Source organism: Coriobacterium glomerans PW2 (assembly GCF_000195315.1).
Lineage (GTDB): Bacteria > Actinomycetota > Coriobacteriia > Coriobacteriales > Coriobacteriaceae > Coriobacterium > Coriobacterium glomerans.
This window is the reverse complement of the sequence record NC_015389.1, coordinates 230,686-461,371: the sequence shown is the minus strand read 5'-3', so window position 1 is coordinate 461,371 and position 230,686 is coordinate 230,686. Positions and strand designations below refer to the sequence as shown.

The following is a 230,686-nucleotide window of genomic DNA, read 5'->3' as shown; positions in this document are numbered from 1 at the left end:
GCCAGCCCACGGGGGGCTTGAACTGAGAGCCCTGGGTGACCTCATAGGACTGCGCGCCTGAAAAGCAGCTCGCGATGAAGTCCCCCCACGAGAAAGCCGCGGCGCGCTGCTCGTAGAACGACGCCATGAGCGCCGCGTTCGCCATGATGAGGCCGGCCAAGACCAGCACGGCGGCAAGCGACGCGAGAACCATCCGCCGGGACACACGCAGGTCGAACCAGTACAGACGGATGATGCTCATAGCAGGTCCCGTCTGGTCTCGGCCGCAAGCAGCCCCGCCGCAACCGCCGCCATGGCCACCAAGCACGCGGAGAACCAAAGCGGATCGAGCGGGGCGTTCGACGCATCCTTCAGCGCGGCGATGATGTTGATCTCCGGACCGATCGTATGGAACCATCCGAACACCCAGGAGTTCGCGTACCGGGAGGCCAGCACGACCAGGTAGGGGACGACCATGATGGCGACGCGGTTCGCGACCCGCAGCGAGATCGCGTAGACGAGCGTCGCCCACACGCCGCACACCAGCGCGTCGATGAGGCTGCGGCAGACGACGAACAGCATCGGGGCACGGTAGAACAGCCCCGAGAGCAGGTTGTTGTCGAACAGCCCGACGTATTGATTGTCGAGATAGGTGGGAACATAGCCAGGCAGCAGGCAGGACAGCACGATGAAGTTGACCGCCAGCGGTATCAGCGCCACCAGCGCGGCCGAGACGAACACCGCGGCACCCTTCGCCGCGAGATAGGATCGCCGATCGGCGCGGGTGCACACCTGGATAAGGTAGCCGGCATGCAGCTCGGAGGCGTAGGACCAGGCGAAGGGCACGAGCGCGAGCAGCGGGAGCAGGTAGACGTAGATGAGGCCGGACAGCGCATCGCTCGCGTTGACGAGCACCCAGTTGCCGTAGCTGCCCCTGCTCGTGAGAAACAGCGCGTTCGGAGAGTCCAGACCGATGCCGTAGCCGAATTCCAGCTTTGCGGCATCCCATATGGCGATCTTCGCCGCGCACTCGATCGCGGCGGCAGCGCCCAAGATGACCCCGATGGAGACGGCGACGATGAACCAGCGGTTGCGCAGCGCCTTGTCGAGCTCCATGACGATGAGCGATCTCATGCGCGCTCCTTCGTCCGATGATCGGTTATGTTCAATGTGAAGCTGTACTTTCCATAGGCGTCGGGGCTGATGGCCGCTGTGAGCCGTATATCTTTGAGCTGGATCGAGCGAGATCCTTCAAGCGCGAAACCGACCGTGTAGGTCTGCTCGGCGCCGGGTGCGAGCTTGAAGTCCCAACGCTCCTGTTCGGAGGCTCCTTCCATCGTTCCATCGAAATACGCCACCTCGCCTGCAGGCATGAGGTTCAAAAACGATATGTTGAAGCATTTCTGCTTTGTCCGTGACGATTCGTCTTGCGGGACGGCATTTTTGTTCTTGATATGCACCTTGCACACGAGAAACGGATGCTGTTTGTCGCTGCGAAACGAATCGCCGGCATGGCTGGCTGCAAGCCCACTCGCCTTGAAGCTGTCGTAGATCTCCGCATTTTCCACGGCCACCTCCAGCGTTCCCGTCCAGACGAACCCGAGCCCGGCGGCATATGGTTCCTTCGAGCTCGGGAGCACGCAGGATTCATCTTTGGCAGCATCCAGCTCGGCGGTCTGCCCAGGATCGTATACGGTGTTGAACGCCTGCTTCTCGCGCTCAGTCTTCTGGTCCTGAAGATGGCGATAGCCGAGCCAGCCGGCTGCGACTATCGCGATGACAACCGCAGTCGCGATGATGAACTTGATGAACCGCGCCTCTCTGCGCGCCAATGCCATGGATGCTCCCCTCCGTTGGTTGTACCGATGCGTTTCAGCACGCATCGCACCATGGCACAGAAGATGCCCTGCTGTCTGTAAACAACGCTTATGAACTTGATAGATTGAGCGTTTACGCGGTGATGAGCTGGGAGACCAGCGAATGCAGCCCCAGCCGGTCGTGGACGCCGAGCAGACGGTAGCCGGCGCTTCTCGCCGTGTTGACGGTTCCGAGCGAGACATGCAGCCGATCGCAGATCTCGGCGGCCTGACGCCCGCAGGCGATCTCGGCCAAGACGAGCGCCTGCGTGTCGTTCGCCCCGCGGGAGACGAAGCACGCCCGAAGTCGGTGCCGAAGCTCCGCCTCATCAAGCTTGCTGGAAGCGACCAGCGCCGCGGCGCGCTCCGAGCCGACGATGCTGCGACACAGCCCCAGGGCCGCGAGCCCCGCGCCGAGGAAGAACACCGAGAAGGCAAGCGTGACCAGCGCCATCGCGCTCAGCTGCTCCGGGGCGAGCGGCGCGCCGTTGAAGATGTCCGGCGTGATGCGGCTGACGCGATTCATGATCAGATAGCTCCCGAGCACCCCGCCGGCAGCCGACAGCGCCATCCATGCCGGCGCGCGCGGATCCGAAGCGCTCTGCAGCCGCGCCCGTCCGATGATGACGCAGAGCGATCCGGCCGTGGCAAGCAGGATGAGAACGTCGCGCAGCCAGCCGTACCCGAAAAGCAGCGCATACACGCCTGTGAACAGAGCGAACGCGAGCAGCGTCGGGCACAGCTCCCTGAAGTCCCTGGAGTCGGCGTCCTGCATCCGAAGCCAGAGAGCGCCGCCGAACAGCAGCGCCGTGAAGGGAAGAACGGACAGGGCTCCCGAATACATGGCCAGCGAGCGCCAGAGCTCCTCCCAGGCCACCCCTGCGGCGAAGGTGATCAGACATGACGCGGCCGCCGCGAATGAGAACGCTGCGGACGCGACATCGGCCCGGCCCTCTTCGGCACCGCCCGCCCGCATCGCCATCGACGTCGCTGCCAGCAGGATCGCTGCGAGTGCGATCGTCCCGAGATAGACTAGGTCGTCGGAGGTGAGATGGAGGGCGAGCAGCGAGAGCGGCACCGCGGCCGCGGCCGAGCGCGCAGATGCGGCGCGCTGCGTGGAAGCGTCGGTGCGGCAGCGGCACCACGAGAGCAGCGCGATGGTGCACAGCAGATAGGATGCGAATTCGAACGCCGACCAGGTGCTCGGTTTGAGCGAAGACGAATACCAGCGCATGAGGCTCGCCGCGCCGGCAGCCGTGCACGCAAGCGTGACAACTGCGCCGATCAGTATTGAGCGCATCGGCTGCGGCATGCGCTTCAATGAACGGTGGAGCACACCGCCCTCGGGCGCCGAGGCACCTGAGCGAACGCACCAGCGCCGATGCAGCTGCCGGAGACCGAACAGCGTCCCGCCCGTCGCGCAGCCCAGCACCGTCATTCTCCCGAACCCCCAGAGGGCATATCGCTGCGAGAGCGGCGTGAACAGCAGCAACAGCAGCACGCAACCGCTCAGCTGACGTATCGCGAGCACCAACGACGCGACCCGGCCGTCGGCGGTCGCGGCGGGTCGCGCCTGAGCTGAGGGTGACGCCGGCGCCGGCCCGCGCGCCGGGGCGCCCTCGGCGGCTGCCGGCGCGGACGGGAACGCGGCGCAGAGCGCCCGCAGATCCTTCGCTCCGTGCACGTCGAGCTTTCGATAGACGCGATGCAGCGTCGCGCGGACGCTCGACGCCTTGATGCCGAGACGGACGCCGACCTGCTCGGAGTTCTGTCCGGCGGCGGTGAACGCGGCGACCTCGGATTCGCGAAGCGCCAGCCCTCGCTCGGATAGCATGCGCCGGATGCGGGCGATCCGCGCATCCCCCTCGTCTTGGACGCCATCATCCGGCGGCGTCTCGACCGGGGGCCGACGTGCAGCGCGATGCATCAGCGCATACAAGCCGAGCAACATGGCGAACATGGTTGCCGCCGCTCCCATCGCGATGCCGGCGGGCACGGCATGCAGGTGGAGCACCGAGCGGAGCAGCAGGGAGCCCAGCAGCGATCCCGCAGCGTGCGCGCCGAGCGCAATGCAGAAGACGTCCGATGCCGCAGCACCGATCACGCGCACGCAGACAAGGCGAATATCCATGAGCAGCAGCGCCGCGGCACACAACTCGACCGCGATCAAACCGAGCAGCGCCGCGAAGTCAGACGGCACCAAAAGGTCGGCGGAAAGCGTCCATGCGATGCGCATCATAGCGCCGATGAGCGCGAACGCATACGGCACAGCCCGCAGCGGCGCAGCTCGGCCGCGGTGACCCTCATCGCCCGAGATCGCCGAGCCGCACTCTGGCGCAACGAGATCCGCAGCGCAAGCAAGCAGCACCGTGCACGCGCACAGCGCGCTTGCCGCCGCGCTCGCCCACGGCAGTATGCCGCTCAGCCCGTTCGCGATTGCAATAGACGGTTCGGCGAGCCACATCTGCCCCGTCGCGCCAGCGAGGATCGCGACGATCGACACGCTCTCAATACCGGCGACGAGCAGACAGGCTGCCCTGCACAGCGCGCAGCGCAGCTTCCGATCTCGTAGCGGAGCCAAGACAGAGCGCGGCGCGGCTGCATCATGGAGCAGGGCCACAGCCGCCGCGATGCCTGCAAGCGAACCCGCCGCGACGAAGCGAGTCAGAACGTCGAGACGGGGGGCACCCAACGCGAGGCCGATCTGAATCGGGGCACCCAAAAGCAGGATGAGCCACACCATCTGCGGAGAGCACCGTATGCGCCGTGAGAGCGACGGTTCCGGCCCATTCACCGCCGCGGCCGCGTCAGCCATCACGTCGCCTGAGAAAGGTTTGGAACTCCGAGGCCCGGGCGTTGAGAATGGCGCGCCCTACGTGTTGATATGATCTGTCCGTCTGCATGCGAACCACTCTCTGGCGGTGCCATCTTTCGACCGGAGCGCGACGCGCCCGCGAGCGGACGCGCCCGGACGGCGTCTCGCGTCCGGCCCTATGGCCTTTGCGGGCACATGGTATCACAAGCGCGCGACGCCCCCCCGTCGGGCGCCTGCGGAAGGAGAAGGGCTGCGGGTCGCATCCTACCAGATCGCGACGGCGCGGCTGCCGAGCGCCTCGAACGTCGGGGTGAAGTCGTCGATATCGTAATCGATGGGCTCGGAGGCATCGAGCGGATTGCACATCGTCAGGGTGCGGCGCCCTTCGTCGTAGCCTGCCACGACCATGCAGTGCAGGTTGACATACGGGTAATACGCACTGCCGCTCGACGATATGGTCCAGGATACCGAGCTGTGAGTCGGAGGCGTCGAAGCATCCAGCGTCGTCCAGACCATGACGGGCACGCCCTCGTCGATCCGACGCTCTATATCATCGAGGCTGCAGCCGCTCATGTCGTGCGCACTCAGATCCGAACCCTGATCGCGCAGATAGGCGTTGGCAGCTTGGGTTATGGGCTTGGTGAAGCAGTAGTAGGCGTCTCGCTTGCTGCGCGGATCCCCGGCGTAGGCGTCCTCTGGGTCGGGGCCGTAGCGGGTAGTGCCCTTCACCGTGATGGGAACACGGCGCAGGTAGGTTTCGGCGAGCTTTGTGTTGTCCACATTGAATCCTCGGTCGCGCAGGCAGACGGCCAGCGAGGTGATCTCGCAGCCATTGGGGAGCTCGGGCAGCTGCGACATCGGCTCTACGGCGATCGAGCCGCTTCGCGTGATTCCGAGCAGATCGGTCACGCCCCCGAAGGCGTGAGCCGGCAAGGCGAAGCGGAGGATGATGAATGCCAGCGCGCACAGCAGGACTGCGACCAGCAACGGCTTCCTGCTGCGCGTCGCGCGCGCTCGATCTTCCCCCCGGCGAGAAGATGGCGCGGGCGAGCGCCCTTGCGGGCGGGACGATCCATATGATAGGGCGGCGCGCGATCTCGCTGTGCCACCGGACCGCGTCGAGCGGCCTCTCCCAGCAGACCGGGAAGAGAGTCCGCCCTCCCGGTGTCTCCTGTGCGCATCGCGGTCGCGCGAGCCGCCGCGACGGCCCGTGCGATCCGCCTCCGCCCGGCTGCGCTCATAGCGCTCCGAAATCGAGCGGGCACCTGAGTAGTCAGAAGCTGATCGCGTCCGGGGCGTGCCAATCCACCCATGCTCTCTGCCCGAAACCCGATCCCGAGCCTCGCCTCCCCGGTGATATCGCGAGAAACCTCGCTCGCGCGGACCCGGGACCCCTCTTGCCTCATATCTGTTCTCGTGAATCGCCATCACCCGAATCCTTCGCGCACAGGCGGGCGCACCGCCCGTCTGTGCCATCGAGCGCATCCGTCTTGCGGTCCGCGCCCTCTCGACACCGGTCATCATCCGTATCACTTTACGCTAGCTGCAGTGCTTCACAAACCCTCTCTTCATTTCTGCAGTCGACGTCTTGGGATCGGCACAGATTGCCGCGCGGTACGCCGTTGGCGTGCCCACCGGCGCGAATACCTGTCTTGACATGGAAAAATTTTGCGATAGGGCACCTCATCCAGAATGTGGAGAGACATCGATCGCGTCTTTCCCATGGCGGCATGTTGATCATGCTGCGCGTCTATCGACTCCGCGCGCAGCCGACCTCACCGGATGAGATTGATCCGAAATCGTCAGCGAGCGCGCGCGTTGCTGCAACCAGCGACCAGCGCTCTGAAAGTTTTGCATTTCCATGCGCGCGTCTTGCGCGAACAGCGCTGAGGCCGTATCATTATCGACCGTCGGAGCGCGTACCGCTTGCAACGAACGGTCCGCACGCAGGATCGCCAGCATAGCTCAGTTGGTAGAGCACCGCTCTCGTAAAGCGGGGGTCATCGGTTCGAGTCCGATTGCTGGCTCCATTGAATCACCAGGTCAGAGACTATATCGTCTCTGACCTTCTTTCATGCCGGTAAGTTGATAGGATGTCTACAGCGGTGAAATAGGGGTGAAAAGGTTTTTCAGAAGCTGGGCAGCGCGTTCTTTCGGGATCGCTCTGCAGAGACACGGGCTTCTGATGCTCTCGTGAAACCTCCGGCTCAGAGCCGCGCGAACTCTCGCCTCCGCCCCCTGACAAAAAAGGTGCCCGTGGGCACCTCATCTTGATCTATGGTGCGGCGTATAGGATTCGAACCTATGACGTTCTGATTCGTAGTCAGACCCTCTATCCAGCTGAGGTAACGCCGCGTGCAAGGGATATCATGGCATCTCGAGCCAGATCAGTCAAGCAGATTTCTGAAAAAGTATCTCGGCCTCCGGCGCTCGGGCATCGGTCTCCTTGACGCCGCGACCAGCCAGGGGCCTCCCATCTTTGCGCGGCGACGCGCTCATCTGCTGGGCGGCTGCTCGCTCATCACATAGCCGACGCTCAGCCAATCCAGCAGACTGCAGATCTTCTCGATGCATGCGCAGCTCGCATAGGTCGCTGCCAGTTGCGAGACGACCTGCCTGGAGGAGCTGACGTCAAAGTAATCGCAGAGCCGCCGCACTCCTTTCGCCTTGATCATGATCTCGATGGTATGCGGCGACCCATCGAAGCACCACCGCGTGAGCTCCCCTGAGCTCCTCTGCTCGATCCGTATCCGACCGTCTTCGAGATCGCAGCATTCGATGACCAGATATTCCTCGTCCGGTCCACTTCGGAACAGCACGGTACCGGATTTTGCATCAAGCATACGACCCCCCTTGAGTTCTATTGACTGGCCCATCATAGCACGTCCCTGTCCGTGTACGAACATATGTTCTGTTTTTCTATATGAACGGCCTCTTTTCCCGTGCCGGCGGACACGGACAGCTATGTGGCGAAAGGCGCGCCCACCCCTTGTAGCCTTATCGGAACAGTTGGGTATCTATGTCACAATGGAGGTACGGCTCGCGCTCGGCGAGGGCGACCACCGATGAGAGGGAGCGCTCATGAACGTGTTGGTACTGATTTCACTTGATTCAGAGCAGCGGGCACGACTGGAAGCCGCCGCGCCGGACGCGCGCTTTGTCTACGCGCGGGAAGATTCACTTGCAAATAATGACCTATCAACTGCGGAAATCATCATCGGAAACATCGAGCCGGAACGGCTGAGCGATGCCCGGTGCCTCAGGCTGCTCCAGCTCGGCTCCGCCGGATACGACCGCTACATCGAGACGTCGCAGCTGCGTGAAGATACGTTGATCGCCACCGCCGTCGGCGCCTATGGACAGGCGGTATCGGAGCACGCGCTCGCCATGGTGCTTTCTCAGATGAAGCGACTGCCGCAATACCGTGACGATCAACGCATGCATGAATGGGTCGACGAGGGCCCGGTCGCAACGATGCGCGGGGCGCGCGCACTGGTGCTCGGCACCGGCGATATCGGTTCGCACTTCGCCCGACTCGTGCGCGCCCTCGGCGGCCGCGCCACGGGCATCCGGCGACATACCGCAGCGGAGACGCCCGATGGCTTCGAGTCCGTGTTCACACAGGACGCGCTGTTCGCGCAGCTCGGTTCCGCCGATGTCGTCGCATCGTTTCTCCCGAGTTCGAAGGCGACGCGACGGCTCGCAGATGCGACCTTCTTCGCAGCCATGAAACCGGGCGCGCTGTTCGCGAACGCGGGCAGGGGCGATCTGGTCGCGAACGACGACCTCATCCGCGCGCTGGAGTCCGCCCATCTCGGCGGCGCCGCGCTCGATGTGACCGATCCGGAGCCACTGCCATCCGACCATCGGCTCTGGAACGCCCCCAACATCTTGATCACACCTCACGTCGCCGGCGGATTTCACCTCCCGCTCGTCATGGATGGCGTCGTCGACATCGCAGCGGAAAACATATGTCGTCTCGAGCACGGCGAGCCGATCCGCAACGTTGTGAGCCGCTAGCGCACCCGAGAAGACGAATCCTGAGGTATACTCTTCGAAGACTCTTCCCTCGAAAGGATTGCACATGCCAAAGATCGGCTTGCTCACAAGCGGCGGAGATTGCCAAGCTCTCAACGCGACGATGCGCGGCATCGTCAAGACGCTGATGAACAGCTGCAGCGACCCCGTCGAGATCTTCGGATTCGAAGACGGGTACCAAGGGCTCATCTACGGCCGATACCGAACGATGGAGCCCATGGACTTCAGCGGCATCCTCACCCGCGGAGGAACGATTCTGGGCACGAGTCGCACACCGTTCAAACTGCTTGACATACCCGGCCAAGACGGCGTCCAAAAAGTTCCCGCCATGAAGAAAACTTACAACCAGCTCAAACTGGACTGTCTGTTCATGCTCGGAGGAAACGGATCGACCAAGACCGCGAACCGCCTCTCGAAGGAAGGTCTGAACATCATCGCGCTTCCGAAGACGATCGACAACGACACCTGGGGTACCGATCTCACCTTCGGTTTCACGAGCGCGGTCGAGGTGGCGACGCGCTGCATCGATGACATCCACACGACGGCCAGCTCGCATGGACGCGTCTTCGTCATCGAGATCATGGGCCACAAAGTGGGTTGGATTCCCCTGTACGCGGGCATCGCCGGCGGGGCGGATGCGATCCTGATCCCCGAGATCCCCTATGAGATGAAAAACATAGTCAGCACCATCGAGAGGCGGATGAGCCTGGGCGCGCGATTCACGATCATCGTCGTGGCGGAGGGCGCGATCTCCAAGCAGGAGGCAGGCATGTCCCGAAAGGAGTATCGGCGTCGGCTGCAGGAGCGCACATCCCCTTCGATCGTCTACGACATCGCAGCCGAGATCGAGAAGACGACGGGACGGGAGACGCGCGTGGCGATCCCGGGCCATACGCAACGCGGGGGGGGTCCCCGACGCTCAGGATCGCATCTTCGCGACCCAGTGCGGCGTCGAGGCGGCGAGAGCCTATCTCAACGGCAAGTTCGGTATCATGATAGCGCAGCGGGATGGATCTATGTGTCATGCATCGCTCGATGAGGTGGCAGGCAGGCTCAAGTACGTCGACACGAAGAGCGATCTCGTACGCGAGGCGAAGCTTCTCGGTGTCAGCTTCGGTGACGAATAGAGAGAGCCGATCGCTTTGAGCACCGGTTTCCCCCGATGCGCCGAAAGACCGCGCGGGGATCCGGCTGACATCGTCTGATCAACCAGGAGCTTCAAGGCGACCCTTGCCGCGAAGCGACGAAGTCCGACACGGTGGTGCTCTTGTTCACACGGAAAGATGTTGAATCTGATTAACCTATCATTTTTAATCATCCCCTATTGCTTTTCTTATTTTGCTACAATTTAATCAATTAGACTCCTCGTTTTCCTTTTATCACTTGAAGCGAAAGGTTAAGTCGTAATTATTTCACCTCCCGTTAGAATTTCGAGGGCAGGGAACAATGTTGAGCGACTGAGATCACGCCCGATGGGAGAGACGGCGATGGAGCGACAGGTAATGAGAGAAGTCACAGGTACGCCGACCATCGATGGTGCAGGCGTCCTTCTCAACCGCTATCTCGGATTTCATACCGTTCAGCTCTTCGACCCCATTTTGGTGCTCGATCTGTTTGACAGCACCGACTCGGAAGAGTACACAGCCGGGTTCCCCCTGCATCCGCATCGCGGAATCGAGTGCATCAGCTACGTGATGCGCGGCAGACTTCTCCATCGCGACAGCCTGGGACTGAAGACCGAGATGGGCGATGGCGATCTCGCATGGATGTGCGCGGGGTCGGGCATCATGCATGAGGAGCGCATCCCGAGCACCGAACGCCACCTCGGCATCCAGATCTGGCTCAACCTGCCGCAGCAAGAAAAGATGGCACGGCCCGAGTTTCGCTGTATCCATACGCGCGACATGAAGACGCTGCCGTTCACCGGAGGCTCGGTCAGGCTGCTCGCCGGCACCTATCTGAACGCTCGCGGCCACCGGGGAGCGCACCTGCCGCTCGATTTGTACCATATTTCTCTGGAGCCCGGAGCTCGGCTCGCCATCCCGGTGGACTCGGAGCGCTCCGTCGCCGTTCTGGCACTCGAGGGCGACGCCATCATCTGCGGCACGAGCGTCGCCGAGAGGACGGCGGTGAAGCTGTCCGGGGGGCATTTCGCGACGGTCGCCGCAACGCAGGCGATGCCGGCGCAGTTGCTCTTCATAAGCTCGCTTCCGCTCAAAGAGCACGTCGCCTGGGGCGGGCCCATCGTGATGAACACGCAAAGCGAGCTCGATCAGGCGTTCGCGGAGTTGAGAAGGGGCAAGTTTCTTCGTGATACGATTGACTACGCGGAGGTGTGACGCATGCAAGAAGATGAATCAGAGACACTGAGCGAGATCTATCTGGCCGGAGGCTGCTTTTGGGGCACGCAGGCCTTTATGAAGCGCCTCCCGGGGGTTGTCGAGTGCGAGGTCGGCTACGCGAGCGGATCGACCAGCATCGAGCGCCCAACATATGAGCAGGTATGCGGGGGCGCGACGGGCTGTGCAGAGACCGTGCGCGTCATATACGATCGCCGTGTCATCAGCTTGAGCCTTCTGCTCAGGGCGTACTTCACCACCATCGACCCCACCAGCGTCGATCGACAGGGTGCAGATGCCGGAAGCCAGTACCGAACGGCGATCTTCTGGACGAGGCCCGATGACGAGAAAACGGTTCGCGCCGCGCTGTCCGAACTCGGCGAGCAGCTATCCTCGCGCACGGGGGCTCGCGTCGCCGTGCAGGCGTCGCGCTTGGGCAGCTTCTGGCCCGCCGAGGACTATCATCAGGATTATCTTGACAAGCATCCCGGCGGGTATTGCCATGTCGATCTCGATGGTGCGCGCAGATTCGTCGAGGATCATCGCCGAGATTTCCAGATCGTCGCGGGCGGCTACACGCGTCCGCAGCCAGACGCTATCGCAAGCGAATTGGATGAAACCGCTTTTCGCGTGACGCAGAACGCCGATACCGAACCACCGTTTTCCAGTCCGCTCGAGCATGTCTTCGATCCGGGGATCTATGTCGATCGGGTCACGGGGGAGCCGCTGTTCTCCTCGAGGGACAAGTTCGATGCAGGGTGCGGCTGGCCCTCGTTCTCGCAGCCCATCGCGACGAGCGTCTTGACCGAGCACCGTGATAGCAGCATCCCCGGCATGGCCCGCACCGAGGTCAGAAGCGATGTGGGTGACTCCCATCTGGGACACGTATTCGATGACGGACCACGCGACCGGGGTGGGTTGCGCTACTGCATCAACGGAGCCGCACTCGAGTTCATCCCCCTGGCTGACATGGATGCGCGCGGCTACGGATACCTCAGAGACGCCGTCGTGTAAAGGCATCGACGGCGCCCGGATCGCGAACGAAGCGAGCGTGCGGCGAGCGAGGCGATACGGCCAGCGCTGCGGAGGCGCGTGCGGGTCGGAGCCTGCAGAGGGCCCAGGGATGCGCAGCTCAAAAGCGGCATCGACGATTCATTCGGCGCTTTTGAGCGCGCCCACCATGTCCACGCGATCCAGGGAGCGCATCGCCATAGCGCTCACGATCAGTGAGAAGGCAAGCGAAACGGCACCGGCGATCAGATAGCTCTGCGGTGCCACCACGGTATCGAAATACAGAGAGGGCATCTTCAACGCGACCGTGAGCAGACGCGTGATCGCGAACCCGAACGGGCAGCCGAGCGCTATGCCAGCGAGCGTCATGATGATCGTCTCCTTGTTGATGTAGCGCCTGACCTCTCCGCGCCGAAATCCCAGCACCTTGATAGTCGCCAGCTCTCGCTCCCGCTCCGATATATTCGTATTCGTGAGCGTGAACACCACGGCGAACGCAAGAGCGCCGGCCATGGTGCCCACCACCACGACGACGAGGTCGATGATCTTGAAGCTCTCGGAGAAATCGGTGGTCGCCTCAGCTGTGCTCATGACCGACCGAAACGCGCTGTTGCGCCCAAGGTCGCGCGCCAACGCGATCTGAGCGCTCGATGGACCAATCAGATGCGCGAGAAACGCATTCGGCGCGCAGTCGAAGCCAAAGGCCCGCTTGTAGGTCCCCTCGCTCATGAACACGTAGTTCCCCAGATAGTTGAGGGTGATGCCATCGACGCGCACCTCGGCTCGCCGCAGGGCGGTGTCTCGAAGCTCCACCTTGTCCCCGATGTGAAATCCGAGCACCTGCTGAGCGTTCTTCGTGATGAGCACCCCGATACCGTCATCGGGCAGGTTCTGGGCGCAGCCGTCCATGTCGGACAGTCTGATGTAGCTTGCCAGATCCTCTCCATCGGGAACGACCACGAGCTGTGCGCTCTCGCTGGCATCGCGTGCAGAGACGCTCAAAGAGTCGATGCGCGCACCGATCATGTCGCGAACTCCCTTTGATGAGCCAAGCAGCTCGCGCGCCCGATCGTAGTCCGCGTCGGCGCTGATCGCCATGAGATCGTAGCGCGAGATCGCGGAGGGACCGTACTGTCTCGACTTGAGCGAGGCCACCGTATCGCGAATCCCCAGTCCGCAGACCATGAGCGCCATGCAGGCGGCGATGCCCAGAACCGTCATGAAGAACCGGCGCTTGTAGCGCACCAGATTTCGAACGGCCACCTTGTTGAGAAAGCTCAACCTGCGCCACAGAGGTGCGACGCGCTCCAACATGACGCGCCGGCCGGCGCGAGGCGCACGGGGCCGCATGAGCTGAGAGGGGTTTTCCCGCAGCTCGTGATCACAGACGATCAACGCGGCACCGGTTGTGCCCGCAGCGAACAGAGCGATCCCCAGCACGGCATCGAGTGCGTTGAATCCCAGATCATATCCGGGCAGCGCGTACATGCTTGAAAAGATCGTGAACATGATCTCAGGAAGAGCGACGAAGCCGATGAGATCGCCGATGACTCCGCCGACAAGACTCGCCGACAGCGCATAGATCATATACTTGGATACGATGGCCCATCTGCCGTACCCGAGTGCCTTGTACAGACCGATGAGGCCGCGCTGCTCCTCCACCAGACGCGTGACGCTCGTCAGGCTGATGAGCACCGCCACGACAAAGAAGATAACCGGAAAGACGGTGGCGATCGCGCGTATGGATCCCGCATCGGCGTCGACGCTCGCATAGCCCGCGAGCGCCGTGCGATCTTGGATGTACCAGGCGGCTCCATGAACTCCATCGGGTGTCGAGCCATCGAGCTGCGCGGGCATCAGTGCTCTCAGCTCCTCGCTTCGCGCCTGCTCGCGCTGGGGCCGGATATCCTCGGCGCGCCGCTTCACGCGATCGATGAGCGAGTCGTACGCATCCGAGTAGCACGGCACATCCCGTGCCCCGAGAACCGAAAGGTAGGCGACGGTGTAGACGTTCGGATCACGCACGGCGGCGCGGGACATGAAAAACGTGTATCGAGCGCCCTCGGCGGCGCGGAAGGCCATCGTTTCGCCCCCGGCGTTCACATCGGCGGGGTCGAGCACCACAGCTGTGATGCGATACGCTCGCCGCTCGAAGACCTCTCCTGTTTTTTCGCCCGACGAGACGGGCGCACTCGATCGGTCGGAAGAGTCGCTGGGTCGAGCGTCTCGGGCACCCGAATCGAATGTCGCGACGTCACCGATGCCGACGCCCGCGGCATCGGCATATTTCTGGGTGACAGCGATCTCATCCGGCGTGTTCGGCAGCTCACCGCACAGCACGCGAGGTCTGTTCATCCCCTGCGCGGAGAGCGCCTTGATATCGACGCGCTCGGCTGCACCGGAAACCTCGGTGTAGGCCTGCTCGGTGTAGCCCCCTTCGGCCGCGCTCACTCCCTCGACAGAGCCCAGCGCCTCGATATCGGCGTCCGTGAGCCCCAGAGTCGACTGAACGGACACATCATAGAGATCCTGCGCATCGAAGAAGGAGTCAGCCGAGGCGAGGAGGTCGTCGCATGCCGCACGCAGCCCCACGAGCATGGTCGCGCCGAGCGCGGTGATGACGAACAGCGAGATGAGGCGCTTCGGGCTGCCTGTGAGCGTGCGTCGGATATCCGTCGCGAGGGCATGCGGAACGTGCCCGCACAGTCTTGATCTGCTGTCGCGTGAGGCGGCCACGTTGCGCTACCACTCGATATCGGCGACGGGCACCGGATGGGCGCGCGTCTCCATCGATGCGACGCGACCGCTCTTGAAGCGGATGAGCCGATCGCCCAGCGGGGCGAGGACGGAGTTGTGGGTGACGAGCAGCACCGTGATTCCGTCACGACGGCAGCTTGTCTGCAGCAGGGAGAGGACCTGCCTTCCGGTCTGATCATCGAGCGCACCGGTCGGCTCGTCGCACAGCAGAAGCTTCGGGTTCTTCGCCAGAGCGCGGGCGATGGCAACGCGCTGCTGTTCGCCGCCGGAAAGCTGAGCGGGAAAGTTCCCCATGCGGTCCCCCAGGCCGACGTCGCTCAGCGCCTTGCGAGCGTCAAGACTGTCAGGACAGATCTGAGACGCGAGCTCGACGTTCTCGAGGGCGGTCAGACTCGGCACGAGGTTGTAGAACTGAAACACGAATCCCACGTCGGATCGGCGGTACTCGACAAGCTCAGCCTCTCGGGCGCGAGAGATATCGCGGCCATCAACCTCAACCTTGCCCGAGCTTGCAGAATCCATGCCGCCGAGGATGTTCAGCGCCGTGGTCTTTCCGGCTCCGGACGCACCCAAGATGATCGCGAGCTCCCCGCGCTCCACATGAAAGGACGCGCCATCGAGCGCGCGGACCGCACCCGATCCGGTCCCGTAGACCTTCGTGATGTCATGAACGTCGATGTATGGCACATCCACCGCTTTCCGTAGCGCTCTTCTTCGCGTCTGCGACTGCTCGACAATCTGTCGTCTACAAGAAGTATAGTTGGAAGAGCCAACGAGCCGAATCGATGCTCGACATGCCACCGACGATTGTCGAGCGATTCACGCATCATCCATCGAGGAGGTCGCATGAGAAAACACCCCGAGACGACAGCGAGGACGCGCGCGGATCTGCGGGAGGCGTTCTGGTCGCTCTATGAGAGCCGACCCATCGAAAAGATCACGATTCGCGAGATCACCGATCGGGCCGGCTACAATCGCGCCACGTTCTACCTGTACTTCCACGATGTCTACGATCTGCTCGAGCAGATCGAGAGCGACATCTTGGTCAATGTTCGCGCCCTTGTCGAGGAGCGGCTCATGCGCGAGGATCGGCTTGACTTCTCGCAGCACATGGGCATTATCATCGATCTCACGCAGCGCTACGAGCGCTATATGACCATCCTGTTGACCGAGCGCGGTGGTCGCTCCTTCTCCAACCGCCTGAAGGCGATTCTGAAACCTCTGGTCGGCTTCATCATGCCTGAGTCCGGCATCACCGAGCAACAGCGGGCCATTTTAGAGGAGTTCTATCTGGCGGGCCTGCTCGCGGCGATCACGACCTGGTCGGGGCAGACGCATCGGATGCCGGTCGAGGGGTTCATCGACCTTATCATCCAGATGGTCCGACCGAGCGCGGTGAGCTGATCGGTTTGCCGGTTGGCTTCGAGCTCGACGGAGGAGATCGTCATCGAGAGTTGCAGCCGCCGCGAGCTGCTATCGTCACAGGGGGGGGGTTACAGCCGCTGCGGGGCTGTTACCGTCACAAAAGCGCGGTTCTGGTATAGAAAAGCCTGAGTGACCCCCTTGATTGCGGTAAAAATCCGCGCATTTGCGGCTCGGCGGTCAACCGGGCGGCGGACCGGCCGCCGCGCTCAGAGATGATCCCGTCTTCTGCAGACCAAACGTGCCGCAGCGATGACGACGGCTATGAGGATCCCTAGAAACCATAAGTTGTGCGCACCGGAGGGAAGCCAGCTCGGGTAGTAGACGCTCGCCGTGTCGAAGAGATAGGAAAGCGGGTTGATAGCCAGAGCGTCTCCGCCGAAGGTACCCACGAAATCACTTATAAAGGCTTGTGCCTTGTGAACCTCCGGATACGCCAGCACGACGACGATGATCGCCGCTGGAAGCGATCCGAGGAGGCTGCGCAGCAGGAGAAACACAGAGTTCTGGAACAGAAACGTAAGAAAACAATAGGCCAGCATGATCGCCGACGCCACGGGAAATGAAAGACCCGGGATGGTCTCGCCACCCGTGGCCGCGGCGAACCGGCTCGAAGCATCGCCGACGTCGCTGGGATTCCCAATGAAGATCGCGCCGACGAGAAGCAGCGAAAGGTGCAGGATCATCGCGCTCACGCCGGATAGAACACAAAGATCGGCCACCCGTGCCAACCAGACGCGACATCGACCACCCGATCGGACCGTGATGCTGCACATGTCGCGAATCCTCCAGATGCGCGCGAGCGCGACCATGCTGACAATGGGGCAGACGAGCCAGAGAAGGGGGATGCCGTAGCTCGGGCTGTAGGCGCTCACATACAGATCGAATATCGACAGCCGACCCCCGCTCAGCTGAACTGCGCGCAGGTAGCAAAACGAGAGCAGTGGAAAGGCTACGAGAAGCGGCAGCCATGTGCCCTCCATCAGCGGCCAGATCAGCCCCGCGCAGCGCGAGGCGAGTCGCGCTGCCGAGCGTATCGAATCCTGCGTGACGCGCTTTCGACTCATGATGTCATGCCCTCGATCCTACTTGGACGACGAAACGTCTTCGCGGGTGCCAAGCTCACCCAGTGAGAACACCTTGGCACCGCTCGAGTTCCCCGATGCGGTCTCCATCACCAGCAGATTGCTCTTCGAGATCGATTTCGTCCGGATAAAGAACCCGACGGAGCACTCCACCTGCGAGTGCGCTGCTATCCGGGGGCGATAATAGTCCTCCTTGGTCTGTATGCCTCCGAGGATCCAGTTCTCCCCCTCATTGGCGCCAACCAGGTTTCGATCGGAATCAAGGTGGGAGATGCGAAGGTTGCCAAGATCGACGCGACAGTCCGAGCCGCTGTCATTGCTGTAATGCAACTTGGCGACCACCAGGCACCAGCCTTCGCTGATGGCACCGGCATCATCCACCGACCAGTAACCGTTCTCCTTGTTGTACGTCTTCAGATCGTCGTCGTACAGATATGAGAGGTCGATCATCCCGTATCCCTCGGGCAGATGGGCACCTTCATTCTCGCACGATGTCAACGTCACCTGGACCGTCACCGTCTTCGAGGTGTCGGTCGCATCGGTGGCCTTGACCTGAAAAGAGTCCCCCACCGCTTTCTGCTCGAGCGCGCTCTCATCGCCCGAGGAGCCGGTCGCGTTGTGCCCCCCCATCGAACATGCGCCCAGGAGCAGCGCGGCGAGAACGGCAAGAACCGAACAGCACCATGCTGTCGGGCGCAAGGCTCGCAAGCGAGATCTTCCTCCAAGATGTGCCATCATAAGAAATCCGCCTTTCGCGCCATAAGGGGGGCGCATAGAAGAGATGCTGCGATCACTGCAAAGCAAACGCCGATCCCGCGCAAGGCGGCAGGCCACTCACCGGTGGCCACAATTCCGCGCAGTTCCATCGAGGAACCGAGGAAGAGAAGCGGCTCAGCGATATACGCCGATGTCACCACAAGCGCGATGAGCAAAAGAAACGCGATGCGCGGACCGAGGGCAGCCGAGAACGCCGTGACGGCGAGCGCAGCGGCTACCGCGGTGGCGGGCACAGACAGGCAGCTGAGGGTGAGAGCGGCGAACGAGGGATCTCGCACGGAGATGTCGGAGATCACCGAGCTCCACTCGCTCGGCTGCAGCGACGGCGAGGCTCCGAAAACGGCACCGAGCGCCATCGCGAGCAGCAGCTCCCACATGAGATAACACATCACGAGGATCGTCGCGCGCGCGCACCTCGACACGATCCAGACGCCGCGGCTGCGAATGCGCGTGACGATCTGACAGGCCTGCGCACCAGCCTCCTTCGAGAACGCCGAACAGGCCAGGTATCCAAACAGGAAATAAGGCGCCGCCCATATCATGTCCAGGGTGAAGACCTTGCGCGTGATTGGATCGAAAGGCGGCATGCCCTTGTTGATAAATACGATGATGTCGCCAGCGGTGAATGAGTCGGAGCCCCTCAGATGATCAAGGTTCCGCGTCGCATCGAGTTCAGGAACCGCCCTGATGAGAAAGGTGGCCTCCAGAGCGATCGGAAGGAGAAAGCAGGCAATGAGCGCAAATGCGTTGGAGCTCCATGTCAAAGCGAGTTCATGGCGTATCGCTCTGATGAGGCGCATCACAGCTCCTCGTACCGGAAGCCCCGGACAGCGAGAGCGACGACGAGTGCGACCGCACAGATACCCATCTCCAGCGCGACGATCCAAAGCACGGCCGGGAACGGTTGGGCAGGCATGATCATGTTGAGTGGAGAGAATCCCTCAAAGACCGTGTTCTGCGCGACAAGCTGGATGACCACGCACAGAGCGAACGGCGCGAGCAGCACGGCGAAACCGTTGCGGACAAAGAAGGACAGCGCGACCGAGACCATCCCGAGCAGGCCCGCCATGATGAACGTCAGCATGAGAAACACCGAGATATGCACCCAGGGAGATATGTAGAAGAGTTCTCCGAGCATCGAACTTGCCGATACCGCGTAGATGCCCGCAGTCGGCTCAGGTGCGTATTGTGGAACAAGACAGGCGACGCCTATGATGTTGACGACGAGCGGGAGAATCGACACCAGCCCGGCGGCGAGAAAGGTCGCCGAGGCCTTAGCAGCGAAGTAGTTCGCGCGGCCCTTTCGCACCAGCAGCTGGGTGGCGAAATGCGATGAAAGATCGGCGTGCAGACTCGTCGCATAGGGGATGCAAGCCAGCAGCGGAAGCGCGTAGTAGAATATCGACGTTGTGATGGTAAAGGGTGTCTGGCCCATCCAGGTGCCAAAGAACGACGGCGGGCAGCCCTGGGCCCCGTCGCGCCAGCCGGCCCACATTTCCGACAGGGCGTAAGGTGCCGCTACAAGTGCGATGTTGGCCACAGACAACCCAATGCCGATGATCAACGCAAGAACAAACGGCGCACCGCCGAAGGCTCGCTTGAGTTCAAGAGCGAGTATGCTTCTCATTGATTCTCTCCTTTGCCGCCGGCGCTCTCGAGCTCCGCCAAGATGCCCGGGCGACCTAAGGTGATACATACCTTGTCCGGGTAGGTCGCCAGAACGAGCTCCAGACCGCGCCCCCCGAATCCGTCCCATGCCGCGGTCTTGAACCCGAATTGCGTATCATAGGCCTCGAACACAGCAAGCACCTCTTTGCTCTGCCCGGGTTGAAGCTCGAGGGTCGACGCCTGCGGATTCATCGCGCGGAAAATCGCCGGATCGGGGTCGATCCCGTTGTGCCAAGCTCCCTCCTGCACCGCCAGGGAGTTGAGGTCGGGCGTTCTGTTCTCATCGGAGCCATTGACGAGTCGGAGGCGAACCAAGAGGAACTTGACATCGGATGCGGCGCCAGCGGTAATCATGCCATCTCGGTAGCCGGGAAGCAGCTTGCCCATTTCGTTCTGATCGGCGAGAGCGCACCCGAGCGCGGTCAGGGTGACTCCGTCGACCGCCTCCGTTGCAGCTTGCGGACCGCCAACGAGAGCAACGGGATCGAGCAGCTCGTGAGTGTGAACGCGGTGTTGCGTGACAGCGGTGTTCACCTGAGAAACGCGCATCCCCACCATATAGCAGGCAGCTATTGTCACAAGGGCGGCGATAAGGCAGATGAGATGCCTCGCCTGTCTTGGTCTACGCTTGCTCATGGGACACAACCTCACTGTCTGTGATGCGCCCCTCGGCGAGTGTGAGAATCTCGTCGGCGAGCAGGCGCAGCTCCTCCATGTCGTGGCAGGCAACGATCGCGACGGCACCGCGCTCTCGAGCACGGGCGAGCACCTGCTCGACCTGGGCCACACCGGTTGGATCGAGCGCGTTGATGGGCTCATCGAGCAGCAGGATATCTGGTTTCTCCATGATGGCGCAGGCAATGCCAAGACGCTGCTTCATGCCAAGGGAGTACTTCCGGTAATGGCGCTTGTCATCGGGATCGAGGCCGACGCTGCGCATAGCCCGGGCGATCTCCTCTCGACCGATGACGCCTCTGAGACCGGCTATGAGCTCAAGGTTTTTGGCCCCGGTGTATTTCGCGAGAAAGGATGGATTCTCGATGAGTAGGCCGATGCTCTCGGGAAAGGGCATGTCCTTGCCCAACCGCTTTCCGCCGATCCTCACGCATCCAGAGGTGGGAAAGATCAGACCGGACAGGGCGCGCAGCAGCATCGTCTTGCCCGATCCGTTCTTTCCGCGCAAGCCGTACACCCGACCTCGCTCGAAACCGCACGAGATGTTCTCGAGAACGGTGACGCCCTTGATCGATTTGCAATATGAATCTACTTCAATGTACATCTGTACCCCCGGCTTGAGAAGCATCTGCCCTGAAGGCGAAGGCCGCCCGAGACGGCCTTCGCCTTGTAAATGAGATCGATTTGCCTATCGCGTCGCATACGATCAGACGCTATCGGGACTCCAGACGCCGCCGACTGATAGAAGCATGATTAGCCCCTTCATTAGGATTTCATTTTATTCTTGCAAGATCTATCGAATCAATTCGATCAGACATATTATGTCATAAATTGTGACATAACTCAAGTCATTTTGATGCGTTAGTTAAACTAAACTGTTAGCACAGAATTCGAGGGTTCTTAGTCTTTTCGCAAAAGGGCATGAGACTGCTGAGATCGCCTTGTTGTTATTTCAGCCAAGAGGAAGCTCAGGAGGAGGATGCGAACATGGCGAAGGGAATGCTCAGCCACCTGCGCCTCAGGGATACCATCTGCTCGACAAGGGATTAGAGGTTGCGGATCAGAAGGGGACCATCTGAGTCGCGATCGCCTCGACAATAGAGATATGAGAGTACCCTGCGAGACCATATGGCAGACCTTCTATGTCCATGTGCATCTGGTCACGGGCGTCAACGTGCCCTGCGCCCTGGAGCTCATATCGGCGATCGAGCCGCTCACCCCTGAGATCATCCGACGGGCAATCGCACGGGGCCGAAAGGGGCTGGCCTACGTCAACGAGCTGGTTGCCTCGGTCGGTACCGAAGACGAATAGGGAGACGGCCGAGCAGATGAGCCGGCGCATGGCCCGGTCAGCGGCCCGCGTCCCGGTCCGATCTCCGGAAGACTCACGCGATATATCTGCAGCCCCTGCACTTTGCGCCAAGGTGTCACAGGGCTGCATGCGATAGGAAGCGATGCGCGAAAATGAAAGAGGGACCAGCCGACGCCGGTCCCTCGAAGCCATGGTGCCGAGTGGCTGCGCGCTGCGGGTCTCGCCAGACGACATGAAATCCAAGCGGGTGTTCCGAAACTCCGTCAGCTCCGATTCGATCGGTCCTGATCATCTTCGATGATCTGGCAGACCGCAGCTTGAATATCGCAGAGCTTTTTCTCATCGGGAATCCACTGCTGGGTGATCACGGGCACGGGCATCTCGAACTTCGCGCTCCTGAGAGCCTCCTCGACCTGCTTGGGGCCGAGTGGCGCCCATCCGTAAGATCCGAATGCGATGCCGATGCGCTGCGAGTTGTTCGGGGACAGCCCGCGCATATAGGTGAGAAACGCCGCCACGGTAGGCAGCATGTTTGAGTTGAGCGTCGGCGAGCCGACAGCGACGAAGCGCGCATCGCACATGTGGGTCATGATGTCAGAGATGTGCGTGGCCTTGAGATCGATGAGCTGGGCGCACACACCATCCTTGATGAAGGCGTCGCAGATCTCACGCGCCATGGCCTCGGTCGAGTGCCACATCGAATCGTAGACCACGACGGCCTTGCGCTCGGTCTGGTACGTGCTCCACGCTTGGTAGCGCGCCATGATCTCGGCGATATGACTGCGCCAGATGACGCCGTGCGAAGGCGCGATCATCTTGATGTCGAGATACCTCAGCGCACCGAGCGCCTTTTGAACCTGAGCGCCGTAGGGCCATACGATGTTCGCATAGTACTTCTTGGCCTGCTTGAACAGCTCGCACAGATCGTTCTCATCATCGAAGCGCTTCGTCGTGGCGTAGTGCTGGCCGAACGCATCGTTCGAAAACAGGATCTGCTCTTCGGGACAGTAGGTGACCATGTTGTCCGGCCAGTGGACCATCGGGGTCTGGACGAACGTGAGCGTGCGCTCGCCGATGGAAAGCGCATCGCCGGTCTTGACTCCCTTGACGTCGATGCCGAAGTGCGCCTTGATCTCCTTCACGCCGGCCGGCCCGCTCGCGTAGATCGCGGCGTCAGGCGCGAGCTCATGAATTCTGGGCAGGCTGCCGGAATGGTCCATCTCCACATGATTGGCGATCACGACATCGATCTTCGCGGGATCGACGATCTGCGAGATGCGCTGGATGAACTCGTCGGAGAATGTCGCCTTGGCGGTGTCGATGAGCGTGACGCGCTCGTCCATGATGAGGTAGGCGTTATAGGTGATGCCCTGCTCGGTCGTGTATCCGTGAAACGATCGCTCATTCCAATCGATTCCGCCGACCCACCAGATCTTCGGGCAAATCTCGATAGCGTTCAGCATCGTTGTTCCCTTCTGCCGCGCTGCGGCCTGACTCCAGATCAGACTTCTCTATGATAGCATCCTGATAGCAGATCTGCTCATGGTGCGACTCCGAACAAAAAGACCCGCGCACCGAAAGGGCCCTCGATGCGCGGGTCTTGCATTATGGTTTATTTCGCTCTTGTGCGATCGCGAACACACAGGTCCGGGTTGCTCATGTTACAGGCGCGACTCGAATGCTACCGAGATCACCGCAGACGGAAGAAGCTTTTGAACAACCTGTCTGCGACAACCGTTTGTCTGGCCGCGTGAGCGTAGGGAGCCGTGACTCAGCATTCAGCTCGAAGCCGCGGTTTGCGACCCCGAGGCTTGTTGATCAGCGCCTGCCTGCCACCGGTGCGATACAGGCGACACCATGACTTCACAGAGGACTCGCTGGGGACACCGTACTCGATCATGACCTCTCGAACGGTCTTTCCGCGCTCAAGCCGGTCCAAAACGACTGCAAGTTTGAGTTCGTAGTCATAAACCCGATGCCGGGCGCCCGCATTGAGAACGGCCCCTTCGCCACCGACCGCGTATGCTCGTGCCCATTGGCGCGCCGTTGCCTCCGGAATCTTCAACTGACCAGCGAGAGCGCGATGTCCAAGACCCTCTGCAAGGATCTGCGCCGCATGCCGACGAACTTTTGCAGCGTACGTTCGTGAATGTCTTGTTTCAGTCATGCCGTAGCCCTTCCCCTGAGCCGAAGTTGGATAATGTGCTCACTCGCAAGCGACCTCATACTACCATGTGAATGACATTTAACCCGTAAAAGCGATGGGATTTAAGCAAGCCCAAATTATGTACAAAAATACATACATCAAAGCGAATCGTGGGTCAGAAAAGGCAAGTTAAACTAAGCCATCACGTGTTCAACCTGGAATAAAATACAAATGCTACTTGGGGGTTCGCAAAATCATTTATTCATCCATTTTGAGAATGAGGAATATCGCGGATTCGTTAACAATTTTGACATAATTCTATAGGATCAGCCAGGAAGTATGAGCGATGACGCCCTATCCGATGCCCCAAATCACTCGCTTCGGGTTTCCCTCGCGCACAACGGGGCCAATTGCGATGATATGATGGATACGATTCTCATCTCTTTGATTCCACGGACGCTCAAAGGAAGGCAGCCTCATGTTTGACGAGAATTCCGTCTTGGTCGCAGTGGACATGCAAAACGATTTCATCACCGGCGCGCTCGGCACGCCCCGGGCCCGGATCATCCTAGAGCGGGTGTGCGAGCTGGCGGCAACCTTTCCGGGTGATGTCGTCTACACGCTCGATACGCACGATAGAGACTACCTCTCGACATATGAGGGCACCCAGCTTCCCATCGAGCACTGCATCAAGGGCACGCAGGGATGGCGCGTTCCGGACCGACTGATGAAGGTGCTCTCGGAGCGTCGTGCCCACGCCTTCGAAAAGTCCACGTTCGCTTCGATCTCTTTGGCCGACGCTCTGCGTGACAGGCATGCGAAGCGACCCATCTCGGCTGTGGAGCTCGTCGGTCTGTGCACCGATATCTGCGTCGTGAGCTGCGCCTTGCTTCTCAGAGCGACGATTCCTGAAGTACCGCTCGCAGTCGATGCGTCCTGTTGCGCGGGCAGCGACCCCCAAGGGCATTCCGCAGCGCTCAAGACCATGAAGAGCTGCCAGGTTCTCATCAGAAACGCCGATAGGTAGGCCGTGAAGCGGCTTTGCCGCTGATCTGCCGATCTAATCCGAGATGGCGTCCTTCGCGGTGATGGGACGCAGGACCCGGCACGGATTGCCGGCGGCGATGACTCCAGCGGGGATGTTTTTGGTCACGACGCTCCCGGCACCGATAACGCTGCCGGACCTGATGATGACACCGGGCAGAATGGTTACGTTTCCGCCGATCCAGACATCGCTCTCGATGCAGATGGGCTCGGCGCGCTCGATTCCGCGCAGACGCTGCTCGGCGACGAGCGGATGAAGTGCCGTATAAGCCTGCAGACCCGGGCCGATGAAGCAATGATCACCGATCGAGATGCGCGCTCCGTCCATGAGATAGGCACCGTGGTTCAGGAAGGTTCCCTCTCCGATGGAGACGTTGCAGCCGTAGTCCACTTGGAACGGCGACAGCACCTGGGAGAACTCGCCGATGCTGCCGAGCAGCTGATCGAGCAGCTCGGCTCTGCGCTCGCCATCGCTCGGACGCATCTGATTGAACTCGAAGCACAGGTCCTTCGCCATGATGCATTCATCATGGAGGGCTTGGTCGTATGCGGCGTCGTACCACAGACCTCGGTCGCGCTTTTCCTCTTCCGTCATACGGGCAATCCTTTCGACGTCGTCGCTATCCGAGAAGACTTCGACTCGGCGCTGTTCTTTCACAATGACGAGCGCTGGTCATCGACTGCTGCTCGATCCTGCAGCGCAACCGCCCCGAAGCGGTTCGGCAGGGTCCTGATTGTAGCACGGCAGCATTTTCATCCCATGTTCTGCCAGCGCATCGAATCGCGATCCGCCACATCATTCGCGCTGTCATTCTACCCGCCACCGAGAGGGCGTGGCGGAGATGGGGGTTGACATTGATCCGATTTCAGACAGAATGGTGCTACCGCGATCGATCAGGAGGTGAGCGTCGAATGTTCCAGCAGGACACGCTTGAGAGAACCGCAGAGCAATGCCAAGAGGTGAGTCGCATCTTCAGCGAGATGGACAGGACCTATCACCGGCTCGCGCAGCGGACCGGACTGTCCGATTGCGCATTTTGGGTCATGTACGCCCTGGGCGAGCATGCTGCTCCGCTTTCGCAGAAAAGTCTCGTGGAGGGATGGTGCTACGCCAAGCAGACCGTCAGCTCCGCGCTCAAGATGCTCATCGAGCGCCGGCTCATCCGACTCGAGCCTGCAGCAGAAGACCGCAGGAGCAAGGTAATCGAGCTCACAGAGGCCGGTGAGCGATTCCTGCGCGATCACGTCGAACCGACGATGCTGCTTGAGCGATGCGCCCTCGAAAGCCTGACGCCTGCCGATCGCGAGCAGCTGGTGCGTCTGCTGTCCCGCTACGTCTCCCGTCTCACCGAGGAGACGATGTCTCCGACCAAGCGACCCATGGAGCCGGCTGCCGTGTAGCCGGCTCCGCCTCGCCGCCCAATCTGTTTGAACGACTCGACAATACCTTGTGAGGGGACCCCGCTTATGCGATGCTTCCTGCGCCTTTTGAAACCCTACCGTCTCGAATCCGTTGCCGTTCTGTGCGCTCTAGCGATCAATCTCGCGGGCGTTCTGCTGGTTCCGACATTTCTATCGGTCATGATAAACGCCGGTATCTCCACACGCGACCTCGACACCATCATGGAACAGGGCGCGCTGATGCTCGCCTCCGCCATCATCTCTGGGGCGGCGGCATTCGCATGCAACTATCTGTGCGCCGATCTCTCCTCGAAGATCGGTCGCGATATCCGCAACGCGGTATACGATCGCTCCCTCGAGTTCTCTGGCGGCGACTTCGAGGAATTCGGATGCGGGAGCATGATCACGCGAACTCTGGGGGACGTGAACGTGATCCAGATGGCGATCACCATGACGATACAGATGATGCTGCCGGTTCCGTTCGCCGCCGTGATCGGCATCGCATTGGCCATGCGCATAGACGCGTATCTGGGAACCCTGCTCGCCTGCTTCATCGTCGTCGTGGGCATCCTTGCCGTCTTGACCGCGAGCAGGGCCGCGCGCATCTTTCAGAAGCTGCAGGGTTTTGTCGATCGCATGAATGTGCGATTGCGCGAAAGCATCACCGGCGTGCGCGTCATCCGAGCCTTTGGCAAGGAGCGCGCCGAGCAGAGGAGTCTTGACGAGTCATTCATGACATTCGCCATGAGCGCCATTCGCGTGAACTGGCTGTTCGCGACGCTCGATTGCTCGACGTTTCTGATCATGAATCTGGCCGAGGTCGCTATCATCTGGGTCGGCGCCAACCGCGTGGGAGCGCACGCCATGCAGATCGCCTCGATCTCGGCGTGCGTGGAGTACGCGATGCTCATATTGTTCTTCATCATGATGGCTCAGATCACGGCGCTGACGCTGCCGCGCGCCCTCGTGTGCTTCAACCGGTGTCGCTCCGTCATCGAACACGATCTCTCCATTCGCGACAAGACGGGAGCAAAAACATGCGCGGAGCACGGCGATGAGCGCGCGATCGATACGGTGGCTCGATTCGTCGACGTCTCGTTCAGGTTCGCAGATGCGGACGAGGACACCCTCCACGAGCTCAACTTCAGCTGTCGGCGCACAACGACGACCGCTATCATCGGGCAGACGGGATCGGGCAAGTCGACCATAGCCAAGCTGCTGCTGCGATTGCACGAGATCACCGGGGGCAGCCTCCAGGTAAACGGCTGCGATGTGCGCGAGATGTCCCAGCACGAGCTTCGAGAGCATGTGTCCTACGTGCCGCAGAAGGCATGGCTCTTCTCCGGAACCATCGCAGACAACCTCCGATTGGGCCGACCGGATGCGACCGAGGCCGATATGTGGCATGCGCTCGAGGTTGCGCAGGCCGGCTTCGTGCACGAGTTGGATGGCGGGCTTGACGCGCCCGTCTCACAGGGAGGATCGAACCTCTCCGGCGGCCAGAGGCAGCGCATCTCGATCGCAAGAGCCCTTATCAAGCCGGCCGATCTCTATATCTTCGATGACTCGTTCTCCGCGCTCGATTTCAAGACCGACTCGGCGCTCAGAAGCGCGCTCGTGCCGGAGATGCGCACGGCGGCCGTGCTCATCATCGCACAGCGCATCAACACGATCCTGCACGCCGATCAGATCGTCGTGCTCGACGAGGGCAGGATCGCGGGCATAGGAGCGCATGACGATCTGATGAGAACCTGCGATACCTACCGTGAGATCGCCAACTCGCAGCTTCGTGCAAGCGAGATCGACGGCCTCGGGACGGGCGTGCGAAACGGAGTTGAGCGACATGATTGAACGACAGAAATCGCATGTCAGGAGAAACGCCGGCGCGAAGCTCGACGGGGCTGCCGCCGGCTCATCTGAGACGTCTCGCATCACGCAGGAAGATGAGCAGCTGATGCAATCTCAAAGCGCGAGGGACGCCGGTATCGAGATGCCCAGACACACCGGACTCGTCATACGCCGCATGTGGCGCGCATCCATCGGGGAGCACTGGCGCTTCGGCGTCGTACTCGTCTCGATCTGCCTGTATACGGTCATGTCGATCGCGGGTCCTGCCTACAGCGCCTATATGATCGATCTTCTTTGGCGCGAAATCCAGCAGGCGTTTCTCGAGGGCCGCTCGTTCACGATCGGCTGGAGCACCGGTTTGCGCGAAGTGATGGTCTATCTGTGCATCTGGACGCTCGCCTGGGCCTTTTACTCCATTCAGAGCTTCACGATGGCAAGCTTCGCGGAGCGGCTCAATCTGAAACTTCGCCACGGTCTCGCCGAGAAATTGAACCGTCTGCCGCTCGGCTTCTTCGATGAACGCAAACCCGGCGAGATCATCAGCCGGGCGACGAACGACCTCGACAAGGTCTCCGAGGTGCTTCAGCGCGGTCTGCTCACCTTGCTCACGGCTGTGGGGTCGGTCAGCGGTGCCCTCATCATGATGGTTCGCTACAATGTCTTGCTGGCCGGCATCTTTGTCGCATTCGCCGTCGCGGCGATGATTCTCACGAGATTCATCTCGAGGCGCACGCGCGTTCTCGCCGCTCGGCAGCAGGAGGCGATAGGCACTCTGAGCAGCAGCGTCGAAGAGGCGTACTCCGGTCGCACGGTTCTCAAGGCATTCAACTGCGAACAGGACAGCTCGGAGCGCATCCATGCCGCGACGCGACGCGTCGCCGCGATCGTGCGCAAGACGGACTTCATGACGAATGTCGCCGCGCCGATGGTGCGGTTCCTTTCGAGAATCGCCCAGGTCGTCCTTGCGGTTCTCGGAGTCGGAATGCTCGTCCGAGCGGAGCTCACCATCGGCACGCTTCAAGCGTTCTTCTATTATGTGAACATCGTCTCTGAGCCCCTGACGCAATTCTCCGTCACGGTCAACACGCTCCAGAGCGCGCTCGCCTCGGTCGAGCGCGTCTTCGAGATCCTCGACGAGGAGGAGATCGTGCCCGACCCGGCTCTCCCCGTCTCACCGCCCTCCCCCGTCACCGGGCGCATCGCTTTCGAGCACGTGCGGTTCGGCTACGATTCCTCCCGGCCGCTCATGCACGATGTGAGCTTCGTCGCCGAGCCGGGTCAGAAGGTCGCCATCGTGGGAGCCACCGGCGCGGGCAAGACGACTCTCATCAATCTGCTCATGCGATTCTACGAGATCGACGGCGGACGCATAACCCTGGATGGCATCGATACGAAAAGCATGTCCAGAGAGGCGCTGCGACTGAATTTCGGCATGGTCCTGCAGGACGCGTGGCTTCGCGAGGGAACCATCGCCGAGAACATCGCCTATGGCAGACCGGACGCCACACGCGATGAGATCGTGCAGGCTGCCAAGACCGCGCACGTCGATTTCCTCGTGCGCACCATGCCGCATGGCTATGATACGCGGATTGACAACGACGCCGAGACGATCAGCCAAGGCCAGCGGCAGCTGATCACCATCGCTCGCGTTCTGCTCGCAAATCCCGCGATCCTGATTCTGGATGAGGCCACCTCAAGTGTGGACACCAAGACGGAGAAGGCGATCGTGCGCGCGATGGAGCAGCTCACCTGCGGGCGCACGAGCTTCGTCATAGCACACCGCCTCTCTACGATCGTCGACTCCGATCTCATCCTCGTCATGGAGAACGGAACGATCGTGGAACAGGGCACCCATGATGCGCTGTTGCGCGCCGGCGGTCCCTATGCCGATCTCTACATGAGCCAGTTCGCATGATGGGACGGCGGGCAAAGCTCGCCGCATGCTACGCCGGCAGATCGATCGTGAAGACGGTGTGCTCGGGCGTCGACGCGCAGGCGATGGAGCCACCATGGGCGGTGACGATCTCTTTGGCGATGGCGAGGCCCAGGCCGGCTCCGCCCCGGTTGGTCGCGCGAGCTGCGTCCAGGCGGTAGAATTTCTCGAAGATGACCTTCAGCTTGGGTGCGGGGATCGGATCTCCGCTGTTCTCGATGCGAACGCGCACGCCGCCGCCCTCCCTGCGCTCAGCTGTGACGCTGATGGTCGAGCCCTCGTAGCTGTAGGCGATCGCGTTCTTCATGACGTTGTTGAAAACCCGTGCCATCTTGTCGCCGTCGATGAGCACGGTGAGTCCGCAGGGAACGTCGATCCTGGCGCTCTTGTCCTGCTCGGATAGTGCAGGATAGAACTCCTCGACGACCTGCGAAAGCATGAGATCGAGATCGACATATCCCCTTGTGAGCACGATGTCATGGAAGTCGAAGCGCGTGATGTCGAAGAACTCCTCGATGAGGGTATCCAGCCGATGCGCCTTCTCAAGGGCGATGCCGGTGAAGCGCGCGCGCTGCTCACCCGGCAGATCGGATGCCTCCTGCAACAGCGAGAGGTAGCCGACGACCGAGGCGAGCGGTGTCTTGAGATCGTGCGCCAGGTAGGTCACGAGATCGTCCTTGCGAGATGCCTCGTCCTTGAGCGCTTGGGCCGCGAGCCTCTCGCGTTCGCGGACGCGGCTGATCGCGGACTCGGTCTCAAGATAGTCTCCGTCCAGATCGCGCCATTCATCGGGGTGATTCACGAGCCGATCGATCATATGCCGCGCGATTGCGAAATCGGCGTCGGTCTGACCGCGCTCGAACCCGTAGTAGTACATGGAGCGTCCGATGAAAAACGCCCCGCAGACGGCGAGCGCCAGCAGAAAGCCGCAAAATGTGAAGAGGTAGTCGATGCTTATGATGCGGCCGGCGGTGTTGACCGCAAATATATCGCCTAACAAGATCACGGCGAGCCAGGCGCAGCCACCCAAGACGAGGCAGCGCCTCACGGTGAGGAAGCGATCGAGAAGAACGTAGCCACCGAACAGGAGAACGAAGAAGAGCATGAAATCTCGAAAACCCACGAGCACGAGCAGCAGCATGAACATGAGAAACGTCGCTATGATACGGCTGTTCACGACCCTGCGAAACATCGCGAGCGCCTCGTCCGCACGGTAGAGACCATCGGTTCGCTCGACATCATCGGGCTGCGTTCCGGCTGAACGAGGGCTTGTTGAACCATCATCCGGATCTCGTCTGGCCTCCTCGGCTTCCCGTGCCCCCCTCCCCTGAGATGCGGATGCGCCCGGCGCTTCGCGACCGGACTCGCCGGGCCTGTTCGGTAACCCGGTCGCCGGATTCACCGGGGCGTGCTCCGATCGCTTCAGCACCGATTCGTTAATCTTCAATGGTGTAGCCAACTCCCCATATATTCTTGATGAAGCGCGGATTCTGCGCGTCGTCGCCTATCTTCTCGCGGAGATGACGGATATGAACCATGACCGTGTTATTCGAGCTCGATAGGAACTTCTCGTCCCAGACCGCGCGAAACAGATCCTCTACGGGCACGACTCTGCCGCGATGTTCCGCCAGGTACAGAAGTATCGAGTACTCGAGCGGGGTGCACCGCACCTGTTTCTCATCGACTGTGACCGAACGAGCAGCCCTGTTGATGACGAGACCGTTTACCGAGATGATCGGCGACTCCTCGCCTGAATCGCGCGTTCCGTAGCTCGTATAGCGTCTGAGCTGCGCCTTCACGCGCGCAACGAGTTCAAGAGGCCGAAACGGCTTGACCACGTAGTCGTCTGCTCCCAATGAGAGCCCTTCGATCTTGTCGATCTGGGTGTCGCGCGCCGTGAGCATGATCACCGGATAGGTGCGATCGGCGCGGATGGTGCGGAGAAGCTCGAATCCGTCGATGTCGGGCAGCATGATGTCGAGCACAGCGAGGTCGAATTCCTGTGAGAAGATCGCTCGCGCGGCATCGCTGCCGCTGTAGCACAGCGTCACCTCGTAGCCCTCGTTCTCGAGGTAGATGCCGACTAGATCGGTTATCGTCTTCTCGTCGTCCACGACAAGGATATGCGTATCCACAGACTCTCCCCTCGACCGCATCGGTCGTTCTCGCAGATCTGCGAGGCGGTGCCCGCTCCCGCAGATAGCATGATTCCATTATGTATGAGCAAGCCGCCGGTTGTGAAATGCAACAGTGAGTTTAAGCCCGATTTAAGCCTGCTCGCCGCCCGATCGGCAAAGCGCGCAAAATGAGGGGTGCGCGCATTGGTGCGATTGAGGTATCAGGTGCGCATCGGCTCGGTAAAAAAGCTCTGCTCTGGTATGCTCGGATACGTTTTGCCCGTTGCGCATCAGCATTCATCCCCACGCCCGAAAGGTGGGTGAGTCGTGAACACATCGACCCGCGCGCGCCTCCGATCGCGCCTGCAGCGCCATGCATCCCGCCTCCTCATTGTGATCTGCGCCGTCTTGGCGCTGATTGTCTGCATGCCCGCGCGCGCTCACGCCGAGACGCGCGCCGACGACCTCGTCTGCGGCGAGAGCATCGCGCAGCGCGGACTCAAACAGCGGAATCGTCCCGATATCCAAGCCGGCCATGCCATCGTCATGGGAAGAGACGGCATCTGCTACTTCGAGCGCGACGCCGATGCGCAGGTGAAGATCGCCTCGATAACCAAGGTCATGACAGCGCTCGTCGCATTGAGTCACGGGAAGAAAAGCGAGACCATCGCTGTCGATCGGGCGGCGGCTACTGTCGGGGAGGCGTCCGCGCATCTCAGGGAAGGCGACGCGCTCTCACTCGAGGACGCGTTGCGCTGCTTGCTCATTCCCTCTGGAAACGATGCGGCACTCGCGATCGCGACCGCGATCGGCTCCGAGATCGATCCGACGAGTTCCGACCCGGATGGCGTGTTCGTCAACGCGATGAACGAGAAAGCGAAGCAGCTCGGATGCACGGGCACCAACTTCACGAACCCCCATGGTCTCGATATGGATCCCTGGGCCGGCGACATGCATTCGACGGCAAGAGATGTCGCGATCATGGTAGCGGCCGCCATGAGAGACGATACGTTCCGATCGATCGTGGGCACAGGCGCCGCGCGCGTCACCGTGAGATCAGCAGATGGCGCATCGCGAACACTCGAGCTCTCCGATGTCAATCAGATGCTCAACGCGCAGGGCAACATCGGGGTCAAGACGGGCACCACCGATGAGGCGGGCTACTGCTTCGCGGGGGCGTTCTCACGCGATGGCAACGAAGTCTACACGGTGGTGCTCGGCGCGAACACATCCCAACAGCGCTTCGACGATTCCGCGAGCCTTGCCACGTGGTATTACGCTCATGCGAAACGAAAACCCGCCGTGAGCACCGATCGGACGGGCGCCGGGGGCGAGGCGCTCATCGCGCGCGCCACCTGCACCGATTGGTCTGACAGAACCGTCGACGTGACAACGAAAGACGGTATCCCCGACGTCACCGTCTTCGATCTGGCGGACCCGATGAAGCAGCACGTCGAGCTCAAGGAATTCAAGGGTACCGTGCACCGGGGAGAGGACGCGGGCACCCTGACGCTCACGGAGGGCGGGAAGACCATGGCGACGATCAAGCTCGTCACCGCGCAGGAGAGCACGGGGCCGAACCCGGTTGAGTGGGCCCTTGTCCAGCTCGATCGATTCACGCGGATGCTCGAGGGCAAGCCATCCGCAGCTGAAAGCAGCGTGTTCGCGGTCGCACCCGGTTCGTGAGAGCTTCTCTGCGATGTTGGCGCAGCCCTCGCGGCCGTGCGCGGCCCGTGCCGTTCACCTATCGTTCGAGATTCACCTCGATTCGGCTCCTGTATGGTATACACTCGTACCAAACGTTTAGTTCAATTGAGACGCGCAGGTAACGCTATGTCCAAGGTCAGCATTCGTGAGATCAGTCGTCGGACGGGATTCTCGCCCGCTACGGTTTCCAATGCGCTCAACAACCGTCCCGGCGTCGGTTCGCAGAACGCCGCCGCCATCATCAGGACCGCGCGCGAACTCGGCTACTACTACGTCAAGAAACTCAAGCGCATCCAATTCGTCATCGCCAGACAATCCGGTCGCATGATCGACGAGGGCTCATTCCGGCTCGCGGTCATCAATGGCATCGAATGCGAGGCGAAGCGCCATGGTCTGTCAACTTCATATGTCACAATCGAACTCACGGATACCGTGAGTCGCCGCCGGCAGGCAACCTCGATCATCAGCGACACCGCCAGCGGTGTGATCCTGCTTGGCACGGAGATGCTCGAGAAGGACTATCAGCTGTTTTCAGGAACGAAGCAGCCGCTGGTCGTCGTCGATGGCAAAAGCGACAACATGTTCTTCGAGACGATCGTCTTCTCGAATGAGGGATCGGCCTATCACGCCGTGAATCATCTCATAAAGAACGGACATCGAAAGATCGGCTATCTGGCCGGGGGGCTGCGAATCCGCAACTTCCCTATTCGCGAGCGCGGTTATCGCCGGGCGCTCGAGGATGCCGGCATCCCGGTTCGCGACTGCTACAAGGTGCTTCTCGGCACGGAGAAGCCCGAGACCGCCGCCAACGACATGCTCGCTTGGCTCGATACGAATCCAGAGCTTCCGACGGCCTTCTTTGCGGACAACGACGCCCTTGCCGTCGGAGCCATGAGCGCTCTGGGGAACAAGGGCTACTCGGTGCCCGACGACATCTCGATGGTCGGCTTCGACGACGTCGAGTACGCCGCCATCGCCCGACCTCCGCTGACGACCATCCACGTCCCCAGGTTCGAGATCGGTCGCATGGCCGTCCAGAGGCTCATCGCGCAGACGGAGAGCCAGAAGCCCTTCACCTGCGTCACGCATGTCAGCACTTCACTTGTCGAGCGCGAAAGCGTGCGCTCGGTCTGATCTTGGTCCAGATCCCGCGAGAAAGGGAAGATCCATGGCAACGAAGATGTATCCATTCGGAACGACCTCTGACGGTCGCTCGGCGCACCTCTACGTGATATCGCACCGATCCGGCGTCATGGCAGCCATGACCGACCTCGGGGCGTGCCTCGTGTCGCTGCGCGTGCCCGACGCCCACGGTTCGCTCCCCGATATCGTGCTCGGTTATGACGGCGCGCGCGGCTACGAGGTGAACGACCCGGCGCTGGGCGCCGTGGTGGGCCGGTGCGCCAACCGGGTGGGCAACGCGACCTTCAAGCTTGAAGATCGCGTCTACGAGCTCGCCGACACCGGAGACGGCAACTGTCTTCACAGCGGTCCCGATGTCTACGCCCATCGCATCTGGGGTGCGCGCAAGGGCGATAACAAGCATTCGGTCACGTTCAGCCTGTTCAGCCCCGATGGGGATCAGGGATTTCCAGGAAACCTCGACATCTCGGTCACCTATTCGCTCACCGAATCCGGCGAGCTCTCGCTCAGCTACCATGCGACCCCCGACGCATCGACGATCGTGAACCTCACGAATCACAGCTACTTCAACCTGAACGGCCACGCCTCGGGCAGCGTGCTCGATCACGTGCTCACCCTCGTCTCCGATGAGTTCACCGATGCCGGACCCGACCTCGTTCCCACCGGCGAGTTTTTGCCGGTGGCCGACACACCGCTCGATTTCCGCTATCCTCGAAGACTCGGCGAGTGCATCGACGCGCCATTCGGACCGATCCGCGCCGCGGGCGGCTACGATCACAACTTCGTTCTCGCCAACCCGGGCGTGCAGCGCCATATCGCCCGACTCGAGGGCGATCGCTCGGGAATCGCCATGGATGTGTGGACCGATACGCCGGGCGTGCAGCTCTACACCGCGAACTTCCTCGATGACGAGCGCGGCAAGGATGGTGCGCTCTATGGGCGACGCGGGGGCGTATGCCTGGAGACGCAGCACTACCCCGACGCGATCAACCATCCCGAGTTCCCGCAGCCCGTCTACGGATCCGACAGACCGTTTCACTCGACCACGACGTTTCGCTTCTCCGCGGGCTGATGTCGCGGCGGGCGCACCTCATCTGGCGATTCGATGCGCCCGCCCTCGTTCAGACATGCTCCGATGAGTCTTCGCGATCGCGAAGACTCAGAATCTAGCGGCTCGCTTGGCCATAATACGCATGCGGACCATGCTTGCGCAGATAATGCTTGTCGAGCAGGTACCGTGGCGCAGGGGCGGCCTCCGCGCTGATCATCTCGGTATGAGCCGCCATCTTGGCGACCTCCTCGAGCACCACGGCGTGGTAGACGGCAGCTGCCGCATCGACGCCCCAGCTGAAGGGACCGTGGTTCCTCACGAGCGCGCCGGGCACAGCAACCGGATCGAGATCCGCGAATCCCTCGACGATCACCTCGCCGGTCTTCAGCTCATACGCCTGCTCGATCTCCTCTTCGGTGAGACCGCGCATGCAGGGCACCTCGCCGTAGAAGTAATCCGCCTGGGTCGTCCCGTAGCACGGGATCGCGCGGCCCGCCTGCGCCCAGGACACCGCCCAAGACGAATGCGTGTGCACGACGCCGCCGATTCGCTCTCCCCAGCTCCGGTAGAGCGCGGCGTGGGTGGGCGTGTCCGAAGAGGGATTGAGCTCGCCCTCCACGACAGCGCCATCGAGGTCGCAGACGACCAGATTCTCGACGGAGAGCTCCGCGTAGGACACCCCCGAAGGCTTGATGACGAACAGACCGCTCGCTGGATCGAATCCGGATGCGTTTCCCCATGTGAACGTCACCAGACCGTGCCTTGGCAGGTCCATGTTGGCCTCAAAGACCTGCTCCCTCAGCGACTTCAGCATCATTGCCCCTCAACTCCCTCGACATGCGCATGACCGGCTTCGTCCGCCCAGATGTCGTCGGCTTGGCACGCGATCGCGTTGACGCGTCTGAACAGATCGATAAAGGCATCATATCCCAAAACATCCTCGGGCACCGCCTCGACCGTGACGCTTCGCATGCCCTTGAACACATGATCCGACAAATACTCGCTCAAGCTCGATGTGGCCGCCCCCCTGAGCATATAGGCCGCCGCGATGGCAGCTCCCCAGGCGCCGCCCTCGCCCGCTGTCTCGAGCAGGCTGACCGGAGCGGCCATCGCGGCAGCGAGCAGACGCTGCGCGACGATCGGCGTCTTGAAGATCCCGCCATGGGCATAGAGCCGATCGATGGCGACGCGCTCCCTTCGCAGCGCATCGTTGCCGATTTTGAGGGCGCCGAAGGCGGCCATGATATGCATCCGCATGAAATTCTGAATCGTGAGCCGCGCACGCTCCCCGCGCGTGAGCAGCGGGCAACCCGTCGAGACGCCCATGATCGGCTCACCAGAGATGAATGGCATGCTCATGAGCCCGCCGGCATCCGCGTCGCCATCGAGCGCCGCGCGAAAGAGGGTCTCGTAGAGCTCTGGAGAATCCATGGAGATCCCCATGAGGTCGTTGTAGCTCTCAAACAGACCCATCCAAGCATTGATATCGGACGTGCAGTTGTTGCAGTGGACCATCGCGACCGGATCGCCCACGGGAGTCGTGACGATGTCGATCTCGTCGAGCATCGGATTCTTGAGAGGCTGCTCGAGCACGACCATGGAGAAGATCGAGGTCCCCGCCGAGACGTTTCCGGTGCGCGGCGCCACCGAGTTCGTCGCGATCATGCCGGTGCCCGCGTCACCCTCCGGTGGACACATAGGGCATGCGATCTCGAGATCGCCGGACGCATCCAACAGCTCGGCGCCATGAGCCGTGAGGTGGCCGGCGACCTGCCCGGCGATCATGACCTCGGGTAGCAGATCGATGATGCGAACACCTAGGGCCCGAACGGGCTCGAGGGCATCGAAGCGATCCGCCATCGAAGCATCGTAGGAGCGGGTGGAGCTGTCGATGGGGAACATACCCGATGCGTCACCGATGGAGAGCACTCGTCGGCCGCAGAGGCGCTCGTGCACGAACCCGGCCAGCGTCGTGAGGTGGTCAACCTGCGCGACATGCGGCTCCTCATCGAGGATCGCCTGATAGAGGTGGGCGACACTCCAGCGCTCGGGAATATGGAACCCGAAGACGCGCGTGAGCTCGCGCGCAGCGACCGTCGTCGTGGTGTTGCGCCAGGTGCGAAACGGGACCAGCGGCTCGCCATCCGATCCCAGCGCGAGATAGCCGTGCATCATGGCGGAGATGCCGAGCGCTGCGAGTCTTCTGAGGTCAACGCGGTAGCGTCGCGCCACATCCGCTTTGAGCGAGGCGAAGCAGGCGGCCAGACCCTCGAAGATCTCCTGTTCGCCATAGGTCCAATATCCTTGCTCGAATGAGTTCTCCCACTCGAATGCGCCGACCGCGACGGGAGCGTTATTCTCATCGTTGAGCTGCGCCTTGATGCGCGTCGATCCGAACTCGATACCGAGCGTCGCCGCCCCCCGCTCGATTTCGGCTGCGATCTCCTCTGTGGTCTTTACCATGTTCTTCCCTCCCTGATCGCGCACGCCGTGTCCCCGATCCGCGCGATCATCTGCCAAGCCCATCCGGGATCTCACCGAAAGCATACCTCGCCGAGCATGAGGTCGCGCCTGAGCCCCTCGATGGTCGTGTGCTCGTCGATGACGACCGCCTCGACGCCCATCTCAGCCGCCCAGTCGACCATCTGCTCGACCGTGAGGTCGAAGGAGAAGGCCGTATGGTGCGCGCCGCCCGCATACATCCAAGCCGTCGAGGCGACCTTGAGATTCGGGCGCGGCGTCCAGAACACGGTGCCGGTGGGCAGAAGCGGCATGGGCTCCTCGATGCGCTTGCAATCGACCGCATTGATGATGAGGCGGAAGCGGTCGCCGAGATCGATGAGGGATGTGGCGATCGCGGGCCCGGTCTTGCTCGTGAACACGAGCCGCGCCGGGTCCTCGCGCTCCCCCATGGACAGCGGGCACTCGCGGATGGAGACGGGGCCGTCCGCCACGCTCGGATCGACTTCGGCCATATGGGACTCGAGGATTCCCTCGCGACCGGCAACGAGGTTATACGTGTAGTCCTCCATGAGGGCGGAGCCCTTCGAGGCCGGGTCACCAGCGGTCATGATCTTCATGAGCCTGACCATGGCAGGGGTCTTCCAGTCGCCCTCCGGACCGAAGCCATAGCCCTTCTGCATGAGGCGCTGAACCGCCAGGGACGGCAGCTGCTTGAGCCCTCCCAGATCACCGAAGTGGTCCGAGAACGCATTGTAGCCGTGCTCGACCAAAAAGCGCTCGATGCCGATCTCCTGTGCCGCCTGCACCTCGACGTGCGCGCGGAACTCGGCCGGGTCGCGGCCGTCCAGAATGATCCCGTACGCGTCGTAGTACTCATCGGCGAGCGCGCTCGCCTCGGCGGGCGAGACGGCGTCCACATAGGGGACGAGTTCGTTGACCGGCCACGCGTCAACGGTCCAGCCGAACTTGACCTCCGCCTCGATCTTGTCGCCGTCGGTGACCGCGACGTTGCGCATCGTGTCGGCGAAGCGGGCGACGCGGATGTTTTTCGACTCGCATAGCCCGACGGCGACGCGCTGCCAGGCACCCAGCTCGGACAAGACCGCGGGATCCTTCCAGAACCCGAAGACCACCTTGCGGTTCTTGCGCATGCGAGCGAAGATGTGCCCGAACTCGCGCTCGCCGTGCGCCGCCTGATTCTCGTTCATGAAGTCCATGTCGATGGTGTCGTAGGGGATCTCCTCGTTGTACTGCGTCGCGAACTGGCACAGGGGCTTGCGCAGATCCCTCAGACCCAAGATGTAGGATTTCGACGGCGAGAACGTGTGAGCCCAGGTTATGATGCCCGCGCACTCCTCATCCGCGTCCGCCGCATGAAACGTCTGCTCGATGACGTCGGACGTGATGAGGGTCGGTTTGAGTTGGACCTCGAAGGGAATCGCCGCGGTCGCGTTGAGCGCGTCCACGACCTCGCGGGCGTGCTCGCGGACGTGTTCGAGCACCGTCTCGCCGTACAGATCCTGCGAGCAGGGGCAGAACCAGAATGTATGCCGTTTGATCTCGAGCATGCTCTCCTCCTTCAATGCGTACCGGATCCATCTCCGGACGCGATCGCTACTTGATGACTTGGTTGGCCGCCCGCTCGCTGAAGACGGCGACCATGATGACGAAGACCACACCGAGGATCAGCTGCTGAATCTCGGTGGTGAACCCCATCATGACCAGACCGCGCTGCAAGATGAGATAGCTCAGAACGCCGGTGACGACGTTCGAGAACCGCGCACGCGCGCCTCCGTTGATGGGCATTCCTCCCAGCACGAGCGCGATCAGGATCTGCGTCTCGAGCATGTTGCCCGAAGAGGACGTGACAGACCCCACCTTGACGGCGTTGATGAGCGCAGCGAAGCCGGTGATGCAGCCGGCGACCATGTAGATGATGATCTTGGTGCGCTGAACCCGGATTCCGGCGAAGCGGGCGCCCTTCTCGCCGGCGCCGATCGCCTTGAGGTTCGCGCCGAGCGCCGTGAAGCGCAGCACGAGGAAGGCGATGATGAGCACCGCGATCGTGACGCCCATGAGCAGCGGCGTGTTCATGGCGAACGCCGTCACCTCAGGAGAGGCATAGACCGGCGAGGTGGTGGTGACGTAGGCGATCACACCGCGGAGCAGGAACATCATGCAGATCGTCACGACGAAGGACGGCACCTGGCCCTTCACCGCGAACAGAGCGTTCACGAGCCCGATCAGCGCACCTGTGAGAATGCCTCCCAGAATAGCGACGGGCAGGCTCACATGCGATAGGTAGCACACCACAGCGCAGCACAGACCGAGCATCGAGCCCTGGGAGAAGTCCAAGCAGCCCATGCTCATGATCATATAGACGCCGACGGTGGCGATCATGGTGGTGTAACCGCCCGACAGGATCAACGTGAGATTTCTCGCCGTGACGAGTCTGCCATTCGTCGCGACGGCGAAGAAGGCCAGAATGGCCGCGAAACTCAGGATGGGAAGAAACTCCCTGATGCGTCCCCAGGGGAATCTGCTGGCGGCCGGTGCCGTCGCGCCTTGGGTGGTTCCGGATGCTATCGTCATCTGTATCGCCTCCTCAAATCATCTTGGCGATGACGTCGCGCTCGGTCAGATCGGGACTGCGCAGCAGCTGACCGGCTATTTTTCCATCTTTCATGACCAGGATCCTGTCGCACATGCCGATGAGCTCCATGATCTCCTCGGAGATGATGAGCGTCGCCTTGTTCTGATTGCGCATCTCCTCGAGCAGAGCGTAGATATCTGCCTTGACTTTGATATCGATGCCGCGCGTCGGGCTGTCGAGTATGAGAATGCTCGACTCCTTGCCGAGCCAGCGCGCCAGCACGACCTTCTGCTTGTTGCCGCCGGACAGCGCTGAGACGTACTGGTTGACATCGACCATCTTGACGCTCATGACCTCGGCGTATTTTCTGGCGAACTTCTTGAGCCTCTTGTTGCTCAGGATGCGTCCCATGTCGCGCATCGAGGGAAGGGCGATGTTATCTTGGATCGTATCGTTGACCAGCAGGCTCTCCTCATCGCGATTCTTCGAGGCGTAGGCCATGGAATGGTTGATCGCGGTGTTGATATCGTCGATTTGCGTGCCGTCGCCGAGTCTCACCTCGCCGGTGCGACCGTATGATGCACCGAAGATCGCCTTGCCCAGCTCATGCATGCCGCACTCGGACAGCCCGCCGATGCCCAGGATCTCGCCTTTGCTGAGATACAGCGAGACGTCGTCGAGCTCGCCGGGAACCGAGACGTTCTCCACGAACACCGCGACCTCGCCGGGCGGCTCGGTGGCGTAATCCGGATAGTCGGTTCGGTAGTAGTGCTCGTCCATCTCGCGCCCCACCATGAGCGTCTTGAGCGAGTCCTCGGTCATATCAGCCGCGGCGACGGTCTTCACATAGACGCCGTCGCGTAGCACCGAGATGCGATCGGACATCGCGAGCACCTCAGGCATGTCATGGGAGATGAAGATGACGCAGTGGCCCTGTGCGCGCACATGCCGCATGACCTCGAACAGCTCTTCGCGACCGGCCTGCGACAACGCCGTGGTCGTCTCATCGACGACGAGCACCTTCGGTTCGAACCACGTCGCCCTCAGGATCTCGACGAGCTTCCTGTCCTCGAAGTTGTAGTTGTCGATCGGCTGGCCCGCGCGGATGCGATCCAACCCGAAGCCGTCGAGCAGCTCCTGCGCCTTGCGCATCAGCGCGGCGGTGTCCTTGATGCCATTGTGCATGAACCGTCCCTCATCGCCCAGAAACATGTTCTCGGCGACTGTGAGACCGGACAGCGTGCCCGCCTCCTGCACGATGACGGCGATACCCAGATGGTTCGCGTCGACCTGGTTTTTCGGTGCGACCCGTTTGCCCTCGAGGGTGAACGTACCTGCGCCGATCGGCAGAATGCCGGTGAGCATGTTCGTGAACGTCGACTTGCCCGAGCCGTTCTCACCGATGAGCGCATGGATCTCTCCGGCATTGAAGTCAAGGGACACGTGATCGACCGCATGCGTGGGACCGAATGACTTGTCGATGCCCTCGGCCCGCAGCAGCATCTGTGCTTCCATGATTTGCCCCTCCCTCATTTGACGACCGCGCCGCGGACGCGCTTGACCGTCAGGACGACGATGACGAGCAGCGTGAGACCGGTGACGACGTTGTTGACGGTCGTGGGCATCCCGAGCGCGATGAAACCCGCGAACAGCATCGATATGATGAACTCGCCGATCACGATCGCGATGACGGGATGTCCGTACTTGCGAAACGCGATACCGAAGAACGTTCCCATGAGCGGCGTGAAGTTGAGCGATTGCGAGAGCATGCCGGTCATAGGCGTCTGCGCCGTGCCGTATCCGATGTAGAGCACCGCCATGATCCCGACAAACGTCGAGCACAAGACGAATGCGAAGAACTTGTAGAGGTCGACGTTGACACCCATGTTCTTCGCTGTCAGCTCCCCTGATCCGATAGCGGTGGCATAGGTCCCCATCTTCGTGTACTTCAAGATAAAACCGCAGAGCGCACATGCGACGATGGCGAGTATCACATTGGCCGGATAGGAACCGAACATGTTGTACGCTGCGGGAAGACGCGTTCCGGCCCAGTCGGCAGCGAACACGCTCCAGCTCTCATATATCAGCGAGAGACCGACCGTGACGATGAGCGAAGGGATGCGCAACTTCGTGTATGCGAGCCCGTTGAAGATGCCGAGCAGGGCGCCGCAGAGGATGGGGGCGACGACGAGCCCCGGATAGCCGAACGACTGAGCCGCTCCGATGGACAGCAGACACGAGAGCACGAGCACCGATCCGATCGAGAAATCCCAAAGACCCATGACGACGATGAAATACAGTCCGCAGCCGCCGACCGCGTAGATGATCGCGCTCTGCAGATAGGTCATGACCTGATCGGGCGAGCCGAACGTCTCGGGCCGTGCGATCTTGAACACCACCCAGCACAGCACCGTGACGACCACGAGAAATCCCGTGCCGAACCATGGGCTGCGACGAAGCTTCGCGATTGCTTCCATCCACCTCTCCTTCCGTTGGAACGCATACAAACCGCCTGAGACCGAGAAGAACGGGGGGCGAGTCGTCTATCGTGGACTCGCCCCCCGATACCGGTCTCCCGCGATGCCTTATTTCTTGTGACGCTTCTTCACGTCCTCGATGGACAGCGACGTCGCGGCCTTGTTCAGATCGTCGAAGTCCTTCTTCGCAAGGTCCTTGATCTCATCATCGGAGTAGGGCTGATCGTCGACGAAGTACTTCTCGTAGTCCTCGTACTCGGCGACCGAGGACACGAAGATATAGGGGAACTTGATCTCGTGGCCGAAATCACCCTGTTTTGGCTTGTAGTCCTCGTTGCCCTTGATGGCGTTGTACACCATGAGCAGCGAGAAGAGCGGGTCGCAGAAGTGGCCTCCGGACTCGCAGTACATCCCGCCGGACTTGAGCTGGTCCTTAAGATCGTCGAGGAAGTCGGTCGAGGCGACGCGGATCTTGCCGGTCATGTCCATGTTGGCGAGCTGGCCGATGGAGCCCACAAGCGGGTCTCCGCCGCCACCGGCGATGATGAGCGCGTCCATATCGGGATTGTTGTTCACGAACTGCTGGGTGACCTGGGAGCCCTTCGCCGAGGAGGTGTCAGCGTAGACCGGATCGGTGAGCGTCGCCTTGTCATCGGCATGAGCCTTGTTCCATGTCTCCACGCCGGACTTGTAGCCCTTCCAGCGCTCTTGGAACGTGGCGTCGCCGACCGTCCATCCCTCGAGACAGATCTTGCGGGCGCCCTTCTGCAGGCTTGCCGGCGCGTCCGGGTTGTCCTTTGTGAGCAACTCGATCAGGCGCTCGCCGTTGCCGACCTCGTCTTCGTGGACGGCACCGACGTAGAACTTCGAGTTCTGCGCCACCTTGTAGACATCCGGACTGTTGTCCTTGTTGATCATGCGGTAGAACTGGGCGAGATAGACCTCGTTCTGATCGCACGTGTTGATGCAGGCCTGCATCTCGGAGTCCGCCGAGTTGCACAAGACGATGCCCTGGCAGCCGCCGGCGCACAGCGTCTCGACGGACTGAGTGACCTGCTCTGAGACATGCCCCTGGTCGACATACTGCAGCTCGACATTCAGGATACCAGCCGCGTTGTCGAGGACCTTCTTCGAAAGCGAGCCCAAGGCGTCGGTGGAACTCCAGATCGATACGCCGATCTTGATCTTGTCACCGGAGTCGCCGCCCGCACTGCTGCCCGCACCGCCTGCGCCACCGCCGTTGCACGCGGCAAGGCCACCGACCAGACCGAGGCCGGCGACAGCGCACATACCTTTCAAGAGCCCTCTACGTGAGATGTTGATAGTTTGCATGAAATCTCCCTTCGTCCCTGTGGCAATCACGACCCCTCGACCTCTCCGCATCGTCATGTGCTATAGACACCACGATCGCGGAGACGGCTTCGAGCAGCCGCACATCGCCCGAGCATGTGCCCGCGCGATGCGAATACCGAACCGAATCGCTTCAGGCCCCTCAGATTGAAAACCGCGCTGCACAAGGTCTGAACTTGAACCGAGCATGAACTAAACAGTTCCTTTTTTGTTTAGTATTTTTGTTCACAATTCATATGAACACTTTCAGGATATGCGTGTCTAGGATTCGATCTTCTAACGGTAGAAAATCGACAATGAACGGTCTATTCCGCCATGATTGAATCCGAATCATCATCCGTCATTTGTTTTGATCTTCAACTGAACAGCAAGGTCTTGACCGAAGCCGATTTCGCGATGCCGGCCCCCTTCGTCGTGCGTCCTTGGACGCTCGTGGAAACCGCCGAGAGCTGAGGAGCTAGTCCTCGAGAAACCATCTTCAAGCGGGGATCAAGCGAATCGTTCCCGATGGCACGGCGATTCTGTCCTGCTCATCTCTGGTGATGAGCACTCCCTCGTTCAGCCCCGATCTCGACATCGCACGCTCAAGGTTGCCCACCTCGCTGCGATACTTCCTGGAGAGCTCCTCTTCGCCGGCCGAAGCTCCGGAATGGAGAGCGACCTGAATCAGCCGATACTGCCCTCGAGGGCCCCATCGCCTACCACGAAATCGACCTCGGGGCAATTCATCGCACTGTAGCTTGCGATCGCTGTCTCTCGATTCGCTCCGTAGCGGCGCGAAGCTGCATGCGTTCGAGAGGCGGAAGCGCCTGACCTGCCGGAACCCCCCCCCCCCCGCACACCAGGTAGCCGTCGAACGCCTTCTCGAAGATCTCATGCTCACGCCTCGTGTACGTCTCTGAGAAACGGGGCGGTTCGATATCGTGGAAGGAGCAGTACTCTTTGAAGCTCAGCGGCCACATCTCACGCGCGAGCGAGCGTCCTCGAAAGACGCTCGGGATATCGGAGGACGGCAGCCTCGAGGACGACCCCCTAAGAACGATCGACACCCGATGCTGCTCTGCGATGCGCCGAATGAACGAGCTCCACCGGGGGAGATCCTGAATCTCATCGAACAAGAGGTAGCAGCCCTCTGTCGCCTGCGGCACAAGGTTGTAATAGGCGTCGAGCAGATCCTGAGCCGTGCTGTCCCGATAGGGCATGATACGCTCGTCATCGAACAAAAAGGAGACTATCAATTCGCGGGGACCCCGCTTCGATGAGCTTGCGCATGGTCTGAAACATGAAGAACGTCTTACCGCACCGGCGGACGCCCGTAATAGCATAGATGAGGTTGTGCTGCTTCGGTCGGGCAGCTCCAGCGACCCGGCCTCGCGTTCGACGAGGTCGAAAAGGTCGTGCTCCAGATACTCGGCAACGAGCGACTCAAACATGAGGCCCCAATCTTCTCCGGCTTTCGAAGAAGATTCCCATCATCCATGGCTCAGGTGCGCCACCGAACGCCAGCGGCGGCCGCCGTCGACAACGAGGTCGCACGGAGGGGCCCCGCTTCACGCTGTTTTCCTCGGCCGACCGAGGCGGATCAGCCGAACAGGCGCACCGCGTTGCTCCAGGCGGCGCGGGCGATGGCGTGCGGATCCTCGCCGGTGCGCTCGGCGCGGTCGCGCGCGAGGGCGTCAGCCGTGAAGGCGATCATCGCCGGCTCGCACGGAATGCCGCGCACGGGCTCGGGAGCAAGATAGGGAGCATCGGTCTCGAACAGAATGCGACTCAGCGGGCAGGCGGCGAATGCATCGCGAATCTCCCCGTTGCGCTTGAAGGTCGCCGCCCCGCCGAACGCGATCAAACAGCCGGCTTCCAGGAACCGCTCCATGGTGGTGCGATCCTCGGTGAAGCAGTGCACGACGCATCCGGGCTCGGGGACGCCCACCTCGAAGAGCACTCGCAGCGCGTCCTCGTGCGAGCGCCGACGCTCATCGCCCGCCTCATGCCTCAGATGCAGCTCGACGGGGACCCGCTCATTGCGCGCGAGCTCGAGTTGACCGGCGAAGGCCGCGAGCTGCACGCTGCGCGGCGCGCTCGACGCGTCGTCGAGATGATAGTCCAGACCGATCTCGCCGACGCCGAGGCAGCGCGGATCGGCCAACTCAGCCCTCATCTCGCGCATCACCGCATCTGACACGCCGGCCGCGCCGTAGGGGTGCACGCCGATCAGATAACCGACCCGGTCGAACAGCTGCGCGGGTTCCCCGAGAGTCGAAGCCGCGACGATACCGGAGGGGTCGGCGGACGCGTCCCTCGGGGAACCCGGTCCGCGCAGAAGCGCTGCCGAGACGGCGATCCACTCATCGAGACGCGTGCGAAACTCCCCCGGATCGACCTTGTCGCAGACCGGATCGAGCAGGGTCACAAGCAGACGCACCCCCGCCAGCGCGGCGCGCGTCAAGGCGGCGGCGGCATCTCCGCCGGCCACACCCAGCAGATGAGTATGAGTGTCCGCCAAGGGCGCGAGAGCCGCGGGAGCAACATGTTCGCGATGCCTGCGCGCGAAGACCGGCCGCAGACGCGCCCGCAGCGCCTCCTCGTCCAGTTCGGACCGCTCGCTGCCTTCGATAGTCCCCATGTCGTCGAGCAGCGTCATCGCTCAGTCGCCTCCGCTCCGGCATCCATCCGCGCCGCAGCGCCGCACGCGGCGAGCGCGCAGGTCAGCCGGATGAAATCATCGGTGTCGAGAGCTTCGGCGCGAATCGACGGTGCGATACGCGATGCGCCGAGCGCCTCATCGAGCATCTCGCGATCGAATCCGCGTGCGGTCATGGAGTTGCGAATCGTCTTGCGCCGCTGTGCGAACGCGGCGTCGATGACGGAGGCGACCTGCGCGGGGGCGACCGCACCGGTGCCGGCGGACGCGCCTGCGAGACAAGGTCCGAGGCGCTCGCCCGCGCGATGCGCGCGCTCGATCCTGACGACGGAGGATTCCACGCGCGGCGGCGGCATGAATGATAGCCGGCTGACCTCGAAGCGATCGGTGAGCTCGCCGATCAGGCGCAGCTTGGCTGTATAGGCGCCATAGGATTTTGTGCCCGGCTGCGCGGCGATCCGATCGGCGACCTCTTTTTGCACCATGACGACGGCGCTCTCGAGCGAATCCATGTGCTCGAGATAATCGAGGATGATCGTCGCTGCGGCGTTGTAGGGCAGGTTCGCGACGAGCATCGTCGGCGCGCCGCCGGCCTCCGCAGCGATCGCCCGAAATCCGACTCTGAGCGCATCTCCTATGATGTAGGAGAGGTCGGGATGGTCGGCGACGTGCATGGCGAGCACGGGCTCCAAGGCCGGATCCATCTCGATCGCGACCACCCGGGCGACTCTGGGAAGCAAGGCCAGCGTGAGCGTGCCGATACCCGGTCCGACCTCCACCACGCGCGCGTTCGCATCAAGTTCAGCCAAGCGCACGATCCGCTCGACAACGTGATCATCGATGAGAAAGTGCTGACCCAGACGATGCTTCGTCGTCAGACCGAATTCATCGAGCAGCTCCCGGGTCGCGGTCGGACTCGCGAGGGGCGAACACCTCATCGGGTCTCGTCGTCAAGCCGAGGAAACAGCGCGGTGCCCTTCTCGACGGGGGTGCCGCCCGCAAACCCACCCCATATGCAGTCCCGTGCCAGGTCAGCGGTCGAGCCGGTCGGCAGCGAGAGACGCCGGCGCACCTCGGCGGAGATAGCCGGCATGAACGGATCGTAGAGCGCCGCCGCGATGCGAATGACCTCGAGCAGGCTCCATATCACATGCGAGAGCTCGGCAGCGCGTGCCGGATCGGTCGCAAGCGCCCAAGGCGCGGTGTCCTCGATGTAGCGATTGGCCGCCGAGACGACAGCGAGCACCTCGCCGAGCGCCCGGCCGTACTCGACCTCCTCCATATGCGACGCATAGCGCTCATAGATTCCCTCGCACGCATCTTTGAGCGCGGAGGGGGCCTCGAAATCCTGCGGGCGCGCGGGCGAGCCTCCAGCGAAGTACTTCGCCGACATGCTCAGCGCGCGCGACACGAGGTTGCCCCAGCTATTGGCGAGATCGGCGTTGTAGACCTGGCGCATGCGACCCCATGAGATGGGAGCATCGGTACCGTGCGCGACGTCTCCCATGAAGTAATAGCGGTACGCATCGACACCGAGCAGCTCGATGACCTCTTCAGGGGAGATCGCGTTGCCACGCGATTTGCTCATCTTCTCCGCGCCACCGGTCTGCTCGTTTCTCACCGTGAGAAAACCATGGACGAACACGCGCTCGGGCAGGGGCAGTCCGGCTGCCATGAGCAGCGCCGGCCAGATGACGCAGTGGAATCGAATGATGTCCTTGCCTACGACATGCATCTGCGCGGGCCAGCGATATGCCAGCTCCGCAGCCTCTTCATCGCCGCCGCGCCCGTAGCCGACAGCGGTCAGGTAGTTGATGAGCGCATCGACCCACACATAGGCGACGTGCTCGGGATCGAATGGGAGCGGAACGCCCCAATCGAACGTCGAACGCGAGATGGACAGGTCCTTGAGGCCGCCGCGCACAAACGAGATGACCTCGTTGCGACGGGTCTCGGGTTGGATGAACTCGGGATGAGCCTCGTAGAGATCGAGCAGCGGCTGCTGGAACTCGGAGAGCTTGAAAAACCAGCTCTCCTCCTCGATGCGCTGAAGGGGCCGATCGCAGTCGGGGCACATCGGTGCAGCCGGGTCGCATTCGCATGCACCGTCAGCGGATAGCGCCTCTTGATGATGGCGCACCTGCGTCTCGGTGAAGTAGGTCTCATCGGGCACGCAGTACCATCCGTCGTAGGCGTCCTTGTAGATGAATCCCCGATCCCGCAGGATCTGGAGGAGCTTCTGCACGCCGCGCACATGGCGCTGCTCGGTCGTGCGGATGAAATCGTCATTTGATATCTCGAGGGCGGCCCACATGTCTCGGAAGGCCGGCTCCATGCAGTCGCACCACCGCTGCGGTGTGACGCCGTGGGCGATCGCTGCCTCGCTGACCTTCTCGCCGTGCTCGTCCATGCCGGTCAGGAATTTGACATCGGCGCCGCTGGCTCGCTTGAAGCGCGCCATGACATCGGCCAGCATCGTGGCGTAGGCAGTCCCCAAGTGGGGTCGAGCGTTCACATAATAGATCGGGGTCGTGATGTAGAAAGAGGGCTGTATGTGATCCATGATGAGGAGATCTCTCCTTGTCCGGGAGTCGTCGATGTCGCCTGCAGCGCGCCGAGGAGACGGCTCACCGCAACTACCATGCTATTCTAACGCACCTCGGGCTCCTGACCCTCCTCACCGCTGATCGCGATGACGCGATCATACACATCGCGCTTCCGGATCGAGAAGCGCTGGGACAGCCGCTTCGCGATTCGGGAGACGGATTCCCCCTCTGCGAGCGCGGCGCGTATCTCTCTTTGCAGCGCGATGGCATCCCCGTCTCGACTCGGCGCGTCGACGATAGACCGGGCGCCGACCTCCCCCGGCGCAGGAGGCGCGACCACGATCACCATTTCACCTTTGAGCGCGCCGCGGCCGCGGATCATCTCGAGCAGTCTCGGTGCTGGCGCGCGCAGGACCTCCTCATGGAGTTTCGTGAGCTCCCGGCACAGCGCGACGTCGCGTCCGGGAAAGACTTCGGCGACAGCCTCGAGAGCGGCCTCGAAGCGATGGGGGGACTCATAGAAGATGAGCGCGGCGGGCACCGAGAAGAGCTGCTCGAGACGACGAAGGCGCTCGACGCGCTTTCTGGGGAGAAATCCTTCGAAGAAGAAATGGTCGCAGGCGATTCCCGAGGCGACGAGCGCGGTGATGCACGCCGATGGACCGGGCACGACCTCGACGACAAGGCCTTCCGCGCGAGCTGCCTCGACGAGCGCCTGGCCGGGATCCGATATCGCGGGCATGCCGGCATCGGAAGCGTAGGCGACGATCTGGCCGGCTGCGACGCGACCGAGCACCTCGGGCGCGCGCGCCGCGAGCGTGTGCGCGTCACACCGGACAAGAGGTCGATGTATACCGATGTGTGCGAGAAGCTTCGAGGTCACGCGTGTGTCCTCGCAGTAGATCGCCTCGGCTTCGCTCAGCGCCGTGGCGACCCTGGGCGACATATCGCCCAGGTTCCCGATCGGGGTGCCGATGACGAGCAGACGGCCCGATGCGGGCCGGGCATCGCAGACAGGGGTAGCGGAGTCCATCGCTAGACGAGCATCGCGCGCTCGAGCGTGCCCAGTGCGATGCGCGCATCCCAGGCGTCGAGACGCTTCTCGGTCTTCCATGTCTGAAAGAACCAACCCGCGGTCTGTGAAAACGAAGCGAGCTGGTTTGCGATGAACACCCGCTCGAACGCCGAACGGCCCTCCGGCGTCAACGAGGCTGCCGCGAAAACCGCGGCGCCGGACCATGCTCCGATGATCACGGGAAATCCAGACTGCCGCGCGGCAGCGATCTGGCGGCGGTTGCGCGCGATCGAGCGCGACAGCCCGCGCGGACTCGTGATATCCTGCGCGGTCTCATCGGTGTAATGGAACAGATGCAGATCCATGCACATGTTGCGATACCGCGGCGCGTTCATGAAATGACGCCACGCGCTGGGGTGCCCCGAATCGGAGAACACGATGAGCTTGTCCGCCGCCAGATGCGGATGGACGAGCTCGTATGCGTCGCGATAGAAATTCCTGAGATAGTGACTCGGTATGCCATCCGTCCTCTTCAATATGCCTGCGCGAACGCTCATGGTCGGCGCGTCGAGCAGCTCCAGGCCCAGCAGGCTCTCAGAGGTGCCGTAGCGCTTCGCCAGTCGCTCGAGCGCATCCAGCACGATATGTCGGCCGTTGGTCGAAGAGTGCCAATCGGCGCTTGACTCCGGCGTGCTCGGCGAACTGCTCGAGTTGCCCTGTCCACCGGGAACGGTCGCGAGATCGATGAGGACACCCAAGTGATATTTGTGCGCCCACTCCATCGCGCGGTCGATGTAGTCAACAACCGGAACGAACTTCTCCGAGACCGCCTGAGCGCCGAAGGCATACCAGGGAACGAGAAGGCGCACGGCATCGAGACCGATCGCAGCGATGCGGCGGAAGTCATACTCGCCGATGAATGTCTCGTAATGTCGGCGGACCCGCTCGGTATAGGTGACCGACCCGAGCGCAGCTTGAAGCTCGATCTCGTTCGAAGCACCGGTAGCGGCGAACAGCGATGGGGTGACCCAAGGCTCCGGGATGAACCATCCCGAGAGATTGACACCTCGAATCCGCTCTCGCATCTCGTCTCCGCTCCCTCCCCGGCGCGCTGATGCGGGCCGGCTGCTTCTCGCACGTCAGCGTATCTCAACCGACGATCTCTGTGCTGTATCTGAGTATAGCGAGATGAGTCGTCGTCATTTCATAAGGTTCGTTAAGAAACACGCGGGAAATGCGCCGGGGCACCTCGATCGACGCATGATCGGCTTGCGGCACGAGTGTGAAACGCTCCATGCGGAGCCGAGAGCTGTCTGCGGTGCCAAATGGAACTTTGATCGTGCTGAGCTGTTCGCACGCGGCGATGTCTCAAGATCAGCTCGACCGAACGAAGAACTTGAGGGTGGCCAGAGGGGGAATCGAACCCTCGACACGCGGATTTTCAGTCCGCTGCTCTACCGACTGAGCTATCTGGCCGTTCAACAACACAAACTCACAGCCCGATTACTATACCAAACCCGTGTTTCGCGTCAAGGGCTTTCTGGTCGACAGCAAACATCGGGAACGAGGCGAAGATCTCATCCACGTGCCGCCCCGCGTGCCCGACACCGTGCCTCAGCATCGGTTGGACGCCCTCTGTGCCTCCGGTCCCCCGCATCCGATCGATCACCGTGGATATACATCGATGTCGTCATCGCAGTCGAGATCCGAGACGAGCTAGCCGATCTCTCGATATCGAATGATCGAGTCCGCAGATGAGACAGACAGGCTTCGCTCTCGAGGATAGCACCGGGTGGACATGACCAGCTCCCCATCATTCACGAACACCTCCACAGACGATGTATCTGCCACGATGCGAACCGACGCGAGATTTTCAAGCGGCTCCCATCGCAGCTTGCGACCGCATCCGGCAGAGCTGCGAGCGGGGTCGACGAATCGCATCTCGAAACGCGTGGGAAGACCCGCCTCAGCTTGCTTCCAGCTCAGCTGGAGCTCGCCGTGAAGCAGGGCGCTGAACTGCTTCGAGATGCGCGATATCTCAACATCGAAGGCGGCTGAGACACCCGTCCTCATAGAGCCTGTCGCAGTGGATGAGCGGCCATGGAGAGCATCCAGTTCGCGTACCGGGCGTTGAAGCACGCGGCCGCTCGAGGTGGCGTGAATCTCGCGCGGCAGACTGAAGCAATGCTGCCACCCATCGGCTACCGTCGGATCGTTTCCATAGGAATCCACATCCGCCATGCCCATCCAGCCTATGAGGATACGGCGATCGTCTCGCGTCTGAAACGTCTGGGCGGCATAGAAATCAAACCCTGCATCCCACAACTCGAAGTCTGCCACCTCGCACGTTCCCGCGATGCCACCTCTCAATCGCGCGTAGCCGGATTGGTAGCGGTTGCGGCGGTCCCAGGGCTCGCCCGCCAATCCCTGAGGGCAGAAGGAAAGCAGCGTGATAGAAGCTCCCCGGGCTGCAGAGGGGCTCGTAGCAGAAGGTATCTCATCCGGCACCCGAACAGGGCGATCAGGCCTCGGTGATTCACAGGGCAGCGTGAAGCAATCAGGGCATTCCCACATGTACCCGAGCCGCTCCGCAGATGTGATGCGGTTTATCAACGTCCAGATTCTGAGGTCGCGAGACTCATAGACCAAGACCTCGCCGCGATCTGAGCGCTCCTTCGAACGGGCATCGTGACGGCCGCTGTCTTCGCGAACCGAGCACCCTGTGCGCCGTCGCGCGCCCAGGACCATGAGAAAGCGATCGTTCTCTCGCCAGATCTTGGGATCGCGTACGTGGCACGTGAGATCGCCGGGGTAGTCCTCACCGCTGAGCACCACGCGCTTTGATCCGAAGTGCGTGCCATCTGCCGACTCGACGAGCACCGTGGCCGCATCTCGTCCGGCGCTCACGTAATCGAATGACGCATCCGAGCTGTCCCGCTTGACATTGCCCGTATACAGCACGCTGATGCGATCATCGGATACGATAGCTGAGCCGGAGTAGACGCCATGGCAGTCGAACGGCTCATCGGGCAGCAGCACGGCGCGGTCATAATCCCATGTCAGGAGGTCGCGGCTCGTGCTGTGCCCCCAGAACTTGAGCCCGCCGCGCGCGTCGAACGGAGCGTACTGGAAGTAGGCATGGAATATCCCGTCTTTTTGACACAGGCCATTCGGATCGTTCAGCCAGCCAACCGGTGGCATGAGATGAAAGCGCTGCCCGAAACGCCCGTGACCGCGCCGTTCAAAATCCAGCTCCGTCCTGCGTACGAGCCGTGTCAGTTCGCGCTGAAGGGGATTGCTCATAGACGGCTTGTTTCGTGATGCATCTCATATTCCAAACAAACGGCGCGGATACAGGCGGGCGCACCCGCAAAGCGTCTTGCGACCTCACCGCGGATGCGCCTCCTCCGGCGCCCGCACGAGCGAGCCGGCCGGCGGCACATGCAACCTCGAGAGGCCACGTCTTGCAACGACACGCGATTCTTCGGTGGCGGAACCACGAGCACTTTCTCCTCAGGCATTCTCAGAGCTTTTGGAAGTTGTCTCGTCGCGATACAGCGCAAAGGAGATTGCAAACGACACCGCGAGCGCGACAAGAAACATGATCGCGTACTGCACGGGCTGCGCCAGACACAAAAGGATGCCGAAGATTCCGGTGACACCCGTTCCCGAGGCGGCGAGCGACGTGAGGGCGCAGACGAGGGCCCCCGCGCCGCCCCCGATGCATCCCGCGATGAACGGCTTCACAAAACGCAGGTTCACACCGAAGATCGCAGGCTCGGTAATGCCCATGAACGCCGAGAGAGCAGACGGCAGCGCCAATCCGCGGATCTTGGCGCTTCTCGTCTTGAGCGCTACGGCGAGCGCGGCGCCACCCTGTGCGATGTTGGCAGCCGATGCTATGGGCAGCCAGTGCGTGACCCCATATTGGGCGAGTTGCCCGAGATCGATCGCCGTGTACATCTGATGGATGCCGGTCACCACGGTGGGCGCGTAAAAGCAGCCGATGATTGTGGCGCCGATCCCGAACGGGAGGCTGAGAAGCGCTTGGATCACAAAGAGGATGGCGTTCTCCGCCCACGAAAAGATCGGGCCGACGGCAACAAGTGTCACAAGCACGGTTACGAACACCGATACCAGCGGCGTCACGAACAGATCGAACATCTCGGGAACGATTCTGTGGAGACGTTTCTCAGTTGCCGCAAGAATGCCGACAGCTATGACGATCGGTATGACGTGGCCCTGATAGCCGACCCAATCGAAGCTGTAGACGCCAGGTATCACCGGTACCAGCGTCTTGACGCCGTCGGATGCGACCGTATAGGCGCTCTGCAGCGACGGATTGATAAGCGCCATGCCCACCACCGCCCCCAGATATGGGTTGGCGCCAAATGCTTGAGCAGCTGAAAAGCCGATCAGGATCTGGAGAAATGTAAACGAGGTGCCCGACACCAGATCCGCGATCCGATAGACGAAACCATTCGTATCGATTTCGATGAACCCGTTGGAGTTCATGAAATTGAGGGCGCTCATGATTCCAAGCAGCAGCCCCGAGGCGACGATCGCCGGGATTATCGGAACAAAGATATCGCCGAGCAGCTTGATGGCGCGCATAACGATGTTCTGGTGCTCTGCTGCTGCATTCTTGGTCTCCTGCTTCGAGGAGGCATCAAGGTGACCGAGTTCGATAAACTCCTCATAGACCTTGTTGACGGTGCCGGTGCCTAAAATGATCTGAAGCTGACCCTGCGCCTCGAACACGCCTTTGACGCTTTCGACCTCCTCGATCGCACCCTTGTCGATCATGCTGTTGTCTGCGACGACCAGACGCAGACGCGTGGCGCAGTGCGCGGCAGAGACCACGTTTGACGAGCCACCGACCAAATGGAGTATCTCCGTTGCAATCCTGCGGTAATCCATGCCAGTCCCCTTCCCTTGAGCTATCGGAGTCTCTTCGGATGAAGCATTCCGAGAATCTTACTGTAATCGATTTCATATTAAAACTCGCAAAGGCGTTGCATCAATCTGCGAACGGCTTGTCATCTACGGTAAGCGGACAACGGACGAGATAGCTAGACCCCGACTAACGTGTAGCCGAGTTTCATCTGCATGGCGACCTCGGACTCTTTTGCAATAAGCCCCAGAAGCATCTGAGTCGCTTTGATACCGCTGGTCTTGTAAGCGAAATGTACTGTGGGAATTCCTCCGGTCACAGCTTGCAGCAACTGGTTGTCGCCGAATCCGCTCACATGGTTGGCACCCGTTCCCGCTCCAAAGCGTTCATCGAATGCACGAATTGCTCCTGCGGCGATGATATCAGTTGCACACGATATGAAATCGATATCATTAAATCTTTCAAGCAGTTCTTGAGCGCATGCGAATCCAGATTCAACGTTGAACGAGGCCTCTCGATAGAGCCCTCCTTCGAGTGCGCGTCCCTGCGCCTTCAACCCTGCGGTGAAGCCTTTGAGGCGAGCCGCACCGACTGCGGCATCGGTGCGGGTGACGCCGATATAGCCGATCCTTCCCACGTCCGGGCGGGATGCGATATGCGCCGCGAGATCGCGGGCGGCACCATAATCATCATGATAGATGCAGTTTGCTCCATGCATCATCTGACCTGCGACTATCACGGGCACCATGCACGTTCGAATGGCTCGGAGGTGCTTGCCCGTCGCAACGGTACCGACAAGCACGATCCCCTCGACCGGATGACGTTCAAAGGTCTGCAGGTACTCAAGTTCGCGGTCCGGATGGTTCGCGGTATCCGCCAGCAGCATCTGATAGCCCTGTTCGCGAAGCACCTGTCCGATGCCGGCCGTGATGCGGCCTATGGACTCCGAGTTGACCTTCGGTACGATGACCCCGACGATCCTGCTGCTCCCCGTCCGGAGCGAGCGCGCCTGCGCAGATGGAGCATATCCGGTCTGCTCGATCGCCAATCGTATCCGCTCGCGCTTCTCCTCGCTGAGATAGCCACCGTTGAGGTAGCGCGACACCGCCGCACTTGAGACCCCTGCTAGTTGTGCAACGTCGCGCATCGTCATCGTCAACCATCCCTTCGTGCAACCGATTGCACAATGATAGCGAAGTTCACGAGATGGTTCAGGGAAGCGACGCCGAAGCTGATGACTCGCCCGCATGCGCCGGCGCTCTCGGCCTTCCAAAACCTTCATCAAGGCATCGATCTCGGCCGGGATTCATCTTGATCTGCGGCTGATCAAGTGTTCGCGACACCCGAGAATTCGTTGATCGAGCCTGTCGAAGACCCATCGCACGGCCGTTCAAGAACATGCACGGCACCCGAACACGTGAGCAGCCTGCATGGAGCGACAGCTCGCTCCACCTTGAGTATTTGTCCCGCTCGATCCAGGAATGCGATATCGAGGCGACATCGCATGAACCATGTGTGCACCGATGAGCAGCAGGGGAACGCCATGACCGGCGGCGCGCATCCATCAGCCACCCCGCTCGGCGCCCACCCGAGCAGCCCGACCAACCGTTCAAAAAAGCCATGTGCCACGATGAGCCGCCTGTCGCACCAGCCGAGCTCGTGCATCGCGCGAACAAAAGCAGAGGCTATCACTTCTGCATCGCGCTCGTTTTTCCGCCTCCTCACATCAGCACCCCCGGTCGCCAGGGGTCGACCGTGACACGTCTCTCATGGGAGAGTATCGCGGGCGCGCCCAAATCGATCCCGGCTATCGACAATCTGCTCGGCCACGGAGAATAGCGCATGGTGCACACATAGGTCTTGGTGGCGCCCACGAGAGCGAGCATCGAGTCTCCATCTTCCTTCCCGGCGTCGGAAGCGACCTGGATCTGCACGTCGTAGCCATCCATCGCATGCTCGATCTGCGTCTTCACGGCCTTACGAGCTTCGGCATCGGCAGAATCTCTGTTGCTGGATGCGCTCACCGAGATACCTTGAGCGATAGCGATATCGGGAACCACGCGGTCGAAGCGAGCGACTGCCGAGACGAAGATCATGATGTTGTAGACGATGAGCGCGAGCACGATGAGCACGGGCACCACGACCGCCATCTCAACGGTCGCCTGCGCGCGCTCCTCGCGCATGAGATGGCTCATGATCCCGACGCCGACGAATCCGCCAGATCGCGCAACCGTATCGTGAGCGGAATCGATCCTCCGCCCGGAAGCGGTATCTCGGCTATCGTGAACGTGAGTGAATCAAGGTGCTCGCCGAGCTCGTAGCTGAGCGCCTTCGCGATCGCAGCGGGATCGGTCGTACCGAGCGGTATGGATCGCAGCAGGTCCTGCATGTCGGAGATCCCCTTCATATCCGAGTGGGCGATCACCTTGGCCGAGTCGGTGAGCACGGGCTTTCTGAGACTCAGATCGACCGGTTCGAGACCGAGACCGCGCACCGCCCCCTCGACGCGGTCTCCCAGCCATTCAGCGATCGGGCCGAGACCCCAGGATGAGAGACCGCCGATGAGTTCATGCGTGAGATCTGAGAGCTTCCCGCCCAGGTCTCCGTAGGAGACGAGGAGCTTGCCCCACAGCCCCATGACGTCGTCGATCAATCCGATGGCGCCCCCTCCTCCCGTCCGAGCGCGCAGCGAGCTGAAAAACTCCGAGAGCACGTTGTTCTCCTTGCTCGATTTGTCTGGCGCGAGCACTGCCGCGGAGACGGCGCCTCGACTCGACAACGCGACCCGCTCGGAGAAATCGCTGTCGAGATCGTCCGGCGAGCGGGCCTCCCCCGATACCACCAGAGCCAGACAGCCGTTGCGACCAGGCGGAGCGATGCGGGGACGTTTGCCGGCCAGCTTGCTCAACGCTTCGTCAAACGCATTGCCCGCTGAGTCCGCTTGATGTTTCGTTTTGCGTTCGAGTTCAAGTTCTCTGTTGCGGCACTTCACATAGTTGTTGAGAGCAAGCGTGAACTCTCGCAGGTGATACTCGAAGCCATTGTCGATCGATGTTGAGGCCGCAGGCGTGCGGCCAAGAGTTTCGATGCAGAACTTGCAGATCGGACATTGTCTGACATGACCGTCCTCGATGGAGGAAAGCGAACTCATCGGACCCGCCGGCCCCTTCGCTCCGGGGCATGCAGTTGAGAAATGAAGGGTGAGGCCACCGTCTTCTGTCGTGGTTGGCCAGCGCGCGTCGGTAAAGAGCGCGGTCTTTTTCACCTCCTCGGTGTTCTTGGGCAGAAGGTGCACCGTCGAGCTGACGCGGCCGTCGCGTTCGGTGATGCGCGCATCGCGAAACTGCTCGATAGCGTACTCGTAAAACGCTTTTCGAGCAGCAGAATCAACTTGCTGCTCCACGCTCGAGCCCTCCGGTGCCTCGGCGTCGAGCCGACACCGATAATAGGCGCGCGTGCGATCCAGAGCGACCGAGGGGTCCCAGGTGATGCTGGAGGCGTAGTTCGGATTCTCGGCATCCGGAATATTCGAGAGCGCTGCGGCGCGCTCGCGCATGTTCATGCCCGAGCGGCCGCAATCCGCCAGCCAAGCGGCTTCCTTCGCACTCGCTGTCTGCTCGGAAGCCTCTTTGAGCTCCTTGGCGGCCTCGTCGAGCTCCCCCGAGGTTTTCTCAAGATCATCCGTGTCTATCTGGTCGCCATCGATGGCGGGGAACTCCGACGCCGACGTTCGGGGTGCGGCAAGGGCGACACCGGTGAATTTGACCGAGTCGGTGCCCTGAGCCGCGCACAGGCGCGCCGAGTTCGCAGCGATGAGAAAGGGCAGCGAACCCTCGAGCCTCTTGAGCCCGCGCGAGGCCGACGTCGCCAGATCGTTTCGCATCCTGATCATGCGGATGCCCGCTTGAACGGTCTCGCCAGCGAGGCCCTGGGCACCGGGAACGAGCATGCCGACAAGACCGGCCCCCGTCGTGCAGAAACCAGCGAGTCCAAGCGAGAGGATGCTCGCATCGACGACTGTCGCAGCGGTATGATACGAGGACACGACATTTGCCCCCGCAAGGGCCGTGGTGTCAGCGCAGACCTGCGCATCGCCGGCGCGCGACATGCTCCACACCGCGGTCGCCGCGGAAAACACCAGCGTGAGCACCACAAGGATGGAGACCGCCGAGGCCAGTGTCGTATAGGCTCGTTCCTCGATGAACAGATCAATCCCAAACCGAGATCCACGATTCATAGCTGCCCTCCAGCCATCCGGGTCTGCCTTCATAGGCGACCTCTGCGCTGACCTCAACGTCGCCATCCTCGTTCGTCTTTCCCAGAGCCGTCGCGAACACCCCGATGACGGGCAGCGGTTTCAACCGTCCCTTCACGCAGACGCGCGTCGTGCTGCCCGAGCCGGAGGGCGTGAGGCTGATATCCCATGTAAGCGGTCCCCCCACATGAAAGATCGACACATCGGGGACGGCCGCGAGCCTCCTCAAGGTGAAGGCCTTGTAGCTGTTCTGCTCATCTCCTGGCGCGGTTATCATGAGCCGAGCCGTCTCCGCTGCGGCAGATTCCATGACAGCGCGGGTATAGAGCACGCACACCGGCTGCAACGCGAGCAGGATGATGATGAGAAAGGCGGGCAGCAACACGGCTGCCTCGACGCTCGCCTGGGCATGGGTATCCCGGACCGATTCAAAACAGCGCGATATCCAAAGGACCGGTACCGCTGAGCGCATGCGATGCCGCCTTCTCGGCCAGCTTCGCGAGCGCGCCGTCTTGTCCGGAGCGCCAGAGCAGGGCCAGAGCGACGATGATCGCGATGAGCGCGACGGTCGTGAGCGCGTACTCGACGGTGCCCTGCGCGAGTTGCTCGCCGATCTTGTAGCGCGCATCGAGTATCGGGCGTCGGCAGCCGATCCCGGAGCAAACCCGGGCCCTGTGAAAGATCCGCATATGTCGCATGCCACGTTTCCCTCCTCATCGCGAGCCTCCATCGAACGCATCACTCGGCAGCAGACGAACCACGCGCGCCATCGCGACGCTGTCATCGTCGCCCGAGGAGACCGTCACGATATCGACCCATCCGTGCGGATCGCGCACGAGCGCGGCCCACACGTTGCCCTCTATGTCCATAAAGCCACTGGATACCAGCTCTGAGGACGGATGATCCCTGTAGGCGCAAAGCACCTTCGTTGCGAGTTCGCTCAGACCGAGCCGTTCGGTCCAGCTCGCCGTGATCTCGTTTTGCCGCCCGTCTTTCTCAGAGGGCTCCCGCGAGACGCCGGTCGCATCCGCCAGATCATCCAGAAACGAGTCAGACGAGGTATCGATCGAGTGTCCCTCGCCCGCAGCCGCAGCCGGCGTCGCCTCCCCGGACGCCGCGCGGGACGCGCCATCGTCGCGCCCAGGCCGCCCTCGGGCAACGGCAAGCAGCGCGGCAAGCGCGACCGCGCAGCACAGCGCGAGCGCAGCATGCACCACCGGTCGCATCTGTCTGCGCGACCCGCTCACAGCTTGTTGATGCCATCTTGTATCGAAGTCCACAGCTCTTCCACCTTGCCGCGAAACGCCACGATCGCCAAGATAGCCAGCACAACGAGAACACCCACCAGGATCGCGTACTCAGTGGTCCCCTGTGCGCGCTGCTCGCGCAACAGTCGCGCACCCGATCGCACGCCCAGATCGATCCTGCGGACAAGCTCGCGCAGACGCCATTTCACGGCCGCGATGGCAACCGTCACTTGCATTCGCTTTCCTTCCATGGTTCCTCCTCACATCATGCCGCTTGCAGCGAGCAGCGGCCCCAATATAGACAGCAGAAGCGCGGGCAGAATCAGCGCGCTCGTCGGTATGAGCAGCTTGATCGGTGCACGCTCTATATCGCGCTCGACCTCGGCGCGGTGGGCCGCGCGTATCTCGCGACTCTGCCCCGCGAGAGTCTCGGTGAGCGGCGCGCCGAGCGCCAGCGCCTGACTGACGGCGACGGCAAACGACTCCAGCGAGCGAGCACCCAGATCGGTCGCGGCGCCGGCGAGCGCGGTCTCGCGTGTGGCGGATCCGATCCGCCACGCCAGCGAGGCCTGCGCCATGCGCCGCGCCAGCGACGTCGCCCTGTTGGCGCAGAACAGCTCGAGCGCGGCATCGAAGGATAGCCCGGCCGACAGGCCGAGTCTGACGATATCGATCATCTCGGACACCTCACCGGGACGTGCGCGCACCGAGGGCGATGTCACGGTGCCGAAGCGACGGCGCGCGACGGCGCGCGCGCTCGTCGCGACGACCTCGAGCGCATGCGATAGGGCTTTGATGAGCGCTCTCAGCTGAGCGCGCACCCGAGCGAGGTCGGCTTCGGTCCATCCCGCGACGAGCCAGCTGCCAAGCGCCCATGCGACCCCGATAGCTGCCGCCCACGCGCAGTCCGCTGAAATGGGTCCCATCAGATCCTCACATCCATGATGCGCCGGATTATCATCCATGCCGCCGCGTTGAGCGCAAGGGCCGCGACGACCGAGACGGTGCCCGGTGCCGTCGTCAGACCCCGTTGAAAGTCCTTCGAGAGCAACGCCAGAATACAGGTCATCGCCACCGGCATCAGCGCGACCATGCGCGCCGACATGCGCGCCTGTGCCGTCTTCACCTCAAGCCTGCGCACGAGCTCGATGCGATCGCCGACCATCTCAGAGGCCTCAGCGAGAAGATCCTTGAGCGGCGCACCCGTTCGCTGAGAGACCTTGAGCGCCAAAGCGACGAGGTCGAGACCTGGTGCCGGCAATCGCGCGAGCAGCTCATCGAGGGCCGACGTCGCCGACATCCCGCAGACTATGGAGAACGATGCACGCAGAAACTCTGTTCGGACGGGCTCCTCGGCATGGCTGCCCACGAAGCGCATGCCCTGCGCGAGAGAATGGCCCGAGCCCAGCGCGATGGCGAGGGCGCCGAACGCCTCGGGCATCGCAGAGGCCAGCTTGCGCGCCCGGGCGCGCTGTCTTCCCGCAGCGCGCATCGACAGAGCAGCCGGCGTCCCGACCAAGCCGATAAGAGCGCCGAGTGCAGAACCGGAGACGACGGCGGTGCCGGCGGATCCTGCGGCGCAGACCAGGATGAGCGCTCCGGCATCTGCTCGAACGCTGGTGCTTCCGACAGATCCGGCAGGCCTCAGCAACCTTGCGGCCTCTCGTGCGCAGGCGCGAAGCGGCTCGCGCTCGAGCAGACCGGCCGGCACGCGAGAGCCCAGGCGCGTCGCCGCATCTGCCAGATGCAAGCGCATGCGCCCGAGCGATGCGCGCAGATCGAATCTGCTCGATACGGGACGCGCGCTCGATGCCGCATGCGGCATCAGGATCGAAGCGGTGCAAAGCGCGCTCAGCAAGCCGATGACGCAGGGCACGATCGTCTCCATGACGCGACCTCCTCTTCCTCTATCGCCCCCGAGCGAACAGCCTCCGCCAGAAACGGCGGCTCGCGCACAAGCTCCCAAGAAGCCGTCGCCCGGTCGAACGAGACGTAGCGTTCGAGTTCCACTCCTCCGTCGGCACCGCGCTCCACCCCCGAATAAGAGGCCACGAAACGGCGGCCGTTCGGTTCGCGCTCCGACATCACGATTCCGTCCAGAGCCATCGCGATCTGCTCCTCGATGAGATCCGACGGCAGATTGATTCCGTATCTGGCGAGCAGGGTGAGGCGCACCACCGTCTCCTCCTCAGTGCCGGCGTGCAGAGTCGTCAGGGAGCCATCATGTCCGGTGTTCATCGCCTGCAGCATGTCTATGGCTTCGGCGCCGCGCACCTCGCCGACCACGATGCGGTCTGGACGCATGCGCAGGGCATTCGTCACGAGATCGCGTATGGTGACCGCGCCCTCCCCCTCGATCGAAGCCGAGCGCGCCTCCAGACGCACGACATCGGGGTGGCGCCCGAACTTCAGCTCGGCGGAGTCCTCGATGGTGACGATGCGCTCCCCGATCGGGATTTCGCAGGACAGGGCGTTGAGCAGTGTCGTCTTACCCGATCCGGTTCCTCCCGCAACCGCCAGATCCTGCCTGAGGCTCACCGCCCAGGACAGCATTCTCGCGTACCATTGCGGCAACGACCCCAGATTCATCAATTCGGTCAGCGAGGTTATGCGATCCGAGAACTTCCTGATCGTGAGCGCGGGACCGTCGATGGCCACCGGCGGGATCACCGCGTTCACCCGATAGCCGCTGGGAAGCCGCGCGTTGACGATCGGACTCCGCTCGTCGACGCGCCTGCCAAGCGGCGAGATGATGCGATCGATGAGAATGCGGATCTGCTCATCGGTTTCAAACAGACCATGGAGAGGATGAATCACACCCGCTCTCTCAAAGAAGACCGACGAGCATCCGTTGACCATGATCTCGCTCACCGAGTCGTCCTCCAGAAGCGTCTGAAGCGGACCAAGCCCCACCACGTCATCCAAGATCTCCGCGATGATGGCCGCTCGGTCGTCCTCTACCAGCTCGGCGTGGTCCACGATATTGAGCACCGCCTCGACCGCCGGACGCAGCTCCTCCCGTGAGCGCGCGGCATCCGTAGAGGCGGCGATACGGGCGACCTCGGCGAAACCGACGCGCTCCATCATGTCTCGCTTCGCTTGCGCCTTGATCTCGCTGCGACGACGCGCCGGCAGACCGAGCGACACCGGTCGACGTCGCTCGCCCGAATGCGCCTCGACGCGTTCGAGGACGCTCATGATCGATTCCTCTTTTGCCTCGCCCACGGCAGCCGCAGGCCGAGACCCCGTCGAGTGCATTCGGGGGTCGGCTGAGCCGCCCACTGATCGACGCGACATCCCAGTTCCGCGAGCGTGCGCAGCGTGAACGAACGCACGCTATCGGCATAGGCACCCGAGTGCTCCATGAGTTCGCGGACGCGACCGAACGAGAGCATTCCGGGCACGTCGGCGCCTCCGTCGAGTATGCGCGCCTTGGAGCTGAGCGCCGCTGCCATCTCAAGGCGCATCGCGTGGTCCTCCTTGCACATCTGGGATCCGAAGCGGTTGATGACGCAGGTCATACGAGTGCGAGGAACACCGATGCTATTCGCCAGCGATATCACACGCTTGACCGAGACGGGAGAGGAGGTCGCCTGATCTCCCACCACCAGACACCGATCGCTGAGGGCGACGGCACCTGCGACGGCATCCCCCCAGAATGTCGAGGTATCGATAAGAACCACGTCCGACTCGCGTCGAAGCGTCTCGAGGAGCATCTCAACCGGCTGATGCATGAGCTCGGCCTGCTCGGGCGCCGCGAGCGGGCCCCACAGCGAGAGACCCGGACATACGCGCATCGACGTCCTGACGATGTCCTCTTCGCGCAGGGCACCTGTTGCCGCGCAGGGAATGAGCGCAGCGAGATCGCTGGCGCTGTCCAGACCCATGAGGTCGTACAGGTTGCCGAACATGAGATCGAGATCGATCACGGCGCATCTGAGACCGAGCTGGGCGGCGCAGCAGGCCATCGAGGCGACGATGGTCGTCTTGCCGCAACCACCGCGCCCCGATATCGCCGCGATGAGGGGCGCGTGCGATTTTTCCGAGCTGACGCGCGCATCGACGCTGCCCGCCCGCGCAGCCGATGGATTCTGCTCGAGAGCGGCTGCCGTGAGCTTGCCTGATGGCTGAGACGGCCGCTGTTCGCCTGGAGAACTTGCCGACTCGAATCGATTGCACTCGCCCAGAACCCGCGTCGTTCCGGCCGTCTCGCCGGGATCCTTTGGCTCTTCTGCGCGCCCGGCAAAAGCACCGTAGACCTTTGCCGCCCTCGAACGCGCTGCGAGCTTCTCGAAGTCGCAGTCCGCCTCGTCTGGCAAGAGATCAGTTTCCTCGAAGGGAACGTCGCGATCGAGTCCGTCCGGATCGATATCCCAAGGGGCCCGTGCCGGACCGGCGGCCCGGAGTCGCTTAGGGTCGCAGCTTGTGGCCTCAGCGGGCCCCCCGGATCTGCCGTCATCGCGCTCAGGGGGGCATACCTCGGATTTGTCTGCCCTCTCCTCCGTGTATGCCTTGTTATCGCTCTCGGTAGAATGGGTTCCCCCGCCTGCCGCGATGACCTCTGAGGCGCCTGCGTGGAACAGACGCGCGATATACGCCGGATCGAGTCGGTCGAGCGCGATGATGATCCTGAGATGGGAATCGATCGCGCAAAGCTCGGCTATGCCGCGTTCAAGCTCGCCGTCGCTCCCCGAGCACGCATAGATGACGATGCCAGCGCACTGTCCGGGAAACGAGCTCATCACGCTCGCCACCGTGGAGAGCGCTTGGATGCGCAGAATCTGGGCCGCGGGATCGCGAGTCCGGACCTCGTTGTGCACGATGCCGAATTCCGCGCATGAGCAGCATGCGAACCAGACGGGCCTCATGAGCGTCCACCTCCCGAAGTTGCCGAGGCCTTCGCATCGGTGGAGGGCGCCGGCATCGTAAGACTGACCGAGCCGCGTGCGATCGCAGCCAGAAGCTCTTTGACGGTATCGGGGTCGACAGCCAGGGTCGCCCATTTCATAGCGGTGTCCGCGCTGCTGTCGCGCGAACTCGTGTCGATGATGCGCGCCTCGCACAGCCGATCGGAGAGGCCGTCTTTGGAGACGTACACATCGACCGTGTCTCCAGACTCGACCGCTCCACCCAGCGCATGCTGATCATCGACCGGTACAGAAACCGCCACCTTGCCCGATGGCACATCGAGCGTCTCCCCGGATGTCTCGGTGTAGACGGGGCACAGCACCGCGTGGCTGGGAACGCGCGAGGTCACACGCGTCCCCGCGACATCCCGAAGCGAAGTTGCCGCACCTTGCGGCAGCAGACTCGCCACCCACTCCTTGACCTGAACATTGGTCTCGTCGAGTGTCTCACCGGGCTCGATGGTGCGCGTCGCCACGCATACCGAGACGAGATCCCCGCCGTATCTGGCAAGGGCATCGGCTTGAACGCGATCCGCCTCGGAGCGCACAGAGGAGGCGTAGGACAGCGAGAGGAAGATCGCCAGAGCTCCTGACGCGACGCTCAGAGCTATGCGAATCGTTCGATTCAAGACGCCCCCTCTCGATGAGAACCGGTCGGGCCCGAAGCGGGCCCCTCGACTCATATGATCGGAGAGAAAGCGTGGAGGGGGGACGAGAAACGAAGGTTGTCTCCGCCGATCTTACCAATATCTTGTCGTTTTCCAAACCTGCAGATCAGCAGCTCACCTGACATGCCGCGTCAATAAAGCGCGTGCCCTTTCGGGCACCGTGCTCGCGAAGAGCCGAAAGGCCGCGGTCCATCGAGCGGATCGCTTCCGTTTCAGGCGGACCGTCTTACAGATGGATATCCGGATCAAGGCTCTGGGCGGACACGCGCATCTCCTCTGCGATCGACAGGAAGGCGTCCAGACGCACCGGGTCGATCTTCCCCTCATCCACGGCAGCGCGTATCGCGCAGCCCGGCTCCCTCCTATGAGAGCAGTCGCTGAAGCGGCAAGCGGACGAGGCGCGAACGATCTCGGGGAATGTCTGCGCGAGGCCGCGTTCGTGTCCGACGAGCTGAAGGCTGCGCAAGCCGGGCGCATCAGCGATGACGCCGGCTCCGGGAAGCGCGATGAGCACGCGGGCGACCGTTGTGTGCCGCCCCGCGTCGTCGCGGGCGCGCACATCGGCGGTCGCGAGCGTCTCCCTGCCGAGCAGGGTGTTCACAAGAGTTGATTTGCCGACACCGGACTCTCCCAGGGTCATGGCCAGTGAGAGCGGTGGAACCGCAGCCAGCACTGCCTCCAACCCAGACCGTTTGGCCGCAGAGGTCACGATGACGTGCCCACCGGTGCCCACGAGGCGGCTGACGCGCGCGATCGCCTCATCGCGCCAGGTAGCAGGGCAGCGATCCGCCTTCGTGAGAACGACCTGCGGACGCGCCCCGCAGTCGTTGGCCAGAACGAGCGAGCGAGCGATGCGGTCGAGCAAGAGCTCACCTGCGCCGAGCGCCTGCATGATGAGGATCGTGTCAACGTTGGCGCACAGCACCTGTCGCTGCGCGCGGTTGCGGCCGCGCCACCGTCCAAACGTGGTGCGTCTCGGCAGGACCTCTTCGATGACGCCCTGATCGTGCCCTGGAGTGCATCGAACGACGACCCAGTCGCCCACCGCAGGCAGAACGTCGCGGTCATGGGCAAATGCCACCGCATGCTCCGCGCGAATGACATCGCGCTCGGTGACCACCTGGGGCAGGCCCCGATCGAGACGGACGACGCAGGCAGGATGCAGATTCTGCGGGCATTCGGCTTGCTCGCGGCGGCGCTCGAGGGCTGCGAGCTGAACATCATCGAGACGCAGATCGGAGAACGTCGGAACATCCTGTAGAGGTGCAGGCCTCGCCGAACGCGCGTCGCGTGTCCGCGTGCGCCCGACGCGCTCTTGCCGATGTCGTCTCGATCCCGCCTTCGTCATGCACCTCTCCAGATCCGTCTTTCTCATCAGCGAGCAATCACTCGCTCAGTGTAGCGCATCGCCCCGCTGCGCGGGCCCCATCATCCCCTTCGCTTCTGGCGTCTCATGATCGCCTTGTACAGCTCCATGGCCGGAATGATGAGCACCGCCAGCAGAAGCGCGATTCCGTAGGTCTCAACGGAGAGCTCCCTGAACCCGAAGACCTCGGCCAAAGGCCCGATCTCCACGACCGCGGATGTGAGCGCCAGGGCCAGCACCGCGGACGCCCACAGCCAGGGGTTGCGATTCGGAAATCCGAGAATCGAGGCTCGGCGGCTGCGCATGTTGAACGAGTGGAATATCTCGACCATCGACAAGGTGATGAAGGCCATGGTCGTCCCCTCGAGCGCCGCGTGACCGTCTATCATGGCAGCCCAGTCGAGTGTGCCGACCTCGAGATACGAGCCGATGAAAAACGAGACCACGACGAGGGCGGTGATCACGATACCCTGCACGATGCAATCGAGCCCCATGCCATCTGCGAAGACCCCGTCGTTGGCCGATCGCGGTCTGCGCTTCATCACATCGCCCTCGGCGGGCTCCATGCCGAGCGCGAGCGCCGGAGCGCAATCGGTGATGAGGTTGATCCACAGAAGCTGGACGGGCTGGAAGATCGTGAAGCCGATCATGGTGGCGAAAAAGACCGAGAAGACCTCGGCGAGATTGGCTGAAAGCAGAAATTGGATGACCTTGCGGATGTTGTCGTAGATGCGCCGGCCCTCCTCGACAGCGCTGACGATGGTCGCGAAGTTGTCATCGGCGAGCACCATGTCCGCGACATTCTTCGTGACATCGGTGCCGGTGATTCCCATTCCTATGCCGATGTCGGCTCGCTTGATGGAGGGGGCGTCGTTCACGCCGTCGCCGGTCATGGCGACGACGCGGTGCCGCGACTGCCAGGCGCGAACGATTCTGGTCTTGTGCTCGGGCTGCACACGGGCGTAGACGCTGTAGCGGGTCACCTGCTCGCGCAGATCGGCATCGGACATCCGACTGAGCTGCGAGCCGGTGAGCGCCTCGAGCTTGGAATCGATGATCTTGAGATCGCGTGCGATCGCGATCGCCGTGTCGATGTGATCCCCGGTGATCATGACCGGACGCATGCCCGCTCCCTTCGCTTCGGCGATGGCATCTGCGACCTCGGGTCGGATCGGATCGATCATACCCGAGAGGCCGACGAATGCAAGATCGCGCTCAAGAGCGTCGACTTCATCGGCAGCGGGGCGCTCCGCATGAAAGCGGACGGCGACGGCCAGCACGCGAAGTGCTCTGTCCGCCATGGATTTGTTCCGAGCGAGAATCGAGTCTCGACAGGCGGCGCTCATCTCGGTCGAGCTGCCGTCGGCGCGCATCACCCGCGTGCATCGCTTCAGGATCTCGTCGGGAGCGCCCTTCGTGTACTGCTCGAATCGGCCGTCGGGTGTCTGGACGACCACCGACATCATCTTTCGAGCGGAGTCGAAGGGGACCTCGGCCACGCGTTGATAGCGCCGCGCCTGCCCCGATCGGTAGAACCCGTGCTCGGCGGCATCGTTCACCAGGGCGCTCTCCGTGGGCTCACCTGTGGCCTCGCCTGCTTCGGCGTCCCATACGGCATCAGAGCACAGAGCCATCGCCCTCAGATGCAGATCCTGCGGCCCTTCCAGCTCGTGCTCGACTACGCTCATCCGATTCTGCGTGAGCGTGCCCGTCTTGTCTGTGCAGATGATCTGCGTCGAGCCCAGGGTCTCGACGGCGGTGAGCCTGCGAATGATGGCGTGACGGCGGCTCATCTTGGTGACCCCGATCGACAAAACAATGGTCACCACCGCGACGAGCCCCTCGGGAATGGCCGCGACAGCAAGCGACACGGCGACCATGAAGGTGTTGATCATGAGGGCGGGATGAGAGAGAAGCTGAGCGCCATGACGAACCAAGTCGACGACGACGATGACAGCGCAGATCGCAATCACCATGCCCGTCAAGATCCTCGAAAGCTGCGCGAGCTTGATCTGGAGCGGCGTCTGCTCCTTTTTAGCTGTCGTGAGCGCGCCGGCGATTCGACCCATCTCCGTGTCCATGCCCGTCGCGGTGACGACGGCGCGCCCCCGACCGTAGACGACAGCCGAGCCCATATAGACCATATTGGTGCGGTCACCGAGCGAGATGTCATCATCTCCTGATACCGGTGAGAGGGGCTCGATCCCCTTGGTCTGCGGGAGCGACTCTCCGGTCAGCGCCGACTCCTCAATCTTCAGCGATGCGGACTCGAGCACGCGGGCATCCGCCGGGATCGAGTCGCCGGCCTCGAGCAGTACGATGTCACCGGGAACGAGATCGGCGGAGGGCAGCTCGCGCAGAGCTCCCTCTCGCACGACCCGCGATTGATCGGCGGACATCTGCTGCAGGGCATCCAAGGCAGCCTCGGCCTTGGTCTGTTGGACGACGCCGAGAACGGCGTTCACGACGACGACGAACAAGATGATGGCGACGTCTGCGATACCCTCCCCACCTTGGACCGCTCCGGTGAGCGCCGAGATGATGGCAGCGGCGAGCAGCAGCAGAATCATCGGATCCGCCATCTGGGCGATAAAGCGTCTCCAAAGGGGGTCGCCGCTGTCCTTCTCAAGCCTGTTCGGTCCCACCTGCTCCATGCGCTCACGAGCGGCTTTCTCGGCAAGACCGTCTCTCTCATCGGATGACAGCTCTGAGAGCACTTCCTCTGTCGACGCCAGATATTCTCTTTTCATATGAAAAGCCCCCTCCTGGGATATGGGCTCATCGGCGCCCTCATGCCCGATAATAACTCCCCAGGAGTGCGGGGCAAGGGCTCATGAGGGCAGTGCTGCCGATCAGCGGGTTGCAACTTCAGGTATCATACCCGAAGCGGTCGCCTCCAGCCATCGGGAGGTGCGCGCGGCGCGCCATGATGACATCGCGATCGCCGTATCAGCCGGCGAGCTCGCGCGCGGGCCTCAGCCGACGCGCCGCACGCGGAGGGCGAGCAGCGCGGCCCACAGCGCCAGCACGGCGGCGCCGCGAGCAACCAGCTGCGGCCGGACGAGCCCGCCGGTGCCGGGCAGAGCCGGATTGATCCCGAAGCCGACGCCGATGCGGACGACCCCGTCCTCGGGCTTGACGGGATCGCCGCCGTCGACGCTCACCCCGCCGTCCTCGAAGACGGTGAAGGCGTGCGGCTCGGCCATGAGCTGGTAGCCCGCCGGCGCCGTCAGGTTCAAGATGTGATAGGTGCCCGGAGAGAGGCCGTAGAGATTCAGATCTCCGTTCGCATCCGTCATCATCGGCCAGCGCTCCACGAGCTTCGTCTCGGCCTCGTCGGTGTAGACGCTGTATATCTCGTGGTCCTCATCCGGCTGCGAGGCCAGCGCGAAGCCGCAGCCCGGAAGCGCCGCTCCCCCGCCGCCATCGGCGAGCGCATGGCCGTGGATGACGAGCGGCAGCGAGACGGCCGATTCCCACTGGGCGAACAGCGTGACGACATCTCCCTCGAGATCCGTCAGGTTCGAGACGGCCTCCCCGTCGGCGTAGCCGTCTCCGCCGCCGTCCGCTTTCGCGTTCCAGCCGCTGAACACATAGTTCTCCCTCGTTATGAGGTTCTCGTTCGCGCTCAGCCTCTTGCTCTGACCGTATGCCATGGCCTCATCCGGGATCGATCCCACCCCGGCGTTGGCATCGAATCTGACGTCGTAGCGCACCGCTGCGATCGCGCAGCTCGCGGATCCGGTCGACTCGTTGTAGCCGCGGCCGCGCGAGCCGGCCGGATACGCCACCGGCGTCTCGGGGCAGACCGCCGCGGCGAGCGCGTCGGCCGCCGGACCGAGCCCCGATCCGGAGGGGATGTCGACGCTGACCCGCTGGGGGGCGCCCGCCGCGTCGACGGATACGCGGTACGTGCCGAGGCTCCCCGAGCTCGCGCCCGACAGGACCATCTCGAAGGACGCGTTCGCCGAGAGGCTCAGCGTCGCCGCGTCCGAGGTCATGTGCTTTCGATCAACCGAGAGCGACTGGATGGGATCCATGATGACGAGGGTCCCGTCGGATACCGAGAAGGTCCTGCCGCAGATGGTCCAGCTGTCGGTGCCCGCCCACGAGGCGGGAACGTAGACCTTCTCGAGCGGGATATCGGAGAAGGTCATGTCCGGATAAAAGGCCAGCCGGTCCTTGTCGCACATGAGATACAGCGAGGCGTAGCCCGATCCCTTGAACAGGTCGGCCGACAAGACGAGCTTGCCTCCGGAGTCGGGCTGGTTCAGGACCAGATCGCCCTTGTTGGCCTGCCCGGTCACGTCATCGGCTATACCCAGGGCCGTGCAGCCAGAGAACGCCTCGGAGTAAAAGGTGGATACGGTGCGGTTGCAGGTGAGGCCGGTCGAGGTGAGCGCCGTGTCGCCCTTGAACGCGAAGTAGAACAGGGTCGTCACGGTTTGGTTCTTCTCGAGCCCGGTCGAGGTGAGCGCCGTGCAACCCGAAAACGATTCCTGCGGAATCTCGATAATCGTGGCGTTGGCCTCCAGACCCGTCGAGAGCAGCGAGGTGCAACCGGTGAAGACGTAACTGCCCATCTCGGAGACTGTTTGGTTCGACTCGAGCCCCGTGCTCTTGAGACTTTCGCACATGTCGAATTCCATATCTTCCAGCTTTTTGATCTTGGTGTTGGTCTCCAAGCCGGTTGACTCCAGGGAGATGCACTGCCAGAACGTGGAGTCACCGAGCTTCTGCACCACGTTGTGCTCGAGCCCGGTCGTCTTCAGGCTCGTGCAGTGGGCAAAGTCGCTTTTCCCCAGCTCTGTTATGTGATCGTTGCTCTCGAGCCCCGTGCTCACCAGCGACGTCGCATCGTAGAAGCAACCTCCGGTCAGCTTCGTTATCGTCTTGTTTTCAGCGAGGCCGGTCTCGATCAGACCCTCGCATCCACTGAACGCGCCGTTGAGATCGGTGATGACCTCATTCGTAGCGAGTCCGGTGTGCTCAAGCCCAGTACATGAGGCAAACATGCCTTCGCCCAATGTGCTGAGAACTCTGTTCGAGCCGAGGCCGGTCGTCTTCAAGCTGGTGCAACCGAAAAAGGCGTAATAGCTGACCTTCGTAACATTCGGGTTGTTCGCGAGCCCCGTCTCCGTGAGAGCTTCGCAACTGCGATAGGCCTCACCACCGATCTCCGTGATGGTGTCGTCAGGCCTCAGACCCGTCGTCGTGATGAGACTACAGCCCTTGAAAGCACTGCTTCCGATGGCTGTCACTCGATACGCCACGCCGTTCGAGCTCACCGTGGAGGGAAGAACGACCGCTCCCGATTCGCCCGGTGAGATAGCCGTCCTGGTTCCTCTGCCCACCTGGACGGTGTCAGGGCTCGTGACCTTGAATTCGCACGGTACCTCTGCCTTGGTACCCACCTTGATGGGAAATGAGAACGTGTCGCCCACCGCCGCGGGTTTCTGGCCCGCATCGTCCAAGGGGGCGGCGCGGTCGGGACTTTTACCGGTTATCTGGTTCGGCGGGATCTGTTGCCCACGTTCTTCGGCGCCCTCTGCTCGCGCGCACAGGCCGACGAGAAGCAACGCGGTCAGAGCCGCGCAGAGAACGATGGAGGCCAGCCGATGCCGGCTGGCGGGACGTCCCGTCCCCCGGTGGGTGCGATCGAGGAGGTCTACGCGATCAGATCGCGGCCGCGGGATGGTCCGGGAGAAGCCCCCCCCCCCGTGTTTTTCTTCATTCGCGCGGCGGGGGCAGTGCGATCGCCTTGTTCGCGTTCATTCTTCAAGCGACATCTCATGGGCCGTCTCCCATCCCTGACGTGCATTCGCGTCTGCGAGGCGCACCGATCCGGTGGATGTCGCATACAAGCGGTCGTGCAATATGCTGTACAGAATACCATATATTGTTGATCTACACAAAAGTGCTGGCACCGCGTCGGCATGCTCGGGAAATAGGGAAAAGCGGCTCCTGCATGAGCGAGGTTGCTGCAAGTATGCTGCTTGATATCGAATGTCCGGCTTGATTTCTTCTTGTCCGAGCGAGTTGGCTATCTGCATGCCAGACAGCCCATCCGAGCATGTACCGATGCTGATATCGAGCCGCTGCACGCAGCCACGTCGGCAAAAGATGTGTATCTTCTCTTAGCTCGGCTTCTCGAGAGAAAATCACAAGAAGTACGTGCAGTCCATCGCTCTTATTCATCATGATACAGAGGAATCTATCTGCCTTGACCATTCACATGGCCGCTCTTCTTGCGGGGCATGGTCAGCTTCTGCTTGCTCGGCGCTCACACCCTCAAACAGTCTGTCGTCATCAGACAGTTGGATGATCTGAAGTCGCTGTTGGTCGGCGGCAGACGAATGCGAGGAATCAAGTTTTTCCTTGGGGACGGCGACGATATACTGGAAACTTCAGTTGTTCGCAACATCGATGATCGTCTTCAGGCCGGGGCCCTCGACGCTCTCGACCACACCGTGGACGGTAAATTGCGGCGTGCGGATGCCGTTCTCGCGCGCGAACTGCTGGCATGCAAGGTCAAACGCGACGATAAGAGATTTCTTGGTCCCCGTACTCGTTCCTAGAAGCTCGTTGATCGATACGGGAAACTCCTTGGTCTTTGGCGAATATACCAACATGGGCTTCTCGCCGTTTATCCGATCCGCAAGCGGAGGGAAAAGCTGTTGAAGAAGTCCATCCTTGCCTGAAAACCAGTTTCATCGTATGTACGGGCGGATCCGCCGGTCGAATACGATTCGATCGCTTCATCAATCCGTTTGCGCTCCTCGTCGTAGCTCTCCATCGTGGCGATAACTTCCATTCGTTCACCGATCTGCTGCTTCAGATCCATGAGCGCAGATAAAGGGTGCTCGTATTCATCGATCTTGTCATCCGCAACCAACGAGAGAAAGGTTTTATTCTTTGTGAGACCATCTCTCTGTGCGAGAACGGACACCCGCTCATCTTCGAGTTTCTTCTGAAGCGATTCGCAATATGAGATTGTGTTGTCGCACAGAGACCTATTGAAGCGAACCATGTCCTCAAACGTCTTCTTGACCTCTGGAATCATGGGACACACCTCATCAAAGAAGCGCCTGGAAAGGCTGATATCCGCCTGTCGCGCGTTTTCTTGGTGCGCTTGGTAAAGGGCTGCACTGGATTTCTCAATACGGTAATCAAGCTCACTTAGCGTATCGCTCAGCTTCATATATTCCGAGCACACCCTTGCAAGCGCCTTTCGATTGCGGCGGCATTCCCCAGCATCAATGATATCGTCCGCGCGTTGTTTGGTCTGCTCGTATTCACGCTCGAGACCAACGAGCACTTGCCGCTGCTCATCAATTTCATTGACATCAAGCACATCCCTGTGACGCTTGAGCGGCTCGATCGTTCTGCTTCTCTCACTATTTAGCGAGTCAAGCTTGCTGTCAAGCTCGAGATCCGATATAGCGAACAGATAGTTATAGACGCTCCGATAGACAACAACGCTGGTGCGCTCAACAGTGCGAAGAAACGCATCGCGGTCGCCCTCGACCGATACCCGCACAAATGAATTGATGAGCTGGCGAAACGTCAGAATATCGCTATCGTTACCAAGCAGAAATCTGTTAAGAGACTCTCGATACGCGACGGGCGGAGTCCGTTTTCCATTGATGTAATAGTTGCCTTGTGGAAAAAGATCGACTTTCAACTCAATTCTGCCAACTCTACACCGAGCTCTGGTATCAAGCCGATCGACAAGCGTCATCTCAGCTGCAACGAGCTTTTCTGTGATGATATCTCTCAGCTTGATAACCGTGTTGTTCGTTTCCGGGATTGGCATACACGTTCTTTCGGTTCTTTGCCCCCATGAGAACATCGATCAGCTTCAGAAACGTGGTCTTGCCGACCTTGTTTTGCTTTCGCGAGTCCTCTGCATCGACGATGATGTTTACTCCTTGATGAAAGGAGACTTCGCGCATCACGCACTCGCTGATCGTATTATGAATACGAAGCGTTTTGATGTACATGAAGCCCTCCTCTCTCATCGACAGAGACTCGATCGAGCAGATACAGGAAATCAAGCGCCATGCGAAAGAACTCATGGCTCACGCTTTTGCCAACCACATCATGCTCGATTTGCTCATGCAGCGGTAACGTATCGATACCTAGATTAGTTTTGAGAACACCATGAGCGGCAGCCGCCAGATAGAAGACGGTGCACCTCGGCTCATTATTGCGATCAAGAAGAAGCATGCTTCCCCTGATCCTTCAATATCTTGGCATCGGCATGGTAAAGCGTTTCGATACGGAAAGTATGGCAAGACATGCTGCGCTCTCTGAAAAAAGCATGCAAGAACCCGCTCCTGACGTTGAGAAGCGGGTGCTCGCATTTCATCGAAATTCAATCGTATATCGAAGAACCCCTGCCAACATCACGAATGTCGACGTGCAGTGAATACAACGATGACGATGATGCCATGAAGAGTCGGTTTCCCCTTTTACCTCCGAAGCACAGGTTCGTGCGACGCTCGGGAAGATCGATCGCACCAATCAGCTTTCCCGTGCAACGGTTGAAAGGATGCTTTGTTAGCTGAGCTTCATCGGCTTGAGCTCCGGCATGAAGAAGTAGCACAGCGCGCCCAGAATCGCCACACCGCCAGATATGAACAGCGGTACGGTGTAGGAGTTGCTGATTTGCAGAATGAAACCGATCAGGATCGGGCACACGATACCGGCCATATTCGAGGCGCTGTTCTGAATACCTGAGATCGTACCGATCATGCTGCTGTTTGGCGCCACGTCTGCCGGTAGCGTCCATACGACCGACCCGGCACCGGTGGAGGCAGCGTTGGCGATGCAGAGCATCGCAAGCGTGAACCAGATATTATGGTAGAGCGTCGCCAATCCGATAACGCAGCTCAGAAGCAGTCCGACGATCAGGACCACCTTGCGCGAGAACGATGTCGAGTGGCCGGTGCTGTAGAGATGATCGCACACGTATCCGCCGATCCACCCGCCGATCATGGCGCAGATGCCCGGCAGAACGCCGATGATGCCAAAGGTCAGCAGTTCGAGATGGTAGGTGCCGATCATGAACGTCGGAAACCAAGTGAAGAAGAAGTACGAGATGAAGTTGATCGAGAAGAACCCGAACATCATGCACCACATGGTCTTCTGCTTGAAAAGCTTGGCAACCGCGTACTTCGGCAGCTCCTGTTCGGATTCTGCGCCCTCCTGATCTGACTCGATCAGCTCCAGCTCCGCGTCGGTGATGTCTTTTGTCTCACGGGGAGTCCTGTAAAAGCGCAGCCAGACGATGCCCCAGATCGAAGCGATGGCACCAACGAGCATGAACGACAGGCGCCATCCCACCGCCGTGATGAGGATCGCCAGCAGCGGCGTGGCGATGGTGCCGCCGACCTTGGAGAAATTATTGAAGGTTCCGCTCGCCATGGACCGCTCGCGCTTCGGAAACCATTCTTTGATGGCCTTGGCACCTGCGGTGTACAGCGGCGATTCGGACAGCCCCAGCACGAAGCGCAGACCGAAGAAGGATACAAAACCGCGAGCGAACGATGTAAGCACGGTTGCAAGACCCCAGCCGACAGCTGCGAAACCCTCGGCAAGCCTTGGCCCGATTCGATCGGCAAGATATCCAGCGGGCAGCTGGAAGATAACATAGGACCAGAAGAACGCTGAGAGCACGACACCCTCCATCGCGCTGGACATGTGGATATCCTTAACGATCGAGGGCAGCGCGAGGCTCAGCGCCGATCGATCGAGATAGTTGAACGCTACGCCGGCAGAGAGAACTCCCAACATCACCCACCGACGGCCGTTTCTCTTTTTGACGGTGACACCGGGTGCCAGCATCGTCTCGTTGTTCGGATTAGCCATGATAATCGGACTCCTCTTAAATCTTGGTTACGGAACATCGGATAATCATGTGAATCAAGGTAAGTGCCAGGGCCCGGTGCCGGCGACACTGGATTCACCAAGCTATTTCCCAGTTGTTACGCATACCGAAGCATGCAATCGAAGACGGAGAGTGCTAGATCGATCGTTCACTCAATCGCAGGTGGACACAGATCCTGGCATCATGCCGCGGTCTCGACGCGGTTAGCCTTCGCACAGAGATGAATCCGCCTCATGCCCGCTGCCACCGTGCGTGCTGATAGACTTCAGGATTACAGACGGACTCCCACTTCTCGCCGCGCAAAACCGCCAGGGTCCCCTCGACCGCCGCCAGAACGGTCCTCTCGGTCGTTTCCCTCGTCTGCGCCGCCATATGCGGGGTTATGATCACGTTGTCCATCTTGAACAGCGGGTTGTCAGCCCGCATCGGCTCATCTTTCAGAACGTCCAGACCGGCGCCGGCGATCACATGGCTTTCCAGCGCATCGATGAGGGCATCTTCGTCCACTACATCGCCGCGAGCGCAGTTGATGAAAAAAGCGCTGCTTTTGAAGGCTGCGAGCTGTTCTGTTCCGATCATGCCGCGCGTCTGCGGCGTCGAGGGCATGTGAAGTGATACGAAATCTCCTTGGCCGATGGCTCTCATCAAGTCCGACTCGTAGTCATAGGAGAGGCCCTCGATATCCTCGCGCTTCACGTACGGGTCGTACACGCAGATCTTCATCTCCAGCGCGCAGCAGAGTCTGGCAACCTCGCGACCGATCTTGCCGAAGCCCAGCAGGGTGAGCGTCTTCCCGGCAAACTCGAACGCCGCGTACTTGTTGCGAATCGCAAAGTTGCCTTTTCTCGTTTCCTCGGCGCTCTCAAGCAGATTCTTGCTGAGTGCGAGCATCAGCGTCAACGTGTGCTCCGCCACGGCGTGGAAGTTGACCGCCGGGCAGACGACAACCGGGATCCCGTGTTCCGTCGCGGCCTGCACGTCGACGTTATCCACGCCAACGCCGGGACGCGTGATGACTCTCAGCTTCGGGCACGCCTCGATCGCCTTGCGATCGATCTTGCCGATGCGCAGGATGAAGCCATCAACCTGCTTGAGCTGTTCCAAGATCTCATCGCTGTCCCCGTTGTCGGGAATCACCACCTCGACATTGCCCTTCAGCGCATCCATGCCCGGCTTGTAGAGGGCATGCGATAGCACGATCGTGTCCATAACTCTCTCCTTCTCTATGACGTTTGTGCATGTCCTTCCTTCTCGCCGCTCGCCATCCGCGCAGCAAAGTCCAGCGCATTGAGCAAGCTGAGCTCGTTCGATCTCCCCTTGCCAGCCTGATCGAATCCCGTGCCGTGATCGACCGAGGTGCGGATGATGGGCAGGCCGAGGGTGACGTTCACGCCTTCGACCGCCTTCCACGCCCGAGCGGCACGGTCGTAGACGAATCCGACGGTTTTAAGCGCAATATGACCCTGGTCGTGGTACATGGCGATCACGATGTCATACCAGCCACCGAGTGCCTTGCAAAACAGGCTGTCGGGCGGCAGGGGCCCCTCGACATCGATACCATCTGCGGCGGCGAGCTCGATAGCAGGTGCGATCTCGTCGATCTCCTCGCGTCCGAACAGACCGCCCTCCCCCGCGTGTGGGTTGAGTCCGGCGACAGCGATACGCGGATGCTCGATTCCCAGCCGATGACAGGCATCGTTGGCCAGCTTGATGACCTCGAGCACACGCGGTGTCTTCACGCGACGACATGCCTCGGCCAGCGAGCAATGCGTGGAAACATGGACGACGCGCAGGTCATGAAAGGCAAGCATCATCGCGTATGACGAGGTGCCGGTATAGCTGGCGTAGATCTCGGTGTGGCCGGCGAAATGCTTGCCCTCAGGTTTCAGAGCGAGGTTCATGGCCTCTTTGTTCAAGGCGTTCGTGCAGGTCGCGTCGACGTCACCTCTCATCGCGAGCTCAATCGCGCACACGACGCTTTTGAACGCCGCCATCCCGCACATCGCCGAGACCCTCCCGTATTCGAACACATCGGCGTCGATCAGATCAAGATGGACGACGTCGATCACACCCGGCTCGAAGCGAGCCTGATCGGGCCGCTCCACGCGTCTCACCCGCATCTCGGGATGACCCGCGATGCCGCAAGCCATCTCGATCATGCTCGCATCTCCCACCACCACAGGACGCATGCGCCGATACACATCTTGGTGAGCCAAGGCCTTCACCGTGAGCTCAGGACCGTTGCCCGCAGGATCGCCCATGGTGATGGCGACGATGGGCGCCCGCGTGTTCGCCATGCTCAGCGCACCCCCCGCGCGCGATCGGCGTCGAGCGTCTCGCGCAGCGCCCGGATGCCATCCTCGGGCAGGTAGTTGAAGGGCGCGCGGCACTTGCCCACGGGATAGCCGAGCAGACCGACGGCGACCTTCACGACGGTGTTGGGATTTCCGTATGCGAAGCATTTGCGCAGCGGGACCACGTTTTGCTGACAGACGTCAGCTCCCTTCTCATCGCCGGCAGCCCACCGCTCGTAGATGCCGACCATGTTTTCGGGGTACACGTTCGCGCACCCGGCGATCGACCCGGTGGCTCCGGCGCGCAGCGCCCGCAGGATGAGCGCATCGTTGCCGCAGAGCACTGAGAAGTCCTTGTCCTGCGTCAGATCGATGTATGCCTTCAGGTTGTCCCAGTCGCCGGAGGAATCCTTCGCGCCGACGATGTTGTCGATGTCGGCGAGCTCGGCCACGGTTGCCGGCTCCAGCCGGTTGCCCGTGCGAGCGGGGATGTTGTACAGCACGATCGGCAGATCAACCGCAGCGGCGACGGCCGTATAGTGGCGGATGAGCTCGATCTGGCTCGCGGCGGCGAACGACGGCGTGATGATGGACAGCACATCGGCCCCCGCGGCCTCCGCCATCTTGGACTGCTCGATGGTCTCACGCGTCGAGATGCATCCCGTGCCCGCGTAGACCGGCACGCGACCGGCGACTTGATCGATCACGTTCTCGAGAATGAGCTTCTTCTCCGCTCCCGACAAGATGTAGCCTTCGCCGTTCGTACCGAAGCAGAAGATCGCGTGAATCCCCGCGTTCACCTGACGCTCCGCCTGGTGGCGCAGCTCCTCGACGTTGACGGATTCATCCTCATGAAACGGGGTGACCAGAGGGACGATGATTCCTTTGAGTTCGGGCATGGCCTTCCTCCCTTCCGCGCCGAAGCGCGATCGTTCGCGCCCTTTGCAAGCGCGCTTAGATGATCTGCTGGTAGATGGCTCGCGCGTCTTCCGCCGTAAGCGGGCGAGCGTTGTTATGGAGCAGGCGGGTCACACCCATGCCCGACGCCACGAGTCCGTCGAGATCGACCTCGTCCACGCCGAGCTCCGCCAGGTTGGCGGGCATGTCCAGATGGCGCACGATAGCGTCCATGCGATCGAGCAGGGCTGCGCTCTTCTCTCGCTCGGTTGTCGCCTCGCCGCCGATGCAGCGATCGTAGGCGACGGCGAGGCGCGCGCGCACGACCGGCTCGTTGAAGCGCATGACGGGCATGAGCAGAATGGCGTTCGAGACACCGTGCGCGACGTGATAGCGCCCCCCGAGCGGATAGCTCAGAGCATGAACCGCCGTCGTCCCGGATGCGGTGATCGCGAAGCCGGCGTAGAAGCTTGCGAGCTGCATGGCGCGCTTCGCCTCGAGCGCAGAGACGTCGTCGCACGCAGCCTCGATGTTTGAAAGAATCAGATCGAGCGCCTCGAGCGCGAAGATGTCGCTGAACGGGTTTGCCTTGGTGCTCGTGTAGCACTCGATCGCATGGCACAGCGCATCGAGCCCGGTCGCCGCGGCGATCGGACGGGGAAGTCCCCGGATGAACTCGACGTCGAGGATGACGGCGTCAGCCATCATCGCGTCGCTCACGATGCCGATCTTGAGCTCGCGCTCGGGCACGGCGACGATCGCATTCGGCGTCACCTCGGCTCCGGTGCCGGCTGTGGTGGGGATCATCACCGTGGGCGTCTGCTTTCGCGCAAGCGAGGGGTCCTCGAGCAGATCGGTGATCGAGTACTCGTCGGTGGCGAGAACGCTCGCGAGCTTCGCGGCATCCATCGCGGAGCCCCCTCCGATGGCCACAATGATCTCGGCGCCGGTCGCGCGAAACCAGGCGACGCTGCGCTCGACATCGTGATAGGTCGGCTCGGGCACCAGATCGCGCGTGACATCCACCCGAGCGCCGGTGCGTCTGATGACCTCGAGGACGGGCTCGGCCAGACCGAGGTTCCAGATGGCGGCATCGCAGAACAGGGCAACGTGCTCAGCCGAGCGCATCTCGAGAATGCCTGTGAGTCCGCCTAGGGCATCCTTGCCCGCGATAACAGAACCTGGAAGTTTGAGGGCATACGATTCGAGCATGGTGCAACTCCTTTTTCGATGATGAGATCCCGGTCATTTCATACAAGACTCGTAAGAGCCCTTTGAGAGGATATCGGCGACGTATAGGAACAGATCCCGTTGGCCGAAGCCCCCGGACTTCGAGATGACACGTATGCTGCGTCCGGGCAGGTCGAGGCGGGAGACGACGACGCCGGCACTGAGCTCGGCTATGGGTTGCATGCAATCGATGTGAAGCGCATGCAACATCGCGAGCAGAATGTCGCCACCCATGACGAGGACGTTCTCCGCTTCTGTGAGCTCGAGGAGCCTCGCGAGCACGTGACCGAGGTTATCTGAGACGAGCTCGCGAAGATGAGCGATGGCGTCAGCCTCATCGGCGGCATCTGCGTCCGCATCGGCTATGCCCGCGCAGACATGCGCGCTCGCGTCGACGACTGCGAGAGGCGCGCTGGCGAGCATCTCGGAGACATCGCGGGCGAAGGCTGCGAACTCGGCTGTCCGGGTCCATCTCGCATCCAGTATCTGGGCGGCCGTGAGCGCTTTGACCGGGGCGGCAGCCTCTCGCGCGCAGGCGCATTGGTCGACCGAGACCGCGTTGACGCTGCCGCAGAAAGCAAGCGTCGACTTATCGGTGCTTCTCGGAAGCGTCGACGCGCTCGGGATATCGAGTGCGCGGGCAAGCGCGGCGACAAGCGCCGCGCACCCGGCGAGCATGAGCGCGCCGCGCGCGTGGAGCATTCCGGTGACCCGTGTGTACAGGCCATCATCCGAAGTCGCGTCGTAGACGATGATGCCCTCGACATGCTCGGGCGGCGCCTGCGTCTCCTGCACGAGCGTGACGGGCGTCTTCGTGCCCTCGGCGACGATCTCCGCAACGCGGGAAACGCGGACCGGCTCGAACGGATCATCAGCGAATACGCTCTCGTGCACGGGGGCCCCGTCAACATATTGGATCCCCTCCCGCGTCACGCGATGCATGCCCGGAAACGCCGGCATGAAATGGATCGCCTGCTCGCCCGATGCGCTCAGCGCACCCGCCAGCTCGGCTCCGACGTTGCCGCGCAACGCTGAATCCGTCTTCTTGACGATGATGCCCACGCCGGCGGAAAGTGCATCTCGAACCAGACGACCGACCCGCTCGCGGGCCTCATCGGCACCAAGATGCCGTGTGTCGGCGTTGATCGACAGCACTCGTGCTGAAGCGTTGGCACAGACGGCACCGGAGTCGTCCTCATACTCGGTGAGAATCTCCACGCCCGCCCCGATGAGAGGAGCGGAGGCATCGATGGCTCCGGTCAGATCGTCTGCGATGATGAGGATATCGACCACGCTTTGGAACTCCTCTGAGAGGTGGATGGTTCGCGTTCCATGGTATGGACTCCGCTTGCGAACGAATAGCGACGCAAGTCATCAATTTGTTTATAATATGAACGATGCTAGTATTTCTATGTTCAGAATATGAACAGACACGAGGAGGCAACAGGGGGATCAATGAACATACTTGCCGTCGCTCCCTACCGGGAACTTCTCCCCACCATGGAGGAGGTCGCACAGCAGTTTCCCGATGCATGCGTGACCTTCACGCATGGCAACCTCGACGAGGCGTTCGCCTCCGCCCTCGATTTTCTGCATATGGACTTCGATGCCGTGATCTCGCGCGGCGGCACCGCTCAGGTCCTTGAAGACGAGTTCTCTCTGCCGATCATCTCGATCGAGCTCAGCGCTGTCGACATCTTGATGACCCTGCGCGATCTCGAGACGAGAGGCGCCCGCATCGCTGCGGTCGGCTTCGAGAGCACACTGAAGAACATCCCCGTCGCGGCTGAGATCCTGGGCATGGCGATCGACACGTTCCCCATCGCCTTCGAAGACGAGATCGAGCTCGCACTCGACGACATCGCCGAAGGCGACTATACGCTCATCGTGGGTGATCTGGTTTCCCGCGAGACGGCGGCTCGACGAGATATGCGCGTTCACCTGCTGAGATCCGGGCAGGACAGCGTACGGGGCGCATTCGAGCGCGCGATGCTCATCTCTTCGAGCACGCGCAGATCCCTGCAGACCGCGCACCTGCTCCGCGACATCATCAGAAACCAGGGTATCCGAGTCGCCATCTACAACACGAGCGGCGAGCTGGCCTACACGAGCCTCTCGGAAAAAGAGATGCCGCTGTTGGAGGATCTGGCGCGTTACGCCCAGCAGGACGCTCCTCCGAAACGCTTCATATTCCGGCACGATAAGACGATCTTCACCGTCCGCGCGCTCGTCCAGAACACGGCGAGCGAAAGAACCGTCGCGTTCACGATCACCTCGCAAAGCGTACCGGGCAAGGACCGATTCTGCGGAATCGAGTACCGCAGCCCGGACGATGTGGACAGGATGTATCATGACAGCACCTATTCGCTGCTCGGTGCCGGCATGGAGCTGGAACCGATTCTGAGACAGGCAGGCGCGGACTTGCGACCGGTTCTTCTGGAGGGTGAGGCGGGTAGCGGCAAGATGCAGATCGCGCGGCTGCTCTACCTGCTGAGCGCGTATGCCGGCGAACCCTTCATCGAGGTGGAGTGCGACCTGCTCGACGACAAGAGCTGGGAGTTCCTCCTCAGAAGCTATCGGTCGGCGCTCTACGAGTCCGGTGCGTGCATTCATTTCCACGGGCTGCACGCGCTTGCGCCCGCACGCGCCCGCGAGCTGCTCGGCACCATCCAGCGCTCGCTGGTTGCCGATCGCAGCAAGCTCATCTTCTCCGCGAGCTTCGACGCGAAAGCCTGCACCTCGGAGATGGCCAGACGCTTTTCAGAGCAGCTCAACTGCTTCGGGGTCGCGGTGCCGCCTCTGCGCCGCGCGCACATTCCCGCCGATGCGGCGGAGCGCTATCTCGCCTCGCTGGCGCACAGGGACGGAAGGCCCGCGCCGACGCTCGATCTCGACGCGGCGACCATCGTGGACGCCTACCATTGGCCGCGCAACCTCTTCCAGTTCAAACAGGTGCTCAACTGGGCTTACGCGGCTGCCGATGAGGGAATCATCACCGCCGCCGCCGTGCGCGAGGCGCTCAACCGCGATGCGACGGCGCGCTTCGCGACCTCGACGAGCACGGAGACCGGCTCGATGCTCGATCTGCTGAAACCGCTGTCCGAAACGACCGCTGAGATCGCCCGGCTGGTCGTCGAGAGCTACGGCGGCAACCGAACGGCGGCGGCGTCAACGCTCGGCATCAGCCGCACCACCCTGTGGACCATGCTCAAGCGCAGCGCAGCCGAAGCGAAGCGCTGAGCCCGCTGCGCGCCCCCGGTCGGCCGGCGGCGGCCGCGCTCGGCGAGGTCTGCCTACCGGGTGGAGCCGCGTACCACGAGTTCGAGCGGAAGCGTCGTTCCCACCGGCGCTCCGCCGCGAATCAGATCGATGAGCTGGTCAACCATGCGTCTGCCGATCTCTTGGAACGGCTGGCGCATGGTCGTGAGCGGAGGCTCTGAGATCTGCGCCAGCTGCTGGTCATCGAAGCCGACGACCTGAACGTCACTCGGAACATCGCGCCCGAGATCTCGCAGCGCCTGGATCGCCCCGATAGCCATGGCGTCCGAGGCCGCGAAGAGCCCGTCGATCGACGGATCGCGATCCAGCAGGCGGGCGGCGCAGACGCGACCGCTCGGCTTCGAGTAGTCGCCGCGCTCCACGAGCAGCGGTCCTTGGCGCAGTTCCGCCAGCGCATCGGTGTATCCGCGCACGCGGTCGAGCGAACCGGACGGGCCCTTCGGGCCGGCGATCATGGCGATGCGCCGTGCTCCGCGCGCGGCGAGGTAGCGAGTCGCCTCGGCGGCGCCCTGATAGTCATCCACGTGCACGTAGCTCGTCGCACGCGCCTCGGTCGCAGGGTACTCGGCGACCACGACGGGCATATCCTGCGCGTGCAGGGCTCGTATGAGCCCTTTTCGCGCACCGTAGTGCCAGGCCACGAGCAGCACGCCGTCGACGTGTCCCGCGCGCAGAAATCTCATGTTGCGCTGGCTCTCGGCGGCGCTGTCGGTGGTCATCATGATCAGCGACATGCCCTTGCGCCCCAGCTCATCGGCGATCGATCTCAGCAGCGTCGAGAAGTTGGCGTCCGCGAACAGGAGCTCTTGGGGCTCACCGAGCAGAAACGCAATGCAGTTCGAGCGTCCGGTCGCGAGCGATCGTGCGCTCTCGTTGGCGACATAGCCGGTCTCGTCGATGATCCGGCCGATCCGGGCGGCGGCCTCGCCGCTCACCCAGTGCCCTCCGTTCAGATATCTCGACACGGTCGCCCGCGACACACCCGAGCGTTCGGCGATATCTCTGATCGTTATCTTCTTTTCGCGCATGCTCCTATGCTCCTCGGGTGCCCGTCGGCTTCTCCGCGCCGCGATTATCATGAAGAACCGGCTCGCATACGTCATGCGAGCCGGATGATTCCATGGTACACCGTGAGCCGGGCTACATCGCACCTACGCGAGCGACGCCCCTTTTTTCGCGTCTTTCCCCTCCGCTGAACTCAGGACGTCGGAGCGCATCAGGGAGGCCCCGAGCACGACCAGCACGATGATGATGACCGCGAGCACGAGATATGCATGTTTGAACCCGATGCCGTTGATCATCGCACCCATGGTGATCGAGAAGATGAACACACCGACCTGCTTGGCCGTTCCGAATCCGTACATGTACACCGTCGCGGAGACCTTCTTGTCGAACACCCGCGTGATGTACTTCATGACCGAGACGAGCATGAAGGGCATCTCAAGCGAGGCGAGCAGCCTCCAGAAGATGAGCACCGGAACGCTCGGGATGAACGCGCAGCCGAGCACGCGCACGAACAGAATGAGCCCATAGAGAATCAGACCCGTCTTGGCGCCGATCCGATTGATGAGCGCCGGCATGATGACCATGAACAGCGCTTCGAGGAGTATCTGGATCGATACGACGTTGGCGAACAGGGCCTCGCCCTGGGTGAGCGAGCCCATGCCGTTCTGCACGAACATAGCTGAGAAGTAGTTGGCGAACTGCTGGTCGAAGATGTCGTACATGGTGGCCGAGCCGATGATGAGCAGAACGAATCCCCAGAAGCTGCGGTTTCTCCACGTGTTCTTGGCGAAGTCCTCCCGGGTCACCTCGACGCGCTGCTCGTCGTGCAGTCCCTCGGCGCGCTCCATCGCATCTTGCGGCACGCGCACCAAGCTGATGAGCACGATGAGCACCGCTCCGCAAAACGTCATGCCCCAGAACACCGAGGAGGGATTCGCCGCGTACATGAAGCCGCCCACAAACGATGCGGTGGCTCCGGCCAGCGAACCGAAGAGGCGCGCGTGACCGTACTCGAAATCGTGCGCTCGTGAGGAGCGCTCGTTATAGGCCTCGATGATGCCGACGCCGCCGTTCAGGCACAGACTCAGATACCCGCCGGCGACCGCGGCCCCCGCGATCTGGTTGACTCGTATCAAAGGAAGAAAGACCCAGTTGAACAGTGGTCCGAGACACAGTATGCATATGACCACGAGATAGAACAGGTGCTTTTTCAAGGCGAGCTTGTCCTGCAACGGTCCGAAGATCGGTTGAAGGATGAGTGCTCCGAGCGCGGCGATGGTGTTGAGGATGCCGATGTTCATGGCATTCATTCCAGCGGTGTCCTGCAACCACATGGGCAGAAACGTCGCGGATAGCTGCCAGGTCGCGAAGTAGAAGAAGTACAGGAGGCCGAAATTCCAAAAGACCGGTCTTCGAAGTGAGTTCATGATATCGCCTCAGCATTCTTGAGATCAAATAGTCCAGTTCTCGTTTCGCGGAACGCGTCTTGCAATCCCGCCCCATGCACGATCATGCGTGAGATCCGTCCGGAGGCAGCACGGCGATGTCGACCGGGGTCCACCGCGTCATGGGCGCGGGCTCTCCCAGCACCGGGGTGGTCTCGTTCCATGAGATCGTCTTGGCGCAGGCCTGCCGGTTCGGCTCGTAGAGCGGATCGCCCTTGATCTCGGTGTAGGTGCGCACGTGGTAGACCATGATGTCGGTCTTCTCGTCCTCGTCTACAGTGAATGAATTGTGCCCCGGCCCGAACAGATGAGCCGCCTCATTGGTCGTGAAGACCGGGGTGCTCGATTTGACCCATGAGGCGGCGTCGAGCAGATCCGCTCCGGCGTCGGCGGTGAGCATTCCGACGGCGTACTCGGGGCCGGTGCCGGAGGCGGAGTAGGTGATGTGGATGCGGCCCGCATGCTCGATGACCGCCGGGCCCTCGCACACCTTGAACCGGATGCACTCCCAGTCGTACTCGGGCTTGGCGATCATCACCGGTGCCGTCGCGAGCGTCCAGGGATTCGCCATGCGTGCGATGTAGAGGTTCGAGTGGCCCTCGATGGCGAGGTCCTGCTGGCCCCAGACGAGATATTGAGCGCCGTCATGCTCGAAGCTCGTCGCATCCAGGGAGAACGTGTCCATCCCGGTATCGACCCGACCGCGCTCGATCCAAGAACCGCCGGTCGGATCGGCGGAATCGTTCTCCAGGCAGAACACCCGATGGTTGAAGGTGTCGTCGCTCTGCCCGTCGTCGGGGGCGGCGCCGAAGTAGATGTACCATCGGCCGCCGACGCGATGCAGCTCCGGGGCCCAGATGAGGTGACTCATGGGACCGGTCTCATGTTTTGTCCAGATCGTGTGCTCCTCTGCCGTCTGCAGATCTGACAGATGCGCCGCCTTGCGTAAAATGATGCGATCGTATGCAGGGTGCGATCCGGTGAAATAATACATTCCCTCATGTCGTATCACATAAGGATCCGCTCGTTGGAGCACAATTGGGTTGGGGATGCGCGCCATGATGCCTTCCTCTCTATCCTGATGCCGATGCTATCGCGACTCTGTCACAGTTGATGTCTATCGCAGACACCTATACTGTAACCGGTCTCAGTATGGAGTATATGACGTTCGCGTCATCATACGCAGACCGCACGGTCTGTTGAATCGGCATACGGTCGATATTGACCGACATACGGCAGGATTGTTCGCCTATAATATGTCCCATGTATGATTGGATGCGAAGAGTAATAAAAATGGAGGTTTGCATGTACAAACGGACAAAAATCGTATGCACGATGGGTCCCGCCTGCGACGACGACGATATCCTTCGCGACATGATCAAGGCGGGCATGAACGTCGCCCGCTTCAACTTCTCTCACGGCTCCTACGAAGAGCACCACGAGCGCATCGAACGCGTTCGCCGGCTCTCGCGCGAACTCAACCAGCCGATCGGCATCCTGCTCGACACAAAGGGGCCAGAGATTCGCACCGGGCTGCTCAAGGATCATCAGAAGATCTCCGTCAAGACCGGCGACAAGATCATCGTGACCGCCGCTCCCACCACCGAGCAGAACCTCGGTGACGCTTCTCACATCTCGCTCGACCACATGAATCTGCCCAATGAGGTCAAACCGGGATCGATGATCCTGATCGATGACGGCATCGTCGGCCTCGAGGTCGAGAGCATCGACGGCCAGGACATCCACTGCGTGGTCAAGAACAACGGTGAGATCGGCGAGCGCAAGGGCGTCAACGTCCCCAATGTCGAGATCAACCTCCCCGCGATCACCGAGCGCGATCATGAGGACATCCTGTTCGGTCTGAACGAGGGCATCGACTACATCGCGGCCTCGTTCATCCGCGATGGCAAGGCCGTGCGCGAGATCCGCGAGCTGTGCGATGCCAACGGCGGCGAGCATGTCGGCATCTTCCCGAAGATCGAGAGCGCCCTGGGCGTGGAGAACTTCGATGAGATCCTGAAGGAGTCCAACGGCATCATGGTCGCCCGCGGGGATCTGGGCATCGAGATCGAACCACAGCTCGTGCCGCATATCCAAAAGGAGATCATTGCGAAGTGCAATGCGGTCTACAAGCCGGTTATCACCGCCACGCAGATGCTCGACTCGATGATCCGCAATCCCCGACCCACCCGCGCCGAGGTGGCCGACGTCGCCAACGCGATCTATGACGGCACAGATGCCGTCATGCTCTCCGGTGAGTCGGCTGCGGGCAAATACCCCGTCGAGGCCGTGCGGATGCAGGCGAGTATCGCGATTGAGACCGAAAAGTTCCTGTCCGCACATGCCGAGCTCAAGGTGCCCGAGCACAGTCACGGCACGCGCGTGATCAACAACGTCGTCGGTCTGTCGGCCGTCAACATGGCGACCACCGTCGGTGCCAGGTGCATCACACTGCCCACGACCACCGGCCGCACGGCGCGCCTCATCTCGCACTTCCGCCCGAACATCCCCATCGTCGCCTTCTCGCGCCACGACTGGGCCGTTCAGCAGATGATCATGTACTGGGGCGTCGATCCCTATCTCGCGTCGATCACGCAGATGAATGCCAGCGAGACCATCACCGCTGCGGTCGAGGCGGCCAAGGAGCGCGGCTATCTGCGCAAGGACGATGTCACCGTCGTCACCGCCGGCGATCCCAAGACCTCGGTCACCTTGGAGGATCGCATCACCTCCACCAACGTGGTCTTCGTGGCACAGGTTCGTTAGAACTCGCAAACGCGCGAAGGCGCTGCTGCAGCATTATTACAGGCACCGAGCGATAGGCTCGGTGCCTTTTTCTTAAAACCGACTGTCCATCCAAGACTATTCACAGCGACAGATCAGCGATATGTAGCGAGGAGGCACGCGCACCGCGAGCGTGCTCGGCGCTCGCGCGTGAATCGGTCGATGGATCCATACGGAAACGAGCCGCATCCGTCTATCGTCTTACTATCAGTGAAGATCTTTTTCAGCAGAGTTTCAATCATATCTGCTGCGGTTCGCGAAGAAGACTCGACCATGGACAACCGGATCGCGAAGATGAGATCTCCTGCGGCTCTTGATCCGATCAGCATGAGCTTTTTGAAAGACGCCCAGCTCGATAAAAGCCTTCAAGGCATCGAACAACACATACTATGGTAGGAGTAAACACGATCTCCCATGGAGGAACAAACACTGATGAGTTTGAGATACTGACATCAATGTTAGGATCTCATGCCTATCTAGTTCTTGTCCGCTCCTGCAGGAGCGAAGACCTCGATGATCTCGCATTTGAGCATGGCGCAGACGGACTTGGCTTGCCCAATGGTCATCCTATCCTGCTCATTTTCATATCCTGAATAGGTTTGCCGAGATATTCCGAGGTGATCTGCAACATCTTTCTGTGTCAGCCCGCGCGCTTTGCGTACCTCTTTGAGAGTAGACATATCTCCCCCTTTCTGTTACTCAGATAATAGCTTTACAACCACCTATATGTCAACTTATAACATCATTAATGTTTAGATAAACTGACATATCTGTCAAAAATATAGAATAGGCAACCCCTCTTCTATCTGCGTGAAAGAGTTTCAGCCGGCGAGCTCGCCTTAGGCGTCTCCACAGACCGCGTGTGGAGTCACCCAACCAACTGAGTTTCAATCAAGCTGACCAGATGCCTGATTCATGACATTTTTGCTGTAGAATGGCACGTAAATCTTCGAATCAGACTTGGGGGAATTCATTGCAGAAAGAGCCGTTGTCCAAACTTCAGGAGCAGGCATTTCAAGCCATCCGCAGCAGCATCATCCGCTTGGAGTACAAACCCGGAGAGAAACTGATCCTCAAGGATCTGAGCGATCATCTGAACATGGGACGAACCCCGGTGCGCGAGTCTTTGGTTCGGCTTCAACAGGAGGGCCTCGTCCGCATCATGCCGCAGAGCGGCACATATGTGACGACGATCGATCTCGACCGTGCTGAAAATGCCCGGTTCGTCCGCGAGCATCTCGAACGCGAAGTCGCGATCGAGTGCTGCGCGATCGCGACAACAGCCGATGTCAGGCTGATTGATCGCACGATCCGCCTTCAGGAGCGTGCGCGCGAGCGTCACAGCTACAACGACTTCTTCGCCACTGACAACCTCATGCATCAGACCCTTTTCGACATAGCGGGACGCACACCGGTCTGGACCTGGCTGAGCGCCACCAACGCCGATCTCGAACGTTTTCGCTTGCTTCGCGTTCAAACCAAGGGCTTGGAATGGGAAGCCATCTTGAAAGAGCACCATGCGCTTCGCGAGGCGATCGTCGCGAGGCAAACGACAGAGGTGGGCTTCCTTATATCACAGCACCTGCATATGATGATCGAAGAGCGAAAACATGTCGTGAAAACGTTCGATACGTACTTCAGCGCTTGATGGCCGGCCCTTGCGCTGCCGAAATCAGAAGATCGATCAGCTCTCTAAGGAGTCACCGTGGCATATCGCCTCTATTCGTCAAAACGAAACAAAGTTGCCCAACAGGCTATCGGAGATGCTCTGATCGAACTTCTGAAAGAGCTCCCTTTTGCAGAGGTGACGATCAAGCTCATATGTGAGCGGGCCGGCGTTTCGCGCCCGACATTTTACCGGCACTTCGATGCGACAGAGGATGTGTGCGGCTTTTATGCCGCGGCGATATTTCGCGATATCAGCGATGAGCTCGAAGGATCGATTGCGAGCAGTCCGGATCGAAGACAGCTCATCTACAGGTTTTTTCAAGCTATGCAACGTCATCACCAGCTGTTCGACCTGCTTCGGGAGAATCATCTGCTCGCAGCGCTTTTCGGCCATCTGTGGATTTTGGCGACGCAGCATTCCATGGGAATCGCTCCCGTAGATGACCGAAAAAGAAGCGCAGGGGAACAGGCTGTCGGAGATTTCACCGCATTCATAACAGGCGGGGTCTACTCGTTGGCGTTTGTCTGGATCATGCAAGACATGAGCCGAGATATCGCAGAGATGACCGATGCCGTGTTGCGCGTGTCGCATGACGCGAGCGAGGTGCTCTCAACGCTTGCGCAGCCGGCAGGGCGCGGTGTTCGCGAGCAGGGCGAGCGCTAGAACGGCTCACCCTGCTCAAAAGCTCGCGACTTCCGCTTCGACTCAATGGTCCCTTTTGGCGAATGAACCGAGATGCTCGAGACTCGGCTTGGGCACTCGACACTGGGTTTCGCGATCAACGTGCACAAGACCGAAGTGCATGGCAAAGCCGAGCTGCCATTCGAAGTTATCCATCAGGCTCCAATGCATGTATCCGCTCACAGGAATGCCATCTGCGCAGCACCGATCGACACCGGAAAGCGCCTCGGAAATGAACGCAACACGTCGGCTGTCGTCATCGGTCGCTATCCCGTTTTCTGTGACCATAAGCTCCGCTGAGAAGTTCTCGGCAACCGATCGAATCACGCCTTCCAACGCCTGCGGGCAAAATTCATATCCCGCTTGGGTCAGCTCCGCGCCCTCGGGGGCCGGTTGATCTCCGTCGGGGCCGACGAGGGAGCGCGTGTAGTTTTGAACTCCCAGAAAGTCGTCGGCCTCGATCACCGGGAGATAGTGCAGATATTCCTCGTCCCACTCCTTGTGAGCGAGCTGCTCCCCTCCCGGCAACGCTACGATATCGTGCAGGCTCAGCGTAAGACCGACTCGAACATGCGGAGCGACCCGACGGATGATACGACGCGCCCTCTCATGTGACTCCATCACGATCTCGTCCCCGTGCTTTGAGCGGGCGCTTGTGAACGTCTGCGGGACGGCGCAACCGAATACCTGCTCGCACTCCTTTTCCTGCAGCTGTCGTACCTCTAGCATCTTTTGCAGGTTCATTCCCATCTGCAAATTGCTTTCCGCAGCAGATCCGGACACGTCATGACTGGCCGCCTTCACCTGCGCAGCTTGAGCCTGTCGTTTGAAGAGCTCTGTTATTCGGGCGATCTGAAATCCGATGTTTGCCTCGTTGATGGTGCACACATAGCCGAGGTCATCTCCAAGTGCGGATACGATCTTCTCCACATAGCGCTCGAAGCGCCTGGGCGTATCATCGCTCTCCCAGCCGCCATGTTCGGTCAGCCAAAACGGGCTGGAGAAATGCATCAGGGTCACAATCGGCTCGACGCCGTGCGTCTTGCAGCATCGGATGACGTCGCGGTAATGCTCGATCGCCCCATCGTCGAATTGCCCCTCCACAGGCTCGATGCGAGCCCATTCCAGAGAGAATCGATAAGCGTCGAGCCCTGCTGATCCGAGAAGAGCGATATCCTCGGCATAGCGTCGGTAATGATCCATAGCGTCGAGCGAGGGCTCGACATAGCTGCTGTGCTCCATCTGCTCCAGAGCCCAAAGGTCGCTGTGCACGTTGTTTCCCTCGACCTGATGCGCGGCGGTCGCCGCTCCGATCAGAAATCCATCTGGCAGCATGCTGATCTCCTCCGATGACGAAATGTATAAATCCGCTATCTACTTGGGTATGGACTGCAAAACGCGGTTGAGCTGCTGTACGCTCTGCTCGTCTGCGCCGCCCTGCTTCAACAGGCTCAGAAACGTCATGCGCTCCATCATGCGTTGAAGTGCCGGATTGTCCTGCACCCTCGTCGCCACATCGCCTCTTGACGCCGCGGCTTCTTTCATGGTTCGATCGATAACTGCCTTTGCCTTGTCATTTTTCCGCAGATCTCCGAACGTGTCCACGACCGAGTAGAAATCGGGATCGACCTGCTCGCGATCGAACCAGTTGCTCACCGCGCGCTCGCAGCTCAGCGAGTACCGCGGATTGGGAGCGTCGACCTTGCGCACCTGTATCGCATCGCAGCATGCGCCGGATTTGCTCTCGATGAGATGCTCGCCGGTGATCGGCACCTGAAAGCGGAAGACCGTGGCGCCTCTCTGCGTGCCAAGCAGCGCGCCGTCAACGAAAAGCGACACCTCTGAGCAGTTTGAATAGACTTTGACTTCCGTGACATCCTCTGCGCGATCGACATATCGCGACCCGCAAAGGTGAACGAAGGGGTCTTTTTTGTTCCAAGCGGCACGGTACAGATAGAAGGCGTCCTTCTTAAGCGAGCGGTCGAATGTGACCAAGCCCTTTTGGTTCTGCCCGTGTTTCCCTCCCTCATCTCTGCCGTCCGCACCGAAATCGAACAGATTCCAGACGTGCGTGGCCCACAGCCATGGCCTGCTCTGAATCATTTCAAGCATGTGCTCGTGGTAGATGCATTGATAGGACTCCGAGTAATCTCCCTTTTCTGGATGGGCGCTTTGGATGTCCGGATTGGCATCGGCCCCATACTCCGAAAGTCCGAGCGGCATATCCGGATGCGCCTCGTGGAAGTCATCGAGGAACGAGTCGTTTTGCTCCAGCTCCCCCAGATACCATCCGAAATACAGGTTGTAGCTGTTCACATCCGGTATGGATAGCAGTTCGCTATCGGTTTCGAGCATGAATACGTTTGCCATCGTCGTGAGACGGGACGGATCGAGCGCATGGCACAGATCATTGAGATCTCGATGGTTCTTCAGCAGAGCATCATCCACCGGAGTCGCCGCGGTGATCTCATTGGAGAGGCCCCATACCGCGATCGAGGGATGATTGTACGACTGCACGACCAGCTCGCGCATCTGGCTCAGCATGTTGGCTCGGCCATCGCTCAGTTGCATGGTGATGTAGGGGATCTCCGCCCATACGACGATACCGCACTCGTCGCACAGATCGTAGAACTCCTGAGCGTGCTGGTAGTGCGCGAGGCGCACGGTGGTGGCACCTAGCTCTCGGATGATGTCCATGTCCTCACGCATCATCCTGTCGCTGATCGCCGTTCCGACTCCCCATCGATCCTGATGGCGCGACACTCCTCGCAAAGGATAGGGTCTGCCATTGAGCAGGAAGCCTCGCGATGGATCGATCTCGAAGCTTCGCAGACCGAACCGGCAGGCGACCTCATCGCCTGATGCCAACGACGCCGTGGCATCATAGAGAAACGGATCTCTCAGACCATCCCAAAGACGGATATGATCCATCTCAAACGTAGCGGATGCATGTCCGTCGACCACCGCCGCGGCGCGGCGCGTTTCATTTATCGTGAAGATCACTTCGGAGGCGTCGCCTTCGATCCATGCCTGCGCCTCCACGGTGGCGTGCCGGAGATGGGGATCCACGTTAGTGGTGATGTGGATTCCCGGACCTCCATCGGGTCCCAGCGCGAAATGGCAGGCGGGCACGACCAGCATCAGCACCGGCCGATACAGGCCGCCGTAGAATGTGAAATCGGCCGTCTGGGGGTATACGCGATCGTTCTCCGTGTTGTCTACGCTCACGGCGATCGTGTTGTGCGCCAGCAGATGATCGGTCAGATCGACGCGAAAGGTGGAATAGCCTCCCGCGTGCTCGCACAGCAGCTCCTTATTGAGAAAGACCGCAGCGCTCATCGCCGCGCCGCGAAACTCCAGCCACACGCGACGATCACCGAGGTCGGTCGGCTTGTCCAGCTGACGAACGTACCAGCAGGTTCCCCGGTGGTAATCGTTGCCGCCATCTTGACCGTCCGTCGCGTTCCATGTGTGCGGCACCTCGACGCTCTCTCCAGGCAGACGCGCTGCCTCCTCGGCATCGGCTGCCTGTTTGACAAACGTCCAATCTCGGGAGAGCACTGTCATCGTACGCATTGATCCTCATCTCACCGCCGCGTGAACGCGACGCTCGGGTCCGAATTGCATATTTCTCGCATCTTCCGTATCTCTAGAGCGGTTGCTTGGAGGGATTCTGTGCTAGCTCCGCCTTTTTATCTGCGATGTTCACCTGGATCTCCACCATCTTCTCACGCGTGAGGTGATAGCATTTCATCGAGATCAGCCCGATGACCCATGCAAGAGCGGGAATCACGAAATAGAGAAACAGACCCATCACTTTGATCTCCGGCGTGGGCGCGTCCGTGGGCTGCGGTGCCGCCGCCGCGAAGCCAACCATGCTCACACCGAACGCGGCGATGGTGATGCCCAGCGAGGAGACGAACTGATCGATGAAGTTATAGGTCGCCGTCACCACGCCGGGAAGATATTTTCCAGATCGAATGAGCTCGTAATCGACCACATCCGATCGCATAGCGGTATCCGCCGTGGTCACGCACATCTTTGCCGCCCCGAGAAACAGAAGCAGCGCGAAGAAGATCACCATGGGAATCGTCGAGGTCGAGATCAGGCGCATGTCGATAACCGAGCAGTAGGCTATAGCCGCAACCGATAAGATGATGCCGACGACCATGGAGGCGATGGCGACCCTGCGGCTTCCGAGCTTGCCGCAGTACCGGGCGGCGATGATCGCGAAGATGATCTGAGGCAGCGATGAGATTCCGGAGACGATCGTGCTGAGCTGGATGTTGCCGACGAGGATCCCAAAGACGACCGTTCCCACTATCGCCTGGCTCATGGTCTGCTGGGACAGCTTTGCGGAGACGCAATGAATGATATACATCTGAAACGGCCTGTTGTCCTTGATGAGGTGCCACATATCCCTGGGACGAACCTTTTCGCCGGCGGCGGAAAATCCCTCGAAATTCTCGGGAACGTCCACGTCTTTGATCGCAATGCAGCTGAGCGCGAGAAACACAAAGGACAGCGGGACGTAGAATAGCGCAACAGCAGCGAGCATCTCGGATGTGTAGCGATTGCCGAACATCGGCAGGATGATGACATTGGATACCACCGTGAGCAGCAGCGGGACCACATAGGAGTACGCTGTGCTCCACACGCCCACAACGGGTCGCTGCCGCGGATCGTTGGTAATGACCGGCTGAATCATAATAGACGCGATATCGCAAGACACATTGCCGACGATATAGATCAGATAGAGTGCCACGAACAGGATGACGCCGCCGCCGCTGCTCCAAACGAACAGCAGCAGCGCCGCAATCGAGCGAATCGTCCATCCTGCTATCATGAACAGGCGGATCTTTCCGTGCTTGGTGTTCACTCGATCCATGACGAGGGCGAGTATCGGATTGAGAAACCCGTCGAGGACGCGCGACGCGGTGAGGATCAGCCCGGCGAGCCCCAGAGCGATCCCGTAGTTCTCGTTGGCGACGTAGCTCAAAAGACCGACCAGCACGTAGAAGGTCATGGTCATGCCCGATGACATCTGAGACAGGGCTATCTGCCATGTCTTCGCACGCCGATAGGAGACCTCGTCGTGTTGTTCGGGTGTGACGACAGCTGCTTGAGTCATACTGGTTCCCTTCTCTGATTTCGATTCCCTCTGAGAATCAATGCGCTTTCCTTGTGGTCCAAACGGGACCAGTGGTAGATTTCATGATCCAAAATTGATATATCAGTATCTTAAAGTATCATATGTAACTTTTAATTGCTCTCCCTAAACGGCGGTTCAGGATCGGCGAACGGTAGCCTTTCGCTTCGGTTCATACACCAGCCGTGTCATCATCGAAGACGCTTCACTGCAACCGATCTGCAGGTTCGAACTCGAACGTGAAATGATGCGACCCGGCGCCGACCGCGTGCCGCGAACCGTCAGGAACAAGCACCTCACCTGAAACCGGCAGCTCGACATCGAGCGTCGCCTCGGATCGCTCGAGGTCCCAGCTGACGCGGATGTCTCCGGCGACCGATCGGAATTCCCCTTGGGCATGTCCCAGACGTCTGTCGACGCGCGGCTCGATCCGCACGCGACGGTAGCCCGGCTCGATCGGAGCGATTCCCAAGATGTGGCGGTACAAAAACGCGCCGACGCTGCCGAACGCATAATGATTGAAGGAGACCATGTTTTCACTGGACTGCTCAGAGGTCTGATCCTCATTGACCGAACCATCGGGGCGAATCGCGTCCCAGCGCTCCCAGATGGTTGTCGCCCCCTTTCTCACTTGGTACATCCATCCCGGGCAGCCATCCTGCAGCAGCAGGTCATACGCAAGCCTCGCCTCACCGTTGTCAGCCAGCAATCCGAGCAGGTGCTCAGTGGAGAAGAAGCCGGTGCGAAGTCCGTGGGTCTCAACATCTTCGACAAGCTGCGAGAATGTTGCCTCCCATGCGGGACCTTGCTCGATGACATAGTTGAGGGCCAGAACCAGAGCACCCTGATATCCATCGGTCATGCGGCCGTCAGGCGTCAGGAAGGAGTCGCGATATGCTGCCCTGCAGCGAGCGGCGGCCGCCTCAAGTCGCTTTGCATCTGCCGAGTTTCCTAGATATCTCGCCGCTCGTGCGGTAAGATCGAGATCGCGAATCAGAAACGCATTGGAGACCGGGGCGCTATGCTGGGCCGCCCAAGCGACATCCACGCCGGGGGCCAGCCAATCCCCGAGATTCGGAGCGAGCCACAGACCGCCTTCTCCGGCATGGGCCAGCTCGCAATCGGTGTGCGCGAGCATGCTCGGATACTGCATCCTCAAAGCGGAATCGTCACCATACTGCTCGTACAGCATCCAAGGGATGATCGTGTCCGCGCTGCCCCAGCCCTGCATGGTGATGAACCCCACGCCAGTCGGGCCGGTAGCCGGCGCGATCGGGCCGACATAGCCCTCGGAGTTATCAAGCTGGGTCATGCGGATGTCGCAGAGAAACTCATTCATGAACGCGCGAACATCATAGTTGTAGGATGCCGTGAGCGCGAAGACGTGCGCGTCTCCCGTGTATCCCTGTCGCTCGTCACGCTGGGGGCAATCGGTCGGGATGCCCACGTAGTTCGACCGCTGGCTCCAGATCTGATTCATATACAGGCGATTGAGACCTTCATGTCCGCTTGAGAAGCGGCCCGTCTGATCCATCGAGGTGTGAATCGGCCGGGCACGCAGCATTCCGGGACGGTAGGCAGAGCCGCTGAGCTCGACGAAGCGAAATCCCATATAGGTAAACCGGGGCCGCCAGATCTCATGCTCGCTCCCCTTGTGATAGACGATGGTCGCCTTCGCGCGACGCAGATTGCGCGTATACAGATTCCCATCCTCATCTAGGATCTCGCCATGGCGAATCGTGATGCAGTCGCTGGAAACGAGCGTGGGATCGATCTCGATGACAGCCGCCATATTCTGACCGAAGTCCAGAATCGTCACCTGACCATGCTCGGTAACGCTGATCGGGTCGATGGTCTCATGCAGCCTCACCTCAGTGCGGCTCGCAACGAGGTTGTCAGGCAGATGGCACGCGCTGCGGGAGGGCTGAACGACTTCGGGCGTCTGCGGCCGCTTCTCGGACGCGCCCTCGGCCCAGTAGATCTCCCCGTCGTAGAGGCCGGCGTAGTCATATGGGCTCACCTTCGCTCTCACCGAATCGTCCGCCGAGGTGAGACGATGCACCGAGCCATCCTCGCCCTCGATGTCGAGCAGCCATGCCACCGACGGAGCAGATCCGTAGAGCTGCGTCTTGTTGTCGCAGCCGAAGCGGCCGCAGTACCATCCCTGCGCAAGGAGGACGCAAAGATGGGACCCCGGATGCAGCATGCTCGTCACATCGTAGCTCTGGTAGCGAAGATCATGCGGGTAATACGTGTAGCCCGGCGCCAGCATGGCCTCGCCCACCTTCGCACCGTCGATCGAGGCCTCATAGAGTCCGAGCGCGGTTATGGTCAGCGTCGCGCGCGTCGGCTCCACATCCGGCACGATCTGCTCGAGCAGCTCCACGGCACCTTCTTCGTAGGGCCGCTCGATCCAGATCAACGCATCGTTCAGGTCCTGTTCGATCATGGGCGTCTCCTTTGTCTCAAGCCTGCGTGCGCAGGCACTCTGTCGTCAGTCTGTCGAATCGCACTGGGCTTGGGAGCTCTTTGGGCTCTCATCCGCTGCATCGCCGATGGGAAACGGCTCGCCTTGGACGACGCCGCACGGCCCGAAGCTGTCAACCGCGGCCCAGTAGCGCTTGTCGGCATCCAGCGTGCTCAGCGTCAGATTCGTGCTGCTCTGAGCGCTCAGCTGCCAGCTGCCGTACAGCTTTTTCGGATCCGTGCCATACCGGACGACGTAACCGGCGGCACCGGCCGCCTCGTCCCAGCTCAGCTCTGCGGAGAGTCCCCCCTCAGTCCTTTGAGAGCGAACGCTTCGCACGGTGTCCGGCTCGCTTCCGTCCTCGCAGCCGAATATGCGCAGCCCGCTGACGGCGGCGCGTCCCCCCATGGGCGCTTTGATACCGGACAACCTGACATAGCGGATACGGCGTGGCTCGGAGAGCTCGAAATAGGCATGCGGCCGATCCGACCTGCCGTCACGGGTATCTGCAACCGGACACCAAGCCGAACCGTCCTCGGAGGTCTCGAGCAGAAAGCGGGTAGGTTGATCTTCGGTGATGATGATGCGCTTGAAGTAGGCTCCCGAATCGACAAGCTCACGCTCCTCGATTCCGGAATCAGGAAGCTTATGATCGGCTAGGTTGACCTGGATCGCATGAACCTCGGCGAGCCGGCCAAGATCAATCTGGACCCAGGGATCGGCATCGTCGAGCTTTGCGGCCCACCAGCACCGGCAGTCCTCCGAGATCGCATTTTCCGCTGAAAACCCGTCCTCTTGGCTCGAGGCGTCCGCCCGCCCCAGCGCGCTCAGCAGCATCCAAGGCGTCTCAACCTGATCAAGGGCGCGGCGCTTCTTCGGCATCACCTGGGGATGACAGGCGAAGCGCTGGTCGCAATGGAGTAAGCCGTCCTCGTCGAATTCGCAGGGGAACACGCCGATGCGACGCTCGAAGTTCTCGTTGACCGATATGCGCATGGTCGAGGCGTGCCACCAGTTGCCGTAGAAATCCTGAAACGTGCTGCCGTGCCCGGCTGCCTGCATGAAGCCGCCCGGATTGCTTGAAAAGGGGTTCCATGCCTGATACTCGAAAGGACCGAGAGGCGAGCGTCCGATATAGACGCCATCGGCGTAGACGTTGCACTCGGTGCCCGGTGCCGCAAACTGAAGGTAGTAGCGACCGTTCCACTTCGTCATATAGGCGCCCTCGATGAACGGCCTGTTTCCGGTATGCGCCAGGATCGCGGCCTCCATGGCATTTTTCGGCTCGCCTACATGGTTGTTCTCTCCCTTGCGCTCCCAGCCCAAGCGGCTCTCGTCTCTGTCGATGAGCGGGATGGGGCTTCCGAGCGGCTTGAAGGTCTGCCGATCGAGCTCGACGCCGAAGATCGGCTCCGTCGATGAGCAGCCCCAGTAGAGATAGAGCTTGCCGTCGTCATCTTGGAACAGATCGGGGTCCCAGAACTCCATCGTCTGCGCGATCGGCTCGAAGGTCTCGGAGATCGGATCCTCGCTGCGGTAGAAGGTGCACAGGCTATCGCGATGACTTGCGCAGAACACCACCGAGCCGTCGATCTCGCGGACGTCGGGTGCGTAATCGTGGATCGGCAGCTCCGGAGTCGCCTTGAACTCCCAGCTCATCAGGTCCCGAGAATGCCAGAATCCTCCGCTCATCGAGGCGAACAGGAGAAATCGGTCGCGCCACCGAATGATCGTGGGGTCCGCCCCCTCGCGAAATATCCATTCCGCCTGCTTTCCGGGGGCGATCTTGATCTGATAGCGGTACGGGAGATCAAGTGGATTGCAGATGGTGCGGGGCATGAAGTCTGTCCTTTCTTGGTGAAAACTGATATATCAATTTCACTATATTGAATGCAGTTATAATTACATATGTAATTCTATAGACGGTCAATTTGAAGTTGTGGGCGGCACGCGGTAGGAAAGCCCCAGAGACGCCAGCCCATGTTCTTCAACTTCGCAGAAGGGCAACTCAATGACTGCAACTGCCGTACAACAGGTCATGCTCGGTTCGGTCGCACGCTCGGAGCGCAGCGCGGCTGCAGCGCTGAGCGCGATTCGCGAAGCTGGCTACGATGCGATCGAGCTCAATGGCTTCATGATCGCACCGGCGGGATTGGTCGTGCGATCACTCACCCGCGCAGCGGGCATGCCGGTCGGACGCGCGGGACGGCTGGACTGGGCGCGGCTCGTCGAGGACGCCGGATTGTCCGTGGTAGCCTTGCACACGGACTTGGGTGGTCTCAAACGCGATCCTTCGCCCTTCATCGCCTCGGCTCGCCGCTTCGGCACGCACCTCGCGGTCATCACCGGCATGTATCGGTTCGACTATTCAAGCGAATCCGCCGTCCGAGGGCTATGCGAAGATCTCAACAGCTGCGGAGCCGTTCTGGCCAAAGAGGGAGTCGAGCTGCTGTATCACAACCATAACGCTGAGCTCAGCTATGTGAGCCCCGGCCAGCGCGCTTTTGATGTCCTCATCGAGCAGACCGATCCCGACCTGGTGAATTTCGAGCTTGATACGTATTGGTTATGCGAGGCCGGCGCCGATCCGCTGGCGTGGATGAAACGGCTCGGGCGGCGCATGCGCCTGCACCATATCTCAGACCGTGGATTTCGAATGAAGACCAAGCATGTCACCCCTATTCTCACCTCGGATACCACTGAGCTCGGTAGTGGCAACATGGACTTGGATCCCCTGATTCGGCAGGCCCTTGACGTCGACGTCGAAGGCATCATCCTGGAGACACATCGAAACTGGGTTGATCGGTCCCCGATCAAGAGCCTGCAGACGAGCGGCGACTACCTGAGGTCCCGGATCTGCGCCGACTGAAATCACACGCTGGCGCGACCGACGCGGCAGGGGTCCGGAGTCGCCCGGCACCTACTCAGCGGATGCTGTTTCAGCCTCATCACCGCTGATGTTCCGGGCTCATCTTGTCGAAATCATATCAGACGCGATGCAGCAGAAAATCCTGCGCATCCACGATCCGGATTCCATCGACGTCGGTCGGATGAGGTCCACCCATGGTGATGACCAGCTTCGGATAGGCATCACGAATTGCCCGCAAGGGCCTCAGTTCGCGTTCCATCGTGGCAGCGCTGGAAATATCCATGCAGACTTGCATGTAGATGCGTTCATCGGCTTTCGTTGCGACAAAGTCGACCTCTCCGCCGCGCAGTTTGCCGACCGTCACCTCATACCCATCGAAAGCCAGCTGGAGAAAGATCATGTTTTCCAACACTCTTCCCGAGTCTGCGTTTCGATAACCTTCCAGATAGCTTCTGATCCCCGTATCCACGATGTAGCGCTTGGCACCGGTCTTCAGCAACTCCCGGCCGCGGATATCGTATCTGCGCACAGGGTAAAACAGGTACGCCTCGGTGAGTGCAGCTGCGTAGGCATCCACGGTCTGATTGCTCACACTAGACCCCTCAGCGCTCAGAGCAGTCGCGATGCGGTTCATCGAGCACTCGTTGCCAACATTGTTCGCGAGAAAGGCACAAACCCGTTCCAGCAGCTCAGGACTGGTGAGGTGACGACGATCACGGCGACGATCACGCTGCAGTATGTCGCGCACCATGACTGTGTCATACAGCGATTTGCAGTAGGCCCGATGCGCGGAGAGCTCTGGCTTGCGCAACGCGAGAAACGGAAGTCCTCCAAAGCGTCGATATTGCTCGAGCATGCGCCCGAGTGTCGCGATCGACCCGTCAGCCATCTCGAGGAGATCCGCCTGATCACTGTCGCTCGCAGACCAGAGAGCGCCGCGAAAGTCCAGGTACTCGGCGAACGTGAGCGGCAGCATCTCGACTTCGACATAGCGGCCGGAAAGCAGCGTGGACAGCTCGCTGGAAAGCAGATAGGCATTCGATCCGGTGATATATATGTCGCAGTCCATGTCGATGCGAAGCGAGTTGATGACTCTCTCCCATCCGGCGATCTCCTGCAGCTCATCGAAGAACAGATATGGATGTGAGACACCGCTGGCGTGCTCTCGAACGATCTGATGGAGATCGCGATAGCTGCTTATGCCATCGAACTCCATGGACTCCATCTTGAACGAGAGAAGCCGCTCGCGCGCAACCCCTTGGCTCGCCAGATGCTCGCGCATCATGTCGAGCAGTGTCGATTTCCCGCACCGCCGAACACCGGTGACGACTTTGATCAGATCCTGATCCTGGAAATCGATAAGTTGGTCGAGATATTTCCGCCGCAGTATCATCGGAACTGCACCTCCCATGTTCAAAACTTGCATTTTTTGCAAGTTTTGAACATTGTACCCGACAGCATGAACCTCTGCGAACGCGAGTCTGCGCGAGGCATGCGCAGGATCGATTTCAACTCGGCGAGAGAGCGCTACACCACGCGCGTGGGCTCGAGCGCGAAGCCGTCTCTGTCGAACACCCGCTCATACGAGCTGCCGCTCCACAGATCGAGCTCGTCTTGGTGGAGCACCACCGGCATACGGTTGTGGATCTGCTCGACGCACGCGTTCGGCGCGGTCGTCATCATCGAGAAATGGCCGTCCTCGTAGATGCCGGCGATGAACAGCAGCGGTCCGAGCGGCGAGGTGAACAGGAACTTCTGCTTGATCGTCCGTCCGGTCCGCTCGCTCACGGTCCTCTCAGTTTTATGCGGCTCGAAAAAGCCCAGCGTAGGTATGATGCAGCGCCGATGCTCAAGCGAGTCGCGCCACATGTTGCGCCCCTCCTGGCTCATGGCGGTGTCGGCTCGCGTGTTGAAGATGGGCGCCTTCAGCCATGGCCGCTCGTAGCCCCAGATCATCTCGCGCAGCACGAAATCACCCTCTAACGGTACCACCACCGGAGCGACCGACTTCGGATAGGCGCTGCGATTGCGAGCCGGCCGCGCGGGAAGCTCTACGACGGCGCGCCGAGCGCGAACGATCTCGAGGACGCACTCGAGATCCTCATCGGGGATCATCTTGAACTCGCTGCACATGAGCTGCTCCCTGTCTTCTCGTTCGCGGCCGCGCCCTGTGGGACACATACCCATCTTAGGCCTTCACCTGACGTGGGCTGCGCGCGCGGATCGCACGAGAAGCGCCGTCGCGTTTCGCTGCGACTTGAGCGCCGCAATCCGCTTTGCCCTCGCCGAACGTTTTCTGCTGCACATGATTTGCCCTTAACCTGCCCTTGATGAGGTGGGACCGCCTACCAAATGCATCTAAGAGCCTCATCGAGGATCTGACGTGGCGGTGGGACGCCTTGAGAAAGCATTCATGCTCTGAGGTTTGAGCCCTTGCAGCAGGTTCGCAATCGAGAAGATCACCGCACTCCTGATATTTTCTTGGATTGCAATTTCAGTCGTGTGTTTCTTTTCACCAAAACAATGCACCAAGCGTCTCGACCCCGCGCAGGGCATGGCAGAGACCGAAAGGCTCAAGTCCAATCGGCGCGAGCGCTCCGGTGCCGCCGCGTGCGACGCCGAAGAGGCCGCCCAAGAAGGCGGTGGGCATCGTAGACGCTGATCGGCAGCTTCTACACGAGACGCGATGATCGTCTCACCGCAGATACGCGTGCGACCAGGCAATCAAGTAGGACAGGTTGGCGACGATGCACATGATGATGATCAGCCAGCAGCCGAACGCGTATGCATCGAGTGTGATCAGCGAGGCCGCTGTTGCAATACGTGCCACGGCGAGCAGCCAGAGATCCACGCCAGCGTTCACGATGACGGCGAGATATGCGATGCGCCCCGCCCGGCAACTGATGAGCGCCTCGCGCTCGTCGACATCGGCGTGCAGCTGCAGCCCGAAGAGCAGACGCGAGAAAGGGGCCCCCTGACGACGATTCTCCCGCAAGAGAATGATCATATAGCAGATCAGATACGCGACAAGCGCGAACACCCAACCGTTCATGACGATGTAGAAATACCGGGGGCCGATGTCGACGGAAAGCCCCGCCGTCAAGGCGAAGCCGATGAGCACCAACATGATCGTGTTGCCGATGCCCTCAATGATCACCATACGCATGGAGTTCTTCCTCTCAGGTTCGTTGACGGCCGTCCGATTCCTCGCCGTCTTCGCGACGCAGGTTCTCCGCAAGACAGTACAGCTCGGTCATGGGTGTGCCGAGCGCGAGCGCGAGGCGATACGCCAGCAGCAGCGAGGGGTTGTAGCGGCCCTTCTCGATCGAGATGATCGTGCGCGAAGAGACATGGACCGCACAGGCGAGCTGCTGCTGCGTGAGACCCTGCGCGACGCGCAGTTCTTTGACCCTGTTGTTCAATCATCCTCCTCTCGGGCGGCACGCATCTGCGGCCTCGGTTAAAATATGAAGTTTCCTTCATGTGAAGTATAGTTCATGTTCTGGACCAGGTCAACGCGGCTTCCAGATCCGTCGGCATAAAGTTGTTGTTGCTAGCCGAGGCTGCCGTCCCGATGCCATCTCGCTTCGAATCGCACCCCGGTGGCACTCCCGCCGATGCTGGCCCTGAGCGGATGTTGATGTTCAAAATTATCCAAGCAGAATAATCACCGAGAACTGAGCGGCGGGGCCACACGGTCATCGCACCGGTCCTCGCTGATTCATGGTACCCGACAGCGTGGGCCTCTGAGAACGCGAGCCTGCGCGAGGCATGCGCAGGATCGATTTCAACTCGGCGAGAGAGCGCTACACCACGCGCGTGGGCTCGAGTGCGAAGCCGTCTCTGTCGAACACCCGCTCATACGAGCTGCCGCTCCACAGATCGAGCTCGTCTTGGTGGAGCACCACCGGCATCCGGTTGTGGATCTGCTCGACGCACGCGTTCGGCTGGGTCGTCATCATCGAGAAATGGCCGTCCTCGTAGATGCCGGCGATGAACAGCAGAGGTCCGAGCGGCGAGGTGAACAGGAACTTCTGCTTGATCGGCCGTCCGGTTCGCTCGCTTGTGGTCCTCTCAGATTTATGCGGCTCGTAAAAACCAAGCGTGGGAATGATGCAGCGTCGATGCTCAAGTGAGTCGCGCCACATGTTGCGCCCCTGCGGGCTCATGGCGGTGTCGGCTCGCGTGTTGAAGATGGGCACCTTCAGCCACGGACGCTCGTAGCCCCAGATCATCTCGCGCAGCACGAAATCACCCTCTAACGGGACCACCACCGAAGCGACCGACTTCGGATAGGCGCTACGATTGCGAGCCGGCCGCGCGGGAAGCTCTCCGACGGCGCGCCGAGCGCGAACGCTCTCGAGGACGTACTCGAGATCCTCATCGGGGATCATCTTGAACTCGCTGCACATGAGCTGCCCCCTGTCTTCTCGCTCACCTCCGAGCTCTGTGGGACACATACCCATCTTAGGGCTTCACACGACCTGGGCTGCGCGCGCGGATCGCACGAGAGGCGGCGATCTATTTCGCTGTCCGCTGCAGGGTGCAGGCGACTATGATGAAGGGTAGACGGTCGGGACGCTTCTTCCCCAGGAAAGTCGGTGACATGATGCTCGATATCAAGCGGGTGCTCGGCAGCGCGAAGAGCCATGTGCGCGAAGAGCTCTCAGCACTCGCGACGCCGTGGAGAGAATCGATCGACCCGGACCACGTACTGAGCGAGCATCCGCGGCCGCAGCTCATGCGCGACAACTATACCATGCTCAACGGCCTGTGGGACTACGCGATCGTACCGCTCGAACAAGATGGGCCGTTGCGGAAAACGGCTGCGTGCGAGAGCGATGAGATCCTTGCCGCTATGCGCCAAAGGTCCGTACCTCGTGATTTCGACGGACAGATCCTCGTGCCCTTCTCACCGGAGGCACCGCTGTCCGGTGTGGGCAGAACCCTCGCTCCTGACGAGCTGCTCTGGTATCGCCGGCGCATCGAGCTGCCGGCACTCGAGGGCGACCGGAGGCTGCTCGTGCATTTCGGAGCTGTGGACTGGGCATGCGCGGTGTTCGTCGATGGCGCGCTCGCAGGGACCCATAGCGGCGGCTATCTGCCGTTCGACATCGACATCACGCCGTTCGCCAACATATGCGTTGCATCCGAGGCTGAGCTCGCCGTGTGCGCATATGACCCCACCGACGCGGGCACCCAGCTGCGCGGCAAACAGCGGCTGAAACCGGGCGGCATCTGGTATACGCCTCAGAGCGGCATCTGGCGCAGCGTATGGACCGAGGTGGTGCCCGCTGCCTACGTCTCGTCGCTGACGCTCGACGGCGACGCGCAAGGGCATCTCTCGATCGCAGCAGAGATCGCCGATCCGGCCGGGCTTGTGCGCGGATCGGCCGTGCTCGAGCTGGCGGTGAGCGATCCGAGCAGAGGTGCCGCGGACGGCCGCCCCGCCGAGAAGATCCACGTGAAGCGATACGCTTCGGGCCGCGCGCGGGCGACCGGAAGGATCCGTCTCGAGCAGCCCCACCTCTGGTCGCCGGACGATCCTCACCTCTACCGCGTCGAAGCCACGCTGCAGCTTGGAGCGAATGCGGGATCGCTCGATACCGTGAGCAGCTACTGCGCGTTTCGCAGCGTCGGCGTGGCACCTGACGACTCCGGCGTCGCGCGCTTCTTCCTCAACGGATCCCCCCTCTTCCTCAAAGGCGTGCTCGATCAGGGGTACTGGTCCGATGGGCTTATGACCGCGCCCGCAGACGAGGCGCTCGTCCACGACATCGTCGAAATGAAGCGAGCCGGCTTCAACATGCTGCGCAAGCACATCAAGATCGAATCCGCGCGCTGGTATTGGCATTGCGACCGTCTCGGCATGCTCGTGTGGCAAGACGCCGTCTCGGGCGGCGGCCCCTACAGCCTGTGGCACACGAGCCGCAAGCCGACGCTGCTCAAAGCGTCTTGGGGAGCGTTTCGCGATGACACGCCTCGGCACCGGCGCGCCCTCGCCGCCGACGATGAGGGTTATAGCCGCGAATGGATCGAGACCTGCGCATCGATGGTGCACCTGCTCGCCGGCCATCCGTCGATCGTGACCTGGGTGCTGTTCAACGAGGGATGGGGACAGTTCGATGCGCTCGAAGCCGCCGAACGCGTGCACCGCATCGATCCCTCGCGACCGATTGACGCCGTGAGCGGCTGGTACGATCAGCGCTGCGGTGACTATCTGAGCCATCACAACTACTTCCGTCCGCTCACCGTCGATCACCGCCACGGCGCGCTGCGCGGCTATGCTGCCGGCCGAGGGTGCCGGGCGTTCATCATCTCGGAGTTCGGCGGCCTCGCCCAGCAAACCCCCGATCACATGGCCTCGCCGCACGCCTACGGCTACGGAAGCTTCCCCACCGCCGCGCAGTGGAGAGACGCCGTGCGTCGCACGCTCGCCGAGGCGGCGGCACTCGAGCCCAAGGGGCTCGCCGGGTTCGTCTACACGCAGCTCTCCGATGTGGAGGAGGAGCTCAACGGCATCCTCACCTACGATCGCCGCGTCAACAAGCTGGACGACGAGCTATAACGAACTTCTCTCATTCGGTTCGGATTCAAGGTGTTGGGTGGGCCGCACGCGCCTGCATCGGTACTGAGCGAACGGTACCGGCACGGTCGCGAACATCAATCTGATATCGGCTCCCGCGGCATGAAGCCAGATCCCAGACGAGCGCCGTGCGCGCGAACGTACGCGTTCCGGGCCGTTCCCAGCATTCAGCACGCGAGAATGACCGTAGGACGCTGGCGGTTGCACGGAACGCAGATGCGGCGGCAGCAGAGCGATGATTCAGCAGCGACGCCGCCGGCGCCGAGCCGGCATCTCAGCCATCGCGCTGATCACGGTGGGCGCCGCAGTCCGAAGTTTCCTCTTGCCAAATGTACATCGATGTATATACTGTACTTGTCTGCTATAGACACTTTGCTCGAAGCAGGACGCCTGCGAACGATCCGCGCGCTCGGGCCGCAGGCTGGATCGCACTGAAGGATGGCGACGCGATAGGGTGACGGGGACGTCCGCCCGACGCTTACGAAGGGAAACAAAGACTGGTGGACATCATTATCTCCAACTCGAGCGCAAAGCCCATCTATGAGCAGATCTCCACCCAGATCAAAGAGCTGATCCTGACCGGCGGGCTATCCGAGGGCGAGCGGCTCCCGAGCATCCGCGCGCTGGCAAGCGATCTGCGCGTGAGCGTGATCACCACGCAGCGCGCCTACGAGGATCTGGAGGGACAGGGATTCATCGACACGGTGCAGGGCAAGGGCAGCTATGTGGCCGGCGGGAACGCCGAGATCATCCGGGAGGAGCGGTTGCGCGAGGTCGAGGCGCTGCTCGGCCAGGCAATCGCCAAGGCGCGCTCAACCGGACTGGCCGATGACAGACTGCATGACATGCTCACGCTGTTGCAGGAAAGCGAGGACTGATCATGAACGGAAGCGACATGCACACGGCCGAGCGTGAAACGGGAGCGACGATCGGCTCCGCGCCGCTGATAGAGGCGCACGGTCTCACCAAGCACTATGACAGCTTCAGCCTGCGAGGCATCGATCTCACGGTGAGACCCAACGAGATCGTAGGGCTCATCGGCAAGAACGGCGCGGGCAAGACGACGACTATCAAGGCTCTGCTCGGTCTGATCTTCGCCGATGGCGGTGAGGCGAGCGTTTTGGGTGCTGCGCCACGGGACCTGTCGGACGGTGCGCGCTCATCGCTCAAAGAGCGCGTCGGCGTGGTGTTCGATACCGTCAGTGTGCCGGATCATCTGAGCGTCGCCGAGGTGGGCCGTATCATGGCGAACGCCTTCGATCGCTGGGACCGCGCTCGATTCATCGACTATCTCAAACGGTTCGAGCTCGAACCGGACAAGAGGGTAAAGGAGCTCTCCCGCGGCATGAGCATGAAGCTCAGCCTCGCCTGCGCGCTGTCGCATGACCCCGATCTGCTCATCTTGGATGAGGCGACCGCGGGTCTCGATCCGCTGGCTCGCGATGACGTTCTCGATCTGCTGCTCAGCTTCGTGACCGAGCCGGGACACGCCGTCCTCATGTCCTCTCATATCACGTCAGATCTCGACAAGATCGCCGACACGGTGGTATGCATCGATGCAGGACGCATCGTCTTCTGCCTGCCGAAAGATGACATCACCGATCGCGCGGGCATCGCTCGATGCCGCGAGGTCGACTTGGACGCGATCAGAGCCTCGGGCGCCATCGCGACCGGGGAGCTGCGATGCCTGCGGCATGCGCGCGATGTCGATGTGCTCGTGCCCGATCGGTTCGCGTTCATGCGCCAGCTGCCGGACATCCCCTGCGACCGCATGACGGTCGACGATTACATGGCACTCATGCTGAAAGGTGGCGACTGCTCATGAAACGCATGTTCCTCTGCGAGATGACACTCTGTAGAAGCTCGTTGAAATCACTGATCTGGTCGGGCGTGTTCACCATGGTCCTATGGATCATCCTGTTTCGCTCGCTGGTCGTCTCCGTCTCGGCGGTCGCGTTCGTCTTTCTCGTCACGATCATCTCGTCCGCCGCGACCAATGATGAAAAGACGGGCTGGAGCGCATATCGCATGACGCTGCCGGTATCCCGTCGCGACGTGGTGCTGGGGCGCTACGCGGCCCTGCTGCTCATGAGCTTGCTGCTGGCTCTGGTCCCGAGCGCGCTTGCCGCGCTGATCGCGGTGGTCTCCTCGACGATACCTTTGCCCGGGCCCCTTGCCGACGTCCTGTCGCTCGACAAGAATCCCCTCATCGCCCTGTTCGCGGTGGGCGGTGTCTGCTTCGCCTTCGGCACGGTCACCATCAGCGTCAGCCTGCCGGCGTTCTTCAAGTTCGGTCTCTCCAAAGCCGCGATGCTGTTACCGGTCGCGATGATTCTTGTGTTGGCCACCCCGTTTCTGATCGTCAGCGTCGCTGGCGGCGAGGCCATGGATGCGCTGAGCGGCGCACTCGCGTTCGTCATGACGCCGGACGGGGCCAAGCTGGCGATCGCCGGCGCTGCGGCTTTCGTGATCATCCTGCTCGCCATGAGCGCACTGGTGTCGATCCGCGTCTACGAGCGACGCGAGCTGTAGCGCGCCATGCTTTCATCGCAGCGCAAAAGGAATCCGAGGCAAGCTACTCGGACAGGGTGCAAACGCGTGCTACGCCGCGCTCTTTAGCGCGAGTTGAATAAGCGGCGGCGTTCGATGGGCCAGATACAGCGGTATGTTGAGCAGTCCGTCGCGCCATGAAATATTGCGCAGGGAGAAGCGCAATCGCAGCGGGGTTTGAGACGCATGGCGCCTCGCCAAAATAGCTCAGACTCGGCGAATCAACGATCGAGCCGGATTTGACCTCGATCGGGATGATGTCGCGTTCCATGAGACTTCGATTCTTCCGAAGATGTGATATTCATCACATAACACCACGGGTGAAATGTGATAGACCTCACATTTTCGGAAGTCCCTCGAGCGGAGCGATCGTATCGTCGCATGCCCGGCTCCAAGGTGCGCGGATACCGGACCCCCGATCAATCGCTCCTCAGATCCGGATCCGTCGCCTCAGGAACTCCAGTCCCTCGGTCTGGTGCGAGATGACGATGAGCATCCCGTTGAACTGACCTCGTTCAAGACAGCCGACCACAAGATCGCGCGCCTCCGCGTCGACATTGGCCACCGGCTCATCAAGCAGCATGACGTCGCTGTCGGAAAGCAGTGCGCGGACCAGCGCTATGACCTGGGCCTGCCCTCCGGACACGCTCGATGAGCTCTGCGTGATCTCGGTGTCAAGCCCGTCTGCCAGTCGTGAGAAGAAGCGCTCCATGCCGAGTCGGGAGATGAGCGCCTCGACATCGGAGCGCGTCTTGCCCTGCTGTCCGAGCAATATGTTGTCAAGCACCGTACCATGGAAAAGAAAGATGCTCTGAGAGACCACGGCGATCCTTCTTCTGAGATCCGCCGAGCGCAGATTGCAGGAGTCCTCGCCGTTGATCGTGATGCGCCCGGAGGTCGGTCGGTAGAGCGCGAGCAGCAGCTTCAGGATCGTCGTCTTGCCCGAGCCATTCGCACCCTGCAGCAGCACCCGCTCGCCGGCGTCGATCGAGAAGCTGACGCCACCGAGCACCAGCGGCAGCTCATCACCGTAGCGGAAGCTCACATCCTCGAAGTCGAGGCGACGGATCGGCTCTGTGAGCTCGTGGGCGCCGGGCCCGTCCTCTGCCGCCATATCGAGTAGCTCGTAGAGGCGTTCGGTGCCCAAGCACACCGGCTTCAGAAACGTGATCAGCGTGCTTATGCTCGTCGTGCTCGAGAACACCTGGGTGCTGTACTGGGAAAAGGTCAGAAACAGACCGACGGTGAACTGTCCGTGCAAGATCAGCAGACCAGCGACGAACAGGATCAGCAGAGAGGTCGCGTTGTTCACGAGCAAGATGTTGCCCATGAACACGACGCCCATCCTGCCCAGCTTTACACCGCTTTCCACCAGCCGGGCGATCTTCTCGGCGAACAGCTTCAAATGAGGTGCCTTGCCGTTCAGGATCTTGATGTCCTCGATGCCGTTCACGATCTCGAAACAGGCCGCATTGAGCGTCGCGGTCGACTCCATGTTCTCCTTGGCACCGGCCGCCAGAGCACGGCCCGAGGAGCGCGACGTGAGCAGGACCACGGGCGCGAGCCCCACGACGACGAGCGCGAGCATCCAATTGAGCACGAACATGGTGACGATCGCCATCGTCGCCTGCACGACGGTGAAAAAGGTGCTGATGACGCTCGGCGTGAACAGCGTTCCGATCGAAGAGCACTCCTGAATCCTTGCCTGCACGTAACCCTTCTCGACGCCCGACAGATAGCTCATCGGCAGATCCATCACCTTGCTCATGACCGCCGTACGCATATCGTTGACCACGAGATTGTTGATGCGCACAAAGGCGGTCTGCGTCGCAATGGAAACGGCATAGCCCACGATGTAGAGCCCCGCGATGACAGCGAGGTAGACCAGAAGCTGCTCCAGACTCCTGCTTCCGAGAAAGACCCGGTCGGTCACCTGACCGATGAGCAGCGGACCCGGCAGCGCGAGCAGCGATCCCGCCAGAAGACCGAGGCAGCCCAAGGCGAAACGCCCCCGATACGGCCGCACGAACGGCATGAGTCTGAGTAAGCTGCGCCATTTCCCCACGATGACCTCCTCTGCCGCGCGCGCGATGGCGCGCAGAGCGCTATGAGCGATACATGATGCCTCAGCGGCTCGGATGCCATCCGTCGCGGGTCTCGGATCATCCGCACCCAGATTGTAATGCGCGCAGCGCAGGCCGGTGCTGATCTTGAGACATTCTTATTCTGGCAAGACTGCCATAACCACTGGGTGTTCGCGTTTAGATACAGCGTCGCGTCGATCGCGTCCTGCGCGTTCTCGTTCTTGGCGCTGTGCGTTGGTCGCCTTGTTCGCTGCCGCGGATGTCATAACAGAGCGACGCCATGGCACCATCGGCGGCATGCGCGCCCACCGGCGACTCGCGCGTCCTCTGGTTTTACCCCCCCCCGATCCGAAACCATGCAGCATGTTCATATGCGGAACCCGCTGATGTACTACCATGATCATCACGGTGCCATGTGCGCCGACGCATCGAGGGGACTTCAAATGGACCAGAAACTGTACGACGACTACGTTCACCTGCTCAATCGAGAACTTGTCCTGGCGCTGGGATGCACCGAGCCGATCGCGCTGGCCTATGCGGCCGCCACGTGCCGTGAGACGCTGGGTTCGTTTCCCACCGTCGTCGAGGCGCGGTGCAGCGGCAACATCATCAAGAACGCCAAGGGGGTGGTCGTCCCCAATTCCGGCGGCATGAAGGGCATCGAAGCGGCCGTCGTCCTCGGCATCGTCGGCGGCGATGCGAAAGCCGGCCTCGAGGTGCTTCAGGGCGTGGGCGACAAGGATCGTAAACGGGCGAGGGAGCTGATCGACGCCGGCCTGTGCACCTGCTCGCTTGCAGCGGACGTGCCGAACCTGTTCGTCGAGATTCGCGCGAGCGGCGCGGGCCACACCGCGACCGTGCACGTCGAATACGAGCACACCAATATCACGCTGATAACGCGCGATGGCGACACGATGTTCGAAGATGCGGCCAGCCATCTGAGAAGCCAGGCCGACAAGTCCTCGCTGAGCATTCGCGATATCGTTGCCTTCGCCGAGCAGGTCCGGCTGGATGATGTGCGCGACGTGCTCGAGCGCCAGATACGGTGCAACCTCGCGATCTCGAAAGAGGGCTTGCGCAGACCATGGGGAGCGGGAATCGGATGTTTGGCTCATGAGCGGGGCGATGACGTGCGCTCACGGGCCATCGCGCAGGCTGCCGCCGGCTCCGACGCGCGCATGAGCGGTTGCTCGCTTCCGGTTGTTGTGAACTGCGGCTCGGGCAACCAGGGGATGACCTGCTCGTTGCCGGTCATCGAGTATGCGCAGGCGACCGGGTCGACCCACGACGCCCTGCTGCGGGCGCTGTGCGTCTCAAATCTGATCGCGCAGGACCAGAAGCGCTACATCGGGGCCCTGTCCGCATACTGCGGCGTCGTGTGCGCCGCAGCGGGCGCCGGAGCGGCGATCACCTATCTGGCGGGCGGAAGCTGCCAGCGCATCGAGGACACCGTCGTCAACACCATCGCCAACATCGGGGGCATGGTCTGCGACGGTGCGAAGCCGAGCTGCGCCGCGAAGATCTACACAGCGCTCGAGGCGGCTTTTCTCGGCCATGAGATGGCCATGCGCGGATCGCGCTTCGAAGCCGGTGACGGCCTCGTCATGGAATCGGCAGAGGAGACGGTCCGGGCCCTTGGTCATGTTGGTAAAGAGGGCATGCGACAGACTGACACCGAGATTCTCAAGCTCATGCTCGGCAAGCACAGCCAGAGCTGACACGGAACGGGAGAGGAACCGGATATGAACAGGAAACCGAAGATCGGCATCGCCGCCAACATCTTGATCGTGGAAGCCCCACCGCTGCCCGGCATGCAGCGGGTGTACGTGAACCGAGACTACATCGCAAGCCTGGAGATCGCCGGCTGCATCCCGGTCATGCTGCCGGTCATCACCGATGTCCGAGACGTCGCCGTCCAGATCGAGGGGCTGGACGGCATCGTATTATCCGGCGGATGGGACATCGATCCGCTGCTCTACGGCGAGCAACCCCTTGAGCGGCAGGGATTCTCCATCAGCGAGGTCGATCGCTTCTCGGTCGCTGCGGTTCGTGCAGCCGTCGCCGCAAAGATCCCGGTGCTCGGGATCTGCAAGGGCATGCAGGTGATCAACATCGCCTTCGGCGGCACGCTCTACCAGGATATCGCCACCCAGCGCGACGAGTCCATTCGCCATGTGCAACAGGGCCCCTGCTACGACCCGACGCACCATGTCAACCTCGAGCGCGGCTCGTTTCTCGCCGACGTGCTGGGCGAGCGTACCGTGGTGAACTCGATCCATCACCAGAGCGTGAAGGACCTCGCTGCCGGCTTTGCCGTGTCCGCGCGAGCCGATGACGGCGTGATCGAGGGCATCGAGCATGAAGACGGTTGCTTCATCTGCGGCGTTCAATGGCATCCTGAGATGATGACCGAGCACGGCGACACGGCCATGCTTCGGCTGTTTCAGGCGTTCGCGGAGAAGTGCGAGCGGCGAGAGGAGCTCTCATGAGCCACGGCGGAAAATTCGGTCTTGCGAGCATCATCTTGCTCGGCATCAACGCTATCATCGGCTCAGGGATCTTTCTGCTGCCGGGTCAGGCTTTCGCGCTCGCCGGAACGAGCAGCCTGTTCGTCTTCGTGTTCATCACGCTGCTGGCTGGTTCTCTGGCGCTGTGCTTCGCCGAGGCTGCGGGGCTGTTCCGCTCGAACGGCGCGGCCTACATCTACGCCAAGCAGGCCTTCGGCAATTTTGCGGGCTTCGAGGTTGGATTCATGAAGTACATCGTGCAGCTCATCGCCTGGGCCGCGATGGCGGTCGCGTTCGTCACGGCCCTTGAGGCGGTCTTTCCGGCGGTGCACGCGGGTCCTGTGCGGGCGGCGATACTCATCGGGATGATCCTGGCGCTGAGTCTGGTCAACTACCTTGGAATCGATGTCGCGAAGCACGTGAACAACATCGCGACGATCGGCAAGCTCGCGCCGATCGTCATCTTCATCGGCGTGGGGATCTTCTGCATCAAAGGCGGCAACTTCCAGCCGATCGTGCCCGAGGGCTTTACCGTCAACTCGTTTGCCGAGGCGGCCATCCTCATCTTCTACGCATTCACCGGCTTCGAGGCCATGGCGAGCGCCTCAGAGGAGATGGACAACCCGAAGCGGAATCTGCCGATCGCCATCGCGACGGCGATCGGGTGCGTCTCGCTCATCTACATCCTGCTGCAGTTCGTGTGCATCGGTATCCTCGGCGGGGCGCTCGGCTCGACATCAACCCCTGTCGTCGACGCGATGGCGACCTTTCTGGGAGAGGGCGGCGGCATTCTCGTCACCGTCGGAACCGTGATCTCGATTCTGGGCATCAACGCCGCGAGTTCGATCTTCGTGCCGCGCGGCTGTCTGGCTCTCGGGGAGCGCGGCATGCTGCCGCCGATCGTGAAGAAGATGAGCCGGCGAAACACGCCGGTCATCGCGATCGCGATCTCGGCGGCGCTCGTGATACCGCTCGCGCTTTCCGGAACGTTCACCCAGCTCGCGGCTATCAGCGTCATCTCGCGGTTCACGCAGTACATTCCCACCTGTCTGTCCGTCATCGTGTTTCGCCGGCGAGGGATGAAGTCCACGTTCAGGCTGCCCCTCGGTTACGCGATACCGGTGGCCGCCGTCGTCGTGAGCGGGTGGCTGCTGATCAACTCCGACATCGTGAAGCTCGCCGCAGGGCTCGGCGCCATGGTGATCATCGCGCCGATCTATCTGCTCATCCGCCGCTACAACGAGCGGCACGGATACGAGTTCACCGATGCGGAGTAGGTGAAGTGGTTCGCGAGCCGTGAGTTCACGGGCTGCAGCCTCCGTTTATCAGCGATCTAATGCGTTTTCGAAATCAACGGGTATCTCGTCCGTGCGCGATATCTTTCAAACTGACGCTCGAACTCTTGGCTGAAAGCCTTCGCAATGAGGATGACGATCAGCCGGGCTGTACCGATACCAGTACAGTTTCGGCACCGAGAACCACTGCCCTATGATGTACCGATCCAGATCACAAGCTGAGAGGCGAGTAGGAGACGATGGCCCACCGGATGATCTGGTATTCGATTTGGTCAGCAAACTAGCTCGAATCATCCATAGCTTCGACTTCTTGCTCTGCCAGCCGAATTGTCTGCAGCTATAAACATCCCTCCGTGGGTTCGCCGCATGAGATACAATCAGTGCAGGTCGGTGCAATGACCGTGTGACGCCACCAATGTCTGGAACTGCGATTTTTGCGGATTTTACCTAACAAGTCCCGACATCGCTGTGCATGAACCGATTATCATCAGGAGAAAAATAATATCTATGAATGAAATGACAGTGCCCGCGATAGCAAGGCCCCTAGGAATTTTGAAAATACCGATCACCGAAAGCACTGCTCCCAAGAGCCATAGCACCCACCCGATTACCGGGATCCACGACAAAAAGAGAGCGATCAGGGAGAGCACGAAACCAGCCGTGCCGAGACTATTTGTTGTTGCTGCCGCAGACGTCTGAACATTGATAGTAGTCTGTGGGCCCTGTGGATAGTTTTGATATTGCCCCTGTTGAGTTGCCTGACCGTAGCACGTAGGCGCAGCTGCCTGATCGACGGTTACCCTTGTGGCGCTAGCTGCCGGTTGAACTTGGTCAGGCTGTTGTTGTCCTGTGTCGTCTCCATTCATTTGAGCACCGCAGTGCGCGCAAAACCGGACATCGTCTTGATTTTGCGCTCCGCATGCTTTACAGATCATAATGTCTCTCCTAAACGTATACGACTTGGCCGATCATCACGTGCCGAGCATCTCGCTCTTGTTAAAGAACCTCCCTATTAAAAGATCTGACTAACTAATTGAGCTGCTCGAGAACTTTAGTACACTTACATTATATATCAGCACGTATATTGTGCTGTCAATATAAATCTGCATTCTATACTAGTGTCTACCTCCAAAACTCTCCTTATAGCTGAAAACACCCCTGCCGTCTTCGTTCTTGAATTCTCGTTCCACAATATTTTCTACGTGATTCTCTCGGTGCATGCAGTTGGGCCGATTATCGCCGACGGCAGGCAATCACTAGAAAGCTCGCACAGGATGAGAAAACGACTGTCTGCATTAGCCTAGGAGAATTTAATCAGCGCACCGGGTTGTCCAGCTTTTCTTAGATTGTGGATTGCTTTAGCATCTAGCATTGACAGTTCAGAAATCCGTTGAACGGATGTGCATCCCCTCGACCACGAGTGGAAAGCATCGATAGAGCTTCACGGCGACACGAATCCGAGAAATCAGCTCTTTGTACTTCAAAGGGCCGTCCGGCTTGAACATGGCCGCAAAAAGTGTTTGTGGTCGGCTTGAAACCGATGCCAACAGCTTGAGATAGATTACCACCAACGCCGTATCAGTATAATTGTTGATCTTCTAAAAAGTTGTCGTTGATGATCCGAAGTCGCATCTGCAGGCTTTGGTAACGGTTTGGATAGAGTCTTGCTCACCGAACGAATGAATCGGCTGATCGAGAATTCACTCAGGAAGCCCGTCATCACGTGCGCCGCCCAGACCGTCGAATATATCCACTGTCGCGGACTGAAGCGTAAGAACGATTTTCTTCTGAAAAGAGTTGCATCGATTTTTCGAGATTCTTTTAACCACATTCGCGGACTCGTCCAAGAGGTCGGCAACTATGTCAACTTCGGAATTGGGTGCCGACGAGGTTTGGATAATAACTTGATGCGCTGCGGATCCTGAGTTCGGCGCGACCATCGGGTGCCCTGCATATCGTCACCTACGCTTTCGTCGCAGCAATGGCCTCGATCTCAACTTTGCTGCTCATTGGTAACTTAGATACCTCGATTCCCGATCGTGCGGGATAGGGTAACGACAGGACCTCTTCAAAAGCTTTGTTTACTTCGGCGATATCGGCGATATCCGTCACGAAGACGGTTAGCTTGACAACATCGTCTAGTCCGGAATCTTCACAATTCAGCACGCTCTCGAGGTTGTGCAGACTTTGCTTCGTTTGTTCATAGGCGGTTTTACCGACTATCTCCCCGGTATCTGGGTCTAGCGGCAGCTGCCCTGAAGTGAAGGTCAACTGGCCTTGCTGTCGATACGCTGAATAGGGCCCTATAGGATTTGGAATCTTCCCCATATCGCACGCACCTTCTTTCTATTCCGTCCCACTGCTCTCGATTAAAAAGTACGCTCTTTTTCATCTTGTGTCAATATTTTATTATTGTAATAAAAATATATGCTAGCACGTTGCAAATCGGCGAATGAGTATCTTTTTTGAAAACCACTCTGTTTCATTCTTTTCATGTTAAGAAATTAGTATCAATTTAACCGCCCTGTCGCAGCGACAGGGCCGTTCGAAAAGAGATTGCACCATGTCTGCCACGATCGATGAATACCGGAAACTCGTCCATTTTCTAGGAATCATCTTGGGGAATGACTATGAAATCGTACTTCATTGGCGCGATTCGGATGGATCGTATTACATCGCGGAAATCGAGCACTCCTACATAAGCGGTCGCAACATCAATTCACCCATAACAGATCTCGCGTTGGAACTCGTTAAAAACAAGACCTACCTAAAACAGGATTATGTCAGCGGTTATAAAGCAACCTCATCAGGTAAAAAGTCGGTTCAAGGCTCAACTTACTTCATTAAAGATGAGACGGGGACATCGCTGCAGGGAATGCTCTGCATCAATTTCGATCCCAGCAGGTACGTCCAGCTTGCAAACAGTGTTTTAAGTCTCACGGGCTTAGACGACATTCCCATTCGTAGCCTTGTTAACGGAGCACATTCAACCACAGAGAGTAACTCCGTTGAGAACGCGGCTATAGAGATGCTTCACTCAAGCGTCGACGACAGCATCCGAGCGATTGTTGACACGCATCTGATGGACCCAAACGTTACACTGACACAGGAGACCCGCATGAAAATCGTCCAGGCTCTGTACGACAAAGGCGTCTTCCAAATCAAAGGAGCGCTACCGAATGTTGCGAAGATCCTGAATGTCTCCGATCAGACGATCTACCGATACCTGAGGATGATCGACAAATGATGCGTGTGACTTACCGGGAGGGCTCGATGCTCATGAACTCCGCAATGCTGCCCATCATAGGATGTTCGCGCTCGGCGGCTCCGCAGCTGCCGAGCGCTAACAAGCCAATACCAGTCAGCGCCGGAGTTCAAATTCGCAACTCATGACATCATCTGAATTTCTGCCGATCATAACGATGAATTCGCCGGGCTCAGACCCAAATGACATGTCTTGACGATAGAACCGAAGCATGGATTCTGAGATCAAAAATGACACGCTTCGCTTCTCTTTCGGTCCGAGATGAACGCGTTCAAATCCCTTCAGCTCCTTCGTCGGACGAACAACGCTACCCGCGACATCTCTGATATACAGCTGTACGATTTCATCGCCTTCGATATCACTCATGTTCTCGATATCGATTGACGCTGTGATATTTCCATCAGCTGCAAGGACGTCGTCGCTTAGCCGCAGATTGTCATACGAGCACTCATGGTACGAAAGACCGAATCCAAATGGGTAGAGCGGATCGGTCGGACAGTCCACATATCGAGAGGTAAATCGATTCGTATGCTGCGATGTGCGCTCCGGGCGGCCGGTGTTGAATGCATTGTAATAGATCGGTACTTGGCCGGTTGCAAGTGGAAAGGTCATAGCGATACGACCCGATGGGTTCACATGGCCAAACATGATGTCGGCAATTGCATGCGCTCCCTCGGTGCCGGGAAACCACGCTTCGATCACGGCGTCAGAATTCTCAGCGATATCAGTCAGAACCGGAGCGCGACCGCTGAAGACAATCGTGATCACCGTTTTGCCGAGCGCGCGAATGTCTCGAAGCAGATCGCGCTGAATGCGTGGCAGCTGAAGATCCGTCTTGCTGCCGCCCTCCCCGCTTTCCATAGGATGCTCTCCGAGTGCCATGATGATCACATCGGCACCGCGAGCAACCTCGAGTGTCGCCGCGCGCCTCGATGGCATGGGGTAGAGCGATATGATCTCCAAACGCGGTGCTTACAGCCCTCTCTCGGCGCAGGACGAGTTCCTCGAACTCGTCGGGCACCAGCCCGTCATCAGCCATGTGGGAACAAAGCTCATGAATCACCTCCTCACGAGTTCTCACGTTGAGATGAGGAAAGAAGAGCGATGGTGAGAAAAATCGCAATGCGGAACCAGCTCGAAGGGGACGCTCGAGTATGAGGTTCTTCAGGTCATGCGCATCGCTATCGTTGAAGAAGAGCGATACGCGACAGACTGGAATAGGGATTCGAACACTTAACGGAACAGTGGTAAACACATAGTCTGTGTGCGAGAAGTCATATGAATCCACCCGTCCGGCATCACAGGTCTCCACGCGGTCAAGATATGCCGCGAACTTCTCACGGATGCGATACTCGAGGAGCCGCGCACTGCCACGACCTGAGGCGCACACGATGAGCACGTTTCTCTTAATTGGTTTGCGTCGTCGTTCGACGCCAAGCGCGTATGCGAGGGCGATATAACCTAGCTCCGCCTCGCTCAATGCGCCGCCAAAACCATCCGTAATGTCTTGAGCTGAATCGATCGCCATTGAATACGCAAGCGGGTACTTGATCTTGATATCTTCAAGCAGTGGGTTGTCCATCCCCATACCGTAATGCAAGCGCACCGAAAGGGGCTGAATATGTCGAGCGAGATTCATTCGAAGCTCAAGATCTCCACGCAGGTCAAAATGATAGACGAGCCAGACTCGCTCAAGCATCTTGGAAACGACAGACCAGACCTCCTCAGAGATGGCTTCCTCACCATCCGCATCCTTCTCGGGCAGCATCTGCTTTCCCTCAAGGTGAATTGCGATGTAGGCGATCTCCTCCTCGGGAAGAACGACATCGAGTTCATTGCCAATTCGTGCCGCCATGTTTTGAGCAACCTGAAACGCCGCGCACTTTCGAATTGCTTCTAATCGCTCGGCAGGCATAGGCACATAGCAGCCCTCCTCGATGCGTGCCAATGCTATGGCCATATGAACAAGAAGGTTCTGACACAGGACGCTGGAGATCTCATAGCCGGCCTCTCGCTGTGCCATCTCGAGCGCGTCCGAGACAACGGCTAGGCAACGGCGTCCGCAACTCCCCTCATCCCGATCCATCAACAGACTTACGGCGTTGTTCGCCAAGCAGATCCGCCGTTGGAATTCAGGGCCGATAACGCGAATTCCACGGTGCGGTTTGCGCTCGACGGATAGGCCAAATGGTGCAAGCATGCGCTCAACCTGCTTGAGTTCTCCCGAAATCGTAGCTCTGGAGACAAAAAGGACACGCGAGAGATCATCGAGCCTGATCCAGCCGTCTCGTGCAAGAAGGTCTTCCACGAGGTAGGCAACGCGCGAAGCAGAAGCGGAGGCAGCAGTTATGCCGCGACGCATCTTTTGCAAGAATAGTTCAAAAGATGCTTCGCTCTTAAGGGAGAGAACATATCCGCACGCGCGGTGGTATAGAATTTCTCCAGCTCCATCGCATCTTGAATTGAAATGTTTGATGTATGTTCTGACCGTCCTTGTGCTTACACCAAGTTCGCTCGCCAGATCAGCTGGCAGCATCGGCCCACATGACGCTAGCAGATGCAGCATATCAAGTTCACGCACGAACCCTCCCTTCTCTATGACAACAGTATGGGATGGCCATGATTCTGGTTCCATCCCAAGTGTTTCCGTGCGCGGGAGCCATAGGGGAAGCTGAGGTGAACAATAGAACTTTTGTTCGATTACAACGAGATGCTAATCGCTCTCGACAAGGGGTCATATTTCGAGATCGGCGACATCGTAGACATCATCGATCAAGTGAAACGGCAGGTCATGCTCCCGACATTCGATGAGAGTACGCTCGTTGTCCTCGATGAGATCATCGAGGGCAACGCTATCGAATATGCGCTGCTCGATTACATTCGCGAATCGGACGACATCGCCGCCATGAGCCCCATCTTCAAGAGGTCGAGGGAGAGCACCGGATAGCGGTAGCGCTCCATCAGCTTTTGCGCCAACAGGGTTTTTCCGGTGTGGCTCGCGCCTGTTATGAGAATCACCATCGACCGAACATCCCCCACCCATTCAAACGCGGCCAACAGCTCGCATCGGTTTCGGATCTCCTTGAGCCTACCTACCATCCGAGCGAGCCGTTTCTCGCGCCCTGCATCGGTCTCGGCATCCAAATAGGCTCGTGTGCAGGCCTTCCATGCCGATGACGACATGACGAGATAGCTCGCAAGGACGACCTCGTATGACGCGAGTATTTCGATCACGGTCGCTATATCACTCTCAGAGGTGCCGAGTAGCCTCGGCATGGATCGCAGGAACGATTTTCTTCGAGAAAGAGCCGCGTCAATCATTTCGTCAGCTCTTTGAACACGTCGGCATACTTCTCCATGAAGTCGACCGCTACGTCGACAGCATCAGTGGGCACCGCGGCGTGCTGGATGACGACCCGAGGCTCGTTGTTCTTCAAGACGGCCACCGGTCTGCCGGTCCTGTTCACCTCGGCGGTAACGCGCGAGAAGTTGTTCCTGGCATCTGCCAGGCCCATGGTTAGCGTCGACATATCCGGCTCTTTTCTCTGATAGCTAGAACTATAACCAGATATATGGACGGAGGCGGTCCGACGCTCGCCGCATCAGCATCCTGTCGGCGTCACTCCCACTCGATCGTCGCCGGCGGCTTGCTCGTGATGTCATAGGCCACGCGGTTGACGCCTCCGACCTCGGCGACGATGCGACTTGAGATATGCGCCAGCACATCATAGGGCAGCCGGGCCCAGTCCGCCGTCATCGCATCTGTGGACTCCACAGCGCGCAGGATGACGGGCCGACCGTAGGTCCGCTCGTCTCCCATGACGCCGACGCTTCTGATGTCGGGCAGCACGGCGAAGTACTGCCAGCAGCTATGCGCTGAGTTGCGTTCGCCGGTCTGTCTGAAGAGCCGCTCGTTGTAGGCGTCGAGCTCCTCGCGCACGATCGCGTCGGCGTCCTTCAGGATCGCCAGCTTCTCGGCGTCGACGGCGCCGATGATGCGGATCGCGAGTCCGGGTCCGGGGAAGGGCTGACGGTAGACGATGTGGCCGGGCAGCCCGAGCTGGAGCCCCAGCTCGCGAACCTCGTCCTTGAAGAAGTGATCGAGCGGCTCGATCAGATCGAAGCTGACTCCCTCAGGGAACGGGATGAGGTTGTGATGGCTCTTGATGGTCGCGGCCCTGCCGCCAGTCTTGCGCGCACCGCTCTCGATGATGTCGGGGTAGATCGTCCCCTGCGCGAGAAAGCGCACCCCGCCGGTGCGCTGCGCGACGGCGAAAAACTCCTCCCAGAACTGCGTGCCGATGATGCGGCGCTTCTCCTCGGGGTCGACCACGCCCGCGAGCAGCGCGGCGTAGCGCTCCTCGGCGTGCACGTGCACGAAATCGACGTCGAACTGGCTGCTGAAGATCTCCTCCACCTGCTCCGGCTCATTCTTGCGCAAAAGCCCATGATTGATGAAGACACACGTGAGCCGTGGGCCGATCGCGCGGGCGCACAGCGCCGCCACCACGCTGGAGTCCACGCCGCCGGAGAGCGCCAGAATCACGCGCGCATCTCCGACGCGCTCGCGGATCTCGGCAACCTTGGCCTCCACGATGCTCTCCATCGTCCAAGAGGGCTCAAGGCCGCAGATGTCGAACAGGAAGTTGGACAGGATCTGCTCGCCGCACTCGGTATGGCGCACTTCGGGGTGGAACTGCGTCGAATACAGCCGACGCTGATGGTCCTCCATCGAGGCGACCGGGCAGGCCTCCGTGCTCGACGTCACCGTGAAGCCCGCGGGCGCGGAGCTCACGGCGTCGCGATGGCTCATCCACACGGTCTGCTTGAGCGGCGTGGCGTTGAGCAGACGCGACTCGCGCTCGCGCTCGATGCTCGCCGGCCCGTACTCACCGACCTCGACGTGGGCGACCTGGCCGCCAAGCGTCGACGCCATGATCTGATGTCCGTAGCAAAATCCCAGCACCGGCACACCGAGCTCGAAGATCGCCGGATCGATCTCAGGAGCGTCCTCGGCGTAGACCGAGGCGGGGCCGCCTGAGAGGATGAGCGCGGAGGGCTCCATGGCCTCGATGTCTGCCGCTGGGCTGTCGCCGGCGACGATCTCGGAGTACACGTGCAGATCGCGCACGCGACGGGCGATGAGCTGGCCGTACTGCGCGCCGAAATCGAGAACGAGCACCTTCTGGCTGGCTGCCATGTTTGTCTCCTATCTTCGTTTCATTCTGATCGATGATACCGCATGGATGCTCTATGCTACAAAGTCGATTGAAAACACGTCGCTTGCCCAGAAGACTCCCAAACAACCAGAAATGCTCCAAGCGACGCATCGCCAACGCAGGGCTCAGAGTTCGGCTCGGAAGGGACATCGCCATGAAGCACATCCTTCTTGTCGCCACAGGCGGCACGATCGCCTCGACCGAGGCCGGCCGCGGGCTGTCCCCTGCCCTCACCGGAGAGGAGCTCGCTCGGGCGGTACCCGAGATCGCGGCGCTGTGCGACATCGAGATCATGCAGCCCATGAACATCGACAGCACGAACATGCTGCCTGTCAACTGGCTGCGCATCCGTGACATCATCGTCGAGCGATACGACGCGTTCGACGGCTTCGTCATCCTGCACGGCACCGATACCATGGCGTACACGGCGGCGGCGCTGTCCTATCTCATCCAGCAGAGCCCCAAGCCGATCGTCATCACCGGCTCGCAGCGACCGATGGGAAGCTCCTTCACAGACGCGAAGCTGAACCTCTACCAGAGTCTGCGCTTCGCCACGGATGCGCGCTCCCATGACGTCACCATCGTGTTCGGCGGCATCGCCATCGCGGGCACGCGCGCCAGAAAGCAGCGCACGATGAGCTCGAATGCCTTCACGAGTGTGAACTACCCTCCGCTGGCCATCATCCGAAATGATCGGGTCATTCGCACCGATTGCGCTGAGATGATGTCGGCCCAGTTCAGCAGTACCGTGCACGCCGCGCTCGACTACGCGCGCGCCGAGCGCGCCTCTGTGAAAGACCTACGTCCCGAGGATCTCGCCGCAGCGGGGCCGATCGCACAGTCGAGCAGAAAGCGCTCCGGAAAGGCTGGCGCTCTTGGCATCGAGCAGCCTCGAGCACCGCACACCTATGAGGGACTCGATGAACGGGTCTTCGTCTTGAAGCTCACCCCGGGTCTCAAACCGAGCATCTTCGAGACCCTGCGGCCCTCCTACGACGCCGTCATTCTTGAGACCTTCGGTCTGGGCGGCATCCCGAGCCATGAGGAGCGATCTCGCTCCTTCCAGCATGCCATCTTCGATTGGGTCGACTCAGGCCGCACGATCGTCATCACGACACAGGTGCCCGAGGAGGGCCTTGACCTCGGCGTCTACGAAATCAGCAGACCGTATGCCGAGCACCCCGGTATCCTTCGGGGTGACGACATGACCACCGAGGCGCTTGTCGCCAAAACGATGTGGGCGCTCGGGCAGTCCCATGATCCAGATGTCGTGCGCACCCTGTTCTACCTGCCTGTGAACCACGACCGGCTCGTCATCGCCTGAGCATCTCGAGAATCTGACACAGACGGCAGGGACTCGTGATATCGCGGCCCCTGAGGTTATCCTCGTGGCAGGGATGTGATCAGCAGGGACGACGAACTCACAGCGATATTCCGACGCCGGTAAGTGCGGATACGATGAGATAGGCGTGGACGAGGTTCAAAACGACAACGGTGACGAGGCCATTGCGCATGAAGCGCTCGAAGGTGAAGGATGACGCCGCCGGCGTCTTCTCAGCGACGGCGCGCGCCTGCCGGTGAGCGCTCACGTACATCCCGATGCCGAGGAGCAGGCACAGGACCGGCGCGCCGAGCAGCTCGTAGCGGCTGCCCCAGCGCGTGGGCTCACCGGCCGCGTTGAAGCCCAGTGCGATCCGATCTCCCATCTGCGGCAGGAACACCGCAGCCGATATCAGCGGCAAGACCGTGAGAGCGAGCAGCGCGACGCTCATGTAACCCGCTCGCCTTCCGTATGAAAACATATCAGACTCCCTCGGACGCGGTCTCAGACATTGAAGCGAAAATGCACCACGTCACCGTCGGCCATCACATACTCCTTGCCTTCCATGCGCAACCGTCCGACAGAGCGAGCCCCCTGCTCGCCGCCGTATTCGATATAGTCGCTGTAAGCGATGACCTCAGCTTTGATGAAGCCGCGCTCGAAATCCGAGTGGATGACCCCTGCGGCCTGAGGCGCGGTTGCTCCGCGATGCACGGTCCAGGCTCGGACCTCCATCTCGCCTGCGGTGAAAAATGACTGAAGGCCGAGCAGCGCGTAGGCCGCCTGCGCGAGCGCCTCCAGACCGGAGCGCTCAAGACCCAGCTCATCTAGATACTCGCGCGCCTCATCTGGCTCCAGCTCCGAGAGCTCGGCTTCGACCTTGGCGCATACCGGAATGGGAACCGCACCTGCGATCGGTGCCGGTTTCTCGTCGAGCATGTCCTCGTCGATGTTGGCGACGTAAAGCATCGGCTTCATCGTGAGCAGAAACAGCTCGCGAGCGCGTTCGCGCTCCTCATCGGTCATCTGCATCTCGGCAGCCCTGTGTCCCTCATCCAACCAGGCGATGAGACGCTTGGCGAGATCGAGGCGCGCTGCCACCTCCCGATCGCGACGCGACTCCTTCTCGAGCTTCGGCAGCTGCCGCTCGAGCGTGCCGATGTCCGCCAGAATGAGCTCGCACATGATGGTCTCGGCATCCGCGGCGGGATCGACGCGGCCATCGACGTGCACGACGTCATCATCCTTGAAGTATCGGACGACCTCGCAGATCGCATCGGTCTCGCGAATGTTCGCCAGAAACTGATTGCCGAGGCCCTCTCCCTCGTTGGCTCCTTTCACCAAGCCCGCTATGTCGACGAACTCCACGGTCGCGGGAACGATCCGCCCCGGTCGCGCGATTTTCGCGAGCCTATCCAGCCGATCATCCGGAACGTCCACGACGCCCACGTTCGGATCGATCGTCGCAAACGGATAGTTCGCCGCAAGGCCCCCCTTCTTGGTGAGGGCGGTGAACAGCGTGGACTTGCCCACATTGGGAAGGCCAACGATACCGATGGAAAGCGACACGACGATTCCTTTCGTAGTAGAGCGGATCATGCGCAAAGGCTGGCTCGCTCAGTCTGAGAGCTTCTCCACCTGATCCAGAATCTTGTTGAGCTTCTTCTTCGCAATGGCCTTGGCCTTCTCCGCATCCTTGCGGGCGCGCGCCGCTTCAGCGGCTTTCCGCTCTGCCTCCGGATCGAGAACGACAAGCTCGGAGCCATCGTGCTCCCTGAGCGTGAGGGCATGGGGCTCGCAGACCTCCGCGCACAGCCCGCAGCCCAAACAGTAGGTCGGCTCGACCGCGAAACGGCCGTTTGCGCCCACGAGATCGCACGCGAACGTCGGGCAGACCTTCATGCACTCACCGCACATGGTGCATGAGGCCGGATCGCACTCGGGTACGCGCGTGACGACGTTGCCTGCGAGATCGGGATGGCTCTGCAGCGTCGAGAGGAGAAGCTGACGCCCTTGGGTCAACTGTCGGCGCTGTTTGTGCGTCGTGACACCGCAGGCGGCATCCAAGGTGCGCTCGAGCTTCATGATGCTGCTGGAATGATCTCTGATCTTCTGAGCGACGGTCGTGATAGCCGCTGCGGCGGGGCTCAGCTTGGAAACAGTGATACCGGTGGTGCGCACGATGTTGTCCATGAACTCCTTGCGCTCGTACTCCCGACGCTTCACGCAGGTGAGCTCCTGAGCTTCGACCTCGAGTCCCAATCCGGTGCCCGCCCATCGCTCAGCCTGGGCGATCGCTTCCTCGAGCGCGGCCTCACCGGTGGTCGTCCGACATTTGTCGCAGATTCCAAGCGGCAGGTAGACGCTCACATTGGGATAATCAGCGAGCACCGAGAACCATGTCTCGGAGCTTATGTCGCCCACGCAGGCGACAACGACCTCATTGGCGCGCGGCACCCGACGCAGCGCGCGCGTGCAGGTGACGAAGGCGCGCTCATAGGCCGCAGCGGCGGTAGCGATCGCATCGTAGGCCCGCTTGGGTTGCAGTCTCGGTGTCGAGAACACCTCGGTCGGACATGCACCCACGCAGACGCCGCATTTGCGGCATGTGTCCAGGATCTCGACGGATGAGTCCTCGATCTCGATTGCACCCGTCGGGCATGCATCCATGCACGCCCGACATCCGCTCTTCTCTGACTTGCATACGAGACAGGGAAGCGAATTCGCATACGGTCGATCCTTGTAATCGGCCGGGTTCCAAGTGGGCCCCTCCGGAGAGCCCTGGGGGGTCTTGCCCAGAAACGTGTCCGTAAGCGACTCAAAGGGCTCCTTGAGACCGCTGATGCTCTTGCTGATATCGATCAGGTCGTCGAACAGATCGTTTTTTTGGGCCATGTCGGACCACCCCTCGCTGCGATATTGCGCGACTTCTTCTCGGATGCGCACCACGTATGCTAATACATCTTACGCGCCCAGTCCGGCGCGCAACCGAGATGCAGGAAACCTCCCGGTGTCCCCCGCGGTCCGTCTGGCTGTGTGTCAGACGGACCCGAAGGCGCACCGGGAGGCTCCCGATATCATGCCGCATGTCTAACCGTGACGGCCTAGTACATGCCGCCGCCCTGCTGGCCCGCCGTGGCTGCTGCGATAGCATCCTCGAGCTGGGTGTTCTTCGGAATGTCGGTGACGGTGGCCTCGGTGATGAGAATCAGCGACGCGACCGATGCGGCGTTCTGCAGCGTGGTGCGGGTGACCTTGACGGGGTCGAGCACGCCCATCTCGATCATGTTGCCCCAGGTGTCGGCTGCGGAGTCCAGACCCTCGCCCGCAGGCAGGCTGGCAACCTTGTCGACGACGACGGCGCCCTCGAAGCCAGCGTTCTGCGCGATCGTCGCCACCGGGGCGCTCAGCGCCTTCTTCACGATGTCGATACCGATCTGCTCCTCGGGGTCGGAGATCTTGATGGAGTCGAGCGCGGGCGAAGCGTCCATGAATGCGACGCCGCCACCGGCGACGATGCCCTCCTCAACAGCCGCACGAGTCGCCTGCAGAGCATCCTCGACGCGGTGCTTGATCTCCTTGAGCTCGGTCTCGGTCGCCGCGCCCACCTTGATGACGGCGACGCCGCCGGAGAGCTTGGCCAGCCGCTCCTGCAGCTTCTCGCGATCGAAGTCTGAATCAGTGTGCTCGAGCTCGCCCTTGATCTGGGAGACACGGGCCTCGATGTCCTCTTTCTTGCCGGCGCCGTCGACGATCGTGGTCGTATCCTTGGTGACCGTGACCGACTTCGCGGTACCGAGCATATCGGCGGTGATGTCTGCGACCTTGATGCCGAGCTCATCGAGGGCGGCCTGACCACCGGTCAGCGCGGCGATGTCCTCGAGCATCCGCTTGCGGCGGTCGCCATAGCCCGGGGCCTTCACGGCGATGACGTTGAGCGCGCCGCGGATCTTGTTGAGCACGAGCGTAGGCAGCGCCTCGCCGTCGATGTCCTCGGCGATGATGACCAACCCCTTGCCGGCGTGCTGCACGGCCTCGAGCACCGGCATGATGTCCTGCACATTGGAGATCTTCTGATCGGTCATGAGGATGAAGGGATCCTTCAGCACGGCCTCCATGCGATCGTTATCGGTGACGAAGTACGCCGACACGTAGCCCTTGTCGAACTGCATGCCCTCCACGGTGTCGATCTCGATGTCAAAGGTCTGCGAGTCCTCGACGGTGATCACGCCATCCTTGCCCACGACGTCCATGGCCTCGGAGATCTTCTCGCCGACCACGGGATCACCAGCGGAGATGGTGCCGACTGAAGCGATCTGCTCCTTGGTCTCGACGGGCACAGCCTGCTTCTTCATCTCTTCAACCGCTGCGTGAACGGCCTTGTCGATGCCACGACGGATCGCGAGCGGGTTGGCACCGGCCGCGACGTTGCGCAGCCCGTCATTGACGATGGCCTGAGCGAGCAGGGTGGCGGTGGTGGTGCCGTCGCCGACGGTGTCGTTGGTCTTGGTGGCGACCTCTTTCACGAGCTGGGCGCCCATGTTCTCGACGCTATCCTCCAGCTCGATCTCCTTGGCGACCGAGACGCCGTCGTTGGTGATCGTGGGAGCTCCGAACGAGCGCTGCAATGCCACGTAACGGCCCTTCGGGCCCATGGTCACGGTTACGGCGTCAGCGAGCTTGTTGACGCCCTTCGCGAGCTTGGTGCGCGCCGAGGTGTCGAATGAAATGTCTTTTGCCATCTTTGTATTCCTCCATTACTTGAGTGACCTGAGATGAGAACGTGCGATGAGCAGATCAAGATGAGGCTGGCCTGCGGCTGCTACTCCTCGATCGCGTAGATATCATCTGCGCGCATGAGCAGGTAATCTTCGCCATTCACCTTGACCTCGTTGCCACCGAACTTGCCGTAGATCACGGTGTCACCGACGTGGACGTCGATCGGAAGACGATCGCCCGAATCGCTGAGCTTGCCTGCTCCGACAGCGACGACCTCGCCGCGCTGCGGCTTCTCCTGAGCGTTGCTGGCGATGTACAGACCGGACTTGGTCTTGTGCTCAGCTTCATCAGGCTTGACCAGAACGCGATCTCCCAGTGGTTTCAGACTCATGTTTGACTCCTCCTTTTCGCGGACGCGGAGACGCATGCAGCACCCCGCAGAACCCGGCCTTCACGTACGCCAAGAATACTACCCATCAATTGCAACTTATACAACCGGATGCAAAAAATCTCACATTTTGACACTTAGATTTTTTGCTGCGTGCACCAGCATGCTTTGCGGAGGGGACTCAGCCCATGTCGCGAAAGCCGCGCCCCACGATTTCTGAGCTGTCAACGATGGTGATGAACGCGCATGGGTCGATCTCTCGAACGAACCGGCGCAGCTTCGCGGCCTGCCGACAGGTGAGCACGCTCATGATCACGGTCTCGCAGCTACCTGAGAACGCGCCATAGCCCCGGCTGATCGTGGCGGTGCGCTCCAAGCGCTTCACGATGAACGTTTCTACCTCAAGCGGGCGTCGGCATATGATCGTGCAGACCTTGCGCAGATGTATGCTCTCGATCGACTTGTCCACCACGAGCGTCTTGGCAAACAGGCCCAAAACGCAGTAGAGTCCCACACGCGGGCCATACAGAAGCGCGGCGATGCACACGATGCCGACATCGACCAGCATGAGCGCTCGGCCGATCTCAAGACTCGTATAGCGCTTGAGGATCATCGCCAGGATATCGGTACCGCCCGTCGAGGCACCGATGTCGAACACGATCGCACTGCCGATCGCCGGCAACATGACAGCGAAACACAGATCCAGCCACATGTCCCCGGTCAGCGAGCGTCCGTAGGGAAAGATCCATTCGAACAGCGAAACGTAAGCGGATAGCGCGAAGGAGGCGAAGACGCTCCACACGAGCTGGCGTCGATCCAGAAAGATGTAACCGAGTCCGACGAGTACGATATTGAGGATCCACATGAACGCGCCGACAGGAAGCTTCGGCATGAGCGTGGCGAGTACGACCGACACCCCCGATGTGCCGCCGAAAGCGAAGTTGTTCGGCGTCTTGAACAGCACAACCGCCAAGGCGGTCAACACGAGACCGAGGTTGAGCATCACAAGGAACTGGATGAGATGAGGGCGGCTGCCGCGTTTCATGCACACCTGTTCGCCATGAGCGACCGCTTCAGGCGTGATCAGATGTCGGATCGGCTCTACCGGAGGGACGGCCTCCAAGGTTGCGAAGCCGACTCTGTCCGCCCCCTCTGAACCTGAAGACATCAGCTCGGCTGGTGGCTCTCCTCCATCGCTGTCGCCCTCACGAGCAGCACACGACTGAGATTCATCGGACGATTCCGCGCTCTCGTTCGCCATCTTGCATCCCCCTTGGATCAACAGCGACATATACCGATGCGACAGATGGTATCAAGATACAAGGTGAGCACAAGACCAGGTCGGCATATGACACAAAAAGGGTGATGATCGTGCAGCGTCGCTACAAGATGGCGGCGATTCGCAAATTTATTCGCCAGCGACATGAAGACTGCGATGGCCGGTCACCAGATGCTTTAGAACGCGGGCTGCACATCCTCCCCATACGTGTCTTTGAGATAGGCTTTGAAATCATCGGACTGCAGCGCCTTGACAAGTGCGCCTATGTTCTTGTCGTCTTTCTTCTCCGATGTGGTCGCTATGATATTCGCGTACTGCTTGACCGCCTCGGAATCAGGCGACTCGAAGGCGATCGCATCTTTCACATGCAGATCGGCTTGGAGTGCGAAGTTGCCATTGATGATCGCGAAGTCGACCGATTCCAGCGCACGCGGAATCGCAGCCGCCTCAAGCTCTTGAAACTCGATCTTATGCGGATTGCTCGCGATATCTTTGGTCGTCGCCTCGAGGTTCGTCGGATCCTTGAGTTCGATCAGCTTCTGTTCTTGAAGCAGAAGCAGAGCCCGGCCCTCGTTGGTGGGATCGCTGGGAAGTGCGATCTTCGCGCCATCGGAGATCTCGGCCAGATCAGCTGATTTGCCAGCATAGATGGCGATCGGTTCATAGTGGATGGCACCTGCGTTCACGAGGTCGGTCTTGTTCTCCTTGTTGTAGTTTTCGAGGTACTGAACGTGCTGAAAATAGTTCGCATCGATATCGCCGGATGTCGTATCCCTATTCGGGTGAATATAGTCGGTATACTCCTTGACAACGAGATCGATACCCTTTTCCTTCAGTTTGGGCTTGGCGAACTTGTTCAGGATCTCAGCATGGGGAGCCGCCGAGGCACCGACTCTGAGAGAATTGGCGTCCCTGGTGGTAGCCCTGTTGCATGCCGAGAGCCCGCCGAGTGCAAGAAGTCCGAATGCGGCGAGGGTGCCCTTCACGACACCGCGACGGGAAACTGCAGCGTTCGATATGGTTCGCATGATAATGTACCTCTCCTTGAAATATGATTTGACACTGTCGATCCGGTCGCGTCGCGCCGGTCACTGGAGTTCGAGCCAGGCGCCCCCCGGGGATCGGTTGGCACTTCGGCTCACCGATGATCCACCTTGCGCGCAATGAGATTGCACATACCCTGGATGATCTGCACGAGCACGATCAGCAGGATCACGGTAACGAACATGACATCGTTCTGATAGCGGTAGTAACCGTAGCGGATCGCGATGTCGCCCAAGCCTCCCGCGCCGACCGCACCGGCTATGGCGGTGTAGCCCAACACGGCGATCAGGCTGACCGCGACGCCGCGAACAATCGAGGGCAGCGCCTCGGGCAGCAGCGCGGAAAACACGATACGCGGCAATGAGGCTCCGCAGGCCTCGGCGGCTTCGACAGCCTCATGGCTGACTTCCGCCAGAGACTGCTCCACCATGCGCGCGATAAACGGGGAGGCGGAGACCACCAGCGGGAGAATGACGCCGCGCACACCGGTCGACGTGCCGGCAACGGCTGTCGAGACGGGCATGAGCGCGACGAGCAGTATGATGAAGGGCAGCGAGCGACCGATATTCACGACCCAGCCGAGAACGGCGTTGAACACCGGCTTCGGCCTGAGCGAACCCGGAGCCGTGAGATGCAGAACGACGCCTATCGCTATGCCGACCGCATACGCTATCGCTGTGGACAGAAAAACCATGACGAGCGTATCAATGACACCCTGAGACAGCAGATCGCCGAACTCACTCAGAAAATCGCTAATCATCCCAGTCCGCCCTCCCCAGAAGCACGCGCGTCGCCTCGGCCTGCGGATTCGCGAATACACTGTCGACCGCACCGCGCTCGACGATGCGTCCGCTATCGAGCACGGCCACGCTGTTGCAGATCTTTTCGACGACATCCATGGAATGAGTGATCACGACCAGCGTGACCTGCGTCTCGCGATTGATGTCGCGCAGCAGTTTGAGAATCGTGTTCGTGCTCATCGGGTCCAGTGCGCTGGTGGCCTCGTCGCACAAGATGACCTCCGGCTCGCAGGCCAGCGCCCGAGCGATCGCGACACGCTGCTGCTGGCCTCCGGAAAGCTGTGCCGGATATGCCGAAGGCTTGTCCTTGAGTCCGACGCGCTCGAGCAGAGCGAGTGCGCGCTCGCGATCGTGCGCAGTGACCCTGCCGTTCGCTGCAAGGAATGGAAAGCACACGTTATCCAACGCGGTCTTTTGCGCGAGCAGGCCGAAGTTCTGAAAAATCATGGCGACCCGACGGCGATACGCTCGAAGCGCTCCTTTGGAGAGCCTTGTGACATCTTGACCGTCAACGTAGACCCTGCCTGCGGTAGGTCGCTCGAGCAAGTTGATGACGCGCACGAGCGTCGACTTGCCGGCTCCGCTCATCCCGATGATGCCGAATCGATCGCCGTCCTCGATATCGATGGAGATGTCCCTGAGGGCGCGAACGGCGCTCTCGGCGGATCTTTGAGCCGAGATCGCCCCGTCATAGGTCTTGGAAACATGCTGAATGCTAATCACGATTGATACTCCGCTTGATATGAGGTGATAGGCGGGCCGTCCCGCGTGAGACGACCTAGTTGAGACGCCCGGTCCTATCATACCCGCAAAGAATGCGCGGCATGGCAAGGAGCCCGGGCGAGGGCATCTCCATGACCATCATCATCTTATGTGCAGCGGTCGCAATCATGGGAATGAGAATAGCATGGCTTCTCGGGATAAGGCAAGACCGATTTTGCTGCGACGCGCCCGGAATCCGAATCGAAACAATGCGGGGATAGCGATGGGGCGCCCGCGATGGGGACTCAGATATCCGAGTCATTCGGCTCGGCATCGGATGCGTCGTTGCCGATCTCATCTATGAAGCGTCTCTTGCTTTCGTTGTACGTCTCACGAGTCACCACGTCCTCGATGCGCAGATTGATGCCAGCGACCTCGAGGCCGGTCATCGCGGTCAAGCGATCGGTCACCCTGTTCTTGATATCCTCGAAGATAGCCGGCGCGTAGCATCCGTATTCGATTATGACCGAGATGTTCACGACCACGCGATTGTCATCGGTGACTTCGACTGTGACGCCCTTCGTCAGATTTTCAGCCCCGAGGTGCTCTTGAACGAAATGCATGAGGTTTCCCTTCATGCCGAGCACATGGGGAACCTCTCGCGTCGCCATGGCCACGATCTTCTCGATCACCCCACTCGAATAGGTCAGCGAGTCCTCGGACTCATCCCCGTCATCGTCGGCATCGTCCTGATCGCCCTCAGCGATCTCGGGCGGTGCGACGTCGGCCGGCTCATCGTCGCCATATCCGGGAGCGGAGACGCCACGATGCGGCTGTCCCGCATCCTCTGCGGGCAGCTCGCTGATCCCAGAGGGGGTACCTGCGACCTCGACAGCTCGCTTGATCTTGCTGTCCCCACCGATGTCCGTCATCGCGGCGCCCCTCTCAGTTGCTCCCATCGTCTGCGTGCAGACCGAGCGATCGGGAATCGTGGCTCATCCCACCCGATCGCTGCGGCCCCGTGCGCGGCTTGCGTCGCGCGAGATCACAGTAACGATATTACGACCGATCTTTGAAGAGTCGCGCGAAAAAGCCGATGATCCCTGTATCCCCATCGAGGATCTGCCCGATCGCGGCTCCGATAAGCACGAACAGGGCGATCACGATCGTATGCCACAGTCCGAAGCCGAGGATGAACAGCGCCAAGATGAAGCCTATGAGCGCAAAAAGCGTTGAATGCGGATGCTTGCTCGCATAGCTCCAAAGCGATCTGCCGAAGCCCGCGAAAAAGCCGACCGGATCCGATGCGGAGCCGTCCGAGTCCCCTTGCGAGCCGCCCTTCTTCTTCCGCTGTTCAGACTCCTGCTGGTTGTCATTCTGCTTCGAACGGTCGTCCTGCGTGGACCCCGTTGACGCAGATGAGGATGACGAGTCTCCGTCCGCGCGCGAAGACTGGGAGCCGTCTGCGGATGAATTCTCCTTTTTTGAAGTGTCCTCGTCATTCGTTGAATTCTTGGTGGACTTCTCAGCCTGCTTGGGGTTGCGCTCTATCGATGTCTTGGGTGCCTTGCCACCATTGTTACTCTTGCTCATGATCGACCTCTCTGATCGCGGTTGTGGTCTTGGTCGGCAGGAATCTCACACGCGCGGATACGCCCGATGTGCCGAGCATGTGCTCGCATGCTGAAACAACTCGCTCCTGTATTCGCTGCGCCATCGCATCGAGATCGGTCTGCTTCAACGGAATGGCATCGATCGTGAGACGCACCTCACTGCGGTCACGACCATGGATATGACCGCGAACGCCTTCAATCATCACATCTTGTGACTGCGCCGCCGCCCGAGCCGTGGAAATAAGCGCTGCCAAGCTGATCTCGATGCTCTCATCACCCTTCGGTCGCACGCTATCCGCCTCCGGCCTCGAGGCGATCGCTCGAATGAGCGTGATCAGGATTCCGAGCCCGACGATCGCCGAGCTTACAATGATCGCGATACGAGCCCAAGGACGGTCTATCATCTCTAGCAGCTGAGTCTCGAGAGGGCCGAACAGCAGAACCGAAAGCGATCCGATCACCACGACACCGGCAAGGGTGTACACCAAAGCGATGATGATCTTCAATACACGCATGCGTGCCTCCTTTCAGACGTGCGCGGTCGCGCACGCGCCCGATCGGATACCTTGACGCATGCTCTGCCGCGCTTCCTCAATCCTCCTCGATCGCTGCGATGACCTCATCGGTCATCTGCATGGAGTGGTACACGTCTTGCAGGTCGTCAAGCTCCTCGAGCCGATCGATGAGGCGCATGACCTTCTTCGCGTCAGCGGGGCTGACCTCCGTGGGAGTGTTCGCCACCATGACCAGCTCGGAGCCTTTGACATGTACGCCTTGGTCCTCGAGGCTCTTCGAAACGGCTGTGAGATCGCCGGCCGCCGTCCAGACGACCCAATCCTCTCCAGCGTCCTCATAGTCCTCACCGCCCGCTTCAGCGACCTGCATCATGAACTCATCTTCATCGGGGCTCTCGTCTTTCGTGACGATCACCTGCCCCAAGCGATCGAATTGGAAAGCTACAGAACCCGTTGTACCCAAGTTTCCACCTGAATGACTGAACGCAGAACGTACATCTGCAGCCGTGCGGTTGCGATTGTCCGTCAGGGCCTCGACATAGAAGGCGACCCCCGCCGGGCCATAGCCCTCGTAGACGACGGTCTCATAGTTGGCTGCATCGGCACCGGAGGCGAACGCTTTCTTGATGGCGGAGTCGATCTTGTCCTTCGGCATGGATTGCGCGCGGGCCTTGGCGACCGCAGCTGCCAGCGAGGCGTTGTTCTCGGGCAGAGGATCGCCACCCACGCGCGCGGCAACCGTGATGTTGCGACTCAGTTTTGAGAAGAGCGCGGAGCGCTTCGCATCCTGCGCGCCCTTGCGGTGCTTGGTCGTTGCCCATTTTGAGTGTCCGGACATAGAAGGTCTCCCATCGATCAGCGAGACTCGAGCGCGAGGCGGCGAGCCGATATATACACACGTGGTTGCATGATATACCGAATATCGCAGCTGCGAAAGCCTATCTCGCGTCTCCCATGCAATTCCCAAGCTCAGAGGTTGCGCTGGATCCACAGGATGCGCGGGTGCCCGATCGCGATCGGGACGACGAAGGGCAGGCACACGATCGCCGGATACAGATAGCGCATATAGGTCGATCCATTGCAGGGTCCCGTGATGCACACCGCAAGGACGCACCAGATGGGAGCGAGCAGCGCGAGCCCGAACCATTGCCGCGAGCGAAGTTCGTATACGCTCGTCAGGACGAGCAGCCAGACGTACGGCGCTGAGCTCATGGCAAGCGATACGAGAGGGCAGCGCTGCACGGCGACGCGGTAGATGAGCACCGCGTGATCAAGCGCCTCCGATATCGGACCCCCCAAGCGGTGGAAGTCGAAGTGCGCTCTCAGCGAGGAACTGCTCATGCTCTCCTCGCTTGACACGGTGCTGTAGACCCATACGTCGCGCTCGCTCGGATAAAAGTAGCCGAAGTAGTTGTTCGCGGTCGCCGATAGGTAGACCGCCGGGTCCTTTGAGAACATCGTCGCCCACACACTCAGGTACGCCATCAGATCGGCGCTCGAGGCGTGTTCGTTGAACGAGTCCTTGACGCCATCGGATTTGCTCGGATCGTAGCGTCGGGCAAGGGTCGCATATCCGAGAACGCGATCGATCGCGGCGCGCTCCTCGGCGGAAACGAGGCCATCGGAGGTTCCCTCGGACACCCCGGCATGAGCGCTGTCATGTTTGGCGACGAAGCGCGCCGTCTGCTGAAACGGAATGGACATGGCCTCGCGGCGGCTGCCCGGCGTGATGCCCAAGGCGGGCATGAGGACCGCAGAGAAGCCGATGTGGAGCATCGCGACGACTGCAAGCACGGCGAGGGATCCGGCGACGATCCGCCCTTGCGAGCGGAGCCGGGCAATTCCCGCGGTGAGAAGGCATGCGACGACTGGAAACACGAGGCCCCCATTGCGCAGGAACGTCGTGCCGAGCGCGGCGAGACCCAAAGCGATCCAAGTCCGTGCGGAAAGACCCGAAGAGCAGACGGGAATCCTCGTGAGGTCCGTCGTCTTGGAGCAACGGCACCCGAGGGCGTCGGGACGAGACGCGCGGAGAGCCGTAAGCACCTTCGCCAACTGGATGACGAGCAGCAGCAGCGCATCGGCGAACAAGACGTCTTTGGTCAGGAGCACCGCGTAGTTCGCAAACATCGGCATGAAGAGAAAGAACGCGGTCATCGCAGCTCGAAAACGGATCCCCAAACCGAAAAGGCGCAGATTATAGAGCAGATAAGCCACTGCCGCCGCCGTCAGCGCGAACTGAGTGGCGGTGTAGATGAGCAGGCCCGCGTTCTCGTCACCGAATAGCGCCAAGCCGATCTGGACGCAACCGCCGAGAAGCGCGGTGTGCACGACGGGATGATGCCCGTTCAGAAGCACCGACGGATTGACGAGATCGAGATAGCTGCTTGTTGCATTCGGCAGATTGAACCATTGAAGAATCTGGGCGGGGGTGTCGCCCATGAAGATACCGGGGCAGGCAGCGATGAAGGCAAAAGACCATGTGATGGACACCAGCAGCAGCGGCCCTCCAAAAGGGTGTCTGTCAAGAATGAATCTCGTGGCCCTTCCCCATGAGGAAGATCGAGGTGCACCATCGGAACGACCGGGCGCACCGAGACGGTCGAACCATTCGAACAACAGGTAGATGCCCACATGGGCCAGCACAGCCCATCCGAGCCACGCGAGGATGGACTCCGCGATACGACTCGCGTCTCCCAGCGCGAGCCGCGCGCTGTCCTCGACATCATAACTTCTGCCGAGGACCATGCAGGCGGCGATTGCTGCAGCGGGCACAAGAACCGAAGGGCGCCACGAGTCGCCTCGTCTGAAGAGCACATAGCGCATCGGCAGCAGCAGCAGACAGGCGAGCGCCGCGAGCAGCATGACATCAGCATGGCCGGCGAACGAGAACAGCACCTCGCAGCAGATGTAGAGCAGCCCGCTCGCACCCGGGGCCACCTCGCGAATCATATCGTGGGTCGGCCTCGATGGATCGATCGATATGACAGCTGTCGAGAGAAGGGCGACGGTCAAGGCGATAGCGTTCTGCGCACCTGAATAGCGCCGGTGCGTCGCGTCGCGTCCCGAGTCCGAAGTCGGTCTCGAGCCTCTGCCTCGATCACGCCCCGTCGCGAGATCACGTGTGCGATCCGGGTGGCTGCGCATGAGTCACGCTCGCATTCGCTTGCGCTGCGGACGCCTCGCGCGCAGAGCGAACGCGATCAGGCACGCGCCTATCGCGATCAGCGGAAGCGAGAGGATCTGGCCCATGGTGACAACATTTGCGAACAGATAACCGAGCTGGGCATCGGGCACCCGCACGAACTCGACTATGAACCGGGCGATGCCGTACCCGAACACGAAGACGCCTATATAAGTCCCCTGAGGCAGCGCTGGTCGGCGCCGACTCAAGATGTAGAGAATCGCGAGGAGCACGATGCCCTCGAGACCTGCCTCATAGAGCTGGGATGGGTGCCTCGCCACGTTGCCTGCCGCACCCCCGAATACAACACCCCACGGCAGATCTGTCGGTTTACCCCAAAGCTCGCCATTGACGAAGTTGGCGCATCTTCCCAAAAACAGCGCTGCGGGCACGCCTGTGGCCGCGAGGTCGGCGATGGTCCATGCGGACAGGTTCAGCTTGCGGCAAGCTAGATATCCTCCGACGATTCCACCGACCAGTCCCCCGTGGAAGCTCATGCCGGCACGCGACAGGATCTCCGCGGGGTGGCTGAAATAGTAACCATCACCATAGAACACGATGTAGAACAGACGCGCACCGATCAAAAGCCCGAGCACCGCTGCAAAGGTCACGCAGTACAGCTCATCGTCGCTGATGTTCAGATCCCAGCGGCGCTGCGTTCGATGCATGATGACGCCGACGAGCGCGGCACCGACGACGTAGGCGATTCCGTACCAGTAGATCTTCACGGGTCCGACCGAGAAGGCAATCGGATCCACGCTGTGATAGAGAGCGTTCAGCATGCGCTGGTTTCCTCCTGAGAGATCGCAGGCTGATAATACCTGGCGATAGGCTCTGAGCGCACGGCCGCCATCACGGGCGGCGTATGCTGCCGAGCGGACGGGCAGCCGTGGCGCCGAGCTGCCCTTGATAGTGACTGTGCAGCTCGGCGCAGCCGTACGGCCGCTCGACCGGAGAACTCATGCGCTCGAACGATATCTGACCGATTCGCATGCCCGGACGCAAAAGAATCGGAAGGTTCGCGACGTTGGACAGCTCGAGGGTCACCTGACCGTCCCAGCCCGGATCCACATAGCCCGCCGTGGAGTGGATCATGAGCCCAAGCCGACCCAAAGAGCTTTTACCCTCGAGCTTGCCGAGGACATCATCGGGCAGACCAATCCGCTCAAGGGTTGTCCCCAGCGCGAACTGTCCCGGATGCAATACGAATGCGTCCTCACCGCCCACCGTAACCTCTTCCGTGAGATCGGGCTGATGAATCTGGGGATCGATCGCGACATGACTCGAATTTCTAAACACCCTGAAGTCGCTGCCGAGTCGCAAGTCGATCGATGCCGGTTGGATCAGCTCGGGATCGAGCGGGTCCAAGGTGATGCGCCCGCCGGCGAGCTCGATCTTGATATCGCGATCGGAGAGAACCATGGCTCAACCTCAACTTCCTGGCACGCAGGCCACAAAGCGACGGCGACGTGCCGCCAGACGGGCCGGACTAGAACGGAGCGTACTCGTCATACAGCTCGTCCATGCCACCGGTATCGTTCACGGCCTCGACGCGCGTGACGCCGGCCACATGCTCCTTCAAGACGCGCTCGATACCCATCGACAGGGTCATCGAGCTCATCGGGCATCCTGCGCACGCACCCTGAAGCTCAAGTTGGACCACGCCGTCATCGTCGACGCCGACAAAGGTCAGATCACCGCCATCGGCCTGAAGGTTCGGCCTGATCTCATCAAGCACCCGTTTGAGATGCTCCTCATTGACCGCCATGAGAGCTCCTTTCGCTATCAGCTGACGCGCAGACGCGCGAGCTTCCGATATGATACTACAAGCTCCTACCCGACCCTGCCGCCGATGAGTCCGCGAATCTGTTGCGGGCGCCGATCAGCGAGCTCATTCCCGCCTGCGATGCAAGCGGGCGCGAATGGACGGACGATCCCTGTGGGGCCGCAGGCGCTGGTCGACCTCGTCAAGATCGAGCGGGCTGACCGGCTCCATGACGAAGCCGCGGCCGGAACGCAGATTCTCCTTTGCAACCGAGATCATGAGCTTGATGCGATTCAGCTGATTGACCTCGGAGGCACCCGGATCGTAGTCCACCGCAACAATGTTGCTCTCGGGATGCTGGCGGCGCAGCTCCTTGATGACCGCCTTGCCGACCACATGATTCGGCAGGCACGCGAACGGCTGGGTGCAGATGATATTGGGGGCCCCGTGCCCGATGAGATCGATCATCTCGGCCGTCAGAAGCCACCCCTCACCCATGTTGTTGCACAGCGAAAGCACGCGAGCGGCCTTCTCTGCCATGGCGGAGATCGGCTCGGGAGCCTCGAAGCGCTCGGAGCGCGCGAGCAGCGCGTCAAGCGGTCGACGCATCCAGTCGACGAGTCGCATGGCCGCGGCTGCGACGGCTCTGGACCTCACCGAGCTGCCCAACTCATCGCGCTGAAGATGCGAGCCGCTCAAGGAATACAGAAAGAAGTCGAGCAAGCCGGGCACCACGGCTTCACAGCCCTCGCGCTCGATGATGTCCACAACATGGTTGTTGGCCGTCGGATGGAACTTGACGAGAATCTCACCGACGACGCCGACGCGCGGCTTTGACCCCTCGCCGGCAAGCGGCAGCGTATCGAACGCTTGAATCGCCTCTCGAGCGAGCCGCGTGAACGAGTGCCGCGTGAGGGCCGGGGCAAGCGAGCGCGCTCTGTCCATGAGGCGTTCGAACAGCGCATTGGCGCTGCCGCGCTCGACTTCATAGGGACGCGTGCGATAGAGCATCTGCATCAGCGCATCACCGAACAGGATGCAGTACACGACCGCTTTGAGCATGGTCGGCGTCAGGTGGAAACCGGGATTGCTCTCGTCGAGCGCCACAGCTGAAAGCGAGATGACAGGGATGTCAGCGTGACCGGAGTCGCGCAGCGCCTTGCGGATGAGAGCGATGTAGTTGGTCGCGCGGCACCCTCCGCCTGTCTGGCTGATGAGCACGGCGGTGCGGGACAGATCGTAGCGACCGCTCTCGACAGCCTCCATGATCTGACCGCACACCAGAATCGATGGGTAGCAGATGTCATTGTTCACATAGCGCAGGCCCGCCTCGATCGCATCGCGATCGGTGGAGGGCAGAAGCTCGAGGTTGTAACCGGCTTCGCGCATGACCTCCTTGATGAGGTCGAAGTGGATCGGCGCCATCTGAGGACACAGGATCGTGTAGCCCGCCTCGCGCATCTTCTCGGTGAAGGGCACCTTCGTGAAGGCGGCCGAAGCACCGATGCGCTGAGCCTCGAGCCGTTCGCGATGCGTGGCGAACACGGGCACGTCGGCACGAGGCCCCGGGGGGTTCACGCCCCCCGGGGCCGCGGCACCCGTCCCCTCGACGCTGGCGCCGTCGGATGCGCTTCGCCTATCGTGGTCGCGTGGCGAGACGGCCTGATCGGCGAGCGCAGCCATGAGCGAGCGGATGCGGATGCGAGCAGCGCCGAGGTTTGACACCTCATCGATCTTGAGGACGGTGTAGAGCTTGCCGGAGGCCTCGAGGATCTCCTGGACCTGGTCGGTCGTGAGCGCGTCGAGCCCGCAGCCAAAGGAGTTCAGCTGGATGAGATCGAGATCGTCGCGCAGCGTGACCAGCCGTGCGGCGGCGTAGAGCCTGGAGTGGTACATCCACTGGTCGACGACGCGGATCGGCCGCTCGGGCTTCACGAGGTGCGCGACGGAGTCCTCGGTGAGCACGGCGAACCCGAACGAGCTTATGAGCTCGGGCAGCGCGTGGTTGATCTCCGGATCGTTGTGATAGGGGCGTCCGGCGAGCACGATGCCATGGCCGGAGTGCCGCTCGATCCATGCGATCGCCTCCTCGCCCATCGTCTGGATGCGCTCATGGAACGCGGCGTCGGCCTCGTAGGCGGCGTTGACCGCCGCATCGATCTCTGCGCGCGTGATGGCCGCGCCGCGCAGACGGCCGCGCCCGGCGGCGGCATCGGCCACGCGCTCGCGGGCGAGCAGATCGAACAGGCGCCGCTTGAGCTCAACCTTGTCGTGATAGGGCACGAACGGGTACATGAACTCGATGCCGCCGGTGGAGATCTCATCGATGTTGAGCCCGAGCGCGGTGGGGTAGCTCATCACGATCGGACAGTTGTAGCAGTTGCCCGCGGCGGCATCCTCCTTGCGCTCCCAGCGCACGCACGGCATCCAGATGAAATCGGGGTCCTTGCCGATGAGGTCCATGATATGGCCGTGCGAGAGCTTGGCCGGGTAGCACACGCTCTCCGAGGGCATCGACTCGATGCCGGCCTCATAGGTCTTCTTGCTGGAATCGTCGGACAGGACGACCGAGAACCCGAGATGCGTGAAGAACGCATGCCAGAACGGGTAGTTCTCGTACATGTTGAGCGCCCGCGGAATGCCCACCGTGCCTCGGGGAGCGGTGTCGCGCGGCAGCACCGGCCGATCGAACAGCAGCTCGTTTTTCCGCGCGAACAGGTTGGGCGCCACGGTGCGGCCGCGCCGGTGCCCGGAGCCCTTCTCGCAGCGGTTGCCGGTGATGAAGCGCCTTTTGCCGCCGAAGTCGTTGATCGTGAGCAGACAGTTGTTCGCGCACCTCCCGCAGCGTCCGTGCCGCTGCTCGACGGCGAGCGAGGCGATCTCCTCGGCGGGCAGGATCGTCGAGACCCCTGCAGTCGCGCGATCGCGCGCGAGCAGAGCCGCCCCGAAGGCACCCATGCAGCCGGCGATATCGGGGCGCACGGCGTCGATGCCGCAGAGCAGCTCGAAGGCGCGCAGCGTCGCATCGGACATGAACGTGCCGCCCTGCACGATGACCTTGTCTCCGATCTCGCCGGGATCGCGCAGCTTGATGACCTTGAACAGGGCGTTCTTGATAACCGAGTAGGACAGCCCCGCCGCGATGTCGCCGACCGTGGCTCCCTCCTTCTGCGCCTGCTTGACGCGCGAGTTCATGAACACCGTGCAGCGGCTGCCCAGATCGACCGGTCGCCTCGCCGCTGCAGCCTCGCGCGCGAACGCGCGCACGTCCATGTTCATCGAGATCGCGAAGCTCTCGATGAAGCTGCCGCAGCCCGAGGAGCACGCCTCGTTGAGCATGATGTGCTCGATTACGCCGTCGCGCACCCGCAGGCACTTCATGTCCTGCCCGCCGATATCCAGGATGAACTGCACGCCCGGCAGGAACGCGCGAGCGCCGCGCAGGTGCGCGACGGTCTCGATCTCACCGGAATCGGCCTTCAGGGCCTCGATGAGCAGCGCCTCGCCGTAACCGGTCGTCGTCACGTGCCCGATGGTGCAGCCTTGCGGGATATGGGCGTAGAAGTCGGCCATGATCGTCTTGGCGGTGCCCAGGATGTCGCCGTTGTTGCTGCCGTACCACGTGTGGAGCAGCTGAGCGTCCTCACCCACCATCGCCGCCTTCATCGTGGTGGACCCGGCGTCGATGCCGATGAAGACGCGGCCGGTGTAGCCGGCCAGCTCGCCTTTGGGCACGATCTCGCGATCATGGCGCGCCTTGAACGCCACCCAGTCGTCTTCGGTGGCAAACAGCGGATCGAGCCGCTCGACCTCGGAGCCCTGTGCGTCGCCGAGCGCGTCGACGGCGCGAATGAGCTCGGAGATCGTGACGTGCCTGTCCGATTCGCGCGCCATCGCGGCTCCTGCGGCCACGAACAGGTGGGCGTTTTCCGGTACGATCCTGTGCGCCTCATCGAGATCGAGCGTCAGATAGAAGCGGCGGCGCAGCTCGGAGAGATACTGCAGCGGCCCGCCGAGAAAGGCCACGTTGCCGCGGATCGGTCTGCCGCAGGCGAGCCCGGAGATGGTCTGGGTGACGACGGCCTGGAAGATCGACGCCGCCACGTCCTGCGGACGAGCCCCCTCGTTGAGCAGGGGCTGGACATCGGACTTGGCGAACACGCCGCACCGGCTCGCAATCGGATAGATGGTTGTGGCACCGGCCGCCAGCTCGTTCAGACCGGCCGCATCGGTGTGCAGCAGCGTCGCCATCTGGTCGATGAACGCCCCGGTACCGCCGGCGCAGGTGCCGTTCATGCGCTGCTCGATGCCCTGATCGAAGTAGATGATCTTGGCGTCCTCGCCACCAAGCTCGATGGCGACATCGCAGGTCGGAATCAGCGTCTCGACGGCCCGCTTGCTCGCGATGACCTCCTGCACGAACTCCAGGTGCAGCCACGTCGAGAGCAGAAGCCCGCCTGATCCGGTGATGGCACAGGTCATAGATGCATCGCCGAGGGCACCTGACGCGCTCTCGAACAGATCGCGCGCGCAGGCGCGCACATCGGTATGGTGGCGTTGGTATTTCGCGTAGACGATCTCGTTGGCATCGTCGAGCACGGCGAGCTTGACGGTTGTCGAGCCCACGTCGATCCCCAGATGCAGCTCTCCGCGAACGGCATCCGATTGAATGGTGACGGCCTCGGGGTCCGCGTTCGTCGCACAGCCGCGCCGATCGATCGCATCGATCCCGGAAGTCACTGGTTTCGCATTGATGCTCATGTCCACGTTTTTCCTCATTTCCATCTGATCAGCGTAGGCGGAGTGCATATCAAGTCGAAGCTCACGCCTGCACCTCGGGTTCACGTCGCTCGCGCTGAAGCCCGATCAGCTTCATGCCGTACTCCGGCACGTTGATGTCGATGGGGCGCCCGTAGAGGTCGCCGGGTCGAACGAACGCGATCACGGTCATGATGCGCGCCATGGTCTCAGGGTCCTCCGCCAAGCCGCCGGCGAACCAGCGCTGGATGATCCCCATCTCCGCAGCGATCACCGACGCGAGATAGTAATCGAAAAATGTCCCCAGCACCCCGGGGAAGATGCCCTCCCGCATGCGCTTGGAGACCACTTCTCCCACATCGGACATGATCCGCTGCGCGAAGGCGGGGTCGCCACCGGGTCCGAGCAGCGCGCCGATGAGCTCCCCGTTGTTCTTGAGATAGCCCAGCAGCTCAACGGAGCCGGGCGCCGGCTCGAGCGCATCGATGTTGCGGTACAGCGAGGGCAAATCGCTTGCGGCCAATGCTGCCACCCGTCGGCCGATCTCCTCCAAGATGCCCGACTCGAGCCGCTCGATGAAATCGGGGATATCGCGATAGTGCGTGTAGAAGGTGCGTCGCGTGAGGCCGGCGCGCTCGGTGAGCGCCGCGACGCTGATGCGGGAGAGGTCCTCCCCGGCCGCGAGCTCCGCGGCGAGCGCATGGCGCAGGGCGAGCTGCGAACGGCGCGAACGGCGGTCGCTCTTGGGAGACATCTCAGGCGAATGCGTGCTGGAAACCGATTCTCGCGTTGTCATGAACCATCCTTCGTTGAATGCGGGAAACGCTACCGGCACGGGCGCGACAGGCGATCCCGTGCGAGGCAATTCTATTTCACTTTGTGAGCATTATTGCACATATTGAGCAATATAAAAAAGAAAACTCATTTGCCCGACAGAATCGCGCCCGATCTTCGACGCGCGCCCCTCAGCGAGCCGCCCTGAAGGGGCCGAATGCCACCGAGCCCTCTATCCGATCTAACGGGCCGGTCAGCTTCTCTGGCATCTAATCTCGGAGCCGTCCTTTTTGCGTTCGACGGCAGTCCGGGCGCGCTCGGTCGCGAGCGTTCTCATCATGTGCCGCGGAACGGCGTGGAACACGCAGCTGCCGATCACGGCGCCGGCGGCGCGCTTTGCCGCCTCGCTGCCGTTGCTCGTCGCATATGAGTTGGAGAATCGGGTGAGCATCTCGATGTCATTGCCGCCATCGCCGTAGACCGCGATCTCATCGCCCGGGATCCCATAGTGATCGGCAAGCCAGGCAACAGCGGTCCCCTTGTTCGCGAGTCGAGCGGTGATCTCGAACATCACGGGATTGAAAGGGGCGTTGACCACGTGGTCGGCGTGCTCTGAAAGGAAGTCGTGCAGTTCGCGCTCGACACCCGGATCGCTCACGCGCGCATTGATCTTGCAGATGTCATGGGCAAGAACCTGTGCGATCGTCTGCTCGAAGCAGCAGTCCCGATTCATCTTCGCACGCATGCCGCGCATGATGATCGCCCGCAGCGGATTATCGCGCCTGAAGCCCGCCTCGCGCTGCTCGCGAGTTCCCCTCACATAGCTGCGCCTGACACCGACTGCTTCGAGGCAGATGTCCGGAAAGGTTCTCATCAGCTCCTCGAGAAACGCTTTGTCGATCGGCACATGGTGCAGGAGCTCGTCTGATTCACTGAAGATGATCGATCCGTTCGAACAGATGACGGCTATGTTGCCCTCGAAACCGAACTCTGTGTTCGAGCGCATCGTGCGTCCGGTTGCGACCACGAAATGCGCGCCGGCATCTGTGATCCGACGGATCGATGAGAGGATCGTTCCGTCGACCGTATGAAGAAAGTTCAGCAGGGTTCCGTCGAGGTCGGCGGCAAACAGCTGTATCATGCACAGGCTCCTATCATGTGTTCCGCATACAGGGTAGCCCAAAGCTCAACCCAGCGCCACGTCGAGCACCATCATGATCACAAAGCCGACGATGACGCCCAGCGTTCCGATGTTGGAGTGCTCTCCGAGATGCGCCGCCGGGATCAGCTCCTCGACGACCACGTAGATCATGGCTCCGGCGGCAAACGAGAGCAGCCAGGGCATGAGCGGATGGATCTGATCGCTCACGAGCACGACGAGGATGCCGAAGATCGGCTCGACGATGCCTGACAGACTGCCCATGATGAAGGCCTGCAGACGACTTTTCCCCTCCTTGGCGAGCGGCAGCGCGACCGCGGCGCCCTCGGGGATGTTCTGAAGCCCGATTCCCAGGGCCAGCGCAAAGGCCATGCCGAGATAGATCTCCCCTTGCGCGCCCCCGTGCTGGGCGGCCATGGCGAACAGCAGCCCCACGCTCATGCCCTCGGGGATGTTGTGCAACGTGACGGCCGAGATGAGCAGCGTCGTGCGCTTCCAGCTCGCTCGGACTCCCTCCGTGCGATCCGGATCCTCATGCAGATGGGGCAGCAGCGAATCGAGTCCGATCAGAAAGGCAACGCCGAGCAGAAAGCCGCCCGCCGCGGGGATCCACCCCATCTGGCCCTGCTGTTCGGCCTGCTCGATCGCCGGATCGAGCAGCGACCACATGGAGGCCGCAATCATGACCCCCGCCGCGAAGCCCAGAAAGATGCGATTCGTGAACTCGCGATCCCGTCGCACCAAAAAGACCGCAGCCGCGCCGAGCGTCGTCATGGCCCAGATGAACAGGCAGCCGAGCGTCGCCCAGCCGAGGCCCTGCATGAGCTGAGGAGTGAACATCGCGCACCTCCGAAATCATCGATCGACGCACGCTGCCGTGCTGCGCTCTCAGCATATACCCGCTTTACAGGTCGTTGTGTTCAGCAAACGCGCGCGCAATCGTTCATGCAGACTTTAAAAACCCTTAATGGTTAGCCTGCATCCCACCGTGCTGTCCCAGCCGGCCGTCGCTCATCTCCAGACGCCGATCTGCCGCACGGGCCAGATCCTCGTCATGGGTGACCATGACCACGGGCATTCCACGTTCGGCGTTGATGGATCTCAGCGTGTCAAAGACCTCCCGCCCCGTGGCCGAATCCAAGTTGCCCGTGGGCTCGTCGGCAAACAGGACGTCAGGCTCTGCGACGATCGCCCGGGCGATCGAGATGCGCTGCTGCTCGCCGCCGGAAAGCTGGAAGATTCCCTTGGCGAGCAGGTCGCCGACTCCAAGTGCCTCGACTGCAGCCTCGATGCGCTCCTTCACCTCGGTGGTTGGCACGCGGTTCAGATAGAGCGGAAGCGCGATGTTCTCGAATGCCGATAGGTTCGGGATCAGGTTGTAGGACTGGAACACGAAGCCGAAGCGCTCCCGGCGCAGGCGCGTGAGCTCGTTGTCGGAGCGGTCCGAGATGACCTCGCCGTCGAGGACGACCTCGCCGGCGCTCGGGCGCTCGAGGCCGCTCAGAAGATAGAGCAAGGTTGACTTGCCCGACCCTGACTTGCCGACGATCGAGACGAACTCCCCCTGCGCGATCGCGAGATCCACACCGCGAATGACCGGCAGCGCCCTGCCGCCGGCCTCGAAGGACTTCTCAAGACCTCTCGCCTCCAGGACAGCCATGTCACTCCCCTCCCCGCGCGACGGCGGTGTTGTCCAGCTTCCGAAGCCTGCGCCAGCACAGCAGGTAGCTCACCTCGAAGATCGCCGCCGTCGCCAGGACCGGCCATAGCATGAGTACCGGCCGCGGCGTCGCGATCGAACCGATCATGGGACGGACGAAGACGGTCACGAAGTTGAGGATCAGGTAGCTCAGCGCCGTCCCGAACGCCCCGCACAGCACGCCGAGCAGAACCCCTCGCGAAAGCAAGCCGCCCATGATGCTGCGAAAGGGCTGGCCGATCGCGCGACGGATCGCGAACTCGCGGCACTTGGCCATGATCTCCATAACCGTGTTGTCCATAAGGCCCACGATCACGACTGCTAGGATCAGCGCGTCGATGGCGTAGGCGATCGCGTACACGGGCTGGTTTTCTTTGTCGTTCTCCTTGAGCAAATCGCCGATCGGCGACGCGCCGCAGGTCGCGACTCCCTCGAAACGAGCCTGAAGGTTCCGCGCCACCGCCGCAGCTTCGTCCGGATCATCGATGTTCAACAGAAATGTTGAACGTGAGGGGATGAAGCGGGAGCGGAACTGCTGCTGCTCCATGAACGCGACGCGGCCCAGATTGTCGAAGGAGCGGATCGTCGCGACGATCCTGAGCCTTGAAGTCGCTCCGCCCCACGTGATCCGAGCAGTGTCGCCGACGGCGAGGCCGTGCTCCTCAGCGAAGCCCTGCGAGACAATGATCGATCCAGCCTCGTGCAGCACTCCGAACCCCTTGCCCGCGTCGCCGTCGAGCGGACCGGATGCGACCGGGGCGTACGCGGCAGGGTCGACGCCCGAGAGCTTGAGATCGTCGCCCTCCATCTCAACATCGGCGTCATCGAGCCTGACCGCGCGGGTGATATGAGGTTCGTCGCCGAACACGCTCTCGGCAGACCGTTTTCCGGTCTCGTCCGATATCGTCGCCATGATGTCTGTGTTCGGACAGACGCTGCGCGTGCTCTCGTGTATCAGGCCGCCAATATCGAGGCAGAACACGCTGATGCCGACGGCGATCGCGACCAACACGGCCGAGTGACCGATGCGCCAGTTGTCTTCAGCGAGGTAGCACAGCGCGACGCTGCGTCTTCCGCGCGCGAGCGAGAACAGCACGTCGGCAAGCCACACGAACAGCCAAACGCACAGTTGGAACGCGATGAGCATCGCGGCGGCCTCGAGCAAAAAAGAGGCACTCAGCGCGACCCGCCCTGCGAATCTCATGCTGGCGAGAACGCCGAGCGCACCGCAGACGACGGCAGAGACCAAGGCGATGCCGATCGAGCTCAGCGGACGAACGGCGTGACGCTCGACGCCGCCTGCCATGAGTTCGACCACGCCGGACGACGAGCGCGCGCGAACAAGCAGGAGCACCGGCAGCGGACTCACTAGGACGAACCCAAGAACCAGCAGCCACGGGCCCAGCACCACCGTGGGAGAAACGCTCAGCTCGCCGGCCGAGACGATGGAGGTGAGCCTCTTCAGCGTCGGGACGGACAGGGCAAGGCCCAGCAGCGAGGCCGGGATAGCGACGAGATGGTACTCGACCAGATAGGCGAGATAGACGTCGCGACGGAGAAAGCCGAGGCAGCGAATAACGCCGACCTGCCTGAGCCGGCCGCAGATCAGCGTCCGGAACACGGAGTAGGACAGGTACAGCGCGACCAAGGTCCCGAACAGGGTCATGATGCCGACTATCACCGAGACCGACGTCACGCCGCGCTCGAAGCCCTCCTCGCTGTAGGCCGCTTGGCCCGCAAGGGTGTCAGGCAGCTCACCTTTGATCCTCGCGGCAAACTGTTCGGCGCCGCGCATATCATCGAGGTTCACCCCGATCGAGCTCACCTCGTCCTCCCCAGCGCGAAACAGCGCGCGGGCGGCAGCGATCGGGACATACACGAGGTTGGGCTGGACGTAATCCGGATCTGAGGCGGTAATCGCCGCCACCTTGAGGGCGATCCTGCCGCCGGTAGCCGTCTTCGCCTCGATCCTGCTGCTCACGCCAAGATGATGATCCTTGGCGAACTCCTCGGTGACGACCGCTGCGTCGCCTTCCGAAAGCTTCGAGCGGGAACCCTCAATGAGGCGGAAGGGAAACGTCTCGTCGCGCTCGACCAGATCGGTCCCGACAACCTGGAGCTTGACGTAGTCATCGCCGACGAGCCAAGCCTGATCGTCGAGATACGGCGCGACGTGGGCCACACCCTCCAACTGTCCGATCCGTCGCACCAGATCACCCTGCGCGAACCGTTCGTCTCTTTTCGAGGTAATGCTGACCTGCGTGTTCTGCGACTGCTTACGAAGCAGATCCATGCGGGCCTGCCGCACGCTTCCGGCAAGCGCGATCCCCGATACCGCGAGGACGCACACCAACGTATAGAGCACGCCCATCGACAGGTGCTTCACGAGGTTGCTCCGAATGTTGCGCATCGACAGCAGCAGGATGGCGCGCATGATGCCCTTCTCTCACGATGGGGATCGCATGTCTTGAATTATACGATGGCGGAAGCAATTATCGTTGTTTCATTTTACTCCGCTATCGGCATCAGGCTTTTTTAGGGTCATTTGCTTCTTGATCAGGCGTTCGTCGCCACCCGGCAACGCTAGGGATAAAGGCGGCGAGATGGAAATCGCGAAAGCGCTCTAGTGAGGAGCATCGACGATCACACGTAGATTAACCGGTGAAGCAGCACCGCACAGGTTGTAACGGACAGCATGAACGCTATGACCTTGCCAGACAAATCACCTGGCGCCTCGGCCTACGCATATGCCCCGAACCCGTTCGAGATGCACGAGCGGAACATGAATATGGCACCTACGCACGAGGCTGCTTCCATCGTCGCAAAGAGTTCGCATGCCGCTCGGCTCGCATCACGAAGCTCACGCGGGAAGATGAGCCGTTCGGAACGACGAGCACATGACCAGATACAAGACGAGGGTGCATCCCAGCATCGCCAGGATGACCGTTACCGGCTGAAAAGCGTCAAACGCGACGCCGTAGATCAGCTGGCCCAGCGGCGTCGCGCAGTTCACAGCCGCGAACATGAGCGACATCACCTTGCCGACCAGATCGGTCGGAGCGCTTTGCTGAAGATAGCCCATGAGCGCGATCGAGATGCAGGAGCAGAAGCCAAAGATGAGCGCCAGACAGGGCATCAGGATGATGAAGGTCACCATGGGACTCAGACGAGCGGCCAGGGCGACGGCGAACGGTATCATGCTGCAGCCGGATGCGAGCACGAACGTCGGCACGCGGGCGAACCTGAACAGGCGGGGCCGGGCGGCGACCAGCGCTCCGCCGACAAGTCCGCCGAAACCCAGAGCCGCCTCGGCGATGCCCATGAACTGGTTGGACAGGCCGAGGTATTCGGTCACCACATGGGGTGAGCCGATGGTGATGCCGGCGGCGAGAACAAGATTCAGCAGGCATCCGAAGACGATAGCGTGCCACATGACGGGACGATGTCTCAAAAAGCGAGCGGCATCACGGATGTCGGCGGTGAAGATCGCCAGAAGCCCGCGAGATCCGCGCGCGCCGGACGAGACGGCATCCGCTTCGCCTGCCGTGCCCGCAGCGGAGACGCTCGTCTGCTCGTCATGTCGCTGACAGGGCACGCGGACGAAGATCACGATCAGCGCGCAGGAGATCGCGAAGGCTGCGATGGAGATCTCCATGATGGGGCCGATGCCGAAGAATCCGAGGACCGCGCCACCCAGGACGGGGCCGAGTATCGAGGTCAGCATGCTTACCTGCGTCACCACGGCGACCGCCTGCGTCACATGCTCGGCATCGGCCAGCGACGCCACGCATACCTGAATGGCCGGCTGATAGAGCGCGAGGCCCGCATAGACGAGCATGAGCGCCGCGAATGAGACGATGGTCGCATCGAAGGTCGCTGTGAGCACCAGGTACCCCAGACACACGATGGCGAGGCAGAAGTCGAGCGAGGCCATGAGGCGCTGCTTGCGCATACGGTCTGCCAGCACGCCGCCAACCGGAGCGATCAGCACGTACGGCACGAACGCCGCCGCTGCCACCGCGCCGTACAGCGCTGCGGAGCCGGTCAGGTTGAGCAGGCGAAGCGGCATCACGAACCGCACGATGGTCGCGCCCCCGAGCGAGAAGAGTTGAGCTGCGAGCAGGGCGATGAAGGCCGACGAAAGCAGGCTCCCGCCACTCGAATCTGTTCCGGCCTCGTTCTCACCAGTTGGAGCGGTCTGCCGTTCTGCGTCCATAGATCCCCTGTCATTTTGTCACATACCAACCGTTGGTATGTATAATTGGAAGTAAAACCTTTTGCAGCGAGCATGAGAGACCCCGCCCTCGACGTCGACGCGACCGTCTTCTAATCTCTGTTCGGCGGCTCCACCGTAGCGGCGCTTTCGGCGCACGCGTCCGAATGCGAAGGTCCGACCTCTCCATCTGCCCCATCATCGAAGAACCCGGCAAGATTTATCATGACCTCATTCACGTTCTGGTCGGCGAACTCAATGCCCAGCGAGCGGGCGACGGTCGCGAAGCACCGGACACGGCGCTTGAACTCCTCGATTGTGCCGCGCGGTGCAAACATGGGCACCATCCACAAATTGGCGAGCAGACTCAAGATATCGGCCGCCTCCTGAGGGCAGGGACAGCTGAGCGATCCGTCCAGCACACCCTGCTCGATGACGGGCCTCAGGAACTGGGCGGAGGTGATCTGGAGCGTGTCATGGTACTGGATGGCCAGCAGACGCGCGTTTCTCACCGGATCGGGGTCGGGCTCAATGCGGTTCCAGAGATCAAGTGCGGGACCCGTCGATGAGAAGCTGAGCAGCCGTGAAATCTTCTGCGCGCCGCTGAGCGCCAGGTCGTCACGAATCCGGCGCAGCTCGGCTATCGTGGACTCCATCATCCGATTCGATACGACGTCCAAGATCTCCTCCTTGCTTTTGAAATGATGGTAGATCGCACCCTTGGAGAGTCCGTCAAGATGATCGATGATGTCTTGGATGCTCGTCTCCTCAAAGCCCTTGGTGGTGAACAGCTCAAACGCGACGTCCAGAATCCTGGCGACGGTCTCCTCGGGATATTTATTGCGTGCCATGATGTGCTCGCTCCTCTTGGTCCTCACTGCGAGCGAGGCGCGGTGAGAAAACAATCCGTCTCCTATACATACCGACGGTTGGTATTTTATAAGTGCAGAGAGGTGGTGTCAATGCCTGGAATCAACCTTCTTGTCGCCATTCCATCCTGCTGCGGATGTGGCATAATGGCAGAAAACTTCCTGCAGACGGCATAAGGAGACCCGCTATGGTCATCGAGACGGAACGGCTGCTGCTTCGCCCCTGGGAGGACGCGGACGCCGCGGAGCTCTATCTGCTGGTGCGCGATCCGGTGATCGGAGACAACGCCGGGTGGCCGGCGCACACGAGCGAGGCCATGAGCCTTCAGGTCATACGAGACGTTCTGCGCGGCGATGAGCAGTACGCGATCACGCTCAGAGCGCCACATGGCCCCGGGCGCGACGGCGGCGCAGCCGATGCCGCGACGAGCTGCCCGCTCGTCGGCGCCATCGGTCTCAAGAGCAAGGGCGTCAGCGCGTTCGTCACCTCGCCAACCGAATACGAAGTCGGCTATTGGATCGGCAGAGAGCACTGGGGCAAAGGCTACGCACCCGAGGCGATGCGCGCCCTGATCGAACACGCGCGCGATGAGCTCGGCTGCACCGTCATCTGGGCGGATTACTACCTCGGCAACGATCGATCCCGTCGCGTCATGGAGAAATGCGGGCTCGGCTTCGCGCGCGTGGAGCGCGACGTCGACGTTCCGCTGCTCGGCGAGAAGCGCGATGCCGTCGTCATGCGTCGCGATCTCACGTCGTCGGCCGGCTCGGTATGACATCTCCCGCCCGCGTGCTCATCATCGAGGACGACGCTGACATCAGCCAGATCGTGAGCACCCATCTTTCACGTCACGGCTATTCGTGCACGCAGGCGTACTCGGGAAGCGAGGCGCGGCTGCTGCTCGAGCGCGGTGATAACGCTGCGAACAGCGACGAGAACGATGCGACGCCCATCCCCTTCTCGGTGGTGATCTGCGATCTCATGCTGCCGGGCATGCCCGGCGAGCAGCTCGTCGAGCTGATCCGCGCACGCGACGCGTCCGCGCCGATCATCGTGATCTCCGCGCGCGCCGCGCCAAGCGACAAGATCGACCTGCTGAAACTCGGTGCCGACGACTATCTGGCAAAGCCGTTCGACCTTGACGAGCTGCTCGCCCGCGTCGAGGTCCAGCTGCGCCATCGGCGAGCCCCAAGCGGAACCGCGCCCGGCGCTCACGGCGCGCTCGGCTTTCGCAGCTGGGAGCTCGACACCGAGGCCCGCACGCTCACGGCACACGGCGAGCCGGTCGCGCTCACGCGCATCGAGTTCAATATCGTCGAGATCCTCATGCGCCATCCCCGGCGCGTCTTCACCAAGCAGGAGCTGTTCGAGGGCGCTTGGGGCGAGCCCTACGCCGCCGACGACAACACGATCAACGTGCACGTCTCCAACATCCGCACCAAGCTGCGAGCCTCAGGCACAGCCGATTACATCAGGACGGTGTGGGGCATGGGCTTCAAACTCGTCGAAGAGTGAGGGCGCGACCGCGCACATCTGAGGGCGGGCGTCACAGGTGCGCGGCGACCGCGAGCCGCCGGCCACGATCCGCTCGGTGGCTCGCACCACCGAGTTCCGAAGACGGCTCCCCGATCCGAACGACAGCCTTACGCTTTCTTTATCATTGGTTCACAGTTTGAAAATGTTTCGCGCTCATACTCGAAAGATGACAACGGGCGTCCGAGATGTCGTGAAGATCAGCCGGGCGCAGCAGCGAACTTGATGGGAGCGGACATGAACGTCATCGAGACCCACGGCCTCACGAAGGTCTACGGCGGCAGGCGCGCGGTCGATGCGCTCGAGATGAGCGTCGCGCAAGGCGACATCTACGGCTTCGTCGGCAAGAACGGCGCCGGCAAGTCGACCACCATGAAGATGTTCGCCGACCTAGTCATCCCGACCTCAGGCGAGGCAGTCCTGTTTCGAGGAATGCCGCATGAGAAGCGCATCTCGGCCGAGCACCGCAGCTTGCGCGAGCTGCTCTCATCGGAGCCCTCCCACATCGGCGCGCTCATCGAGACACCCGGTCTCGTGCCGGGTCTCTCCGCGCTCGAGAACATGATGACCAAGGCGATCTCCATGGGCGTCGTTCGCGCCCGCACCCAGTGCGGCGAGCTGCTCGACCTGGTGGGCCTCGACGCCGCTGACGGCAGGCGCGTGAAGGGCTACTCCATGGGCATGAAGCAGCGGCTGGGCGTGGCGTTGGCGCTCGTCGGCTCGCCGGACCTGCTGCTGCTCGACGAGCCGTTCAACGGCATGGACCCCGAAGCGACGCGTGATCTCCGCGGCGCGCTCGCCCGCCTGAACGAGGAACGCGGCGTGTCGATGGTCATCTCGAGCCACGTGCTCGACCAGCTCAACCGGATGGCGACTCGCTTCGGCGTCATCCGGGACGGCTCGATGGTCAAGGAGTTCAGCACCGAGCAGCTGCATGCGTCGTGCGGAAGCTCGATACTCGTGAAGACCGCCGACCCGGCGCGAGCGCTCGTCGTGCTGGAGGAGCGGCTGCCCGACGCGACGATCCACGTAGAGCCCGACCAGGCGATCGTCATCTCGACCGCCATCCATGCGCAGACGCCCGGATCGTACGAACGGGGCGCCATCGGCCGAGGCGACGGCCGGGGCGTCCAGACAGCTGCCGCGGCTTCCCCCGGCGTCGAGGAGGTCTCGCGGATTCTGCATGACGCAGACCAGACGGTACTGGAACTCAGCCGGCGCGAGCGCGATATCGAGGACTACTTCGTCGAGCTCATGGGTGGCACAGGGCCGGAGAGTCGCACCAAGGGCTGACGTGACGGAGAGCGCGAAGGAGCCGGCAGGTGATCCGCATGCCGGAGTCCATCACCCATGACACCGTGTTCGTCTGATTCATCTATCCATTTGTACCCAAGGGAAATACCGGGTGATCTCATGTTCAACCTTCTGAAGGCGGACCTCTATCGAATGACCAGGCCGAAGCGGCTCCATGGATATCTGTGGCGGTATCTTGTTTGGCTCGCCTGCATCTGCGCGTTAGTTGCAGTAGCAGGAGTGATCACCTCACGAGAATCCGCCGACATAGTCTTCGGGGATCAGCGGTTCTCCTCGCTTTCGCAGTTCTTCGGCATGTACCTGATTTCAACTGGCGTACTTCAATTCCTCGTATGTCTGGGCGTGCTTCAACTTATGCTCTCTGACCTGAAACAGGGTTTCATCCAAACCGTCATAGATTCGAAACGCGGACGCGCTCTCTATGCTGTCGAGAAGATCGTGATGGCTGGCATCTGGACTGCGATCATGGAGCTGATCTTGGCGATAGCGCTGCTTGCGCTCTTCATCCCTTTCGCACGCTACGATTCGCTCATAAGCGAACCTGGCATCTTTCTCCTGTGGATGTTCGAGACCTGGATCTGCGTCTGGGCGCTCGCAGTGGCCTTCATCGTCATCGCGAGCCTCACGCGCAACTCTGGCGTGAGCTACATAGCAAGCCTGTTCATCATCTCCGGTTTCGTGCCCAGTGCACTGCAGGCCCTGAGCTCTCTCACAGAAGTCATGCTCTCTTTGCCGGCTCTGTCCCACACTCTCGCGGAGCTATCCGCGTGGCTACCCAGCAGCTGTCTGGCGGTGCTGGGCTCGGGGGGCATCGCGCTGGTTCAGCCCGCTGTCAGCGCAGCCGGCTTGCTGCCGGGAGGATTCGGCACGCAGGCTCTGATCGTGAGCGCAGGCTGGATCGCGGCTCTGAGCGCAGGGCTGCTGATGCTCTTCAGGCGCAGGAGCATCTGAGACATGCCCGCCTCGGCGCTGTTCCTCTCGTTCGCCTTCTACGGCTTCATCGGCTGGGCGTACGAGTCGACTCTGTGCGCCCTTCTGAACCACGGGTTCTTCTCGAACAGCGGCTTTCTTCTGGGTCCGTGCTGCCCCATCTACGGCGTCGGCGCGCTCGCGTGCTGGCTCGGATTGCGCGGCATCGAGAGCGTCCCGGCGCAGTTCGTCTCAGCCGCCCTCGTCTGCTGCGCTATCGAATACGTCGCGGGATGGTGGCTCGAGCGCACGACCCGCGCGCGCTTTTGGGATTACTCGGATTTCCCCTTGAACATCAAGGGACGGGTGTGCCTGTACGGGGTGCTCGTCTTCGGGACCGGCGCGGTGCTCGTCTGCCATGTCATCCAGCCGTCTGTGCTGCATGCGCTCTCGCTCGCACCGGGCTGGCTCGTGGTCGCCGCCGCCGTGCTCATCGGCCTCGTGATGGCGATCGACGCCGTCTTCGCGCTGGCGAGCTGGAAGCGCCTCTCCTCCCAGCTCGAGACCGTTCGCAGCGAGCTGGCCGATCGCATCAACGAGTCGCTCAAGGAGACCTCGGACTCCATGTTGGGGCGCGTTCCGGATTCGGCTCTCGATTCCGCCGAGGTCGTGCACGAGCGCGGACGCGAGATCAACTGCTGGTTGAGCGACATCTCTGACGCGGTGCTCGACACGCTGCGCGAGCGCGTCGAGCTGCCCTCTTTCATCGCGGATGGGGCGAACAGCCTGCGCATGGTCGCCGAGCGCCTGGCAGGCGGCGCGCCGCGCAGACCGAGGCAGGCTCCCAAGCTCACGTTGAATCGGCGTGAGTTGCGTTTCTTCAACGCCTTCCCACACCTTCGCATGTTCTCCTATGAAGGGATCATTCGGGCGACGCGCCTCAAGGACAGGGCCAGGGATCTGTTCCGTCGTCGGAAGTAGGTCATCGGCTGCGAGAGTCGGATTCGGGAGCAAGACAGATTCTCAGCACGATGCGGCAGGCGTGGCCCGATGGCTCGGCGGCATGCGTTCTCTCGCCTCGGATGCGTTCACCCGACAGTCAATCGCTCCTCGCGGTCGCTCCGTTCGGAGCGTTCTGCCGCTCACCCAACAGCATCCGGCGATCTCGGGGAATCGAACACCAGCTCGATCATCAACATGTCGTCTTCGACTGATGCTGTGAGGTCCATTTCCATCGCCTGCGCCAGCTTGTGAGCGGTCGACAGACCGAGCCCGGCACCGGCCGCGCCGCGTGAGGAATCAGCTTGATAGAACCGGTCAAAGAGGCGCTCGACATCGAGCGCCGAGGGATCCGCGATGCGGTTCGAGAAGACTAGGCGTCCGTCGCGCGCTTCGATGAGAGGGGCGCTCACGCCGTAGCGGATGGCGTTGGTCACAAGGTTCTCCGCGATGCGACACAGAGCGTCGCGGTCCCCGACGACCGTGACCCCACGGGCCTCCATGTGAACTGTCGGCTCCCATTTACGCTCTTCGAACTCGGGAAAGTGGGCCAACAGAACCGCCTCGATGATCGGAGCGACGTCGACGGTCTCTCGGCTGAGAACCAGATCGGGATCGCTTGCCCTCGTGTAGGCGAACAGCTGATCGAGCAGGCGGATCGTCGAGTCGATGCGCGCGTTCGCGGCTTCGAGATAGCGTGTCCGCATCCGCTCCTGCCGCTCGCCGGTTGCAAGCTGAAGGTAGCCTTTCGCCCCGGTGAGCGGGGTTCGGATATCATGCGAGAGCGCCGAGAGGTCGCGCTGGAACTCCTGCCGTCTGCGAAGGGCGAGAACGCGTTCCTCCAGCCCTTGATCGAGCTCGGTGTTCACCGCGACGGCAAGCTCGCGCAATCCGGGTCCGAACGTCTTCAGGGTGAGACGGGCTCCGCTGCGTCGCTCGCGATCGCGCAGAAAGCGCGCCATCCGACGCAGCTCCACCGCGTAGACCGACGTGCCGAGCACCATGCCCAAACCCAGCCCGATGATGAGCGAAAGCGCAATCAGAGTCGCGCTGTCCATATGGCGAGCCTCCTTTCGCGTCTGGCGGGTCGACCGCGCCGACCCATGCAGACAAGAACGGTCTGGATCCATGTCGAGACGCCTGCGCCTCCAGCCGCGCACAAATCAGAACCTAGAAGCGCGCCGCTGCCTGCTCTGAGCCCGATGAGACACTGGCTGGGAAACCGGTTCGCGGCCTCATGGAACGCGCATGTCAGTGAGAAGGCAGCCGATACCGGCCTCGAAGATCCACTTCGCAATCCCTCTCATCATATAGGGGATCATCCCCGAGGCGAAGACGAATGCGCCGAGCAGATCTGCGACGATGCTGCGCGAGAGATAGATCGCCGCGGTCCCGATCGCCGAAGCAACCCCCAGATACGGCCATGTCTCGAGCGCTCAGAGCAACAGGGCTCCGAGCGGCTCTACAGCCAGAGCGGAGATGCCGAAAATCCGAGCAGCAGCAATGCGACCGCTGTCACCGCAGACAAGATGTAGGCGTACCATGCGCCGGCGAAAGAGATCGGCTCTCAGCAGATTCAACATAAGATGCTCGCACCGCCCCTTCGGATAGAGCAGATCAGACGGGCGCGCGGCGCGAGACCGCTAGGATCACCGCTGCTGCCAAGATGGTCCAGCCGCCACCGACGAGCAGCGCCTGGGCGGCGACTCCGCCGGGAAGCCACGCCAGCGCTCCGGTCGCGGCTTGTGACAACGACGCTCCTCCCGCATGCAGCAGATCAAGGCAGGTCGAGGGGAACAGCGCTGCGATATCCCCCAGAATTGACGACCAGACGGGCTGCTCGGGAACGAGCATGGCGAGCAGCGCCGCGGCGCCGGATACCAGACGCGCGACGACACCCGCGCCGATGAGGACGCTGGCCCCCAGGGAGACGACCGTGCTGCGCGTGAGACAGGCGATGGCAAGCGAGACGACGCTCAGAGCCCAGCAGCTGAGCCATGCATCGAGGGCCCACAGCAGAAACCTGCCGATGGGCTCGCCGGTGTGCAGCATGTGACCGAACGGCACCATGGTGAGCACGCTGAGAGACATCATGATGATCAGCAGCGCTGCCGTCCAGACACCGGCGAGGACGATCCGCTCGGCGGCGAAGGCGAGGCGGCCCCGCGTCGAGGTGCTGACCGCGCTCGCGTAGCCACACCCCGTATCGGTGATATACATGACCGTGGCGCTTATGCATCCGAGCAGCACGAGCAGGCCAGAGCCCCGATGGGGTGAGGTGAGAAAGACGGCGAAGAATGCAGATGGTGTCATTTCATATATCTGAAGAGAGGTTTGGGCTGAGCGGAGCTGCTGATCGCTGATGTTTCCAGCGATCGCCTGATCGCACATGACCTGTGCCCCGATGGAGAATATCCCATTCATCATGATCATCACGATGAAAAGACCGATCATCCATCTCCAGAGGTAGCCGTGCATGCGCGCAACTCGGCTCATGCGAAACAGATCGGCTTTGAGCAGGTTTACCATGATCGTCCCTTCCGTTCGGGCCCGCATGCCGCAATCGGTGCCTATCGATCAGATCCTTTGGCGCCGAGCCCAGGCGAGGGTGCACCCGCCGGCGAGTGCAACCCATGTGATCCCTGCGATAGCGGCCTGTCCGGCGAAGCCACCGGGAAACGAGGCCATCGTTCCGGCCGCGGGCCGCGAGAGGGCGGATACGCCGCCGCGCAGTATGGCAGCGCAGTGCGAAGGAAACCAGTTCATCATCTCGTGCAGGCCGTCAGCCACCGGTGCCAGCGCGCCCGCAGCTCCTATGAACTGCGCTCCCAGCTCGACCAGATTCGGAACGACGCCCATCATGATCAGGATCGCTCCGAGATAGGTCACCGGGGCGTTGCGCGTGATGAACGCCAGTGCGAGCGAGATGGCCGTCAGTGCCCACAAGCACAACCAGCAGCAGCCAGCCCATGCTGCGAGCTCCCCGATGGGCTCTGCTGTTCTGAACGGCTTGCCGAGAACGTAGACCATGCAGACGACGAGCGCCGCCATAAATACGAACACGATCGCGCTCCAGATCCCAGCCAGCACGGTCTTCTCTGCCAAGTAACCGAGACGGCCGCGTCTCGAGGTCGTGACCGAAGCTGCGAAGCCGCGGTTGAAATCAGACAGACACGGGATGATCATGCCGAAGCAGGCGATCAGAGGAAGCATCCCGACGTTGTTCGACCCGGACATGAGGGCCGATCCAATCATTGTAGAGGGTGCGCCGGCCATCTGCTCATACGCCTTCAGCTCCAAACTGACTCTGGAGGCATCTCCCGCCGCGCTGTGCGCACTCTGCATGAGCGAAGGCATCATGAGCAGAATGCCCGCTGACAGCGCTGTCAGCACAACTGATATTGCCAGCATCTTCCACAGGTAGCCGTGGAGCCGGGTCGGCCGCGACATCCGATACAGATCCGCTTTCAGAAGATCAAACATAGTGATTACCTGCCATCTCCCTTTGATATGAGCAGAAAGACGAACCCGGCGATCACGATACCGTCGATGATCAGCGCTCTCCACAGGTAGCCATGCAGCTTGGTCATGCGTGTCATGCGATACAGATCCGCCTTGAGAAGCTCTTTCATGCGTGTTCCCTTCCGGTGAGATGTTCAGATTCCATTTGAAGTCCGTGTCGTCGTTTCGCATCAGACGCCCACCGAGCGAGGCGAGCCATGGAGTCCGAGGTCTCCTTGAGCGACTCGTTGATGCGATCGGCCAGCTCGCTGCGAACGGTCTCGAGCTGGGAGGAGAGGCGCTTCCAGCTCGCCAGCGCGAAGACGGCGTCGATCGCCATCACGAGGCCGATGAGCACGGCGGCGGCGACCACGAGCCAGCCCGGTGCGAGCGAGAGCGCATGCAGCACAGACGGCTGGATGACATGGCAGACGAGCACCGCGCCGGTCCCGAAGACGAGCACCCCGTACAGGCACACCCGTCCCTTGATGTTCAAGGGGAAATCCGAGTAATCCCAAAAGCGCGCGCGGGTCGTGCGCTCGAGCCACCATCCCGCGACGTATTCGATAGCGCAGCAGACGAGGGCGGCTGAGACGAACTGCGCCGGGACGCTCTCGATGCCGCGCAATCCGAGCCAGCACGCGAGCGCGCCGACGCCGTAGATGGGGCAGCACGGACCCAGAAGAAAGCCGCTGTTCGAGAAGAACCCGTGGTTCAGAAGGGCGCACAGAGTCGACTCGTACGCCCAGCCGATGAAGCCGTAGAAGGCGAACGAGAGGAACAGCGCCGAGGCGGGAGCGTCCGCCAGTGTCGCACCGCCGAGCGCCAGCATACCGGATGAGATGAGCCGCACGTGTCCCGCGACCGCGCTGGCAACGTCAAATGGAACCCTCATGTGCGTCTGCCGCGTATGACACCGCTCACCCGTGAGGACAGGCGGCCGGCGACCGTCTCGCGAATCGCACAGCACTTGTCCGCAATGCAGACGATCCAAGCCTCGCGACAGGTCGGCGGAAGGGGCACGAGCGGAAACATGTGATGGACGATGATGTCGCGCTCGCAGTCAGTGAGGTCGAAATCCTCCGTGGCGCGCTCAAGCGCGATGTAGGGGTGTCGGAAACCGTGAAGTCGATGGTCTGGATCGGGATCGTGCCAGTCATAGAGGAAGTAGTCGTGCAGAAGCGCCCCGCGGATGAGCGAGGAGCGGTCGATGCGAATCCCGATGCGCCGACAGCGGTCCGCGATGGAAGCGCTCAGAAGTGCGACCGACAGCACATGCGCATAGACGCTCTCGCTGCCATGCTGGATGAAAGATCGGGTGAGCCCCAAGCGACCCTCATCCTCGAGAGCGCGAGCATGAACACGTACCTCTTCGATCGTATCCGAGGCTTCCCTCGCTACACCTGAGCTGTTGCGCACCGCGATTCCTCTTGTTCCTCGACTATATGCAGCTCTCCGCTTGAACAGGATTATCTCTCAAAACGTCATTGGAACCAAATCCAGCAGAATCTGCATATGGCGGGCGTCGCCTCCCTGTCGAGGAGAAAGCGGGAAAGAAAACGATACCGCTGGGGGAAGCAACGCAGATCGCTCACATATCCAGCGACGCGTTGTGAGAAACTGGCTTCCTGCAAGCAGCAGGCAAACGATAGAATGCTGCTCGTCTATGATCACGGGGTGAAACATAGAGGGTCTACTCGAACATATCACATCGCCGAAAGACGTGCGCGCGCTGCCGTCCAGCGAGCTGGACGCGCTGTGCGGTGAGCTGCGTCGCGCGATCCTTGAGAGCTCCGCCGTCGTCGGAGGCCACGTCGGACCCAATCTGGGTGTCGTCGAGCTCACCGTCGCGCTCCACCGCGTATTCGACACGCCTCGCGACCGACTCATCTTCGATGTCTCGCATCAGACCTATGCGCACAAGGCTCTGACCGGTCGCGCGGCGGCGTTTCTCGATCCCACGCGCTACCAAGAGGTGTCGGGCTTCTCGAACCCCGATGAGTCCCCCTTCGACCTGTTCGCCATGGGCCACACCTCGACCTCGATCGGGCTGGGCTGCGGTCTCGTCAAGGCTCGCGAGATCGAGGGAGAGACATACGACGTCATCGCGGTCATCGGCGATGGGGCGCTGTCGGGCGGCCTCGCCTTCGAGGGGCTCGACAACGCAGCCGACCTGGGGTGCGGTCTCATCATCATCGTCAACGACAACAACCGATCCATCGCTGAGAACCACGGCGGCATCTACCGCAATCTCGCTGAGCTGCGACGCACGCACGGCAAGGCGCAGCACAACTTCTTCCGTGCCCTGGGACTCGACTACCGCTATGTGGAGGAGGGCAACGACGTCCACGCTCTCGCATCTGCTCTCGAAAGCCTGCGCGGCATCGATCATCCAGTCGTGCTGCACGTCCACACGCTGAAGGGTGCGGGCTTCCCTGCGGCCGTGAGGGATCCGGAGAGTTGGCATCATGCCGCCCCGTTCACCCTCGCCGATGGCGCGACGATACCCGATCCGCATCCGTTCGCCGAAGGGTCGGTCTGCTACGCCGACATCACCGGCGGCTTGCTCTCCGAGCGGATAAAAAACGATCCCGCCGTCGTGGCCATCTCTGCAGCGACCCCCTACATCATGGGCTTCACACCGGCTCGTCGCGCTGCAGCCGGTGCCGGCTACGTCGATGTCGGCATCTGCGAGGAGCACGCCGTGACCTATGCGACCGCGCTGGCGCAGGCGGGTGCCAAACCGGTCTTCGGAGTATACGCGACGTTTCTGCAACGTGCGTATGATGAGCTGTGGCACGATATGTGCCTGAACGCGGCACCCGCCACGATTCTCGTCTTCGGAGCATCGGTCTTCGGCAGCTCCGCCGAGACGCATCTGGGATTCTTCGACTTGGCGATGCTGGGCAGCCTTCCCGCCATGCGCGTGCTCGCACCGGTGTGCCGCGAGGAGTATGAGGCGATGCTCAGATGGTCGCTCGACCAGCGCGAGGGGCCCGTTGCGATCCGCATACCCGAGACCGGTGTCATCTCGCGGTCCGATCTCGCGCCGGAGGGATCCAGCCCGTCGTTTTCAGCTCCCAGCTATCAGGTCGCGCGAACCGGAGGAGACGTGGCGATTCTGGCGCTCGGGTCCCTCTTCACGCTAGGCGAACGCGTAGCCGACATGCTCGCAGAGGATCACGGCATTCGTGCGACACTGGTGAACCCGCGTTTCGGAAGCGAGCTGGACGAGGGGTGCCTTGAGGCGATCGGACGCGACCATGCAGTGGTGATCACCATCGAAGATGGCGTCCTCGACGGGGGGTGGGGCGAGAAGGTCGCGCGCTATCTCGGACCCAGCCCCGCTCGTGTGCGCTGCTACGGTATACCGAAACGGTTCTTCGATCGATTCGATCCCGGCGAGTTGCTGAAGCGGTGCGGAATGAACGCTCCGGACATGGTATCGAACGTGCTTGACATGATCCGCGCGGTCTCAAAGGACGAGTCAGGGTCCTTGTGACCATTCGACGAATGGGAGCGTCCGTGAGGACGATCTTCGTTCACGCTGCCTGGGGCGGTCGATTCTGCGCCATGACGCCGACGATCGGATGCGGAACGTATGGCTTCTCTATCTCGGCGATCTCCTCTGCGGTGAGCTCGATCTCCGTCGCCTCCGCTGCCCCATCGATTTGATCGGCCCTTGTCGCCCCAACGACGGGAGCGGTCACCTTCGAGAGCAACCACGCGAGAGCGATCGCGGTCATCGTGGTACCGCGCGCCGCGGCGATCCTCTCCACGGCGGCGATGATGGGGGCGTCGATATCCTCGGTGAGCTCATACTTGCCGCGAGCATAGCCGTCCTCGATAAGCCGTCGGCTCGTCGTTCCCGGGTGCCGTGCGAGTCTGCCTCCCGCGAGCGCCGAATACGGCGTCAGCGAGATGTCTCGCAGCCGCGCCAACGGCACCATCTCGCGCTCGTCCTCCCGAGCGATCGCATTCATGTGCCCCTGATAGGAGACGAACCGACTCCAACCGTTCGCTCGCGCGATCGCATTTGCCTCAGCGAGCTGCCAGGCGTAGCAGTTGGAAATGCCCAGCGCGCGAACCTTGCCAGCTCGGACCTGTCGATCCAAGGCCGCCAGCAACTCCTCTACAGGCGTGCTCCAATCCCACATATGGTAGATATAGAGATCCAGATAATCCAAGCCGAGACGTGAGAGGCTTGAATCGAGCAAGCGACCGATGCGATCATCGACCGTGTCGCCTGATGGGCGTCTGGCGGCATCCGCGGAATCGCTGGGATCTGCGAGCACGAACTTCGTCGCGACGACCACCTCCTCGCGACGAGCGCTCGCAGCGAGCGCTCGTCCCAGATACGACTCGCTTGTCCCGTTCTGGTAGCTCATCGCCGTATCGAAGAACGTGACCCCGAAATCGAGCGCACGGTCGATGACGCGCCGCGATGCATCGTAGTCAAGTGTCCAGCTGTGCTGTCCGGCGCGCGCATCGCCAAATCCCATGCACCCCAGGCAAATGCGGGAGATGCTGATGCCGGTATCGCCAAGCTTCGTATATCTCATAGCAACCCCTTCGGGATCGAATCCGAGCGCAGCAGACCGGGTTCGGCTGCACGGTGCCGAGATCGGCTGACTATACGCGGGATTCCACATCAGCTCCATCTTCAGCGCCCCGTTTCCGTTGTCTTCCATTATCATCGAGCTGTATATGAATGCAAGGTCATCGCAAGGTTACGAGTTCTTGAATCAGCTGAGCAAAAGCGGATAGACGCGCGCATTATGCGAAGCGGTGCTTCGCGGAACCGAGACAGAGGGGCGAGCGGAGCACCGCCCATCTCAAACGAGAGACCCCGACGCTTCGGACGCCGGGGTCTGTCTGTTCGCCAAGGAGTCTGCGATTTCATCTTCAGCGTCCGGAGCGCCCGGAGATCGACACCCGATTCCATGGTATGTAGATCGCCGCGCCCCCGAGCGCGGTCAAAGCTATGACGAGCACGCCGGTCAGCGTGGAGACGCCCATCAGCCGCACCCCGATGCCGATTCCCGCCCAGATGATCGGCAACGGGAACACCACGTCATCCTTCCGAGCGCGGACGGCATAGCTGATCGCGAGCAACGCGAGCAGCAGCAGGATCGTCGAGATCACCGGCACGATGCGCGATGCGCTCGAAGACGCGCCGGTGATTGCTCGCGCGGCGTTCGCCACGAAGGCTACGAGCAACCAGGCTGCATAGATGGACAGCGGCATCCACTCGGCCAACCCTGCTTCGGGACGCTTCGCCGCGATATAGAGCGCCGCCACCACAGCGAGCAGCACCACGATGACGATTACGCTGCCAACCATGTTGTGCAGATGCCATAGCACCAGCCATGCGATGTTGAGCACGCACGAGACGACGAACAGCACCACATCGCGTCCAAGGGGCATCCCCGCGAAACGCTCATCGCCTGTAGAGGTCCGAGAGAGGTTCACGCACCAGATCGCGAGCGCGACATAGATGACGATCCATATCATGAATACATAGCCAGCAGGGGCAAACCAGGTGAACACCTCGTCTGAGACGCCTGCCACCGTTGTGTTCCCGAGATGAGTGAATTCGATGAACGCTGTCGCGGCGATCATCGCGATCAACGCTATGAGCGCGACGACGGTGCCGTGCCACGTGGATTGCGTGCGCATCGCAGCCCCTCTTCCCTGATCCGGTGGGTCCGCCACACCAGCGGATGAACGATTGCGCCCGGGAGCCGCGTCATACCGAGATTGTTCCGATCGAGCCATACCAACCTCCTAACGTTGTCTGTGCCAACCAGCCGAACGAGGCCGATGTGCCCTGTGTTCTATACCCGTTGTCTCGCCATTCATGGTTCTGATCTCGAATCTGCGGGCTCATCTGCTGGAGATGATACATGTTGCATCCGTATCGTTCGCTCAAGCGCCACAAGCAGTAGACTCACGCGAGCATGACGCGCAGCAGTCGGCTATCAACCGCAGCGGTCCCTTCGATCGATTCTCAGCGCTGGACCGATACCTGCGTCCGATGGCGATGCGCAAGTCGTATCGTCCATATCACAAGCGCGCAGGCGATCAGAGAGAACCCGGATCCGACGATACCGATGAAGCGCATGCCCGGACCTGCGACGACGGCACCTCCTACCGCTGTGCCGAATGCGATGCCGATGTTGAACGACGTGGGCTCGAGTGATGCGGACAGCGTGAGTGCACGGGGGTAGTCGGTCCGCGCGATGCTCATGAACATCGAGACGCACGGCACGGACACGGCATACATCGAAAGACCGATCGCCATGATGATGGCGAGCGCGGGAGCCGTGAGGCCTCCGACCGCATACAGCGCGAAGAGCAGAGCCGCCTGGATGAGAAACGACGGCACGAGCGCCCGCATGCCGAAGCGCGCATCGATCCAGCCCGACAGCAGATTCGAAGCGATGCAGACGAGGCCATATCCCATGAGAGCCGTGCTGGTGGCTAAAGAGGACATTCCGAGCACGTCCTCAAGATAGGGTGTCACATAGGCATAGAGAACGTAGACCGATCCGATGCCGAAGACGAAGATGGCCACACACGACAGCGCACGCGGGTCGCGCAGCAGACAGAGTTGGTCGCTCACCGTGGCAGGCTCATCCGTCGCCCCTGCACGGGGAAGAGCGCACACGACCGCAGCGCACACGATCACCGCCATCCAGAAGGCAGCCGCCATCGTCATATGCCATCCAAGGGCATCCCCGATCAGCTTGCCCCCCGCCGTCGCCGCGATCATCGCCACAGCGAACGCGGCGTAGACGATAGCGACCGTCGGCGATACGCGCTTGACGCTCACAAGCTCGGGGATATACGTCACGCTCTGTGCGAGCAGGGCCCCGGAGACCGCACCGAGCGCGATGCGCGCGATCATCAGGATCGTGAAGGTCGGTGCGAACCAAGCGACCAGATTCGCCGCGCAGAAGATCACGGTATATGAGACAAGCAGGGGGAAGCGGCGAAACCTCCCGGTCGTGAGCGCCAGCACCGGCGTGCAGATCGCATAGGCGAGCGCGAAGACGCTCACGAGTTCGCCGGCGCGATCGAGGGTGACGGAGAACGCGGTTGCGATCTGAGGTTCGATGCCGATCACGACGAACTCCGAGGATCCGAGCACGAATGCGAGCGCCACGAGCAGCGCGATGCGCACCTTCGTCCAAGAGTCGGTCGCGGTCAGATTCCCATCATCACGAGTGTCGCGTGGTGTCATCATCTCTCGATCCTTCCGATGACCCGGAGGTTCATCAATCGCCGTGCCCGATCGAACGTGCAGGATCGCATGCGCGACCCAGCTTGAAGCATCACCGAATCCACTGCACCAGAAGCACCGGTTTTGCGAAGACCGTTAGGCACAGTGTTTCTATCGTAGCCCCCAGAGCACACCGGAAAGCGAGATGACCTCAGAACTCGAAAAAATCTACCAGACGATTCCATAGCGCGATGCTTCGTTGCCAACGCCGTCACGATAGCTCATCGAGATGCGGGGCGGCGCCCCATAGCCGGTTCCAAATACATCTCTTCAAGACCTGAGGCGAACCGAGAAGCGCTAGTATTGAAATGCGCATCATCGCGCACCGGTTCTCATCGGATATATATCTTGGAGGCAGCATGCACATGACCCGAAAACCGACTTACCCTTCGGGCGGGCCGAATCGCACGGATGCAACGGCCATGCAGGCGAATATCGCAAGAATCGTGCTGTACGTCATCGCGGCTCTGCTCGCATTCTATACCCTCTGGGCGGCCCTTGAATGCTACGAGCAGATCAATCAGCTGGTGGCGCAGGGTCAGCTTTCCGTATCTGGCAACGAATTCAACATCGTGACGACCTACATGTCTCACTGCGCCGGTTACGGCGTCGACGCGATCATCGTCTTCTCGCTGGGCTGGCTGATATTCCACAGCGTCCACAAGACCTCCTCGCCGGCAAACCCCGAGCGCGCCTCGCAGACGGTGATCTCAGCAGCACCTGATTCATCGGACCGCGAGGAGCAAGTTGTCGAAGCTGGTTTCGCCGCATGCCAAGAGGACGAGGAGACGCCTTCTTCCTCTGAAGCGGCACCAGCGGATGACCCTGTGAGCTGCGATGCGTCGACGGGCGCGGAAGCGGATTCGGTCTCGGACCAAGACGTCGTCGCAGGCCGCGAAGCGGACGAGGCCGCCTCTTCCGACGAGCCCTCCCCTGTTGCCAAAATCTGATCGCACCGCACGACCGGTGCGGGAGGAGCGCTTGGCGGCACCTGTCCCTAGCGGGGTTTCCGACGCTTCGGCAGCGGAATCTCCGGCTCCATGGCGGCAACCAACTCGGCTACGCGGCATCTGTCTTCCGTCTCCAGCACCAGCATGGGTTTGCCCCCCCCCTCATAGGACATCTGATATGCGGCATGGGGCAGCAGCCGCATCGCGCTCTGCGTCGGTTTGACCAGAAACCGGTCGTCGTAGAAGGCGCACGCGCCGCGCGTTGTGAGAGGGCACCCGGGACGCTGGTTCGCTCAGGCGCCGGCACCCCCGGCAGCCGGCTGCTCGATGCGCTCGAGTCCGCCCATGTAGGGGCGCAGGACCTCGGGCACGGTGATCGATCCGTCCTCGTTCTGATAGTTCTCCATGATCGCGGCCATGGTGCGCCCGGTGGGCAGCCCGGAGCCGTTGAGCGTGTGCACGAAGCGCGTGCCCTTGAAGCGCTCGGGATCGCGATAGCGGATCGAGGCGCGTCGCGCCTGGAAGTCACCGCAGTTCGAGCAGGAGCTGATCTCCTTGTACGCGTTGTAGCTCGGCAGCCACACTTCGATGTCATAGGTCTGCCGCGCCGAGAAGCCCAGATCTCCCGTGCACAGGCTGATCACGCGATACGGCAGCTCAAGCTGCTGCAGGAGCAGCTCGGCCTCGGCGGTCATGGACTCCAGCTCGTCGTCTGACTCCTCGGGCCGCGCGAACTTCACCATCTCGACCTTGGTGAACTCGTGCTGTCGGATGATGCCGCGCGTGTCGCGGCCCGCGCTGCCCGCCTCCTCGCGAAAGCAGGGCGTGCCGGCGGTGTAGCGCAGCGGCAGGCTGGCGCCGTCAAGCACCTCGCCGGCATGCAGGTTGGTGAGCGCGACCTCGGCGGTCGGGATCAGGAACTGGTCGTCGCCCACATGGTAGGCGTCCTCCTCGAACTTGGGCAGCTGACCGGTGCCGTACATGATCTCTCGGTTGACGATGACCGGCGGGATGAACTCGGTGAAGCCGTGGGCGATATGGGTATTCAAGAAGAAACTCTGCAGCGCCCGATCGAGGGCGGCGCCGGCACCGGCGAGCACCGTGAAACGCGCGCCGGAAAGCTTCGAGCCGCGATCGAAATCCAAGATACCGAGATCGACACCGAGCTCCCAATGCGGCCTCGGATCGAATGCGAATGCGGGCGGCGTGCTCCAGCGCCTGCATTCGACGTTGTCCGACTCGTCGGATCCCACCGGCGTTGTCGCAGCTGGAATGTTGGGCAACCGAGCCATGAAGCGCTCGAGCTCGTCATCGATCGCTCCGAGCTCATCATTGAGGACGGCGGCCTCGTCTCCGATCGCGCGAACGGCATCCTTGGCGGCTTCGGCCTGCTCGCGCTGACCCTGTCGCATGAGGGCGCCGATCTTCTTCGACTCGGCGTTGCGCGTCGCCTGAAGCTCCTCGACCCGGCAGATGAGCGCTCGCCGACGTCCGTCAAGCTCGAAGAACCGCGCCCGGTCCCATGAGGTCTGTCGGGCCGCCATGGCGGCATCGATCTCATCGGGCATCTCCCGGACAAACTTCATATCGAGCATGGCTCCTCCAGACGTATGCGAACCTGTGCAATTCAAATGCGGCGGGTGTCTTGTACCCAGCCAAGTATATACTTATAGCAATTAAACCCGTCTCGAGAAGACAAGTTGGGAAGATGTCGTCGCTTTTTGATTATCTGTTCAATACCCACGCGGGCTTTGCCGTGCTCTTCTTCGGTGGCATCGTGTTCTTCTTGGTGCTCGCCTACATCCTTGAGAAGCGCACCGGCAAGATCTACGTGGACCGAGGTGAGCGGAAGGCTGACGAGGACGATGGCTGGCATCTATTCGGTTAGCTGAGACCGGCCTCTACACCACGCGGACACCGGCACGTGCGCAATCGTGCAAGAAGCTCTCAGGCAGGCACCCGTCGGACACGATGATGTCAACGTCGTCGAGATCGCAGATCTGAAACGTGCTGCGCCGTCCGATCTTGCTCGAATCCATGAGCGCCACGGTCTGCTCCGCCCGCTCGATGCAGGCGCGCTTGACAGCCGTCTCCTCATCTGATCCGCACGAGAAGCCAAAATCATCCTGATAGCTCGTGATCCCCAAGAAGAACTGGTCGAAGTTGAGTCCGCGCACGTCCTCCAGGGTTCGCCCTCCGTTGAGTGAGAAGCTGAAGCGGTTGAGCGCGCCGCCGACGATGATCGAGCGCGCCAGCGACAGCCTCGCCAACTCCATGGCACAGGTCAGACTCGCGGTGAACACGAGCATCCGCTGATCGTCAAGGTCGCGCGCGACCATCGTGGTCGTGCTTCCCGAATCGAGAAAGATCGTGCTGTCCGATCGCACGAGCGCCGCAGCCTTCTCGGCGATGGTCTCTTTTGCAGCGACGTTTCGCAGCGAGCGACTGTCGAGCATATCGTCGGTGCCGATGACGAACTCGACCGAGCGAGCGCCGCCGTGGATGCGCACGATGCGCCGGCATTCGTCGAGGGCCTTGAGATCCGTCCTGAGCGTCATGTCCGACACCTCGGGAAAGGCGGTCTTGATCTGTCCGAACGACACGCTGCCCGCTGTGTTCACCAGATGCACGATCTTCTCGCGTCTTTCATCGACCGAGGTCATGGCCATGAGCATCTCCTGATAAGAAAACTTCAACGCGCCCGTCGAGCCCTCCGGACCCGAGCGTCGTCGAATCTGAGCACCTCACATTGTAGATCAGGTTGCCGATGCGCGCCGGCGGCCGCATCTCGCTGCTCATGCCCAGTTCGCGAGCAGATAGTCCTCGGCTTTTGCGCACCAAAGGCCCCGGTTGCCCTCAACGATATCGGCAAGTGCAGAGAAGCGCTCATCGTGTGCGGCATGCTCTCGAAGTTCATCGAGGGCTGTGAGCGGCATCTCGATGTGGGTGTAGATGAGCTTCTTTCCGCCTGGGATCTCCGGAAGCCGCAGCGTGGCATCGGCGGCAGCGTCGAGGCCACCGATGTGGGTGACCATCACAGCCGGATCGATCCTGCCGGCAGCGGTCAACGCGAGCGATTCGATCATGTCATCGGTGTTGCCGCCGGTGGTGCCCATGACATGCGTCGAGTTGTAATGCACGTCGTAGAGGTTCACGGGTGCGGAGAAGCATCGGTCGGTCGGGCCGGCGAAAAAGTTGAGGCACCCGTCGCGACCCAGGATCTCGGAGGACAGCGTGGCGACAGCAGCCACCGGCGCGTAGCATAAGACGTCATCGTAGCCTCTGTCACCTGTCAGACCACGCAGCGCGCGCGCTGGATCCGCCATATCTTCGGTGTTCACGATATGCAGCTCGATTCCCTCCGCGCGCGCGATCTCATCGGGCGGGAACAGCGACGCCGCCCGGTCCAGTCGCTCCCGATCGATATCGGCCACCACGATCATAGAGGGCCGCCTGTCGCTGTGCAGCGCGTAGGTGAGCGCGCCGAGCCCCATGGGGCCCGCACCTGCGAGGATCGCCAGACTTCCCCCCTCGCGGATGCCCATATCGTGGGCGTAGACCCCCATGTGCGTATGATAGGCGGCGTGAAATGCCCCGATATTGCAGCTCATGGGCTCTGCCAGGGACGCCTCGAAGTACGCGCGACCGGTGTACTCGAGCATGCAACCGCATTCCATGACCTCGGCCGGGATGATGCAGTAGGTGGCATCGCCGCCGCAGAACTCGTAGGAGTAGCCCGGAGACCACATCGTGTTCCGATAGTTGAGCGCGGGTTGGATCGTGAACTTCATCCCCGGGCGAAAGCGCGCGGCGTGCTCGGAGCCGACCCGCACGATATCGCCGGCGAGCTCATGCCCCATGATGGCGGGATGTGAGGCGATGTTTTTATGCACGCGCTTGTGCTCGACGCCGAGTTTCGCACATTTATATGTCGACATGCAGATGCTGTCCGAGACAACCTTGACCAGAATTTCGTCTGCGCGGATCTCGGGAAGCTCGAACTCGTCGAGTCTGAGATCTCCCGCGCCATGGATGCGTACCGCTTTTGCCAACATGTTGCTTCCCTTCGATTGTGTGATATCTCCTGTGTCCGCGCTGCGAGCGCGATCGAGACCGACGGGTTCTCAGCTGGCATGCCCAGCCGGAGCGCACGCAGAAACTCAGAGCTGCTCGATGCGGACTTCGGGGACAAGGCTGTCGATGAGCGCGCGCTCCGCCGCTTGGGTGCCCTCGCTCATCACATTGGCTGCCCCCGTCGCCATGCTGAGCGCGATCGCCTCGCGCCATGGCAGATCGCAGTCCAAGGCGTGGCACAGCGCCGCCACGACCGAGTCACCCGCACCGACGGTCGAGCTGACGCGAACCTCGGGGGCGCTGGCGAGCAACGCGGTATCACTCGTGAGGAACACGGCGCCCTCGCTTCCCAGCGAGACCGCGACGCAGCGCACCCCGTCGACGATGAGCGAGCGCCCGGCATCGACGATCTCGGCAGTCGAGCAGAGCGTTCGGCCCACAAGCTGCTCGAGCTCTGCACCGTTGGGCTTCACGAGATACGGCTTCGCGTGCAAACCATATCTGAGGGCGTCTCCCGCGGCATCGAGAAACACGCGCGCTCCGTGGGCGGCGCAGGCTCGGGTCCATAGGGCATAGGTGTCTGGAGCAACCCCTTCAGGCAGGCTCCCGGAGAGCACGACGATATCCTCCGCGCGCAGATCGGCGACGAGGCTGTCGAGCATGTCGTTGAGCACGACCTCGCTCACGTGCGGTCCAGCCTCGTTGATGTCGGTGTGCGTATGCAACCGGGGATCGGCGACCTTGAGGTTCGTTCTGGTCTCACCGCCGGCATCGAAACTGCGGCATGGGATCGCCAGCTCATCCAAGGCACACCGGATGGTTTCGCCTGTCGCGCCCCCCAGCAGCGCGAACGCCAAGCTTGCGCCGCCGAGCTTCGCGATCGCCTTCGATACGTTGATGCCCTTGCCACCCGGATCGATCCGGCACCCGACCACCCGATTCACAGCATCGATCGTGAAGGACTCGATGAGAACGGTCTTGTCCAGCGCCGGATTCAGCGTCACCGTGTAAATCATATGCAAACCCTTCTCGCAAGCCATAAAGACGCAATTCTCTGACCGATTGCTGTTAGCTCATTACTGTAGTTGAAACAAAAGCAACTATTATCTTATCAACAGATACGGTGTTGTCAAGAATAGTGTCCGTGGCCCGATAAGGGTGCAGCAAGATACCGTTTACTGGTAATTTTATACCACTCGCTAAGAGGTCTGTGTGTCTATGCAATCTATTGAAACAACAGTAATAGGATAGCTTTTGTTGAAACAAAACAATCGTTAGCTTATGCGCACATCACATCCGCTACAACCGCAGATCTACGAAAGAAGGGTGATCATGTCTCTCAAAGACAAGGTATCGCGATTCGGAAAATTCCTGAGCGGCATGGTGATGCCCAATATCGGTGCCTTCATCGCCTGGGGCTTTCTCACCGCTCTGTTCAACGCATCGGGGTGGCTGCCCAACCCGAGGTTCGCCGAGATGGTCTCGCCCATGTTGAACTACCTCATTCCGATCCTCATCGCCGCCCAGGGCGCATATATGATCGGTGGGGACCGCGGGCGGATCATCGGTCCCATCGCCGTCGTCGGCTGCGTGATAGGCGCGCCCGATTACCCGATGCTCATGGGAGCCATGATCATGGGTCCGTTCGCCGGCCTGGTCATCAAGAAGTTCGATCGACTCATCGAGGGCAGGACACCGCCCGGTTTCGAGATGCTCGTGGACAACTTCTCCGTCGGAATCTTGGGCATGCTGCTCGCGATGCTCGGCTATGTGGCGATCGGCCCGATCATGGCGGCCCTGCTCCAAGTGCTCAGCGCCGGCGTCAGCGTCCTCGTGCGATACGGCCTCATGCCTCTGCTCGCGATCTTCATCGAGCCCGCCAAGGTGCTGTTCTTGAACAACGCGATCAACCACGGCATATTCACGCCGATCGGCGGGGCTCAGGTCGAGGCGACCGGCCACTCGATCATGTATATGCTCGAGGCGAACCCGGGACCGGGCCTCGGCATCCTGCTCGCCTATTGCTTCTTCTCCCGGGACGCCAAGACGCGTCAGTCCGCGCCCGGTGCTGTGATCATCCATTTTCTCGGCGGCATCCATGAGATCTACTTTCCCTATATCCTCATGAACCCGAAGATCATCATCGCGCCGATCGCGGGCAACATCTGCGCGATCAGCTGGTTCGCATTCACCGGCTCAGGCCTGGTTGCTCCGGCCTCGCCCGGGTCCATCATCGCGTTTCTTTCCATGGCACCGCCCGATCATATGGTCGTGATCATCATAGGCGTCGCTATCGCCACAGCGGTGTCGTTTCTCGTCGCCGCACCGATCGTGCGCTCCGCTGCCGCCGATGACCTTGAGGGCGCTGAAGATCGAATGCGCGCGTTGAAAGGCGAATCCGATCCCGCCGCCGAGCCCGAGGCGGCCTGCGGCATGATCGTGTTCGCATGCGACGCCGGAATGGGATCGAGCGCCATGGGTGCGACGCGCTTTCGGAATCGCATCAAGGAGAACAGGCCTGACCTCGTGATCAGACATGCGAGCGTTGATTGCATCCCCGCTGAGGCGACAACCGTGGTATGCCAGCGGACCCTGTCCAGTCGCGCCCGCCGCAGCGCCCCGGGTGCCAGAATCGTCGAGATCGACAGCTTCTTGGATGATCCGGCGCTCGATCGGCTCGCCGCCTCGCTGGGGAGCGAGGCGGACGGCACCCGCCTTGCGAGCGATGGCGACACGACTCCAGCGGTGGTGTCTGACAGCTGCGCCGAATCTCACGATCTATCTATCGATCGCTGCAGCATCCAGCTCGGGCTCGAAAGCGTCTCTCGCGCCGAAGCGCTTCGAGCAGCCGGGAAGCTGCTGGTCGATCAGGGTTTCGCACGTGAGTCGTATGCGGACGCCATCGCCGAGCGCGATCGACTGGCGAGCGTGTATCTGGGAATGGGCGTCGCCATCCCACATGGGACGCGTGCGGCGAGCGATGCCGTCATCAAAACCGGCGTGGTGCTCCAACAGTATCCCGAGGGCATCGACTTCGATGGGGAGAAGGCATATCTGCTCTTCGGTATCGCGGGTCGCGGCAGCGAGCACCTGAAAGTGCTCGCGAACATCTGCGGGATCTTGGAGAACGAGAAGGTGCTCGCGAAGCTCAAGACCACCGATGACATTGACTGGATCCTCAAGGTGCTCTCCTAGGCGCTCGCACGCACACGAAAATCCGACACATAGCGCTGCATCATTGAGATCAGGGAATGCGCGCGGCGAATGTCATGACGCGTCGCGCGCATCTGCACTACGTTGATCGCACTCGCTTCGGTGAGACCGTGGGAACGCTTCAGCCTAGGCTTCGATCGCATCGATCGCGCGGATCAGCGCAGATCGGATGCCGGCTGCTTCAAGCGCCGAGACGCCCTTGATGGTGCTGCCACCGGGCGAGCAGACCGCGTCCTTCATGATCGCGGGATGCCTGCCGGACTCGAGCTGCAACCTCGCTGTGCCTGCGAACGTCTGGCTCGTGATGCGGTAGGCCATCTCGCGCGGAACCCCGTGCTTGACGGCGGCATCGCCGAGCGCCTCGATCATCATCGCGACAAATGCCGGAGAGCATCCGCTCACCGTGCCCGCGGCGGCGAGCAGCGAGCTGTCGACGTCCTCGACGGAACCGAGCAGGCTGAGAACCGAGCGAGCGAGCTTGTCCTGTCGTTCGGTGAGGGTGTGTTCGCCCTCGCAGATGATGACGCCCTCGTTTACGGCGACGGGCATGTTGGGCATCGATGACAGATGATTCGTTCCCGGAAGGATCCGCTCCAGATCAGCGCAGGACCACCCGGCCGCGATCGAGATGATCGGCTTGCCGACGAGCTGCTTGGCAACCGGCACGAGCACCTGCTCGACCACATGCGGCTTCACGGCGACCACGATCATGTCGACCGAGTTCACCAGACTCGCGACGTCCTTTCTTGGCCGTATGCCCACCGACTCGGCGCGCTCGGCGAGTCTCTGATAGTCGCTGGCACATGCATACAGGCGTCCCGCCGAAATGGCCTCCGTGCGGATGAGGCCCTCCGCCATCGCGCGCCCCATGTTGCCGAAACCTATGAATCCCACTTGCACGGTATCTATACGCGTGACATTGCCTGTCCTGTTGGGTGCCATCATGATTCCCTTCGAGCAACGCGGGTGCGGCCCCTCAGCTGCCATCGTCGTTTCTAACGACAGAGCGCAGCGCAACGAGGCGCGGAGCCGCTCTGTGCAAAGCTCTAACGATCATATCGGAATCGTAAAAGGCCGATGGTGCGATTTCTGAAAGATCAGCGCTGATAGCGCGAAAAAACAGATCACCTCTTCTGGGAGCACGGGGCTCCGAGAGATCTCGCCCGCGGAACCGGATGGTCGCCCCCTATTTGATCGCACGTCCGGAGTCGCATCAGAAATCATCCGGTGAAAGCGCCTGAACCGCTTGATCGAATTCCTCAAGCTCATCTTGGTCCATCGGAGATCCCTCCGCAGGAGAAAGGGTACCAGCGCGATTCATGACCTCGTCTTCCACATAGACGGGAGCGTTCACGCGCACCGCGAGCGACAAGGCGTCACTCGGGCGGGAATCGACCGTGAACTCATTCGTCTCGCCTATCTGATCCACGTTCACGAGCACGAGCCTTGAATAGAAGACGGGTGCATCCATGGCGTTGATCTCGATGCGCTCGAGCTTGACGCCGAGCCTGCTCATCGTCTCGACAAACAGATCATGCGTGAGCGGACGCCCTCCTGCGGCGTGCTCGATCCCGCGGCTGATCGCTGTCGCCTCAAAGGAGCCCGTCTCGATCGACAGGGCACGCGGCGGCATGTCCCCATCGCCTGTCGTCTGCCGCTCGCGCAAGACGATGACAGATGGTATGGAATCGGAAGCCATGACAATGGCCTCGATATCTACGCGAACCAAAACAGCACCTCCTCATCGGCTCGACATGGTCGGCCGGTGTGGTCTCTCAGTCGAGCTGAATAGTCATACTACCCGAATGCCTTCAGCTGGGAAGAACCTCACGGGGTTTTCACGCGCTCTCGAACATGCGCTTTTCGTGATCCTTCCTCGATGCGGGCAGTTTCGAGGAGATCGCCTCCTGACAGCTGGAGCCATCCCCCGCGAGGTGCGGTACAATCGCACAATCGCGCCCGTCCCCAGTAGATTCAGGTACACCATCTTGAGCATTTCAGATCCAACGGACAAGCGACCGACCAGCGAAGCTGAAGACGAGCCGTATCGCTCGGACGGAGTCACGGCGGACGGTTCGCAGGCTTCGCGCGATTTTGCTGGGAGCAGATTATCCCCGCGCCCGACGGGAGCGGGGCTGGCCCTTGAGCGTGCGCTGGTCGCCTGCGTCATGCTCTTCCTCGGGGTCACGGGGCTGTCCACGCTTCTTGTCACTGCGTCTCTGCCCAACTACGATAATGCGGTCGTCTTCAGCTTCTCGAGAGCGCCCTTGGTGGTCGCTGGCATCGCGGTGATTCTCGCGTTCCTGCTTCGCGTCTGCGGCCGTGGCGTGCTCGTACGCATTGATGAGCGAAAGCTTGCGATCGGGGTCGTCGTCTACGCGCTGATCGCGGGCACCATCTGGGTGCTGTCCGCCCGCGTCTGGCCGGACTGGGACTCCCTTGATCTCATCAACGCGGCCCTCGAGATGGGACAGCGCGGGTCCATCTTCTATGAACACGGAGGCTACCTGTATCGGTTCCCCTATCAGATGGGCTATGTCTTTCTGATACGCCTCGTGTCCCTGGTCGCCCACGGGCATACCTACCTGTTGCTCGAGGCGTTGAACATCGTCTTCACGGCTTGGATCCTCTACCTTGTCATAGCGATCACACGGGAGCTGTTCGCCAGTCGGCGCGCGGTCGGCATCTGCTGCGTCCTGTGCCTGCTCTTCTTGCCGCTCATCTTCTACGTGACGTTCGCCTACGCGATCGCGATCGGTCTGGCCTTCGCGCTGCTCGGTCTGCTTTTGCAGATCCGCGCAATCGCGCGCGGATCCAAGCGACTCGGATTCGAGTCGGCGCTGGCGATTTCAGCGAGCTGCATCCTCAAGTCGAATATGCTTGTGGCCCTCGCTGCGATGGCCGTGGTGTGGCTGTGCCATCTCATCGGGTACAGGGCCCTATCGAGCGCGTGCGGGCTCGCGACGCTTCTCGCGGTGTATGCGACGGCAAGCCTGTCGATCTCTCTCATCACCCTGAGGATCTGCGGCATGGAAACCTCCCACGGGATCCCCACCTCGGTCCCGATCGCCATGGGGCTCAGCGATACCGGCGGGGAGAACTACGGCTGGTACAACGGATACTCTTGGAAATATGATGCCGAGCACTACAGTGTCGAGCGCTATGATCGCGAGGCGCGCACCATAATCCGCTCCCAAGTCGATCGCTTCGTCGCTGATCCCGGATATGCCTGGACGTTCTTCTCGAAGAAATACTGGTCTGAATGGTGCATGCCGACCTACGAGTCGCTTCTGGCGAGCAACTGGCGCGGGTCCTCCAGGCCCGAGGTGCCCGTCATGACGAAGCGCCCGTACACGCCCCTGGCCAGAATCGTGTACTACGGAGCGTTGCACGATGCGATCTTGGGTATGCTGGACGTGCTGCAGACGCTTATCATCGCAGGTGCCCTCATCGAGGTCATCTCGGACCGAATCAGATGCCGACGCGATCAGCGGAGGCGGGACCCGGGATGCGCGAGCGATGCCGTTCACCGGGGAGGACTTCGCGTGCAGCATATGGGTCCGCTGCTGTTCGCAGCGGGCTCTGCCCTGTTCTATCTGTTCTGGGAGGCGCAGTCGCAATATGTGATGCCGGCCTATGTGGCGCTGCTGCCTTTCGCTGCGGGGGGAATCTCCGTGGCGCTCGACGGCATCGGATGTCGGCATCGAACGCGGGCGGTAGAGGAGACAAGCAGATGAGTGACGAGAGAGCGAGAATCGGCGGCGGTGATGCGGACACGCTCTACATCGTCATGCCCGCTTACAACGAGCAGGCCAACATCATCAAGGTTCTCGATCAGTGGTACCCGGTCGTCGAACGCATCGGCGGTGAGAGCAGGCTCGTCGTCATCGATGACGGCAGCCGTGATGAGACCTTTCGCATCACCCAGCGCTTCGCTGAGACGCATCCGCGACTCATCGCGAAAACAAAACCCAATTCCGGCCACGGAGCGACTCTGGTCGATGCCTATCGCTTCGCACTCGAGCACAAGGCGACATGGGTGTTCCAGACCGACTCGGACGGTCAGACCGATCCCGCTGAGTTCTGGCAGCTCTGGGAGGCACGGCAGCTTTGCGACATGGCTATAGGCTGGCGCCGGGGACGCGAGGACGGACTGGCGCGCGTGATTGTCACCAAGACGCTCAGAGCCGTCGTGCGCATGCGGTTCGGGGTGTCCCTGCAAGACGCGAACACGCCGTTTCGCCTCATGAGCGCTCAAACGCTGAGGGAGAACCTGAAGCTCGTGCCCGCGGGCTTCAATCTCGCAAACGTGCTGCTCGCCGTGATCTACGCCAAGCGAGGCCAACGTATTCGATATTTCCCCATCACGTTCAAGCCGAGACGAGGCGGCGTGAACTCCATCAACATGCGAAGCATCATTCAGATCGGATACCGAGCTCTGAGCGATTTCGCCTCACTCAACCGCGAGCTGAACGAGCGCATCGAACGAAGGTAAGACGGCGTGCGCAGAGATCGCGCGCGCCGTCCCGGATTCGGATCAAACGAAGCTCCTCGGAGCTATTTCCACCCCGCGACCTGCTGTGCGGTTGGTGTCGTCTCGAGGCGAAGCGTCGTGGTGGATCCGGCGGGTACCGTGACGTTGTATGTATAGGTCGTCGTCTGACCAGCGCTCGTTTGAATGGTGGCAAAGAACACCTGGAACCCCTCGTAGGTTGACTCCGTCATACCGAAACCCTCGGGAGCGTAGCCGCTCAGAGACAGATCGGAGATGGTTCCGCCTGCCGGCGCGAAAAGATATACCTTGTTGATCATGTCGGTGACATCGCGCTTGGCGGGGTTGTAGCCGGTGATGTATTTCACCAAACCGGATGCCTCGTTGGGATCCATGTTGTTCTTGATGGTCGTTGTGACCGAATAGGTCGTGGTGCCATCCGGATTGGCCCTGCCTTGGCCGATCGAGGTGTTCAACGAAAGGTACCAGCTGATCTTGGACGCGGTGTCATCAGCAGCGAACACGCCGAGCGCGGGCGCGCCCTTGTCCTTGGAGAGGGTGCCCGAGCAGCCCATCTCGACCATCTTCGCCTCCTCGTCCGCGTTGGACATCCACGCCTGCAGATGGTGCTTCGTCATGGCGTCAAACGTCGTCTTGGCGAAGTCGAGTTTGCTGATGTCTCCGAGGCTTCCCATGATCTTCTGGAACGACAGCGCCGCGACGTTGCCGAAAAAGAGATCCTTGTACTCGGTGGGAAGGCGCTGATAGGAATCGTGCAGCAGCGTCGCAGCAGCGTTGGAGCCATCAACGACCTGACCGTTCATGGCGGTGACGCCACCGGAGAGCTTCAGCATCTGCTGCAGGAAAACCGGATCGATGGCGATGACGCCGTCGATCGGGGCGCCTCCCTTCTGGTCGGTCCACATGGCTGAAAGCAGCTGCGAGGATCGGCTGAAATCGGGAATGAAGTTCGTGTCGCCGGGGATCTTGCCCACCCGCTCCCCGAAGATCGTGCGCTCCTCATCGGTGATGCCGAAGCCGGCCTGGTCATACCAGGTGAGATCATGTGCCGCAGTGAAGTTGCCGAGCGTGATCTTGCCGTCGGCAACCGCAAGCGTGCCGATGCTCCCCGGGAAACCGCCGGTGCTCCTGAGCTCGGCGCTGTTCTGGGCGACGATCAGGTAGGTACGCGTCTGGCCTCCCTCTCCGAGCATCTGCGGGAGCAGCGGGGCGATAGCGGAGGCCTGTTCGAGCGGACCCTCAGCAGTATCGAGCAGATCGCGAACATTGGCTATCACGGTGCCGAGGGCGGCGAAGTGGGGCTCTGGCAGCGCCGCTATCCGGTTCGCGCTCGTTTTGACCGCGGGTGCGATCTTGGAGAGCGCCTGCGTGATCGACTTGATCGTGCCGACATCGAACGTGTTGTCATGGATGAGCTGGCCGGATTGCATCTGCGCCAGCGCATCGCAACCGGGGATGAGGGCATTGCGGCACAGATCGTTTACCTCGCCGACAAGGGTGCGAGCGGATCGCACATCCTCGCCGAGCACCGGCACCAGCGACGCCGTCTGCCAAGCGATGCCATCGGTTTTCCTTCTCATATCGGCGGACATGTCCGCAAGGGAGCTGGCGGTCGCGCGAATGCCATCCGCATCCTTGCTCTTGGCCTTATTCGCGATACTCTTGGCCTGCTCGATCATATTCTTTGATGTCGAAGTGATATCCTTCGCATCCCGGTAGAGCGAAAAGGCGCAGAAGCCGCTGAATGCGATGAACAGCAAGAGGAGAACTCCGACGATTCGCGCGATGATATGCGCGCGCGCTCTATGCGGACGCGCGCTCTCGAAGGTGATCTGCCGCGCTGAGGGCACTTCATCGATGCGTCTCATGCGCGAAATCGGGGCTCCCGCAGGGATACCCGACACCGTGGAGGGATTTCCGCCCGGCCTGCGAGTGCGCGATGCGGGGACTCTGCCGCCCGGCACTGCCGAGATCGGGCTCTGCGGTCTCGTCGACGTCGCATGCGGGGACGTCGCGTCGGACGCAACAGATCGGCCATCGCCTCCGCTACGGGGCTGGAACCGACCCTGTTGCGCTCCATGCGGAGCCTGCGGCCCCCGCGCGCCGACGGGCGATGCATCGCCTCGCCTCGCACGCGCGCTCTGCTCGTACATGCGCGCGAACTCCGCTGTCGTATACGGAGAGGCGTTGCGGGGCCGATTGGACGCGGGAACGCGTCCGGGGTGCTGATTGGGGTTCGAGCTGCCGGAAAAATGGCTGCCGGAACCCGATGCGCTATCGCTCTCCATGAGATCCTCCTCATAGCTACCAAAGGCAAGCAGATTCAATCATATGGGTTCTGAGCGTGGGGTCGCGCGAATTCCAACGAAAAAAGATAATGCAAACGGGATCAGATCGTCGATTGCCACCGCGGAGACATCAGCCGAGTCGCCCATCTGCGCGACCCCTCATCTCGGTCTCTCTCATAAGGGGTGTAGAAACCGTGGAGATCATAGCGTGCTACGAGGGCGGAATCATCCCCTTGCTCTTTATCGCGCAAAGACGAGCGCCCTCAACCCCGTCTGGAGCCCGCGGCTGGCCGTGACACCACCGACGCGAGAATCGCACTGGGCGCGAATAGAGCATTGGCACGCCGAAAACGTGGTATTACTATGTCACTGAAACTTAACACAGGGAGCTGGCATGGCGCTACCGGAGAACATCAGACTCATCAGAAAGATAATCGGTCTCACGCAGGCGCAGCTCGCTGAGAGGATCGGTGTGGCGCGCACCACGGTCACCCAATGGGAAAACGGCACATCGAACCCGCCGATCAAGACGATTCAGAGGCTCGCGCAAACGCTTGGCGTACCGGTCACCATCGTCGTGGGTGACAACGACGCGAACGACCTGAAGCGCGCGCTCGACAAGATCAGGGCTCCCTGCGCGCGACTGCGCAGACGGATTCATCCGGGAATCGCCAACAAGCCCGATATGCTCGATGAGTGCATCGAGCTGCCGAGTGAGGTCGCGCTGGCGCATCCGAACGCATACTTTCTCGAAGTCAAAGGCGATTGCATGAATCGTGTCTATCCGGAGGGCTGCTTGATTCTCATCGACCCCGAATCAGAGCCGCGCAGCGGCTCTATCGCCGTGGTCTCAATCGATGGATCCGAGTGCCTTGTCCGCAGACTCTATCAGACCGCGCACACCCTCGTGCTCTCCCCGGAGTCCTGGAATTCGGAGCACTGCGATGTGATCATAGAGCGCGGCGACAGCCGCAATGTCAGCATTCACGGCATCGTCGTCTGGTTTCAGTCGCGTACCCAGATGAGCTAGGCCATCGCCGACACGGGGCCTCTGAAGCCGCTGAGTCGGTTTCGCGGGCCGGCGAGACGCGGGCCGGTCTCGACGGCCCGCGTCGATGGAGCGCTGACGCCTATCAACAACCGATCGCCGCGATTTTCCTCGGCCGCATAGGCTTCTATCGCATGCCACAACGACACGAGAGCGCTTCAAGGGCGGGCTTGCGCATCATGCGCGCAAGTGACATGATGCTGACATATGTTGCCGAACGCGCAACACATATGGCATGTGCCGGAGGTTCTCGCATTGAAAATATATTTTTCAAATGATACTTTTTCTTTACTTTTCTTGCAAATTAATACCACTTACGTATGAAAGTTAATACGTTTACGGAATTATACGCAAAGTATTTCCAAATTAAATACATACTGTTACAGTGCTATCAACTTCGATTGAAGGAGGACATATGGTTGGGATCGTCTTGGCGAGTCACGGGGAGCTGGCGGGAGGTGTCAAGCAAGCAGCCGGTATGGTGTTCGGTGAGATCGAGCATGTCGCCATCGCGAATCTTGAGCCCCAAGAGGGTCCTCAGGATTACCGCAACAAGCTCGATGAGGCCATAAGCTCTCTCGGCAACCCGAATCAGCTGCTATTTCTTGCCGATCTGTGGGGAGGCACGCCCTTCAACCAGATCAAGCTCGCATCCGAGGGACGAACCGGATGGATCACGGTCACCGGGCTGTCGCTTCCGATGTTCATCGAAGCCTACTCGAACATGTCGTCGCTCGAATCGGCAGCTGAGCTGGCGGCGCACATCTTTTCCGTAGGCAGGCAGGGCGTCCGCATCTCTCCCGAGGGGCTGCAGCCGAAGCACAGCGCGAGACCGAGGAATGTCTCCGCTGCGGCGGCACTCGGCGGCACGGGGAAGCTTCCCGAGATCGTCTGGTGCCGTATCGACTCTCGGCTGCTTCATGGTCAGGTCGCGATGGCTTGGACCAAGCAGGTTCAGCCGACTCGCATCATGGTGGTATCTGACGGCGTCGCCCATGACGAACTCCGCAAGACCCTCATCACCGAGGCGGCTCCTCCGGGAACGAAGGCCAACGTCGTTCCCGTTGACAAGATCATACAGATCTGCAAAGACGACCGCTTCGCCGGTCAGCGGCTGCTGCTGCTGTTCGAGAACCCCCAAGACGTTCTGCGGGTGGTGAGCGCCGGAATCCAGATACCGCTTGTGAATATCGGATCGATGGCGCACTCCGCCGGCAAGACGATGCTCGGCAGCGCCGTATCGGTTGACCGCGATGATGTCGCGGCCCTGGAGGCGCTACGCGACAAAGGTTGCGAGTTCTGCATACAGAAGGTCCCCACGGACCGAGACGAGGGCCTGTGGAATCTGCTTGCCAAGACCGCGATCGCCTAGGCTTCGCGTAACACATCTGAGAAAGGAGTGCATTATGAGTTTGATTCCGATTCTGCTCGTGTTGATCTTCTCGTTTCTGGCCGGCGTCGAGTCGGTCTTGGACGAGTTCCAATTCCATCAGCCCATCGTGGCATGTTCGCTTATAGGACTCGCGACGGGGCATCTGCCCGAGGCGCTCATGCTCGGCGGATCGCTCCAGCTCGTCGCTCTGGGCTGGATGAATATCGGTGCAGCCGTGGCCCCGGATGCCGCGCTGTGCTCGACTGCGTCCGCGATCCTCGTCTGCATGAAAGGCGTCGAGGTTTCCACGGGTATCGCCAGCGCCATGGCGCTGGCGGTCGCTGGTCTGGCCCTTACGATCTTCGTTCGCACGATCGCGGTCGGCATCGTCCACGGTGCCGACAGGGCCGGTGCCTCAGGCAACATTCGCGGCGTGGAGTTCGCTCACTATCTGGTCATGCTGCTTCAGGGCCTTCGCTGCGCCATCCCGGCCCTGCTGATCATTCTGGTGCCGGTCGGGGCGGTCCAAGCGGCGCTCAGCTCCATTCCACCCTGGTTGACCGCCGGCCTGTCGGCTGCGGGCGGCTTCATCGTGGTCGTCGGCTACGCCATGGTCATCAACATGATGGCCACGCCGAAGGTCTGGCCGTTCTTCATCATCGGCTTCGCTCTGGCGGCCATCACCCAGCTCAACCTGATCGCGATGGGCATGATCGGCGTGGGCATCGCACTCGTATATCTGCAGCTGGCACCGGAATTCAACGGTGGCTCCGGTCCGTCGCTCGGTTCGGGCTCCTCTGAGGACGTCCTGGATGACATCATCAATGACTACGAATAGAAAAGAGGGGAGCAATCAATGACCGATACCGAAAAGCGGATCAGGCTCACGAAGTCGGACCGCGTCAAAGTCTTCTGGCGCCAGTCCTTCGAACAGGGCTCCATCAACTATGAGCGCATGCAGCACCTCGGATGGTGCTACGCCATGCTTCCCGCTATGAAGCGCCTGTATCCTGACATCGAGGATCAGAAGGCGTTCGTCAAGCGCCATATGGAGTTCTTCAACACGCACCCCTATCTGGCGGCACCGATCTTCGGCGTCGTCATGGCGCTCGAGGAGGAGCGCGCAAACGGCGCCGAGATCGATGACGCCGCGATACAGGGCGTGAAGATCGGCATGATGGGTCCTCTGGCCGGTGTGGGCGACCCCGTGTTCTGGGGTACGCTTCGTCCGGTGCTCGGTGCCTTCGCCGCCTCGCTGGCACTGGGCATGAACCCGCTGGGTCCATGTCTGTTCTTCGTGATATGGAACATCGTGCGCCTCGCATTCAAATGGTACACGCAAGAGCTCGGTTACCGGCAGGGATCGAACATCACGAAGGATCTGTCCGGCGGCCTCATGCAGAAGATCACCATGGGCGCGTCTATCTTGGGCATGTTCATCATGGGTGTCCTGATACCGCGCTGGACGACCATCGATCTGTCGAAGATCGTCTTCTCGAACGCCGATATGGGATCGGTGGCTGAAAAGTTTCCCGACATCACCAAGCTGACCGACCTGCTCAACGGCGGGGGATCGATCACGCCCGACATCCTTTCAGGAGCGGTGAAGGCCGTTCAGAACGCGGCGAACGGTGGATATTCCATCGTCATGAACGCCGGCCAATACGCATCCGATCCTGCGCGGCTCATCAAGATAGCCACGCTTCAGACCGTGCTCGACCAGCTGCTTCCGGGTCTCATGGCGCTGATCCTCACCCTCGGCTGCATCACGTTACTTCGCAAGAAGGTCAATCCCATCGTGATCATCTTCGGACTGTTCATCATCGGTATCGCCGGAGCTCTGATCGGGTTCTTCTAGGCCGCTGATGCGACATCCGCACGACGGCGAGGGGCCCCGTCTCCATTCAGGAGACGGGGCCCCTCTTTTGGGCGATCACAACAAGGGGCGCCCCGGCGATGCTGCCGGGGCGCCCCTGTGATCTCAGATGCCCGCCGAAGACACTAGCAGGTCGCCATCGTCTTTCCCGGTGCGCAGAGCCCCTCGAAGTCCGCAACGAACGCATCGATGGCGGCATCGATGGCGGCACTCTTCACGAACCCCTCGATCACCGCCGGCGCAACCGTCGCGGCGCCCACGCCGTAGCGAACGAGATCGAGAACCTGCTGGGAGTTCTTGAAACTCGCAGCCAGGACCTCGCAGGGAAGCCCGTTCGCGCCGAAGATGTCATGGATGGTCTTGGCCACCTCGACTCCATCGTAGCCCATGTTGTCGATGCGGTTGATATAGGGAGCCGCATAGCTCGCGCCGGCCTTCGCCGCGAGAAAGGCCTGCATGGGCGTGTAGATCGCCGTGGCGGTGACGCGCACCCCTTCGGTCGCGAGCAGCTTCATGGCATGAAGACCCTCTGGGACGGCGGGGACCTTCACAAACGTGCCGTCGCCCAGCTCACCGGTGATGCGCCGAGCATCGGCGAGCATGCCTCGCGTGTCTCGCGCGACGACTTGAACATGCAGTTCCGCATCGCATCCGATGATCGAGCGGATCTCCTTCAGCACCTCGAAGGGAGGCCGGGCCGCTGCTGCCAGGATAGAGGGATTCGTCGTCACGCCGTCTATGGGATATATCTCGATCAGATGCTTGATTGCCTCGATGTTCGCATCGTCGATGATCAGTTTCATGGTTTGTTTCCCTTCAAAACGGATGGCCTGAGGATACGGGCGCCGCAGATCCTGGCGGGATCTGCGGCGCCCCAGCGCTGCGGTGGCGCGCGCGTGGTTCGGCGCGCGGTCGCGTCTCTGTCAGAGACTCTGCTCGGTGCGCGCGATGATGTCATCTTGGGTCGCACGGGACAACACGTTGAAAAAGGCGCTGTAGCCTGCGACGCGCACGATGAGGTCGCGATGCCGCTCGGGATGAACCTGCGCGTCTTTGAGCGTCTCGCGAGAGACCACATTATACTGCACGTGGTAGCCATGGAGCTTGTCGAAGAACGCGCGGGTGAGCATGGCCAGCTTCGCGCGATTCTCGGGTTTGTCGAGCACTTGCGGGGTGACCTTCTGATTCAGCAGCACGCCGCCGGTGATCTCGGAGGTCGGCAGCTTCGCCACGCTCTTGAACACCGATGTGGGACCGAACTTGTCCGCTTCATGGCTGGGGCTGCAGCCCTCGGCCAGCGGATCACCGGCCCGACGGCCGTCCGGCGTCGCGAGCGTACCGGCGCCTTGGGGGACGTTGGCCGAGATCGAGCTCGTCCCGGCGTAGTAGACGCCCCCGATGGGACCGCGCCCGAACCGCGTGTTGTGGTACTTCTTCAACTCATCGATATAGCTGGCATAGGCTGAGGAGACGAGACCGTCAACATAGTCGTCATCGTTGCCGTATTTGGGGGCGTCCACCATGAGCTGGCGAATGCGTTCGTTCTCCTCGCCCGCCCAGTTCTCACGCAGAGCCCGAGCCAGCTGCGCCGGCGTGACGGCGCCCTCCTCGAACACAACCTTTTTCATAGCAGCAAGCGAGTCGGCGAGATTGGCGATGCCCACTTGGAGATCGGAGATGAAGTCGTAGACCGCACCGCCCTCCTTCATGTTGAGACCCCGTTCTATGCAGGCATCCGTGAGAGAGGAGCACAGGATATCGGCGGTATCCTGCTCGAGTACCATATCGCAGGTGGCATCGATGATCACGCACTGACGGCACATCTCGCGCACCGTTTTGTCCCAGCAGGCCATGACATCGTCGAACGTCTTGAAGTCCTCGAGATGGCCGGTGTGATCCAGAAGGCGCGTGCCGCTCGCGGGATCGACGCCGTCATTCATACCGATGAGCAGAGCCTTCGGAAAGTTCAAAAAGCTCATGCCCGTGCAGCGGTAGCCCCATTTGCCGGGAACCGCGGTCTCGACGCAGCCGATGGCGGAGTAGTTATAGGCATCCTCACGAGAGACCCCGCGATCTATGAAGCTGGGGATGATGATCTCGTCGTCGTTGAACGCGGGCATGCCGAATCCGCAGCGAACGACCTCGATGCACTCGGCCATGAAATCATCTGGCAGGCCCTTGTGGTAGCGCACGGTGAGATTGGGCTGGGTGAGGTGGCACTGCGCGACCGATTTCAGAATGAGCCAACTCATCGGATTCGAGGCGTCCCGCGGCTCGCCGCGTACGAGCTTCTGGCCGCCCACGGTGACGTTCTGATAGAGCGGGGAGCCGGCTGAGAACTGCGTATGGCTCCACGAGCGAATCTTGTTGATGGTGTAGGTCTTGAGCCACAGGTTGCACATCAGCTCGCAGGCCGCCGACTCGGTCGTGCGCCCCTGGGCGAGATCCGCCTCGAGAAACGGGTTCAGATACTGATCCATGCGACCATAGGACAGACTGTGCCCGTTGGACTCGATCTGCAGCGTCAGATGTACCAGCCACATGGACTGGACGGCCTCATGCAGCGTCTCGGCGGGCTCAAAGGGGACCTTGTCCATGATGCGCGCCATCTCGAGCAGCTCGGCGACGCGATCCATGTCGGGTTCGGTCTGGGCCATCTTGCGCGCAAGCGTCGCGTAGCGGCCCGCGAATGCCCTCACGGCATCGACCACAATGATGATAGCGCGATAGAAATAGCTCTTGTGGATGTTGCGGTAATCGGTGAGATCGAGCTCATCGAGCTTCTCTTGGGCGCGACGCTTGAAATCGCGCAGTCCCAGACGAAGCAGGGCCCCGTAATCGACCGCGCAATGCGCGTCCCCCGAGGTGATGTTGCCCTCGCTTTTGATGATGCCCAGATCGTAGAAGAGCTTGGAAGCGGGCGGGAACGCCGCGAGACCGCGATCGAGCAGCGTGTTGTGCTCCCAGAACGGAGCGATCTCGCGCAGTCTGCGCTTCGTGTCCTCGGTGATGTGGAACACATCGCCATCCCGCTTCTCGAACTCATCGAGTTCATCGATGACCCAGCTCATGGCGTATTCGGGAAATATCGGCGCACTGCGGTTCGACGAGGCCTGATTGCCCGCGATGAGGGTCTGGGGCTCGATGAAGATGCTCATCTCCTCTAGAACCCTTTTGAGCATGATGGCGCGCTTGATAGCGAGCGCATCGGCAGCGTGCTCTCGATACACTTCCGTCACGATGCACGCGCGCTCGGCATCCACCTCGGGTACCGCATCGATCAGGTCGTCTCGAAATGAACGCATCTTGGGTGTCAGCTCTCCGAAGTGATTCATGATACTTCCTTTCCTTGAAATTGAGCACCGTAGGTTACATCGAAGTTTGTTCTTATTGAAACTTAGTATAGTATCGTTCGAAAGAGTTTTTACTTTCGAATACAATACTCTATATATTCAATATCCGTCCATGTCGAGAAAGGGCGCGCATTTTGAACGCAATGGTCTTCAACATCCAGAAATTCAGCCTGAACGATGGACCGGGAATTCGCACCGTGGTCTTTTTGAAAGGTTGCCCGATGAGGTGCCCATGGTGCTCGAATCCCGAGAGCCAGCTGATGCGGCCCCAGCTGGAATGGAGCGCGAGCGCGTGCACGGGCTGCAAACGCTGCCTCATGGCCTGCCCCGACCTGGGAGACCCGGGCGCGCAGCATATCGATGTCGCCAGGGCGGACGCGAGCTCCGAGCGCGTCCGACAGGCGGTGCGCGCGTGCCCGGCACGAGCGCTGTCCATAGCGGGTCGTCTGCGAAGCGCGGCAGAGGTGTGCGAGATCTGCCTGAAAGATGACGTATTCTATCAGCAGAGCGGTGGCGGCGTCACGCTATCCGGGGGAGAACCGCTCATGTGGCCGGAGTTCTGCATCGAGCTCATGAACCTGCTTCACAGTCATTCCGTCGACACCTGCATCGAGACCACGGCATGCGCGGCGCCGAAGGTCTTCGATGAGGTCGCGAAGCGGGCGGACCATCTGCTCATCGATATGAAGCACGGCGATTCGGATCGGCATCGGGCGGCAACCGGAGAGGGTCTCTCGCGCATCTGGAGCAACACGATCCGGGCGCACGAGTACGCACGCGACGTTCTCGTTCGAACGCCGGTCATTCCCGGTTTCAATGATTCGGTCGCCGACGCGCGGCTCATGGGTCGTCGTCTTCGGCGCGCGGGCGCGGATCGCGTGCAGCTGCTGCCCTACCATAGTTTCGGTGAGAGCAAGTACGCCTCACTCGGTCGCAGCTATGACATGCGCGGGCAGGCGAATCTCCACGAAGAGGATCTCGCTGCTCTGATCGAGGCATATCGCGAGGAGGGCATCGAAGCGTTCGTCTAGCTCAGATCGCCGTCCGGACGATGACGACCTCGACGCCGGAGGCCTCGAGCGCGCGGCGATGCCGATCGGCGATGCCCTCGTCGGTCACGGCGTAGGCGATCTTGCCGGCGAGGTCCAAGGGCAGCACACCCCGCCGTGAGAACTTCTCGCTCTCACTCAGCACGACGACCTTGGATGCGCATGCCGCCATATCTCGAACGGCCTGCCCTCTGAACTGATCGTCATTTGTGAAACCGACACCCTCGACGTAGCCGTCGGTTCCGATGAACATGTAGTCGACGTGAAGGCTCTCGCAGCTTTGCTTGAGCAAGGGTCCCACGGTGACCTCGGCGTCGTTTTGATAGAAGCCTCCGAGCAGCACGGTGTTCGCCGCGGGCTTCCCTCGAATGTAGCCGGCGATAAAAGCGCTGTTCGTGATGATCGTGACATCTCGCATCGTCTCAGCGATCGTCAAAGCCAGCAGCGCGCAGCAGCTGCCGCTCTCGATCATGACCGTATCGCCGTTCGATATGAACGAGGCGGCGCGATGCGCGATCCGTTGCTTCTCCTCGTAATGATATGCCAGACGCCCCTGTACGTCATCGGCGCTCGAGAGCAACGCGAAGCCGTGCTCTCGATGGATGATGCCCTTGCCCTCAAGTCGCTCGAGATCCTTGCGGATCGTGACCTTCGAGACGCTCAACTCATCGGCGAGAGCTGCGACCTCGATTCTTTTCCGCTGAACGAGAATCTCAAGTATCTGGCTATCGCGTTGCGCCATGGGTTTCACCTTTCATGCGGTCGATGGGAGGGCTGCGCCGCCCGCTGCAGCTCCCGGCATGGCCGCCGGACAGCATGCGCTCCATCGTCATATATGAGGGTAGCACATATCCGCTTTGGGCTGCAGCGGCCTGACGCTGCAGCAGCGAAGGGCGGACACCCCGAGATGCATCAGGGTGCGCTCAGTCCTCCAAGACCGCCAATCGGGGCGTCCATCCGATGGCGGACGGCGACGCGGCGAGCTCCTCGCCGATCGTGGCCGCGAGACCGACGAGCAGGCTGTTCTCGCTGACGGTGAGCGAATCATAGCCTCCTGCGCGCATGAGCTCCGCGATGATGAGCGCACCGGCCAGTATCACAGGTGCTCGCTTGGGCTGGATCCCGGCCAGCTCGGCGATCTCGCGGACAGGCAGATCCCTCATGCGCTCTATCGCCGACTCGACCTCGCTCAGCGCGAGCTGACGCAGGTGCACGAAAGAGGCGTCATAATCCTTGAGTCCATGCGTGAGCGCCACCAGAGTCGTGACGGTCCCACCGACGGCGACGAGCTTGTGAGGACGCTCGGCGAGCGTCGGCCAGTAGCGGGAGAACCCCGCGCGAGCCCATGACCGCGCCGAGGCGATCTGATCTGCCGAAGGGGGATCGCCTTGAAGAAATCGGTCGGTGACGCGGCGGCATCCGATATCCAGGGAGCGCACGTGCTCGAGACGAACGTCTCGTCTCGATGCATCGAAGGCCCCCGTTGCGAACTCGGTGGAGCCGCCGCCCGAATCGACGACAACGATCCGCTCGTCATCGAAATCACGGGCCACGCCGTAAAACGTGAGGCGCGCCTCGACCTCGCCGGGAATAACCTGAGGTTCCAGCCCGAGATCTGCGAGCTTCTCCAACAGGATGTCGGCGTTGCCTGCATCCCGCGCCGCGCTCGTCAGCGTCGTGCAGCTGCTCCGCGCCCCGAAGGTCCGAGCCTCGCAGACGAACCTGCTGCACGCGTTCCGGACGCGCTCTATGGCATCTGAACTGAATTGCCTGGTTGCATCCACGCCCGCGCCGAGATCGGTTATGACGGTCAGTCTGCGCGCCTCGACCACCGCTTCATCGGTCACGAATGCCAACGAGAGTCGGGACGAGACCGTCCCGATGTCTATCGCGGCAACGCGACGCCGCCGCGGGGATTTCGCTGAGGTGCGGCTTCTCATAGCGTGACCACGTCGGTCCTACTCCCCTGATGAGGAGATCGTCTGGCCACTTGAGCTGTTGAACAGGAATGCCTTGTCGAGCACTTTGATGTACCAAGGCGCATCTTTGTCGACGTCGCGCTCGTCCTGCGTGAGATCATCCGAGTTCGCAGAGGCTTCGGAATCGTCGCTCCCCTCTTTCTTCTTGCTCGCATGATCTTTGCCTGCATGATCAGCTCCCTTGTCACCGGAGCCGGCTCCATCGGAGGCAGCGTTCGACCCGCCCCCCGTGGTGTTCGACGCGCCAGCTGAGGAACCCTTGCCGGCTGAATCCGCTGCAGCGTTCGCCCCGTCCTCGCCGCCCACGATGTTGATCTTCTTCTCGCCGGGCATGACCAAGTCGAGGTCCTTGCGGGCGGCCTGCTCTATGCCGTCTTGCGAGAGCAGCTTGTTCACATCCGCCTGAAGCCGATCGTTGTAGCCGCGCCTCAGCTCCATCTGCTTGGATAGGATCTCGTGAGTTCGATGGGATACGTAGAGGTCGCGCGCAGGAAGGTACAGGCCAACGATGGCGAAAACGACGACGCACGCATAGAAGGCGAGGCGAAACCTGCCGGTCGTGAGCGCGTAGACACCGTGAACGAACCTGTTGTCGCTTGCATAGCGCATGAGCGCGCTCTTGTGGGAACGCCTATGCTCGGCACGCGGAGCCGCTTTCGATTCACGTGATTCCGCCCGAGAGCCCCCCTTTGCCGAAGTCGACCCTCGATGCGGCGATGAGACGCGCACCGTGCGCGCCCATATGCCCTTGGCTCCCCTGCGCGGTGCGCCCGACGTCTCGTGCGCCCGATCGGTTCGGCCGGAGGCTTCGTGAGGACTTCTCGCAGCAGCAGACAGATCACCGGTCGCACCGATACCGCGCGCATCAGCGCCGACAAGGGACACATGCCCGACTCGGGTAGCGGGTCCACCGGCTGCGGAGGAAGAAACCTTGTTCGTGTGATAGCTGCTCATTGGCGCCTTACAGGATTCGGAAGCGCATGTGCGCCCATCGGGATAGTTATACCACGCTGGACCGACGTGAGTGTGGCGATTGGACGGTGTTTGGGTCGCGCTGCAAGATCTTCCCGTGCAGACGATTCCAAACGAAGGGAGAGGCCTATACAAGCCGACAGTCGGTGCCCCGTGCGGGGTCGGTATATTTGCCGATCCTGCGACGGGCCGGCTTCGCCGGCCCACCCGCTCGCTTCGCTCGCGGATCCGCGCGGACAGCGCGACATGCGCGCGGCTCAACATCTGGCGAGATGGCCGGCGGCGAGGGGCGCTTGCGCGCCCCGGGAGAGAGGATGAAGCGGCAGGCGGGCGCATCCGACTCGACCGGATCGGCAGCCGGGTATGAGATGCCCCCGATCCGCGCCCGATCACATGTCGCGCAACCATCATTCGCAAGTCAGAGGCAGCAGAAGAACGCCATCTACGCCGAACGGGGGATCATATGAAAGGATGCGCGCATGAATGAAGAGATCGTCATCGATGGCATGGAGGCTGACAGCGAGGGGGCGAGGGACTACCAACCGGACCTGACGGGTCGCCTGAAAAAGTCCATGCATCTGCCCGAGGGACCCGTGGAGCAGCAGTACCTGAGCGGCCTCCTCGAGGTTGAGGACTGCGACGGCAAGAGAGTGCTCGCCTACTTCGCCGATCCACGCGATGGCGGCATCGCCCTGCTCGAAAAGCCATACGGGAGACCATGGGCGCTCGTCGACGACGGGCGGCAAGCGAGACAGAGCTTCGAGAGGGAACTCGAGCAGGTGATGGATGGTGAGATCGAGCCGCTGTACCTGATGCGGGCATTTCAGTCGATGCTGGAGCGCATCCGAGCTCAGGTGCCGCAACCGCGCGACAGCAAGGGCGTCCTCGTGCGCATTGGAGACGCCGTGCGCGCGATCGATGACGGCTGCCGGCGTTTCGTCGTAGCGGGAGTGACGACGCGAGGGGTGATGGTGGAGGCCGTGGACTCCGACTTGATCAGCATGGACGCGCGCGATCTCGAGGTGTACCGCGATGAGGCCGATGTCATCATGCTGGAGTCTCTTCTTGATCCGTCCGCCTACGCGCGCCGAAACGGCCTCGCAAACGATGAAAGAGCCGCTATGCTCATAGATCTCGGGCGGCGCATCTGGGTTCTGGCTGCCAGCGAGCGCGCGACCGAGCCGCGCTGAGAGAGCGCGACGGCAGATCCGAACGCAGACGGATCCGCGAAAACCTTGAAATCCCAGCAGGGATGAGCGCGCGTCTGATCACAGCCCCTTGAGAATCTCCGACATGGAAAGATCAAGTCCATCGGCGATGCGCTTGAGCATGGAGACCGACAACCTGTGCCTCCCCTGCTCGACCCCGGCGAGATAGCTGTAATCGATCCCAGCTGCCACAGAGAACTTCTCCTGGCTCAGCCCGGTCCTCGCACGACGCAGCAACTGGATGCGCGCCCCGATCTGACGCTCGAGTCTTTTATCCATCTGAAGAGAGTTTCATGTCCTATGCAGATTTGCACTTGTTTAGATGCAGTAGTATTGTGTTGAATCAGTGTTATACAGCTCGGTCGTATTGTATCGATCACGCTCCCGAAGACTGGTGAACGCGACAGCCCCGCAGACGACTCATGAGAGGAACCGAAACGATGTATTGCAGCACGTGCGGCGAGGAGATCCAGCATGGCGGGGCATACTGCCCGAAATGCGGCAGGGAGGTGCAGCAGGGAAACGGAGACGCGCCTTCGGCTGCATCTGCCTCACCGTGCGGACGAAGTTTGCTGGATGAGCTGTGCTTCGTCAGGGACAGCCTCCTTCTCATTCTGGAGCAGTACACGACACAGGCCTCCCTGGTGCTCAACTACCGGCAGGAGCAGAAAAGGCTGGAATCGAGAACTGTGGGACAGAAGTCGGAATACGGGCTGTTCGTGTTCGGCATCGCCATTGTCGCCGTTGTGGTTTTGAAAGGACTTCTGACCGGAAAGTTCGACGAGGTCGTCCTCTGTATGGCGATCCTCGCGCTGTTCTGGAGAGGATGGACGACAGGAAGACGAAGGCTCCTGATCGTCGGGCTCGCTCTGCTGGTTGGTATCGCCTTCGTCGGCATCACCAATATCATCCACGTCGCCAACGACGCAGAGCTCCCGCCTTCGGCTGTCTTCGTCTACATCGGCAGCTACGCTGTCGCCGTTGTGATCGCCCTGATCGCCGCCAAGACAGCGGTCACCAGACGCAACGCGAAGGTGGATGCGGAAAACAAGGAGATCAGAACCGGCAATGCGCGTGCGCTCGCGGAATACTCCGCACGCTATGATTGCACGGTCCGCGAGATAGATCGCCTGCGGCAGGAGCTTCTGGAGAGGACCGCATCGTGGTTCCCTCCGGATTACTACAATGTGAGAACGGTCGAGAGCTTCATCATGCTCGTGAAAAACCATCGCGCATCCGATGTGAGCGAGATGGTCAACCTCTACGAGACCGATGCTCATAGGCGCAACGTCGAGGCATATATGCATCTCCAGTCAAAGCAGATGGAGCTGATGCTAGTCAATCAGCAGGAGATTGCCCGAAAGCTAGAAGTCTCCAACCTCATCAACGCCGGAAATTTCGTGCTGAATGCCATGAACGTGGCGAACACCAGCGCGATTCTCGATCGGCTCTGAACAAGCCGTCTCCACGATTCACATGATGCCTGCCTGCAAGCAACATGTTGATTCGCAGATTCCAGAAGGACGAGCACGTGCAGGTCGACGGGCCCATCGATCCCAGATGCGAAAGATAATCTGACACGAGAAAGAAGACGGACCGCATATGTTGATGGACATGATGGGGAAGATGAGAGGATGGGTCGCGACCCATCGGAAAAGGGCGATCGCCGGCGCGATCGGCGCGACCCTGGTCGTCGCGGGCGTCGCGGGCGCGACGTGGGCGACCGGAGGATGGAGATCGGCCGCAGCCGAGACCGGAAGCGAGAGCGGAGGCGGTGACGTCGTCGAGGTCGCCTTCGACATCGACGCGCCCGGCTGGAAGGACGGCTCGAGCGCGGCGGTGGCCACGCTGACGCCGACCGGCGCCGACGAGCGGACCTTCAGCCGCGCCGTGGACCCCACCGACGCGAAGAATCACAAGGGAACCGCGATCGCGAAGCTGATCCCGGGAAAGTGGAAGATCCGATGGGTGCCGCCGGTGAACGCCGACGGGAGCACCTACAGGGCCCCGAAGGAGACGGCCTTCGAGATCGAGGCTGCATCGGACGGACGGCTGGACGCGCATCGAGATAAAAATGTGATCAAGGCGAGGTTCGAGGCCCTGGCCGAGCCGACCGACGCCGAGCTCGCCGAGATCATCGCCAACGCCAGGCTCGCCGTCGGGACCGGCGACGAGACCCTGAAGGGCGATGCCGGCAAGCGGGTCGTCACCGCGATCGAGACCAACGCCGCAGCCGCGCCGAGCGCGGGCGACAAGGTCCGGGACGCCGCGCAAAAGGAGGCCGAGCCGACCCCGGAGACCCCGGGAGCAGCCGGCGGAGGCGACCCGGCGACCGGCGAGAGCGAGCGGACCGACCCGGCGACGGGCGATCCGAGCAAGTCCGGGCGGGACGACTCGCCCGCGCAGGCGGACGACTCCGGATCGGGGGCCTCGCCGAAGCCCGGGCCGACCCCGACGCCCTCCGGCGGCGGCGGCGGCAAGCACGGCCACTGGGAGACGCGAGACGTCTACACCGACGTGCCGCGCTACGAGAACAGATGGGTGTCCAACTGGGTTGACGTCCCCGCGAAGACGAGCAAAAAGCTGGTGATCGAATTCACGTTCAGCGACGGCCACAAGGCACACAGTAAAGAGGAATTGCGCACTTACTCGATGAGTCACATCAATCTGAACTTCAGTGACACCTCCTACTACACCACCGTCGTCGACGTACCGGCGCACCGCGAGGACCGCGGATCCTATCAGCGCGTCCAGACCGGAACCGATCACGTCAAGAGCGGCACCGAGAGGGTCTGGGTGAACGACTGAGCCGTCGCGCGCGACAGAAGGGACCCGAGAGGGACCATCCGATGGAAATCGGATGGTCCCTCCTTTTTTCGGATCGCCTCACTTGCCCTCGGTTCGAGGCAACCCCACATCATACGAAGAACGTCGAAGAGAGCGTACTCCCTTCGACGTTCCACCGTGAATGAACCACCTGGGTCACAGGAATCGGATCAGGCCGCTTTTCAAGATTTTGCAGCGATCCCGTAAAATGCGGTTCTTCCGGCATAGCGCGCAGAGGCATACAGCTCATCCTCGATACGGAGAAGCTGATTGTACTTCGCAACGCGATCAGAGCGGCACGGGGCGCCGGATTTGATCTGACCCGCATTCGTCGCGACGGCGAGGTCGGCAATCGTGGCGTCCTCGGTCTCTCCAGAGCGATGCGACACGATGCAGGCGTATCCTGCCTGCTTGGCCATCTCGATGGTGTCGAGCGTCTCGGTCAGGGTGCCGATCTGGTTCACCTTGATAAGGATCGCATTGCCCGCATGCAAATCGATGCCCTTCTTCAAGCGCTTCGTATTCGTGACGAACAGATCGTCGCCGACGAGCTGGATCCGATCGCCGAGTCGAGCGGTGAGCTTCACCCATCCGTCCCAGTCCTCTTCCGCCAGACCATCCTCGATCGAGATCAGCGGGTAGCTGTCCACGAGGCCTTCCCAGTAATCGATCATCTCGTCGCTCGACAGCTCGCGGCCTTCGCCCTTGAGCATGTACACACCGCGTTCCTTGTCGAAGAACTCGGTTGAGGCGGGATCCATCGCGAACATGAAGTCCTCACCGGCTTTGAAGCCGGCCGCCTCCACGGCCTTCGTGACGTAGTCGAGCGGTTCGGCGTTCGTCTTGAAATCAGGCGCGAAGCCGCCCTCGTCCCCGACACCGGTGTTGTGCCCGTCAGCTTTCAGCACGCCCTTCAGCGTGTGGTAGACCTCCGAGCACCACCGGAGTCCCTCTGCGAACGTGGGAGCACCGACCGGCATGATCATGAACTCCTGGAAATCCACGTTGTTGTCCGCGTGGGCTCCGCCGTTCAAGATGTTCATCATCGGCGTTGGCAGCAGATGACCGTTCACGCCACCCAGATAGCTGAACAGCTCGAGGCCGGCTGACTGGGCCGCCGCTCGGGCCACGGCGATCGAGACCCCCAAGATCGCGTTGGCGCCAAGGTTCGCCTTGTTGGGCGTGCCGTCTGCGACGAGCAGCGCCGCGTCGAGAGCCCGCTGGTCGAAGGCATCCATACCGAGTACGGCGTCGGCGCACTCCTTGTTGACGTGATCGACAGCCTTTGTGACCCCTTTGCCGAGATAGCGTCCCTTGTCCTCGTCGCGAAGCTCGACTGCTTCAAAGGCACCCGTCGAGGCACCGGAGGGGACCATGGCGCGCCCGAACGAACCATCCTCCAAAACGACCTCGACCTCGACGGTCGGATTGCCCCGCGAGTCCAGAACCTCGCGCCCGTAGACGTCCAGAATCTCACTCATGCTGTCTTCCTTTCGCTCGTCAGACAAAGACCGAATCCGCGATTAGCCGAATAAGCCCCGCTAGTATGCCCTCCCCCGTGAGGTTGAGGCAGACGGTCGAGGATTCAACGAGATGACACGAATCGAATGCGGTAACACCCGCTCCATATCACCTGTTCGCGCTGCGCTCCATTGTACTCCCCTCGCGCCCCGCCTGATCCCACAGCATATTGAGCTCCGATGCGGACAGATGCTCCGCATTCGCTCCCGTTTCCCCTGCGAGCCGCTCGACGGTCTGCCAGCGTCTGCGAAAAGCCGAAGTGCTCGCCCTGAGCGCGCGTTCGGCGTCGATATCGGCGATGCGCGCGATGTTGACAAGAGAGAACAAAAGGTCGCCGAGTTCAGACTCTCTTTCAGGGCTATCAGGCGGATCGGCCCGAAACGCAGCCCGGTCTCGGTCCATCCGATCCCAGACGGCCTCGCGATCATCCAAATCAAGGCCGATCGCCGCCGCTTTGCGCGATACGTTCTGCGCCTGACGCAGAGCCGGCAGCGCCCTCGGCACGCTGTCAAGCAGGCTCTCCCCTGAGGACCCGCCCCGACCGTGCCGCTCGGAGAAATCGGATCGCTCCTGAAGCTTCACGCGATCCCAGAGGGCGGAGACATCTGCGACATCGTCTGCGACATCGTTTGCGAAAACGTGAGGATGCCGTCGGATGAGCTTCGCTTCGACGTCTCGCGCCACATCCTGGAAGGTGAACTCATCGGCATCGGCAGCGATCTGAGCCTGCATGAGGACCTGCATGAGGACATCGCCGAGTTCTTCGCGCAGATGCTCCGTATCATCCCGCTCGATCGCGTCGAGAGCCTCGTATGCCTCCTCGACCATATTTCCCGCGATGGATACATGAGTCTGCTTGCGATCCCAGGGACAGCCTCCCGGCTGACGCAATCGCCAGATGGTCTCGATGAGCGACTGGATGGCCTCTCGCGCATCGACCGCTTCCCTCATCGCGAGGACCCGGGTTCCAGCAGCACGTGACGAAACTCTCCGGATTCATAGATACCGCAACTGTTCGATCCGTCTTTCGGAATCGAGACGCTTCCGGGGTTGAACAATCGGATACCCGGACAGGCAGCGCTTTGCTCGTTGACCTTGACGTGCGTGTGTCCGAAGACGAGAGCGGATCCACTCGGAAGCTGCGGCATCCTGTCGACGCTGACATCGAGCCCGGGACCGAACACGTGGCCGTGAGTCAAGAACAGCTCGCATCCGCTCGCCTGATCGAATGCGACGAGATAGTCGGCCATGCACGGAAAAGACAGAACCATCTGGTCGACCTCGGAATCGCAGTTCCCGCGAACGGCGAGCAGGCGCACGCTTCCGGCGAGTTCGTTGAGTTGAGCGAGTACGCGCTTGGGCGCATAATCGCGCGGCAGATCGTTGCGCGGGCCATGATAGAGCAGGTCGCCCAGAAGGCAGATGCAATCGGGCCGCTCCTCTTCAATGGTCTCCAGCAGCCGCTCGGTCCAATAGGCGGATCCGTGGATATCGGATGCAACAAGGTATTTCATGACAAGATCCTCTCGACCGCGGCCGGGCGGGGCGAATACGAACTATCTGCCCGGCTCAGATCAACTCTATGCGACCGAAGGCTGATTCACAAGTGCCACCGGTTCCATTCGGCATCCCCGCCCCTTGATCAACCCTGTCTGCGCACGAATGCCGACGCCAGAGCATGCAGGCCCGCTGCGACCGCGACGGTCACAGCTGCCGCCTCGGCTATCGCAGGGCCCGGCAGCCCCGTCGAGGGAAGGTTCGGAGCCTTCCGGTCGGAGAACGTCATCCGATACGCCCCGTCCTCTGAGGCCGGCACGACGACACCGGTATCCGGGTAGTGGCCTTGAGCATCGGGCACGAACACGGTGACAGCGTCAACCGATACGTTGAGCCGGTAAGGGTTCGCGGCGAGCTGGTAGCCGGCGGGCGCGCACGTCTCGGAGATGAGGTAGGAACCGACGCGAACATCATCGAAGGCTGCGACGCCATCCGAATCGACCTTGGTCTCCTCACCGACGGGGGTCCCGTCTTCATCGCTCAGAGTGAATGCGGCACCTTGTAGCGGCGATCCACCGTCCTCGTCGACTTTTTTGATTCTGAGCCCGATCTTGAGCGTCTTCTCGTTGGTGACGGTGAAGGCGTTGACTCCGTCTGTTGAAACCGTCGAGGTGAATCCGGCATCCTCGGGATCAGAACCGCCGACAGCGGTCTCGGTCACACTGTAGGTTATATCTCCCAACACCGTGCTGTGCGTCGGCTGCCCCTGAAGAGCCATCGCCCAATCGGTCTTCGCGTCGATGGTGTAGGTGCCTACAAGGCCCCCCGGCACCTCGCCCGTTGCGCCGGGTATGGACCCCTTCCAGTCGACCTCGACGGTGACGGGGAGCTTCTCATCCTGTTCGGTGCGCTCCCAATTCTTGTGAACGCTCAGGTCCGTGCTGCCCGATCCGTATTCATTCATGAACAGCACTGCCGTAGGGGTATCGGATATATTCTTCAGTACGACGGTGTCGGAGAGGTTGTAGGAACCTTCGCCGATACGTGTCTGTGCCGCGACGTCAGTCGAGGAGACGGCGTAGTTGCGCTCGATGAGCGTGGCCGGCCCGGTTGCAACTCTGCTCAGCTTCCATGTGTAGGTGACCTCGTCCGCGCTCTCATCCAAGATTCCACCAGATGGCGTAACATCAGTGCAGTTGTTGAGAAGCAGCGCGGGAAAGGCCTTGCCATCGGACTCTATCAGAAAGGACTCGTTGAGATTGATGCGGTCCTGACTTGTCATCTTCTTGAGTCCGGTAAACTTCTTGGTGACGGTAAGCTTGCCTTGTCCCGAACTCACCCGGTTCGTCGTCGTGACGGTCTGGGGCCGCTTGTCCCCGGTCTGGTCGACCTCGCGAGCCGTCGCGGAACCGTCGGTGCTGTGAGAAACATCGTTGTCAAATGAAGTCGTGAACACCGAGGGATCGCGTTCCGGAGTACCTGCCTCACTGAAGTGCACCCCTGTCTCTGGAGGCAGACCGCTGATCGTGATCGGGACACCCGGTCGCGCAGCGATACCGGTGATCTCACCGCGAGACGGATCTGAAGCATCCTTGGTCACACGGACCTCTGTCGCACCGTCTGCAAGCCCTTTTGCGGGGTAGGCCGTCGATAATGGATTGCCGTCGGGTACCTCCAACCCAGCCGAGAATGTGAAGGTCTTGTTCTGATAGACATCGGAATCAGGGCCGGTGAGGCGCTTCTCGAGGCTCACCTGAGCGGTTCTGCTGACGCTGACGGTGAAGATCACATGGTTGGGATCGTCTTTATCCCACTTCACAGCCATGGTGCCGTCATGCATCTGATCGAAGGTGTAGCTTGCGATCGGGTTGTTCGCATCCTCCTTGGCAGTAGAGGTCCACGGCCTCGAGTTGCCCTGATCAGCCGCCTTGAACTTCTCGATACCGGTGATCTGGTATTTGCCCAGATCAACCGCGTCAGCCGTCAGCGTCTCCACCCCAGACGTGGTGCTGTAGTAATACATGGTTCCGCTCTGGGCGAGCTGTTCGGCGCTGTCTCGATCGACTACCTCGACGATGATGCCTCTCCCCGTGGAGCTTCCCCGACCTCCCGGGGGCGTGAAGTCGCGAACGAACCAATCAGATACATGAAACTTCACGTAGGACGGATTGCTTCCGACGGGCATATCCTGTAGAAAGTAGAAAACGAATTGCAGATCGGAGCCGTTTCCGTGCACCTTCGTCCAAGAGCCCGGATTGCCGTTCTTATCCAAGGGAATGAACTCGATCTCGCCGTCCGCATCCTTCTTGACCCGGGAGATGTTGGTTCCGGTATTCGATTGGTTGCCGCCGCTGCCCCTTTGCTTTGTTCCGTAGTCCGTGCCGTCATCGGTTCCCTTCAAGCTGAGCTTCCAAAACGTGTAGCTGCCCTTGTCGGCACCGTCTCCGCTCCAAGAGTTTCCATCGACCTTCATGATGTCTTCCACGAGCGCGCCCGACTCGCCCGTGGCAACGGAGAGATCGACGGTAAACGTGCCGTGCGCCTGATCGGAGGTGAACCGCTCTCCGTTTATGCTCTTGATGCCATGTAGCACAGGGCGGTCATCCGCTGAGGGACCATCTGAGTTCTTGTCCCCCGATGCGGCATCGGGCTCTTTCTTGTCGTGCGAGTCCGCATCTGCGGCATCGGGCTCTTTCTTGTCGTGCGAGCCCGCATCTGCGGCATCGGGCTCTTTCTTGCCGTGCGCGTCCGCATCTGCGGCATCGGGCTCTTTCTTGTCGTGCGCATCCGCATCTGCGGTATCGGGCTCTTTCTTGCCGTGCGCGTCCGCATCTGCGGTATCGGTCGCGGCATCGCCATGAGCATCATGCGCATCGCCACCATCTTTCTCGCCCGACGCCGAGCCTTTTTCGATGACAGCTGCCTCGCGACCACCAGACGAGGGATCAGCAAATCCGACAGATTCGACCGACAACGCAGTGCATGCGATGATGATCGCCGCTATGACAAAGGCCGCGAGGCGATGCAGGCCGATGTGGGTCTCGCACGCACCTGCACCGATTGACCTCTTATGAAACCAGCGCATCGCACCCGCCCTCTCGACAGACCTCCGTTGCGAAGACCTGCTATCTGCTGCCCTGTCACATCTGCATATATAGAAGCGGACAAACTGTCCGCTCTAAATATGTTAGCATTTTTTACCACACTATCATATGGATGAGACCGGAACAACTTCATCTCGGCAACCGTCGCGATATGCCGCCTGTGTCGCAGTGTTGAAAACGCTTTGAACAGGGATATTTTCACTTTCGGCTATCGCTGCGCAATCGTCATATTCGGGCGTCCTGCGCTGTGTGCCGTCGGGCAGTGTCACGCACTTGATGCTGACAGACCCCCATGGTGTCATTGCAGAACTCATAGCACGTTCGAGGCATGTGCGTTCCATGAGCTGGCTCCGCAGCCCGATCGTAGAGGTCTCGCTGAAGATGATCCGCTCCATGAGCGCGGCGGCTTGACTGTCGCAGATCACCTCGAGCTGGTGCGCCGGCCTCCCCTTCTTTCCCAGGACCGCTATCCAGTGAACCTCGAGAGCACCGGCCTCACGCAGACGATCGGCCGCGTACGCGAGCACCTCGCCGGTGGAGTCGTCGATATCGCATTCGATCTTCGTGACCGTATTGCGCGCGCCGGCCGGACAGCCGAGCAGGCCCATCTGATCGGTCGACGAAACAGGCATCTCCTCGATGATGAGCGCCCGCAGCATCGATGGCCGCTCGTAGGCGCGCTTGCCGGCACCTATTCCCACCTGTCTCACCGTGTAGCGCGCCGGCAGCTCGAACAACGGGCGAAGGGCCGCCGCGAGCGCTGCTCCCGTCGGCGTGACGAGCTCGCCTGCGATCTGCGAGGAAGCGAGCGGCAGTCCGTGGGCCGCGCAGATATTGAGCGTCGCGGGGACGGGTACCGGGATGACGCCGTGCTGGCATCTGATCGAACCGTGTCCGTCGGTGAGGGAGGGAATCACCGTGCTTTGCACGCCCAGGTGATCGATGAGCACAGCGGCGGAAACTATGTCCACAATCGAGTCGACGGCTCCCACCTCGTGGAAGTGAACCTGATCAAGGGGCAGAGCGTGCGCTTTCGCCTCTGCCTCAGCCAGTATCGAAAAGGTGTCTCGAGCAAGGGCGCGAGCGCCCGACGTCATGTCGGCTCCGTTGATGAGTCCCAGGATATCAGCCAGTCCGCGATGAGCGTGATCATGCCGGTGGATGTGCCGCCGTTGCTCGCTTGACGAACATGCATGCTGCTTGGGACCATGATGCGGCGCCCCTTGGAGATAGGCCATATCGTGATCCCGGTTCTGATGGTCTTGATCGAGCAAGACCGCGAAGTCGCAGCAGAGGATACCGGATTTTCTCACATGCGAGATGCAGATCTCATACCCTCTCACCGGAAGGCTCTCGAGCGCCCGTCGCACGGAGCGCTCCGCGGCATCTCCCCCCAAATCGAGCAGGGCCGCAACAAGCATGTCTCCGGCGATACCGCTTCCGCACTCCAGATACAGCGTGCACCCTGCATCCGCACCCTCGTTGTTGTCGCAGATCATATGTCATGCTCCCTTGCTTTCAGATGATTGATGAGCGATGCCTGATATGCGGCACCGAATCCATTGTCGATGTTCACAACAGAGATGCCGCTCGAACAGCTGTTGAGCATCCCGAGCAGCGCAGCGATGCCGCCGAAGCTCGCACCGTACCCGACGCTCGTGGGAACAGCGATGACCGGACATGATGCAAGGCCCGCCACGACGCTGGGAAGCGCCCCCTCCATACCGGCTATCGCGATGATCACCTGAGCATGGCTGATCTGCCGTGCGTGCGAAAGCAACCGATGGATGCCGGCCACGCCGACATCATGCACGCACGTCACGCGGTTGCCGAGGAACCGCGCGGTGAGCACCGCCTCATCGGCGACCGCGAGATCGCTTGTGCCTGCTGTGAGCACGAGTATCTCGCCGTTGCCGTCCGCATCCGGCAGCGGTCCGCTCACGGCGGCGCGGGCGCGCTCATGATAGGCGATATCCACTCCTAGCACCTGCAGGCTGGACGCCTTCTCGGCATCGAGGCGCGTGATGAGAGCGCGTCGCTGACCGGCGTCTCGCATGGCAGCTACGATGCCGGCGATCTGGGAAGGGGTCTTCCCCTCCCCGTAGATGATCTCTGAAACCCCTGTCCGGACGCCGCGCTCATTGTCCACCTGCGCATAACCAAGATCGCTCACCGATTCGACCCGCAGATGCTCGATGAGATCCGCAGGGGTCAGATCGCCTTCAGCCACCGCGCGGGCGATCCTCTCGAGATCGATCGCATCCATAGCCCTCCTCCCCGGCGCCTCACTCGGCTGTCTGCAACCGTTCCTCTAGGTGACGCGCCCCGTATCCACCGACACTAGCACATCGCCAGAGGCGGCAAGCAGGCTGAGATGACAAGAATTCACAGAGGCTGCGCACCCTGGAACCCGCAACCTGATATCCTTTCAGCCCATTACATTCGAGATGCGCCCCTGCGGTTGCGATCCTGGTGCCGCACGAGCTGTTTGAAAGGCAGAGCCACCTTGGACGAAACGACGGATCAGACAACGAGGTCCCACTCCTCGACATCGAATTCAAAGATCTGCGAGGCCAGGCCCCAACGCGGGCCCGCGGTGTCGATCGCGTCTGTGCTCTTCGGTGCCGCGAGCTTTCCTGCGGGCTACCTGCTGCCGGCGCTTGCGGGCCTCTTATGCGCCCTCATCGCGATCATCTTGGGAGTCGTCGCGTTGAAGACGAGATCGGCTCGCAGCGGTATCGCCAAGCTGGGCATCTCGCTCGGCATTCTGTGCGTGGCCGTCGGGTGCGCGGTTATCGCATTGTATCTGTACAGGGCCTCGGAACTCGGGCTGTCCTGATCGCTAGAACTCACCGACGCGACGAATCTCAGGCTCGAGATCGACGCCGAAGCTGCGCTTGACTCTTTTTTGCACGAGCGCCATGAGAGCGCACACGTCAGCGGCGGTCGCTCGATCGGCGTTGACAACGAATCCGCAGTGCTTGTCCGAGACCCGGGCACCCCCGACGCACGTGCCGCGCAGTCCGGCGTCCATTATCAGCTTGCCGGCGAAGCGTCCGGGCGGTCGTCTGAAGGTCGATCCGGCCGAGGGCACATCAAGAGGCTGCTTGCGCTCGCGCTGCATCCGAAAATCTCGCATCGCGGCGCGAATCGCTGCGGATTCGCCGCGATCGAGCGCGAAGGTGGCGGCAAGCACGATCAGGCCCTCTCGACTCACCCGACTGCTCCGATAGTCGAGCTCGAGATCTGCTCGGGCGATCTCGACAACGGAGCCCCGTTTTCGAGAATCCGGGTCCAGACCTCGATTTCCCGAATCACCGGGTACGTAGGCCGTCACGGACTCGAGCACCTCCCCGGTGCTGCTCCCATAGGCGCCGGCGTTCATGAAGCAGGCCCCGCCGACCGTGGCCGGTATGCCCGAGATCGGCTCGAACCCGGTCAGAGATTCGCTCTCGGCCACGCGGGCGACATCGCTCAGCAGGGCACCGGCCTCGGCGCGGATGCGTGTGTCATCCACGGAGATGGCATCGAGATTTTCGCGCATGCGTATGACGACGCCGCGGATCCCCCGATCGCCCACAAGCAGATTCGAGCCGTTGCCCACGATGAGGACGGGTATGCCCGCCTGCGCGCAGACATCCAGAGACGCGGCGCAGGCATCGATGCTTCTCGGGGATACCATTACGTCAGCCGGCCCACCGATTCGAAATGTGGTGTGCTTGGCCATCGGTTCTGCCAGCACCACGTTGTCATCGCCCGCCGCACCCGCCAGGGCGCATATCACATCTTCGCCGATGCGCCCGTGCTCATGCATGACGGAGTCCCTGAGATCGACTGCATAGCCGAGCGAGCGGGCTTCGATGCTCGTCTGGCAAACGATTGCCGCAGGGGCGGTCCATATCGTCCTCGCTGGCGGTCAGCTGGTTGATCTGGGATGAATCGGACACGCTGTCTCCTTGGTTCACAGGTGGGCTCGCGATCAATCTAGCACAGGATGTGAGGGACCGCCACCAAGCCGAGCCGCATCGAAGCGCTCTTCATGAGTGCCTCGTCCGCGCCCGGATTGCCCGACCGGGTAGACGCCGCTCGAAATAGGGTATATGCTTCGTCACGTAGTTTCAAGGTCGGGTGAGATTCCCTACCGGCGGTAACTGGGGTGAGGCGCGCCGCGCCCTCTCGGAAGCCCGCGACCCACGCAGGTGGCTGATCCGGTGCAAGTCCGGAGCCGACGGTACAGTCCGGATGAGAGAAACGGAGACATGTTCTTATGAACCATCCCGAAAACACGAGAAGAATCGCGATCACCGCCCTGTTCACAGCCGCATCTCTGCTGTTGAGCTTTGTCCAGATTCCGATCATCCCTGCGATGCCGTGGCTCATGTACGATCCATCCGGCATAGTCTGCCTGATCGCAGCATGTGCGTTCGGGCCTCGGCTCGGTGCTGCGACCGCCATCATATCGTGGATTCCGCGCCTGTTCACCGGTCCGTTCGGCGCGATCATGGGCATGGTCTCAACCTCATGTCTCGTCATTCCGGCAGGGTTCATCTACAACCGCCATCGAGGACGCGCCGGCTCGCTTGCTGGCATGCTGATCGGTGCCGTCATCTCGATCACAGCGTCATGTGCTCTCAATCTCGTGATCACTCCGCTGTACTATCCTGTGTTTTCGATGCGAGACGTCGCGACCATGATCATCCCATTTCTTCTGCCTTTCAACCTGATCAAAATGACGCTCCATGTCCTCGCTGCTCAGATGCTGCTCAAATCCAGCATGGCTGCGCTGCACTCGCTCGATCAGCGCGACGGCTCGACACCTCGCTAGTACGCACCACCTCAGCCATGTCAGAAAAGCCTCAGATAAGTCTGCGCGATGTCTGCTTCAGGTACGGCGGCGACACCGACGCTGCCGGTGAGGTCCTTGACGGGATCTCACTCGACATCCGTGCGGGCGAGCACGTATGCGTGCTCGGCGCCAACGGCTCGGGCAAGTCGACGCTGATCCAGCTGATGAACGCCCTGCTTGTTCCGACCAGGGGCAGTGTTCGCGTCTTCGGCATATCCGCGACCGACACCTGCGGCGCCATGGCTATCAGACGCCGGGCGGCCATGGTCTTCCAGCATCCAGACGATCAGATGGTTACGAGCATCGTAGCCGATGACGTCGCATTCGGGCCTGAGAACCTGGGGGTCCCGCAACCTGAAATCGTGCAGCGCGTGGACTCGGCACTCGACGCGGTCGATATGTCGACCCTGGCCCAAGCCGATCCGTCCGACCTGTCCGGGGGCCAGAGACAGCGTGTCGCCGTAGCCGGGGCGCTCGCGATGAATCCCGAGTTGCTCCTGCTCGATGAACCATCAGCGATGCTGGATGGCGACGGACGGCTGGCGATACGGGACATCATCGAAGCACTGAGCGCGCGGGGGATCACCGTCGTGCACGTCACCCATTTCATGGATGAGGCGATCGCGGCCGATCGCGCTATCGTGCTCGACCACGGCCGCATCACTCTCGATGGCACACCGGAAGAGGTCTTTTCGCATCGCCAGAAGATCACCGCGCTCGGTCTCGAGCTTCCCTTCGCGATCAAGGTTCTCGATGGGCTGGAGCGACTCGGTCTCGATGTCCCCTTCACCATGGATCTCGAGAACCTGGCCGGATCGATCGCGCCGCTACTCGGCACCACCTGCTCGGAAGAATCCCAGACGATCGCGGAGGGGCGGGAGCAGACGGGAGCCTCCGATCGTTTCGCATCATGCGGTGCGAGGCCGGCGATCGAGTTCGATCATGTCTCCTTCTCCTATGAGAGGCCTCGCGATCCACGAAGACGACGGCTGCGCCTGTGGCGACGCGCTGCATCCTCTTTGCGCGCTCCACTCGCCTTGGACGATGTGAGCTTCTCCGTCGAGCCCGGTAGCCTGACCGCCCTGATCGGCCGCACGGGCGCGGGCAAGTCCACCTGTATCGAACTCGCCTGCGCGCTCAAGGTCCCTCTGGTCGGAACGGTGCGCGTAGGCGGAATCGATACGACCGATCTCGCTCAGCGCGGCGTGCTGCGACAGCAGATCGGCTACATCTCTCAATTTCCCGAAAGACAGCTGTTCGCCGAGACCGTGTATGAGGACGTCGCATTCGGTCCGCGCAACCTGCACCTGGCCGACAGCGAGGTCGACGACCGCGTGCGCGCGGCGCTTGAGGCAGTCGGCCTCGAGGACTGGGAGGGCTTGCTTGGACGCTCGCCGTTCGCCCTGTCGGGTGGACAGCAGCGTTCGGTTGCAATCGCAGGTGTTCTCGCCCTGCGCTCGTCGATGTTGGTGCTCGATGAACCGATGGCGGGACTCGATCCGCGAGGGCGGGCGCGCATGCGAAAGCTTGTCTCGGAACTGAAGGCACGAGGCACCACGCTGCTCCTCGTTACCCATTCCATGGATGACGCCGCAGAGCTCGCCGATGAGGTCATCGTGCTCAGAGAGGGTAAACGCTGCGAGCAGGGCACGCCCAAGCGTGTTTTCACCGAGCGGGATCTCGGACTCGGCGCGCCCGCGGCTCTCGGCTTCTCACGGTCGCTCAGAGCTCACGGGGCTCACGGCATCGCTGATGCGCTGACCTTGAGCGAGCTGATGACGGAGGTGTCTTATGGCCTTGCGCGTTGACATCGGCCGCTACTATTCGGCTGTCTCACCGGTCCACTCCATGGATCCGCGTGTGAAACTGATCTTCGCCATCGTGTTCATGGCGAGCTGCCTGTTCATATCGAACGGTGTCACGCTCCTTCTTGCCGGGATCCTCATCGCCAGCGCCATAGCGGCGGCGCACGTGCCCGTCGGCCGCCTGCTCGCTCAGCTGCGACCTCTCGTGCTCTTTTTCGTGCTCACCTCGGTCATCAACCTGTTCTTTGCCAGAACCGGAGATCTTTTGATCGTCGCTGGTCCCATACGCATCTACTCAGATGGCGTCTCCGCAGCCATCCTGTATACGATGAGACTCATCTTTCTGCTGATCGCGGGATCGCTGCTTATGTTCACAACGCAGCCGATCGTGCTCACCGACGCCGCAGAGCGACTGCTCAGGCCGCTCGAGCGCATCGGCATGCCGGTGAGCCGAACGATGTTCACTTTGTCCATAGCCTTGCGCTTCGTGCCCACGATCGCGCAGGAAGCAGACGACATCATCACCGCGCAGACCGCGCGGGGAGCCGACCTCGAGAACAGAAGCGCGCTTGGCTACGTGCGATCGAGCATCCCGCTGCTCGTGCCTCTGTTCGCCGGCGCGCTGCGCCACGCGGAGAACCTCGGAAAAGCTATGGATGCCCGTTGCTACCTGGGTGGACGGGATCGCACGCACTATCATGTCATGCGCTTCGACCCCCGTCATGACGGAAGCGCTCTGGGCGTCCTGATCATCTACATCGCGGCGCTCATCGCTGCAGGTTTTTTCCGGTAGCGTGACCGCATCCAAGACATCGCGCTCACGGGGGCCCTCCGGGCGCTCAACTCCGTGCAGAGAGCAATACAGATCCGGATATCACGCCGATTGCCGACGATGGTGCTCGCTGAGCTCGATTCCGCGCGACTAGCCCCGCGTGCTGAGATCGATGCCGTTCGCCCATCCCCAACGCGGCGTCACGGTATCCCCGTAGTAGGCTATCCAGCTGTTCAAATCGTTGAGATGGATATAGCCGATGCTCTCCATGATCTGATTGTTGCCGACGTAGATGCCCACATGTCCGTAGGTGCGCCCGGCCGTGGTCTTCGTGTACGTGGAGACGGCGACGATCATGCCAACTTTCAGGCTGTCCTTGTTGGAGCTCGTGCACCACCGCGAGTACATATCGTTCGCGTTGCCGCTCACCGAGCCCAAACCCGCGTTCTGGAATACGTTGGATACCCACGCCGCACATAGACTCGCTCCGGGACACGGCGTGCTGTTGCAGGAATTCAGCACACGGCTCTGCGCCCCGCTCAACCCGTCGACACCCTGACCGGCACCGCCGGTCGGGGCTGGCGGTGGCGTGACGTTGGCGTGCGCCAGCGCGTCCAGTCGCTTCTTCTCGGCTTCCGCCTGTGCGGCAGCCATGATCTCGGCGTCGCGCTGTGCCATGAGATCTTTGACCTCGGCGCTGGCGCTATCGAGCACGGTCTGAACCTGAGCCTGATCCGCCTGGGCCGCGGCGAGCTGCTGAGCCTGCTTGTCGCGCAGATCCTCGAGTTCGGATTTCTTGCCCTCGAGCTCGCTCTTCTCGCGATCCAGCTCCCGCTCGATCTTTTGCACCTCGGCGATGGCGTCGTGGTCCCGCTGGTTCATGGCGTCGAGATAGTAGGCGTTGGAGATCAGGTCCTCGAACGAGGCCGATGACAGCAGGAGCGCCAGCGCGTCGTTGCCCCTGGTCTTATAGCTCGCTGACACGCGCTCGGAGAGCACCGCTCGCTTCGCCTTGAGCTCGGCCTGCTTGCTTTCGATCTCGGCCTGCTTGCTTTCGATCTCGGCCTGCGTCTGCTCGATCTGGGAGAGCGTTTCGTCCTGGGCCTTGGCGAGCTGCTGGTAGTGCGCGGCGATCTCGTCGAGTTTCGCTTGAACGGAAGCGAGCTGGGACTCGGCGTCACCGAGCTTGTCGAGTGTCTCCTTGCTGGCCGAGGGCTCCGCAAGCGCCTGAACGGGGCTGCCGAGCAACAGCGCCGAGGCGGTCAAGCCGACGAGAGCGCGCATGGCGGATCGGCGCGTGATAGATTTGACGGAAGTGACACGTGGCGGTGTATTTCCCGATTCGGGATGTTGCCGCCCGGTCCAAGACTTCGGTCCGATGCAGTGGAACATATGAACTCCGTTTGATGCTGCGTGTTTATGTCGTCCCATGGTCATGGGATCAGGATAGCGCAATTCTCGCAGCAGGGGAAAATCTTCACGAAGCGTCGATCTTGTTGTTTTCATGATAGCCGAACATCAATCGCCGCATCGCAGCGATTCGCTCTGAGCGGCTCCGGCACAAGATACGCTATACTTCGAGCAATCGACGACGCGCAACGACCCTCTCGTCGCGTGTCTTCACGGAGAGGAGAACCATGGCAGCTGAGCAGAGCCCCTCTGAGGGCTGCATCCTTGTGACAGGTGGAGCCGGGTTCATCGGATCGCACACGGCAGTGGAGCTGCTCGCATGCGGATACCGTGTCGTGATCGTGGACGACCTGTCGAACGCGAGCCGGGTGGCCATCGAGCGCATCAAACAGATCGCAGGTCCCAGCGCTTCGCAGAACCTGACATTCTATGAGTCAGATGTTGCCGATCGCGATGCGATGGAACGCATCTTCTCCAACCAGGACATCGATGGCGTCATTCACTTCGCTGGTTTCAAGGCGGTGGGCGAGAGCGTCGAGAAGCCGCTTGAGTATTATCGGAACAACATCGGCAGCACCTTGGTGCTCTGCGATGTCATGCGAGCGCACGGATGCACTTCGATCATCTTCTCAAGCTCCTCGACCGTCTACGGGGATCCGGATCATCCACCCGTCACCGAACTCGATCCGAAGAAGCCCGCGACAAATCCCTATGGATGGACGAAGTGGATGATCGAGCAGATCCTGACGGATCTGCATACGTCGGATCCCGCATGGAATATCGTGCTCTTGCGCTACTTCAACCCGATCGGCGCGCACCCCTCGGGCCTGATCGGTGAGGACCCCAAGGGGATTCCGAACAATCTGGTGCCCTACGTCGCTCAGGTCGCCGTCGGCAAGCGAGACGCCGTGCAGGTCTTTGGTGACGATTATCCGACCCCGGATGGAACCGGTGTGCGCGACTACATCCACGTCGTCGATCTGGCTCGCGGGCATGTCTGCGCGCTCGGTTGGATGAAGGGAAGATCCGAGGTGAACGTGTTCAACTTGGGCACGGGCACCGGATCGTCGGTACTCGATGTCATTCATGCCTTCGAGGGCGCGTGCGGACGGAAGCTGCCCTATCGCATCTGTCCGCGCCGCGCCGGAGACATCGCCGCCAACTGGTGCGACGCCTCGAAGGCGCAGCGCGTGCTCGGCTGGCGCGCCCGCTATGATCTCGATGACATGTGCCGAGACTCATGGAGATGGCAATCGGCCAACCCAGAGGGCTTCGGCACCGAATAGCATCTTTGTCTCGACTTCTCGCCACGCAGAAAGCAGTACCCGTGTCCACCTCGTTTGCCGATTTCCTCGCCGCCGAGCATCAAGACCTCGAGCGCAGGATCGCTGATTTCTTCTGCGATCGGACCGATCGCGCCGATATCGACGCGTATCTCTATGCCCCCCTCGCTCGGTTCTCGCGCAACGGGGGCAAGCGACATCGTCCGCTCATCTGCATGCTCGCGGCGCGCGCCGTCGGAGGCGACGCCGCCGCCGCGCTCGATGTGGCGACGGCGATCGAGCACTTTCAGTCCGCAGCGCTCATACATGATGACATCGCCGATCGCGGCAATACGAGACGAGGGGCGCCCTGTCTGCATGTCACCGAAGGCGAGGGAATAGCGATCAACTGCGGGGATCTCGAGCTCATATCTATGACGGCTGCCGTTCTCGATGATGCGAACCTTGGAGACGAACTCAAGATCAGGCTTCTGCGGGAACTTGTCGAAATGACGCGACGCACGATCGAGGGTCAAGCGCTTGATCTCGGGTGGGCGCGAGACGCCCGATATGATCTCACGGTAGAGGATTACCTCGACATGGCAACGCGCAAGACCGCTTGGTACAGCGGTGCGGTCCCGCTCGCATGCGGCGCCATCGCCGGCGGAGGATGCGAGGTCCAGGTGGAGGGACTGCGCTCGTTCGGTCTGGCCTGCGGTCTGGCGTTTCAGATTCAAGATGATCTGATCAACCTTCAGCCGCTCGATGGTGGCGGAAAAGATGTCAGAAGCGATATCACGCAGGGAAAGCGCACGCTCATTTGCGTGCATGCGTTGCTTGACGACGCCTACCATGATGAGCTGGTCGACATCCTCGAATCCGCCTCGACAGATCCTGCGGTTCTCGAGCGTGCGGTCGAGATCTTCCGACAGACGAACTCGATTGCCTTCGCCAGCGAGCGCGCGGTCGAGCTCATCGCCCATGCGAAGCGCGCCCTGGCGGGTATCGAGCTGGACGCGGAGTGCCGCCGTCTGTTCATCTCCATGGCGGATTTCTTTATCGAGCGAGTCAGTTAGCGGTGTTTTGCATGAACGGCGATCCACGCAGTTGCGAAGTTGCTAGACTGTAGAGGATCATCAGGGGCTGGCTCGCCGAGCGAAACCGCATTCGGCCCAGCCTTCAAGGAGGGAATTCAGATGGAGCCGATCACCGCAGGAATGCAGGGTCCTGCTGTCGAGGACGTTCAGACGCGCCTTGTCCTGCTGGGACACGCGATCGATGCCACAGAGCTCGATGATCAGCGTTTCGGCTCGAGCACCGCGCGGGCCGTTCGCTCGTTTCGTCAGAGCAAGGCTCTCCCTGACGGCGAGCAGGTCGACATGGCATGCTGGAGCAAGCTCGTCGATGCCTCATATAGGCTTGGCGATCGAACCCTTTACCTGAGGCTCCCGAATTTTCACGGAGCCGATGTCCGCGAACTGCAGACGGCTCTGAACACGCTCGGTTTCAGCTGCGGCAGCGCCGACAGCCACTTCGGACCTCACACCGAGGCCGCTCTCCAGCAGTTTCAAGAGAACGTCGGACTATTCGCAGATGGCATGGCGTTTCAAGACACCTTCAGCTACATCGATCGTCTGCGCCACGTGTGGAAGGGCAAGCCCTCGACGGCCAACACCGATGCGCGGCCGGGGTTCGCACGCGCGGCAAGCGTGCTCGAGCGATATCACATCGCGGTGATCGGCGAGGATCCCATCGCGCGCAACGTCGCCTCGCGGATGTGGAACATCGCATCGGCGACGACGAACGGAAGCGGCATGGTCCTCTGCGACTCCGAAACACCCGCTGACTGCGACTTGGTGCTCGAGATCGCAAGCGACGAGCTTCCTTCAGACAGCGAACCTCGTGCAACGATCACACTGGCAGAAAGCTCGAATCTTGCGCAGCGCATTCGGACGGCCTATGTTGCGGCAACCGAGCGTCCGGCGTTCCTGCGCATCGAGCTCACCGGGATGACCAAATACAACGGCACATTCACCTCGGGCGATGCTCAGACCCTCGCCGTCCGTCTTCTGGACGGCGTTTGCGATGCGATGAGCGATTAGGTACACTTGTACACCGTGCTGTCGGCTCTGCCGGCAGCCATATGCGAACTGGGGCATCGTCCAGCGGCAGGACTCTGGTTTTTGGTGCCAGCTACGGGGGTTCGAATCCCTCTGCCCCAGCCAATGATATTCTATGCGAATCTGCCATTCATCTTCTTCCTCGGTGGCTCCCCAAGGAAGATCGGCGCATCAACGGCTTGCAGGTTGCAGGCGGATCACTTGGTATTGCTTCCCGAATCCGAGGAGACATGCGCGACGTCAGCAGGAACACACTTGGCCGGGCCGAAGCGGAAATGAGTGGATATCCGCGTTCATACCATGGATTGCTCCCGCATGGCAGCTACAGTGTCATATTCGGATCCGCATCGACGTCGAACGAGGCGAAATCGCCCTGAGCGAATTTTCTTCTGGCCACCATGGCGATCATGGCGGCGTTATCGGTGCACGCGCTCACGGGCGGCAGGTGTACGCGGATGCCGTCGCGCTCGAGTTTCTCTGTCAGCATCTGCCGCAGATGCGGATTGGCCGCCACGCCGCCGCCCAGACAATACGAGCGCACCCCGGTCGCTCTGAGCGCCTCTGCCGCCTTCTTGTATTGGACATCGAAGACAGCCGCTTCAAACGAAGCCGCAAGGTCCGGCAGGTGGATGACGAGCCCCGCTTTCGTCTGCTGATCGATATATGTAATGACCGCGGTCTTTAATCCTGAGAGCGAGAACCGGAAGTCATGGCTGTGCATCATCGCACGCGGGAATTCAATCGCGTGAGGATCGCCTTCCTTTGCCAATCGGGAGATAACCGGGCCGCCGGGATATCCCAAGCCGAGCGCTTTGGCCACCTTATCGAACGCCTCGCCGACGGCATCGTCGAGCGTCTCTCCTAAAACCTCGTAATCACCCCAGGCGCAAACGTGCACGAGCATCGTGTGACCACCGGAAACGAGCGTGAAAATGAACGGCGGTTCGAGATCGGGCGAATCGAGCAGGTTGGCGAAGAGGTGGCCTTCGAGATGATTCACGGTCACGAGGGGGATACCGGCTGCATAGGCAAAGCCCTTCGCGAACGCGATCCCGACCACGAGGGCCCCGACGAGCCCAGGTCCTTGCGTCACACCGACTGCGGCAAGCTCTGTGGGCGCAAGAGGGCCACCTTCGAGTCCGAGAGCGCGGCTCGCCTCGTCGAGAGCGGCATCCACGACGCCCACTATAGCCTCGACGTGCTTTCTCGATGCGATCTCCGGCACTACGCCACCGAAACGAGCATGAAAGTCGATCTGAGTCGATATCTGGTTCGCGAGCAGCACGCCATCTGCGTCGATGATCGCGACCGCCGTCTCGTCGCACGAGCTCTCGATCGCCAAGATGGGAGCTCGTCGCGCGATCAGGGCGGACTCGCTGCGCGCGCGCCGCTGCCTGGCGGGCGGCCACGTGCGCGCAGCGCTCGCCGTGGGCTCCGGACGCGTATCGCTGATCGGAAGGACGAGCGGCAGCGCAGCGCTCATGAGCACCGCGTCGGCACCTGGTCCGTAATAGTCGCGACGACAACCGCATCTGCGGAACCCCAGACTCTCGTAGAGCGCGGTGGCGCCGTTGCTTCCGGATTCGACCTCGAGCGATGCGCTCGTGCAACCGAGCATCTGAGCATCGTAGCTCACATGCGCCAGCAGACGGCGCGCGATGCCGCGTCGCCTGTTGTCCGGACGAACGACGACATCGAGGATCTCGACATCGCGCTCCACGACCATGCCCCCCGCGATCCCGACCAGCTCGCCGCAATCGAGTGCTACCCACCACAGACGGGGGGCGGCGGCGCGACCGTCGATCTCGGAGAGAAACATATCGGCTGACCACGGCCGATGCGCGGCGTCATGAAACGCGCGCGCATCCAGGGCCGCCGCCGCCTCGACATCTGCTGCGGCCATCGGTCGAACATGCAGGTGCCTGCCGGAAAGCTCGTCGGCCACCCCGCTGGCAAAGAGCCGACGGTCTTGCCGGCCGAGTCTCACCCGCTCGTTCTCCTCCGCGTCGGACAGGCGGGTGTAGATCGGCAGCACCCCTGCGGGGTCGCCGCTCTCGGCCCCGTCATAGCGAGCCGGGCTCGCAGCGGCCAGCAGCAGACCTGCGCCCGAGGGCCACCACAGCGCACGGTCCACGCGACGTGTGAGGCCCGCATCGTCGAACTTCTCGTTGTAGCGCACGAGTCCGTCGCCGGTCAGCTGCAGATCGCGCGCATCCGACCGATCTGCCCATGCCGCGACCGCCGCGTCCGCCTTCTCGACGCGCTCGCGATCGAACAGACGGACGACGCCCGTCTCGTCCAGCCGGTACAATCCGGGATAGATCTCTCCGCGCATCGCATCGGCGGCCACGCCCAAAAGGCCGCGCACACCGCCTCGCCACGCCGTCCAAGCTGTCGCATCAAGAGTAGAGGTGCCGTGAAGCACCCTCATGGCCCCACGAGCCAGACCCTTCGCCGTCGAGATCCCGATGCGCACTCCCGTGAACGAACCGGGCCCCCGACCGACGAGAAACGCGTCCACATCGAAGATCTGCTTTCCGGCCTCGGAAAGCGCGTCCTCGATCGTTGCGATCAGCTCGACGTTCGCATGCCGGCGACACAGATGGTCTCGCTGAGCGATCAACTCGACCGAAGCGCGCGGCGCAGCGCTATCGTCTTCGGCACGCGGCGTCCACCAAGCGAGTGCGCAGGCGAGCATGTCGGTGGAGGTGTCAAGCGCCACCACGAGATTACGGCGCGGTTCACTCATGCTCATCACCCGCCCCGTCTGGCGTGGTTTCACATAGGGCGGCATCGACGCTCGCCGCGAGCTGCTCGGCGCGCGCGCCGTGCGCTTCGAGTGCGATCGAGCGCGTCGTCTCACCGCATCGGGTGATCAGCACGCTCAGATATTCATCGACGAGCTCTTCTTGAAACCGCTCGCCCCATTCCAGAACGCATGCGCCCTCGATTGCGAGAACATCGAATATGCCCGTGTCCTCGAGTTGGCGGGCGTGCTCAAGTCTGTAGAGATCGAAGTGAAACAGTGGCAGCCGACCGCCATCGTGGATCGATTGAATGGCGAACGTCGGGCTCCTCACCGGCCGTGTGTCACCAAGCCCTTGAGCGATGCCCGATGTCAGCTGTGTCTTGCCGACTCCGAGACCCCCCGAAAGGATGATGACATCGCCCTCGATGAGATGGGACGCGATGAGCCTTCCGAGATGACGGGTGTCCTGCGGCGTCTCCGTACGGTATCGACGGGCGCGATCACGTGCGATCGACATGCGTCTCCCCCTTTGGACTCGCACTTGACGCCGTGTCGTCGAGAGCCGTTGGAGCTGCGTGCCTTCTCAGATAGTCACCGAGCATGTTGAAATCAGCCTCGATCAGATCCTGCCAAGCGGGATTGCGCAGCGCGGCAGCCGGATGGAATGTGGGCATGACAGCGAAACGGCCCATTTGATGAAACCGACCGCGAAGTCTCGTGATCCCGATCTCCGTCTTCAGAATGAAATGCGTTGCGGGGTTGCCCATCGTCACGATGACATCGGGCCAGATGCTGCGAATCTGCTCCCTGAGAAACGGGGCGCAGGCCAGCACCTCCTCGGGACGCGGATCACGGTTTCCAGGAGGTCGACATTTCAGCACGTTGGCGATGTAGACCTCCTCGCGCCTGAGGCCGGCGAGCGACAGGATGCCATCCAGGTTCTTTCCGGCGGCACCTACGAAGGGCTCTCCCTGCAGATCCTCGTTCTTGCCGGGCGCCTCGCCGATGAACAGGACGCGAGCGTTCTCATCACCGGTTCCGAACACGATCTTCGTGCGAGTCTGAGCAAGCTGGCAGCGCCGGCACTCACCGAGTACCGCCCGCACCTCCCGAAGCTCGACTTCACGAGGGCCCTGATTCTCATGACCGGGAATGCGCATGACGCTCATCATCGCTCCTTAGATGTAGATCTTTTCGAGCCGCATGCCGAAATCACACGCGACCTCGTAGTTGATCGTGTTGCGCAACCGCGCCATCTCATCCATGGACACCTCGGCATCGCCATCCCTGCCGACGATCGTCATGAGATCGCCGTACTCCGCCTCCGGAATCGGTTCGGCCGGCGTCTGCTGAATGGCGACCATCGTCTGATCCATGCAGATGTTGCCGACCTGTCTGATACGGCCTCCGCGGTAAAGCACATCCATGCGATTCGATAGCGTGCGCGCGAGCCCGTCAGCGTATCCGATCGGCAGCGTGCAGATCTGAACGGTCGCCCGGGGGACTCGATAGGTGAAGCCGTATCCGACACCTTCTCCCATCGAGGGATACGCCACGCGCATGACTCGAGCGCGAACGCTCATGACGGGATCGAGCCTTATGCGCTCGCGGGTGGCATCAGCCGGCTGCAAACCATAGAGTCCGATTCCCACGCGAATCATATCGTGATGCGACTCTGGATCCAGAATAGAAGCGGGAGTGTTGTCGCAGTGCACGATGCCGCATTCGAAGCCCGCGTCGCGCATTGCTTGAACCGCCTCGTCAAAGCGCGTGCACTGGAGCTTGTAGTCCCACCCGCAAGGATCATCCGCCGTCGCGAAATGCGTGAAGACCCCGTCGCATTGGATGCCCCGATGGAACTCGATCCCTCTTCGGAATGAAACCACCTTGGTATAGTGAACACCGATGCGGTTCATACCCGTCTCGATCGCAAGATGATACTTTCCGACTTTGTCTACCTGAACCGCGCACTCTCCAAATGCCAGCGCGAATTCCGAGGTGTAGACAGCTGGCATCAGATCGTTCTCCAGCAACTCGGGAATCGCATCGCACGGCGGCTCACCCAGCACGAGAACGGGAGCGGAGCATCCTCCTCGACGAAGCTCGATTCCCTCGGCCACCGTCGCGACAGCGAACATGTCGGCACCCGCCGATCTCATGATCTTCGATGATTCAACGGCACCGTGACCGTAGGCATCCGCCTTGAGAACGCAGCACAGGCGCTGCCGCGGCTTGAGCATCTTCTTGAACGCTCTCGTATTGCGAAGCATCGCACCGCGGTCTATCTCGACCCACGCCCAGCGAGTCGCCGGCCCTCCCGCAGGCACCATTGAAACCATCCCCCCCTATTCGCTCACGAATGATCTTCACCCAGATAGTCGGTCTCCGTAAGGCGCATCGCCTCTCCTATCAAATCGATGAGATCCGTCGCGATGACGCTTCTCTCTCCGAATTCCGCTGCGGCAGCGTAACCCGTATAGGAATGGACCGAGACGCCGTATGCGGCAAGCAGGTCCCAACGCAAGCTGACACGCCGACTCAGAACCGATGTGCCCGCGAGGATCCCGGAGAGCACATCGCCGGATCCTGAGGTCGCCAGCGCCGCGGGCCCCGATATCGGAAGCAGAACATGATCGACTCCCACCACGGCGGTGGTCGGTCCCTTGGCGACCACCACCATGTTATCGGAACCTCCCGCCCACAGAATTTTGTGCGCCGCCTCGATCGCACTGCCGAGATCGCGCACACCAGCGTCATCGACGAGCCTTGAGAGCTCGCGGTAGTGCGGCGTCAGAATAAGCGGGGCGTCCCTGCGGTACAGCTCAGGAATCTGATCGATGCCACCGCCGGCCAGCGCAGAGAGGCAGTTGAGCGCATCGGCGTCCAGCAGAAGGGGGACATCGAGTTCAAGCAGCTCCCGGACCATCTGTATGCAGCCCGCGCCCGTCGTCATGCCAGGTCCGCACAGCACGCAACTGTACTTATGGGCGAACTCCGAGACAGCCTGGCGGGCGACCGAACCGAACGCGCCGCGCGAGTCCGATGGAATCGCGATGACGGGAACAGAGGGCAGCGCGGTGCGGATCAGATCCGCGCATGAATCGGGTGTGGCAACCGACACGTATCCCGCACCGGCCCGTGCCGCGGCCTTTGCAGCCATGATCGCAGCACCGGGATAAGCTGCGGAGCCGGCGACCACGCAGACCGAGCCGCGCGTGTACTTGTCTATGTTCGCCGGCAGCGGTGCGAAGAACTCGGTGAGATCTGTCGGCTCGACGATCTCCGCAGCGTGCTCCACGTCACCGAGAACCTCGTCAAGCCGATCATAGAGCTCGCCGCAGATGAGCTCGCCGACGAACTCCGGCCCCTCGGCACTGTACATCCCAATTTTCGGCGTAAGCATCGTCGCCGTCTGCGTCGCCCGAATGCAATCGTCCTCTACGATACCGGTCTCTGCATTCAAGCCGGATGGCACATCGATTGATACCACTGAAGAAGCGAGTTCGTTCACCGTCGAGATCCAAATCGAGAACGGTGGCCGCAGCTTCCCATGAAAGCCCGTGCCGAGAATGGCATCGACGACGACATCCGATGATTTGATGAGATCGACAAGCTCATCTCGCGAAGGGCCGACATGTAAGCTCACCTCGCGCTCTGCGGTCCTGCGTGCAACATGTCTGGCAAGTGCCGCAGGGATCTCGTCGGGTTCGACCGGGCTCACGACATCGACGGCGACGCCCTTGTGCGTCAAAATGTCGGCAGCGACCCAGCCGTCACCGCCGTTGTTCCCGAATCCGGTGAGCACCAAGACGTGTTTCGGGTTCGCCTTCGCTACAATCGAGGCCGCGAACTCACCGGCGAACTCCATGAGTTCCGCCTTGGATGTACCGGCCTTTTCTATCAGATCCTCTAGTCGAGCCACTTCCTCACAGCTCAGAACTGGTTTCATGGTCACCTCCGCGGTTCATGGTTTTCTCCCCCCTGCGGGGAAACTGAATCAGATTGCTGCATGCTCTCGAGCTCATCTATGACCGAGCGCGCATCACGAAAGGATCGGGATATCAGCTCCTTTTCATCGGACGAGCTATCGTGCGGCGCGGGTCGCGCCTGCTCGGTGATGGCCATGGCATTGGCTATCGCAAGGTCACCGGCTGTGGAGAGCGAGATCGCAATCTCAACGATTTCCTGCTCTTTCGCGATGTCCCGTGCTTTTCCATCGAGCAGCACGATCGGCCGTCCGCGTTCGTCGTGGGAGACCGAGACGTCTTTGCGACCGATCCCTTGACTGAAGCCTGTCCCCATCGCTTTGAGCACCGCTTCGCGTGCCGCGAAGCGCGATGCGAAACGCGCGGCGGGCCGCGCGGATGAGGAACAGTCCCTCAGCTCCTCCTCAGTGAAGACCCGGGCCGAGAAGGAAGGGGTCTTCTTCAGTATCGCCTCCATCCGCGATATCTCGACGATATCGACACCGATTCCCGTCTTCAAGCCCACCTCCATCGGTCATGCGAGCCCTGTGCGCATCAACTTATCTATTGTATCCGGTTCTTCACCGATGCGCCCGCGAACGGACGCGAAACGAGAAAAAGGGACCTCCCGCGATGCGGGAGGTCCCATCCTCTTCGGCTTCCGGCGTCGGTGCCGTCCACCGGTCAGCGGCGTCCTGCTCTCCCACGGGGCTGACCCCGCAGTACCATCGGCGCTCGGGGGCTTAGCTTCCGGGTTCGGAACGGTTCCGGGCGTGCCACCCCTGCTGTGACCGCTGACCGGTGGGCGGCGCCCCGCCCGATCGGTCTGTCCGGGGATCTCCCCCGCGCCCCCCTGG

At 61.3% G+C, this 230,686-nt stretch carries 201 protein-coding genes, 4 tRNA genes, 1 rRNA gene, 1 pseudogene and 1 riboswitch (1 of these 208 cut by a window edge); of the genes and pseudogenes, 61 read left to right on the top strand and 146 right to left on the bottom strand.

Translation table 11 applies throughout. The features are described from left to right. The 5 genes from CORGL_RS02040 to CORGL_RS09920 all read right to left on the bottom strand — a co-directional run. Positions 1-241 carry the beginning of a hypothetical protein gene (locus CORGL_RS02040; protein WP_013708258.1) on the bottom strand. It extends 599 nt beyond the left edge of the window, so the window shows 241 of its 840 coding nt (coding positions 1-241); the start codon lies at positions 239-241; the stop codon falls past the left edge of the window. Next, on the bottom strand, positions 238-1,113 hold the full coding sequence (locus CORGL_RS02035; protein ID WP_013708257.1) for a hypothetical protein: 876 nt from the start codon (positions 1,111-1,113) through the stop codon (positions 238-240). Before CORGL_RS02035 ends, CORGL_RS02040 begins: the two co-directional genes overlap by 4 nt. Further along, complete coding sequence (locus CORGL_RS02030; RefSeq protein WP_013708256.1) at positions 1,110-1,817, bottom strand: hypothetical protein; 708 nt, start codon at positions 1,815-1,817, stop codon at positions 1,110-1,112. Before CORGL_RS02030 ends, CORGL_RS02035 begins: the two co-directional genes overlap by 4 nt. A gap of 112 nt (positions 1,818-1,929) precedes the next feature. Next, the gene (locus CORGL_RS02025) at positions 1,930-4,578 is read right to left on the bottom strand and encodes a helix-turn-helix transcriptional regulator (protein ID WP_172633514.1); all 2,649 of its coding nucleotides are present in this window, start codon (positions 4,576-4,578) and stop codon (positions 1,930-1,932) included. 336 nt (positions 4,579-4,914) lie between these two features. Beyond that, positions 4,915-5,637: a C39 family peptidase gene (locus CORGL_RS09920; protein ID WP_013708254.1), complete on the bottom strand. Its 723-nt coding sequence runs from the start codon at positions 5,635-5,637 to the stop codon at positions 4,915-4,917. A gap of 967 nt (positions 5,638-6,604) precedes the next feature. On the opposite strand from CORGL_RS09920, the gene CORGL_RS02010 reads away from it, so the two are divergent. Continuing rightward, positions 6,605-6,680, top strand: a tRNA-Thr gene (locus tag CORGL_RS02010). Positions 6,681-6,928: 248 nt separating this feature from the next. Here CORGL_RS02010 and CORGL_RS02005 read toward each other — a convergent pair. Together CORGL_RS02005 and CORGL_RS02000 are read right to left on the bottom strand one after the other, a co-directional pair. Then, a tRNA-Arg gene (locus CORGL_RS02005) sits at positions 6,929-7,005 on the bottom strand. A 140-nt stretch (positions 7,006-7,145) separates the two neighbouring features. Beyond that, a complete protein-coding gene (locus tag CORGL_RS02000; protein WP_013708252.1) occupies positions 7,146-7,493 on the bottom strand; it encodes a hypothetical protein in 348 nt (115 codons plus the stop codon). A gap of 238 nt (positions 7,494-7,731) precedes the next feature. Here CORGL_RS02000 and CORGL_RS01995 point away from each other — a divergent pair, with 238 nt between their 5' ends. The 4 genes from CORGL_RS01995 to msrB all read left to right on the top strand — a co-directional run bounded on the left by CORGL_RS01995 (position 7,732) and on the right by msrB (position 12,041). Beyond that, positions 7,732-8,670: a D-2-hydroxyacid dehydrogenase gene (locus CORGL_RS01995; protein WP_013708251.1), complete on the top strand. Its 939-nt coding sequence runs from the start codon at positions 7,732-7,734 to the stop codon at positions 8,668-8,670. A 64-nt stretch (positions 8,671-8,734) separates the two neighbouring features. After that, complete coding sequence (locus tag CORGL_RS01990; protein ID WP_245526935.1) at positions 8,735-9,727, top strand: 6-phosphofructokinase; 993 nt, start codon at positions 8,735-8,737, stop codon at positions 9,725-9,727. Positions 9,728-10,190: 463 nt separating this feature from the next. Further along, on the top strand, positions 10,191-11,027 hold the full coding sequence (locus tag CORGL_RS01985; RefSeq protein WP_245526934.1) for a pirin family protein: 837 nt from the start codon (positions 10,191-10,193) through the stop codon (positions 11,025-11,027). Positions 11,028-11,030: 3 nt separating this feature from the next. Continuing rightward, positions 11,031-12,041, top strand: a complete 1,011-nt coding sequence (gene msrB, locus CORGL_RS01980) for a peptide-methionine (R)-S-oxide reductase MsrB (protein ID WP_013708249.1) — start codon at positions 11,031-11,033, stop codon at positions 12,039-12,041. Between the two features lie 138 nt (positions 12,042-12,179). Here the strand turns inward: msrB and CORGL_RS01975 are convergent, their stop codons facing one another. After that, positions 12,180-14,774, bottom strand: coding sequence for an ABC transporter permease (locus CORGL_RS01975; RefSeq protein WP_013708248.1), 2,595 nt, complete (start codon positions 14,772-14,774; stop codon positions 12,180-12,182). Between the two features lie 6 nt (positions 14,775-14,780). Further along, on the bottom strand, positions 14,781-15,482 hold the full coding sequence (locus tag CORGL_RS01970; RefSeq protein ID WP_041738934.1) for an ABC transporter ATP-binding protein: 702 nt from the start codon (positions 15,480-15,482) through the stop codon (positions 14,781-14,783). Between the two features lie 159 nt (positions 15,483-15,641). On the opposite strand from CORGL_RS01970, the gene CORGL_RS01965 reads away from it, so the two are divergent. Continuing rightward, positions 15,642-16,199, top strand: a complete 558-nt coding sequence (locus CORGL_RS01965; protein WP_013708246.1) for a TetR/AcrR family transcriptional regulator — start codon at positions 15,642-15,644, stop codon at positions 16,197-16,199. Between the two features lie 227 nt (positions 16,200-16,426). Here CORGL_RS01965 and CORGL_RS01960 read toward each other — a convergent pair whose 3' ends face one another. The 6 genes from CORGL_RS01960 to CORGL_RS01935 form a co-directional block, all read right to left on the bottom strand. Then, complete coding sequence (locus CORGL_RS01960) at positions 16,427-17,284, bottom strand: hypothetical protein (RefSeq protein WP_013708245.1); 858 nt, start codon at positions 17,282-17,284, stop codon at positions 16,427-16,429. Between the two features lie 18 nt (positions 17,285-17,302). Further along, on the bottom strand, positions 17,303-17,932 hold the full coding sequence (locus tag CORGL_RS01955; protein WP_156789769.1) for a hypothetical protein: 630 nt from the start codon (positions 17,930-17,932) through the stop codon (positions 17,303-17,305). Between the two features lie 104 nt (positions 17,933-18,036). After that, complete coding sequence (locus tag CORGL_RS01950; protein WP_013708243.1) at positions 18,037-18,879, bottom strand: hypothetical protein; 843 nt, start codon at positions 18,877-18,879, stop codon at positions 18,037-18,039. Beyond that, positions 18,879-19,706: a hypothetical protein gene (locus CORGL_RS01945; RefSeq protein WP_013708242.1), complete on the bottom strand. Its 828-nt coding sequence runs from the start codon at positions 19,704-19,706 to the stop codon at positions 18,879-18,881. Before CORGL_RS01945 ends, CORGL_RS01950 begins: the two co-directional genes overlap by 1 nt. Then, positions 19,703-20,383, bottom strand: a complete 681-nt coding sequence (locus CORGL_RS01940; RefSeq protein WP_013708241.1) for a hypothetical protein — start codon at positions 20,381-20,383, stop codon at positions 19,703-19,705. The genes CORGL_RS01945 and CORGL_RS01940 overlap by 4 nt, the downstream gene beginning before the upstream one ends. Continuing rightward, positions 20,370-21,026 (bottom strand): ATP-binding cassette domain-containing protein, encoded by a 657-nt coding sequence (locus CORGL_RS01935; protein ID WP_013708240.1) that lies wholly within the window; start codon positions 21,024-21,026, stop codon positions 20,370-20,372. The genes CORGL_RS01940 and CORGL_RS01935 overlap by 14 nt, the downstream gene beginning before the upstream one ends. Before the next feature lie 317 nt (positions 21,027-21,343). Between CORGL_RS01935 and CORGL_RS10130 the strand changes: the two genes are divergently transcribed. Together CORGL_RS10130 and CORGL_RS01930 are read left to right on the top strand one after the other, a co-directional pair. After that, entirely contained in the window at positions 21,344-21,472 is a 129-nt protein-coding gene (locus CORGL_RS10130) for a hypothetical protein (RefSeq protein ID WP_280985026.1), read from the top strand. A gap of 55 nt (positions 21,473-21,527) precedes the next feature. Next, the gene (locus tag CORGL_RS01930; protein WP_041738521.1) at positions 21,528-21,734 is read left to right on the top strand and encodes a hypothetical protein; all 207 of its coding nucleotides are present in this window, start codon (positions 21,528-21,530) and stop codon (positions 21,732-21,734) included. 263 nt (positions 21,735-21,997) lie between these two features. Here the strand turns inward: CORGL_RS01930 and CORGL_RS01925 are convergent, their stop codons facing one another. Continuing rightward, the gene (locus tag CORGL_RS01925) at positions 21,998-23,197 is read right to left on the bottom strand and encodes an FprA family A-type flavoprotein (RefSeq protein ID WP_013708238.1); all 1,200 of its coding nucleotides are present in this window, start codon (positions 23,195-23,197) and stop codon (positions 21,998-22,000) included. Between the two features lie 308 nt (positions 23,198-23,505). Next, entirely contained in the window at positions 23,506-23,901 is a 396-nt protein-coding gene (locus tag CORGL_RS01920; protein ID WP_013708237.1) for a helix-turn-helix domain-containing protein, read from the bottom strand. 457 nt (positions 23,902-24,358) lie between these two features. Here CORGL_RS01920 and CORGL_RS01915 point away from each other — a divergent pair, with 457 nt between their 5' ends. Next, the gene (locus CORGL_RS01915; RefSeq protein WP_013708236.1) at positions 24,359-24,907 is read left to right on the top strand and encodes a cysteine hydrolase family protein; all 549 of its coding nucleotides are present in this window, start codon (positions 24,359-24,361) and stop codon (positions 24,905-24,907) included. 33 nt (positions 24,908-24,940) lie between these two features. Here CORGL_RS01915 and CORGL_RS01910 read toward each other — a convergent pair whose 3' ends face one another. Continuing rightward, positions 24,941-25,519 (bottom strand): sugar O-acetyltransferase, encoded by a 579-nt coding sequence (locus CORGL_RS01910; RefSeq protein WP_013708235.1) that lies wholly within the window; start codon positions 25,517-25,519, stop codon positions 24,941-24,943. A gap of 317 nt (positions 25,520-25,836) precedes the next feature. Here CORGL_RS01910 and CORGL_RS01905 point away from each other — a divergent pair, with 317 nt between their 5' ends. The 3 genes from CORGL_RS01905 to CORGL_RS01895 all read left to right on the top strand — a co-directional run bounded on the left by CORGL_RS01905 (position 25,837) and on the right by CORGL_RS01895 (position 30,088). Next, positions 25,837-26,325 (top strand): MarR family winged helix-turn-helix transcriptional regulator, encoded by a 489-nt coding sequence (locus CORGL_RS01905; RefSeq protein WP_013708234.1) that lies wholly within the window; start codon positions 25,837-25,839, stop codon positions 26,323-26,325. Between the two features lie 66 nt (positions 26,326-26,391). Next, positions 26,392-28,176 (top strand): ABC transporter ATP-binding protein, encoded by a 1,785-nt coding sequence (locus CORGL_RS01900; RefSeq protein WP_013708233.1) that lies wholly within the window; start codon positions 26,392-26,394, stop codon positions 28,174-28,176. Beyond that, positions 28,169-30,088 (top strand): ABC transporter ATP-binding protein, encoded by a 1,920-nt coding sequence (locus CORGL_RS01895; protein WP_013708232.1) that lies wholly within the window; start codon positions 28,169-28,171, stop codon positions 30,086-30,088. Before CORGL_RS01900 ends, CORGL_RS01895 begins: the two co-directional genes overlap by 8 nt. A 28-nt stretch (positions 30,089-30,116) precedes the next feature. Here CORGL_RS01895 and CORGL_RS01890 read toward each other — a convergent pair whose 3' ends face one another. Both CORGL_RS01890 and CORGL_RS01885 read right to left on the bottom strand, forming a co-directional pair. Beyond that, positions 30,117-31,553 (bottom strand): sensor histidine kinase, encoded by a 1,437-nt coding sequence (locus CORGL_RS01890; protein WP_041738518.1) that lies wholly within the window; start codon positions 31,551-31,553, stop codon positions 30,117-30,119. After that, positions 31,543-32,241, bottom strand: a complete 699-nt coding sequence (locus CORGL_RS01885; protein ID WP_013708230.1) for a response regulator transcription factor — start codon at positions 32,239-32,241, stop codon at positions 31,543-31,545. Before CORGL_RS01885 ends, CORGL_RS01890 begins: the two co-directional genes overlap by 11 nt. A gap of 309 nt (positions 32,242-32,550) precedes the next feature. Here CORGL_RS01885 and CORGL_RS01880 point away from each other — a divergent pair, with 309 nt between their 5' ends. From CORGL_RS01880 to CORGL_RS01870, 3 genes are all read left to right on the top strand, one after another. Further along, a complete protein-coding gene (locus CORGL_RS01880; protein ID WP_013708229.1) occupies positions 32,551-33,909 on the top strand; it encodes a D-alanyl-D-alanine carboxypeptidase family protein in 1,359 nt (452 codons plus the stop codon). 147 nt (positions 33,910-34,056) lie between these two features. Then, a complete protein-coding gene (locus CORGL_RS01875; RefSeq protein WP_013708228.1) occupies positions 34,057-35,064 on the top strand; it encodes a LacI family DNA-binding transcriptional regulator in 1,008 nt (335 codons plus the stop codon). Positions 35,065-35,098: 34 nt separating this feature from the next. After that, the gene (locus CORGL_RS01870) at positions 35,099-36,145 is read left to right on the top strand and encodes an aldose epimerase family protein (RefSeq protein WP_013708227.1); all 1,047 of its coding nucleotides are present in this window, start codon (positions 35,099-35,101) and stop codon (positions 36,143-36,145) included. Between the two features lie 94 nt (positions 36,146-36,239). Here CORGL_RS01870 and CORGL_RS01865 read toward each other — a convergent pair whose 3' ends face one another. The 7 genes from CORGL_RS01865 to CORGL_RS01835 form a co-directional block, all read right to left on the bottom strand. Continuing rightward, on the bottom strand, positions 36,240-36,941 hold the full coding sequence (locus CORGL_RS01865) for an L-ribulose-5-phosphate 4-epimerase (protein WP_156789767.1): 702 nt from the start codon (positions 36,939-36,941) through the stop codon (positions 36,240-36,242). Continuing rightward, a complete protein-coding gene (locus tag CORGL_RS01860; RefSeq protein WP_013708225.1) occupies positions 36,938-38,587 on the bottom strand; it encodes a xylulokinase in 1,650 nt (549 codons plus the stop codon). The genes CORGL_RS01865 and CORGL_RS01860 overlap by 4 nt, the downstream gene beginning before the upstream one ends. Positions 38,588-38,658: 71 nt before the next feature. After that, a complete protein-coding gene (gene araA, locus CORGL_RS01855; protein ID WP_013708224.1) occupies positions 38,659-40,155 on the bottom strand; it encodes an L-arabinose isomerase in 1,497 nt (498 codons plus the stop codon). A gap of 46 nt (positions 40,156-40,201) precedes the next feature. Continuing rightward, positions 40,202-41,179: an ABC transporter permease gene (locus tag CORGL_RS01850; protein ID WP_013708223.1), complete on the bottom strand. Its 978-nt coding sequence runs from the start codon at positions 41,177-41,179 to the stop codon at positions 40,202-40,204. Between the two features lie 13 nt (positions 41,180-41,192). Further along, the gene (locus CORGL_RS01845) at positions 41,193-42,695 is read right to left on the bottom strand and encodes a sugar ABC transporter ATP-binding protein (protein WP_013708222.1); all 1,503 of its coding nucleotides are present in this window, start codon (positions 42,693-42,695) and stop codon (positions 41,193-41,195) included. A gap of 14 nt (positions 42,696-42,709) precedes the next feature. Next, on the bottom strand, positions 42,710-43,657 hold the full coding sequence (locus CORGL_RS01840) for an ABC transporter permease (protein ID WP_013708221.1): 948 nt from the start codon (positions 43,655-43,657) through the stop codon (positions 42,710-42,712). A gap of 108 nt (positions 43,658-43,765) precedes the next feature. Continuing rightward, positions 43,766-44,989 (bottom strand): sugar ABC transporter substrate-binding protein, encoded by a 1,224-nt coding sequence (locus tag CORGL_RS01835; protein ID WP_013708220.1) that lies wholly within the window; start codon positions 44,987-44,989, stop codon positions 43,766-43,768. 333 nt (positions 44,990-45,322) lie between these two features. On the opposite strand from CORGL_RS01835, the gene CORGL_RS09775 reads away from it, so the two are divergent. Then, positions 45,323-45,460, top strand: a complete 138-nt coding sequence (locus CORGL_RS09775; RefSeq protein WP_156789765.1) for a hypothetical protein — start codon at positions 45,323-45,325, stop codon at positions 45,458-45,460. A gap of 272 nt (positions 45,461-45,732) precedes the next feature. Here the strand turns inward: CORGL_RS09775 and CORGL_RS09305 are convergent, their stop codons facing one another. The 29 genes from CORGL_RS09305 to CORGL_RS09555 all read right to left on the bottom strand — a co-directional run bounded on the left by CORGL_RS09305 (position 45,733) and on the right by CORGL_RS09555 (position 76,775). Further along, entirely contained in the window at positions 45,733-46,332 is a 600-nt protein-coding gene (locus tag CORGL_RS09305; RefSeq protein ID WP_280985031.1) for an AAA family ATPase, read from the bottom strand. Positions 46,333-46,589: 257 nt separating this feature from the next. Next, positions 46,590-47,648: a TatD family hydrolase gene (locus CORGL_RS01825; protein WP_013708218.1), complete on the bottom strand. Its 1,059-nt coding sequence runs from the start codon at positions 47,646-47,648 to the stop codon at positions 46,590-46,592. Continuing rightward, positions 47,645-48,586 (bottom strand): 16S rRNA (adenine(1518)-N(6)/adenine(1519)-N(6))-dimethyltransferase RsmA, encoded by a 942-nt coding sequence (rsmA, locus tag CORGL_RS01820; RefSeq protein WP_013708217.1) that lies wholly within the window; start codon positions 48,584-48,586, stop codon positions 47,645-47,647. Before rsmA ends, CORGL_RS01825 begins: the two co-directional genes overlap by 4 nt. After that, on the bottom strand, positions 48,583-50,211 hold the full coding sequence (metG, locus tag CORGL_RS01815; protein ID WP_013708216.1) for a methionine--tRNA ligase: 1,629 nt from the start codon (positions 50,209-50,211) through the stop codon (positions 48,583-48,585). The genes rsmA and metG overlap by 4 nt, the downstream gene beginning before the upstream one ends. A gap of 86 nt (positions 50,212-50,297) precedes the next feature. Further along, positions 50,298-51,227: a 16S rRNA (cytidine(1402)-2'-O)-methyltransferase gene (gene rsmI, locus CORGL_RS01810; RefSeq protein WP_013708215.1), complete on the bottom strand. Its 930-nt coding sequence runs from the start codon at positions 51,225-51,227 to the stop codon at positions 50,298-50,300. 2 nt (positions 51,228-51,229) lie between these two features. After that, entirely contained in the window at positions 51,230-52,294 is a 1,065-nt protein-coding gene (locus tag CORGL_RS01805) for a glycoside hydrolase family 5 protein (protein ID WP_013708214.1), read from the bottom strand. Positions 52,295-52,612: 318 nt separating this feature from the next. Beyond that, positions 52,613-52,685: transfer RNA gene (locus CORGL_RS01800), tRNA-Phe, on the bottom strand. A 240-nt stretch (positions 52,686-52,925) separates the two neighbouring features. After that, entirely contained in the window at positions 52,926-54,512 is a 1,587-nt protein-coding gene (locus CORGL_RS01790) for a glycoside hydrolase family 32 protein (protein WP_013708213.1), read from the bottom strand. A gap of 210 nt (positions 54,513-54,722) precedes the next feature. Beyond that, on the bottom strand, positions 54,723-56,129 hold the full coding sequence (locus tag CORGL_RS01785) for a PTS transporter subunit EIIC (RefSeq protein WP_013708212.1): 1,407 nt from the start codon (positions 56,127-56,129) through the stop codon (positions 54,723-54,725). Between the two features lie 152 nt (positions 56,130-56,281). Next, positions 56,282-57,256 (bottom strand): LacI family DNA-binding transcriptional regulator, encoded by a 975-nt coding sequence (locus tag CORGL_RS01780; RefSeq protein WP_013708211.1) that lies wholly within the window; start codon positions 57,254-57,256, stop codon positions 56,282-56,284. A 173-nt stretch (positions 57,257-57,429) separates the two neighbouring features. Beyond that, positions 57,430-57,768: a DUF192 domain-containing protein gene (locus CORGL_RS10170; protein WP_425358162.1), complete on the bottom strand. Its 339-nt coding sequence runs from the start codon at positions 57,766-57,768 to the stop codon at positions 57,430-57,432. 56 nt (positions 57,769-57,824) lie between these two features. After that, the gene (locus CORGL_RS01770; protein WP_013708209.1) at positions 57,825-58,298 is read right to left on the bottom strand and encodes a TadE/TadG family type IV pilus assembly protein; all 474 of its coding nucleotides are present in this window, start codon (positions 58,296-58,298) and stop codon (positions 57,825-57,827) included. Further along, complete coding sequence (locus tag CORGL_RS01765; RefSeq protein ID WP_013708208.1) at positions 58,295-60,340, bottom strand: hypothetical protein; 2,046 nt, start codon at positions 60,338-60,340, stop codon at positions 58,295-58,297. Before CORGL_RS01765 ends, CORGL_RS01770 begins: the two co-directional genes overlap by 4 nt. Next, on the bottom strand, positions 60,312-60,830 hold the full coding sequence (locus CORGL_RS01760; RefSeq protein ID WP_013708207.1) for a TadE/TadG family type IV pilus assembly protein: 519 nt from the start codon (positions 60,828-60,830) through the stop codon (positions 60,312-60,314). Before CORGL_RS01760 ends, CORGL_RS01765 begins: the two co-directional genes overlap by 29 nt. Then, positions 60,787-61,056 carry a hypothetical protein gene (locus tag CORGL_RS01755; RefSeq protein ID WP_013708206.1) on the bottom strand — a complete coding sequence of 90 codons (270 nt, stop codon included), beginning with the start codon at positions 61,054-61,056 and terminating at the stop codon, positions 60,787-60,789. The genes CORGL_RS01760 and CORGL_RS01755 overlap by 44 nt, the downstream gene beginning before the upstream one ends. A gap of 15 nt (positions 61,057-61,071) precedes the next feature. Further along, a complete protein-coding gene (locus CORGL_RS01750) occupies positions 61,072-61,605 on the bottom strand; it encodes a hypothetical protein (protein ID WP_172633512.1) in 534 nt (177 codons plus the stop codon). Continuing rightward, complete coding sequence (locus tag CORGL_RS01745; RefSeq protein WP_013708204.1) at positions 61,602-61,856, bottom strand: hypothetical protein; 255 nt, start codon at positions 61,854-61,856, stop codon at positions 61,602-61,604. Before CORGL_RS01745 ends, CORGL_RS01750 begins: the two co-directional genes overlap by 4 nt. Before the next feature lie 9 nt (positions 61,857-61,865). Continuing rightward, on the bottom strand, positions 61,866-62,531 hold the full coding sequence (locus tag CORGL_RS01740) for a type II secretion system F family protein (RefSeq protein WP_013708203.1): 666 nt from the start codon (positions 62,529-62,531) through the stop codon (positions 61,866-61,868). Continuing rightward, complete coding sequence (locus CORGL_RS01735; RefSeq protein ID WP_013708202.1) at positions 62,531-63,493, bottom strand: type II secretion system F family protein; 963 nt, start codon at positions 63,491-63,493, stop codon at positions 62,531-62,533. Before CORGL_RS01735 ends, CORGL_RS01740 begins: the two co-directional genes overlap by 1 nt. Next, positions 63,457-64,803, bottom strand: coding sequence for a TadA family conjugal transfer-associated ATPase (locus CORGL_RS01730; protein ID WP_013708201.1), 1,347 nt, complete (start codon positions 64,801-64,803; stop codon positions 63,457-63,459). The genes CORGL_RS01735 and CORGL_RS01730 overlap by 37 nt, the downstream gene beginning before the upstream one ends. Then, on the bottom strand, positions 64,800-66,473 hold the full coding sequence (locus tag CORGL_RS09300) for a CpaE/TadZ family protein (RefSeq protein ID WP_013708200.1): 1,674 nt from the start codon (positions 66,471-66,473) through the stop codon (positions 64,800-64,802). Before CORGL_RS09300 ends, CORGL_RS01730 begins: the two co-directional genes overlap by 4 nt. Next, complete coding sequence (cpaB, locus tag CORGL_RS01720) at positions 66,470-67,141, bottom strand: Flp pilus assembly protein CpaB (RefSeq protein ID WP_013708199.1); 672 nt, start codon at positions 67,139-67,141, stop codon at positions 66,470-66,472. The genes CORGL_RS09300 and cpaB overlap by 4 nt, the downstream gene beginning before the upstream one ends. Positions 67,142-67,406: 265 nt before the next feature. Beyond that, on the bottom strand, positions 67,407-68,555 hold the full coding sequence (gene rsgA, locus CORGL_RS01715; protein ID WP_245526933.1) for a ribosome small subunit-dependent GTPase A: 1,149 nt from the start codon (positions 68,553-68,555) through the stop codon (positions 67,407-67,409). Between the two features lie 53 nt (positions 68,556-68,608). Next, complete coding sequence (locus CORGL_RS01710; protein ID WP_013708197.1) at positions 68,609-71,296, bottom strand: cation-translocating P-type ATPase; 2,688 nt, start codon at positions 71,294-71,296, stop codon at positions 68,609-68,611. Positions 71,297-71,521: 225 nt separating this feature from the next. Beyond that, the gene (locus CORGL_RS01705) at positions 71,522-74,020 is read right to left on the bottom strand and encodes a leucine-rich repeat protein (RefSeq protein WP_172633511.1); all 2,499 of its coding nucleotides are present in this window, start codon (positions 74,018-74,020) and stop codon (positions 71,522-71,524) included. A gap of 933 nt (positions 74,021-74,953) precedes the next feature. Further along, positions 74,954-75,178, bottom strand: a complete 225-nt coding sequence (locus CORGL_RS10060) for a DUF2326 domain-containing protein (RefSeq protein ID WP_245526932.1) — start codon at positions 75,176-75,178, stop codon at positions 74,954-74,956. Between the two features lie 14 nt (positions 75,179-75,192). Beyond that, positions 75,193-76,362, bottom strand: a complete 1,170-nt coding sequence (locus tag CORGL_RS01700) for a hypothetical protein (RefSeq protein WP_245526931.1) — start codon at positions 76,360-76,362, stop codon at positions 75,193-75,195. Further along, positions 76,289-76,549: a hypothetical protein gene (locus CORGL_RS10055; RefSeq protein ID WP_245526930.1), complete on the bottom strand. Its 261-nt coding sequence runs from the start codon at positions 76,547-76,549 to the stop codon at positions 76,289-76,291. Before CORGL_RS10055 ends, CORGL_RS01700 begins: the two co-directional genes overlap by 74 nt. Further along, positions 76,521-76,775 (bottom strand): ABC-three component system middle component 6, encoded by a 255-nt coding sequence (locus tag CORGL_RS09555; RefSeq protein WP_013708195.1) that lies wholly within the window; start codon positions 76,773-76,775, stop codon positions 76,521-76,523. Before CORGL_RS09555 ends, CORGL_RS10055 begins: the two co-directional genes overlap by 29 nt. Here CORGL_RS09555 and CORGL_RS09770 point away from each other — a divergent pair. Further along, on the top strand, positions 76,774-76,977 hold the full coding sequence (locus CORGL_RS09770) for a hypothetical protein (RefSeq protein WP_041738506.1): 204 nt from the start codon (positions 76,774-76,776) through the stop codon (positions 76,975-76,977). The two genes, CORGL_RS09555 and CORGL_RS09770, sit on opposite strands and share 2 nt — an antisense overlap. Positions 76,978-77,108: 131 nt before the next feature. Here CORGL_RS09770 and CORGL_RS01690 read toward each other — a convergent pair whose 3' ends face one another. The 6 genes from CORGL_RS01690 to CORGL_RS01665 form a co-directional block, all read right to left on the bottom strand. Beyond that, entirely contained in the window at positions 77,109-78,419 is a 1,311-nt protein-coding gene (locus CORGL_RS01690; RefSeq protein WP_013708194.1) for an MFS transporter, read from the bottom strand. A gap of 250 nt (positions 78,420-78,669) precedes the next feature. Next, entirely contained in the window at positions 78,670-79,647 is a 978-nt protein-coding gene (locus CORGL_RS01685) for a hydroxyacid dehydrogenase (RefSeq protein ID WP_013708193.1), read from the bottom strand. Positions 79,648-79,661: 14 nt separating this feature from the next. Then, positions 79,662-80,735: a 4-hydroxythreonine-4-phosphate dehydrogenase PdxA gene (pdxA, locus tag CORGL_RS01680; RefSeq protein WP_013708192.1), complete on the bottom strand. Its 1,074-nt coding sequence runs from the start codon at positions 80,733-80,735 to the stop codon at positions 79,662-79,664. A 2-nt stretch (positions 80,736-80,737) separates the two neighbouring features. Next, a complete protein-coding gene (gene dapA / locus CORGL_RS01675; RefSeq protein ID WP_013708191.1) occupies positions 80,738-81,631 on the bottom strand; it encodes a 4-hydroxy-tetrahydrodipicolinate synthase in 894 nt (297 codons plus the stop codon). 55 nt (positions 81,632-81,686) lie between these two features. Further along, positions 81,687-82,841, bottom strand: a complete 1,155-nt coding sequence (locus CORGL_RS01670; RefSeq protein WP_013708190.1) for an iron-containing alcohol dehydrogenase — start codon at positions 82,839-82,841, stop codon at positions 81,687-81,689. A gap of 33 nt (positions 82,842-82,874) precedes the next feature. Continuing rightward, the gene (locus tag CORGL_RS01665) at positions 82,875-84,152 is read right to left on the bottom strand and encodes a four-carbon acid sugar kinase family protein (RefSeq protein WP_013708189.1); all 1,278 of its coding nucleotides are present in this window, start codon (positions 84,150-84,152) and stop codon (positions 82,875-82,877) included. Between the two features lie 162 nt (positions 84,153-84,314). On the opposite strand from CORGL_RS01665, the gene CORGL_RS01660 reads away from it, so the two are divergent. Beyond that, positions 84,315-86,099, top strand: a complete 1,785-nt coding sequence (locus tag CORGL_RS01660; protein ID WP_013708188.1) for a sigma-54-dependent transcriptional regulator — start codon at positions 84,315-84,317, stop codon at positions 86,097-86,099. A 53-nt stretch (positions 86,100-86,152) separates the two neighbouring features. On the opposite strand, the gene CORGL_RS01655 is transcribed toward CORGL_RS01660, so the two are convergent. The 3 genes from CORGL_RS01655 to CORGL_RS01645 form a co-directional block, all read right to left on the bottom strand. Continuing rightward, positions 86,153-87,166, bottom strand: coding sequence for a LacI family DNA-binding transcriptional regulator (locus CORGL_RS01655; RefSeq protein ID WP_013708187.1), 1,014 nt, complete (start codon positions 87,164-87,166; stop codon positions 86,153-86,155). Positions 87,167-87,289: 123 nt separating this feature from the next. Continuing rightward, positions 87,290-88,570, bottom strand: coding sequence for an oligosaccharide MFS transporter (locus CORGL_RS01650; protein WP_013708186.1), 1,281 nt, complete (start codon positions 88,568-88,570; stop codon positions 87,290-87,292). An 82-nt stretch (positions 88,571-88,652) separates the two neighbouring features. Beyond that, positions 88,653-89,648 carry a glycoside hydrolase family 43 protein gene (locus CORGL_RS01645; RefSeq protein WP_013708185.1) on the bottom strand — a complete coding sequence of 332 codons (996 nt, stop codon included), beginning with the start codon at positions 89,646-89,648 and terminating at the stop codon, positions 88,653-88,655. A gap of 245 nt (positions 89,649-89,893) precedes the next feature. Between CORGL_RS01645 and pyk the strand changes: the two genes are divergently transcribed. Then, positions 89,894-91,354, top strand: coding sequence for a pyruvate kinase (gene pyk, locus CORGL_RS01640; RefSeq protein WP_013708184.1), 1,461 nt, complete (start codon positions 89,894-89,896; stop codon positions 91,352-91,354). A 180-nt stretch (positions 91,355-91,534) separates the two neighbouring features. After that, entirely contained in the window at positions 91,535-91,768 is a 234-nt protein-coding gene (locus CORGL_RS09910; protein ID WP_172633510.1) for a hypothetical protein, read from the top strand. Positions 91,769-91,848: 80 nt separating this feature from the next. Here the strand turns inward: CORGL_RS09910 and CORGL_RS01635 are convergent, their stop codons facing one another. After that, complete coding sequence (locus CORGL_RS01635; RefSeq protein ID WP_013708183.1) at positions 91,849-92,052, bottom strand: helix-turn-helix transcriptional regulator; 204 nt, start codon at positions 92,050-92,052, stop codon at positions 91,849-91,851. 308 nt (positions 92,053-92,360) lie between these two features. Here CORGL_RS01635 and CORGL_RS01630 point away from each other — a divergent pair, with 308 nt between their 5' ends. Both CORGL_RS01630 and CORGL_RS10165 read left to right on the top strand, forming a co-directional pair. Continuing rightward, entirely contained in the window at positions 92,361-93,020 is a 660-nt protein-coding gene (locus tag CORGL_RS01630) for a GntR family transcriptional regulator (RefSeq protein WP_216476091.1), read from the top strand. A gap of 57 nt (positions 93,021-93,077) precedes the next feature. Next, positions 93,078-93,704, top strand: a complete 627-nt coding sequence (locus tag CORGL_RS10165; protein ID WP_013708181.1) for a TetR/AcrR family transcriptional regulator — start codon at positions 93,078-93,080, stop codon at positions 93,702-93,704. Positions 93,705-93,746: 42 nt separating this feature from the next. On the opposite strand, the gene CORGL_RS01620 is transcribed toward CORGL_RS10165, so the two are convergent. The 5 genes from CORGL_RS01620 to CORGL_RS01600 form a co-directional block, all read right to left on the bottom strand. Continuing rightward, positions 93,747-95,057 (bottom strand): glycoside hydrolase family 1 protein, encoded by a 1,311-nt coding sequence (locus CORGL_RS01620; protein WP_013708180.1) that lies wholly within the window; start codon positions 95,055-95,057, stop codon positions 93,747-93,749. 39 nt (positions 95,058-95,096) lie between these two features. Continuing rightward, positions 95,097-97,298 (bottom strand): glycoside hydrolase family 2 protein, encoded by a 2,202-nt coding sequence (locus CORGL_RS01615; protein WP_013708179.1) that lies wholly within the window; start codon positions 97,296-97,298, stop codon positions 95,097-95,099. Positions 97,299-97,371: 73 nt separating this feature from the next. After that, positions 97,372-98,853, bottom strand: coding sequence for an MFS transporter (locus CORGL_RS01610; protein WP_013708178.1), 1,482 nt, complete (start codon positions 98,851-98,853; stop codon positions 97,372-97,374). Between the two features lie 223 nt (positions 98,854-99,076). Next, positions 99,077-101,320, bottom strand: a complete 2,244-nt coding sequence (locus CORGL_RS01605; protein WP_013708177.1) for an alpha-L-rhamnosidase — start codon at positions 101,318-101,320, stop codon at positions 99,077-99,079. Between the two features lie 45 nt (positions 101,321-101,365). After that, positions 101,366-103,177 carry a family 43 glycosylhydrolase gene (locus CORGL_RS01600; protein ID WP_013708176.1) on the bottom strand — a complete coding sequence of 604 codons (1,812 nt, stop codon included), beginning with the start codon at positions 103,175-103,177 and terminating at the stop codon, positions 101,366-101,368. Between the two features lie 172 nt (positions 103,178-103,349). On the opposite strand from CORGL_RS01600, the gene CORGL_RS01595 reads away from it, so the two are divergent. Then, entirely contained in the window at positions 103,350-104,207 is an 858-nt protein-coding gene (locus CORGL_RS01595) for a sugar phosphate isomerase/epimerase family protein (RefSeq protein WP_013708175.1), read from the top strand. Between the two features lie 118 nt (positions 104,208-104,325). On the opposite strand, the gene CORGL_RS01590 is transcribed toward CORGL_RS01595, so the two are convergent. The 5 genes from CORGL_RS01590 to CORGL_RS01570 all read right to left on the bottom strand — a co-directional run bounded on the left by CORGL_RS01590 (position 104,326) and on the right by CORGL_RS01570 (position 108,619). After that, positions 104,326-105,618 carry an ATP-binding protein gene (locus CORGL_RS01590; protein WP_245526928.1) on the bottom strand — a complete coding sequence of 431 codons (1,293 nt, stop codon included), beginning with the start codon at positions 105,616-105,618 and terminating at the stop codon, positions 104,326-104,328. Between the two features lie 116 nt (positions 105,619-105,734). Further along, positions 105,735-106,340, bottom strand: coding sequence for an SOS response-associated peptidase (locus CORGL_RS09295; protein ID WP_013708173.1), 606 nt, complete (start codon positions 106,338-106,340; stop codon positions 105,735-105,737). 562 nt (positions 106,341-106,902) lie between these two features. After that, positions 106,903-107,367 (bottom strand): hypothetical protein, encoded by a 465-nt coding sequence (locus tag CORGL_RS01580; RefSeq protein ID WP_156789757.1) that lies wholly within the window; start codon positions 107,365-107,367, stop codon positions 106,903-106,905. Between the two features lie 19 nt (positions 107,368-107,386). Next, a complete protein-coding gene (locus tag CORGL_RS01575; RefSeq protein WP_013708171.1) occupies positions 107,387-107,629 on the bottom strand; it encodes a helix-turn-helix transcriptional regulator in 243 nt (80 codons plus the stop codon). Positions 107,630-108,013: 384 nt separating this feature from the next. After that, on the bottom strand, positions 108,014-108,619 hold the full coding sequence (locus tag CORGL_RS01570; protein WP_013708169.1) for an SOS response-associated peptidase: 606 nt from the start codon (positions 108,617-108,619) through the stop codon (positions 108,014-108,016). Between the two features lie 143 nt (positions 108,620-108,762). Between CORGL_RS01570 and CORGL_RS01565 the strand changes: the two genes are divergently transcribed. The 4 genes from CORGL_RS01565 to CORGL_RS01550 all read left to right on the top strand — a co-directional run bounded on the left by CORGL_RS01565 (position 108,763) and on the right by CORGL_RS01550 (position 113,325). Beyond that, positions 108,763-110,775, top strand: coding sequence for a glycoside hydrolase family 2 protein (locus CORGL_RS01565; RefSeq protein WP_013708168.1), 2,013 nt, complete (start codon positions 108,763-108,765; stop codon positions 110,773-110,775). A 518-nt stretch (positions 110,776-111,293) separates the two neighbouring features. Beyond that, a complete protein-coding gene (locus tag CORGL_RS01560) occupies positions 111,294-111,671 on the top strand; it encodes a GntR family transcriptional regulator (RefSeq protein WP_013708167.1) in 378 nt (125 codons plus the stop codon). A 2-nt stretch (positions 111,672-111,673) separates the two neighbouring features. Next, on the top strand, positions 111,674-112,618 hold the full coding sequence (locus tag CORGL_RS01555; protein WP_013708166.1) for an ABC transporter ATP-binding protein: 945 nt from the start codon (positions 111,674-111,676) through the stop codon (positions 112,616-112,618). A 20-nt stretch (positions 112,619-112,638) separates the two neighbouring features. Next, the gene (locus tag CORGL_RS01550) at positions 112,639-113,325 is read left to right on the top strand and encodes an ABC-2 transporter permease (RefSeq protein ID WP_172633509.1); all 687 of its coding nucleotides are present in this window, start codon (positions 112,639-112,641) and stop codon (positions 113,323-113,325) included. Between the two features lie 448 nt (positions 113,326-113,773). Here CORGL_RS01550 and CORGL_RS01540 read toward each other — a convergent pair whose 3' ends face one another. Further along, a complete protein-coding gene (locus CORGL_RS01540; protein ID WP_013708164.1) occupies positions 113,774-115,408 on the bottom strand; it encodes an ABC transporter ATP-binding protein in 1,635 nt (544 codons plus the stop codon). A 462-nt stretch (positions 115,409-115,870) separates the two neighbouring features. Between CORGL_RS01540 and CORGL_RS01535 the strand changes: the two genes are divergently transcribed. The 3 genes from CORGL_RS01535 to CORGL_RS01525 are packed head-to-tail and all read left to right on the top strand — an operon-like array spanning position 115,871 to position 119,211. Continuing rightward, positions 115,871-117,145 (top strand): L-cysteine desulfidase family protein, encoded by a 1,275-nt coding sequence (locus tag CORGL_RS01535; protein WP_013708163.1) that lies wholly within the window; start codon positions 115,871-115,873, stop codon positions 117,143-117,145. 24 nt (positions 117,146-117,169) lie between these two features. After that, positions 117,170-117,916, top strand: a complete 747-nt coding sequence (locus CORGL_RS01530) for a gamma-glutamyl-gamma-aminobutyrate hydrolase family protein (RefSeq protein WP_013708162.1) — start codon at positions 117,170-117,172, stop codon at positions 117,914-117,916. Continuing rightward, a complete protein-coding gene (locus CORGL_RS01525; RefSeq protein WP_013708161.1) occupies positions 117,913-119,211 on the top strand; it encodes an APC family permease in 1,299 nt (432 codons plus the stop codon). Before CORGL_RS01530 ends, CORGL_RS01525 begins: the two co-directional genes overlap by 4 nt. 461 nt (positions 119,212-119,672) lie before the next feature. On the opposite strand, the gene CORGL_RS09545 is transcribed toward CORGL_RS01525, so the two are convergent. The 3 genes from CORGL_RS09545 to CORGL_RS01515 all read right to left on the bottom strand — a co-directional run bounded on the left by CORGL_RS09545 (position 119,673) and on the right by CORGL_RS01515 (position 121,557). Next, on the bottom strand, positions 119,673-120,164 hold the full coding sequence (locus CORGL_RS09545) for a zinc ribbon domain-containing protein (protein ID WP_013708160.1): 492 nt from the start codon (positions 120,162-120,164) through the stop codon (positions 119,673-119,675). A gap of 444 nt (positions 120,165-120,608) precedes the next feature. Then, on the bottom strand, positions 120,609-120,797 hold the full coding sequence (locus CORGL_RS09905; protein ID WP_172633508.1) for a hypothetical protein: 189 nt from the start codon (positions 120,795-120,797) through the stop codon (positions 120,609-120,611). A 394-nt stretch (positions 120,798-121,191) separates the two neighbouring features. Next, positions 121,192-121,557, bottom strand: a complete 366-nt coding sequence (locus CORGL_RS01515; protein ID WP_013708158.1) for a RidA family protein — start codon at positions 121,555-121,557, stop codon at positions 121,192-121,194. A 235-nt stretch (positions 121,558-121,792) separates the two neighbouring features. Here CORGL_RS01515 and CORGL_RS01510 point away from each other — a divergent pair, with 235 nt between their 5' ends. Then, entirely contained in the window at positions 121,793-122,476 is a 684-nt protein-coding gene (locus CORGL_RS01510) for a helix-turn-helix transcriptional regulator (RefSeq protein WP_013708157.1), read from the top strand. A gap of 114 nt (positions 122,477-122,590) precedes the next feature. On the opposite strand, the gene CORGL_RS01505 is transcribed toward CORGL_RS01510, so the two are convergent. Continuing rightward, a complete protein-coding gene (locus tag CORGL_RS01505) occupies positions 122,591-123,376 on the bottom strand; it encodes a glycoside hydrolase family 3 C-terminal domain-containing protein (protein ID WP_245526927.1) in 786 nt (261 codons plus the stop codon). Positions 123,377-123,422: 46 nt separating this feature from the next. Beyond that, positions 123,423-124,856, bottom strand: a pseudogene (locus tag CORGL_RS10045) (BglG family transcription antiterminator); the annotation flags it as partial. A 348-nt stretch (positions 124,857-125,204) separates the two neighbouring features. On the opposite strand from CORGL_RS10045, the gene CORGL_RS01495 reads away from it, so the two are divergent. Beyond that, positions 125,205-125,441: a hypothetical protein gene (locus tag CORGL_RS01495; RefSeq protein WP_172633506.1), complete on the top strand. Its 237-nt coding sequence runs from the start codon at positions 125,205-125,207 to the stop codon at positions 125,439-125,441. A 370-nt stretch (positions 125,442-125,811) separates the two neighbouring features. On the opposite strand, the gene CORGL_RS01485 is transcribed toward CORGL_RS01495, so the two are convergent. Beyond that, complete coding sequence (locus CORGL_RS01485; RefSeq protein WP_013708156.1) at positions 125,812-126,024, bottom strand: type II toxin-antitoxin system prevent-host-death family antitoxin; 213 nt, start codon at positions 126,022-126,024, stop codon at positions 125,812-125,814. 89 nt (positions 126,025-126,113) lie between these two features. Further along, a complete protein-coding gene (guaA, locus tag CORGL_RS01480; RefSeq protein WP_013708155.1) occupies positions 126,114-127,694 on the bottom strand; it encodes a glutamine-hydrolyzing GMP synthase in 1,581 nt (526 codons plus the stop codon). A gap of 173 nt (positions 127,695-127,867) precedes the next feature. On the opposite strand from guaA, the gene CORGL_RS01475 reads away from it, so the two are divergent. Beyond that, positions 127,868-129,037 carry an asparaginase gene (locus CORGL_RS01475; RefSeq protein WP_041738495.1) on the top strand — a complete coding sequence of 390 codons (1,170 nt, stop codon included), beginning with the start codon at positions 127,868-127,870 and terminating at the stop codon, positions 129,035-129,037. A 97-nt stretch (positions 129,038-129,134) separates the two neighbouring features. Here CORGL_RS01475 and CORGL_RS01470 read toward each other — a convergent pair whose 3' ends face one another. The 25 genes from CORGL_RS01470 to CORGL_RS01350 all read right to left on the bottom strand — a co-directional run bounded on the left by CORGL_RS01470 (position 129,135) and on the right by CORGL_RS01350 (position 158,497). Then, positions 129,135-129,515, bottom strand: a complete 381-nt coding sequence (locus CORGL_RS01470; protein WP_013708153.1) for a DUF1648 domain-containing protein — start codon at positions 129,513-129,515, stop codon at positions 129,135-129,137. A 23-nt stretch (positions 129,516-129,538) separates the two neighbouring features. Continuing rightward, positions 129,539-130,603 (bottom strand): redox-regulated ATPase YchF, encoded by a 1,065-nt coding sequence (gene ychF / locus CORGL_RS01465; RefSeq protein WP_013708152.1) that lies wholly within the window; start codon positions 130,601-130,603, stop codon positions 129,539-129,541. 48 nt (positions 130,604-130,651) lie between these two features. Continuing rightward, a complete protein-coding gene (locus CORGL_RS01460) occupies positions 130,652-131,929 on the bottom strand; it encodes a 4Fe-4S dicluster domain-containing protein (RefSeq protein WP_013708151.1) in 1,278 nt (425 codons plus the stop codon). A 209-nt stretch (positions 131,930-132,138) separates the two neighbouring features. Further along, on the bottom strand, positions 132,139-133,776 hold the full coding sequence (groL, locus tag CORGL_RS01455; protein ID WP_013708150.1) for a chaperonin GroEL: 1,638 nt from the start codon (positions 133,774-133,776) through the stop codon (positions 132,139-132,141). Between the two features lie 80 nt (positions 133,777-133,856). Beyond that, positions 133,857-134,144, bottom strand: a complete 288-nt coding sequence (gene groES, locus CORGL_RS01450) for a co-chaperone GroES (protein WP_013708149.1) — start codon at positions 134,142-134,144, stop codon at positions 133,857-133,859. Between the two features lie 178 nt (positions 134,145-134,322). Beyond that, positions 134,323-135,309, bottom strand: coding sequence for a YitT family protein (locus CORGL_RS01445; protein ID WP_156789850.1), 987 nt, complete (start codon positions 135,307-135,309; stop codon positions 134,323-134,325). 287 nt (positions 135,310-135,596) lie between these two features. Further along, complete coding sequence (locus CORGL_RS01440; RefSeq protein ID WP_013708147.1) at positions 135,597-136,448, bottom strand: MetQ/NlpA family ABC transporter substrate-binding protein; 852 nt, start codon at positions 136,446-136,448, stop codon at positions 135,597-135,599. Positions 136,449-136,558: 110 nt separating this feature from the next. Continuing rightward, complete coding sequence (locus CORGL_RS01435) at positions 136,559-137,224, bottom strand: methionine ABC transporter permease (protein WP_013708146.1); 666 nt, start codon at positions 137,222-137,224, stop codon at positions 136,559-136,561. Next, positions 137,217-137,987 carry a methionine ABC transporter ATP-binding protein gene (locus CORGL_RS01430; protein ID WP_013708145.1) on the bottom strand — a complete coding sequence of 257 codons (771 nt, stop codon included), beginning with the start codon at positions 137,985-137,987 and terminating at the stop codon, positions 137,217-137,219. The genes CORGL_RS01435 and CORGL_RS01430 overlap by 8 nt, the downstream gene beginning before the upstream one ends. A gap of 284 nt (positions 137,988-138,271) precedes the next feature. After that, the gene (locus CORGL_RS01425; RefSeq protein WP_013708144.1) at positions 138,272-138,898 is read right to left on the bottom strand and encodes an Asp23/Gls24 family envelope stress response protein; all 627 of its coding nucleotides are present in this window, start codon (positions 138,896-138,898) and stop codon (positions 138,272-138,274) included. 127 nt (positions 138,899-139,025) lie between these two features. After that, on the bottom strand, positions 139,026-139,559 hold the full coding sequence (locus tag CORGL_RS01420; RefSeq protein ID WP_013708143.1) for a DUF2273 domain-containing protein: 534 nt from the start codon (positions 139,557-139,559) through the stop codon (positions 139,026-139,028). Then, complete coding sequence (locus CORGL_RS01415) at positions 139,546-140,094, bottom strand: Asp23/Gls24 family envelope stress response protein (protein ID WP_013708142.1); 549 nt, start codon at positions 140,092-140,094, stop codon at positions 139,546-139,548. The genes CORGL_RS01420 and CORGL_RS01415 overlap by 14 nt, the downstream gene beginning before the upstream one ends. Before the next feature lie 76 nt (positions 140,095-140,170). After that, positions 140,171-140,932, bottom strand: coding sequence for a YebC/PmpR family DNA-binding transcriptional regulator (locus CORGL_RS01410; RefSeq protein WP_013708141.1), 762 nt, complete (start codon positions 140,930-140,932; stop codon positions 140,171-140,173). A gap of 131 nt (positions 140,933-141,063) precedes the next feature. Next, positions 141,064-143,241 carry a DUF6020 family protein gene (locus CORGL_RS01405; protein WP_013708140.1) on the bottom strand — a complete coding sequence of 726 codons (2,178 nt, stop codon included), beginning with the start codon at positions 143,239-143,241 and terminating at the stop codon, positions 141,064-141,066. Between the two features lie 3 nt (positions 143,242-143,244). Beyond that, a complete protein-coding gene (gene lgt, locus CORGL_RS01400; RefSeq protein ID WP_013708139.1) occupies positions 143,245-144,060 on the bottom strand; it encodes a prolipoprotein diacylglyceryl transferase in 816 nt (271 codons plus the stop codon). A 70-nt stretch (positions 144,061-144,130) separates the two neighbouring features. Then, a complete protein-coding gene (gene dcd, locus CORGL_RS01395; protein WP_013708138.1) occupies positions 144,131-144,700 on the bottom strand; it encodes a dCTP deaminase in 570 nt (189 codons plus the stop codon). Between the two features lie 67 nt (positions 144,701-144,767). Further along, positions 144,768-145,046, bottom strand: coding sequence for a NifU family protein (locus tag CORGL_RS01390; protein ID WP_013708137.1), 279 nt, complete (start codon positions 145,044-145,046; stop codon positions 144,768-144,770). Between the two features lie 123 nt (positions 145,047-145,169). Further along, complete coding sequence (locus tag CORGL_RS01385; RefSeq protein WP_172633505.1) at positions 145,170-149,804, bottom strand: 2-hydroxyacyl-CoA dehydratase; 4,635 nt, start codon at positions 149,802-149,804, stop codon at positions 145,170-145,172. Positions 149,805-149,865: 61 nt separating this feature from the next. Continuing rightward, the gene (locus tag CORGL_RS01380; RefSeq protein WP_013708135.1) at positions 149,866-150,597 is read right to left on the bottom strand and encodes a TetR/AcrR family transcriptional regulator; all 732 of its coding nucleotides are present in this window, start codon (positions 150,595-150,597) and stop codon (positions 149,866-149,868) included. A gap of 231 nt (positions 150,598-150,828) precedes the next feature. Next, positions 150,829-151,716 (bottom strand): HAD family hydrolase, encoded by an 888-nt coding sequence (locus CORGL_RS01375; RefSeq protein ID WP_013708134.1) that lies wholly within the window; start codon positions 151,714-151,716, stop codon positions 150,829-150,831. A gap of 45 nt (positions 151,717-151,761) precedes the next feature. Further along, a complete protein-coding gene (locus CORGL_RS01370; RefSeq protein ID WP_013708133.1) occupies positions 151,762-152,574 on the bottom strand; it encodes a ZIP family metal transporter in 813 nt (270 codons plus the stop codon). A 124-nt stretch (positions 152,575-152,698) separates the two neighbouring features. After that, a complete protein-coding gene (locus CORGL_RS01365; RefSeq protein WP_013708132.1) occupies positions 152,699-153,394 on the bottom strand; it encodes an ABC transporter ATP-binding protein in 696 nt (231 codons plus the stop codon). Position 153,395: 1 nt separating this feature from the next. Continuing rightward, complete coding sequence (locus CORGL_RS01360; protein ID WP_013708131.1) at positions 153,396-155,867, bottom strand: ABC transporter permease; 2,472 nt, start codon at positions 155,865-155,867, stop codon at positions 153,396-153,398. A 426-nt stretch (positions 155,868-156,293) separates the two neighbouring features. Then, entirely contained in the window at positions 156,294-157,649 is a 1,356-nt protein-coding gene (locus CORGL_RS01355; protein WP_013708130.1) for an MFS transporter, read from the bottom strand. A gap of 110 nt (positions 157,650-157,759) precedes the next feature. Next, positions 157,760-158,497: a TetR/AcrR family transcriptional regulator gene (locus tag CORGL_RS01350; protein ID WP_013708129.1), complete on the bottom strand. Its 738-nt coding sequence runs from the start codon at positions 158,495-158,497 to the stop codon at positions 157,760-157,762. A gap of 206 nt (positions 158,498-158,703) precedes the next feature. Between CORGL_RS01350 and CORGL_RS01345 the strand changes: the two genes are divergently transcribed. The 5 genes from CORGL_RS01345 to CORGL_RS01325 all read left to right on the top strand — a co-directional run bounded on the left by CORGL_RS01345 (position 158,704) and on the right by CORGL_RS01325 (position 163,253). Further along, positions 158,704-159,291, top strand: coding sequence for a GNAT family N-acetyltransferase (locus CORGL_RS01345; protein ID WP_013708128.1), 588 nt, complete (start codon positions 158,704-158,706; stop codon positions 159,289-159,291). Further along, complete coding sequence (locus CORGL_RS01340) at positions 159,288-160,031, top strand: response regulator transcription factor (RefSeq protein WP_013708127.1); 744 nt, start codon at positions 159,288-159,290, stop codon at positions 160,029-160,031. Before CORGL_RS01345 ends, CORGL_RS01340 begins: the two co-directional genes overlap by 4 nt. A gap of 255 nt (positions 160,032-160,286) precedes the next feature. Continuing rightward, positions 160,287-161,342, top strand: a complete 1,056-nt coding sequence (locus CORGL_RS01335) for an ABC transporter ATP-binding protein (RefSeq protein WP_013708126.1) — start codon at positions 160,287-160,289, stop codon at positions 161,340-161,342. 120 nt (positions 161,343-161,462) lie between these two features. Continuing rightward, positions 161,463-162,314 carry a hypothetical protein gene (locus CORGL_RS01330; protein WP_041738493.1) on the top strand — a complete coding sequence of 284 codons (852 nt, stop codon included), beginning with the start codon at positions 161,463-161,465 and terminating at the stop codon, positions 162,312-162,314. Positions 162,315-162,317: 3 nt separating this feature from the next. Continuing rightward, on the top strand, positions 162,318-163,253 hold the full coding sequence (locus CORGL_RS01325) for a putative ABC transporter permease (RefSeq protein ID WP_013708124.1): 936 nt from the start codon (positions 162,318-162,320) through the stop codon (positions 163,251-163,253). Positions 163,254-163,414: 161 nt separating this feature from the next. On the opposite strand, the gene CORGL_RS01320 is transcribed toward CORGL_RS01325, so the two are convergent. Continuing rightward, a complete protein-coding gene (locus CORGL_RS01320; RefSeq protein WP_013708123.1) occupies positions 163,415-164,329 on the bottom strand; it encodes a sensor histidine kinase in 915 nt (304 codons plus the stop codon). A 144-nt stretch (positions 164,330-164,473) separates the two neighbouring features. Between CORGL_RS01320 and CORGL_RS09885 the strand changes: the two genes are divergently transcribed. Next, positions 164,474-164,806, top strand: a complete 333-nt coding sequence (locus CORGL_RS09885; RefSeq protein WP_172633504.1) for a hypothetical protein — start codon at positions 164,474-164,476, stop codon at positions 164,804-164,806. A gap of 82 nt (positions 164,807-164,888) precedes the next feature. Here the strand turns inward: CORGL_RS09885 and CORGL_RS01310 are convergent, their stop codons facing one another. The 5 genes from CORGL_RS01310 to CORGL_RS01295 are packed head-to-tail and all read right to left on the bottom strand — an operon-like array spanning position 164,889 to position 168,191. Continuing rightward, the gene (locus tag CORGL_RS01310) at positions 164,889-165,800 is read right to left on the bottom strand and encodes a hypothetical protein (RefSeq protein WP_013708122.1); all 912 of its coding nucleotides are present in this window, start codon (positions 165,798-165,800) and stop codon (positions 164,889-164,891) included. 48 nt (positions 165,801-165,848) lie between these two features. After that, a complete protein-coding gene (locus CORGL_RS01305; protein ID WP_013708121.1) occupies positions 165,849-166,754 on the bottom strand; it encodes an ABC transporter permease in 906 nt (301 codons plus the stop codon). A gap of 5 nt (positions 166,755-166,759) precedes the next feature. After that, on the bottom strand, positions 166,760-166,903 hold the full coding sequence (locus CORGL_RS09765; protein WP_013708120.1) for a hypothetical protein: 144 nt from the start codon (positions 166,901-166,903) through the stop codon (positions 166,760-166,762). Beyond that, positions 166,900-167,667: a putative ABC transporter permease gene (locus tag CORGL_RS01300; RefSeq protein ID WP_013708119.1), complete on the bottom strand. Its 768-nt coding sequence runs from the start codon at positions 167,665-167,667 to the stop codon at positions 166,900-166,902. The genes CORGL_RS09765 and CORGL_RS01300 overlap by 4 nt, the downstream gene beginning before the upstream one ends. After that, positions 167,664-168,191 (bottom strand): HD domain-containing protein, encoded by a 528-nt coding sequence (locus CORGL_RS01295; protein WP_013708118.1) that lies wholly within the window; start codon positions 168,189-168,191, stop codon positions 167,664-167,666. Before CORGL_RS01295 ends, CORGL_RS01300 begins: the two co-directional genes overlap by 4 nt. 265 nt (positions 168,192-168,456) lie before the next feature. Between CORGL_RS01295 and CORGL_RS01290 the strand changes: the two genes are divergently transcribed. Beyond that, positions 168,457-170,274 (top strand): 1-deoxy-D-xylulose-5-phosphate synthase, encoded by a 1,818-nt coding sequence (locus CORGL_RS01290; RefSeq protein ID WP_013708117.1) that lies wholly within the window; start codon positions 168,457-168,459, stop codon positions 170,272-170,274. A gap of 40 nt (positions 170,275-170,314) precedes the next feature. On the opposite strand, the gene CORGL_RS01285 is transcribed toward CORGL_RS01290, so the two are convergent. The 3 genes from CORGL_RS01285 to CORGL_RS01275 form a co-directional block, all read right to left on the bottom strand. Next, positions 170,315-171,334 carry an aldo/keto reductase gene (locus CORGL_RS01285; RefSeq protein ID WP_013708116.1) on the bottom strand — a complete coding sequence of 340 codons (1,020 nt, stop codon included), beginning with the start codon at positions 171,332-171,334 and terminating at the stop codon, positions 170,315-170,317. A 343-nt stretch (positions 171,335-171,677) separates the two neighbouring features. Further along, positions 171,678-172,451, bottom strand: coding sequence for a tryptophan-rich sensory protein (locus CORGL_RS01280; protein ID WP_049777658.1), 774 nt, complete (start codon positions 172,449-172,451; stop codon positions 171,678-171,680). A 331-nt stretch (positions 172,452-172,782) separates the two neighbouring features. Then, positions 172,783-174,021, bottom strand: coding sequence for an MFS transporter (locus tag CORGL_RS01275; RefSeq protein WP_245526925.1), 1,239 nt, complete (start codon positions 174,019-174,021; stop codon positions 172,783-172,785). Between the two features lie 458 nt (positions 174,022-174,479). On the opposite strand from CORGL_RS01275, the gene CORGL_RS01270 reads away from it, so the two are divergent. Next, the gene (locus tag CORGL_RS01270; RefSeq protein ID WP_156789753.1) at positions 174,480-175,007 is read left to right on the top strand and encodes a hypothetical protein; all 528 of its coding nucleotides are present in this window, start codon (positions 174,480-174,482) and stop codon (positions 175,005-175,007) included. Between the two features lie 293 nt (positions 175,008-175,300). Here CORGL_RS01270 and serS read toward each other — a convergent pair whose 3' ends face one another. Further along, positions 175,301-176,602 carry a serine--tRNA ligase gene (serS, locus tag CORGL_RS01260; RefSeq protein ID WP_013708112.1) on the bottom strand — a complete coding sequence of 434 codons (1,302 nt, stop codon included), beginning with the start codon at positions 176,600-176,602 and terminating at the stop codon, positions 175,301-175,303. Positions 176,603-176,715: 113 nt separating this feature from the next. On the opposite strand from serS, the gene CORGL_RS01255 reads away from it, so the two are divergent. Beyond that, the gene (locus tag CORGL_RS01255; protein ID WP_013708111.1) at positions 176,716-176,895 is read left to right on the top strand and encodes a DUF6724 family protein; all 180 of its coding nucleotides are present in this window, start codon (positions 176,716-176,718) and stop codon (positions 176,893-176,895) included. A 13-nt stretch (positions 176,896-176,908) separates the two neighbouring features. On the opposite strand, the gene CORGL_RS01250 is transcribed toward CORGL_RS01255, so the two are convergent. The 3 genes from CORGL_RS01250 to pfkB form a co-directional block, all read right to left on the bottom strand. Further along, complete coding sequence (locus tag CORGL_RS01250) at positions 176,909-177,676, bottom strand: DeoR/GlpR family DNA-binding transcription regulator (protein WP_013708110.1); 768 nt, start codon at positions 177,674-177,676, stop codon at positions 176,909-176,911. A 126-nt stretch (positions 177,677-177,802) separates the two neighbouring features. After that, complete coding sequence (locus CORGL_RS01245) at positions 177,803-179,062, bottom strand: zinc-binding dehydrogenase (protein WP_013708109.1); 1,260 nt, start codon at positions 179,060-179,062, stop codon at positions 177,803-177,805. A 105-nt stretch (positions 179,063-179,167) separates the two neighbouring features. Further along, positions 179,168-180,097, bottom strand: a complete 930-nt coding sequence (gene pfkB / locus CORGL_RS01240; RefSeq protein ID WP_013708108.1) for a 1-phosphofructokinase — start codon at positions 180,095-180,097, stop codon at positions 179,168-179,170. 316 nt (positions 180,098-180,413) lie between these two features. Here pfkB and CORGL_RS01235 point away from each other — a divergent pair, with 316 nt between their 5' ends. Continuing rightward, positions 180,414-182,276, top strand: coding sequence for a PTS mannitol transporter subunit IICBA (locus CORGL_RS01235; RefSeq protein WP_013708107.1), 1,863 nt, complete (start codon positions 180,414-180,416; stop codon positions 182,274-182,276). 144 nt (positions 182,277-182,420) lie between these two features. On the opposite strand, the gene proC is transcribed toward CORGL_RS01235, so the two are convergent. After that, on the bottom strand, positions 182,421-183,188 hold the full coding sequence (proC, locus tag CORGL_RS01230) for a pyrroline-5-carboxylate reductase (protein ID WP_245526924.1): 768 nt from the start codon (positions 183,186-183,188) through the stop codon (positions 182,421-182,423). Between the two features lie 319 nt (positions 183,189-183,507). Beyond that, the gene (locus tag CORGL_RS01225) at positions 183,508-184,023 is read right to left on the bottom strand and encodes a bifunctional nuclease family protein (protein WP_013708105.1); all 516 of its coding nucleotides are present in this window, start codon (positions 184,021-184,023) and stop codon (positions 183,508-183,510) included. A 259-nt stretch (positions 184,024-184,282) separates the two neighbouring features. Between CORGL_RS01225 and CORGL_RS01220 the strand changes: the two genes are divergently transcribed. Beyond that, a complete protein-coding gene (locus CORGL_RS01220; RefSeq protein WP_013708104.1) occupies positions 184,283-186,031 on the top strand; it encodes a hypothetical protein in 1,749 nt (582 codons plus the stop codon). Beyond that, the gene (locus CORGL_RS01215) at positions 186,028-186,789 is read left to right on the top strand and encodes a glycosyltransferase family 2 protein (protein ID WP_013708103.1); all 762 of its coding nucleotides are present in this window, start codon (positions 186,028-186,030) and stop codon (positions 186,787-186,789) included. Before CORGL_RS01220 ends, CORGL_RS01215 begins: the two co-directional genes overlap by 4 nt. Positions 186,790-186,851: 62 nt before the next feature. On the opposite strand, the gene CORGL_RS01210 is transcribed toward CORGL_RS01215, so the two are convergent. Then, a complete protein-coding gene (locus CORGL_RS01210; RefSeq protein ID WP_013708102.1) occupies positions 186,852-189,095 on the bottom strand; it encodes a DUF4012 domain-containing protein in 2,244 nt (747 codons plus the stop codon). Between the two features lie 394 nt (positions 189,096-189,489). Here CORGL_RS01210 and CORGL_RS01205 point away from each other — a divergent pair, with 394 nt between their 5' ends. From CORGL_RS01205 to CORGL_RS01190, 4 genes are all read left to right on the top strand, one after another. Next, positions 189,490-190,125, top strand: coding sequence for a LexA family protein (locus CORGL_RS01205; RefSeq protein WP_013708101.1), 636 nt, complete (start codon positions 189,490-189,492; stop codon positions 190,123-190,125). A 433-nt stretch (positions 190,126-190,558) separates the two neighbouring features. Further along, on the top strand, positions 190,559-191,515 hold the full coding sequence (locus tag CORGL_RS01200; protein ID WP_013708100.1) for a PTS sugar transporter subunit IIB: 957 nt from the start codon (positions 190,559-190,561) through the stop codon (positions 191,513-191,515). 34 nt (positions 191,516-191,549) lie between these two features. Then, positions 191,550-192,353, top strand: a complete 804-nt coding sequence (locus CORGL_RS01195; protein WP_013708099.1) for a PTS mannose/fructose/sorbose transporter subunit IIC — start codon at positions 191,550-191,552, stop codon at positions 192,351-192,353. A gap of 18 nt (positions 192,354-192,371) precedes the next feature. Further along, positions 192,372-193,373 (top strand): PTS system mannose/fructose/sorbose family transporter subunit IID, encoded by a 1,002-nt coding sequence (locus CORGL_RS01190; protein ID WP_013708098.1) that lies wholly within the window; start codon positions 192,372-192,374, stop codon positions 193,371-193,373. A 143-nt stretch (positions 193,374-193,516) separates the two neighbouring features. Here CORGL_RS01190 and CORGL_RS01185 read toward each other — a convergent pair whose 3' ends face one another. Both CORGL_RS01185 and CORGL_RS01180 read right to left on the bottom strand, forming a co-directional pair. Beyond that, the gene (locus CORGL_RS01185; protein ID WP_013708097.1) at positions 193,517-194,194 is read right to left on the bottom strand and encodes a transaldolase family protein; all 678 of its coding nucleotides are present in this window, start codon (positions 194,192-194,194) and stop codon (positions 193,517-193,519) included. A 120-nt stretch (positions 194,195-194,314) separates the two neighbouring features. Further along, the gene (locus tag CORGL_RS01180) at positions 194,315-196,726 is read right to left on the bottom strand and encodes a glycyl radical protein (RefSeq protein WP_013708096.1); all 2,412 of its coding nucleotides are present in this window, start codon (positions 196,724-196,726) and stop codon (positions 194,315-194,317) included. 161 nt (positions 196,727-196,887) lie between these two features. Here CORGL_RS01180 and CORGL_RS01175 point away from each other — a divergent pair, with 161 nt between their 5' ends. After that, the gene (locus tag CORGL_RS01175; RefSeq protein WP_041738482.1) at positions 196,888-197,775 is read left to right on the top strand and encodes a glycyl-radical enzyme activating protein; all 888 of its coding nucleotides are present in this window, start codon (positions 196,888-196,890) and stop codon (positions 197,773-197,775) included. A gap of 1 nt (position 197,776) precedes the next feature. On the opposite strand, the gene CORGL_RS01170 is transcribed toward CORGL_RS01175, so the two are convergent. From CORGL_RS01170 to CORGL_RS09880, 3 genes are all read right to left on the bottom strand, one after another. Next, entirely contained in the window at positions 197,777-198,535 is a 759-nt protein-coding gene (locus tag CORGL_RS01170) for a DeoR/GlpR family DNA-binding transcription regulator (RefSeq protein WP_013708094.1), read from the bottom strand. Positions 198,536-198,716: 181 nt separating this feature from the next. Next, positions 198,717-199,640 carry a Ppx/GppA phosphatase family protein gene (locus CORGL_RS01165; protein ID WP_245526955.1) on the bottom strand — a complete coding sequence of 308 codons (924 nt, stop codon included), beginning with the start codon at positions 199,638-199,640 and terminating at the stop codon, positions 198,717-198,719. Between the two features lie 111 nt (positions 199,641-199,751). After that, complete coding sequence (locus CORGL_RS09880) at positions 199,752-200,381, bottom strand: hypothetical protein (protein WP_013708092.1); 630 nt, start codon at positions 200,379-200,381, stop codon at positions 199,752-199,754. An 842-nt stretch (positions 200,382-201,223) separates the two neighbouring features. Between CORGL_RS09880 and CORGL_RS01150 the strand changes: the two genes are divergently transcribed. Then, positions 201,224-201,934, top strand: coding sequence for a hypothetical protein (locus CORGL_RS01150; RefSeq protein WP_013708091.1), 711 nt, complete (start codon positions 201,224-201,226; stop codon positions 201,932-201,934). Between the two features lie 78 nt (positions 201,935-202,012). Here CORGL_RS01150 and CORGL_RS01145 read toward each other — a convergent pair whose 3' ends face one another. Continuing rightward, entirely contained in the window at positions 202,013-202,231 is a 219-nt protein-coding gene (locus CORGL_RS01145) for a helix-turn-helix domain-containing protein (RefSeq protein ID WP_013708090.1), read from the bottom strand. 143 nt (positions 202,232-202,374) lie between these two features. On the opposite strand from CORGL_RS01145, the gene CORGL_RS01140 reads away from it, so the two are divergent. Together CORGL_RS01140 and CORGL_RS01135 are read left to right on the top strand one after the other, a co-directional pair. Continuing rightward, positions 202,375-203,406, top strand: a complete 1,032-nt coding sequence (locus CORGL_RS01140; protein WP_172633503.1) for a zinc ribbon domain-containing protein — start codon at positions 202,375-202,377, stop codon at positions 203,404-203,406. Positions 203,407-203,554: 148 nt separating this feature from the next. Then, positions 203,555-204,760: a hypothetical protein gene (locus CORGL_RS01135; RefSeq protein ID WP_013708088.1), complete on the top strand. Its 1,206-nt coding sequence runs from the start codon at positions 203,555-203,557 to the stop codon at positions 204,758-204,760. A gap of 200 nt (positions 204,761-204,960) precedes the next feature. On the opposite strand, the gene eno is transcribed toward CORGL_RS01135, so the two are convergent. The 6 genes from eno to larB form a co-directional block, all read right to left on the bottom strand. Beyond that, the gene (gene eno, locus CORGL_RS01130) at positions 204,961-206,259 is read right to left on the bottom strand and encodes a phosphopyruvate hydratase (RefSeq protein WP_013708087.1); all 1,299 of its coding nucleotides are present in this window, start codon (positions 206,257-206,259) and stop codon (positions 204,961-204,963) included. 148 nt (positions 206,260-206,407) lie between these two features. Beyond that, positions 206,408-207,250 (bottom strand): nucleoside triphosphate pyrophosphohydrolase, encoded by an 843-nt coding sequence (mazG, locus tag CORGL_RS01125; protein WP_013708086.1) that lies wholly within the window; start codon positions 207,248-207,250, stop codon positions 206,408-206,410. Further along, positions 207,247-207,813, bottom strand: coding sequence for a phosphodiesterase (gene yfcE / locus CORGL_RS01120; RefSeq protein ID WP_013708085.1), 567 nt, complete (start codon positions 207,811-207,813; stop codon positions 207,247-207,249). Before yfcE ends, mazG begins: the two co-directional genes overlap by 4 nt. A gap of 128 nt (positions 207,814-207,941) precedes the next feature. Beyond that, positions 207,942-210,881, bottom strand: a complete 2,940-nt coding sequence (locus CORGL_RS01115) for a SpaA isopeptide-forming pilin-related protein (protein ID WP_013708084.1) — start codon at positions 210,879-210,881, stop codon at positions 207,942-207,944. Between the two features lie 123 nt (positions 210,882-211,004). Beyond that, on the bottom strand, positions 211,005-212,399 hold the full coding sequence (gene larC, locus CORGL_RS01110) for a nickel pincer cofactor biosynthesis protein LarC (RefSeq protein WP_013708083.1): 1,395 nt from the start codon (positions 212,397-212,399) through the stop codon (positions 211,005-211,007). Further along, positions 212,396-213,166 carry a nickel pincer cofactor biosynthesis protein LarB gene (gene larB, locus CORGL_RS01105; RefSeq protein ID WP_013708082.1) on the bottom strand — a complete coding sequence of 257 codons (771 nt, stop codon included), beginning with the start codon at positions 213,164-213,166 and terminating at the stop codon, positions 212,396-212,398. The genes larC and larB overlap by 4 nt, the downstream gene beginning before the upstream one ends. 240 nt (positions 213,167-213,406) lie before the next feature. On the opposite strand from larB, the gene CORGL_RS01100 reads away from it, so the two are divergent. Next, on the top strand, positions 213,407-213,739 hold the full coding sequence (locus CORGL_RS01100; protein WP_041738475.1) for a hypothetical protein: 333 nt from the start codon (positions 213,407-213,409) through the stop codon (positions 213,737-213,739). 3 nt (positions 213,740-213,742) lie between these two features. Here CORGL_RS01100 and murB read toward each other — a convergent pair whose 3' ends face one another. Continuing rightward, the gene (gene murB, locus CORGL_RS01095; protein WP_013708080.1) at positions 213,743-214,714 is read right to left on the bottom strand and encodes a UDP-N-acetylmuramate dehydrogenase; all 972 of its coding nucleotides are present in this window, start codon (positions 214,712-214,714) and stop codon (positions 213,743-213,745) included. Positions 214,715-215,010: 296 nt separating this feature from the next. Then, positions 215,011-215,158, top strand: a riboswitch (FMN riboswitch). A 9-nt stretch (positions 215,159-215,167) separates the two neighbouring features. Between murB and CORGL_RS01090 the strand changes: the two genes are divergently transcribed. Genes CORGL_RS01090 through CORGL_RS01080 form a run of 3 tightly spaced genes read left to right on the top strand, consistent with a single transcriptional unit; the run spans position 215,168 to position 218,344 of the window. Beyond that, positions 215,168-215,725, top strand: a complete 558-nt coding sequence (locus CORGL_RS01090; RefSeq protein WP_013708079.1) for an ECF transporter S component — start codon at positions 215,168-215,170, stop codon at positions 215,723-215,725. 17 nt (positions 215,726-215,742) lie between these two features. Beyond that, entirely contained in the window at positions 215,743-217,554 is a 1,812-nt protein-coding gene (locus CORGL_RS01085) for an ABC transporter ATP-binding protein (RefSeq protein WP_013708078.1), read from the top strand. Further along, positions 217,538-218,344: an energy-coupling factor transporter transmembrane component T family protein gene (locus CORGL_RS01080; RefSeq protein WP_013708077.1), complete on the top strand. Its 807-nt coding sequence runs from the start codon at positions 217,538-217,540 to the stop codon at positions 218,342-218,344. The genes CORGL_RS01085 and CORGL_RS01080 overlap by 17 nt, the downstream gene beginning before the upstream one ends. Before the next feature lie 129 nt (positions 218,345-218,473). Here CORGL_RS01080 and CORGL_RS01075 read toward each other — a convergent pair whose 3' ends face one another. After that, the gene (locus CORGL_RS01075) at positions 218,474-219,607 is read right to left on the bottom strand and encodes a coiled-coil domain-containing protein (protein WP_041738472.1); all 1,134 of its coding nucleotides are present in this window, start codon (positions 219,605-219,607) and stop codon (positions 218,474-218,476) included. Between the two features lie 353 nt (positions 219,608-219,960). Between CORGL_RS01075 and galE the strand changes: the two genes are divergently transcribed. From galE to CORGL_RS01055, 4 genes are all read left to right on the top strand, one after another. Then, the gene (gene galE, locus CORGL_RS01070) at positions 219,961-221,019 is read left to right on the top strand and encodes a UDP-glucose 4-epimerase GalE (RefSeq protein ID WP_013708075.1); all 1,059 of its coding nucleotides are present in this window, start codon (positions 219,961-219,963) and stop codon (positions 221,017-221,019) included. A gap of 41 nt (positions 221,020-221,060) precedes the next feature. Then, the gene (locus tag CORGL_RS01065) at positions 221,061-222,071 is read left to right on the top strand and encodes a polyprenyl synthetase family protein (RefSeq protein ID WP_156789749.1); all 1,011 of its coding nucleotides are present in this window, start codon (positions 221,061-221,063) and stop codon (positions 222,069-222,071) included. A 120-nt stretch (positions 222,072-222,191) separates the two neighbouring features. Beyond that, on the top strand, positions 222,192-223,097 hold the full coding sequence (locus CORGL_RS01060) for a peptidoglycan-binding domain-containing protein (protein WP_013708073.1): 906 nt from the start codon (positions 222,192-222,194) through the stop codon (positions 223,095-223,097). Between the two features lie 49 nt (positions 223,098-223,146). Further along, a tRNA-Gln gene (locus CORGL_RS01055) sits at positions 223,147-223,220 on the top strand. Positions 223,221-223,437: 217 nt separating this feature from the next. Here the strand turns inward: CORGL_RS01055 and tsaD are convergent. The 7 genes from tsaD to rrf all read right to left on the bottom strand — a co-directional run bounded on the left by tsaD (position 223,438) and on the right by rrf (position 230,628). Next, positions 223,438-225,870, bottom strand: coding sequence for a tRNA (adenosine(37)-N6)-threonylcarbamoyltransferase complex transferase subunit TsaD (tsaD, locus tag CORGL_RS01050; protein ID WP_013708072.1), 2,433 nt, complete (start codon positions 225,868-225,870; stop codon positions 223,438-223,440). Beyond that, the gene (gene tsaE, locus CORGL_RS01045) at positions 225,857-226,381 is read right to left on the bottom strand and encodes a tRNA (adenosine(37)-N6)-threonylcarbamoyltransferase complex ATPase subunit type 1 TsaE (protein WP_013708071.1); all 525 of its coding nucleotides are present in this window, start codon (positions 226,379-226,381) and stop codon (positions 225,857-225,859) included. Before tsaE ends, tsaD begins: the two co-directional genes overlap by 14 nt. Next, the gene (locus CORGL_RS01040) at positions 226,365-227,033 is read right to left on the bottom strand and encodes a uracil-DNA glycosylase (RefSeq protein WP_013708070.1); all 669 of its coding nucleotides are present in this window, start codon (positions 227,031-227,033) and stop codon (positions 226,365-226,367) included. The genes tsaE and CORGL_RS01040 overlap by 17 nt, the downstream gene beginning before the upstream one ends. A 9-nt stretch (positions 227,034-227,042) precedes the next feature. Continuing rightward, positions 227,043-228,194 (bottom strand): alanine racemase, encoded by a 1,152-nt coding sequence (gene alr, locus CORGL_RS01035; RefSeq protein ID WP_013708069.1) that lies wholly within the window; start codon positions 228,192-228,194, stop codon positions 227,043-227,045. 23 nt (positions 228,195-228,217) lie between these two features. Further along, positions 228,218-229,813, bottom strand: coding sequence for an NAD(P)H-hydrate dehydratase (locus CORGL_RS01030; RefSeq protein ID WP_013708068.1), 1,596 nt, complete (start codon positions 229,811-229,813; stop codon positions 228,218-228,220). Between the two features lie 2 nt (positions 229,814-229,815). Next, complete coding sequence (gene acpS, locus CORGL_RS01025) at positions 229,816-230,355, bottom strand: holo-ACP synthase (protein ID WP_425358161.1); 540 nt, start codon at positions 230,353-230,355, stop codon at positions 229,816-229,818. Positions 230,356-230,511: 156 nt separating this feature from the next. After that, positions 230,512-230,628, bottom strand: a 5S ribosomal RNA gene (gene rrf, locus CORGL_RS01020). Between the last annotated feature and the right edge of the window lie 58 nt (positions 230,629-230,686).

Coding starts and splice junctions, on each gene's coding strand:
- CORGL_RS02035 (WP_013708257.1), bottom strand. CDS start 1,113: ATGAGATCGCTCATCGTCATGGAGCTCGACAAGGCGCTGCGCAACCGC.
- CORGL_RS02030 (WP_013708256.1), bottom strand. CDS start 1,817: ATGGCATTGGCGCGCAGAGAGGCGCGGTTCATCAAGTTCATCATCGCG.
- CORGL_RS02025 (WP_172633514.1), bottom strand. CDS start 4,578: ATGGTGTGGCTCATCCTGCTTTTGGGTGCCCCGATTCAGATCGGCCTC.
- CORGL_RS02000 (WP_013708252.1), bottom strand. CDS start 7,493: ATGCTTGATGCAAAATCCGGTACCGTGCTGTTCCGAAGTGGACCGGAC.
- CORGL_RS01995 (WP_013708251.1), top strand. CDS start 7,732: ATGAACGTGTTGGTACTGATTTCACTTGATTCAGAGCAGCGGGCACGA.
- CORGL_RS01990 (WP_245526935.1), top strand. CDS start 8,735: ATGCCAAAGATCGGCTTGCTCACAAGCGGCGGAGATTGCCAAGCTCTC.
- CORGL_RS01985 (WP_245526934.1), top strand. CDS start 10,191: ATGAGAGAAGTCACAGGTACGCCGACCATCGATGGTGCAGGCGTCCTT.
- msrB (WP_013708249.1), top strand. CDS start 11,031: ATGCAAGAAGATGAATCAGAGACACTGAGCGAGATCTATCTGGCCGGA.
- CORGL_RS01965 (WP_013708246.1), top strand. CDS start 15,642: ATGAGAAAACACCCCGAGACGACAGCGAGGACGCGCGCGGATCTGCGG.
- CORGL_RS01960 (WP_013708245.1), bottom strand. CDS start 17,284: ATGAGTCGAAAGCGCGTCACGCAGGATTCGATACGCTCGGCAGCGCGA.
- CORGL_RS01955 (WP_156789769.1), bottom strand. CDS start 17,932: ATGGGGGGGCACAACGCGACCGGCTCCTCGGGCGATGAGAGCGCGCTC.
- CORGL_RS01950 (WP_013708243.1), bottom strand. CDS start 18,879: ATGCGCCTCATCAGAGCGATACGCCATGAACTCGCTTTGACATGGAGC.
- CORGL_RS01945 (WP_013708242.1), bottom strand. CDS start 19,706: ATGAGAAGCATACTCGCTCTTGAACTCAAGCGAGCCTTCGGCGGTGCG.
- CORGL_RS01940 (WP_013708241.1), bottom strand. CDS start 20,383: ATGAGCAAGCGTAGACCAAGACAGGCGAGGCATCTCATCTGCCTTATC.
- CORGL_RS01935 (WP_013708240.1), bottom strand. CDS start 21,026: ATGTACATTGAAGTAGATTCATATTGCAAATCGATCAAGGGCGTCACC.
- CORGL_RS10130 (WP_280985026.1), top strand. CDS start 21,344: ATGAGACTGCTGAGATCGCCTTGTTGTTATTTCAGCCAAGAGGAAGCT.
- CORGL_RS01930 (WP_041738521.1), top strand. CDS start 21,528: ATGAGAGTACCCTGCGAGACCATATGGCAGACCTTCTATGTCCATGTG.
- CORGL_RS01925 (WP_013708238.1), bottom strand. CDS start 23,197: ATGCTGAACGCTATCGAGATTTGCCCGAAGATCTGGTGGGTCGGCGGA.
- CORGL_RS01920 (WP_013708237.1), bottom strand. CDS start 23,901: ATGACTGAAACAAGACATTCACGAACGTACGCTGCAAAAGTTCGTCGG.
- CORGL_RS01915 (WP_013708236.1), top strand. CDS start 24,359: ATGTTTGACGAGAATTCCGTCTTGGTCGCAGTGGACATGCAAAACGAT.
- CORGL_RS01910 (WP_013708235.1), bottom strand. CDS start 25,519: ATGACGGAAGAGGAAAAGCGCGACCGAGGTCTGTGGTACGACGCCGCA.
- CORGL_RS01905 (WP_013708234.1), top strand. CDS start 25,837: ATGTTCCAGCAGGACACGCTTGAGAGAACCGCAGAGCAATGCCAAGAG.
- CORGL_RS01900 (WP_013708233.1), top strand. CDS start 26,392: ATGCGATGCTTCCTGCGCCTTTTGAAACCCTACCGTCTCGAATCCGTT.
- CORGL_RS01895 (WP_013708232.1), top strand. CDS start 28,169: ATGATTGAACGACAGAAATCGCATGTCAGGAGAAACGCCGGCGCGAAG.
- CORGL_RS01875 (WP_013708228.1), top strand. CDS start 34,057: ATGTCCAAGGTCAGCATTCGTGAGATCAGTCGTCGGACGGGATTCTCG.
- CORGL_RS01870 (WP_013708227.1), top strand. CDS start 35,099: ATGGCAACGAAGATGTATCCATTCGGAACGACCTCTGACGGTCGCTCG.
- CORGL_RS01865 (WP_156789767.1), bottom strand. CDS start 36,941: ATGATGCTGAAGTCGCTGAGGGAGCAGGTCTTTGAGGCCAACATGGAC.
- CORGL_RS01860 (WP_013708225.1), bottom strand. CDS start 38,587: ATGGTAAAGACCACAGAGGAGATCGCAGCCGAAATCGAGCGGGGGGCG.
- araA (WP_013708224.1), bottom strand. CDS start 40,155: ATGCTCGAGATCAAACGGCATACATTCTGGTTCTGCCCCTGCTCGCAG.
- CORGL_RS01850 (WP_013708223.1), bottom strand. CDS start 41,179: ATGACGATAGCATCCGGAACCACCCAAGGCGCGACGGCACCGGCCGCC.
- CORGL_RS01845 (WP_013708222.1), bottom strand. CDS start 42,695: ATGGAAGCACAGATGCTGCTGCGGGCCGAGGGCATCGACAAGTCATTC.
- CORGL_RS01840 (WP_013708221.1), bottom strand. CDS start 43,657: ATGGAAGCAATCGCGAAGCTTCGTCGCAGCCCATGGTTCGGCACGGGA.
- CORGL_RS01835 (WP_013708220.1), bottom strand. CDS start 44,989: ATGCAAACTATCAACATCTCACGTAGAGGGCTCTTGAAAGGTATGTGC.
- CORGL_RS09775 (WP_156789765.1), top strand. CDS start 45,323: ATGATTGAATCCGAATCATCATCCGTCATTTGTTTTGATCTTCAACTG.
- CORGL_RS09305 (WP_280985031.1), bottom strand. CDS start 46,332: ATGCTATTACGGGCGTCCGCCGGTGCGGTAAGACGTTCTTCATGTTTC.
- CORGL_RS01825 (WP_013708218.1), bottom strand. CDS start 47,648: ATGACGCTGCTCGACGACATGGGGACTATCGAAGGCAGCGAGCGGTCC.
- rsmA (WP_013708217.1), bottom strand. CDS start 48,586: ATGAGGTGTTCGCCCCTCGCGAGTCCGACCGCGACCCGGGAGCTGCTC.
- metG (WP_013708216.1), bottom strand. CDS start 50,211: ATGGATCACATACAGCCCTCTTTCTACATCACGACCCCGATCTATTAT.
- rsmI (WP_013708215.1), bottom strand. CDS start 51,227: ATGGACTCCGCTACCCCTGTCTGCGATGCCCGGCCCGCATCGGGCCGT.
- CORGL_RS01805 (WP_013708214.1), bottom strand. CDS start 52,294: ATGCGAGAGCGGATTCGAGGTGTCAATCTCTCGGGATGGTTCATCCCG.
- CORGL_RS01790 (WP_013708213.1), bottom strand. CDS start 54,512: ATGAGCAATCCCCTTCAGCGCGAACTGACACGGCTCGTACGCAGGACG.
- CORGL_RS01785 (WP_013708212.1), bottom strand. CDS start 56,129: ATGGATTACCGCAGGATTGCAACGGAGATACTCCATTTGGTCGGTGGC.
- CORGL_RS01780 (WP_013708211.1), bottom strand. CDS start 57,256: ATGACGATGCGCGACGTTGCACAACTAGCAGGGGTCTCAAGTGCGGCG.
- CORGL_RS10170 (WP_425358162.1), bottom strand. CDS start 57,768: ATGCACGAGCTCGGCTGGTGCGACAGGCGGCTCATCGTGGCACATGGC.
- CORGL_RS01770 (WP_013708209.1), bottom strand. CDS start 58,298: ATGAGCCATCTCATGCGCGAGGAGCGCGCGCAGGCGACCGTTGAGATG.
- CORGL_RS01765 (WP_013708208.1), bottom strand. CDS start 60,340: ATGAATCGTGGATCTCGGTTTGGGATTGATCTGTTCATCGAGGAACGA.
- CORGL_RS01760 (WP_013708207.1), bottom strand. CDS start 60,830: ATGCGCTCAGCGGTACCGGTCCTTTGGATATCGCGCTGTTTTGAATCG.
- CORGL_RS01755 (WP_013708206.1), bottom strand. CDS start 61,056: ATGCGACATATGCGGATCTTTCACAGGGCCCGGGTTTGCTCCGGGATC.
- CORGL_RS01745 (WP_013708204.1), bottom strand. CDS start 61,856: ATGGAAGGAAAGCGAATGCAAGTGACGGTTGCCATCGCGGCCGTGAAA.
- CORGL_RS01740 (WP_013708203.1), bottom strand. CDS start 62,531: ATGGGACCCATTTCAGCGGACTGCGCGTGGGCGGCAGCTATCGGGGTC.
- CORGL_RS01735 (WP_013708202.1), bottom strand. CDS start 63,493: ATGGAGACGATCGTGCCCTGCGTCATCGGCTTGCTGAGCGCGCTTTGC.
- CORGL_RS01730 (WP_013708201.1), bottom strand. CDS start 64,803: ATGAGCGTCCTCGAACGCGTCGAGGCGCATTCGGGCGAGCGACGTCGA.
- CORGL_RS09300 (WP_013708200.1), bottom strand. CDS start 66,473: ATGAGGCCCGTCTGGTTCGCATGCTGCTCATGCGCGGAATTCGGCATC.
- rsgA (WP_245526933.1), bottom strand. CDS start 68,555: ATGAGAAAGACGGATCTGGAGAGGTGCATGACGAAGGCGGGATCGAGA.
- CORGL_RS01710 (WP_013708197.1), bottom strand. CDS start 71,296: ATGAAAAGAGAATATCTGGCGTCGACAGAGGAAGTGCTCTCAGAGCTG.
- CORGL_RS10060 (WP_245526932.1), bottom strand. CDS start 75,178: ATGTTGGTATATTCGCCAAAGACCAAGGAGTTTCCCGTATCGATCAAC.
- CORGL_RS01700 (WP_245526931.1), bottom strand. CDS start 76,362: ATGCCAATCCCGGAAACGAACAACACGGTTATCAAGCTGAGAGATATC.
- CORGL_RS10055 (WP_245526930.1), bottom strand. CDS start 76,549: ATGTACATCAAAACGCTTCGTATTCATAATACGATCAGCGAGTGCGTG.
- CORGL_RS09770 (WP_041738506.1), top strand. CDS start 76,774: ATGCTTCCCCTGATCCTTCAATATCTTGGCATCGGCATGGTAAAGCGT.
- CORGL_RS09555 (WP_013708195.1), bottom strand. CDS start 76,775: ATGCTTCTTCTTGATCGCAATAATGAGCCGAGGTGCACCGTCTTCTAT.
- CORGL_RS01690 (WP_013708194.1), bottom strand. CDS start 78,419: ATGGCTAATCCGAACAACGAGACGATGCTGGCACCCGGTGTCACCGTC.
- CORGL_RS01685 (WP_013708193.1), bottom strand. CDS start 79,647: ATGGACACGATCGTGCTATCGCATGCCCTCTACAAGCCGGGCATGGAT.
- pdxA (WP_013708192.1), bottom strand. CDS start 80,735: ATGGCGAACACGCGGGCGCCCATCGTCGCCATCACCATGGGCGATCCT.
- dapA (WP_013708191.1), bottom strand. CDS start 81,631: ATGCCCGAACTCAAAGGAATCATCGTCCCTCTGGTCACCCCGTTTCAT.
- CORGL_RS01670 (WP_013708190.1), bottom strand. CDS start 82,841: ATGCTCGAATCGTATGCCCTCAAACTTCCAGGTTCTGTTATCGCGGGC.
- CORGL_RS01660 (WP_013708188.1), top strand. CDS start 84,315: ATGAACATACTTGCCGTCGCTCCCTACCGGGAACTTCTCCCCACCATG.
- CORGL_RS01655 (WP_013708187.1), bottom strand. CDS start 87,166: ATGCGCGAAAAGAAGATAACGATCAGAGATATCGCCGAACGCTCGGGT.
- CORGL_RS01650 (WP_013708186.1), bottom strand. CDS start 88,570: ATGAACTCACTTCGAAGACCGGTCTTTTGGAATTTCGGCCTCCTGTAC.
- CORGL_RS01645 (WP_013708185.1), bottom strand. CDS start 89,648: ATGGCGCGCATCCCCAACCCAATTGTGCTCCAACGAGCGGATCCTTAT.
- pyk (WP_013708184.1), top strand. CDS start 89,894: ATGTACAAACGGACAAAAATCGTATGCACGATGGGTCCCGCCTGCGAC.
- CORGL_RS09910 (WP_172633510.1), top strand. CDS start 91,535: ATGGATCCATACGGAAACGAGCCGCATCCGTCTATCGTCTTACTATCA.
- CORGL_RS01635 (WP_013708183.1), bottom strand. CDS start 92,052: ATGTCTACTCTCAAAGAGGTACGCAAAGCGCGCGGGCTGACACAGAAA.
- CORGL_RS01620 (WP_013708180.1), bottom strand. CDS start 95,057: ATGCTGCCAGATGGATTTCTGATCGGAGCGGCGACCGCCGCGCATCAG.
- CORGL_RS01615 (WP_013708179.1), bottom strand. CDS start 97,298: ATGCGTACGATGACAGTGCTCTCCCGAGATTGGACGTTTGTCAAACAG.
- CORGL_RS01610 (WP_013708178.1), bottom strand. CDS start 98,853: ATGACTCAAGCAGCTGTCGTCACACCCGAACAACACGACGAGGTCTCC.
- CORGL_RS01605 (WP_013708177.1), bottom strand. CDS start 101,320: ATGATCGAACAGGACCTGAACGATGCGTTGATCTGGATCGAGCGGCCC.
- CORGL_RS01600 (WP_013708176.1), bottom strand. CDS start 103,177: ATGCCCCGCACCATCTGCAATCCACTTGATCTCCCGTACCGCTATCAG.
- CORGL_RS01595 (WP_013708175.1), top strand. CDS start 103,350: ATGACTGCAACTGCCGTACAACAGGTCATGCTCGGTTCGGTCGCACGC.
- CORGL_RS01590 (WP_245526928.1), bottom strand. CDS start 105,618: ATGGGAGGTGCAGTTCCGATGATACTGCGGCGGAAATATCTCGACCAA.
- CORGL_RS09295 (WP_013708173.1), bottom strand. CDS start 106,340: ATGTGCAGCGAGTTCAAGATGATCCCCGATGAGGATCTCGAGTGCGTC.
- CORGL_RS01580 (WP_156789757.1), bottom strand. CDS start 107,367: ATGGTGATCATTGAGGGCATCGGCAACACGATCATGTTGGTGCTCATC.
- CORGL_RS01570 (WP_013708169.1), bottom strand. CDS start 108,619: ATGTGCAGCGAGTTCAAGATGATCCCCGATGAGGATCTCGAGTACGTC.
- CORGL_RS01565 (WP_013708168.1), top strand. CDS start 108,763: ATGATGAAGGGTAGACGGTCGGGACGCTTCTTCCCCAGGAAAGTCGGT.
- CORGL_RS01555 (WP_013708166.1), top strand. CDS start 111,674: ATGAACGGAAGCGACATGCACACGGCCGAGCGTGAAACGGGAGCGACG.
- CORGL_RS01550 (WP_172633509.1), top strand. CDS start 112,639: ATGACACTCTGTAGAAGCTCGTTGAAATCACTGATCTGGTCGGGCGTG.
- CORGL_RS01535 (WP_013708163.1), top strand. CDS start 115,871: ATGGACCAGAAACTGTACGACGACTACGTTCACCTGCTCAATCGAGAA.
- CORGL_RS01530 (WP_013708162.1), top strand. CDS start 117,170: ATGAACAGGAAACCGAAGATCGGCATCGCCGCCAACATCTTGATCGTG.
- CORGL_RS01525 (WP_013708161.1), top strand. CDS start 117,913: ATGAGCCACGGCGGAAAATTCGGTCTTGCGAGCATCATCTTGCTCGGC.
- CORGL_RS09545 (WP_013708160.1), bottom strand. CDS start 120,164: ATGATCTGTAAAGCATGCGGAGCGCAAAATCAAGACGATGTCCGGTTT.
- CORGL_RS01515 (WP_013708158.1), bottom strand. CDS start 121,557: ATGGGGAAGATTCCAAATCCTATAGGGCCCTATTCAGCGTATCGACAG.
- CORGL_RS01510 (WP_013708157.1), top strand. CDS start 121,793: ATGTCTGCCACGATCGATGAATACCGGAAACTCGTCCATTTTCTAGGA.
- CORGL_RS01505 (WP_245526927.1), bottom strand. CDS start 123,376: ATGGCACTCGGAGAGCATCCTATGGAAAGCGGGGAGGGCGGCAGCAAG.
- CORGL_RS01495 (WP_172633506.1), top strand. CDS start 125,205: ATGCTAATCGCTCTCGACAAGGGGTCATATTTCGAGATCGGCGACATC.
- CORGL_RS01485 (WP_013708156.1), bottom strand. CDS start 126,024: ATGTCGACGCTAACCATGGGCCTGGCAGATGCCAGGAACAACTTCTCG.
- guaA (WP_013708155.1), bottom strand. CDS start 127,694: ATGGCAGCCAGCCAGAAGGTGCTCGTTCTCGATTTCGGCGCGCAGTAC.
- CORGL_RS01475 (WP_041738495.1), top strand. CDS start 127,868: ATGAAGCACATCCTTCTTGTCGCCACAGGCGGCACGATCGCCTCGACC.
- CORGL_RS01470 (WP_013708153.1), bottom strand. CDS start 129,515: ATGTTTTCATACGGAAGGCGAGCGGGTTACATGAGCGTCGCGCTGCTC.
- CORGL_RS01460 (WP_013708151.1), bottom strand. CDS start 131,929: ATGGCCCAAAAAAACGATCTGTTCGACGACCTGATCGATATCAGCAAG.
- groL (WP_013708150.1), bottom strand. CDS start 133,776: ATGGCAAAAGACATTTCATTCGACACCTCGGCGCGCACCAAGCTCGCG.
- groES (WP_013708149.1), bottom strand. CDS start 134,144: ATGAGTCTGAAACCACTGGGAGATCGCGTTCTGGTCAAGCCTGATGAA.
- CORGL_RS01445 (WP_156789850.1), bottom strand. CDS start 135,309: ATGTCTTCAGGTTCAGAGGGGGCGGACAGAGTCGGCTTCGCAACCTTG.
- CORGL_RS01440 (WP_013708147.1), bottom strand. CDS start 136,448: ATGCGAACCATATCGAACGCTGCAGTTTCCCGTCGCGGTGTCGTGAAG.
- CORGL_RS01435 (WP_013708146.1), bottom strand. CDS start 137,224: ATGATTAGCGATTTTCTGAGTGAGTTCGGCGATCTGCTGTCTCAGGGT.
- CORGL_RS01425 (WP_013708144.1), bottom strand. CDS start 138,898: ATGACGGACATCGGTGGGGACAGCAAGATCAAGCGAGCTGTCGAGGTC.
- CORGL_RS01420 (WP_013708143.1), bottom strand. CDS start 139,559: ATGAGCAAGAGTAACAATGGTGGCAAGGCACCCAAGACATCGATAGAG.
- CORGL_RS01415 (WP_013708142.1), bottom strand. CDS start 140,094: ATGCGTGTATTGAAGATCATCATCGCTTTGGTGTACACCCTTGCCGGT.
- CORGL_RS01410 (WP_013708141.1), bottom strand. CDS start 140,932: ATGTCCGGACACTCAAAATGGGCAACGACCAAGCACCGCAAGGGCGCG.
- CORGL_RS01405 (WP_013708140.1), bottom strand. CDS start 143,241: ATGCGCAGCCACCCGGATCGCACACGTGATCTCGCGACGGGGCGTGAT.
- lgt (WP_013708139.1), bottom strand. CDS start 144,060: ATGCTGAACGCTCTCTATCACAGCGTGGATCCGATTGCCTTCTCGGTC.
- dcd (WP_013708138.1), bottom strand. CDS start 144,700: ATGGTTCTCTCCGATCGCGATATCAAGATCGAGCTCGCCGGCGGGCGC.
- CORGL_RS01390 (WP_013708137.1), bottom strand. CDS start 145,046: ATGGCGGTCAATGAGGAGCATCTCAAACGGGTGCTTGATGAGATCAGG.
- CORGL_RS01385 (WP_172633505.1), bottom strand. CDS start 149,804: ATGAGCATCAATGCGAAACCAGTGACTTCCGGGATCGATGCGATCGAT.
- CORGL_RS01380 (WP_013708135.1), bottom strand. CDS start 150,597: ATGACAACGCGAGAATCGGTTTCCAGCACGCATTCGCCTGAGATGTCT.
- CORGL_RS01375 (WP_013708134.1), bottom strand. CDS start 151,716: ATGATACAGCTGTTTGCCGCCGACCTCGACGGAACCCTGCTGAACTTT.
- CORGL_RS01370 (WP_013708133.1), bottom strand. CDS start 152,574: ATGTTCACTCCTCAGCTCATGCAGGGCCTCGGCTGGGCGACGCTCGGC.
- CORGL_RS01365 (WP_013708132.1), bottom strand. CDS start 153,394: ATGGCTGTCCTGGAGGCGAGAGGTCTTGAGAAGTCCTTCGAGGCCGGC.
- CORGL_RS01360 (WP_013708131.1), bottom strand. CDS start 155,867: ATGCGCGCCATCCTGCTGCTGTCGATGCGCAACATTCGGAGCAACCTC.
- CORGL_RS01355 (WP_013708130.1), bottom strand. CDS start 157,649: ATGGACGCAGAACGGCAGACCGCTCCAACTGGTGAGAACGAGGCCGGA.
- CORGL_RS01350 (WP_013708129.1), bottom strand. CDS start 158,497: ATGGCACGCAATAAATATCCCGAGGAGACCGTCGCCAGGATTCTGGAC.
- CORGL_RS01345 (WP_013708128.1), top strand. CDS start 158,704: ATGGTCATCGAGACGGAACGGCTGCTGCTTCGCCCCTGGGAGGACGCG.
- CORGL_RS01340 (WP_013708127.1), top strand. CDS start 159,288: ATGACATCTCCCGCCCGCGTGCTCATCATCGAGGACGACGCTGACATC.
- CORGL_RS01335 (WP_013708126.1), top strand. CDS start 160,287: ATGAACGTCATCGAGACCCACGGCCTCACGAAGGTCTACGGCGGCAGG.
- CORGL_RS01330 (WP_041738493.1), top strand. CDS start 161,463: ATGTTCAACCTTCTGAAGGCGGACCTCTATCGAATGACCAGGCCGAAG.
- CORGL_RS01325 (WP_013708124.1), top strand. CDS start 162,318: ATGCCCGCCTCGGCGCTGTTCCTCTCGTTCGCCTTCTACGGCTTCATC.
- CORGL_RS01320 (WP_013708123.1), bottom strand. CDS start 164,329: ATGGACAGCGCGACTCTGATTGCGCTTTCGCTCATCATCGGGCTGGGT.
- CORGL_RS09885 (WP_172633504.1), top strand. CDS start 164,474: ATGAGACACTGGCTGGGAAACCGGTTCGCGGCCTCATGGAACGCGCAT.
- CORGL_RS01310 (WP_013708122.1), bottom strand. CDS start 165,800: ATGGTAAACCTGCTCAAAGCCGATCTGTTTCGCATGAGCCGAGTTGCG.
- CORGL_RS01305 (WP_013708121.1), bottom strand. CDS start 166,754: ATGTTTGATCTTCTGAAAGCGGATCTGTATCGGATGTCGCGGCCGACC.
- CORGL_RS09765 (WP_013708120.1), bottom strand. CDS start 166,903: ATGAAAGAGCTTCTCAAGGCGGATCTGTATCGCATGACACGCATGACC.
- CORGL_RS01300 (WP_013708119.1), bottom strand. CDS start 167,667: ATGAGGGTTCCATTTGACGTTGCCAGCGCGGTCGCGGGACACGTGCGG.
- CORGL_RS01285 (WP_013708116.1), bottom strand. CDS start 171,334: ATGAGATATACGAAGCTTGGCGATACCGGCATCAGCATCTCCCGCATT.
- CORGL_RS01280 (WP_049777658.1), bottom strand. CDS start 172,451: ATGCGCACGCAATCCACGTGGCACGGCACCGTCGTCGCGCTCATAGCG.
- CORGL_RS01275 (WP_245526925.1), bottom strand. CDS start 174,021: ATGATGACACCACGCGACACTCGTGATGATGGGAATCTGACCGCGACC.
- CORGL_RS01270 (WP_156789753.1), top strand. CDS start 174,480: ATGCAGGCGAATATCGCAAGAATCGTGCTGTACGTCATCGCGGCTCTG.
- serS (WP_013708112.1), bottom strand. CDS start 176,602: ATGCTCGATATGAAGTTTGTCCGGGAGATGCCCGATGAGATCGATGCC.
- CORGL_RS01255 (WP_013708111.1), top strand. CDS start 176,716: ATGTCGTCGCTTTTTGATTATCTGTTCAATACCCACGCGGGCTTTGCC.
- CORGL_RS01250 (WP_013708110.1), bottom strand. CDS start 177,676: ATGGCCATGACCTCGGTCGATGAAAGACGCGAGAAGATCGTGCATCTG.
- CORGL_RS01245 (WP_013708109.1), bottom strand. CDS start 179,062: ATGTTGGCAAAAGCGGTACGCATCCATGGCGCGGGAGATCTCAGACTC.
- pfkB (WP_013708108.1), bottom strand. CDS start 180,097: ATGATTTACACGGTGACGCTGAATCCGGCGCTGGACAAGACCGTTCTC.
- CORGL_RS01235 (WP_013708107.1), top strand. CDS start 180,414: ATGTCTCTCAAAGACAAGGTATCGCGATTCGGAAAATTCCTGAGCGGC.
- CORGL_RS01215 (WP_013708103.1), top strand. CDS start 186,028: ATGAGTGACGAGAGAGCGAGAATCGGCGGCGGTGATGCGGACACGCTC.
- CORGL_RS01210 (WP_013708102.1), bottom strand. CDS start 189,095: ATGGAGAGCGATAGCGCATCGGGTTCCGGCAGCCATTTTTCCGGCAGC.
- CORGL_RS01205 (WP_013708101.1), top strand. CDS start 189,490: ATGGCGCTACCGGAGAACATCAGACTCATCAGAAAGATAATCGGTCTC.
- CORGL_RS01200 (WP_013708100.1), top strand. CDS start 190,559: ATGGTTGGGATCGTCTTGGCGAGTCACGGGGAGCTGGCGGGAGGTGTC.
- CORGL_RS01195 (WP_013708099.1), top strand. CDS start 191,550: ATGAGTTTGATTCCGATTCTGCTCGTGTTGATCTTCTCGTTTCTGGCC.
- CORGL_RS01190 (WP_013708098.1), top strand. CDS start 192,372: ATGACCGATACCGAAAAGCGGATCAGGCTCACGAAGTCGGACCGCGTC.
- CORGL_RS01185 (WP_013708097.1), bottom strand. CDS start 194,194: ATGAAACTGATCATCGACGATGCGAACATCGAGGCAATCAAGCATCTG.
- CORGL_RS01180 (WP_013708096.1), bottom strand. CDS start 196,726: ATGAATCACTTCGGAGAGCTGACACCCAAGATGCGTTCATTTCGAGAC.
- CORGL_RS01175 (WP_041738482.1), top strand. CDS start 196,888: ATGGTCTTCAACATCCAGAAATTCAGCCTGAACGATGGACCGGGAATT.
- CORGL_RS01170 (WP_013708094.1), bottom strand. CDS start 198,535: ATGGCGCAACGCGATAGCCAGATACTTGAGATTCTCGTTCAGCGGAAA.
- CORGL_RS09880 (WP_013708092.1), bottom strand. CDS start 200,381: ATGCGCTATGCAAGCGACAACAGGTTCGTTCACGGTGTCTACGCGCTC.
- CORGL_RS01150 (WP_013708091.1), top strand. CDS start 201,224: ATGAATGAAGAGATCGTCATCGATGGCATGGAGGCTGACAGCGAGGGG.
- CORGL_RS01145 (WP_013708090.1), bottom strand. CDS start 202,231: ATGGATAAAAGACTCGAGCGTCAGATCGGGGCGCGCATCCAGTTGCTG.
- CORGL_RS01140 (WP_172633503.1), top strand. CDS start 202,375: ATGAGAGGAACCGAAACGATGTATTGCAGCACGTGCGGCGAGGAGATC.
- CORGL_RS01135 (WP_013708088.1), top strand. CDS start 203,555: ATGTTGATGGACATGATGGGGAAGATGAGAGGATGGGTCGCGACCCAT.
- eno (WP_013708087.1), bottom strand. CDS start 206,259: ATGAGTGAGATTCTGGACGTCTACGGGCGCGAGGTTCTGGACTCGCGG.
- mazG (WP_013708086.1), bottom strand. CDS start 207,250: ATGAGGGAAGCGGTCGATGCGCGAGAGGCCATCCAGTCGCTCATCGAG.
- yfcE (WP_013708085.1), bottom strand. CDS start 207,813: ATGAAATACCTTGTTGCATCCGATATCCACGGATCCGCCTATTGGACC.
- CORGL_RS01115 (WP_013708084.1), bottom strand. CDS start 210,881: ATGCGCTGGTTTCATAAGAGGTCAATCGGTGCAGGTGCGTGCGAGACC.
- larC (WP_013708083.1), bottom strand. CDS start 212,399: ATGATCTGCGACAACAACGAGGGTGCGGATGCAGGGTGCACGCTGTAT.
- larB (WP_013708082.1), bottom strand. CDS start 213,166: ATGGATGCGATCGATCTCGAGAGGATCGCCCGCGCGGTGGCTGAAGGC.
- murB (WP_013708080.1), bottom strand. CDS start 214,714: ATGCATGAGCACGGGCGCATCGGCGAAGATGTGATATGCGCCCTGGCG.
- CORGL_RS01090 (WP_013708079.1), top strand. CDS start 215,168: ATGAACCATCCCGAAAACACGAGAAGAATCGCGATCACCGCCCTGTTC.
- CORGL_RS01085 (WP_013708078.1), top strand. CDS start 215,743: ATGTCAGAAAAGCCTCAGATAAGTCTGCGCGATGTCTGCTTCAGGTAC.
- CORGL_RS01080 (WP_013708077.1), top strand. CDS start 217,538: ATGGCCTTGCGCGTTGACATCGGCCGCTACTATTCGGCTGTCTCACCG.
- CORGL_RS01075 (WP_041738472.1), bottom strand. CDS start 219,607: ATGCGCGCTCTCGTCGGCTTGACCGCCTCGGCGCTGTTGCTCGGCAGC.
- galE (WP_013708075.1), top strand. CDS start 219,961: ATGGCAGCTGAGCAGAGCCCCTCTGAGGGCTGCATCCTTGTGACAGGT.
- CORGL_RS01060 (WP_013708073.1), top strand. CDS start 222,192: ATGGAGCCGATCACCGCAGGAATGCAGGGTCCTGCTGTCGAGGACGTT.
- tsaD (WP_013708072.1), bottom strand. CDS start 225,870: ATGAGCATGAGTGAACCGCGCCGTAATCTCGTGGTGGCGCTTGACACC.
- tsaE (WP_013708071.1), bottom strand. CDS start 226,381: ATGTCGATCGCACGTGATCGCGCCCGTCGATACCGTACGGAGACGCCG.
- CORGL_RS01040 (WP_013708070.1), bottom strand. CDS start 227,033: ATGAGCGTCATGCGCATTCCCGGTCATGAGAATCAGGGCCCTCGTGAA.
- alr (WP_013708069.1), bottom strand. CDS start 228,194: ATGGTGCCTGCGGGAGGGCCGGCGACTCGCTGGGCGTGGGTCGAGATA.
- CORGL_RS01030 (WP_013708068.1), bottom strand. CDS start 229,813: ATGAAACCAGTTCTGAGCTGTGAGGAAGTGGCTCGACTAGAGGATCTG.